The organism is Naumannella huperziae (assembly GCF_054073625.1).
In genome coordinates, this window is sequence record NZ_JBSXPH010000001.1 from 2,835,867 (window position 1) to 3,061,132 (window position 225,266).

General features: G+C 71.3%; 219 protein-coding genes, 1 tRNA gene and 3 pseudogenes (2 of these 223 cut by a window edge). 86 read left to right on the forward strand and 137 right to left on the reverse strand.

The genetic code is table 11. The features are described 5' to 3' along the window. The 5 genes from ACXDC7_RS13510 to rpsB form a co-directional block, all read right to left on the reverse strand. On the reverse strand, positions 1-754 hold the 5' portion of the coding sequence (locus ACXDC7_RS13510; protein ID WP_179445942.1) for a phosphatidate cytidylyltransferase. Its footprint begins 143 nt before the window's first position; the window shows 754 of its 897 coding nt (coding positions 1-754); it begins with the start codon at positions 752-754; its stop codon lies beyond the left edge, outside the window. Then, the gene (gene frr / locus ACXDC7_RS13515; protein WP_179446627.1) at positions 754-1,308 is read right to left on the reverse strand and encodes a ribosome recycling factor; all 555 of its coding nucleotides are present in this window, start codon (positions 1,306-1,308) and stop codon (positions 754-756) included. The genes ACXDC7_RS13510 and frr overlap by 1 nt, the downstream gene beginning before the upstream one ends. A gap of 79 nt (positions 1,309-1,387) precedes the next feature. Further along, complete coding sequence (gene pyrH / locus ACXDC7_RS13520) at positions 1,388-2,095, reverse strand: UMP kinase (RefSeq protein ID WP_179445941.1); 708 nt, start codon at positions 2,093-2,095, stop codon at positions 1,388-1,390. A gap of 183 nt (positions 2,096-2,278) precedes the next feature. Continuing rightward, a complete protein-coding gene (tsf, locus tag ACXDC7_RS13525; RefSeq protein WP_179445940.1) occupies positions 2,279-3,091 on the reverse strand; it encodes a translation elongation factor Ts in 813 nt (270 codons plus the stop codon). A gap of 39 nt (positions 3,092-3,130) precedes the next feature. Beyond that, complete coding sequence (gene rpsB, locus ACXDC7_RS13530; RefSeq protein WP_179445939.1) at positions 3,131-4,066, reverse strand: 30S ribosomal protein S2; 936 nt, start codon at positions 4,064-4,066, stop codon at positions 3,131-3,133. Between the two features lie 321 nt (positions 4,067-4,387). Between rpsB and ACXDC7_RS13535 the strand changes: the two genes are divergently transcribed. Further along, positions 4,388-5,359, forward strand: coding sequence for a peptidoglycan DD-metalloendopeptidase family protein (locus ACXDC7_RS13535; protein ID WP_459222431.1), 972 nt, complete (start codon positions 4,388-4,390; stop codon positions 5,357-5,359). A 64-nt stretch (positions 5,360-5,423) separates the two neighbouring features. Here ACXDC7_RS13535 and ACXDC7_RS13540 read toward each other — a convergent pair whose 3' ends face one another. Continuing rightward, positions 5,424-6,308, reverse strand: a complete 885-nt coding sequence (locus ACXDC7_RS13540) for a tyrosine recombinase XerC (RefSeq protein WP_459222839.1) — start codon at positions 6,306-6,308, stop codon at positions 5,424-5,426. Between the two features lie 125 nt (positions 6,309-6,433). Here ACXDC7_RS13540 and ACXDC7_RS13545 point away from each other — a divergent pair, with 125 nt between their 5' ends. From ACXDC7_RS13545 to ACXDC7_RS13555, 3 genes are all read left to right on the forward strand, one after another. Beyond that, complete coding sequence (locus ACXDC7_RS13545) at positions 6,434-7,525, forward strand: lactonase family protein (RefSeq protein ID WP_459222432.1); 1,092 nt, start codon at positions 6,434-6,436, stop codon at positions 7,523-7,525. Between the two features lie 122 nt (positions 7,526-7,647). Next, entirely contained in the window at positions 7,648-8,256 is a 609-nt protein-coding gene (gene def, locus ACXDC7_RS13550) for a peptide deformylase (protein ID WP_179445935.1), read from the forward strand. Positions 8,257-8,332: 76 nt separating this feature from the next. Beyond that, the gene (locus tag ACXDC7_RS13555) at positions 8,333-8,953 is read left to right on the forward strand and encodes a LysE family translocator (RefSeq protein WP_459222433.1); all 621 of its coding nucleotides are present in this window, start codon (positions 8,333-8,335) and stop codon (positions 8,951-8,953) included. A 34-nt stretch (positions 8,954-8,987) separates the two neighbouring features. Here ACXDC7_RS13555 and ACXDC7_RS13560 read toward each other — a convergent pair whose 3' ends face one another. Next, a complete protein-coding gene (locus ACXDC7_RS13560; RefSeq protein ID WP_459222840.1) occupies positions 8,988-10,400 on the reverse strand; it encodes a GntP family permease in 1,413 nt (470 codons plus the stop codon). After that, positions 10,393-11,274 (reverse strand): TrmH family RNA methyltransferase, encoded by an 882-nt coding sequence (locus ACXDC7_RS13565; RefSeq protein WP_459222434.1) that lies wholly within the window; start codon positions 11,272-11,274, stop codon positions 10,393-10,395. The genes ACXDC7_RS13560 and ACXDC7_RS13565 overlap by 8 nt, the downstream gene beginning before the upstream one ends. A gap of 33 nt (positions 11,275-11,307) precedes the next feature. On the opposite strand from ACXDC7_RS13565, the gene ACXDC7_RS13570 reads away from it, so the two are divergent. After that, positions 11,308-11,844, forward strand: a complete 537-nt coding sequence (locus tag ACXDC7_RS13570; RefSeq protein WP_343045971.1) for a YbaK/EbsC family protein — start codon at positions 11,308-11,310, stop codon at positions 11,842-11,844. Here the strand turns inward: ACXDC7_RS13570 and ACXDC7_RS13575 are convergent, their stop codons facing one another. Beyond that, the gene (locus ACXDC7_RS13575; protein ID WP_459222435.1) at positions 11,845-12,669 is read right to left on the reverse strand and encodes an ABC transporter ATP-binding protein; all 825 of its coding nucleotides are present in this window, start codon (positions 12,667-12,669) and stop codon (positions 11,845-11,847) included. It lies immediately after the preceding gene. Between the two features lie 83 nt (positions 12,670-12,752). Between ACXDC7_RS13575 and ACXDC7_RS13580 the strand changes: the two genes are divergently transcribed. Continuing rightward, positions 12,753-13,475 (forward strand): hypothetical protein, encoded by a 723-nt coding sequence (locus ACXDC7_RS13580; RefSeq protein ID WP_459222436.1) that lies wholly within the window; start codon positions 12,753-12,755, stop codon positions 13,473-13,475. A gap of 37 nt (positions 13,476-13,512) precedes the next feature. Here ACXDC7_RS13580 and fabI read toward each other — a convergent pair whose 3' ends face one another. Together fabI and fabG are read right to left on the reverse strand one after the other, a co-directional pair. After that, positions 13,513-14,283: an enoyl-ACP reductase FabI gene (gene fabI, locus ACXDC7_RS13585; protein ID WP_179445929.1), complete on the reverse strand. Its 771-nt coding sequence runs from the start codon at positions 14,281-14,283 to the stop codon at positions 13,513-13,515. Between the two features lie 57 nt (positions 14,284-14,340). Beyond that, positions 14,341-15,033, reverse strand: a complete 693-nt coding sequence (gene fabG, locus ACXDC7_RS13590; RefSeq protein ID WP_459222841.1) for a 3-oxoacyl-[acyl-carrier-protein] reductase — start codon at positions 15,031-15,033, stop codon at positions 14,341-14,343. A 110-nt stretch (positions 15,034-15,143) separates the two neighbouring features. Between fabG and ACXDC7_RS13595 the strand changes: the two genes are divergently transcribed. Then, positions 15,144-15,533, forward strand: coding sequence for a DUF3099 domain-containing protein (locus ACXDC7_RS13595; RefSeq protein ID WP_459222437.1), 390 nt, complete (start codon positions 15,144-15,146; stop codon positions 15,531-15,533). Then, on the forward strand, positions 15,530-15,733 hold the full coding sequence (locus ACXDC7_RS13600) for a hypothetical protein (protein WP_179445927.1): 204 nt from the start codon (positions 15,530-15,532) through the stop codon (positions 15,731-15,733). Before ACXDC7_RS13595 ends, ACXDC7_RS13600 begins: the two co-directional genes overlap by 4 nt. A 9-nt stretch (positions 15,734-15,742) precedes the next feature. Here the strand turns inward: ACXDC7_RS13600 and moaA are convergent, their stop codons facing one another. Further along, positions 15,743-16,759 (reverse strand): GTP 3',8-cyclase MoaA, encoded by a 1,017-nt coding sequence (gene moaA / locus ACXDC7_RS13605; RefSeq protein WP_459222438.1) that lies wholly within the window; start codon positions 16,757-16,759, stop codon positions 15,743-15,745. A 126-nt stretch (positions 16,760-16,885) separates the two neighbouring features. Here moaA and ACXDC7_RS13610 point away from each other — a divergent pair, with 126 nt between their 5' ends. Genes ACXDC7_RS13610 through ACXDC7_RS13625 form a run of 4 tightly spaced genes read left to right on the forward strand, consistent with a single transcriptional unit; the run spans position 16,886 to position 19,540 of the window. After that, the gene (locus ACXDC7_RS13610) at positions 16,886-17,176 is read left to right on the forward strand and encodes a DUF6457 domain-containing protein (RefSeq protein ID WP_179445925.1); all 291 of its coding nucleotides are present in this window, start codon (positions 16,886-16,888) and stop codon (positions 17,174-17,176) included. 23 nt (positions 17,177-17,199) lie between these two features. Next, positions 17,200-17,976 carry an SURF1 family cytochrome oxidase biogenesis protein gene (locus ACXDC7_RS13615; RefSeq protein ID WP_179445924.1) on the forward strand — a complete coding sequence of 259 codons (777 nt, stop codon included), beginning with the start codon at positions 17,200-17,202 and terminating at the stop codon, positions 17,974-17,976. A 2-nt stretch (positions 17,977-17,978) separates the two neighbouring features. Continuing rightward, positions 17,979-18,740: an SDR family oxidoreductase gene (locus ACXDC7_RS13620; protein WP_179445923.1), complete on the forward strand. Its 762-nt coding sequence runs from the start codon at positions 17,979-17,981 to the stop codon at positions 18,738-18,740. Then, positions 18,737-19,540, forward strand: coding sequence for a putative RNA methyltransferase (locus tag ACXDC7_RS13625; RefSeq protein WP_179445922.1), 804 nt, complete (start codon positions 18,737-18,739; stop codon positions 19,538-19,540). Before ACXDC7_RS13620 ends, ACXDC7_RS13625 begins: the two co-directional genes overlap by 4 nt. Positions 19,541-19,620: 80 nt before the next feature. On the opposite strand, the gene ACXDC7_RS13630 is transcribed toward ACXDC7_RS13625, so the two are convergent. From ACXDC7_RS13630 to ACXDC7_RS13690, 13 genes are all read right to left on the reverse strand, one after another. Further along, positions 19,621-20,250: a helix-turn-helix domain-containing protein gene (locus tag ACXDC7_RS13630; RefSeq protein WP_459222439.1), complete on the reverse strand. Its 630-nt coding sequence runs from the start codon at positions 20,248-20,250 to the stop codon at positions 19,621-19,623. Between the two features lie 171 nt (positions 20,251-20,421). Continuing rightward, positions 20,422-21,702 (reverse strand): GNAT family N-acetyltransferase, encoded by a 1,281-nt coding sequence (locus ACXDC7_RS13635; protein ID WP_179445920.1) that lies wholly within the window; start codon positions 21,700-21,702, stop codon positions 20,422-20,424. A 43-nt stretch (positions 21,703-21,745) separates the two neighbouring features. Further along, complete coding sequence (locus ACXDC7_RS13640) at positions 21,746-23,344, reverse strand: ABC-F family ATP-binding cassette domain-containing protein (protein ID WP_179445919.1); 1,599 nt, start codon at positions 23,342-23,344, stop codon at positions 21,746-21,748. 128 nt (positions 23,345-23,472) lie between these two features. Beyond that, on the reverse strand, positions 23,473-23,883 hold the full coding sequence (locus ACXDC7_RS13645) for a rhodanese-like domain-containing protein (protein ID WP_459222440.1): 411 nt from the start codon (positions 23,881-23,883) through the stop codon (positions 23,473-23,475). Positions 23,884-24,071: 188 nt separating this feature from the next. Then, positions 24,072-24,479, reverse strand: coding sequence for an OsmC family protein (locus tag ACXDC7_RS13650; protein WP_459222842.1), 408 nt, complete (start codon positions 24,477-24,479; stop codon positions 24,072-24,074). 50 nt (positions 24,480-24,529) lie between these two features. Further along, on the reverse strand, positions 24,530-25,132 hold the full coding sequence (locus ACXDC7_RS13655; protein WP_179445917.1) for an AAA family ATPase: 603 nt from the start codon (positions 25,130-25,132) through the stop codon (positions 24,530-24,532). A gap of 7 nt (positions 25,133-25,139) precedes the next feature. Further along, positions 25,140-25,538 carry a metal-sulfur cluster assembly factor gene (locus ACXDC7_RS13660; RefSeq protein WP_179445916.1) on the reverse strand — a complete coding sequence of 133 codons (399 nt, stop codon included), beginning with the start codon at positions 25,536-25,538 and terminating at the stop codon, positions 25,140-25,142. Beyond that, positions 25,535-26,026 carry a Fe-S cluster assembly sulfur transfer protein SufU gene (gene sufU / locus ACXDC7_RS13665; RefSeq protein WP_459222441.1) on the reverse strand — a complete coding sequence of 164 codons (492 nt, stop codon included), beginning with the start codon at positions 26,024-26,026 and terminating at the stop codon, positions 25,535-25,537. Before sufU ends, ACXDC7_RS13660 begins: the two co-directional genes overlap by 4 nt. 2 nt (positions 26,027-26,028) lie before the next feature. Continuing rightward, positions 26,029-27,264: a SufS family cysteine desulfurase gene (locus tag ACXDC7_RS13670; RefSeq protein ID WP_459222442.1), complete on the reverse strand. Its 1,236-nt coding sequence runs from the start codon at positions 27,262-27,264 to the stop codon at positions 26,029-26,031. 2 nt (positions 27,265-27,266) lie between these two features. Further along, positions 27,267-28,028 (reverse strand): Fe-S cluster assembly ATPase SufC, encoded by a 762-nt coding sequence (gene sufC, locus ACXDC7_RS13675; RefSeq protein ID WP_179445913.1) that lies wholly within the window; start codon positions 28,026-28,028, stop codon positions 27,267-27,269. Between the two features lie 3 nt (positions 28,029-28,031). After that, positions 28,032-29,243 (reverse strand): Fe-S cluster assembly protein SufD, encoded by a 1,212-nt coding sequence (sufD, locus tag ACXDC7_RS13680; RefSeq protein ID WP_343045970.1) that lies wholly within the window; start codon positions 29,241-29,243, stop codon positions 28,032-28,034. Next, positions 29,240-30,661: a Fe-S cluster assembly protein SufB gene (sufB, locus tag ACXDC7_RS13685; protein ID WP_179445912.1), complete on the reverse strand. Its 1,422-nt coding sequence runs from the start codon at positions 30,659-30,661 to the stop codon at positions 29,240-29,242. The genes sufD and sufB overlap by 4 nt, the downstream gene beginning before the upstream one ends. Next, entirely contained in the window at positions 30,658-31,383 is a 726-nt protein-coding gene (locus tag ACXDC7_RS13690; RefSeq protein WP_179445911.1) for a helix-turn-helix domain-containing protein, read from the reverse strand. Before ACXDC7_RS13690 ends, sufB begins: the two co-directional genes overlap by 4 nt. A gap of 166 nt (positions 31,384-31,549) precedes the next feature. Here ACXDC7_RS13690 and ACXDC7_RS13695 point away from each other — a divergent pair, with 166 nt between their 5' ends. The 6 genes from ACXDC7_RS13695 (at position 31,550) to ACXDC7_RS13720 (ending at position 37,197) form a co-directional block, all read left to right on the forward strand. Next, a complete protein-coding gene (locus ACXDC7_RS13695) occupies positions 31,550-32,230 on the forward strand; it encodes a suppressor of fused domain protein (protein WP_459222443.1) in 681 nt (226 codons plus the stop codon). An 86-nt stretch (positions 32,231-32,316) separates the two neighbouring features. Beyond that, entirely contained in the window at positions 32,317-33,540 is a 1,224-nt protein-coding gene (locus tag ACXDC7_RS13700; protein ID WP_459222444.1) for an MFS transporter, read from the forward strand. A gap of 9 nt (positions 33,541-33,549) precedes the next feature. Beyond that, positions 33,550-34,275 (forward strand): ABC transporter ATP-binding protein, encoded by a 726-nt coding sequence (locus ACXDC7_RS13705; RefSeq protein ID WP_459222445.1) that lies wholly within the window; start codon positions 33,550-33,552, stop codon positions 34,273-34,275. Beyond that, positions 34,272-35,021: an ABC transporter permease gene (locus ACXDC7_RS13710; protein ID WP_459222446.1), complete on the forward strand. Its 750-nt coding sequence runs from the start codon at positions 34,272-34,274 to the stop codon at positions 35,019-35,021. Before ACXDC7_RS13705 ends, ACXDC7_RS13710 begins: the two co-directional genes overlap by 4 nt. Then, the gene (locus tag ACXDC7_RS13715; RefSeq protein WP_459222447.1) at positions 35,009-35,914 is read left to right on the forward strand and encodes a COX15/CtaA family protein; all 906 of its coding nucleotides are present in this window, start codon (positions 35,009-35,011) and stop codon (positions 35,912-35,914) included. The genes ACXDC7_RS13710 and ACXDC7_RS13715 overlap by 13 nt, the downstream gene beginning before the upstream one ends. Before the next feature lie 2 nt (positions 35,915-35,916). After that, complete coding sequence (locus ACXDC7_RS13720; protein WP_179445907.1) at positions 35,917-37,197, forward strand: threonine/serine exporter family protein; 1,281 nt, start codon at positions 35,917-35,919, stop codon at positions 37,195-37,197. 6 nt (positions 37,198-37,203) lie between these two features. On the opposite strand, the gene ACXDC7_RS13725 is transcribed toward ACXDC7_RS13720, so the two are convergent. Next, the gene (locus ACXDC7_RS13725; protein WP_425487407.1) at positions 37,204-38,154 is read right to left on the reverse strand and encodes a heme o synthase; all 951 of its coding nucleotides are present in this window, start codon (positions 38,152-38,154) and stop codon (positions 37,204-37,206) included. A gap of 167 nt (positions 38,155-38,321) precedes the next feature. On the opposite strand from ACXDC7_RS13725, the gene ACXDC7_RS13730 reads away from it, so the two are divergent. Beyond that, positions 38,322-38,699 (forward strand): hypothetical protein, encoded by a 378-nt coding sequence (locus tag ACXDC7_RS13730; protein WP_459222448.1) that lies wholly within the window; start codon positions 38,322-38,324, stop codon positions 38,697-38,699. 43 nt (positions 38,700-38,742) lie between these two features. On the opposite strand, the gene ACXDC7_RS13735 is transcribed toward ACXDC7_RS13730, so the two are convergent. Together ACXDC7_RS13735 and ACXDC7_RS13740 are read right to left on the reverse strand one after the other, a co-directional pair. Beyond that, a complete protein-coding gene (locus ACXDC7_RS13735) occupies positions 38,743-39,405 on the reverse strand; it encodes a response regulator transcription factor (protein WP_459222449.1) in 663 nt (220 codons plus the stop codon). After that, positions 39,402-40,679 (reverse strand): sensor histidine kinase, encoded by a 1,278-nt coding sequence (locus ACXDC7_RS13740; RefSeq protein WP_459222450.1) that lies wholly within the window; start codon positions 40,677-40,679, stop codon positions 39,402-39,404. Before ACXDC7_RS13740 ends, ACXDC7_RS13735 begins: the two co-directional genes overlap by 4 nt. A gap of 108 nt (positions 40,680-40,787) precedes the next feature. On the opposite strand from ACXDC7_RS13740, the gene ACXDC7_RS13745 reads away from it, so the two are divergent. The 7 genes from ACXDC7_RS13745 to pgl all read left to right on the forward strand — a co-directional run bounded on the left by ACXDC7_RS13745 (position 40,788) and on the right by pgl (position 50,370). Further along, on the forward strand, positions 40,788-41,537 hold the full coding sequence (locus tag ACXDC7_RS13745) for an ABC transporter ATP-binding protein (RefSeq protein ID WP_459222451.1): 750 nt from the start codon (positions 40,788-40,790) through the stop codon (positions 41,535-41,537). Next, positions 41,534-43,462, forward strand: coding sequence for an FtsX-like permease family protein (locus ACXDC7_RS13750; protein WP_459222452.1), 1,929 nt, complete (start codon positions 41,534-41,536; stop codon positions 43,460-43,462). The genes ACXDC7_RS13745 and ACXDC7_RS13750 overlap by 4 nt, the downstream gene beginning before the upstream one ends. A 189-nt stretch (positions 43,463-43,651) precedes the next feature. After that, on the forward strand, positions 43,652-45,850 hold the full coding sequence (gene tkt / locus ACXDC7_RS13755) for a transketolase (protein ID WP_459222453.1): 2,199 nt from the start codon (positions 43,652-43,654) through the stop codon (positions 45,848-45,850). A 39-nt stretch (positions 45,851-45,889) separates the two neighbouring features. Further along, positions 45,890-46,987, forward strand: coding sequence for a transaldolase (gene tal / locus ACXDC7_RS13760; RefSeq protein ID WP_459222454.1), 1,098 nt, complete (start codon positions 45,890-45,892; stop codon positions 46,985-46,987). After that, a complete protein-coding gene (gene zwf / locus ACXDC7_RS13765) occupies positions 46,984-48,519 on the forward strand; it encodes a glucose-6-phosphate dehydrogenase (protein WP_459222455.1) in 1,536 nt (511 codons plus the stop codon). The genes tal and zwf overlap by 4 nt, the downstream gene beginning before the upstream one ends. Before the next feature lie 28 nt (positions 48,520-48,547). Next, positions 48,548-49,645, forward strand: coding sequence for a glucose-6-phosphate dehydrogenase assembly protein OpcA (locus tag ACXDC7_RS13770; RefSeq protein WP_459222456.1), 1,098 nt, complete (start codon positions 48,548-48,550; stop codon positions 49,643-49,645). 2 nt (positions 49,646-49,647) lie between these two features. Further along, on the forward strand, positions 49,648-50,370 hold the full coding sequence (pgl, locus tag ACXDC7_RS13775; RefSeq protein WP_459222457.1) for a 6-phosphogluconolactonase: 723 nt from the start codon (positions 49,648-49,650) through the stop codon (positions 50,368-50,370). A gap of 84 nt (positions 50,371-50,454) precedes the next feature. Here pgl and ACXDC7_RS13780 read toward each other — a convergent pair whose 3' ends face one another. Continuing rightward, positions 50,455-50,811, reverse strand: a complete 357-nt coding sequence (locus ACXDC7_RS13780) for an RNA polymerase-binding protein RbpA (RefSeq protein WP_179445896.1) — start codon at positions 50,809-50,811, stop codon at positions 50,455-50,457. A gap of 283 nt (positions 50,812-51,094) precedes the next feature. Between ACXDC7_RS13780 and ACXDC7_RS13785 the strand changes: the two genes are divergently transcribed. Both ACXDC7_RS13785 and ACXDC7_RS13790 read left to right on the forward strand, forming a co-directional pair. After that, positions 51,095-52,534, forward strand: a complete 1,440-nt coding sequence (locus ACXDC7_RS13785; protein ID WP_459222458.1) for an MFS transporter — start codon at positions 51,095-51,097, stop codon at positions 52,532-52,534. Positions 52,535-52,541: 7 nt separating this feature from the next. Then, positions 52,542-53,204: an ArsR/SmtB family transcription factor gene (locus ACXDC7_RS13790; protein ID WP_179445894.1), complete on the forward strand. Its 663-nt coding sequence runs from the start codon at positions 52,542-52,544 to the stop codon at positions 53,202-53,204. 25 nt (positions 53,205-53,229) lie between these two features. Here ACXDC7_RS13790 and secG read toward each other — a convergent pair whose 3' ends face one another. From secG to ACXDC7_RS13890, 20 genes are all read right to left on the reverse strand, one after another. After that, complete coding sequence (secG, locus tag ACXDC7_RS13795; RefSeq protein WP_179445893.1) at positions 53,230-53,475, reverse strand: preprotein translocase subunit SecG; 246 nt, start codon at positions 53,473-53,475, stop codon at positions 53,230-53,232. Positions 53,476-53,575: 100 nt separating this feature from the next. Next, entirely contained in the window at positions 53,576-54,379 is an 804-nt protein-coding gene (gene tpiA, locus ACXDC7_RS13800; RefSeq protein ID WP_179445892.1) for a triose-phosphate isomerase, read from the reverse strand. Positions 54,380-54,381: 2 nt separating this feature from the next. After that, positions 54,382-55,572 carry a phosphoglycerate kinase gene (locus ACXDC7_RS13805; RefSeq protein ID WP_179445891.1) on the reverse strand — a complete coding sequence of 397 codons (1,191 nt, stop codon included), beginning with the start codon at positions 55,570-55,572 and terminating at the stop codon, positions 54,382-54,384. Positions 55,573-55,604: 32 nt separating this feature from the next. Next, a complete protein-coding gene (gap, locus tag ACXDC7_RS13810; RefSeq protein ID WP_459222459.1) occupies positions 55,605-56,612 on the reverse strand; it encodes a type I glyceraldehyde-3-phosphate dehydrogenase in 1,008 nt (335 codons plus the stop codon). A 174-nt stretch (positions 56,613-56,786) separates the two neighbouring features. After that, positions 56,787-57,770: a DNA-binding protein WhiA gene (gene whiA / locus ACXDC7_RS13815; protein WP_179445889.1), complete on the reverse strand. Its 984-nt coding sequence runs from the start codon at positions 57,768-57,770 to the stop codon at positions 56,787-56,789. A gap of 63 nt (positions 57,771-57,833) precedes the next feature. Further along, positions 57,834-58,814: a gluconeogenesis factor YvcK family protein gene (locus ACXDC7_RS13820; RefSeq protein WP_179445888.1), complete on the reverse strand. Its 981-nt coding sequence runs from the start codon at positions 58,812-58,814 to the stop codon at positions 57,834-57,836. Further along, complete coding sequence (rapZ, locus tag ACXDC7_RS13825; RefSeq protein WP_459222460.1) at positions 58,811-59,704, reverse strand: RNase adapter RapZ; 894 nt, start codon at positions 59,702-59,704, stop codon at positions 58,811-58,813. Before rapZ ends, ACXDC7_RS13820 begins: the two co-directional genes overlap by 4 nt. Positions 59,705-59,724: 20 nt before the next feature. Then, the gene (locus ACXDC7_RS13830; protein WP_459222461.1) at positions 59,725-60,468 is read right to left on the reverse strand and encodes a hypothetical protein; all 744 of its coding nucleotides are present in this window, start codon (positions 60,466-60,468) and stop codon (positions 59,725-59,727) included. Then, on the reverse strand, positions 60,465-62,438 hold the full coding sequence (uvrC, locus tag ACXDC7_RS13835) for an excinuclease ABC subunit UvrC (RefSeq protein WP_459222462.1): 1,974 nt from the start codon (positions 62,436-62,438) through the stop codon (positions 60,465-60,467). Before uvrC ends, ACXDC7_RS13830 begins: the two co-directional genes overlap by 4 nt. Before the next feature lie 425 nt (positions 62,439-62,863). Beyond that, positions 62,864-63,388 carry a flavin reductase family protein gene (locus ACXDC7_RS13840; RefSeq protein ID WP_179445883.1) on the reverse strand — a complete coding sequence of 175 codons (525 nt, stop codon included), beginning with the start codon at positions 63,386-63,388 and terminating at the stop codon, positions 62,864-62,866. Then, positions 63,385-63,906: an NADPH-dependent FMN reductase gene (locus ACXDC7_RS13845; RefSeq protein ID WP_459222463.1), complete on the reverse strand. Its 522-nt coding sequence runs from the start codon at positions 63,904-63,906 to the stop codon at positions 63,385-63,387. The genes ACXDC7_RS13840 and ACXDC7_RS13845 overlap by 4 nt, the downstream gene beginning before the upstream one ends. Beyond that, a complete protein-coding gene (locus tag ACXDC7_RS13850) occupies positions 63,903-65,009 on the reverse strand; it encodes an LLM class flavin-dependent oxidoreductase (RefSeq protein ID WP_459222464.1) in 1,107 nt (368 codons plus the stop codon). The genes ACXDC7_RS13845 and ACXDC7_RS13850 overlap by 4 nt, the downstream gene beginning before the upstream one ends. Continuing rightward, positions 65,006-65,851 (reverse strand): DUF1684 domain-containing protein, encoded by an 846-nt coding sequence (locus tag ACXDC7_RS13855; protein ID WP_459222465.1) that lies wholly within the window; start codon positions 65,849-65,851, stop codon positions 65,006-65,008. The genes ACXDC7_RS13850 and ACXDC7_RS13855 overlap by 4 nt, the downstream gene beginning before the upstream one ends. 102 nt (positions 65,852-65,953) lie before the next feature. Beyond that, positions 65,954-67,198 carry an LLM class flavin-dependent oxidoreductase gene (locus ACXDC7_RS13860; protein WP_459222466.1) on the reverse strand — a complete coding sequence of 415 codons (1,245 nt, stop codon included), beginning with the start codon at positions 67,196-67,198 and terminating at the stop codon, positions 65,954-65,956. Next, entirely contained in the window at positions 67,195-68,817 is a 1,623-nt protein-coding gene (locus ACXDC7_RS13865) for a dipeptide ABC transporter ATP-binding protein (RefSeq protein WP_459222467.1), read from the reverse strand. Before ACXDC7_RS13865 ends, ACXDC7_RS13860 begins: the two co-directional genes overlap by 4 nt. Continuing rightward, positions 68,814-69,686, reverse strand: coding sequence for an ABC transporter permease subunit (locus ACXDC7_RS13870; protein ID WP_179445877.1), 873 nt, complete (start codon positions 69,684-69,686; stop codon positions 68,814-68,816). The genes ACXDC7_RS13865 and ACXDC7_RS13870 overlap by 4 nt, the downstream gene beginning before the upstream one ends. Further along, positions 69,683-70,636 carry an ABC transporter permease gene (locus ACXDC7_RS13875; RefSeq protein WP_459222468.1) on the reverse strand — a complete coding sequence of 318 codons (954 nt, stop codon included), beginning with the start codon at positions 70,634-70,636 and terminating at the stop codon, positions 69,683-69,685. The genes ACXDC7_RS13870 and ACXDC7_RS13875 overlap by 4 nt, the downstream gene beginning before the upstream one ends. 2 nt (positions 70,637-70,638) lie before the next feature. After that, a complete protein-coding gene (locus ACXDC7_RS13880; RefSeq protein WP_459222469.1) occupies positions 70,639-72,234 on the reverse strand; it encodes an ABC transporter substrate-binding protein in 1,596 nt (531 codons plus the stop codon). After that, on the reverse strand, positions 72,231-73,613 hold the full coding sequence (locus ACXDC7_RS13885) for an NtaA/DmoA family FMN-dependent monooxygenase (protein WP_459222470.1): 1,383 nt from the start codon (positions 73,611-73,613) through the stop codon (positions 72,231-72,233). Before ACXDC7_RS13885 ends, ACXDC7_RS13880 begins: the two co-directional genes overlap by 4 nt. 42 nt (positions 73,614-73,655) lie before the next feature. Further along, complete coding sequence (locus ACXDC7_RS13890; RefSeq protein WP_459222471.1) at positions 73,656-74,720, reverse strand: LLM class flavin-dependent oxidoreductase; 1,065 nt, start codon at positions 74,718-74,720, stop codon at positions 73,656-73,658. A 161-nt stretch (positions 74,721-74,881) separates the two neighbouring features. Here ACXDC7_RS13890 and ACXDC7_RS13895 point away from each other — a divergent pair, with 161 nt between their 5' ends. The 5 genes from ACXDC7_RS13895 to ACXDC7_RS13915 all read left to right on the forward strand — a co-directional run bounded on the left by ACXDC7_RS13895 (position 74,882) and on the right by ACXDC7_RS13915 (position 79,871). After that, the gene (locus ACXDC7_RS13895) at positions 74,882-75,370 is read left to right on the forward strand and encodes a Rieske (2Fe-2S) protein (RefSeq protein WP_459222472.1); all 489 of its coding nucleotides are present in this window, start codon (positions 74,882-74,884) and stop codon (positions 75,368-75,370) included. Between the two features lie 127 nt (positions 75,371-75,497). Then, positions 75,498-77,003 carry a CoA-acylating methylmalonate-semialdehyde dehydrogenase gene (locus ACXDC7_RS13900; protein ID WP_179445872.1) on the forward strand — a complete coding sequence of 502 codons (1,506 nt, stop codon included), beginning with the start codon at positions 75,498-75,500 and terminating at the stop codon, positions 77,001-77,003. Between the two features lie 2 nt (positions 77,004-77,005). Continuing rightward, entirely contained in the window at positions 77,006-78,145 is a 1,140-nt protein-coding gene (locus tag ACXDC7_RS13905) for an acyl-CoA dehydrogenase family protein (RefSeq protein WP_179445871.1), read from the forward strand. A 26-nt stretch (positions 78,146-78,171) separates the two neighbouring features. Then, positions 78,172-79,092 (forward strand): 3-hydroxyisobutyrate dehydrogenase, encoded by a 921-nt coding sequence (mmsB, locus tag ACXDC7_RS13910; protein ID WP_179445870.1) that lies wholly within the window; start codon positions 78,172-78,174, stop codon positions 79,090-79,092. Next, a complete protein-coding gene (locus ACXDC7_RS13915) occupies positions 79,089-79,871 on the forward strand; it encodes an enoyl-CoA hydratase (protein WP_179445869.1) in 783 nt (260 codons plus the stop codon). The genes mmsB and ACXDC7_RS13915 overlap by 4 nt, the downstream gene beginning before the upstream one ends. A 46-nt stretch (positions 79,872-79,917) precedes the next feature. Here the strand turns inward: ACXDC7_RS13915 and ACXDC7_RS13920 are convergent, their stop codons facing one another. Further along, positions 79,918-80,439 (reverse strand): MarR family winged helix-turn-helix transcriptional regulator, encoded by a 522-nt coding sequence (locus ACXDC7_RS13920; protein WP_179445868.1) that lies wholly within the window; start codon positions 80,437-80,439, stop codon positions 79,918-79,920. 8 nt (positions 80,440-80,447) lie between these two features. Continuing rightward, a complete protein-coding gene (locus ACXDC7_RS13925) occupies positions 80,448-81,290 on the reverse strand; it encodes a CPBP family intramembrane glutamic endopeptidase (RefSeq protein WP_179445867.1) in 843 nt (280 codons plus the stop codon). 117 nt (positions 81,291-81,407) lie between these two features. Between ACXDC7_RS13925 and ACXDC7_RS13930 the strand changes: the two genes are divergently transcribed. Continuing rightward, entirely contained in the window at positions 81,408-82,643 is a 1,236-nt protein-coding gene (locus ACXDC7_RS13930; protein ID WP_459222473.1) for a sensor histidine kinase, read from the forward strand. Next, the gene (locus ACXDC7_RS13935; RefSeq protein WP_179445865.1) at positions 82,640-83,275 is read left to right on the forward strand and encodes a response regulator; all 636 of its coding nucleotides are present in this window, start codon (positions 82,640-82,642) and stop codon (positions 83,273-83,275) included. The genes ACXDC7_RS13930 and ACXDC7_RS13935 overlap by 4 nt, the downstream gene beginning before the upstream one ends. A 15-nt stretch (positions 83,276-83,290) precedes the next feature. On the opposite strand, the gene uvrA is transcribed toward ACXDC7_RS13935, so the two are convergent. After that, on the reverse strand, positions 83,291-86,305 hold the full coding sequence (gene uvrA, locus ACXDC7_RS13940; RefSeq protein WP_459222474.1) for an excinuclease ABC subunit UvrA: 3,015 nt from the start codon (positions 86,303-86,305) through the stop codon (positions 83,291-83,293). Positions 86,306-86,373: 68 nt separating this feature from the next. Here uvrA and ACXDC7_RS13945 point away from each other — a divergent pair, with 68 nt between their 5' ends. Together ACXDC7_RS13945 and ACXDC7_RS13950 are read left to right on the forward strand one after the other, a co-directional pair. Further along, the gene (locus tag ACXDC7_RS13945; protein ID WP_459222475.1) at positions 86,374-87,072 is read left to right on the forward strand and encodes a maleylpyruvate isomerase family mycothiol-dependent enzyme; all 699 of its coding nucleotides are present in this window, start codon (positions 86,374-86,376) and stop codon (positions 87,070-87,072) included. Between the two features lie 37 nt (positions 87,073-87,109). After that, a complete protein-coding gene (locus ACXDC7_RS13950; protein WP_459222476.1) occupies positions 87,110-87,772 on the forward strand; it encodes an MBL fold metallo-hydrolase in 663 nt (220 codons plus the stop codon). Positions 87,773-87,886: 114 nt separating this feature from the next. On the opposite strand, the gene ACXDC7_RS13955 is transcribed toward ACXDC7_RS13950, so the two are convergent. The 6 genes from ACXDC7_RS13955 to rpsA form a co-directional block, all read right to left on the reverse strand. Continuing rightward, positions 87,887-89,044 carry a TerC family protein gene (locus tag ACXDC7_RS13955; RefSeq protein ID WP_459222477.1) on the reverse strand — a complete coding sequence of 386 codons (1,158 nt, stop codon included), beginning with the start codon at positions 89,042-89,044 and terminating at the stop codon, positions 87,887-87,889. 184 nt (positions 89,045-89,228) lie between these two features. Continuing rightward, positions 89,229-91,331: an excinuclease ABC subunit UvrB gene (uvrB, locus tag ACXDC7_RS13960; RefSeq protein WP_179445860.1), complete on the reverse strand. Its 2,103-nt coding sequence runs from the start codon at positions 91,329-91,331 to the stop codon at positions 89,229-89,231. A 45-nt stretch (positions 91,332-91,376) separates the two neighbouring features. Next, positions 91,377-92,258, reverse strand: coding sequence for a hypothetical protein (locus tag ACXDC7_RS13965; RefSeq protein WP_459222478.1), 882 nt, complete (start codon positions 92,256-92,258; stop codon positions 91,377-91,379). Continuing rightward, a complete protein-coding gene (locus ACXDC7_RS13970; RefSeq protein ID WP_179445858.1) occupies positions 92,255-93,355 on the reverse strand; it encodes a PrsW family intramembrane metalloprotease in 1,101 nt (366 codons plus the stop codon). The genes ACXDC7_RS13965 and ACXDC7_RS13970 overlap by 4 nt, the downstream gene beginning before the upstream one ends. Positions 93,356-93,602: 247 nt before the next feature. After that, on the reverse strand, positions 93,603-94,214 hold the full coding sequence (gene coaE, locus ACXDC7_RS13975) for a dephospho-CoA kinase (RefSeq protein ID WP_459222479.1): 612 nt from the start codon (positions 94,212-94,214) through the stop codon (positions 93,603-93,605). 111 nt (positions 94,215-94,325) lie between these two features. Continuing rightward, positions 94,326-95,801: a 30S ribosomal protein S1 gene (gene rpsA / locus ACXDC7_RS13980; RefSeq protein WP_179445856.1), complete on the reverse strand. Its 1,476-nt coding sequence runs from the start codon at positions 95,799-95,801 to the stop codon at positions 94,326-94,328. Positions 95,802-96,256: 455 nt separating this feature from the next. On the opposite strand from rpsA, the gene ACXDC7_RS13985 reads away from it, so the two are divergent. Then, positions 96,257-97,789, forward strand: a complete 1,533-nt coding sequence (locus ACXDC7_RS13985) for an MDR family MFS transporter (RefSeq protein WP_459222480.1) — start codon at positions 96,257-96,259, stop codon at positions 97,787-97,789. A 315-nt stretch (positions 97,790-98,104) separates the two neighbouring features. On the opposite strand, the gene ACXDC7_RS13990 is transcribed toward ACXDC7_RS13985, so the two are convergent. From ACXDC7_RS13990 to ACXDC7_RS14025, 8 genes are all read right to left on the reverse strand, one after another. Continuing rightward, positions 98,105-99,454: a hypothetical protein gene (locus ACXDC7_RS13990; RefSeq protein WP_459222481.1), complete on the reverse strand. Its 1,350-nt coding sequence runs from the start codon at positions 99,452-99,454 to the stop codon at positions 98,105-98,107. A gap of 10 nt (positions 99,455-99,464) precedes the next feature. Continuing rightward, the gene (gene polA / locus ACXDC7_RS13995) at positions 99,465-102,203 is read right to left on the reverse strand and encodes a DNA polymerase I (protein ID WP_459222482.1); all 2,739 of its coding nucleotides are present in this window, start codon (positions 102,201-102,203) and stop codon (positions 99,465-99,467) included. A gap of 44 nt (positions 102,204-102,247) precedes the next feature. Next, complete coding sequence (locus tag ACXDC7_RS14000; protein WP_179445853.1) at positions 102,248-102,961, reverse strand: ABC transporter ATP-binding protein; 714 nt, start codon at positions 102,959-102,961, stop codon at positions 102,248-102,250. Then, complete coding sequence (locus ACXDC7_RS14005; RefSeq protein ID WP_459222483.1) at positions 102,948-103,895, reverse strand: ABC transporter ATP-binding protein; 948 nt, start codon at positions 103,893-103,895, stop codon at positions 102,948-102,950. The genes ACXDC7_RS14000 and ACXDC7_RS14005 overlap by 14 nt, the downstream gene beginning before the upstream one ends. Beyond that, on the reverse strand, positions 103,892-105,676 hold the full coding sequence (locus ACXDC7_RS14010) for a branched-chain amino acid ABC transporter permease (RefSeq protein ID WP_179445852.1): 1,785 nt from the start codon (positions 105,674-105,676) through the stop codon (positions 103,892-103,894). Before ACXDC7_RS14010 ends, ACXDC7_RS14005 begins: the two co-directional genes overlap by 4 nt. Then, positions 105,673-106,590, reverse strand: a complete 918-nt coding sequence (locus tag ACXDC7_RS14015) for an ABC transporter permease subunit (protein ID WP_179445851.1) — start codon at positions 106,588-106,590, stop codon at positions 105,673-105,675. Before ACXDC7_RS14015 ends, ACXDC7_RS14010 begins: the two co-directional genes overlap by 4 nt. Positions 106,591-106,702: 112 nt before the next feature. After that, complete coding sequence (locus ACXDC7_RS14020) at positions 106,703-107,902, reverse strand: branched-chain amino acid ABC transporter substrate-binding protein (RefSeq protein WP_343045964.1); 1,200 nt, start codon at positions 107,900-107,902, stop codon at positions 106,703-106,705. A 194-nt stretch (positions 107,903-108,096) separates the two neighbouring features. After that, positions 108,097-108,780, reverse strand: coding sequence for a response regulator (locus ACXDC7_RS14025; protein WP_179445850.1), 684 nt, complete (start codon positions 108,778-108,780; stop codon positions 108,097-108,099). A gap of 94 nt (positions 108,781-108,874) precedes the next feature. Between ACXDC7_RS14025 and ACXDC7_RS14030 the strand changes: the two genes are divergently transcribed. Continuing rightward, positions 108,875-108,957 (forward strand) — tRNA-Leu (locus ACXDC7_RS14030). A gap of 26 nt (positions 108,958-108,983) precedes the next feature. On the opposite strand, the gene pyk is transcribed toward ACXDC7_RS14030, so the two are convergent. From pyk to mraZ, 22 genes are all read right to left on the reverse strand, one after another. Further along, positions 108,984-110,420, reverse strand: a complete 1,437-nt coding sequence (gene pyk, locus ACXDC7_RS14035) for a pyruvate kinase (protein WP_459222484.1) — start codon at positions 110,418-110,420, stop codon at positions 108,984-108,986. A gap of 56 nt (positions 110,421-110,476) precedes the next feature. Then, the gene (locus tag ACXDC7_RS14040; protein ID WP_179445848.1) at positions 110,477-111,403 is read right to left on the reverse strand and encodes an RluA family pseudouridine synthase; all 927 of its coding nucleotides are present in this window, start codon (positions 111,401-111,403) and stop codon (positions 110,477-110,479) included. Further along, entirely contained in the window at positions 111,400-111,981 is a 582-nt protein-coding gene (gene lspA / locus ACXDC7_RS14045) for a signal peptidase II (RefSeq protein WP_459222485.1), read from the reverse strand. Before lspA ends, ACXDC7_RS14040 begins: the two co-directional genes overlap by 4 nt. Then, on the reverse strand, positions 111,965-112,459 hold the full coding sequence (locus ACXDC7_RS14050) for a TraR/DksA family transcriptional regulator (protein ID WP_246292645.1): 495 nt from the start codon (positions 112,457-112,459) through the stop codon (positions 111,965-111,967). The genes lspA and ACXDC7_RS14050 overlap by 17 nt, the downstream gene beginning before the upstream one ends. Positions 112,460-112,615: 156 nt before the next feature. Next, positions 112,616-113,560 carry a DivIVA domain-containing protein gene (locus tag ACXDC7_RS14055; protein ID WP_179445846.1) on the reverse strand — a complete coding sequence of 315 codons (945 nt, stop codon included), beginning with the start codon at positions 113,558-113,560 and terminating at the stop codon, positions 112,616-112,618. Positions 113,561-113,631: 71 nt separating this feature from the next. Further along, entirely contained in the window at positions 113,632-113,943 is a 312-nt protein-coding gene (locus ACXDC7_RS14060; RefSeq protein ID WP_179445845.1) for a YggT family protein, read from the reverse strand. Between the two features lie 41 nt (positions 113,944-113,984). Then, entirely contained in the window at positions 113,985-114,515 is a 531-nt protein-coding gene (locus tag ACXDC7_RS14065; protein WP_459222486.1) for a cell division protein SepF, read from the reverse strand. A gap of 41 nt (positions 114,516-114,556) precedes the next feature. Continuing rightward, positions 114,557-115,360 carry a polyphenol oxidase family protein gene (locus ACXDC7_RS14070; RefSeq protein ID WP_459222487.1) on the reverse strand — a complete coding sequence of 268 codons (804 nt, stop codon included), beginning with the start codon at positions 115,358-115,360 and terminating at the stop codon, positions 114,557-114,559. A gap of 121 nt (positions 115,361-115,481) precedes the next feature. Beyond that, complete coding sequence (gene ftsZ, locus ACXDC7_RS14075; RefSeq protein WP_459222488.1) at positions 115,482-116,780, reverse strand: cell division protein FtsZ; 1,299 nt, start codon at positions 116,778-116,780, stop codon at positions 115,482-115,484. A gap of 120 nt (positions 116,781-116,900) precedes the next feature. Continuing rightward, entirely contained in the window at positions 116,901-117,875 is a 975-nt protein-coding gene (locus tag ACXDC7_RS14080; RefSeq protein ID WP_459222489.1) for a DMT family transporter, read from the reverse strand. Beyond that, positions 117,872-118,588 carry a cell division protein FtsQ/DivIB gene (locus ACXDC7_RS14085; RefSeq protein ID WP_459222490.1) on the reverse strand — a complete coding sequence of 239 codons (717 nt, stop codon included), beginning with the start codon at positions 118,586-118,588 and terminating at the stop codon, positions 117,872-117,874. Before ACXDC7_RS14085 ends, ACXDC7_RS14080 begins: the two co-directional genes overlap by 4 nt. After that, positions 118,585-119,907 carry a UDP-N-acetylmuramate--L-alanine ligase gene (gene murC / locus ACXDC7_RS14090; RefSeq protein WP_459222491.1) on the reverse strand — a complete coding sequence of 441 codons (1,323 nt, stop codon included), beginning with the start codon at positions 119,905-119,907 and terminating at the stop codon, positions 118,585-118,587. Before murC ends, ACXDC7_RS14085 begins: the two co-directional genes overlap by 4 nt. Continuing rightward, complete coding sequence (gene murG / locus ACXDC7_RS14095; RefSeq protein ID WP_459222843.1) at positions 119,904-120,995, reverse strand: undecaprenyldiphospho-muramoylpentapeptide beta-N-acetylglucosaminyltransferase; 1,092 nt, start codon at positions 120,993-120,995, stop codon at positions 119,904-119,906. Before murG ends, murC begins: the two co-directional genes overlap by 4 nt. A gap of 59 nt (positions 120,996-121,054) precedes the next feature. Next, positions 121,055-122,320: a putative lipid II flippase FtsW gene (gene ftsW / locus ACXDC7_RS14100; protein WP_343045963.1), complete on the reverse strand. Its 1,266-nt coding sequence runs from the start codon at positions 122,318-122,320 to the stop codon at positions 121,055-121,057. A 6-nt stretch (positions 122,321-122,326) separates the two neighbouring features. Further along, entirely contained in the window at positions 122,327-123,814 is a 1,488-nt protein-coding gene (gene murD, locus ACXDC7_RS14105) for a UDP-N-acetylmuramoyl-L-alanine--D-glutamate ligase (RefSeq protein ID WP_425487406.1), read from the reverse strand. After that, positions 123,796-124,863 carry a phospho-N-acetylmuramoyl-pentapeptide-transferase gene (gene mraY / locus ACXDC7_RS14110; RefSeq protein ID WP_179445836.1) on the reverse strand — a complete coding sequence of 356 codons (1,068 nt, stop codon included), beginning with the start codon at positions 124,861-124,863 and terminating at the stop codon, positions 123,796-123,798. Before mraY ends, murD begins: the two co-directional genes overlap by 19 nt. Further along, the gene (locus ACXDC7_RS14115) at positions 124,860-126,341 is read right to left on the reverse strand and encodes a UDP-N-acetylmuramoyl-tripeptide--D-alanyl-D-alanine ligase (protein ID WP_459222492.1); all 1,482 of its coding nucleotides are present in this window, start codon (positions 126,339-126,341) and stop codon (positions 124,860-124,862) included. Before ACXDC7_RS14115 ends, mraY begins: the two co-directional genes overlap by 4 nt. Next, the gene (locus ACXDC7_RS14120) at positions 126,338-127,825 is read right to left on the reverse strand and encodes a UDP-N-acetylmuramoyl-L-alanyl-D-glutamate--2,6-diaminopimelate ligase (protein WP_459222493.1); all 1,488 of its coding nucleotides are present in this window, start codon (positions 127,823-127,825) and stop codon (positions 126,338-126,340) included. The genes ACXDC7_RS14115 and ACXDC7_RS14120 overlap by 4 nt, the downstream gene beginning before the upstream one ends. 37 nt (positions 127,826-127,862) lie before the next feature. Next, positions 127,863-129,695: a peptidoglycan D,D-transpeptidase FtsI family protein gene (locus tag ACXDC7_RS14125; RefSeq protein WP_179445833.1), complete on the reverse strand. Its 1,833-nt coding sequence runs from the start codon at positions 129,693-129,695 to the stop codon at positions 127,863-127,865. Next, positions 129,692-130,348: a hypothetical protein gene (locus tag ACXDC7_RS14130; RefSeq protein WP_459222494.1), complete on the reverse strand. Its 657-nt coding sequence runs from the start codon at positions 130,346-130,348 to the stop codon at positions 129,692-129,694. The genes ACXDC7_RS14125 and ACXDC7_RS14130 overlap by 4 nt, the downstream gene beginning before the upstream one ends. Further along, positions 130,345-131,331, reverse strand: coding sequence for a 16S rRNA (cytosine(1402)-N(4))-methyltransferase RsmH (rsmH, locus tag ACXDC7_RS14135; protein ID WP_459222495.1), 987 nt, complete (start codon positions 131,329-131,331; stop codon positions 130,345-130,347). Before rsmH ends, ACXDC7_RS14130 begins: the two co-directional genes overlap by 4 nt. Positions 131,332-131,500: 169 nt before the next feature. Further along, on the reverse strand, positions 131,501-131,935 hold the full coding sequence (mraZ, locus tag ACXDC7_RS14140; RefSeq protein ID WP_179445830.1) for a division/cell wall cluster transcriptional repressor MraZ: 435 nt from the start codon (positions 131,933-131,935) through the stop codon (positions 131,501-131,503). A gap of 323 nt (positions 131,936-132,258) precedes the next feature. On the opposite strand from mraZ, the gene ACXDC7_RS14145 reads away from it, so the two are divergent. Genes ACXDC7_RS14145 through ACXDC7_RS14155 form a run of 3 tightly spaced genes read left to right on the forward strand, consistent with a single transcriptional unit; the run spans position 132,259 to position 136,817 of the window. After that, positions 132,259-133,179, forward strand: coding sequence for an AAA family ATPase (locus ACXDC7_RS14145; protein ID WP_459222844.1), 921 nt, complete (start codon positions 132,259-132,261; stop codon positions 133,177-133,179). Positions 133,180-133,227: 48 nt separating this feature from the next. Next, positions 133,228-134,508: a DUF58 domain-containing protein gene (locus tag ACXDC7_RS14150; RefSeq protein ID WP_179445829.1), complete on the forward strand. Its 1,281-nt coding sequence runs from the start codon at positions 133,228-133,230 to the stop codon at positions 134,506-134,508. Then, positions 134,508-136,817, forward strand: a complete 2,310-nt coding sequence (locus ACXDC7_RS14155; RefSeq protein ID WP_459222496.1) for a transglutaminase family protein — start codon at positions 134,508-134,510, stop codon at positions 136,815-136,817. The genes ACXDC7_RS14150 and ACXDC7_RS14155 overlap by 1 nt, the downstream gene beginning before the upstream one ends. A gap of 385 nt (positions 136,818-137,202) precedes the next feature. Here the strand turns inward: ACXDC7_RS14155 and ACXDC7_RS14160 are convergent, their stop codons facing one another. Together ACXDC7_RS14160 and ACXDC7_RS14165 are read right to left on the reverse strand one after the other, a co-directional pair. Beyond that, the gene (locus tag ACXDC7_RS14160) at positions 137,203-137,631 is read right to left on the reverse strand and encodes a DUF3040 domain-containing protein (protein ID WP_179445827.1); all 429 of its coding nucleotides are present in this window, start codon (positions 137,629-137,631) and stop codon (positions 137,203-137,205) included. A gap of 142 nt (positions 137,632-137,773) precedes the next feature. Continuing rightward, the gene (locus ACXDC7_RS14165; RefSeq protein ID WP_459222497.1) at positions 137,774-138,460 is read right to left on the reverse strand and encodes a class I SAM-dependent methyltransferase; all 687 of its coding nucleotides are present in this window, start codon (positions 138,458-138,460) and stop codon (positions 137,774-137,776) included. A 369-nt stretch (positions 138,461-138,829) separates the two neighbouring features. On the opposite strand from ACXDC7_RS14165, the gene ACXDC7_RS14170 reads away from it, so the two are divergent. Then, positions 138,830-139,861 (forward strand): DUF418 domain-containing protein, encoded by a 1,032-nt coding sequence (locus ACXDC7_RS14170; RefSeq protein ID WP_459222498.1) that lies wholly within the window; start codon positions 138,830-138,832, stop codon positions 139,859-139,861. Positions 139,862-139,888: 27 nt separating this feature from the next. Here the strand turns inward: ACXDC7_RS14170 and ACXDC7_RS14175 are convergent, their stop codons facing one another. From ACXDC7_RS14175 to aceA, 5 genes are all read right to left on the reverse strand, one after another. Next, positions 139,889-140,419 (reverse strand): hypothetical protein, encoded by a 531-nt coding sequence (locus tag ACXDC7_RS14175; RefSeq protein ID WP_459222499.1) that lies wholly within the window; start codon positions 140,417-140,419, stop codon positions 139,889-139,891. 109 nt (positions 140,420-140,528) lie between these two features. After that, positions 140,529-141,581: an aminotransferase class V-fold PLP-dependent enzyme gene (locus ACXDC7_RS14180; protein ID WP_459222500.1), complete on the reverse strand. Its 1,053-nt coding sequence runs from the start codon at positions 141,579-141,581 to the stop codon at positions 140,529-140,531. A gap of 28 nt (positions 141,582-141,609) precedes the next feature. After that, positions 141,610-142,035: a CBS domain-containing protein gene (locus ACXDC7_RS14185; protein ID WP_459222501.1), complete on the reverse strand. Its 426-nt coding sequence runs from the start codon at positions 142,033-142,035 to the stop codon at positions 141,610-141,612. A gap of 85 nt (positions 142,036-142,120) precedes the next feature. Beyond that, positions 142,121-143,752, reverse strand: coding sequence for a malate synthase A (gene aceB, locus ACXDC7_RS14190; RefSeq protein ID WP_459222502.1), 1,632 nt, complete (start codon positions 143,750-143,752; stop codon positions 142,121-142,123). 59 nt (positions 143,753-143,811) lie between these two features. Further along, positions 143,812-145,122 carry an isocitrate lyase gene (gene aceA / locus ACXDC7_RS14195; protein ID WP_459222503.1) on the reverse strand — a complete coding sequence of 437 codons (1,311 nt, stop codon included), beginning with the start codon at positions 145,120-145,122 and terminating at the stop codon, positions 143,812-143,814. Positions 145,123-145,248: 126 nt separating this feature from the next. Between aceA and ACXDC7_RS14200 the strand changes: the two genes are divergently transcribed. Beyond that, positions 145,249-146,727: a helix-turn-helix transcriptional regulator gene (locus ACXDC7_RS14200; RefSeq protein WP_179445819.1), complete on the forward strand. Its 1,479-nt coding sequence runs from the start codon at positions 145,249-145,251 to the stop codon at positions 146,725-146,727. A gap of 180 nt (positions 146,728-146,907) precedes the next feature. Here ACXDC7_RS14200 and ACXDC7_RS14205 read toward each other — a convergent pair whose 3' ends face one another. Beyond that, positions 146,908-147,420, reverse strand: coding sequence for a hypothetical protein (locus ACXDC7_RS14205; protein WP_459222504.1), 513 nt, complete (start codon positions 147,418-147,420; stop codon positions 146,908-146,910). A 90-nt stretch (positions 147,421-147,510) separates the two neighbouring features. On the opposite strand from ACXDC7_RS14205, the gene ACXDC7_RS14210 reads away from it, so the two are divergent. The 3 genes from ACXDC7_RS14210 (at position 147,511) to ACXDC7_RS14220 (ending at position 151,511) form a co-directional block, all read left to right on the forward strand. Next, positions 147,511-148,110, forward strand: a complete 600-nt coding sequence (locus ACXDC7_RS14210) for a DUF4126 domain-containing protein (protein WP_179445817.1) — start codon at positions 147,511-147,513, stop codon at positions 148,108-148,110. After that, positions 148,107-149,114, forward strand: a complete 1,008-nt coding sequence (locus ACXDC7_RS14215; protein WP_459222505.1) for a hypothetical protein — start codon at positions 148,107-148,109, stop codon at positions 149,112-149,114. Before ACXDC7_RS14210 ends, ACXDC7_RS14215 begins: the two co-directional genes overlap by 4 nt. Positions 149,115-149,294: 180 nt before the next feature. Next, positions 149,295-151,511 (forward strand): HelD family protein, encoded by a 2,217-nt coding sequence (locus ACXDC7_RS14220; protein WP_459222845.1) that lies wholly within the window; start codon positions 149,295-149,297, stop codon positions 151,509-151,511. Positions 151,512-151,515: 4 nt separating this feature from the next. Here ACXDC7_RS14220 and metF read toward each other — a convergent pair whose 3' ends face one another. Next, positions 151,516-152,406 (reverse strand): methylenetetrahydrofolate reductase [NAD(P)H], encoded by an 891-nt coding sequence (gene metF / locus ACXDC7_RS14225; RefSeq protein ID WP_179445815.1) that lies wholly within the window; start codon positions 152,404-152,406, stop codon positions 151,516-151,518. A gap of 49 nt (positions 152,407-152,455) precedes the next feature. Between metF and ACXDC7_RS14230 the strand changes: the two genes are divergently transcribed. After that, positions 152,456-153,544: a polyprenyl synthetase family protein gene (locus ACXDC7_RS14230; protein WP_459222506.1), complete on the forward strand. Its 1,089-nt coding sequence runs from the start codon at positions 152,456-152,458 to the stop codon at positions 153,542-153,544. 5 nt (positions 153,545-153,549) lie between these two features. On the opposite strand, the gene ACXDC7_RS14235 is transcribed toward ACXDC7_RS14230, so the two are convergent. The 3 genes from ACXDC7_RS14235 to thiE are packed head-to-tail and all read right to left on the reverse strand — an operon-like array spanning position 153,550 to position 155,142. After that, positions 153,550-153,924 carry a barstar family protein gene (locus ACXDC7_RS14235; RefSeq protein ID WP_179445814.1) on the reverse strand — a complete coding sequence of 125 codons (375 nt, stop codon included), beginning with the start codon at positions 153,922-153,924 and terminating at the stop codon, positions 153,550-153,552. Continuing rightward, the gene (locus tag ACXDC7_RS14240) at positions 153,921-154,406 is read right to left on the reverse strand and encodes a ribonuclease domain-containing protein (protein WP_459222507.1); all 486 of its coding nucleotides are present in this window, start codon (positions 154,404-154,406) and stop codon (positions 153,921-153,923) included. The genes ACXDC7_RS14235 and ACXDC7_RS14240 overlap by 4 nt, the downstream gene beginning before the upstream one ends. Beyond that, positions 154,393-155,142, reverse strand: a complete 750-nt coding sequence (gene thiE / locus ACXDC7_RS14245) for a thiamine phosphate synthase (RefSeq protein ID WP_179445812.1) — start codon at positions 155,140-155,142, stop codon at positions 154,393-154,395. Before thiE ends, ACXDC7_RS14240 begins: the two co-directional genes overlap by 14 nt. A 57-nt stretch (positions 155,143-155,199) precedes the next feature. On the opposite strand from thiE, the gene thiO reads away from it, so the two are divergent. The 3 genes from thiO to ACXDC7_RS14260 are packed head-to-tail and all read left to right on the forward strand — an operon-like array spanning position 155,200 to position 157,309. Beyond that, positions 155,200-156,327 carry a glycine oxidase ThiO gene (gene thiO, locus ACXDC7_RS14250; RefSeq protein ID WP_459222508.1) on the forward strand — a complete coding sequence of 376 codons (1,128 nt, stop codon included), beginning with the start codon at positions 155,200-155,202 and terminating at the stop codon, positions 156,325-156,327. A 2-nt stretch (positions 156,328-156,329) separates the two neighbouring features. Then, positions 156,330-156,524 carry a sulfur carrier protein ThiS gene (gene thiS, locus ACXDC7_RS14255; protein WP_179445810.1) on the forward strand — a complete coding sequence of 65 codons (195 nt, stop codon included), beginning with the start codon at positions 156,330-156,332 and terminating at the stop codon, positions 156,522-156,524. A gap of 2 nt (positions 156,525-156,526) precedes the next feature. After that, the gene (locus tag ACXDC7_RS14260) at positions 156,527-157,309 is read left to right on the forward strand and encodes a thiazole synthase (protein WP_459222509.1); all 783 of its coding nucleotides are present in this window, start codon (positions 156,527-156,529) and stop codon (positions 157,307-157,309) included. Between the two features lie 10 nt (positions 157,310-157,319). On the opposite strand, the gene ACXDC7_RS14265 is transcribed toward ACXDC7_RS14260, so the two are convergent. Continuing rightward, positions 157,320-158,576: a hypothetical protein gene (locus tag ACXDC7_RS14265; RefSeq protein ID WP_459222510.1), complete on the reverse strand. Its 1,257-nt coding sequence runs from the start codon at positions 158,574-158,576 to the stop codon at positions 157,320-157,322. 167 nt (positions 158,577-158,743) lie between these two features. Between ACXDC7_RS14265 and pknB the strand changes: the two genes are divergently transcribed. Then, the gene (gene pknB, locus ACXDC7_RS14270; protein WP_459222511.1) at positions 158,744-160,855 is read left to right on the forward strand and encodes a Stk1 family PASTA domain-containing Ser/Thr kinase; all 2,112 of its coding nucleotides are present in this window, start codon (positions 158,744-158,746) and stop codon (positions 160,853-160,855) included. A gap of 59 nt (positions 160,856-160,914) precedes the next feature. Here the strand turns inward: pknB and ACXDC7_RS14275 are convergent, their stop codons facing one another. Genes ACXDC7_RS14275 through ACXDC7_RS14305 form a run of 7 tightly spaced genes read right to left on the reverse strand, consistent with a single transcriptional unit; the run spans position 160,915 to position 168,075 of the window. Continuing rightward, complete coding sequence (locus ACXDC7_RS14275; RefSeq protein WP_459222512.1) at positions 160,915-161,898, reverse strand: hypothetical protein; 984 nt, start codon at positions 161,896-161,898, stop codon at positions 160,915-160,917. 2 nt (positions 161,899-161,900) lie between these two features. Then, on the reverse strand, positions 161,901-162,545 hold the full coding sequence (locus ACXDC7_RS14280; protein ID WP_459222513.1) for an MBL fold metallo-hydrolase: 645 nt from the start codon (positions 162,543-162,545) through the stop codon (positions 161,901-161,903). Positions 162,546-162,582: 37 nt separating this feature from the next. Further along, complete coding sequence (locus ACXDC7_RS14285) at positions 162,583-163,611, reverse strand: threonine aldolase family protein (protein ID WP_459222514.1); 1,029 nt, start codon at positions 163,609-163,611, stop codon at positions 162,583-162,585. 14 nt (positions 163,612-163,625) lie between these two features. Continuing rightward, entirely contained in the window at positions 163,626-165,041 is a 1,416-nt protein-coding gene (locus ACXDC7_RS14290) for a class II 3-deoxy-7-phosphoheptulonate synthase (RefSeq protein ID WP_179445804.1), read from the reverse strand. 57 nt (positions 165,042-165,098) lie between these two features. Then, complete coding sequence (argG, locus tag ACXDC7_RS14295; RefSeq protein ID WP_179445802.1) at positions 165,099-166,514, reverse strand: argininosuccinate synthase; 1,416 nt, start codon at positions 166,512-166,514, stop codon at positions 165,099-165,101. Positions 166,515-166,561: 47 nt separating this feature from the next. Beyond that, positions 166,562-167,329: a lysophospholipid acyltransferase family protein gene (locus ACXDC7_RS14300; protein WP_179445801.1), complete on the reverse strand. Its 768-nt coding sequence runs from the start codon at positions 167,327-167,329 to the stop codon at positions 166,562-166,564. Further along, the gene (locus ACXDC7_RS14305) at positions 167,326-168,075 is read right to left on the reverse strand and encodes a 1-acyl-sn-glycerol-3-phosphate acyltransferase (RefSeq protein ID WP_179445800.1); all 750 of its coding nucleotides are present in this window, start codon (positions 168,073-168,075) and stop codon (positions 167,326-167,328) included. The genes ACXDC7_RS14300 and ACXDC7_RS14305 overlap by 4 nt, the downstream gene beginning before the upstream one ends. Before the next feature lie 62 nt (positions 168,076-168,137). On the opposite strand from ACXDC7_RS14305, the gene ACXDC7_RS14310 reads away from it, so the two are divergent. Then, positions 168,138-168,914: an alpha/beta hydrolase gene (locus ACXDC7_RS14310; protein ID WP_459222515.1), complete on the forward strand. Its 777-nt coding sequence runs from the start codon at positions 168,138-168,140 to the stop codon at positions 168,912-168,914. A gap of 127 nt (positions 168,915-169,041) precedes the next feature. Here the strand turns inward: ACXDC7_RS14310 and ACXDC7_RS14315 are convergent, their stop codons facing one another. From ACXDC7_RS14315 to ACXDC7_RS14325, 3 genes are read right to left on the reverse strand one after another with little or no spacing between them, the layout of a single operon-like run. After that, complete coding sequence (locus ACXDC7_RS14315; protein ID WP_459222516.1) at positions 169,042-170,142, reverse strand: glycosyltransferase family 4 protein; 1,101 nt, start codon at positions 170,140-170,142, stop codon at positions 169,042-169,044. Beyond that, positions 170,139-171,221: a hypothetical protein gene (locus tag ACXDC7_RS14320; protein WP_459222517.1), complete on the reverse strand. Its 1,083-nt coding sequence runs from the start codon at positions 171,219-171,221 to the stop codon at positions 170,139-170,141. The genes ACXDC7_RS14315 and ACXDC7_RS14320 overlap by 4 nt, the downstream gene beginning before the upstream one ends. Before the next feature lie 50 nt (positions 171,222-171,271). After that, entirely contained in the window at positions 171,272-172,402 is a 1,131-nt protein-coding gene (locus ACXDC7_RS14325) for an NlpC/P60 family protein (RefSeq protein ID WP_459222518.1), read from the reverse strand. Positions 172,403-172,636: 234 nt separating this feature from the next. On the opposite strand from ACXDC7_RS14325, the gene ACXDC7_RS14330 reads away from it, so the two are divergent. Genes ACXDC7_RS14330 through ACXDC7_RS14340 form a run of 3 tightly spaced genes read left to right on the forward strand, consistent with a single transcriptional unit; the run spans position 172,637 to position 174,778 of the window. Next, on the forward strand, positions 172,637-174,361 hold the full coding sequence (locus tag ACXDC7_RS14330; RefSeq protein ID WP_459222519.1) for a DEDD exonuclease domain-containing protein: 1,725 nt from the start codon (positions 172,637-172,639) through the stop codon (positions 174,359-174,361). A 4-nt stretch (positions 174,362-174,365) separates the two neighbouring features. Then, entirely contained in the window at positions 174,366-174,641 is a 276-nt protein-coding gene (locus tag ACXDC7_RS14335; protein WP_179445794.1) for an Lrp/AsnC family transcriptional regulator, read from the forward strand. A gap of 2 nt (positions 174,642-174,643) precedes the next feature. Next, positions 174,644-174,778, forward strand: coding sequence for a hypothetical protein (locus ACXDC7_RS14340; protein WP_459222520.1), 135 nt, complete (start codon positions 174,644-174,646; stop codon positions 174,776-174,778). Positions 174,779-174,794: 16 nt separating this feature from the next. Here ACXDC7_RS14340 and ACXDC7_RS14345 read toward each other — a convergent pair whose 3' ends face one another. Both ACXDC7_RS14345 and ACXDC7_RS14350 read right to left on the reverse strand, forming a co-directional pair. Then, a complete protein-coding gene (locus tag ACXDC7_RS14345) occupies positions 174,795-175,568 on the reverse strand; it encodes a rhomboid family intramembrane serine protease (RefSeq protein ID WP_459222521.1) in 774 nt (257 codons plus the stop codon). 152 nt (positions 175,569-175,720) lie between these two features. Then, complete coding sequence (locus tag ACXDC7_RS14350; RefSeq protein ID WP_343045960.1) at positions 175,721-176,236, reverse strand: peptidylprolyl isomerase; 516 nt, start codon at positions 176,234-176,236, stop codon at positions 175,721-175,723. 174 nt (positions 176,237-176,410) lie between these two features. Between ACXDC7_RS14350 and ACXDC7_RS14355 the strand changes: the two are divergent. From ACXDC7_RS14355 to ACXDC7_RS14370, 4 genes and pseudogenes are all read left to right on the forward strand, one after another. Continuing rightward, positions 176,411-176,680, forward strand: a pseudogene (locus tag ACXDC7_RS14355) (DUF5324 family protein); the annotation flags it as partial. Positions 176,681-176,968: 288 nt separating this feature from the next. Next, a pseudogene (locus ACXDC7_RS14360) lies at positions 176,969-177,136 on the forward strand (sunset domain-containing protein); the annotation flags it as partial. A gap of 551 nt (positions 177,137-177,687) precedes the next feature. After that, positions 177,688-178,197 (forward strand): hypothetical protein, encoded by a 510-nt coding sequence (locus ACXDC7_RS14365; RefSeq protein WP_459222522.1) that lies wholly within the window; start codon positions 177,688-177,690, stop codon positions 178,195-178,197. A 10-nt stretch (positions 178,198-178,207) separates the two neighbouring features. Then, positions 178,208-178,876, forward strand: a complete 669-nt coding sequence (locus ACXDC7_RS14370) for a prepilin peptidase (protein ID WP_459222523.1) — start codon at positions 178,208-178,210, stop codon at positions 178,874-178,876. Positions 178,877-178,878: 2 nt separating this feature from the next. Here the strand turns inward: ACXDC7_RS14370 and ACXDC7_RS14375 are convergent, their stop codons facing one another. The 3 genes from ACXDC7_RS14375 to ACXDC7_RS14385 are packed head-to-tail and all read right to left on the reverse strand — an operon-like array spanning position 178,879 to position 181,887. Continuing rightward, positions 178,879-179,487 carry an MBL fold metallo-hydrolase gene (locus ACXDC7_RS14375; protein ID WP_459222524.1) on the reverse strand — a complete coding sequence of 203 codons (609 nt, stop codon included), beginning with the start codon at positions 179,485-179,487 and terminating at the stop codon, positions 178,879-178,881. Next, positions 179,484-180,569: an S-(hydroxymethyl)mycothiol dehydrogenase gene (locus ACXDC7_RS14380; RefSeq protein ID WP_459222525.1), complete on the reverse strand. Its 1,086-nt coding sequence runs from the start codon at positions 180,567-180,569 to the stop codon at positions 179,484-179,486. The genes ACXDC7_RS14375 and ACXDC7_RS14380 overlap by 4 nt, the downstream gene beginning before the upstream one ends. 43 nt (positions 180,570-180,612) lie before the next feature. Next, positions 180,613-181,887, reverse strand: coding sequence for a YbiU family protein (locus ACXDC7_RS14385; protein ID WP_459222526.1), 1,275 nt, complete (start codon positions 181,885-181,887; stop codon positions 180,613-180,615). Positions 181,888-181,981: 94 nt separating this feature from the next. Between ACXDC7_RS14385 and ACXDC7_RS14390 the strand changes: the two genes are divergently transcribed. Beyond that, entirely contained in the window at positions 181,982-183,085 is a 1,104-nt protein-coding gene (locus tag ACXDC7_RS14390) for an ROK family transcriptional regulator (RefSeq protein ID WP_459222527.1), read from the forward strand. A gap of 67 nt (positions 183,086-183,152) precedes the next feature. On the opposite strand, the gene trpD is transcribed toward ACXDC7_RS14390, so the two are convergent. Both trpD and ACXDC7_RS14400 read right to left on the reverse strand, forming a co-directional pair. After that, on the reverse strand, positions 183,153-184,226 hold the full coding sequence (trpD, locus tag ACXDC7_RS14395; RefSeq protein ID WP_459222528.1) for an anthranilate phosphoribosyltransferase: 1,074 nt from the start codon (positions 184,224-184,226) through the stop codon (positions 183,153-183,155). A 4-nt stretch (positions 184,227-184,230) separates the two neighbouring features. Further along, on the reverse strand, positions 184,231-184,650 hold the full coding sequence (locus ACXDC7_RS14400; protein ID WP_179445782.1) for a response regulator transcription factor: 420 nt from the start codon (positions 184,648-184,650) through the stop codon (positions 184,231-184,233). Positions 184,651-184,817: 167 nt separating this feature from the next. On the opposite strand from ACXDC7_RS14400, the gene ctaE reads away from it, so the two are divergent. From ctaE to ACXDC7_RS14430, 6 genes are all read left to right on the forward strand, one after another. Continuing rightward, the gene (gene ctaE / locus ACXDC7_RS14405) at positions 184,818-185,558 is read left to right on the forward strand and encodes an aa3-type cytochrome oxidase subunit III (protein ID WP_459222529.1); all 741 of its coding nucleotides are present in this window, start codon (positions 184,818-184,820) and stop codon (positions 185,556-185,558) included. 19 nt (positions 185,559-185,577) lie between these two features. Beyond that, entirely contained in the window at positions 185,578-186,378 is an 801-nt protein-coding gene (gene qcrC / locus ACXDC7_RS14410; protein ID WP_179445780.1) for a cytochrome bc1 complex diheme cytochrome c subunit, read from the forward strand. Positions 186,379-186,434: 56 nt separating this feature from the next. After that, positions 186,435-187,520, forward strand: coding sequence for a cytochrome bc1 complex Rieske iron-sulfur subunit (gene qcrA, locus ACXDC7_RS14415; RefSeq protein ID WP_179446608.1), 1,086 nt, complete (start codon positions 186,435-186,437; stop codon positions 187,518-187,520). Then, entirely contained in the window at positions 187,520-189,289 is a 1,770-nt protein-coding gene (gene qcrB, locus ACXDC7_RS14420; protein WP_179445779.1) for a cytochrome bc1 complex cytochrome b subunit, read from the forward strand. The genes qcrA and qcrB overlap by 1 nt, the downstream gene beginning before the upstream one ends. Positions 189,290-189,358: 69 nt before the next feature. Then, on the forward strand, positions 189,359-190,801 hold the full coding sequence (locus ACXDC7_RS14425) for a GuaB1 family IMP dehydrogenase-related protein (protein ID WP_459222530.1): 1,443 nt from the start codon (positions 189,359-189,361) through the stop codon (positions 190,799-190,801). Between the two features lie 40 nt (positions 190,802-190,841). Continuing rightward, positions 190,842-191,240, forward strand: a complete 399-nt coding sequence (locus ACXDC7_RS14430; RefSeq protein ID WP_459222531.1) for a nuclear transport factor 2 family protein — start codon at positions 190,842-190,844, stop codon at positions 191,238-191,240. Between the two features lie 16 nt (positions 191,241-191,256). Here ACXDC7_RS14430 and ACXDC7_RS14435 read toward each other — a convergent pair whose 3' ends face one another. From ACXDC7_RS14435 to ACXDC7_RS14465, 7 genes are all read right to left on the reverse strand, one after another. After that, entirely contained in the window at positions 191,257-191,652 is a 396-nt protein-coding gene (locus ACXDC7_RS14435; protein ID WP_459222532.1) for a cytochrome c oxidase subunit 4, read from the reverse strand. After that, the gene (ctaD, locus tag ACXDC7_RS14440) at positions 191,649-193,397 is read right to left on the reverse strand and encodes an aa3-type cytochrome oxidase subunit I (RefSeq protein ID WP_459222533.1); all 1,749 of its coding nucleotides are present in this window, start codon (positions 193,395-193,397) and stop codon (positions 191,649-191,651) included. The genes ACXDC7_RS14435 and ctaD overlap by 4 nt, the downstream gene beginning before the upstream one ends. Further along, the gene (gene ctaC / locus ACXDC7_RS14445) at positions 193,394-194,269 is read right to left on the reverse strand and encodes an aa3-type cytochrome oxidase subunit II (protein ID WP_459222534.1); all 876 of its coding nucleotides are present in this window, start codon (positions 194,267-194,269) and stop codon (positions 193,394-193,396) included. Before ctaC ends, ctaD begins: the two co-directional genes overlap by 4 nt. A gap of 161 nt (positions 194,270-194,430) precedes the next feature. Beyond that, a complete protein-coding gene (locus ACXDC7_RS14450) occupies positions 194,431-194,793 on the reverse strand; it encodes a HesB/IscA family protein (protein ID WP_179445774.1) in 363 nt (120 codons plus the stop codon). 85 nt (positions 194,794-194,878) lie between these two features. After that, entirely contained in the window at positions 194,879-195,973 is a 1,095-nt protein-coding gene (locus ACXDC7_RS14455) for a glycerate kinase (RefSeq protein ID WP_459222535.1), read from the reverse strand. 47 nt (positions 195,974-196,020) lie between these two features. Beyond that, positions 196,021-196,308: a PspA-associated protein PspAA gene (gene pspAA / locus ACXDC7_RS14460; protein ID WP_179445772.1), complete on the reverse strand. Its 288-nt coding sequence runs from the start codon at positions 196,306-196,308 to the stop codon at positions 196,021-196,023. Then, positions 196,305-197,159 (reverse strand): PspA/IM30 family protein, encoded by an 855-nt coding sequence (locus ACXDC7_RS14465; RefSeq protein WP_179445771.1) that lies wholly within the window; start codon positions 197,157-197,159, stop codon positions 196,305-196,307. Before ACXDC7_RS14465 ends, pspAA begins: the two co-directional genes overlap by 4 nt. 233 nt (positions 197,160-197,392) lie before the next feature. Here ACXDC7_RS14465 and ACXDC7_RS14470 point away from each other — a divergent pair, with 233 nt between their 5' ends. Both ACXDC7_RS14470 and ACXDC7_RS14475 read left to right on the forward strand, forming a co-directional pair. Then, positions 197,393-198,067, forward strand: a complete 675-nt coding sequence (locus ACXDC7_RS14470) for a DUF3043 domain-containing protein (RefSeq protein ID WP_179445770.1) — start codon at positions 197,393-197,395, stop codon at positions 198,065-198,067. 18 nt (positions 198,068-198,085) lie between these two features. Continuing rightward, positions 198,086-198,640 carry a sugar O-acetyltransferase gene (locus ACXDC7_RS14475; protein WP_459222536.1) on the forward strand — a complete coding sequence of 185 codons (555 nt, stop codon included), beginning with the start codon at positions 198,086-198,088 and terminating at the stop codon, positions 198,638-198,640. A gap of 26 nt (positions 198,641-198,666) precedes the next feature. Here ACXDC7_RS14475 and ACXDC7_RS14480 read toward each other — a convergent pair whose 3' ends face one another. Both ACXDC7_RS14480 and gcvT read right to left on the reverse strand, forming a co-directional pair. Beyond that, the gene (locus ACXDC7_RS14480) at positions 198,667-199,962 is read right to left on the reverse strand and encodes a M48 family metallopeptidase (RefSeq protein WP_459222537.1); all 1,296 of its coding nucleotides are present in this window, start codon (positions 199,960-199,962) and stop codon (positions 198,667-198,669) included. Between the two features lie 10 nt (positions 199,963-199,972). After that, entirely contained in the window at positions 199,973-201,061 is a 1,089-nt protein-coding gene (gene gcvT / locus ACXDC7_RS14485; protein ID WP_459222538.1) for a glycine cleavage system aminomethyltransferase GcvT, read from the reverse strand. A gap of 68 nt (positions 201,062-201,129) precedes the next feature. On the opposite strand from gcvT, the gene ACXDC7_RS14490 reads away from it, so the two are divergent. After that, positions 201,130-202,623 carry a leucyl aminopeptidase gene (locus ACXDC7_RS14490; protein WP_179445767.1) on the forward strand — a complete coding sequence of 498 codons (1,494 nt, stop codon included), beginning with the start codon at positions 201,130-201,132 and terminating at the stop codon, positions 202,621-202,623. A gap of 1 nt (position 202,624) precedes the next feature. Here ACXDC7_RS14490 and ACXDC7_RS14495 read toward each other — a convergent pair whose 3' ends face one another. Next, on the reverse strand, positions 202,625-202,957 hold the full coding sequence (locus ACXDC7_RS14495) for a hypothetical protein (protein WP_459222539.1): 333 nt from the start codon (positions 202,955-202,957) through the stop codon (positions 202,625-202,627). Positions 202,958-203,056: 99 nt separating this feature from the next. On the opposite strand from ACXDC7_RS14495, the gene lpdA reads away from it, so the two are divergent. Together lpdA and sucB are read left to right on the forward strand one after the other, a co-directional pair. Continuing rightward, entirely contained in the window at positions 203,057-204,454 is a 1,398-nt protein-coding gene (lpdA, locus tag ACXDC7_RS14500; RefSeq protein ID WP_459222540.1) for a dihydrolipoyl dehydrogenase, read from the forward strand. Positions 204,455-204,528: 74 nt separating this feature from the next. Beyond that, positions 204,529-206,496 (forward strand): 2-oxoglutarate dehydrogenase, E2 component, dihydrolipoamide succinyltransferase, encoded by a 1,968-nt coding sequence (gene sucB / locus ACXDC7_RS14505; protein ID WP_459222541.1) that lies wholly within the window; start codon positions 204,529-204,531, stop codon positions 206,494-206,496. Positions 206,497-206,537: 41 nt separating this feature from the next. Here sucB and ACXDC7_RS14510 read toward each other — a convergent pair whose 3' ends face one another. After that, a complete protein-coding gene (locus ACXDC7_RS14510; protein ID WP_459222542.1) occupies positions 206,538-206,951 on the reverse strand; it encodes a hypothetical protein in 414 nt (137 codons plus the stop codon). Between the two features lie 96 nt (positions 206,952-207,047). On the opposite strand from ACXDC7_RS14510, the gene ACXDC7_RS14515 reads away from it, so the two are divergent. The 7 genes and pseudogenes from ACXDC7_RS14515 (at position 207,048) to ACXDC7_RS14545 (ending at position 213,079) form a co-directional block, all read left to right on the forward strand. Then, entirely contained in the window at positions 207,048-207,599 is a 552-nt protein-coding gene (locus tag ACXDC7_RS14515) for a TetR-like C-terminal domain-containing protein (protein WP_459222543.1), read from the forward strand. A 10-nt stretch (positions 207,600-207,609) separates the two neighbouring features. Then, the gene (lipB, locus tag ACXDC7_RS14520) at positions 207,610-208,305 is read left to right on the forward strand and encodes a lipoyl(octanoyl) transferase LipB (RefSeq protein WP_459222544.1); all 696 of its coding nucleotides are present in this window, start codon (positions 207,610-207,612) and stop codon (positions 208,303-208,305) included. A gap of 31 nt (positions 208,306-208,336) precedes the next feature. Next, positions 208,337-209,266, forward strand: coding sequence for a lipoyl synthase (locus ACXDC7_RS14525; RefSeq protein WP_459222545.1), 930 nt, complete (start codon positions 208,337-208,339; stop codon positions 209,264-209,266). 19 nt (positions 209,267-209,285) lie between these two features. Then, positions 209,286-210,104 (forward strand): DUF4191 domain-containing protein, encoded by an 819-nt coding sequence (locus ACXDC7_RS14530; RefSeq protein WP_459222546.1) that lies wholly within the window; start codon positions 209,286-209,288, stop codon positions 210,102-210,104. A 225-nt stretch (positions 210,105-210,329) separates the two neighbouring features. Then, positions 210,330-210,902 (forward strand): annotated as a pseudogene (locus ACXDC7_RS14535) (cupin domain-containing protein); the annotation flags it as partial. Beyond that, positions 210,897-211,313, forward strand: coding sequence for a helix-turn-helix transcriptional regulator (locus ACXDC7_RS14540; protein WP_459222846.1), 417 nt, complete (start codon positions 210,897-210,899; stop codon positions 211,311-211,313). The pseudogene ACXDC7_RS14535 and the gene ACXDC7_RS14540, both read left to right, overlap by 6 nt. Beyond that, the gene (locus tag ACXDC7_RS14545; RefSeq protein ID WP_459222547.1) at positions 211,310-213,079 is read left to right on the forward strand and encodes an ABC-F family ATP-binding cassette domain-containing protein; all 1,770 of its coding nucleotides are present in this window, start codon (positions 211,310-211,312) and stop codon (positions 213,077-213,079) included. Before ACXDC7_RS14540 ends, ACXDC7_RS14545 begins: the two co-directional genes overlap by 4 nt. Position 213,080: 1 nt before the next feature. Here ACXDC7_RS14545 and ACXDC7_RS14550 read toward each other — a convergent pair whose 3' ends face one another. After that, a complete protein-coding gene (locus ACXDC7_RS14550; RefSeq protein ID WP_459222548.1) occupies positions 213,081-213,983 on the reverse strand; it encodes a hypothetical protein in 903 nt (300 codons plus the stop codon). Further along, entirely contained in the window at positions 213,980-214,411 is a 432-nt protein-coding gene (locus tag ACXDC7_RS14555; protein ID WP_179445758.1) for an RDD family protein, read from the reverse strand. The genes ACXDC7_RS14550 and ACXDC7_RS14555 overlap by 4 nt, the downstream gene beginning before the upstream one ends. 66 nt (positions 214,412-214,477) lie before the next feature. On the opposite strand from ACXDC7_RS14555, the gene ACXDC7_RS14560 reads away from it, so the two are divergent. The 3 genes from ACXDC7_RS14560 (at position 214,478) to ACXDC7_RS14570 (ending at position 217,830) form a co-directional block, all read left to right on the forward strand. Further along, positions 214,478-215,680: a voltage-gated chloride channel family protein gene (locus ACXDC7_RS14560; protein WP_179445757.1), complete on the forward strand. Its 1,203-nt coding sequence runs from the start codon at positions 214,478-214,480 to the stop codon at positions 215,678-215,680. A gap of 116 nt (positions 215,681-215,796) precedes the next feature. Next, positions 215,797-217,218 carry a type I glutamate--ammonia ligase gene (gene glnA / locus ACXDC7_RS14565; RefSeq protein ID WP_459222549.1) on the forward strand — a complete coding sequence of 474 codons (1,422 nt, stop codon included), beginning with the start codon at positions 215,797-215,799 and terminating at the stop codon, positions 217,216-217,218. A 213-nt stretch (positions 217,219-217,431) separates the two neighbouring features. Next, positions 217,432-217,830, forward strand: a complete 399-nt coding sequence (locus ACXDC7_RS14570) for an EVE domain-containing protein (protein ID WP_459222550.1) — start codon at positions 217,432-217,434, stop codon at positions 217,828-217,830. Here the strand turns inward: ACXDC7_RS14570 and ACXDC7_RS14575 are convergent. Together ACXDC7_RS14575 and ACXDC7_RS14580 are read right to left on the reverse strand one after the other, a co-directional pair. After that, positions 217,801-218,349: a hypothetical protein gene (locus ACXDC7_RS14575; protein ID WP_459222551.1), complete on the reverse strand. Its 549-nt coding sequence runs from the start codon at positions 218,347-218,349 to the stop codon at positions 217,801-217,803. The two genes, ACXDC7_RS14570 and ACXDC7_RS14575, sit on opposite strands and share 30 nt — an antisense overlap. Next, positions 218,321-219,061, reverse strand: coding sequence for a hypothetical protein (locus ACXDC7_RS14580; protein ID WP_459222552.1), 741 nt, complete (start codon positions 219,059-219,061; stop codon positions 218,321-218,323). Before ACXDC7_RS14580 ends, ACXDC7_RS14575 begins: the two co-directional genes overlap by 29 nt. Positions 219,062-219,166: 105 nt before the next feature. Between ACXDC7_RS14580 and ACXDC7_RS14585 the strand changes: the two genes are divergently transcribed. From ACXDC7_RS14585 to ACXDC7_RS14595, 3 genes are all read left to right on the forward strand, one after another. Beyond that, the gene (locus ACXDC7_RS14585; RefSeq protein WP_459222553.1) at positions 219,167-219,610 is read left to right on the forward strand and encodes a hypothetical protein; all 444 of its coding nucleotides are present in this window, start codon (positions 219,167-219,169) and stop codon (positions 219,608-219,610) included. Positions 219,611-219,688: 78 nt separating this feature from the next. Next, positions 219,689-219,916, forward strand: a complete 228-nt coding sequence (locus tag ACXDC7_RS14590; protein WP_459222554.1) for an AbrB/MazE/SpoVT family DNA-binding domain-containing protein — start codon at positions 219,689-219,691, stop codon at positions 219,914-219,916. Next, the gene (locus tag ACXDC7_RS14595; protein WP_459222555.1) at positions 219,906-220,169 is read left to right on the forward strand and encodes a type II toxin-antitoxin system VapC family toxin; all 264 of its coding nucleotides are present in this window, start codon (positions 219,906-219,908) and stop codon (positions 220,167-220,169) included. Before ACXDC7_RS14590 ends, ACXDC7_RS14595 begins: the two co-directional genes overlap by 11 nt. Positions 220,170-220,359: 190 nt before the next feature. Here ACXDC7_RS14595 and ACXDC7_RS14600 read toward each other — a convergent pair whose 3' ends face one another. From ACXDC7_RS14600 to ACXDC7_RS14610, 3 genes are all read right to left on the reverse strand, one after another. Next, a complete protein-coding gene (locus tag ACXDC7_RS14600; RefSeq protein WP_459222556.1) occupies positions 220,360-221,778 on the reverse strand; it encodes a DEAD/DEAH box helicase in 1,419 nt (472 codons plus the stop codon). 186 nt (positions 221,779-221,964) lie between these two features. Next, on the reverse strand, positions 221,965-223,368 hold the full coding sequence (locus ACXDC7_RS14605) for a hypothetical protein (RefSeq protein ID WP_459222557.1): 1,404 nt from the start codon (positions 223,366-223,368) through the stop codon (positions 221,965-221,967). A gap of 79 nt (positions 223,369-223,447) precedes the next feature. Next, positions 223,448-223,822 (reverse strand): MerR family transcriptional regulator, encoded by a 375-nt coding sequence (locus ACXDC7_RS14610; protein WP_459222558.1) that lies wholly within the window; start codon positions 223,820-223,822, stop codon positions 223,448-223,450. Between the two features lie 72 nt (positions 223,823-223,894). On the opposite strand from ACXDC7_RS14610, the gene ACXDC7_RS14615 reads away from it, so the two are divergent. Beyond that, on the forward strand, positions 223,895-224,701 hold the full coding sequence (locus tag ACXDC7_RS14615) for an MBL fold metallo-hydrolase (protein WP_459222559.1): 807 nt from the start codon (positions 223,895-223,897) through the stop codon (positions 224,699-224,701). Positions 224,702-224,717: 16 nt separating this feature from the next. Here ACXDC7_RS14615 and ACXDC7_RS14620 read toward each other — a convergent pair whose 3' ends face one another. Continuing rightward, positions 224,718-225,266 carry the 3' end of a DEAD/DEAH box helicase gene (locus ACXDC7_RS14620; RefSeq protein WP_459222560.1) on the reverse strand. 1,623 nt of this gene lie beyond the right edge of the window, so 549 of the gene's 2,172 nt are visible here — the last part of the coding sequence; its start codon lies beyond the right edge, outside the window; its stop codon occupies positions 224,718-224,720.

Below are 225,266 nucleotides of genomic sequence, written 5' to 3' on the forward strand. Positions count from 1 at the left end.
ATTCGACCAGATCGCCGCAGGCGCCGGCCAGAACCAGCGCCACGCCGAGGATCGCCCCGACCCACCACGGCTGGCCGAGGAACAGCGTCATCATCGCGACCGCGCCCGCGGTGCCGAGGACGAGTGACCCGGCGAAACCCTCCCACGACTTCTTGGGGCTGATCCGGGGCGCCATCGGGTGCCTGCCGAAGACGACGCCCACGGCGTACCCTCCGGTGTCGGCCAGCACGATCACCACCAGGAAGGTGATCACCCGCAGCGGGCCCTGGTTGCCGGCCAGCATCATCGACGCGAACGCGCCGAGCAGCGGGATCCAACCGATGATCAACATGCTGCCCGCGACGTCGCGGAGATAGCCGTCGGCGCCGCGCGGCATCCGCCAGACCAGGCTGGCCAGGACCGTCAGCCCCAAGATGGCGAGCATCCAGGTGTTGGTACTGACCCGGTGTTCCAGATTCGCCTGGTAGGAGCCGATGATGATCGCGACCGTGCCGACCACGATCGGCACGATGGCGGCGTGGATGCCGATCCGTCGCATCGCCTGCCACACCTCGACGGTGCCCAGTGCGAGCGCGACGGCCATCAGCAGCACGAAGCCCAGGTTGAACCAGCCGAGTGTCACCACCAGGGCGACGAACAGGCCGACGCCCACGCCGATCGCCGCGGGCAGGTTGCGACCGGCCCGGCCGTGATCACGGACCGGGATCGCGTCGGGCGGCGGGTGATCCGCCGGGTCGTCTCCGGGTGGGGTCATCAGACCTCGAGCAGCTCGGCTTCCTTGTTCTTCAGCAGCTCGTCGATCTGGTCGGTGTACTTCTTGGTCCGCGCGTCGAGGTCCTTCTCGGCCCGGGTCACCTCGTCCTCGCCGACCTCCTTGTCCTTGACCAGCTTGTCGAGGGCATCCTTGGCCTGGCGGCGGGAGTTGCGGATCGCGACCCGGCCCTCCTCGGCCTTGGTCTTGGCGAGCTTGGTGTACTCCTTGCGGCGCTCCTCGGTCAGCTCCGGCAGCGAAACCCGGATCTGGTTGCCGTCGGTGGCCGGGTTGACGCCGAGATCGGAATCGCGGATCGCCTTCTCGATGCCGTTGGTCGCATTGGTGTCGAACGGCGTGATCAGCACCATCCGCGCATCGGCGACCTGGATGGAGGCAAGCTGCTGCAGCGGAGTCTGCGTACCGTAGTAGTCGGCCGTGATCTTGGCGAACATGCCGGGGTGCGCACGGCCGGTGCGGATCGCGGCGAACTCCTCCTTGGTGTGCGCCACGGTGGACGACATCCGGGAATCGGCCTCTTGGATGGTGTCGGCGATCACGCTCGTTCCTTTCGTCTGCTCGTCTCGGTGCCGGGATTGTTTCCCGCACCGCATCGGGTACGCGGGAGGCCGCGCCTCAGGCGTGCACCGTCGTTCCGATCTTCTCACCCGCCACCACGCGGCCGATGTTGCCCGCGGTGTCGAGGCTGAAGAAGACCATCGGCAGCTTGTAGTCGCGAGCCATCGAGATCGCGGTGGCGTCGGCGACCTTCAGGTCCCGGGCGAGGTACTCGTCATAGCTCAGGTCGTCGAACTTGGTCGCACCCGGGGTGGTGCGCGGGTCGGCATCGTAGACGCCGTCGGTGCCCTGCTTGCCCATCAGCAACACCTCGGCGCCGATCTCCAGCGCGCGCTGCGCCGCGACGGTGTCGGTGGAGAAGTACGGCATCCCGGATCCGGCGCCGAAGATCACCAGCCGACCCTTCTCCAGGTGTCGCTCGGCGCGCCGCGGGATGTAGGGCTCGGCGACCTGGCCCATCGCGATGGCGGTCTGCACGCGGGTGGCGATGCCTTCCTTCTCGCAGAAGTCCTGCAGGGCAAGGCAGTTCATGACCGTGCCGAGCATGCCCATGTAGTCGGCGCGGTCGCGGTCCATCCCGCCCTGCTGCAGCTCGGCGCCGCGGAAGAAGTTGCCGCCGCCCACCACCACGGCGACCTGGACGCCGCTGCGTACCACATCGGCGACCTGCCGGGCGATGCTGGCGACGACCTTCGGATCGACGCCGACGGCACCGCCGCCGAACACCTCACCGGACAGCTTCAGCAGGACGCGCCTGTACGCCATCGATTCTCCCTCGCCAGTTCCGGACACTGCCGCCCATCATCGCGCAGGCAGTCGCGCGGAGACAATTTGGCGACTCGGCGGCCGCCGCCCGCCGGGATGCGTCTGCCTCCCGGATGCGGAACGGGCGCCGTGGGTCTCCCCACGACGCCCGTCCCGGCGTACCGATCGAACGACCCGCTCGAATCAGGCGCCCGCCTCGAAGCGGACGAACCGCTTCACGGTGACGCCGGCGGCCTCGAGCTGCTGGCCGACGGTCTTCTTGTCCTCCGAGACCGACGGCTGCTCCAGCAGGACGTGGTCCTTGTAGAAGGCGTTGACCTTGCCGTCGACGATCCGGCTGATCGCCTGCTCCGGCTTGCCTTCCTCGCGGGCGGCGGCCTCGGCGACCTTGCGCTCGCCATCGACGACATCGGCGGGAACCTCGTCCCGGGTCAGGTAGGTCGGGCGCATCGCCGCGACCTGCATCGCCACGGCGCGGACCGCGTCGGCGTCGGCGCCCTCGTACTCGACCATCACGCCGACCTGCGGCGGCAGGTCGGAGGCGCGGCGGTGCAGGTAGACCGCGGTCGGGCCGTCGAAGTAGGCGGCATTGGTGACCTCGAGCTTCTCGCCGATCTTCGCGGCGAGCTGCTGGACGGCGTCGGCGACGGTGGAACCGTTGACCTCGGCGGTGTTCAGCGCCTCGACGCTGTCGGCCTTGGCGGTCGCAGCCGCGGCGGCGATGTCCTCGGCCAGCTTCATGAACTCGTCGTTCTTGGCGACGAAGTCGGTCTCCGCGCCGAGCTGGACCAGCGCCTGGCCCGAGTTGGCGACGAGCCCGTTGCTCGCCTCGCGCTCGGCGCCGCGCTTGGCGGCCTTGGCCTGGCCGCTGACGCGCAGCAGCTCGACGGCCTTGTCGTGGTCGCCGTCGGCCTCGGTGAGGGCCTTCTTGGCGTCCATCATCCCGGCGCCGGTGGCGTCGCGGAGCTTCTTGACGTCAGCAGCGGTGACTGCCATGCGTACTCCCCTTTGGTGAAGGTTGGGTGGATGAGGTGATCAGTCGTTCTGGCTCGGGGTCGGCTCCGCGGGCGCGGCGACGTCGACGCTCTCGTCGGAGACCGGGCCCTTGTTCGAGGGGTTCTCCTCGGTGGCCTCGACCAGGGCCTGGGCGTCCGGGTCGTTCAGCGCCGGGGTGGCGCCGGAAGCGTCGGCGGCGGTCTCGCCGTCGGTGCCCTGGCCCGCCAGCAGCTCGCGCTCCCACTCGGCCATCGGCTCGTTCTCCTCCGAGCCGGTCTGCGCGCCGGAGCGCGCCATCAGGCCGTCGGCGACGGCGTCGGCGAGCACGCGGGTGAGCAGCGCGACCGAGCGGATCGCGTCGTCATTGCCCGGGATCGCGTAGTCGACCTCGTCGGGATCGCAGTTGGTGTCGAGGATCGCGATCACCGGGATCTTCAGCTTGCGGGCCTCGTCGACGGCCAGGTGTTCCTTCTTGGTGTCGACGATCCACACGGCCTGCGGGGTGCGGGCCATGTCGCGGATGCCGCCCAAGGTCTTCTCCAGCTTGTCCTTCTCGCGCTTGAGGCCGAGCAGTTCCTTCTTGGTCAGGCCGGTGTCGCCGCCGGTCTCGAGGTCCATGCCCTCGAGCTCCTTCAGCCGCTGGATCCGCTTGATCACGGTGTGGAAGTTGGTGAGCATGCCGCCCAGCCAGCGCTGGTTGACATACGGCATGCCGACCCGGGTGGCCTGCTCGGCGATGGCCTCCTGGGCCTGCTTCTTGGTGCCGACGAACAGCACCTGACCGCCGCGGCCGACGGTGTCCTTGACGAAGGCATAGGCCTTGTCGATGTAGTTCAGCGACTGCTGCAGGTCGATGATGTAGATGCCATTGCGCTCGGTGAAGATGAAGCGCTTCATCTTGGGGTTCCAGCGTCGGGTCTGGTGCCCGAAGTGAACGCCACTCTCCAGCAGTTGGCGCGCGGTGACGACGGCCATGGCCGTTCCTCCTCGTTCCGGCGCCCGTGCGCGGGCGCCCTCAGTTGGTCGGCACCGGCAGGTCGCCGGCACCCCTGACGCGGGCGCAGCACGAACCCTCGACGAATGCTCGGCGTGGGACTGAGCCATGCTGCCCGGCGTGACCGGGAACCCGCATGCGAAGTCGATCCGTAAGGATCGCTGCGACGAGTCTACGCGGCCGCGCGCGGACCGCGCCAATCCGCGGGATCCGGGTTGTCCACAGGGCGCGCGACCGGTGCCGATTGTCCACAGATCGCGGCCCGGCCGACAATCGGCGCCGCGGCGCGGCGATGGTCTGGCATGACCGTTCCGTCGCGCTCCGGGTACGCCATCGCGCTGGTCCTGCTGGCCGTGATCGGCCTGACCGGGGCCGGCCTGCCGCCCGGCGCCTGGCCCCTCGACGGCCCGGTGGTGCGCGAGTTCGACCCGCCAGCGAAGGACTGGCAGCCCGGGCATCGCGGTCTCGACCTCGGCGCGAGTCCCGGCACCACCGTCTCGGCGGCCGCCGCCGGGCGGGTCTCCTTCGTCGGCCGGATCGCCGGCCGGGACGTGCTGGTGATCGACCACGGCGACGTCAGGACGACCTACGAGCCGGTCCGGGCGAGCGTCGCGGTCGGCGATCGGGTGGACCTCGGCGACCCGGTCGGCGAGCTGCAGGCCGGACACCCCTGCGGCGCTGCGGCCGCCTGCCTGCACTGGGGGCTGAAGCGCGGCGATGCCTATCTCGACCCCCGGGACCTGCTCGGCTCCGATCCGGCCCGCGGCGACGTGCGGATGTTGCCGGGCGATGCCCGCAAGCGCGCGGAGGAGGCGGCGCGGGCCCGTCACGAGCAGGCGCAGGCCGGGGGCGGGCTCGGCCGGCCCAGCCCGCCGGGCGAGCACGGGTTCTCCATGCCGGTGCCGGGCCCCGTCACCTCGCCGTTCGGGATGCGGGTGCACCCGATCACCGGTGTCCGCAAACTGCACGACGGCACGGACTGGGGCGCCGGCTGCGGTACGCCGATCCGGGCTCCGTATGCGGGGACGGTGACGACCGTGACCTTCACCGGCGCCTGGGGCAACCGGTTGATCCTGGACCACGGGATGGTCGACGGGCGCGCGGTGCGGACGTCCTACAACCATGCGCTCGGCTACACCGTGCGACCCGGCCAGCGGGTCGCCGCGGGCCAGGTGATCGGCCGGGTCGGCAGCACGGGCTATTCGACCGGCTGCCACCTGCACCTTCAACTGTGGCTCGACGGGGGGATCGTGGACCCGCTCTCCTGGTTCTGAGCTGCCCCGTTCTGAGCTGCCCGGTTCTGAGCTGCCCCGTTCTGATCCGACCGGTGCTGGCCGGTCAGGCGCGCGGGTGGGCCTGCTCGAAGGCCGCCCGCAACCGCTCGGCGGTGACATGGGTGTAGATCTGCGTGGTGGCCAGTGAGCTGTGGCCGAGGATCTCCTGGACACTGCGCAGGTCGGCGCCGCCCTCCAGCAGGTGGGTCGCCATCGCGTGCCGGAGCCCGTGCGGGCCGAGGTCGGGGGCGCCCGGCACGGCGGCGAGGGCCCGGTGCACGATCCGGCGTACCACCCGCTGATCGATCCGGCCGCCGCGATCGCCGACGAAGACCGCCGCACCGGCGCCCTCTCCGGCCAGTTCCGGCCGGACCGCCAGCCACTGCTCGAGCGCCCGCTGCGCGGGCGCGCCGATGGGCACCGTGCGTTCCTTCGCCCCCTTACCGAGAACGCGCAACGTTCCGCGGGCGGGATCGATGTCACCGAGATCGAGCCCGCACAGTTCCCCGACCCGGATCCCGCCGGCATACAGCACCTCGAGGATGGCGGCGTTGCGGCGGCCGGCCGGTCCCCCGTCGCGCGCGTGATCGAGCGCGGCGGCCAGCAGCTCGCCGGCGCGCCGCTGGTCCAGGGTCGCCGGCAGGCGCCGCGGCCGCTTCGGCGAGCGCAGCGCCTCGGCCGGGCTCTGCCCGATCTCGCCGGTCGCCGCCAGCCAGCGGAAGAAGGTTCGCACCGACGCCGCCCGGCGCTGGACCGTCGCGCGCCCGGCGCCCATGCTCTGCTGTCGGGCGAGCCAGCTCCGCAACGACCGCAGTCCGGCCGTGGCCGGAGTCTCCCCCAACCGGTCCAGGTGTTCCAGCAGGCCCGAGGCATCGCCCAGATAGGCCCGGACGGTGTGCGCGGAGAGCTGCCGCTCCGCCGCCAGGTGCGCCCGATAGGCAGCCAACAGCGCCGCGTGCCGCTCGGGCGCGGCCGCGCCCGGATCGGCCGCCGGCTCGCCCTCGGTCACCCGGCCAGTCTGCCGTGCGGTGCGCCGAATCCCGTGCGGCACGCGGACGTGGTATCCACGTGTCCATGACGTTGGGTGACGCGACGGTGGTCGTCGGGGGCTACACGAGCAACAACCACGGCGACGCCCGCGGGATCACCGGCTACCGGGTCGAGCCCACGGCGGAGGCCGTCGACATGCTCGAACTCCCGGTGCTGGCCGCGGAGTCGCCCAGCTACCTGGTGTCCCATCCGAACGGTCGCTGGCACTACGCGGTCGGCGAGGGCGACAACTCCGAGCTCACCCTGTTCGGCGTGGAGCGCGACGCCCTGCGCCGCGGCGGATCCGTGCGCACCGGCGCAGCCGGGGCGTGCCACCTCGCGCTGACCACGGACGGCACCCACATCGTCGTCGCCCACTACACCGACGGCCTGGTCACCAGTCATCGGATCGGACCGGACGGTGCACCGGGCCCGGTGCTGGGCACGCACCGGTTCACCGGCTCGGGCCCGGACCCGGATCGCCAGTCGGTCCCGCACGCGCACCAGGTGGTGCCGTTCGGCTCGGAGATCCTCGTGGTCGATCTCGGCACGGACCGCATCCACCGGCTCGCGCTCGACAGCTCCGGCCGGTTCAGCGAATCGGGTCATCCGATCCCGGTGCCCGCCGGGTCCGGTCCGCGGCACCTGGTGGTCGACTCGACCGACCGGCTGATCGTCGCCTGCGAGCTGTCGGCCCAGGTCTTGTTGCTGCGCCACGACGGGCGGGAGTGGCGGGTGCGCGACGCGGTGTCGGCGACGACCAGTTCCCGGCACTGCCAGCCGTCGGCCATCCGGCTGCGCGGCGATGACGTGTTCGTCGCCAATCGCGGCCCTGACACCTTCGCCGTGCTCGACCTGGACCGCGACGAGGATTCGCTCACGCTGCTCACCGAGGTGCCCGTCGCGGGCCGCTGGCCGCGGGACCTGGTCGTCCACGAAGACCAGGTCTGGGTGGCCTGCGAGCGGTCGGACGCGGTGTCGGTGTTCCGCGACGCCGAGGAACTCGACGAGGAGCTCGGCGGCGCCGACGAGGACATCGAGTGGCTGCTGGACTTCCGGTTCGCAAGCCCCAGCCCGGCCTGCGTGTTGCTGGTGCCGCGGCCGGATCCGAGCGCCACGCCCACCCGCGACGGCTAACATTGGGCGCCGCGCACGCGCGGCGTACCGCGCCGCCCATGCGCGGTGTACCGCCCGAGCACCCGGAGAAGGCCCACCTGCCCGACGAAAGGTCCCCGTTGTCCGATGAACTCGATGTCCCGATGACCTCGACCGACCTCACCGGCGGCGGGCGTGTCCGACCCATCACCCGCTGGGGCGCCCCCGTCATGCATGCCCCGACGACGCCGGTGACAAAGTTCGACGACGAGCTGCGCGAGCTGGCCCGCGACATGTTCGCGACGATGGCGGCCGCGTCCGGCGTGGGGCTTGCCGCAACCCAGGTCGGGCTCGGGTTGTCGATCTTCGTCTACGACTGCCCCGACGAGGACGAGGTGAATCGGGTGGGGGTGCTGTGCAATCCCGTGGTCGAGCTGCCGACCGGCAAGGAACGGCACCTGGAAACGGCCGACGAGGGCTGCCTGTCGCTGCCCGGCGCGTACGCGGAACTGGCCCGGCCCGATCACGCGATCGCGCGCGGCCAGGACGAGTTCGGCAATGACGTGGAGATCGTCGGCACCGGGCTGCTCGCGCGCTGCCTGCAGCACGAGACCGATCACCTCAACGGCATCGTCTTCGGCGACCGGCTGCGCGGCAAACTCCGCAAGGGCCTGTACGCCGCACACGAGGAACTGTCCGAGCGCTACCCCGCCGACTGGCCGGTGCACCCCGCGCGGCGGCCGACCCCGGCAGACGCGGAGTCCGACGGCTGAGGCGTGCGGCAGGATCACTGTCCGCGCTGGCTGAAATGGTGCTGGTCACACCGATCCGGGGTCCTAGGCTCGTCTCATGGTCACCGAGACGTTGCTGCCCTATCTGGCAGTGGTGCTCGCCGTGGTGCTGGTGCCCGGCGCGGATTTCACGATCGTGCTGCGCAACACCGTGATCGGCGGCCGGGGACGCGGGCTCGCGACGTCCGCGGGGGTTGCGGCCGCGTCGATGCTGCAGGGACTGGCGGCCGCGGCCGGGCTCGGTGCGTTGATCATGGCCAGCCACACGCTGTTCGCCGCGGTCAAGTGGCTCGGCGTGGTCTACCTGTGCTGGCTCGCGGCGCAGGCGCTGATCAGCGCGAGGCGCGGCCGCTATCGCGATCCGGCGGCGAGTGCCGCGCCGTCGCGCTGGGCCGGGTTTCGGCAGGGCTTCCTGGGCAATGCGACGAATCCGAAGATTCTGATCTTCTACCTTGCGCTGCTGCCCCAGTTCCTGACGCCGGGCGCGCCGATCTGGATCGGCATCGCCTACGCCTGGCTGCTACCGGTTATCGGCACCACCTGGTTGGTGATCATCGTGTTCGCAGCGGTGCGCGCCAGGGCGCTGTTGCTGCGCAGCCCGGTGCGGCGCGCCGTGGATGCGCTGACCGGCGTGGTGCTCGGGGCATTCGCGCTACGCCTGGCGACCGAGCGGTCCTGACCGGACCCGCGCCGGCGGACCTCGGCAGCCATGATCACCCGGCGAGCCCACCGGCGAGTACGAAGATCACCGCCGAGATGGCAAACCCGAGCAGCCCCATCGCGCCCTGCAACAGGGTCCAGGTCGCCAGCGTCTGCTTCATGTCGAGTCCGAAGAACCGACTGACCAGCCAGAACCCGGAGTCGTTGACGTGGCTGAAGCCCACCGAGCCGGCGGCGGTGGCGAGCACGATCGCCGCGATCTCGACCGCGTTGTAGCTTCCCGCCGCGACCACCGCCGACATCAGCGAAGCGGCCGTGGTCAGGGCCACCGTCGCCGAGCCCTGGGCCAGGCGTACCAATTGCGCGATCAGGTACGCCGCGACGATCACGGGCAGTCCGATGCCGTTCAGGGACTCGGCGAGCGCGTCGCCGATCCCGGTCGCGCGCAGCACCCCGCCGAACATCCCGCCGGCCCCGGTGACCAGGACGACGGAGCAGATCGGGCCGAGCGCGGAGTCGGCGATCTTCTCCACCAGCGTCCCCGGCTTGCCCATCCCCCAGCCGAGCACCGCCATCGACACCACGACCGTGATCAACAACGCGATCGGGGTTGCACCGAGCGTCCGCAGGGTCGCGACCCAGGGCTGGGCGAGGAATGCCTCCCGGTCGGGCTGCATCGCCGAGGCCATGTTCAGGCCCGTGTTCAACAAGATCAGTAGCAGCGGAAGCAGCAACAGGGCGAGCACCCGCCCGACCGAGGGATTCGACTCGAAGCTCTCGTCCTCGGACCGGGTGCCGTCGAGGAGAGTGGGCACGGGCACGTCGAACCGCCGCCCGAGCCGGCTGCCGAGCAGCACGCCGACCACGTACCAGACCGGGATCGCCACGACCAGGCCGAGCAGCAGCACCAGACCAACGTCGGCGCCGTAGATCGCTGATGCCGACACCGGCCCCGGATGTGGCGGCAGGAAGATGTGCATCGTGCTGAAGGCGATGGCCGACGGCAGCGCGATGGACAGGAACGATCCGCCGACCCGGCGCGCGACGGCGTAGATGATCGGCATCATCACCACCAGTCCCGCGTCGAAGAAGATCGGGAAACCCATCAGCAGGCTGGTCAGCGACAGCGCGAATCCGGCGCGCCGTTCCCCGAAGATCGCGATCATCCGATCGGCGAGTACGCGCGCCCCGCCCGAGGTCTCGATCATCCGGCCCAGCATCGCGCCGAGCGCGACCAGCAGCATGACGCTGCCCAGGGTGGGATTGAAGCCGTACTCCAGGGCGTCGACGAGTTGGTCCGGCGGGATCCCGGCGGCCACGGCGGTGAGCACGCTGGTCGCCATCAAGGCGATGAAGGCGTGCACCTTGAACGCCATGATCAGCACCAGCAGCAGCCCGATCGCGGCGACGGCCAGCGCGAGCAGGCCCGCCGTGCCGAGCTGCCAACTCAGCGTCAGCTCATCCATCACTCCCCCGATCCCCAGTTCGGCCCCGATCCCCGCTCCCGCCCCGATCCCCGGTGGCATAGAACGCCACCGCCGAGCTCGCCGCAACGTTCAGCGAGTCCACCCCGTTCAGCATCGGGATCCTCACCCGCGCATCGAGCAACCGGTCCGCGCCCGGACTCAACCCGTGGCCCTCCGTGCCGAAGACCAGCGCCAGCCGAGGATGATCGCCGGCGACCAGTTCGTCCAGGGTGAGCGCACCCTCGCCGAGCGACATCCCGGCAACCAGATAGCCGGCCTCGCGCAGCCGCGCGACACCGGCCGGCCACGGCTCGATCCGCGCCCACGGCACCTGCAGCACCGCGCCCATGCTGACCTTGATCGAGCGGCGGTAGAGCGGGTCGGCGCAGCGCGGCGAGACCAGCACGGCATCGACTCCGAGCGCGGCTGCCGAGCGGAACACCGCGCCCACATTGGCATGATCGACCAGATCCTCCAGCACGGCGATCCGGGAGCGTCCCGGCGCGGCCAGCAGGTCGGCGACGGCGTACCGCTGCTCGCGATGCAGCGAGGCCAGCGCGCCGCGATGCACGTGGAATCCCGTCACCCGCTCGGCCAGCTCCTCGGTGACCACCAGCACGTCAGTCGCCGGCCAGCGGTCCAAGACATCGCGCAGGGAGTCCAGCCAGCGTTCGGCGAGCAGGAACGACCGCGGCCGATAGCCCGCCTCGACCGCGCGCCGGATCACCTTCTCCCCCTCGGCGATGAACAGTCCCTCCGCAGACTCCAGATGCCGGCGCAGCGACGTGTCGCGCAGGGCGACATAGTCGGCCAGGCGCGGATCGGCGGCATCGGCGACGGTGATCAACGGCACCGGGTCATGCTGCCACGTCACGGCGCCCGCCCGGACGTGCCTAGGATCGGGCGGGTGAACGCACCGCAACTCGGCACCCTGGACTGGCACGACCTGGCGACCACCACGGAGCTGGTCGCAGCGCCGGTGGCGGCGGCCGCCCCGCCGGGGCCCGCGTGGGTGGCGCCGATCGACGCCGAGCTGGCCGACACCGCGGCATTCTGCGAGCGCTACCAGGTGCCGCTCGGGGCATCGGCGAACTGCGTGATCGTCGAGGGGCGCCGCGGCGAGCAGACCACCCACGCCGCGGTGCTGGTGCTGGCCACCCATCGCGCCGATGTGAACAAGACCGTCCGCAAGCATCTCGGGGTACGCAAGATCAGCTTCGCGCCGATGGAGACCGCGACCTCGCTGACCGGCATGGAGTACGGCGGGATCACCCCGATCGGCCTGCCGGCGGACTGGCCGGTCCTCGTCGACGAGGCCGTCGCGGCGGCCGGGCCGGTGGTGATCGGCGCGGGCGTGCGTGCCGCCAAGATCATGATCGACGGCGCCGACCTCGCGCGGCTGCCGGGCGCCGAGGTGTTGGCGCTGGCCCAGCCGACCGATTGATCAACGAGCGGCGGTACGCCGGGTGAATCGAGCGCTGCCGTTGGGGACGGCGCGGGCCGCCCACCGACCGTCGGATTCGGTCAACGCCAGCGGCAGGCCGAAGGTCTCCGACATGTTCGCATCGGTCAGCGTCTCGCGCAGCGGCCCGCTCGCCACGATCCGGCCGCCGCGCAGCAGCAGCGCGTGGGTGATGCCGAGCGGGATCTCCTCGACATGGTGGGTGACCAGGACCTGGGCGGGTGCCCGGGTGTCGAGCGCGAGCCGCGACAGCGTACCCACCAGGGACTCGCGCCCGGCCAGATCGAGCCCCGCGGCCGGCTCGTCGAGCAGCAGCAGCTCGGGATCGCTCATCAGGGCCCGGGCGACGAGGACCCGCTTGCGCTCGCCCTCGCTCAGCGTGGAGAAGGTCCGCTCGGCGAGGTGGGCGACGCCGACCTGGTCCAGCAGCTCCCGCGCACGCTCGTGGTCGAGTTCCTCGTACTCCTCGCGCCACCGACCGAGCACGGCATAGGACGCCGAGACCACCACATCGGTGACCTTCTCCCCGCGGGGCACCTTGTCCGCGAGTGCGGCCGAGGTCATCCCGATCCGCGGGCGGAGCTCGAAGACATCCGTCGCGCCGAGGATCTCGCCGAGCAGGTCCACCATCCCGCCGGTCGGATGCAGATGGGCGCCCAGAACCTGGAGCAGCGTGGTCTTGCCGGCGCCGTTCGGGCCGATCACGACCCAGCGGTCGGACTCGTTGATCTGCCAGTCGATGTCGGCCAACAGCTCCGCCCTGCCGCGGATCACACTGACGCCGACGAGCTCGGCCACTTCTGCCATGCGCGCGAACCTACCAAGGCCGGCCGGGCCGGCTCGGCCTCCACCCCGACCGGGCGCCGGAGGCCCCGGACTACGCTGGCCGGGTGCATGCCCTGGCCGCCGCGATCCGGCTGACGGCGCAGTTGAATCTGCTGCGTACCACCGCGACCAGCGTCGAGGTGACGGCGCGCGCGGTGACCGGCGACGACCCGGCCCATCATGTGGTCGACCCCGCCGGCATCCTCGGCCTGGACCCGCTGAACGCGGTCGAACTCGACACCGCACTGGCCGCCACCCGGTTGTTCGCGCCGGGCCCTTGGCTGCTCGCGGTTCCCCGCGCCGGTGCCCCCGGGCTGCTGCGCGGGCCGGCGGCGCTGAACTCGGCCGCGATCGAGGCCGGCGCCGCGGTCGTCGCCGAGCAGGGACGGTGCGCGTTCGTGCCCCAGTCGGTCGGCAATGCGGTGCAGTGGCGCATCCACGACGCCGCCCCGCCTGCCCCCGACCCCGGCCCGTACGAGGCCGAGCGCGCGCTGAGCGAGGCGGTACTCGCCGCTGCCCGGGTGCTGGACGAGATCGGCGGTGCCGGCGGGGAGCGCCCGGCGAGCCCGGCGGGTCTGCTGCCGGCGGCCTATCCGGCGCGGTCGCGGCGCGCGGCCGACCGGGCGGCCGGGTTGTTGGTCGCCGCCGAGGCCGGCCTCGACGGCGCGTCGGCGGCGTGGTCCAGCCATGCGGTGGAGGTACGCTCCCGCGAGCTGCGGGCCCTGCGCGATGCCGCCGCGGAGGCGCTGTGCGCCGCGGTGGCCTGGCCGGGCGACCGGACGGGGTAGACGTTCCGGCGGGAACGTCGTGGTGGTACGCCGCCGCTCAGGCGCCCATCGCGTGCAGGCCGCCGTCGACGTGCAGGATCTCGCCGGTGGTGGCCGGGAACCAGTCGCTGAGCAGCGCGACGACCGCCTTCGCGGTGGGCTCGAGATTCTTCGAGTCCCAGCCGAGCGGCGCCCGCTCGCCCCAGATCGCGTTGAACTCGTCGGCACCGGGGATCGCCTGCTTGGCCAGCGTGTCCAGCGGGCCGGCGGCGACCAGGTTGGATCGGATGCCGTCGGCGCCGAGATAGCGGGCGAGATACCGATTGACCGATTCCAGGGCGGCCTTGGAGACCCCCATCCAGTCGTAGACGGGCCAGGCCAGGCTGGCATCGAAGGTCAGCCCGACCACGGAGGCATCCTCCGCGAGCAGCGGCCGGCAGGCGTTGACCAGGCTGACCAGCGAGTACGCCGAGACCTGCACCGCGCTCGCCACGTCCGGCCAGGGCGTGGACAAGAACTTGCCCCCGAGCGAGGTCTCCGGGTTGGCGAAGGCCACCGAGTGCACCACCCCGTCGACGCGGTCCAGGTGCTCGCCCAGCGCGGCCGGCAGGCCGGCGAGGTGGTCGGCGTCGGTGACGTCCAGCTCGATCACCGGCGGCGTCGGGTCCAGCCGCTGCACCACCCGCTGGGTGAGCCGGAGCGCGCGGCCGAAATTGGAGACCACGACGCTGGCGCCCTGCTCCTGGGCGATCCGGGCCACCTCATAGGCGATGGAGGTGTGCTTGGTCAGGCCGGTGACGAGGATCTGCTTGCCCTCGAGGATTCCCATGTCGAACTGTGCCCTTTCCTGCTGATCTGCCCTACTGGTCTGCCCCTACTGGTCGCTTCAGTGCCCCATCCCGAGGCCGCCGTCGACGGGCAGCACGGCGCCGGTGATGTAGCCCGCATCCGGCCCGGCAAGGAAGCGCACGGCGCCCGCGACATCAGTGGCCGCGCCCATCCGGCCGAGCGGGATCTGCTCGGCGTACCCGCGGACCAGATCCTCCGACAGCTCCGCGGTCATGTCCGTCTCTATGAAGCCCGGCGCCACCACATTGGCGGTGACACCGCGCGAACCGAGCTCGCGGGCGATCGAGCGGGCCATCCCGACCAGCCCCGCCTTGGAGGCCGCGTAGTTCACCTGCCCGGCCGAGCCGAGCAGGCCCACCACCGAGGAGATGAAGATGATCCGACCGAACCGCTTGCGGATCATCGGCCGCGCCGCCCGCCGCGCGACGCGGAACGCGCCGGCCAGATTTGCCTGCACGACGGCGTCGAAGTCCTCATCGCTCATCCGCAGCAGCAGCCCGTCGCGGGTGATACCGGCATTGGCGACGACGACCTCCACCGGGCCGAGCTCGGCCTCGACGGTGGCGAATGCCTGTTCGACCGACTCGGGGTCGGTGACATCGCACTGCACGCCGAGCACGCCGTCCGGGACCTCTCCCGAGCGGTGCGTGGCGGCGACCCGGTGGCCGTACGCCGCGAACTCCTCGGCGATCACGCGACCGATCCCGCGGTTGCCGCCGGTCACCAGCACCGTCCGGGGCTGCTCGCCGAATCGGTCCTCGGCGGCGGCAGCGGCGCCGCGGCCCTCCTCGTCAGGCGTCGAATTCACAGGCCCGAGGCTAGCGGACGTAGGCTGGCCGGGTGGCCCGACGAAACGCGCGGCGGCCCGTGCTCGTCACGTCCGCCCCGACCTCACCCGCGGTGGAGCGGCGGCACCGCGAGGTGCGGTACGCCATCACGATGGGCATCCGGATGGTCTGCTTCTTGTTGATCATCGTCGTCCCGGGCTGGTGGAAGGCCGTGATGCTGGCCGGCGCCGTGATCCTGCCCGCGATCGCCGTGATCGCCGCCAATGCCGTCGACCGGCGCGCGGAGCAGCCCGCCCCTCGGGCCGCCGATCCCGGTGACGGGCGGGCGATCGCGACGGGCCCGGTGCTGCGCGCCGACGAGACCGATGATCTCGTCAATGAGACCAATGATCCCGCCGACGAAACCGATGATCCCGCCGACAAAGCCGGGGGCCACCGATGAGCGAGACGCCGACGGAGGACGCGATCTGTTCGGCGAAGGGTTGCCGCCGGGCGGCCGAGTTCGACCTCGCCTGGAACAACCCGAAGCTGCACACCCCCGAGCGCCGCAAGCACTGGCTCGCCTGTGCCGAGCATCGCGAATCCCTGGACCGCTTCCTGTCGGCGCGGGGCTTCCTGCGCGAGGTCGGGCCGATCGCCTGACCGGCCGGCTCAGCCGCCGATCGCCGACATCGGCCGCTCCGGCTGCAGGAAGCCCGGATCGTCGATGCCGTGCCCCGCGCGCTTGCCGGCCACCGCGGACAGCCAGCGCCGCGCCAGCTCCTCGTCGTCGGCCCCGCCGCGCAGCGCCGATCGCAGATCGGATTCCTCCCGGGCGAACAGGCAGTTGCGGATCTGCCCGTCCGCGGTCAGCCGGACCCGGTCGCAGTTGCCGCAGAACGGGCGGCTGACCGAGGCGATCACGCCGACCCGGGCATCGGTGCCCTCGACCCGGAACAGCTCGGCGGGCGCGCTCCCGCGGGCCAGCCGGTCGGCCGGATCCTCCACCAGCCGGAACCGGGTCGCGATCCGCGCATGGATCTCGTCGGCGGTGATCATCTCGGTCCGGCGCCAGCCGTGCTGGGCATCCAGCGGCATCTGCTCGATGAAGCGCAGTTGGACGCCCTCGCCGATCGCCCACTCCACCAGATGGGCGGCCTCATGATCGTTCACCCCGCGCATCAGCACGGAGTTGATCTTGACCGGGTGCAGGCCGGCGGCGACCGCGGCGCGGATCCCGGCCAACACATCGGGCAGCCGCCGCCGGCGAGTCAGCGTGGCGAAGGTCTGCGGGTCGAGGGTGTCGAGTGAGATGTTCAGCCGGTCCAGCCCGGCCCGGGCGAGCTCCTCGGCCCGCTTGGCCAGCCCGATCCCGTTGGTGGTCAACGCGATCCGCGGCCGCGGCCGCAGCGCGTCGATGCCGGCGACAATCTCGATCAGGTCGGGACGCAGCAGCGGCTCGCCACCGGTCAGGCGTACCGAGGTGATCCCGAGCCGCTCCACCCCGACCCGGATCAGCCGCGTCAGCTCGGCATTGGTCAGCAACTCCTCGCGATCCAGCCAGGGCAGTCCTTCGGCCGGCATGCAATAGGTACAGCGCAGATTGCAGCGGTCGGTCAGCGACACCCGCAGGTCGGTCGCGACGCGACCGAACCCGTCGACGAGGGGCAACCCGGACCGTGCAGCCATGCCGGCCAGTCTAGGCGCGCGGTCCCGGGGCCGTGATCGGCGCCGCGCGGGCCCATGTCATGATCGCAATGCGGGCGCGGTACGCCAGATCGCCCCCAGGACCGCGAGACGGACGACGGAGGACAGATGTCGGCTGAGACCAACACGCTGAACGGCTGGCTGGGCGAGGTGTGTGCCGTCCTCGATCTCGCCGAGGACGAGTTGGACGAGGACGCCCGCCACATCCTGCTCGACCTGACCCGGGACGCGGCGCACCAGGTGATCCGGCCGGCCGCGCCGCTCACGGCGTACCTGATCGGGCTGGCGGTCGGCCGCGGGGCGACGTTGAGCGCCGCGTCGGCGAAGGTGCAGCTCGCCCTGAGCTCCGCTGCGCCGGAGGAGCCGGACGAGACCGAGGAGCGGGAGTCCGGCACCTAGAGTCCGGCACCTAGAGTGGGTCCGTGCGTCGCCTGATCCTGCGCTGGCTCGCCCTGCTGGCCTTCGTTGCCGTGGTGGCGACCGCCTGCGTGCTGCTCGGGCGCTGGCAGCTCAGCCGGCTCGAGGAGCGGCAGCAGACCAATGACCGGCTGCTGGCCCGGGAGGCCGCCGAGCCGGTACCGGGCGAGGATATCTTCGGCGCCCCGGTGACCGAGGCCCAGCAGTGGCAGCGGGTCGAGCTGACCGGTCGCTATGACGCCGCGAACCAGTTCGTGATCCGGCTCCGCACCCGGGCAAGCGTGCCCGGCGTCGAGATCGTCGCCCCGCTGCGCACCGCCGACGGGACGGTGGTGCTGGTCGACCGTGGCTTCCTCGCTGCCCCACGCAACGCCCCGGCGCCGGCGGCGCCCCCGCCACCGGACGGGGAGGTCCGGGTGATCGGGTTCGTCCGGGTCGACGAACAGGGACCGGTCGAGGCGATCACCCCGGTCGACGGCCAGGCCCGGCTGGTGAACGCCCGCGGCCTGGCCGGCGCGCTGCCCTATCCGGTCGCCGACGGCTGGGTCGCGCTGCAGTCCTCGGACCCGGCCGAGCCGGAGCTGGCGCCGCTGCTGTTGCCCGAGCTGTCCGACGGTCCGCATTTCTGGTACGCCGTGCAGTGGTTCATGTTCGGCTCGATCGGCCTGCTCGGGCTCGTCGTCTTCATCCGCGCGGACCTGCGCGACCGCCGCGCCCAGCGGGCCGAGCGCGCCCGGTCGGCCGCGCCGGAGCGGCAACCCCAACCCACCGCAGGAGGCTGATCATGGATCTGGGACTGACCGACAAGGTGTTCGTGGTGACCGCGGCGAGCGCGGGCCTCGGCCTCGCCACCGCGCGGGTGCTGGTCGCCGAGGGCGCCCGGGTGGTGCTGGTGGCGCGCCGCGAGCAGGCCCTCGCCGAGGCGGTGGCCGAGCTCGGGCCCGAACGGGCAGCGGCGGTGGCCGGCGACCTGGCCACCCCGGAGCTGGCGGGGCAGGTCTGCCGCTTCGCCGTGCAGCAGTGGGGCCGGCTGGACGGCGCGCTGATCAGCGTCGGCGGCCCGCCCCGTGGGGCCGTGCTGGAGATGACCGACCAGGAGTGGCGACAGTCCTTCGACACCGTGTTCCTGCCGGCCCTGCGGATGGTCCGCGATGTGGTGACCTTCGGCACCGCCGATGATCTTGCGATCGGCGTCGTGCTGTCGACGTCGGTGCGGGTGCCGCTGCCCGGAATGGCGATCTCCAATGGGCTACGGCCGGGGCTGGCGATGCTGATCAAGCAGTTGGCCGACGAGCTCGGCCCGGAGGGTACGCGGATCCTCGGCCTGATGCCGGGCAGCATCGAGACCGAGCGGTTGGCCGAGCTGATGGCGGCCGAGCCCGACCCCGAGCAGGCCATCGCCCGCGCGGCCTCGCGGATCCCGCTGCGGCGCCTCGGGCGGCCCGAGGAGTTCGGGCGGGTGGCTGCGTTCGCCCTGTCACCGATGGCCTCCTATGTGACGGGTTCCATGATCGCCATCGACGGCGGCTCCCTGCGTACCCCGTGACCGCGCTCGCGCGCCTGGCAGGGGCGCTGCGCTGTCCGGTGTGTGCGGGCGCGCTGGCCGTCGCCGACCGGTCGCTGTGCTGCGGGCTCGGCCACAGCTTCGACATCGCCCGGCAGGGGCATGTCAATCTGACCGGGCGTGCCGCGCCGGGCCATGCCGATACCGCCGAGATGGTCGCCGCCCGCGCCCGCTTCCTCGATACCGGCGCGTACGCGCCGATCGCCGCGGCGCTGGTCGAACGCGCTCCGGAATCCGGGCTCGCCGTGGACGCGGGCGCCGGACCCGGCTGGTACGCCCGACAGATCCTGCAGGCCCGACCGGCGCTGTCTGCTCTCGCGCTCGACGTCTCCCCCGCCGCGGCCCGCACGGCCGCCCGCGCCCATCCCCGCCTGGCGGCGGTCGTCGCCGACACCTGGCGCGACGTACCGGTCGGTGATCGCCGCGCCGACCTGATCACCTGCGTCTTCGCGCCGCGCAATGTCGGCGAGTTCGCCCGGGTGCTGCGACCCGGGGGGCTGCTGCTGATCGTCACGCCCGGACCCGATCATCTGGCCGAACTGCGAGATCGTGAGCAGATGCTGGGCATCGAGCCGGCCAAGCTGGACCGGCTGGACACGGCCCTCGGCGCCGACTTCGAGATCACCGATCGATCTACCGTGCGCGGTCGGCTCGCGCTCGACCGCGATCAGGTACGCGATCTGATCAACATGGGGCCGAACGCCTTCCACGCCGCCGCCGATGATCCGGAGCCGATCGTCACCGGCCTGGCCGTCGAGGTGACGACGGCCCGACGGCGCTGATCGAACGCCGAACGGCCGGGTCGGCGCACGAGACGAGGGCCCGGCGGCGCCATCCGACGCCGCCGGGCCCTCGTGCCGAATCAGCGGGAGGCGCGCTTGCGCGCGGTCGCCTTCTTCGCCGTGGTCTTCTTCGCCGTGGTCTTCTTCGCGGCGGTCTTCTTGGCGGCGGTCTTCTTGGCCGGGGCCTTCTTGGCGGTGCTCTTCTTCGCCGTCGACTTCTTCGCCGGCGCCTTGGCGGTCGTCTTCTTGGCGGTCGTCTTCTTGGCGGCGGCCTTCTTGGTCGTCGTCTTCTTCGCCGTGGTCTTCTTGGCGGCGGTCTTCTTGGCCGGGGCCTTCTTGGCGGTGCTCTTCTTCGCCGTCGACTTCTTCGCCGTGGTCTTCTTCGCCGCGCCGCGGGTCGCACCGCCGCGGCCGCGCAGGTCCACGCCGGCCTCCTTCAGCACGCCGTGCACGAATCCGTAGGAACGGCCCGCGTCATCGGCGATCGACCGGATGCTCTCACCGGCCTTGTAGCGGCGGGCGAAACCCGCGGCCAGGCTGTCGCGCTGCCCGCCGGTGATCCGCGCGCCCTTGGCCAGGGAGGCGGTGGCGGCCCGGCCGGTGGACTTGCGGGCCGGGGCCTTCTTGGTCGTGCTGCGCGCGGGCGCCTTCTTGGCGGCGGCCTTGCGTGTGGTCGTTTTCTTGGTGGTCCGTCGGGTGGCTGTTGCCATGACTCCCCCTCGTGTTCGGGCGATCAGCAGATGAAGTTGGGAGGTTCGGCTGTCCGGCAGAGCAGCCGTCTTCCCACCATGATCAACCCAAAACGGGTCTCTGATCAAGATTTCGACGATATCGGCGTGTGGTGATCAGCGATCATCGGCCGATATCTGGTCGGAAACGGATCAGAAATGGGTGATTCCCCACACCGGCCCGGTTGCCGCGAACAACTGATCAAGCGACGCGGCGACGGACGGTCGGAGCTCGCGGATCAGGCCGGCGGCGGCCAGCACCGACGGGCGTACCCCGCCGAGACAGATCGATCCGAGGGCCGCCGCGTCCATCGCCGCGTCGGCCTCATCGTCGGTGCGGGTGACTTCGGCATCGCCGTCGGCGATCTTGATCCGGTAGCGACCGCCGACAAGATCAAGGGAGTCCTCGACCGCCAGCACGCAGGAACCCGTGGACTGCCAGGCCCGCGCAGTCAGCGCTGCCGGGACGTCCAGCATGCGCAACCAGACGTTCGCGTCCAGGCCGCGGACCCGATAGAGATCCGGCTCGGTGAGGGCGAAGCGCAACGGATCCTCGGTCGGGGCACTGCCCCAGCGGACGCTGTCGATCAGATCGACATGGCCGAGGAAATCCCACAGCGCAAGGTAGGCCCGCGGCGTCAGCGGCACCAGATCGCGGACGGTGATCTTGCCGAACTCGTCCGGATCGCGGCGCGCCTCCCAGGCCACGTATCCCTCGGGCTCACCGGACTCGGCGACGAAGATCGCGCCGCGTACCCGGCGGTTCTCCTCCCGCGACGACCAGTCCCACAGGCCGCTGACGTGGGTCGGGATGACGCTGAATCGCTGGACCGACCCGAGGGTCTGGGCGTGATAGCGGCGGAAGATCTCCCCCGCATGCTCCTCCAGGACGGCCGCATCGACCAGCACGACCTGCCCGCCGCCGTCCGGCGGTGTGTGCAGGGCGAAGCGGGAGTCGGTGGCGACCTCGATCTTCGCCTCGAAGGTGGCGGGACCGAACCCGAAGCGGCGATAGATGCCGCCCTCGGTGACGGTCAGCGCGGCAACCGGCAGCCCGGCGGCCTTCGCCTCGGCCAGTTCCGCGGACATCATGGTGCGCAACAGCCCGCGCCGCCGGTGCGACGGGCGTACCGTCACGTCGGTGATCAGGCGGGCCGGCAGCATCCGCCCGGCCCCGGCATTGATCGTCCCGTCGGTGCTGCTGAAGGTGGCGACCGGGCGGCGCGGATCGGCCGGCGCCGGGATGTCGTGATCATGCACCGCGCGCAGGGTGAACCCGTCGTCCAGCAGCCCCTGCAGTGATCTTCCGAGCGCCTCGTCGGTCAGCCGGTCCTGGTGGAATCCCTGACTGACGGCGCGCAGCCAGGCGACCGCCTCGGGATCCTCGGCGGGGTCGGCCGAACGCGGACGGAAGGTGCTCATCTGCAGATCCACGACCACCAACCTAGACGCCCGGCGGTGATCGGCCAACGGATGATCAGGCGAGCGCGACCAGATCGGAGTAGGTCGCGCTCCACAGATCCTCGTCGCCGTCGGGCAGCAGCAACACCCGGTCGGGCTGGAGTGCGTCCACGGCCCCCTCGTCGTGGGTGACCAGGACCACCGCGCCGGAGTAGGTACGGATCGCCTCCAACACCTCGGTCCGCGACGCCGGGTCCAGGTTGTTGGTCGGCTCGTCGAGCAGCAGCACGTTGGCCCCGGAGACCACCAGCATCGCCAGCGCGAGCCGGGTCTTCTCCCCACCGGAGAGCACGCCGGCCGGCTTGTCCACGTCGTCACCGGTGAACAGGAACGAGCCGAGGATCTTGCGCACCTCGGTGTCGTTCAGGTGCGGCGAGGCGCTGATCATGTTGTCCAGCACGCTGCGCGCGGTGTCCAGGGTCTCGTGCTCCTGGGCGTAGTAGCCGAGCCGCAGACCGTGACCGGGGACGACCTCGCCGGTGTCGGGATCCTCCATCCCGGCCAGGATTCGCAACATCGTGGTCTTGCCGGCGCCGTTCAGCCCGAGGATGACGACCTTGGAACCGCGGTCGATGGCAAGATCGACTCCGGTGAAGACCTCCAGCGAGCCGTAGGTCTTGGACAGGTCGTGCCCGGTCAGCGGGGTACGCCCGGACGGCGCCGGCTCGGGGAACCTGATCTTGGCGACCTTGTCGGCCACCCGCTCGCCCTCGATGCCGGCGAGCAGCTTGTCGGCGCGGCGGGCCATGTTCTGCGCGGCGACGGCCTTGGTCGCCTTGGCGCCCATCTTCGCCGCCTGGGTGCGCAACTGGTCGGCCTTGCGCTCGGCATTCACCCGCTCGCGGCGGCGGCGCTTCTCGTCGGTCTCGCGCTGGGCGAGATAGCGCTTCCAGTTCATCGAGTAGACGTCCAGCGCCGAACGATTGGCGTCCAGGTGGAACACCTTGGTCACCACGGCATCCAGCAGGCCGGTGTCGTGGCTGATCACGATCAGGCCGCCCGGGTAGGACTGCAGGAATCCGCGCAGCCAGGCGATGGAGTCGGCATCCAGGTGGTTGGTCGGCTCGTCCAGCAGCAGGGTCTCCGCGCCGGAGAACAGGATCCGGGCGAGCTCGATCCGGCGCCGCTGTCCGCCGGAGAGGGTACGCAGCGGCTGGTCGAGCACCCGATCCGGCAGCGCGAGGTTGCTCGCGATCCGGGCGGCCTCGGCCTCCGCGGCGTACCCCCCGCCGGCCTGCAGTTCCGCCTCGGCCCGGGCGTAACGGGCCATCGCCCGGTCGCGCTCGGCATCGTCGGCCGAGCCCATCTGCTCCTCCGCGGCGCGCAGCCGGCGCAGCACGCGGTCCAGGTCGCGGGCGGACAGGACCCGGTCGCGGGCGAGCACGTCGAGGTCGCCGGTGCGCGGGTCCTGGGGCAGGTAGCCCACCTCCCCGCCGGGACTGACGGTGCCCGCGGCCGGCGTGCCCTGGCCCGCCAGGATCCGGGTCAGCGTCGTCTTGCCGGCGCCGTTGCGGCCGACCAGGCCGATCTTGTCGCCCGCCGCGATCTGGAACGACGCGTTCTCCAGCAGCAGCCGGGCGCCGGCGCGCACCTCGAGATCGCGGGCAACGAGCATGATCGGGACAACCTTCTGGTGGTGACGTCGTGCGCCCCCCGGGTGTCGGGCGGACGGCAAACAGCACCAAGTTTCCCGCCTCCGGCGCCGAACACCAAACCGTTTCCGGGCGCGGGAGGCGCACCCCCTCAGCCGCGCAGGGGCAACCCGGCGGCGCGCCAGGCGGCGTACCCGCCGATCACGTCGGCGACATCGGCCACGCCGAGGCGGGCCAGCGCGCCGGCGACGCGGACCGACGCATTGCCCTGGGCGCAGAACAGGATCGGTCGGCTGCCGGCCAGCGCTCGAGCGAGCCAGGGCAGATCGGACGGGTCGGCGGCCAGCGCCTGCAGGCGCGGTGACGGCTCGCCGGCCAACTCGCGCAACCAGACCGGGCGCAGGTCGACGAGGAGGCCGTAGCCGTGCAGCGCCTCCTGGTAGGCCCGGCGCGCGCTGATCCGCTCGGTGGGCGCGCCCGGACCGCCCGGCAGGAACCGGGCGCCGCTGAACAGCGAGGTCTGGCGGACGGTCTCGCCCTGGGTGACGGGGCTGGTGATCATCTGGGTGTTCTCCGGGGTGTGGGCGCCGGGATGGGCGCGGGCTGTTGGCTGGGAATCAGGCGCGACAACAGCGACAACGCATTCGGCACGCCGACGGCGCGGCCGAGATCGCGGTGCGGGAGAACATGGCGCAACGATAGGCCGTCGCCCCGGCGGGCGTCATCGCCGTCCCGGTCGGCGAGACGGCCTCACTCGGCGCGCATGTCGACCGGTGTCGGCAGTTGCACGGTGCGGCTCACGGTGCACAGCCGGTCGCGGGACTGGCGGACCGCGGTCGGCAACGCCTCGCGCGCCCGGTCGCCGTCGGCGCCCTCGCCGAACCGCACCGTGAACACCACCTCGACCGGACCGAGGTGATTGCCGTGGGCCTCGCGCAGTTTCTCGGCGGCCGCACTGACCGCGAAGGCCTCCGGTTCGGCGCGGCGCGAGGTGAGCAGGTCGACATCGATCGCCGAGCACCCGGCGACCGCGGCGAGCAACAGCTCGACCGGGGTGAAATCGGCATCGCCCCCGCTGCCGATCGGCAGCGTGCCGCCGCGGGCATTGGTCGCGGTGTAGTGCCCGGCGGAATCGCGGGCGAGTTCGACGCGGCGCATCGCGTCGGTGGTCGGCTTCGTTGAATCGGTCACCCGGCCAGTCTGCCCGCTCAGAGCAGCGCGCCGACCCGGATGTGGGCCAGTTGCACCCGGAGCCGGTACGCCCGCGCGGCGAGCGGCCCGAGCGCAGGCCGGGCCAGCTCCAGCCCGAGCGCGGCCGCCACGGCCTCGACCACCTGGTCGATCGAGCGCCCGTCGGTCGGCACGGCCTCGGCGTACTCCGGGCGGCGCAGCGCGGCCACACACCGGTCGATCTGTTCCAGCGCCCACAGGTCGCGGCGCTTCCACTGCCGGACGGCGAGCCGCCGACGCAGCGTCTGTGGGCTCGCCTGCAGGGCGACGTGGCGGACGTCGTGCCCGGCGGCGCGCAGGCCGCCGACGATCTCGGCGAAGTACGCGTCGTCGACCAGGGTCATCGGCGCAATCACCGGCTGCTCGCGCCCACCATCGGCGCGGGCCAGCATCTCGGCCACCCCGGATCGCCACGCGGCGAATTCCTGGAAGTCCGAGCGCAGCGGCCCGGGCAGCATCCGCTGCAGGCCGAAGCCGGGCAGCTCGGGGTCGGCCACCCAGCCACGACCGAGGCGGCGGCGCAGCTCGTGCGCGGTCTGGGTCTTGCCGGCGCCGAACGCGCCGTTGACCCAGACGATCACCGGCGGCTCAGACGTTGAAACCGAGCGCGCGCAACTGCTCGCGGCCGTCGTCGGTGATCTTGGCGGCCGTCCACGGCGGCATCCACACCCAGTTCAGCACGGCGCGCTCGACCAGGCCGTCCAACGCCGTCGCCACCTGGTCCTCGATCACGTCGGTCAGCGGGCAGGCGGCGCTGGTCAGGGTCATGTCGATCACTGCCGACCCGTCCTCCTCCAGGTGCACGCCGTAGACCAGGCCGAGGTCGACGACATTGATCCCGAGCTCGGGGTCGACGACATCCTTCAGCGCCTCGGTGACGTCCTCCACGGAGGCGGAGGTGTCCGGCCCGGGCGCGGTCACGTCGGGCAGCTCGTCGGCGACCCGGTCGGACGGGCGTACGGTCTGGTCGATCTCGGACTCGGTCATTGCTGGTCCTCCTCGGTTCCGTTGCTCTGCGATCCGTCCGCGGTCTGCGGTACGCCCGCGCGGGCCGCGGCGTCCTTGAACGCCGACCAGCCCAGCAGCGCGCACTTCACGCGGGCGGGAAACTTCGCCACCCCGGCGAAGGCGATGCCGTCCTCCAGGGTGTCCTCGTTCGGCTCGACCTGGCCGCGGCCGTGCATCAGCTCGGTGAACTCCGCGTGCCGGGCGAGCGCCTCGGTCAGCGGCCTGCCGATCACCAGATCGGTCATCACCGATGTCGACGCCTGCGAGATCGAGCAGCCGACGCCGTCGTAGGACACGTCGGCGACCGTGTCGCCGTCGAGCGCCACCCGCAGCGTGACCTCGTCGCCGCAGCTCGGGTTGACGTGGTGCACCTGCGCCCCGAAGGGCTCCCGCAGTCCGCTGTGGTGCTTCTCGCGGTAGTGCTCCAGGATGATCTCCTGGTACATCTCCTCGACATTCGCCGTCATGATCAACCTCGGTTGAAGAATCGCTGGGTGTAGCCGACCGCGTCGACCAGGGCGTCGATCTCGGCCCTCGTCGTGTAGAGGTACGACGACGCCCGCGTGCTCGACTGTACGCCGAGCCGCTCGTGCAGCGGCCGCGCGCAGTGGTGCCCGCCGCGCACCGCGACGCCGCGGCCGTCCAGGAACTGCGCCATGTCGTGCGGGTGCACCCCGGCCACGTCGAAGCTGATCGCGCCGCCGCGGTCGACGACCTGCGTCGGGCCGAGGATGCGCAGCCCGGGCACGGTCTGCAGCCCCTCCAGCGCGTAGGCGGTGATCTCGCGCTCGTGCTCGGCGATCGCCGACATGCCCAGCCCGGTCAGGTAATCGGCGGCGACGCCCAGCACGGCGGCCCCGGCGATCGGCGGCGTACCCGCCTCGAACCTGGCCGGCGGCGGCGCGAACGTCGAGCCCGTCATCCGGACGATCTCGATCATCTCCCCGCCGCCGAGGAACGGCGGCAGCTCCGCCAGCAGGTCGTAGCGTCCCCACAGCGCGCCGATCCCGGTCGGGCCGACCATCTTGTGACCGGTGAAGGCGACCAGGTCGGCGCCCAGCGCGGCCACCCGGGTGGGTAGCTGGGGTACGCCCTGACAGGCGTCGACGACCATGATCGCGCCGACCGCGTGGGCGGCCTCGGCGACCTCGGCGATCGGGTTGATCGTGCCCAGCACGTTCGACACCCAGGTCAGCGAGACGACCTTGGTGCGCTCGTTGATCAACCCGTCGCGTTCGGCGGCGGCAAGATCGAGCCGGCCGTCGTCGGTGATGTCGAACCAGCGGAGTTTCGCGCCGGTCCGCTCACACATCAACTGCCACGGAACGATGTTGGAGTGGTGCTCCATCACCGACACGACGACCTCGTCGCCGGGACCGAGCCGGGAGCCGAGGGTGTGCGCGGCGAGGTTCAGCGCCTCGGAGGCATTCTTGGTGAAGACCAGCTCCTCCGGCCGCGCCGCGCCCACGAAGTCGGCCACCTTGGCCCGGCCGCCCTCGTAGGCCTCGGTCGCCTCCGCGCCGAGCATGTGCATCGCGCGCGCCACATTGGCGTTGTGCTCGGCATAGTGCTCGGCAATGGCATCGATCACGACCTGAGGTTTCTGCGAGGTGTTCGCCGAGTCCAGGTAGACCAGCGGATGATCACCGACCGTGCGCTGCAGGATCGGGAAGTCCTTGCGGGCAACCTCCGGGTCGTAGGCCATGATCAGTTCGCCGCGGCCTTCACGAACCGGTCGTAGCCCTCGTCCTCGAGGCGCTCCGCGAGCTCCGGCCCACCCTCCTCGGCGATCTTGCCGTCGACGAAGACATGCACGAAGTCGGGCTTGATGTAGCGCAGGATCCGCGTGTAGTGGGTGATCAACAACAGTCCGCGATCACCCTGGTCGGTATAGCGGTTCACGCCCTCGGAGACGATCCGCAGCGCGTCGATGTCCAGACCGGAGTCCGTCTCGTCGAGAATCGCGAACTTCGGGTTCAGCAGCCCGAGCTGGACGATCTCGTGGCGCTTCTTCTCGCCGCCGGAGAAGCCGTCGTTGACCGAGCGCTGGGCGAAGCTGGCGTCCAGGTTCATCTGGGCCATCGCCTCGTTGACGTCCTTCACCCAGGTACGGACCTTCGGCGCCTCGCCGGAGACGGCGGTCTTGGCGGTACGCAGGAAGTTCGCCACGGAGATGCCCGGCACCTCCACCGGGTACTGCATCGCCAGGAACAGCCCGGCCCGCGCCCGCTCGTCGACGCTCATCGACAAGATGTCCTCGCCGTCCAGCGTCACCGAGCCGTCGGTGATCTCGTACTTCGGGTGGCCCGCGATGGCATAGGCCAGCGTGGACTTGCCGGACCCGTTCGGGCCCATGATCGCGTGCTTCTCGCCGCTGTTCACCGTGAGGTCGACGCCCTTCAGGATCTCCTTCGGGCCCGACTCGGTGTTGACGACCGTGTGCAGGTTCTTGATCGCGAGAGTTGACATGTTCTACGACTCCGTCGTGGTGGTGATGGACTTCAGGTGGGCTGCCAGCTCGGCCTCGACCGCGGCGAGGAGCTGGTCCTCGACCTCGGGCACGCCGATCCGGCGGATGATCTCGGCGAAGAACGCATGCACCACCAGGCGCCGCGCCTCGTCCTCGGGGATCCCGCGGCTGCGCAGGTAGAACAACTGCTGATCGTCGAACCGGCCCGTCGTCGACGCGTGGCCCGCGCCCTCGATCTCGCCGGTCTCGATCTCCAGGTTGGGCACCGAGTCGGCCTGGGCCCCGTCGGTGAGCAGCAGGTTGCGATTCTCCTCATAGGTCTCGATGCCCTCGGCAACCTTGCGGATCAACACATCGCCGATCCACACGGTGTGCGCGCCCTTGCCCTGCAGGGCGCCCTTGTAGGAAACATTCGACCGGGTCTTCGGCTGGTTGTGGTCGACGAACAGCCGGTGCTCCAGGTGCTGGCCCGCATCGGCGAAGTAGACGCCCAGCAGCTCGGCAGAACCGCCCGGGGCGGCGTAGTCGACCGACGCGCTCAGGCGTACCAGCCCACCGAAGGAGACGGCGATGTGCCGGACCTCGGCGTCGCGGCCGACCGACGCGTGCTGCGCGGAGTGATGCACCGCGTCGTCGGCCCAGTCCTGCACCGACACCACGGTGAGCTGCGCGCCGTCGCCGGCGATGATCTCCACCACGTCGGCGACGGTCGCCGACCCGGCGAATCGCAGCACGACGGTCGCCTTGGCGAACTTGCCGGCTCGGATGATCACGTGCCCGGCGCCGGCGACGTCGGAACCGGTGCCGGTGTGGGTGATCACGGTCGCGCCCTCGACCACCGCCTCGTCGGCGATGTCGATCACGGTCGCGCCACCGGCCGCCTGCCAGGCGCGCGCGGTGATCCGGTCGGCCGGCAGGTAGCCGCTGGAACCGATCACCGGGTCACCGGCGGCGACCTCGCGCACCGTCACGCCCTCGGCGGCGGCGATGTCGACGTCGAGCGCGCCCGGACCGAACGGCGCGTCGGTGTGCAGCCCGCGCAACCGCTTCAGCGGTGTGAACCGCCACACCTCCTCGCGGCCGGTCGGAACGGGATGATCATCGACATTCGTCGAGCCCTCCGGATGCAGGTGGCTCGCCACCCGATCGGAGGTCTCGACCGCGCCCGCGAGGTTGTTCGTCTCCAGGGGCTTGTTCTCCAGGGCTTGGGTCACCCGACGGCACCTTCCATCTGCAGTTCGATCAGCCGATTGAGCTCCAGGGCGTACTCCATCGGCAGTTCCTTGGCGATCGGCTCGACGAAGCCCCGGACGATCATGGCCATCGCCTCGTCCTCCTCCATGCCGCGCGACATGAGGTAGAACAACTGGTCGTCGCTGACCTTCGACACGGTCGCCTCGTGCGCCATCGACACGTCGTCGTTGCGGACGTCCACATAGGGATAGGTGTCCGAGCGCGAGATCTGGTCGACCAGCAGCGCGTCGCACTTCACCACCGATGCGGAGTGCTCGGCGCCCTCCTGGACCTGGACCAGACCCCGGTAGGAGGTACGCCCACCGCCGCGCGCGACCGACTTGGAGATGATCGAGGACGAGGTGTTCGGGGCGCAGTGCACCATCTTGGCGCCCGCGTCCTGGTGCTGGCCCTCGCCCGCGAAGGCCACCGACAGCGTCTCGCCCTTGGCGTGCTCGCCCATCAGGTAGACGGCCGGGTACTTCATGGTGACCTTGGAGCCGATGTTGCCGTCGACCCACTCCATCGTCGCGCCCTCCTCGCAGGTGGCGCGCTTGGTGACCAGGTTGTAGACGTTGTTCGACCAGTTCTGGATGGTCGTGTAGCGGCAGCGAGCACCCTTCTTCACGATGATCTCGACGACCGCGGAGTGCAGCGAGTCCGACTTGTAGATCGGCGCGGTGCAGCCCTCGACGTAGTGCACGTAGGCGTCCTCGTCGACGATGATCAGCGTCCGCTCGAACTGGCCCATGTTCTCGGTGTTGATCCGGAAGTACGCCTGCAGCGGGATGTCCACGTGCACGCCCTTCGGCACGTAGATGAACGATCCGCCCGACCACACCGCGGTGTTCAGCGCGGCGAACTTGTTGTCGCCGGTCGGGATCACCGTGCCGAAGTACTCCTCGAACAGCTCCGGGTGCTCGCGCAGCGCCGTGTCGGTGTCGAGGAAGAGCACGCCCTGCTTCTCCAGCTCCTCGTTGATCTGGTGGTAGACCACCTCGGACTCGTACTGCGCGGCGACACCGGCGACCAGCCGGGCCTTCTCCGCCTCCGGGATGCCGAGCTTGTCGTAGGTGTTCTTGATGTCGGCCGGCAGGTCCTCCCAGGACTGCGCCTGCTTCTCGGTCGACCGGACGAAGTACTTGATGTTGTCGAAGTCGATGTCGTCCAGCTCGGCTCCCCAGGCCGGCATCGGCTTGCGGCCGAACAGCTTCAGGCCCTTCATCCGGCGGGCGAGCATCCACTCGGGCTCGTTCTTCTTCGCCGAGATGTCGGCGACGATGGCCTCGTTCAGGCCGCGCTGGGCGGAGGCGCCGGCGACGTCGTCGTCGTGCCAGCCCCACTGGTACTTGCCCAGGGCGTCCAGGTGCTCTTCCTGGGTGATCTCCTGCTGCGTCATCGGGCAGCCTTCCTTCCTCGGGGTCGGTGGGCTCGGGTGGTGGTCGGGACCGGATCGGTGAGATCCGGGATGTTGGTCGTGCAGACGCCGTCGCCCTCGGCGATCGTCGCGAGTCGCTGGACATGAACGCCGAGCAGGTCGGCGAAGGCCTCGGTCTCCGCCGCGCACAGTTGCGGGAACTCCTCGGCGACGTGGGCGATCGGGCAGTGGTGCTGGCACAACTGCTCGCCGCCGTGCGCCGGCTGGACCGATGCGACGTAGCCGTCATCGGTCAGCACCCGGGCCAAGATCTCGCCCGGGCTGAGCTCGGGATGGGCGTCGAGCTGCTCGCGATAGCGCTGCTCGACGCCGGCGACCCGGTCCCGGGCGAACGCCGCGACGGCGCCGTCGCCGCCGTGTTCGGCGAGCGCCCGCAGCGCGTGCACGGCCAGGTCGTCGTAGCTTTGCCGAAAGCCGGTACGCCCGGCGTCGGTCAGCGCGAAGACCTTGGCCGGCCGGCCGCGGCCGCGCTGGCCCCGGACCCGTTGCTCACGGGCCTCCAGGTCGCCCGACTCGAGCAGCGCGGACAGGTGCCGGCGGATCGCCGCCGGGGTCAGGCTGAGCCGGGTGGCCAGTTCCGCCGCGGTGGACGGGCCGTGCTCGAGGATGGACTGTGCGACGCGGCGCCGGGTGGACGCGTCGGTCTCCCCCGGGGGCACGGTCGGGTTCCCCGGGCTCGTCACGGGGCGATCCCCCGGCCGCGCGGAACTTTTCACAACGCCATTCTTGCCTTAATCCCCGACAGATCAACCAAGGGACCCCTAACCCGATCGGCCGCTGTGCCGGGGCGCGGCACCGCGCGACGTTAGGCTCGTCACATCGCCGAGCCCACGCCCGCCCAGGAGGTCGATGATGACCGCGAACCGGACCGATCCCCCCACCCCGGAGCAGGAGGCGATGGCGGCCGCGCGCGAGATCCATCTCGCCCGCCACCTGGGCGAGTACACGGTGCTGCACGAGCGCGCCGAGCACGGCGGCGCGATCGACATCTACGCCTTCGGCCCCAATGACCACACGCCGCACGTCGTCCTGGTCACCTCCGGCATGTCGGAGCGCCCGATGCCCGTGCCGCCGGGCCACGGCGGCGTCGCCAGGCTGGAGTTGATCATCGCGCTGCCCGCCGACTGGCCGGGTCTGGCGCGGAGCAACGGCCAGTTCACCGCGCTGACCGAACTCGGCCAGCCGCGCCACTCCTGGCCGCTCCACCTGTTGTCCACCCTGGCCCACCATCCGCACGAGAGCGGGACCTGGCTGGGCCGGGGCCACACCGTTCCCAACGGGAATCCCGTCCTGCCGTTCGCCGAGGACGTCGCATTCGTCGGCGCGCTGATCGGCCCGCCCCTGGGCCTGCCCGAGGAGCTGGCCGACGGCGAACCCGGCGGGGTGGGCTATCTGGCCGTGCTGCCGGTGACCGCATCCGAGCTGGCCTACGCCAGCGACCCGGCCGAGGGGCCGGATCCGTTGATCGAACGACTGCGCGCGAACGGCGTGACGGTCGCCGTGGACCGCAACCGCGCACCGGTGGCCTGACCGGGCAGCGCGCGATTGCCAGCGGCCGGCCGCGCTTGCTAGATTGACGCTCGAAACGATTCGATACGCGTCGAAGGGCGTACCCCGTGAGCACCACCACCTCCCCCTCCCGCGAGCTGCTGCGCTGGCGGAACGCGATCTTCGCGATCTTCTTCGCCACCGGGTACGCCGTCGCGAGCTGGATGTCGCGGATCCCGCGGCTGCGCGACGACCTCGGCGCCAGCACCGGACAGATGGGCCTGCTGGTCTTCACCTTCAGCGTCGGCTCGATCGTCAGCCTGTCCTTCTCCTCACACGTGATCGCCCGCTTCGGCGCTCGCGCCACCATCCGCACCGGCCTGCTGATGCTCGCCGGCGGGATGTTGATCGCCGGGCTCGGCACGCTGGACCCGAACGCGCCGCTGATCGTCGCCGGCCTGGTGGTGGCCGGCCTCGGCATGGGCTCGACCGATGTCGCGATGAACTTCTCCGGCGCGGCCGCCGAGCGCGACCTCGGCAAGACGGTGATGCCGCTGTTCCACGCCGCCTTCAGCTTCGGCACGATGGCCGGCGCCGGGGTCGGGGCGCTCGCCGCCGCGCTCGGCGTACCGATCGCGCCGCAGGCCGTGTTCGCGGCACTGCTGACCGCGGCGATCGCCGCCACCACCGTGCGGATCCCGCTCGCGGCCAAGCCGACGGACGACGACGAGCCCGAGCCGAGCTTCGGCGAACGGATGGCGGTCTGGCGCCATCCGGCGACGTGGGCGATCGGTCTGGTGGTGCTCGGCATGGCGCTGACCGAGGGCGCCGCGAACGACTGGCTCGCGCTGGCTGCCGTCGACGGCCGCGGGATGACCGACGCCCAGGGCGCGGTCGTGCTCGGCATCTTCCTGACCGCGATGACGGTCGGGCGGATCGCCGGCGTCCGCGTCGTCGACCGGATCGGTCGGGTCCGGACCGTGCTCGCCACCGCGATCATCGCGGCCGTCGGGCTGGTCGCGGTGATCTTCGTGCCGCACCCGGTGGCCCTGTACGGGGGCGCGGCGCTGTGGGGCGTCGGCGCCTCGCTGGGCTTCCCGCTCGGCATGTCGGCCGCCGCGGACGACCCGCGCAACGGGGCGGCGCGGGTCAGCGCCGTCGCCACCATCGGCTATCTCGCCTTCCTGGCCTTCCCGCCCCTGCTCGGCTTCCTGGGCGACCACATCGGGATCCTGCACACGCTGCTGGTCGTGCTGGTGCTGATCGTGGCCGCGGCGCTGGCGGCGCCGTCCCTGCGCGAGCGCGCCCGGGCGGACCGGCGCGAGATGCCCGAACCCACCCGCCGGACCTAGACTGCCCGGGTGCCGACCCGACCCACGCCCGCGCTCAGCGCGCGGGGCCTGAGCGTGCGGTTCGGTGCCACGCCGGCGCTGGACGCACTCGACCTGACCGCCGCCGCGGGCGAGGTCACCGTGCTGCTCGGGCCGAACGGCGCGGGCAAGACAACGCTGCTGCGTTGCCTGACCGGGTTGCTGCGCCCCGACGCCGGCGAGTTGACCCTGCTCGGCCGGGAGCCGGCGCGGGCCATCGCCGACGGCCGGGTCGGCCTGATGCCGCAGCGCACCGCCGCCTGGTCGGGAATCCGGCCGCTGGAGTTGTTGGAATACCTGGCCGCCCTGCACGCCCAGCCGCTGCCGGTGGGTCCGCTGGCCGCCGAGCTGGGCATCGACCGGTTCGCGGGTACGCCCTATCGCCGCCTGTCCGGCGGCGAGCAGCAGGCCGTGAACCTGGCCGGCGCGATCATCGGCCGCCCCGAGCTGGTGCTGCTGGACGAGCCGACGGCCGGGATGGACGTGCACCTGCGGCGTACCGTCTTCGACCTGATCGCCCGGCTGCGCGACGCCGGCGTGTCCGTGCTGCTGACCACCCACGACATGGCCGAGGCGAGCCGGCTCGCCGACCGGATCGCGATCATCGACCGGGGCCGGGTGAGCGCCCACGGGACCCTGGCCGAACTGACCGGGGGCGCGCGCGACCTGGAGGAGGTCTTCGTCGACCTGACCACCCCGGCGGGTGGCGCGCGATGACCCTGGACCTCTCCCCCGCGCCGGGCGCCGCCCCGCCGGCCCGGCGGATCGCCCGGCACGCGCGCACCGAGGCGTTGCTGCTGGCGCGCAACGGCGAGCAACTGCTGCTGGCGGCCGTGATCCCGGCCGCGACGCTGGTCGGCGGCGCGATCGCCGGCCCGCGGCTCGGCATCGGACTCGACGCACTTGCGCCGTCGGTGCTGGCGCTCGCGATCTGGTCCACCGCATTCACCTCGTGCGCGATCGCCACCGGCTTCGACCGCCGCTACCAGGTGCTGGAGCGGCTGGCGGCCTCACCCCTGCGCCGCAGCGGTCTGGTGGCGGGCAAGGCGGCCGCGATCGTGATCATCGTGCTCGCCCAGGTGGCGCTGCTCGCGGCGGTCGCCGCGCTGCTCGGCTGGCGCCCGGCGCTCGCCCCGGCCGCCGCCTGCTCGGCCGCCCTCGCCGTGCTGGCCGCGGTCTGCGCCTTCGTCGCCGGCGCCCTGATCCTGGCCGGGACGCTGCGCGCGGAGCTCACCCTCGCCTGCGCGAACCTGCTCTACCTTGCCGGCCTGTTCGCCGGCATCCTGCCCGTCGGCGGCGCCGGCTGGCTGGGCGCCGTCCGCTGGCTGCCGACCGGGGCCCTCGGCGAGGCGCTCCGGGCGGCCGGCGCCGGCCGTCCGGACTGGCTCGCCGTGGCCACGCTGGTCGCCTGGGCAATCGTCCTCACCATGATCGCCAGGAGGGTGTTCCGATGGACCTCGTGAGGCGCGTCGTCGGCGCCCGCACGCTGCCGGCCTGGGCCTGGGCCACGCTCGCGGTGCAATCGCTGATCATCGTCACGGGCACCACGGTGCGGCTGACCGGCTCGGGCCTGGGGTGTCCGACCTGGCCGCGCTGCACCGCGGATTCGTTCGTGCCGCAAGGCGAGCTGACCATCCATGCCGCGATCGAGTTCGGCAACCGGTTGCTGACCTTCCTCCTGATCGCCGTCGCCCTCGCCACCTTCGCTGCGGCCCTCGCGCCCTGGTCCCGCGACCGGACCCGTCGCTCGTCGCTGGTCCTGGCGATCGTGATCGGGCTCGGCGTACCGCTCCAGGCCGTGGTCGGCGGCATCACCGTCCGCACCCAGCTCAACCCCTTCATCGTCGCGCCGCACCTGCTGATCTCGGTCGCCATGGTGGTGCTGTCGACGTGGCTGGTCCGCGCCGCCACCCGACGCCCCGGCCACCGCGCGGCGCGGGGCGGCCGGCTGCTGACCCTGCTCATCTTCTGCTCGCTGATGATCTCCATCTGGCTCGGCACCATCGTCACGGGCTCCGGCCCGCATGCCGGCGACGCCGGCGCCCGGCGTACCGGCTTCGACATCGAGACCGTCGCGAAGCTGCACGCCGGGTCGGTCTGGGTACTGCTCGGACTGACCGTGGTCGCGGTCGCCGTGCTGCGCACCCGCGCCGCCGTCGGCCTGCTGCTGGTCCTGCTCGCCCAGGGCGCGATCGGCTACCTGCAGTACTTCACCGGGCTGCCCGTGCCCGTGGTGGCGCTGCACATGATCGGCATCCCGGCCTGCACGATCGCGGGCACCTGGCTGCTGCTCGACTCACGCACATCCGCCGCCGCGGCCTCCCCCGCCGCCCAGATCCACCGCGTACCGTCCTGAGCATGCACGCCGATCCCGAGCTGCCCGGGGCGGACCCGGTCACGATCAACCGCGCGCTCGATCTCGCCCTCAAGGTCGGCGAACTGTTGCTCACCAATGGGGCCGGATCGCTGGACACCGTGATGGCGATGCGCACCGTGACCAATGCCGCGGGACTGCGCGGCGCCCAGGTCGATCTCACGCTGACCACGATGATGATCAGCTACCAGGGCAGCATCGACCAGGTGCCGGTGACCCGGATCCAGTACGTCCATCGGGGCGAGCTGAACTACTCCGTGCTGGAGCGCGTCGAGCAGGTGCTGCGCGACCTGCGCGCCCGGCGGGCCGGACTTGCCGAGGCGCGGCTGCGGATCGATGACACGATCGCGCGCCCGCGCCGCTACCCGAAATGGCTGCGGCTGCTGGCCACGCTGCTGATGGGCGCGGGCGTCGGTCTGCTGATCGGCGGATCGCCGGCAGTGGTCGTGCTGGCCGGCGTGTCCGCCGCCGCCATCGAACTGGTGATGCAGGCCTTCACCCGGTTCGGCATCCCCCAGTTCTTCGCCTACGTCACCGGCGGGTTCATCGCGACCGGCGTCGCGGCCGTCGTTCGGCTGGTCGATCCCGAGCACAACTCCTCGCTGATCGTGGCGGCGGTGATCATCGTCCTGCTCGCCGGGATGACCATCGTCACCGCGGTGCAGGACGCGCTGGTCGGCTATCTGGTCACCGCCGGCGCGCGCGGGCTGGACGCCGCGCTCACCACCATCGGCATCATCGCCGGGGTCGCCGGCGGCCTGTCGGCGGCGAATCGGCTCGGCGTGACGCTGACCGTCCAGCCCTACAGCCCGCCCACCCTGGCCAACCTGCCACTCTCGCTGCTGGCCGCCGCGGTGATCACCGTCGGCTTCGCCCTGTCCTGCTCCGGACCGCTGCGCGCGCTCGGGCCGGGCGCGCTGATCGGCGTGCTCGGCACCACGGTCGCGGTGCTCGGCGCACAGTCGGGCTCGCTGTTCGGCATCGCGGCCGGCGCGGTCGCCATCGGCATCGCCGCGGCGCCGCTGGCCGACTGGCTGCGCATCCCGAGCCTGCTGCTGGTGATCCCGGCGATGGTCCCGCTGCTGCCCGGCCTGCGGCTCTACCGGGGCCTCTTCCTGCTGTCACAGGGCTACATCGACGGCTGGACCCGGGTGATCGAGGCGCTGTCGATCGCCATCGCGCTGGCGGCGGGCGTACTGCTCGGCGAGTATCTGTCCAGCCCGATCCGGCGGCTCTGGACGCGCAAGCTGACCGTCCAGAACTGAGGCGGATCAGCCGAAGATCACCGGATCGATGGCGGCAGCGAGGAAGACCAGCGCCAGGTAGCTGTTCGACCAGTGGAACAGTCGCATCGGCTTCAGTGCCGCATCCCTACGACCACGGCGGGCCCGGACCAGCAGCGCCACCGCCTCGGCGAGGAAGATCGCGCCGGCGGCGCCCGCGACAGCCGGGTAGAGCCAGCCGGTGCCGGCCACCGGCCAGACGGCGAGCGAGACGGCGACGGTGACGACGGAATAGAGCAGAATCCGCACGGCCACCCGCGGCGCGTCCATCACCACCGGCAGCATCGGTACGCCCGCGGCCGCGTAGTCGTCGCGGTAGCGGAAGGCCAGCGCCCAGGTGTGCGGCGGGGTCCAGAAGAAGACGATCGCGAACAGCAGGATCGGGGTCAGCGCGACCGAGTCGGTGACGGCGGTCCAGCCGATCAGCGGCGGGAAGCAGCCGGCGATGCCGCCCCAGACGACGTTCTGGGAGGAGCTGCGCTTCAGCCACAGCGTGTAGACGAACACGTAGAACGCATTGGCGAGGAGTGCGAGCACCGCGGACAGCGGATTGGCACCGATCCACAACACGGCGGTCGCGGCGATCCCGAGGATCCCGCCGAAGATCACCGCATTGCTCGGTGTGACCTGGTGGCGCGGCATCGGCCGACGGCGGGTACGCCGCATCCGCTGGTCGATGTCGCGGTCCAGCACGCAGTTGAAGACATTGGCGCTCGCGGCGGCCAGGAACCCGCCGATCATGGTCACCGCGACCAGCCCCAGCGGCGGGATGCCGCGCTGGGCGAGGAACATCGCGGGAACCGTGGTGATCAGCAACAGCTCGATGATCCGCGGCTTGGTCAGCGAGACGTAGGCGCCGAGAATGTCGCGCGTGCGGGCCCGGCCGGCCGGACGCGCCGCGGCCTGCGCCGAGCGCTCGGCAACCTCGATCTGGCTCACGAAACCTCGTCCCGCTCGACTCCTCCGACTGGCGTGGAGTCTAGTGTCGCGCCGCCTCGGCAGTCACATCGGCTCGCGGCGAGCGGGTCGGAGTAGGGCTGGCCACACCCCGAGGACTCGACCCCGACGGATGGTGCGCGACGAACACGCGCACTGCAATGGACGGCATGAACACACTTCTTCGCGCCTGTGCCGTCGGAACCGTCCTCGCGGCCGGGCTCTCCCTGACCGCCTGCAGTTCCAGCCCGAGTTCTGCCCAACAGTCCTTCCCCTATGCCGGGTCCGCGCTCGATGTGATCAACGACAACGCCAACATGGCGGTCACGGTGACGGCCGGTGCCGCCCAAGAGGTCGCCGTCGAGGTCCGCACCCAGACCGTTGGCCGCAGCCCGCAGACCCCCGCCTGGTCGCTCAACGGCGACACGCTCATCCTGGGTACGCCGTGCGGCGCGAGCTGGGTCGGCTACTGCGAGGCCAGCTTCGCGGTACGCGTACCCGACGGCACGACCGTGCGGGTGAACGGGCAGGAGGCCGTCGTCGGCTGATCCCGGCGGCCGACCGCAACGCCGCCCGTCGATCGCGGGCGGCTCAGCCGGCCGGCCCGCGCAGGTACGCCAGGACCGCCGCGACGCGGCGGTTCTGGTCGTCGTTCGGCGGCAGGTCGAGCTTCATCATGATGTTGCCGATGTGCTTGACCACCGCCGCGTCGGAGACGAACAACCGGCGGGCGATGGCGGCATTGGAATGCCCCTGCGCCATCTCCGCCAATACCTCCCGCTCGCGCGCGGTGAGGCGTTCCAGCGGATCCCGGCGGCGCCGCAGCAACTGTCCGATCACCTCCGGATCCACGGCGGTCCCGCCGGCGTGCACGCGGCGCAGCGTCTCGCCGAACTCCGCGACATCGCTCACCCGGTCCTTCAGCAGATAGCCGATGCCGGCCCGGCCGGAGCTGTCCAGCAGGTCGGCGACGTAGCTCTGCTCCACGTACTGGCTCAGCACCACGACCGGCAGGTCGGGATTCTCCGCGCGCAGCAGCACCGCGGCGGCCAGCCCCTCGGCGCGGTGGTCCGGCGGCATCCGGACATCGGTGATCACCAGGTCCGGGGCGAGGGCCCGGCAGGCGCGGAGCAGCTCGTCTGCGTTCCCGACGGCCGCGAGGACCCGGAAGCCGCCGCGGTCCAGGAGCCCGGCCAGCCCCTCGCGCAGCAGGGCATTGTCCTCGGCGATCACGACCGTGATCGGTTCGGTCATCGGTTCGCCTCCTTCCCCGGGACGGCGACGGTGATCGCGGCGATGGTGGGCCCGCCGAGCGGGGAATCGATCAGCAGGCTGCCGCCGAGGGCCGCGACCCGGTCCGCGATGCCGGCCAGTCCCCCGTCGACGCGGCCGTTGCTCGCCGCGCCGCCGCGGCCGTCGTCGCGGACGGTGACCCGGACCCGGCCGGGAGCCGGCCGCTCCAGCTCCACCTGGGCGTGCTCGGCCAAGCTGTGCTTGGCGACATTGGCCATCAGCTCGGCGATGCAGAAGTAGAGGTTGGTCTCGACCTCGGCGGGCAGCCGGTCGCCCAGCCGGTCGGTGATCATGATCGGCACGGGCAAGGTGTCGGCAAGCTCGCTCACCGCGGCGACAAGTCCGTGATCGATCAGCACCTGCGGGTGGATGTTGCGGACGAAGCCGCGCAGCGCATCGAGCGTGCTACGTGCCTGCTGCTGCGCGCGCAGCACGTCCGCGCGGCCCGGCGCGTCCGCGGGCATGGCCGCGAGCGCCAGGCCCAGGGTCATGCTGACCGACAGCAACTGGGGTTGGACCCCGTCGTGCAGATCGCGCTCGATCCGCCGGCGCTCGACATCGAAGGCGCGGACCAGCCGCGCGCGGGACAGCGCGGTCGTCGCCAGGTCGCGCCGCAGGCGTTGTTCGGGCCGGGTCAGGACCTGCCGCACCACGGCGGCGTGCGCGCGGGCGAGGGGCGGCGCGACGGCGACCAGCCCGGCCAGGACGACGAGCGCGGCGGCGACCGCCACCACGGCGCGCGCCGCCGTGTCCACGGCGAACGGCCCGATCACGGCGTGATCGCCCGCCGCCACCAGGATCGGGCTGGCCAGGGCGACCACCGCGGCCACCACCAGGACCGCGATCAGCACGGCCGCGGCGCCGCCGAGGGTCAACAGCACGACCGTGTAGGCCAACGGCCGGACCAGGCTGCGCGGCTCGGTCAACCGGATCGTCGGGCCGTCGGTCGGATCGGCGCCGAGCAGCCACGCCACAGCGCGCCAGTCGGAGCGGGCCGCAACCGCGGCGATCACCGGCAGCCCCGCCCCGAGCAGGACCAGACCGGCGATCACCAGCGCGCCAATGGCCCCCGCACCGCGCTCGGCCCGACCGAGCGCCAGCCAGATCGGCGCGCCGAGCAGGCCGACCGCAGCGAGCGCCGCGAGCACCCGCAGCGACGTGCCACCGACGTGCAGCACGGCCCGCCACGCGCCGATCGCGGGTGGCGCCTCGGGGGCGGATCCGGCGCGCTGCATCGGTGCCATCCTAGGAGCGTCCTCGGCGCCGGCCGGTAGAGCCAGCCCTACCTCGATCCGGCGGTCGGCCCCACTGCCGCGCGGCGCGGGGCGCGGTGTGCTGGCTCCATGAGCCGATCACCCGCGTCACCGACCGCCCTGCAACTCGACGAGGTGACCCGCAGCTACCGCTCGGGCACCTCGGACCTGACCGCGCTGGACCACGTCACGCTCGGCTGCCGGCGCGGGTCCTGGACGGCCGTGATGGGCCCGTCCGGGTCCGGCAAATCCACCCTGCTGAACTGCGCCGCCGGCCTGGACCGGCCCGATTCCGGCCGGGTGTTCCTCGACGGCACCGACATCGCCGGCCTCGGGGACGATGCCCTGACCCGGCTGCGCCGCGACGTCATCGGCTTCGTCTTCCAGCAGTTCAACCTGGTGGCCGCGTTGACGGCGGCACAGAATGTCGCGCTTCCGCTGCGGCTGGCCGGGCGTACCGATGCCGATGGGGTGGCCGCCGAGGCACTGCACCTGCTCGGGCTCGGCGCGCATCTCGCGCACAGGCCGCGCGAGCTGTCGGGCGGCCAGCAGCAGCGGGTGGCGCTCGCCCGCGCGGTGGCGACCACGCCCAGCATCTTGTTCGCCGACGAACCGACCGGCGCCCTGGACAGCACCTCGGCGGGAATCGTTCTCGACCTGCTTCGTTCGCTGGTCGACGAGCACGGGCAGACGATCTTGATGGTCACCCATGATCCGCTCGCCGCCTCCCGGGCCGACCATGTCGCCTTCCTGCGCGACGGACGGCTGGTCAGCACGCTGGCGGGTGCGGACGCCGCGACGATCGCCGCGACCCTGACCGATCTGGAAGACGCCCGATGATCCGGCTCGCCGCACGCACCTTCGCCGACCGTTGGCCGCTCTTCGTCGGAACGGTGTCGGCGGTGTCCCTGGGCGTCGCGATCGTGCACGCCGGGATGACGATCATCCTCGGCGTCGAGGGCGCGGCGCCGACCGGCCTCGCCCCGGAGCAGGCGGCCGCGTTTCGTCAGTCTGCGTCGGCGGCGAGCACGCTGACCGGGATGACCGTCGTCCTCGGCGGCTTCCTGACGATCTTCGTGGTGGCGTCGACCCTCGGTTTCGCTGTCGACCAGCGGCGACATGATCTTGCCGTGCTCCGCCTCGGCGGCGTCACCGCCGGCCAGGTACGCCGGTTGCTGCTGGCCGAGGCAATGCTGGCGGCCCTGATCGGTGCGGCGGCGGGAGCCGTGCTGGGGGTGGCCCTGGCGCAGGTGCAGCGCGCCATCCTGAGCGGTCTCGGCGCCTTCCCGCCCGCGCTGGCGATTCCGGTCCGACCGGAACTGGTGGCACTCGACATCGTCGTGGCGGTGGGCGTCTGTCTGGTCGGCGGCTGGGGTGTGGCGCGGCGGGCCACCCGGATCGCGCCGCTGGCGGCGTTGCGCCGCGGCGCCGACGAGCGTCGCGCGATGACGCCCGGCCGGTGGATCGGCACGGCAGTCTTCACCGCGCTCACGGTGACCCAGATCTTCTTCGCGGCGAGCGCGGGCGGCGTACTGATCCCCCTGCTGCTCGGTCTGGGCACGGTGCTCACCGGGTCGGCCGCGATGAGCGGGATGGCTCCGCTCGTGGTTCCCGTCCTCGCCCGTGCGCTCGGCGCGCTGACCGGCCGCTCCCCCGTCGCGGGGCTCGCGGCCGCCAATCTTCGTGACGCGGTCCGGCGTACCGCATCGTGCGCCGCGCCGATGATCGTCCTGGTCGGGCTCGTGATGGGCCTGCAGGGGATCCTCGACACCCAGACGCGGGCGGCCGGGACCGAGGCGGACCGATTGCTGCGCGCCGATCTGGTCGCGACGGGCGCCCCGGTCGATGCGGACGCGGTGGCGTCGATTCCCGGGATCGCGGTGGCGTCGGTGCAGACCCGGGTTCCGCTGACGGTCCGGCTCGGCCGCGACGGCATCCGGACCGATTCGCCGGGCACCGTCGTCGCCGTCGATCCGGTGGCCTTCCGGGCCACCAACGCGCAGCAGCCGGCGCGCGGCGATGTCTCCGACTTCGACGCGCGGGGCATCGTCTTCGGCCCGGGCCTGGACTCCACGATGCTCGCCGACCGCTACGACACCATCGAGGTGCTGATCGACGACCGGCCGGTGCGACTGGGCGAGGCCGCCCGGATGGGCGAGACGCTGGCCGGCGAGGACGGCTTCTACCTGGACCGGTCGATCGTGCCCGCCCGGCTGCTCGACGGGCCGACCACCGTCGTGGTGCAGCTCCTCCCCGGCGCCGATGCCGCGGCCGTCGGGCGGGCGCTGCGCGCGGCCGGCGCCGCCGACGTCCGCCGGCCGGGAGAGATCACTCCCGCGGAGAATGCCGCGGCCGATGCGGAGAACCGCGGGGTGATGGCGGCGATCGTCGGGCTCGGCAGCGGGTACGCCCTGATCAGCGTGCTCAGCACCCTCGCCATCTCCGTCGGCCAGCGCCGCGGCGAGCTCGCCACCTTGCGCCTGGCCGGCCTGACCCGCCGCCAGATCGTCGGCGCCACGGTCGGCGAGGCGCTCGGCGCCATCGCCATCGGGCTGGTGCTCGGCGCCGTGGCAGCGGTCCTCGGCCTGGTCGGGCTGTGGCTGGCGACCGCCCGGGTCTACGGGAGCCCGGTGATCGCGATCCCGTGGTCCCTGCTCGCCGCGATCACCGGGCTGACCGCCGTGCTGACCGCGCTGACGGCCGTGCTGGCGGTGCGCTCGGCGCTGCGCATCCCGGCCATCCGCGCGCTGGGCACGGGCGAGTGAGCGCCGCACCGGCGGCGATGCCGACCCGGCCGCCGGTCGGCGGTGAGGAGCCGGTCGCCCGTGAGTAGGCTGGACGCGGAACCGCGCGGATCGCCGGATCGGTGATCGCGCGCAGGCCCGACCAGTCAGCTCGCGTCCCGATCGATGGCGTCCGGCGCGAGACCCGCGCGCGAAAGGACATCCGCAACGATGACCAGCTCCTCCCTGAAGCTTCCCGACGACTGGACCGATGTCGACGCCAAGGCGATCGACACGGTCCGGGTGCTCGCCGCGGACGCGGTCCAGAACGTGGGCAATGGCCACCCGGGCACGGCGATGAGCCTCGCGCCGGCGGCGTACCTGCTGTTCCAGAAGTACCTGCGGATCAACCCGGCCGACCCGAAGTGGCCCGGCCGCGACCGGTTCGTGCTGTCGGCCGGCCACTCCTCGCTGACGCTCTACATCCAGCTCTTCCTGGCCGGATTCGGGCTGGAGCTGGACGACCTCAAGGCGCTGCGCACCTGGGACTCGAAGACCCCGGGTCACCCCGAGTACGGCCACACCCCGGGCGTGGAGACGACCACGGGCCCGCTCGGCCAGGGCGTCGGCAATGCCGTCGGGATGGCGATGGCGGCCCGCCGCGAGCACGGCCTGTTCGATCCCGAGACGTCGATGGGCGAGTCGTTCTTCGATCACCACATCTACTGCATCGCCTCCGACGGCGACCTGGAGGAGGGCGTGTCCAACGAGGCGTCCTCGCTCGCCGGTACGCAGCGGCTGGGCAACCTGACCCTGATCTGGGACGACAACGCGATCTCCATCGAGGACGACACCAACATCGCGTTCACCGAGAACGTCCAGGGCCGCTACGAGGCGCTCGGCTGGCACGTGCAGACCGTGGACTGGACCAACGGCGGCAAGGGCTACACCGAGGACGTGCCGGCGCTCGCGGCCGCGCTCGACGAGGCCCGCAAGGTCACCGACAGGCCGAGCTTCATCGCGCTGAAGACGATCATCGGCTGGCCGGCGCCGAACCTGCGCGGCACCGGCAAGGCGCACGGGGCCGCGCTCGGCGAGGACGAGGTCGCCGCCACCAAGCGCGAGCTCGGCTTCGACCCCGACAAGACCTTCGAGGTCGATCCCAAGGTGTTGGAGCACACCCGTGCCCAGGTCGCCGAGAAGGGCGCGGCGGAGCAGGCACGCTGGGACGCCGACTTCGCCACGTGGCGCGAGGCCAATCCCGAGCGCGCGGCGCTGTGGGACCGGATGGCCAAGCGCGAGCTGCCCGACGGCTGGGACGCCGACCTGCCGACGTGGGACGCCGACGAGAAGGGCATCGCGACCCGGAAGGCCTCGGCCGCGGTGCTGCAGACCTTCAAGGACCTGCCGGAGATCTGGGGCGGCTCGGCCGACCTCGCCGAGTCCAACAACACCCCGATCGACGGTGAGCCGTCGTTCCTGCCGACCGACCGGCAGACCAAGATGTGGGAGGGCAACGAGTTCGGCCGCAACCTGCACTTCGGCGTGCGCGAGCACGGGATGGGCGCGATCCTGAACGGGATCACCCTGCACGGCGGCTCGCGCCCCTACGGCGCGACGTTCCTGATCTTCTCCGACTACATGCGCCCGCCGGTGCGGCTGGCGGCGCTGATGAAGCTGCCGACGATCTATGTCTGGACCCACGACTCGATCGGCCTCGGCGAGGACGGCCCGACCCACCAGCCGATCGAGCAGCTCGCGAACCTGCGCGCGGTGCCCGGCCTGGACGTCGTGCGGCCCGCCGATGCCAATGAGACGGCGGTCGCCTGGCGTACCGCGTTGTCCCACAACGACCGCCCGGCGGGTCTCGCGCTGACCCGGCAGAACCTGCCGGTCTTCCCCCGCGGGGTCGACGGGTACGCCGAGGCGAGCGAGGTCGCCAAGGGCGCCTACACGCTGCTGGACACCCCGGACGGCTCGGCACCCGACGTGATCTTGGTCGGCACCGGCTCGGAGGTGCAGTACTGCGTCGGTGCCCGCGACCAGCTCGCCGCCCAGGGCGTGCAGGCCCGCGTCGTGTCGATGCCGTGCAAGGAGTGGTTCGACGAGCAGGACGACGCCTACCGCGACTCCGTGTTCCCGGCCGACGTGCTGGCCCGGGTCAGCATCGAGGCCGGCGTGGCGCAGGGCTGGCGCGAGATCGTCGGCGACTTCGGCGAGATCATCAGCCTCGACCACTACGGCGCCAGCGCCGCCGGCTCCCGACTGTTCACCGAGTTCGGCTTCACCGCCGACGCGGTCACCGATCGGGCCAAGAAGTCGATCAAGAACGCCGCCGACGGGGTCCGCCGGCTCGCCCGCGCCGCCCACGGCCCGGTCGGACCGGCCGACGCCGAGGCCGAGTCCGGCTCCGACACCCCGGTCGGCTGACCGGTCATTTCCGAGCAACCCGATCAAGGAGGAGCATCCATGAGTGAGGCACTGCAGAAGCTGTCCGATGCCGGCGTATCGATCTGGCTGGACGACCTGAGCCGCGAGCGGATCACCAGCGGCAACCTGTCGGATCTGATCAAGAACGACTCGGTCGTCGGGGTGACCACCAACCCGACGATCTTCGCCGCCGCGCTCGCCGACGGCGAGTCCTATCGCGACCAGGTCGCCCAGCTCAAGGGCGACACGGTCGACGAGGCCATCGTCCTGCTCACGACCGAGGACGTGCGCAACGCCTGCGACCTGTTCCGCGAGACCTACGAGGCCACCGACGGCGTCGACGGCCGGGTCAGCATCGAGGTCTCCCCCGGCCTGGCCCGCGACACCAACGGCACGGTCGAGCAGGCCCGCCAACTGCGCGACATGGTGGACCGGCCGCAGGTGTTGATCAAGATCCCGGCGACCAAGGAAGGGCTGTCGGCGATCACCCAGACGATCGCGGCGGGGATCAGCGTCAATGTCACGCTGATCTTCTCCCTGGAGCGCTATCGCGAGGTGATCGATGCGTACCTGACCGGCCTGGAGCAGGCGCTCGAGGCCGGTCAGCCGATCGACGACATCCAGTCCGTGGCCTCCTTCTTCGTGTCCCGGGTGGACACCGAGGTCGACAAGCGCCTGGACGAGATCGGTACGCCGGAGGCCGCCGCCCTGAAGGGGAAGGCCGCCGTCGCCAACGCCCGGCTCGCCTATCAGGTGTTCGCCGACTCGCTGCGCAGCGAACGCTGGCAGCGGCTCGCCGAGGCCGGCGCGAATCCGCAGCGGCCGCTGTGGGCGTCCACCGGGGTGAAGAATCCCGACTACGACGACACGATGTATGTCAGCGAACTGGTCGCCCCGGACACCGTGAACACGATGCCGGAGAAGACGCTGCAGGCGTTCGCCGATCACGGCAAGGTGACCGGCGACACGATCACCCCGTACTACGACGACGCCCGCCGGGTGCTGGAGCAGCTCGCCGACGTGGGCATCGACATGGCCGATGTCACCCAGGTGCTGGAGGACGAGGGCGTGGAGAAGTTCGCCAAGTCGTGGGACGAGCTGGTGCAGACCGTCCAGAAGGCCCTGGACGCCGCGTGATCGATCTGTCGCGCGCCAATCCGCTGCGCGATCCCCAGGACCGGCGGCTGCCCCGCATCGCGGGCCCGTCGGTCCTGGTGATCTTCGGCGTGACCGGCGACCTCGCCACCAAGAAGTTGATGCCCGCGGTCTACGACCTGGCCAACCGCGGGCTGCTGCCGCCCGGCTTCGCGCTGGTCGGGTTCGCCCGCCGCGACTGGGCCGACCAGGACTTCGCCGAGATCGTTCACGACGCGGTCCAAAAACACGCCCGGACGCCGTTTCGCGAGGAGGTCTGGCAACAACTGATCGACGGGATCCGGTTCGTGCCGGGCGATTTCGACGACGACGCGGCTTTCGCCCAACTCAAGCAGACGATCATCGAGTTGGACGAATCGCGCGGCACCGGCGGCAACCACGCCTTCTACCTGTCGATCCCGCCCCGGTTCTTCGAGAACGTCGTCGACCAGTTGCGCCGGCACGGGATGGCCGACCAGGACGGCGGTCGCTGGCGCCGGGTGATCATCGAGAAGCCGTTCGGCCACGACCTGGAAAGCGCCCGTGACCTGAACCGGATCGTCTCCTCGGTGTTCCCGTCCAGTTCGGTGTTCCGGATCGATCACTATCTGGGCAAGGAGACCGTGCAGAACATGCTCGCGCTCCGGTTCGCCAACCAGATGTTCGACCCGATCTGGAACAACAACTACATCGACCAGGTGCAGATCACGATGGCCGAGGACATCGGCATCGGCGGCCGGGCCGGCTACTACGACGGCATCGGCGCGGCCCGCGACGTGATCCAGAACCACCTGCTGCAACTGCTCGCGCTGACCGCGATGGAGGAGCCGACCTCCTTCGATGCCCGGCAGTTGCGGACCGAGAAGCAGAAGGTGCTGGCAGCGACCAGGCCGCCGGCCGACATCGACGCGCACACCGCCCGTGGGCGCTACACGCGCGCCTGGGCCGGCGGCCGGAATGTCCGCGGCTATCTGGAGGAGGAGGGCATCTCGCCCGATTCGATCACCGAGACCTATGCGGCGATCCGGGTCGACATCGACAACCGCCGCTGGGCGGGGGTGCCGTTCTACCTGCGTACCGGCAAGCGGCTGGCCCGGCGTACCACCGAGGTGGCGCTCGGCTTCAAGCGCGCGCCGCACCTGCCCTTCGACAACACCGACACCGAGGAGCTGGGCGCGAACGCGCTGGTGATGCGGATCCAGCCCGACGAGGGCATCACGCTGCGGTTCGGGGCGAAGGTGCCCGGCACCCAGATGGAGATCCGGCAGGTGAACATGGACTTCGCCTACGGCGGATCGTTCACCGAGTCCAGCCCGGAGGCCTACGAGCGGCTGATCCTCGACGTGCTGCTCGGCGACCCGCCGCTGTTCCCGCAGCACGAGGAGGTCGAGCTGTCCTGGCAGATCCTCGACCCGATCCTGCAGCACTGGGAGAATTCGGGTACGCCGCCGCAGGACTATGCCGCGGGAAGCTGGGGGCCGATGGTCGCCGACGAGATGATGGCCCGCGACGGGCACGTGTGGCGCCGGCCATGAGCGCGCGGGAACGAGTGAGGTACGCGGAATGATCATCGAACTGGCCGACACCACGGCATCCCAGATCTCCCAGGCGCTGCTGCGCGCCCGCCGCAGCGCCGGCAGCCCGGCGATGGGCATGGTGATGACCATGGTCGTGGTCTGCGACGAGAAGACCTTCGAGTCGGCGCTCGCCGACTCGACCAAGGCCGGCCGCGAGCATCCGTCGCGGATCCTGCTGGTCGTCCGCCGGCCGGGCCGGCGGGCCGGCCTGGACGCCGAGGTACGCGTCGGCGACGGCGCCCCCGGCGAGACCGTGATCTTGTGGCTGCACGGGCCGGTCGCCGATCACGCCGACGGGGTGGTGCTGCCGCTGCTGCTGCCCGACACGCCGGTCGTGGTCTGGTGGCCGGGGCGGGCGCCGGAGGTGGCGGCCGAGGATCCGGTGGGCGAGCTGGGCAACCGGCGGATCACCGACTCCGGATCGGCCGCGCAGTTGATCAACCGGGCGCGGCACACCCGGCCGGGCGATTCCGACCTGGCCTGGACCCGACTCACCGCCTGGCGCGCGCTGCTTGCCGCGGCCCTCGACCAGTACCCGGCGCACATCCTGTCGGCGACCGTCGCCGCCCGGCGCGGCAGTGCGTCCGCGCTGCTGCTGGCGGCCTGGCTGGAGGATCGACTCGGCGTACCCGTCCGGCTGCGGACCAGCGGCGGCCCGGGCATCACCGACGTCCGGATGACCACGGCGGCCGGGGACATCGCGATCAGCCGGGAGAACGGGGTACTCGCCGACTACACCGTGCCCGGTCAGCCCCTGCGGCAGGTGGCCCTGAAGCGTCGCCCGATCACCGAGCTGCTCGCCGAGGAGCTGCGCCGGATGGATCCCGACCAGATCTATGAGACCGCGGCCGCCGGCGTCGTGGCCCGTGCCGCGCGGGCCGAGGCCGCCGGCCCGCGGAGACCCGCGAAGGCGCCGGCCAGCAAACCGACCGCCAGGAAGGCGCCGGCGAAGAAGGCGGCCGCCAAGAAGGCCGTCGCCAAGAAGGCGCCGGCAAAGAAGACACCGGCGAAGAAGGCCCCGGCGAAGAAGACGGCCGCCAAGCGGACGACGAGGAAGACCACCGGATCGAGACGAGGGAGTTGATCATGGAGACCGAGCTCGAGATCTTCGACGATGCGGACACGCTGGCCGCCGGGGTCAGCGAGGGGCTGGTCCGGCGGATCAGCGAACTGCAGCGCGAGTCGAATACCAAGATCGTCTCGGTCTGTCTGACCGGCGGAACCATCGCGAGCAAGGTGCACGAGCTGCTGGGCGCCGAGCTGGCGGACGGCCCGGTCGATCCCTACCGGATCGCGCTGTGGTGGGGCGACGAGCGATTCGTGCCGACCGGGTCGGAGGACCGCAACGCCGAGCCGGCGATCAGCGCGCTGACCCCGGCCGGTCTGGACCAGGCGCTGGTGCACCCGATGCCGTCCTCGGACGGTGTCGACCTCGACGGCGCCGCACAGGCCTATGCCGCCGAGCTCGGCGACACCGTCTTCGACATCTGCCTGCTCGGCATCGGTCCCGACGGCCACGTGGCCTCGCTGTTCCCCGACCACCCGTCGCTGGCGGCGGGCGGGGAGGAGGCCGCGGCCAGGGTGATCGCGGTCCGGGATTCGCCGAAGCCGCCGCCGGAGCGGATCAGCCTGACGCTGCCGGTGATCAACGCCAGCCAGCAGGTGTGGCTGGTCGCGGCCGGACAGGGCAAGGCCGAGGCCGTCGCCAAGGCGTACCGGCAGGATCCGTCGGTGCCCGCCGGGCGCGTGCACGGAAACGAGGCGACGTGGTACTGGCTGGACCGGGCGGCGGCCGCCGACCTCGACTGAGCGGCCCGGCCGCGGCGGCCGGGAAGAAAATACCGACGGGTGCGTCAACTGTGACGCATCCGTCGGTATTTTCTTCTCAGGCCGTCAGTAGATGACCTCGCCGCGGGCGCGGCGGTCGCGCAGCAGCTCCAGGGCCTCGGCCAGGATGGCCTCGGCCTCGGAGTCGGAGCGGCGCTCCTTCACATAGGCGAGGTGGGTCTTGTAGGGCGTCGTCTTCGGCGGCGGCGGCGGGTTCTCCGCATCCGTGTTCGCCGGCAGGCCGCAACGCGGGCAGTCCCACGCCTCCGGCACGTCCGCCTCGATCGCGAAGGCCGGCCGGGTCTCGTGGCCATTGGCGCAGAAGTAGGACACGTGCGCCCGCGGGGCGGTGTCCCCCCGCTCCGCCTCGCCCATCGGCCCGGCACCGACCCGGCTGCCGCGGATCGCGCTCCCACCTACCACGTGTCTGTCTCCTTCGTCGGGGCCTGCGGCCCATTTCTGCGTGTTGCGGCCGGACCGGCCGGGACTGTCAGGGGTGGTCGACGATCGGACCCCGAGCTGTCGGTGCGACGATCCGCGATGCCGTCGAGGTGGCCGCGCGGGGGGCCTGGGGCAGCGGAATCACGGGCGCAACTGTAATCGCAGCGTGCGGCATGGACCAAACCCCGCCGGCACCCGGTCAGCGGGCGGGAAAGCCGGGTCGGAGCGGTTGACAACCCGTCTGTTGCTCATATTCCATAGCTCTATGGAATATGAGGCAATCCGCGCGACCGAACCCGACGCGGCGCCCGCCACCGCCCGCTGGAGCGATCTCTTCGCCCCCCACACCCGCGGCCCGGTCATCGTCCTGGCCTCCGGCATCGCGCTGTACGCGATCAACGTCTACGTCACCGCCAGCCTGCTGCCGAACGCCGTCGCCGACATCGGCGGCGAAGAGCTGTACGCCTGGGCGATGACGAGCTTCCTGCTCGCATCGGTGATCTCGTCGATGTTCGTCGGCCAGCTCTCCGCCGGGCTGGACGCGCGACTGGGCTACCTGCTCGCCTTCGCCGGATTCGGCGCGGGCCTGGTCATCGACGCCGTCGCGCCCACAATGCCGGTCTTCCTGGCCGGGCGGATCGTCCAGGGCGCGGCCGGCGGGTTGCTCACCGGGCTCGCCTACACGGTGCTGCGGCGCGTCCTGCCGGCCCATCTGTGGACCCGGGCGATCGCCCTGCTGTCGGCGATGTGGGGAGTGGGCAACGTGATCGGCCCGGTGCTCGGTGGCCTGTTCGCCCAGCTCGGCGTGTGGCGCGGCGCCTTCTGGACCCTGATCGCGGCGACGGCCGCGGCCGCCGTCCTTGCCGCGCGGGTAATGCCCGCGTCGGGCCGTGGCGCGGGCGGCGCCGGCGGCGTACCCAAGCTGTCGCTGTTGCTGCTCACCCTCGCCACGGCCGCCCTGTCCGGCGCGCAGCTCACCACGGGGCTGCTGCCCGTCGCCGTGCTCGGCCTCGCGGCGGCCCTCGCGCTGACCGGCTTCGTCGCCCGGGATCGCGCCTCCAGCCCGCGCTCGCTGCTCCCGGGGCTGACCTATCTCCCCCGCTCGCCGCTGCGCTGGATCTACCTGGTGATCGCGGCGGTCGCCATCGGCTCCACCATCGAGGCCTTCGTGCCGCTGTTCGGTCAGCGGCTCGGCGCGCTGTCGCCCCTGCCCGCAGGCCTGCTCGGCGCCGCCATCTCCTGGGGCTGGAGCGCGGCGGGCATCGCCACCTCGGGCGTGACCTCCGCCCGTGGCCTCGCCCGGCTGCGGATCGGCGGACCCGCCCTGCTCGCCGCCGGCTTCTGCGCCTACGCCCTGACCCAGCGCGCCGACCCCGGCCCCGTCATCGTGGCGGCTTGGTTCGGCACGCTGTTCATCGCGGGCTGCGGGATCGGGATGACGTTCGGGCACAGCGCCGCCGCGGTGCTGCGGAGCACGGACGACGACGCGGAGGCGCAGAAGGCCTCGGCCGGCGTGAACACGGTCCAGTTGGTCGCGAACACCCTCGGCTCCGCGCTGGCGGGCGTACTGGTCAGCCTCGGCGGGCCGTCGCTGGTCGGCTCCGCCGTCACGGTCTCGGTCGGCTTCGCCGTGATCGCCGCGCTCGGCGCGGTCTGCTCGGCGCTGGCGCTGCGCGGCGAGCGTTCGACCGGCGCACTAGGCTGAACCGACCATGACCAAGGCATTCCCCGAGCTGCCCATCTACGAGCAGCTCGCCCAGGTGGGCAAGGCGCTGGCCAGCCCGATCCGGCTGCGGCTGCTGGACCAGCTCGAGGAGGGCGAGTCCACGGTCGAGGAGCTGGCCGCGCGCGCCGGCGTCGGGCTGAAGAGCACGTCGGCGCAACTCCAGCAGCTCAAGGCGCTGCAGCTCGTGGCCGCGCGCCGCGACGGCGTACGCATCCACTACCGGATCGCCTCGCCGCAGGTCTCGGCGCTGCTGGCCAGCTTCGAGGAGTTCGCCGAACGCACGGTGCCTGCGGTGCGGACGGCGGTCAGCGAGTACTTCGCCGCGCACCCCGGGCCGGAGCCGGTGACGGTGGAGGAGCTGGAGCGACGGATGCGGGGCGGCACGATGGTGATCGACGTGCGCTCCGCCGAGGAGTACGCCAAGGGCCACGTGCCCGGGGCGCTGAGCATCCCGCTGCCTCATCTGCGCGACCGGCTGGCCGAACTGCCGGCGGACGCGGACGTCATCGCCTACTGCCAGGGCCCCTACTGCCTGTCCTCGCCCAGGGCGGTCGCCCTGCTCGGCGAGCTGGGCCGCGAGGCCCGCTCCGTGCGGGGCGGGATCACCGCGTGGATTCGCTCCGGGCGGGAGCTGCGCACGCCCGCCTGAGCGGGGCGTCAGCGCCCGGCGCGGCTCACGGGAACCAGCGGTAGAGCACCAGCAGCACGACGACGATCGCGATCCAGATCAGCCCGAGGACGATGGTCAGGCGATCGAGCGTGCGCTCCGCGGTCGAGCTGCCGCCGAAGCTGGTCGACATGCCGCCACCGAACAGGTCGGACATGCCGCCGCCGCGGCCCTTGTGCAGGAGCACGAACAGCGTGAGGATCGTGCTGACGATCACCAACAGGATCGACAGGACGAGGATCGGTACGCTCATCCGGCGGACCCGATCCCGACGGGCGCGAGCGCTGGCGTCATGGGGGCGGCAAACACGGGCGTCACTCTAGCCCGACGACCCGACACACGCGAAGTTCGGCTCACCCGCCCGCCAGATCGTAGAAGCGGCAGATCGCGGCGAACTCGTCGACCTTCAGCGACGCACCGCCGACGAGGCAGCCGTCGATATCCGGTTCGGCCATGATCGCCACCACATTGTCGGCCTTCACCGAGCCGCCGTAGAGGATCCGGACCCGCTCGGCGACCGCGATTCCGTGCTCCTCGGCGAGGAACTGCCGGATCGCCCCACAGACCTCCTGCGCGTCGTCGGGGGTGGCGACCTTTCCGGTGCCGATGGCCCACACGGGCTCGTAGGCGATCACGCTGCGGGTGATGTCCTCGGGCTTCAGCCCGGCCAGCGAACCGCCGACCTGGGCCAGGCAGTGATCGACCTGGCCGTCGGCCTCCCGGACCTCCGGACCCTCCCCGACGCAGACGATCGGGGCGATGTCGGCACGCAGCGCCTGCAGCGCCTTCGCCTGGACGACCGCATCGGACTCGTCGTGTTCGGTGCGCCGCTCGGAATGCCCGACGATCACGTAGCGGCAGCCGAGCTTGGCCAGCATCCGCGCCGTGACCTCGCCGGTGTGGGCGCCGCCGTCGTGGGACGAGACATCCTGCGCCCCGTACTCCAGTTGCAGCTTGTCGCCCTCCACCAGCGTCTGCACCGTCCGCAGGTCGGTGAACGGCGGGAACACCGCGACCTCCGACTTCGCCGGATCCCAGCGCTTGTCCTGCAGCGTCCAGGCCAGCTTCTGCACCAGCCCGGTCGCCTCGACGTGGTTCAGATTGGACTTCCAGTTGCCCGCCATCAGCGGGGTACGCCCGTGCGTCGCTTCGGCCATGATCAGTCCTCCAGTACCTGCAGGCCGGGCAGTTCCTTGCCCTCGAGGTATTCCAGGCTGGCGCCGCCGCCGGTCGAGATGTGGCCGAAGTCGTCGTCGGCGAAGCCCAGGTCGCGCACCGCGGCCGCAGAGTCGCCACCGCCCACCACGGACAGCCCATCGACCTTCGTCATGGCCTCGGCAACGGCACGCGTACCGCCGGCGAACGCCGCAAACTCGGCGACGCCCATCGGGCCGTTCCAGAAGGCCGTGCGTGCGCCGGCGATCTTCTCGGCGAAGGCCGCGGCGGACTCGGGGCCGATGTCCATCCCGAGCTGATCGGCCGGGATCGCGTCGGCGGCGACCACCGTGGGCGGCGCGTCGGCGGCGAACTCGGGTGCCACCACGATGTCGGTCGGCAGGACGATCTCGGTGCCCTCGCGTCCGGCGCGCTCGAGGTAGCTCCGGCAGGTCTCGACCTGATCGGCCTCGAGCAGCGACTTGCCCACCTCGAAGCCCCGCGCCGCGAGGAAGGTGAAGACCATCCCGCCGCCGATCAGCAGGGAATCGGCCTTGGCGAGCAGGTTGTCGATCACCGCCAGCTTGTCCGAGACCTTCGCGCCGCCGAGCACGACCACGAACGGCCGCTGCGGATCCTCGGTGATCGCGCGCAGCACCTCGGTCTCGGCCTTGACCAGCTCGCCCGCGGCGTGCGGAAGCAGCTTCGCCAGGTCGTAGACCGAGGCCTGCTTGCGGTGCACCACCCCGAACCCGTCGGAGACGAAGGCGTCGCCCAGCTCGGCATAGGCCCGGGCCAGCTCCGCACGCTCAGCCTCGTCCTTGGAGTCCTCGCGCGGGTCGAAGCGGACGTTCTCCAGCAGCGCCACCTCGCCGTCGGCCAGCCCGTCGACCACCTCACGCGCCTGCGGACCCGTGGTGTCGGCCGCGAAGGCGACCGGCCGCCCGAGGAGCTCGGCGAGCCGCTCGGCGACCGGCGCCAGCGAGAACTCGGGGTTCGGCTTGCCCTTGGGCCGGCCGAGGTGGGCGAGGATGATCACCTTCGCCCCGGCATCGGCCAGCCTGGTCAGGGTCGGGACCGAGGCCCGGATCCGCCCGTCGTCGGTGATCTTGTCGCCGTCCAGCGGGACGTTCAGATCGCAGCGGATGATCACCCGCTTGCCGCGCAGGTCACCAAGATCATCGATGGACTTCATCGGTCCGCGGTCCCCTCTCCCTCGTGATTCGCTCAGAGCTTCTCGCCGACCAGCTTGGTCAGGTCGACCAAGCGGTTGGAGTAGCCCCACTCGTTGTCGTACCAACCGACCACCTTGACGTTGTTGCCAATCACCTTGGTCAGGCCGGAGTCGAAGATGCACGACGCCGGGTCGGTGACGATGTCGGAGGAGACCAGCGGATCCTCGCTGTAGTTCAGGTAGGGCGCCAGCGGCCCGTCCTCGGCGGCGGACTTCATGATCTCGTTGACCTCCTCGACGGAGGTCTCGCGGGCGGCCTCGAAGGTCAGGTCGGTGGCCGAGCCGGTGATCACCGGGACGCGCAGCGCGTACCCGTCCAGCTTGCCCTTCAGCTCGGGCAGCACCAGGCCGATGGCCTTGGCCGCGCCGGTGGAGGTCGGCACGATGTTCTGCGCGGCGGCGCGGGCCCGGCGCGGGTCCTTGTGCGGGCCGTCCTGCAGGTTCTGGTCCTGGGTGTAGGCGTGCACCGTGGTCATCAGGCCCTTGTTGATGCCCAGCGCATCGTTCAGCGCCTTGGCCAGCGGGGCCAGGCAGTTGGTGGTGCAGGAGGCGTTGGAGATGATGTGCTGCGTGGCCGGGTCGTAGTCGCCGTCGTTGACGCCCATCACGATGGTGATGTCCTCGTTCTTCGCCGGAGCGGAGATGATCACCTTCTTCGCGCCGCCGTCGATGTGGGCCTTGGCCTTGGTGGCGTCGGTGAAGATGCCGGTCGACTCGATCACGATGTCGGCGCCGAGTTCACCCCACGGGATGTTCGCCGGATCCTTCTCGGCGAAGACCTTGATCAGCTTGCCGTCGACGGTGATGCCCTCGTCGTTGGCGGTGATCTCGCCCGGGAAACGGCCGAGCACGGTGTCGAACTTCAGCAACTGGGCGATCGAGGCGTTGTCGGTCAGGTCATTGGCGGCGACGACCTCGACGTCGGCGCCCGAGGCCACCAGGGCCCGGAAGAAGTTGCGGCCGATCCGGCCGAAGCCGTTGATGCCAACCTTGATGGTCATGCGCGATGCTCCTTAGCGGCGTGGTCTGTCGTGACACGGAACGCGCACACAATAACCAAGGCCCCCGAGCGCGCATCCGGGCGGACCAAACCGCCCACTGGCACGCTCGGCGTACCAGCACCGGAGTTGGTCTGGGCGCGGGCCCGCGCGGTTCGGCACAACCCGGGGCCCGGCTCAGGAGTCCTCGAGCATCTCCGGGGTCAGGTTGGCGTCCGTGCCGGGGATCCCGCGCTCGCCCGCCAGCTTGTCGGCGGTGGCCAGCAGCCGCCGGATCCGCCCGGCCACGGCGTCCTTGGTCAGGGGCGGGTCGTGCAACTGGCCGAGCTCCTCCAGCGAGGCCTGCTTGTGCTCCAGCCGCAGCGTGCCTGCGGCGCGCAGGTGATCGGGGACCTCGTCGCCGAGGATCTCCAGCGCCCGCTCGACCCGCGCGCCGGCGGCAACGGCCGCCCGCGCGGAGCGGCGCAGATTGGCGTCGTCGAAGTTCGCCAGCCGGTTCGCCGACGCGCGCACCTCGCGGCGCATCCGCCGCTCCTCCCAGGCCAGCAGCGACTGGTGGGCGCCCATCCGGGCGAGCATCGCGGCGATGCCGTCGCCGTCGCGGACCACGACCCGGTCGATCGCGCGTACCTCACGGGCCTTGGCGGGTACGCCGAGCCGCCGCGCCGCCCCGACCAGCGCGAGCGCCGCCTCCGGCCCGGGGCAGGTCAGCTCCAGCGACATCGAGCGCCCCGGCTCGGTCAACGACCCGTGCGCCAGGAAAGCGCCGCGCCACGCGGCGACGCAGTCGTCCAACGAACCGCTGACCACCTGCGCGGGCAGGCCTCGCGCGGGCCGGCCCTTGGAGTCGACGAGGCCGGTCTGGCGGGCCAGCGCATTCCCGTCGCGGATCACCCGGACCACATAGCGGTTGCCGCGGCGCAGCCCGGAGCCGTTCACCACGACCAGGTCCGTCTGGTGCCCGAACAGGTCGGCGATCGTGCGACTCAACCGTCGGGCGGCGGCGCCGGTGTCCAGCTCCGCCTCGATCACGATCCGGCCGCCCGCCAGGTGCAGGCCGCCGGCAAAGCGCAACATCGCCGTCAGCTCGGCGCGGCGCGTCGTCGGTCGGGTGATCTCGACGGTGGCAAGCTCCGCCTTCACCTGCTGAGTCATCGCCATGGCGGCCATCCAATCACAAGCGTGGGGGGTCGGTGGGGGCCTTCGAAGCGCATCAGTCCGGGATCAGGCCCCCATGATCTCGGCGTACATCGACGCCAGCCGCAACGGGTCGTGCCGGGCGGTGCCGTCGCGGACCGCCAGGTCCCCGACCACCAGCTCGGCGCCGAGCGAGGCGGCATAGGCCGGCAGATGCCGATCGTCTCGCGCGAACCGGGTATCGGCCAGCACCACGTCCAGCCGGAGCTGGGGGGCGTGCTCGGCGAGCAGCTCCAGGTGCTGGGCGGCGGTGTAGCCACGGGTCTCCCCCGCCGGCATCAGGTTCAGCGTGAGCAGCCGCCGGGCCCCGGTCGTGGTGATCGCCCGGGCCAGCTCGGGCACCATCAGGTGCGGCATCACGGAGGTGAACCAGGAGCCGGGGCCGAGGATCACCCAGTCGGAGCTCTCGATCGCGCGGACGGCCTCGTCCGCGGCCGGCGGCTCCGCCGGCTCCAGCCGGATCGTGCGCACCTCGGCATTGGTCCGGGCGACCTTGTCCTGGCCGCGGATCTCCGACAGCTCGTCGGGGTGCATCGGGTCCACGCCGATCACCTCGGCCACGATGTCCAGCGGCACCCGCGACATCGGCAGTACCCGTCCCCGCGCGCCGAGCAGCGTGGCGACCATGTCCAGGCCGGCCACCGGGTCGCCGAGCCGCTGCCACAGCCCGGCGATCAGCAGGTTGCCGATCGCGTGACCCGACAGCGCCCCGTCGCCGTCGAAGCGCGACTGCAAGACATCGGCCCACAGCCGGCCGGACGCGTCGTCGCCGCACAACGCCGCCAGCGCCATCCGCAGATCGCCCGGCGGCAGGCAGTCCAGCTCGGCGCGCAGCCGGCCCGACGATCCGCCGTCGTCGGCGACGGTGACCACCGCGGTCAACCGGTCGGTGACCCGGCGCAGCGCGGTCAGCGACGCGAACAGCCCGTGCCCGCCGCCCAGCGCGGCGACGCGCGGCAACTCGCCGGCATCGAGCGGGGACCTGGCATCGAGCGGGGAGCCGGTCATTCGCGCCCCAGATCGCGGTGCATGACCGCCGTCGGCAGGCCCGCGGCGTTCAGCCGGTCGGCGAGCTCGGTGGCGATCGCGGTGCTGCGGTGCTTGCCGCCGGTACAGCCGATCGCGATGGTGGCGTACCGCTTGCCCTCCACGGCATAGCCGCGGGCGACGTTGCCGACCAGGGCCTCGACCTGCTCCACGAACTGCTCGGCGCCGGCCTGGGCGAACACGTAGTCGCGCACCGGCGCCTCCAACCCGGTGTGGGGTTGCAACTCCGGCACCCAGTGCGGGTTGGGCAGGAAACGGACGTCGAAGACCATGTCGGCATCCAGCGGTACGCCGTTCTTGAACCCGAACGACATCACGCACAGCCGCACCCGCTCCGCGCCGCCGCCGAAGACGTGGGCGACCTGGACGCCGAGCTGGTGCAGCGTGGTGGTCGAGGTGTCGATCACCAGATCCGCGCCGGCGCGCAGGCCGGCCAGCATCGCCCGCTCCTGCCGGATGCCGTCGAGCAGCGGCCCGTCGCCCTGCAACGGGTGCGGCCGCCGGACCGAGGACTGGCGGCGGACGATCACATCGTCCTCGGCGTCGACGAACAGCAGCTCGGGCGGCGTACCGGCGGCCGCGAGTTCGGTGAACACGGTCGGCAACTGGTCGAACTGGCTGCGGCTGCGGACATCCAGCACCACGGCAACCCGGTCGATCCCGTCGGCGGCGGCCTTGGCGCACAACTCGACGAGCATCGACGGCGGGAGATTGTCCACGACGTACCAGCCCAGGTCCTCCAGCACGTGGGCGCTGGTCCGCCGGCCCGCGCCGGACATGCCGGTGATCACCACCAGCCGGATCGCCTCGGCAGACGCCGGGGCCTGCTCTACTGCCGCCGCCTCTGTCACGGGGCCCATTATGGGCCCGGTCACGAACGCGATGCGTACCGATAGCTACGCGGCGCCGGACCGTCGACCTCGACGATGCGGATCGCGAAGGGCTCGGCGTAGCGGGTCCCCGCGTCGGTCACGCCCAGCTCGTCGGCGACGGTGCGCAGCTCGCCGGCCCGTTCGGCGAGGGCGGGCCTCAGCGCGCGCCCGACGTACTGGTCGAGCACCAGCGCGTCGTCGGCGCGCGCCTGCGGCCCGGCGTAGACGGTGACCGGGATGCTCGGCGGCTCCCCGCGCGGGTCGGTCATGTCCTGCACCATGGTGGCGGTGAAGTCGTCGGGAAATTCCACCGCCAGGACCGCGTCGCCGCTCTCGACCCGGCCACGCACGACCTGGGGGTCGTAGCGCAGCTCGACGGGGCGGAAGTCGCTGACGGCGGTGGCGGTGTCGAGCGAATCGACCAGCAGGTCGCCGAAACTCAGCCACTCGGTCTTCGCGCTCTCCAGCGCCGGCACCTCGACGGGCTCGTCCCGGTAGCCGAAGGCCACCTCGAAATCGGGCCGGTCGACGGCGGCGGGCGCGGCCGGCGGCGGGGGCGCCGCCTGCTCCGGCGGCGGGACCTGCGCTTCCGGTCGCAGGGCCCAGCCGGCGGCCGCGCCGCCGATCAGCGCGGCCGCGGTCACCGCGGCGGCCGGCGCGAGCCACCAGCGCCGGATCGCTGGGCTGAGCAGGATCCGGCGACGCAGCGTGTGCCGCCCGGTCCGGCGGTCGGGGGCGGTCACGACTGCTCGATCACCTCTCCGGTGGTCATGTTGATCGCCTCGCCGCGGGTGGTGTCGCGATCCAGCGCGGACTTCACCTGCTCGGCGGTACGCCGACCGAAGCCGGGCAGGGCGGCGATCTCCTCGGTGGAGGCGGCTCGCAGCTTGCGCAGCGACCCGAAATGCTTCAGCAGGGTACGCCGGCGCACCTCCCCCAAGCCGGGCACGTCGTCGAGCAGCGACTCGACCATCGTCTTGCTGCGCCGGCCGCGGTGGTGGGTGATCGCGAAGCGGTGCGCCTCGTCGCGCAGGCGCTGCAGCAGGTACAGGCCCTCGCTGGTGCGCGGCAGGATCACCGGATGCTCCTCGCCGGGCAGCCACACCTCTTCCAGCCGCTTGGCCAGCCCGACCAGCGCGACGTCGTTGATGCCCAGCCGGGCCATCGCGTCCGCCGCGGCCGCCACCTGCGGCGGGCCGCCGTCGACGACGACGAGCTGGGGCCGGTAGGCGAACTTCTTGGGCGCGCCGGTCGTTGGGTCGACCAGGCCTCCGGTCTCGCCGGCCTCCTGCTGCAGCGTCGCCTGCTCGTCGATCAGTCGCCGGAACCGGCGGGTGATCACCTCGTCGATCGACGCGACGTCGTTCTGCCCGTCGACGCCGCGGATCACGAAGCGCCGGTACTCGCTCTTGCGCGGCAGGCCGTCCTCGAAGACCACCATCGAGGCGACGACCTCGGTGCCCTGCAGATTCGACACGTCGTAGCACTCGATCCGTAGCGGCACCTCGGGCAGCCCGAGCGCGGTCTGGATCTCCTCCAGCGCCCGGCTGCGGGTCGACAGGTCCGAGGCCCGCTTGGTCTTGTGCCGGACCAGCGCCTCCGAGGCGTTGCGCGCGACCGTCTCCAGCAGGCGCGCCTTGTCGCCGCGCTGCGGCACCCGGACCTGCACGGCCGAGCCGCGCAGCTCGCCGAGCAACTCGGCCATCGACCCGGGGCTGGTCGGCAGGTGCGGCACCAGCACCTCGCGCGGCACGGCCCGGCCGCGCTCCTCCGGCGCGACATCGGCATAGAGCTGCAACAAGAACTGCTCGATCAGCTCGGGTACGCCGGCATCGTCGGTGCGGTCGGCCACCCAGCCGCGCTCGCCGCGGATCCGGCCGCCGCGGACGTGGAAGATCTGCACGGCGACCTCGAGCGGATCCTCGGCCAGCGCGATGATGTCGGCATCGGTGCCGTCGCCGAGCACGACCGCATTGGCCTCCATCGCCCGCTGCAGCGCCCCGATGTCGTCGCGCAGCCGGGCGGCACGCTCGAACTCCAGGCCCGCTGCCGCGGTCTTCATCTCGGCCTCGAGCCGGCGGATCATCGCCGTGCCCTGACCGGCCATGAAGGCGCAGAAGTCGTCGACGATCTCGCGGTACTCCTCCGCGCTGACCCGGTCGACGCACGGCGCGGAGCACTTGTCGATGTAACCGAGCAGGCAGGGCCGGCCGGTGGCCCGGGCGTTGCGGAAGGTGCCGTTGGTGCAGGTCCGCACCGGGAAGACCCGCTGCAGCAGGTCGACGGTCTCCCGGATCGCCCAGGCATGGCTGTAGGGACCGAAGTAGCGGGTGCCCTTGCGCTTGGCGCCGCGGCCGACGAAGACGCGCGGATATTCCTCCGACATGGTGACGGCCAGCCACGGATAGGACTTGTCGTCGCGGTACTTCACGTTGAACCGCGGGTCGAACTCCTTGATCCAGGAGTATTCGAGCTGCAGCGCCTCGACCTCGGTGGTGACGACGGTCCAGTCGACCCGGGCGGCGGTGGTGACCATCGTCCGGGTCCGCTGGTGCAGCCCGGCGAGATCGGCGAAGTAGGAGTTCAGCCGCGAGCGCAGATTCTTGGCCTTGCCGACATAGATCACCCGGCCCTCGGCGTCGCTGAACCGGTAGACACCGGGCTGCTCGGGGATCGACCCCGGTGCGGGTCGGTAGGTCGCCGGATCTGCCACCCGGCCAGCCTAGTTCGGCGTACCGACCCCCCTCGCGGCGTTACCGACCACTCGCCCCAGTTCTGGCGACGATCCACCCGAACCCGCCACCCATACCGACCACTCGCCAGAGTTGTGGCGAGGGCCGGGCCGATCACAGCGGTACGCGCCGCGGCAGCCCTCGCCTCGCGCCCATACCGACCACTCGCCCCAGTTCTGGCGACGATCCGCACCAACCCGCCACCCATACCGACCACTCGCCCCAGTTGTGGCGAGGACCGGGCCGAGCACAGCTGTACGCGGCGCGGCAGCCCGCGCCTCGCGCCCATACCGACCACTCGCCCGGGTTCTGGCGCCGATCCGCACCAACCCGCCACCCATACCGACCACTCGCCCGGGTTCTGGCCGCGGCGAGCCCGCGTCGCGCCGAAACCTCCGCAGAACCCTCAGCCTCCGGCGGGGCGCAGCGCGGGCAGCAGCCGGTGGTAGTCCCGGTCGCGATAGACCAGCGGCGGGCCGCCGCCGATCCGGGCGGTCAGCGCCTCCAGCAGCACCAGCCGGCTGGACGCCGCCGGGATCTGGCCCGCGATCCGGGCCCGGATCCAGCCGGCGGAGTCGTTGATCACCGGCTCGCCCGTCGGCAGCCGCCGCCAGCCGCGGCCGGCGAACCGGTCGATCCCGCTGGTCGCGAACCGGGTCGCGAGCTCGGCCTGGTGGTGGCCGAGGAAGTTCACGACGACGTGCTCGGCACGCTCGATCGCGGGCCACGACGACGAGCCCGAGTCGATCGAGAACGCCAGCAGCGCCGGCTCCGCCGCCACCGAGATCACCGAGGTCGCCGTGAACCCGACCAGCCGCTCCGGGTCGGCCAGCGTGATCACGCAGACCCCCGCCGGGTGCTGGCGAAAGACCGCCTTGAACTCGTCGACGGACAGACCCTCACGGGTCTCGGGGTCGGGCACGCCGCTCATCGGACCACCTCCCGGTTCCTCGCGGCACCTGCCAGGCGATCCAGCCGGACCGTCCAGGCGTCGAGCGGGCCGGCCGGGTCGTCGACCTCGGACTCGGCGACCGTGACGGCCGGCAGCACGGTGGCGCCGAGCTCGCCGAGCAGGGCCGTCAGCGCCCCGGCGGTGCTGACCAGATGGGCCGGGGCCGCGGCGACGACCACCGGCACCGCCACCGCGTCGCGCAGGTCGCCCGCGGCCAGGTGATCCAGCAGGCTCTTCAACAGGCCGGTGTAGCTGCCCTTGTACGACGGCGTCGCGACCACCAGCCGGCGTGCCGAGCGGAGCCGGTCGAGCGCGGCGACGAGCTCGGGTGACCGCTCGGCGGCGAACACCGATGCCGCCAGGTCGGCGGCCTCGATCGGCTCCGCTTCGCCGCCGGACCAGCGGTCGGCGACGGTGCGGGCCAGCCCGGCGGTACGCGACCCCGGCCGCGGGTTGCCGGACAGGACGACGGTCGTTGCTTCGGACGGCTCACTCATGGGCGGCCTGCTTCCACAGTCGGGGCGAGGATCGGATGATCATTCGCCGGCGGTTCGGCGTCGGGCGGGGACGTGACCGGCTCCCACAACCGGTCGGGAAAGGCCTCGCGCGCCTGCGGCAACACATCGGCGAGGAACGCGTCGATGCCACGCTGCAACACCGGGTCGGGCTCGTCGGCGGTGCCGATGTGCTGCACCTCGTGGCCCAGCAGCCCGTGCAGTTGGCCGAGCTGGTCGAGCACCTCCTCGGGGCTGCCGACGAGGTAGGAGCCGTTGGCGATCGCGTCGTCCAGGTCGGCGAACGGCACGGTCTGGCGAAACGTGGACGCCCGCGCGAGCCGCGCCGCGAACACCGGCGCGAACTCCGCGCGCGCCTGCTGGGAGGTCGGCGCCACGTGCACCGCCGCGGCGCCGGCGCCGACCAGCGCCCGCTCGGGCGGGTGGCCGTACGCCGCGAGCCGCTCGCGGTAGTGATCGACCAGCTCGGCGTACTGCTCGCGCCGCCCGGTGACGTTGGCCGAGTACAGCGGGTCGCCGTGGCGGGCGGCGAGCTCGGTGGAGTTCTTGCTGGTGGCCGAGCCGTGCCAGATCCGCGGCGGGCTCTGCAGCCAGTCCGGCCGCGGCACGAAGTCGACCAGCGGCGGCCGGAACCGCCCGGACCAGGTGACGCTCGGCTCGTGGATCAGCCGGCGCAGCAGGTCGTACTTCTCGGCGTTGCGCTCCCACTGGTCGTCCAGCGAGTAGCCGAACACCCGCGCCTGCACCTCGGTGTTGCCCTTGCCGATGATCATCTCGACGCGCCCGCCGGACAGGTTGTCCAGCGTGGCGTAGTCCTCGGCAACGCGTACCGGGTCCAGCACCGACAACACGGTGACGGCGGTGAACAACCGGATCCGGCTGGTCCTGACGGCGATCGCGGCGAGCAGCACCGGCGGCGCGGACACCTCGGTGTCCGGCGTGTGGTGCTCGCCGACGCCGAACCCGTCCAGGCCCGCCTGTTCGGCCCGGTCGGCCGCGGCGACGATCTGATCGAGCCGCTCCTTGGAGCCGACGCGGTCCGGGCCCGGCGCGTTGAAGCCGAGGGAGATCGCGAGGAACCTCACCGCGCCCCCTCGAACGGCTCGGGCGCCAGCTCGCCGGCCTCGACCAACAGGTCGAGATGATTCTCGGCGGGCGGCTTCGGGCAGGTGCCGTAGGGGGTGAACGCCGCCGGGAAGTTGGTCGCGCGGTTGAAGTCGATCACCGCGGATCCGTCCTCGCCGATCTCGACCGGGACCACGCGCCACTCCGCGTGCGCTCCCCCGGCGCCGAGGTCGTCGAAGATCGCGGTCACCCCATGATCGCCGAACACGGCGAGGGAGTGGGTACGCCCGTCGTGCGCAAACTCCACGACGCCGATCTCCTCGCGCTGGTGCACCAGGCCGGGCTGCGCGCCGTCGACGGTGACCCGCCTCGGCTCGGGGTGCGCGGTGAACGTGGCGTCCTTGATCCAGGCCGGGTCGAACTCGTGTGCCCGCAGCCCACCGAATGCGCGCCGGGCGGGCGCCTCCGGGTCCAGCACGCGCAGGCCGAGGCGGCCGGTACGCCGGATCAGCTCGAGGCGCCGCCCGTCGGCCAGCGTCAGCCAGTGCAGCGACTTCGCCTCGCCGATCCCGGCGCGGGCCTCGCCGACGATCGGCGCGCCGGATCCGTCGGGCTCGACGGGCGCGAGCTGCTCGCCCGCTCCGACGGTGACCCGGGCGGTGTCGTCGACCACGTCCCAGGTGCCGGGCAGCGCCGGCAGCACCTGCGGCGATTCGTCGAGCCAGTGCAGCGCGACCTGGCTGAGCACGCCGAACGGGGCGCGGAAGACCTGCTCCCGTTCGACGCGTTCGGCCACCGCGCGCCGTTCGGCGTCGACGGCGACCCGGTCGCTGTGCACCGCGTCGATGGTGGATCCACTCATCGCTGTCTCCTTGTTCTCGGTCGGTCTCGGACGATCCCCGGATCGGTGTCGATCATGCTGTGCTGTTGATCATGCTGCGCTGTTGATCATGGAGCGTGTTGATCATGGCTGTCCCGCCGCCGCGAGGACAGGCGTACCGTGCCGCGCCCAGTGCTCGGAGAGCAGCTCGTAGGAGCGCACCCGGGCCTCGTGATCATGGGTGATCGTGGTGATCACCAGGTCGTCGGCGCCCGTCGCCTCGGCGAGCAGCCGCAACCCCGCGGTGACCTGTTCCGGCGTACCCACGAAGCGGGACGCGATCCGGTCGGCGACCAGCGCGTCGTCCTCGGCGGTCCACGGCAACTCGGCGGCCCGTTCCGGCGACGGGTAGGCGATGGCGCCGTCACCGCAGCGGATGCTGCGCACCCAGTGCCCGAAGCCGCGGGCCAGCTCGGCGGCGCGCTCCGGCGTCTCGGCGACGACCACGTCGGCGGACACGGCGACCCGCGGCGCCGCGTTGCGCGGGGAGGGCCGGAACGCGGCGCGGTACGCCTCGACGGCCTCCAGCACGTTGCCGGGCGTGACGTGATAGTTGGCGCCGAAGGCGAGGCCCAGCGCGCCGGCCAGTTGCGCGCTCTCGCCGCCGCTGCTGCCCATCACCCAGATCTCCTGGTCCGGCCCGGCGTGCGGGGTGGCGGCGAGCAGTCCGCCCTCGCGGTCGGCGTAACGATCCTCGAGCAGCGCGAGGAGGTCCTCGAGCTGTTCGCCGTAGGGCTGGGCCTCGCGGCCGCCGCGCAGCAGGTCACCCTGGGCGGCCACCCGCGGCCGGGAGCCGAGCCGGGCGAACAGCCCGGGCGGGCCGGGCGGCAGCGGCAGCCCGTTCGGCGCGCGGTCCGGGCGCTTCGGTGCGGCGGACTCGTCCGCGCCACCCTTGTCGAGGCCTCCCTTGTCGGCGCCGTTCTTGTCCGCACCGTTCTGCTCGGCGGGACCGCGGCTTGCCGAGCGCCCGAGGCCGAGGTCGATCCGGCCGGGAGCGGCGGCGTCCAGCAACCCGAACTGCTCGACCAGCGCGAGCGCGGACTGATTGCCGGCCAGCACCGCCCCCGATCCGAGCCGGATCCGGGAGGTGTGCGCGGCGAGCAGCGCCAGCACGACGGCCGGGGACGAGCCGGCGACACCGGGGTTGAGGTGATGCTCGGCGACCCAGTAGCGGGCATAGCCCGCCTGCTCGGTACGCCGCGCCAGGTCGATCGTCTCCGCCACCGCCCGCCGCGCATCGCCACCCTCGGTGATCGGCACGAGGTCGAGCACCGACAGCGGCACGACGGGCGCGCCGGGCGACGCCGCGACCGGCTCGTTGTTGCTCATGCGGGGCTCCTCTCGGGTTCCCGGGCGCCGGGTACGGCGGCCAGCAGGGTGCGGGTGTAGTCGTGGCGCGGCCGGGCCAGCACCTCGTCGGTGGGTCCGACCTCGACGATCCGCCCGGCAGACAGCACGGCGGTGCGGTGCGCGATCTGGCGGACGACGGCGAGGTCGTGGGAGATGAACAGATAGCCCTGCCCGAACTCCGCCTGCAGATCGACCAGCAGCCGCAGGATCCTGGCCTGCACGGACACGTCGAGCGCGGAGACCGGCTCGTCGCAGACGATCAGGTCCGGCTGCGGCGCGAGCGCGCGGGCGATCGACACCCGCTGCCGCTGCCCGCCGGACAGCTCGCGCGGCAGACGCCCGGCATAGCTGGTCGGCAGGCCGACGCGGTCCAGCAACTCGGCGACGCGGGTCGCGCGGGCGGCGCGGTCGCCGATCCCGAACGCGGCGAGCGGCTCGGAGATGATCTCCGTCAGCGTCCAGCGCGGGTTGAGCGAGGCGTACGGATTCTGCTGCACGACCTGGATCCGGCGGCGCAGCAGCCGCAGCGCCTCGCCGCGCAGCCCGGACAGCGGAGTCTGGTCGAAGCTGGCCTCGCCGGCGTCCGGTCGGACGAGCCCGAGCGCGACCCGGGCCGTGGTGGTCTTGCCCGAGCCGGACTCCCCCACCAGGCCGACCGTCTCGCCGCGCTCGACGGTGAGGTCGACGCCGGACACGGCTGCCACGGTGCGGTCCGCCCCGGCCGCGCGCGGCAGCCGGAAGGAGACATCCACGCCGCGCAGCTCCAGCAGCGGCCGGGACGGCTCGGGCCGGGCGCCGACCAGCGGCGGGGTGTCCAGCCGCGGGGCGGCACCGAGCAGCTCGCGGGTGTAGCCCTCCCGCGGCCGATCGATCAGATCGGACACGGAGCCGGCCTCGACCACGGTGCCGCCGCGCATCACGACCAGCCGGTCGGCCCGCTCGGCGGCGACGCCCAGGTCGTGGGTGATCAACAACACGCCCGCCCCCGATGCGCTGCTCAGCTCGGCCAGCCGGTCGAGAATGGTGCGCTGCACCGTGACGTCGAGCGCCGAGGTCGGTTCGTCGGCGACGATCAGCGCCGGGTCGGCGACGGTCGCCAGGGCGATCAGCGCGCGCTGGCGCATCCCGCCGGAGAGCTGGTGCGGGAACTGCCGCGCGCGCTGCGCCGGCCGGTCCAGCCCGGCCCGCTCCAGCGCCTCGATCGCCCGCAGCCGGGCGGTACGCCGGTCGGCGAGCCGGTGGATGCGCAGCACCTCCGCGACCTGATCGCCGATCCGCTGCACGGGGTTGAGCGCGCTCATCGGATCCTGCGGGACAAAGCCGATCCGGCGCCCGCGTACCGCGCGCAGGACCCGCGGCCGCGCGCCGATCAGCTCGACGTCGCCGAGCCGCGCGCTGCCGGAGACCTCGGCGTTGTCGGGCAGTACGCCGAGCAGGGCGTGCGCGGTGCTCGACTTGCCGGAGCCGGACTCGCCGACCACGGCGACGCACTCGCCGCGGCGCACGTCGAGGCCGACCCCGCGCACCGCCGGGGCGAGCGCATCCGCCAGCCGGTAGCCGATCCGGAGATCCTTGATCGAAAGCAGCGCGTCGGTCATCGGCGATTCCCCTCCAGGGCGCGGGCGAGCCGGTTCGCCGACAGCACGGTGGCGACCACGACCAGGCCCGGCAGCGTGCTCAGCCACCAGGCGCTGCCCAGGAAGCTGCGCCCGCCGGCGACCAGCGAGCCCCACTCCGGGGTCGGCGGCTGGGCGCCGAAGCCGAGGAAGCTGAGCGAGGAGACGGCGAGCATCGCGGTGCCGAAGTCGAGCACGGCGAGGACCAGCACCGGCCCGATCGCGTGCGGCAGCACGTGCCGCCGCAGGATCGTCAGGCGGCGCGCGCCGGAGGTGGCGGCGGCCTCGACGAAGGGACTCAGCCGCACCCGCATCACCTGGGCGCGCATCACCCGCGCCGAGGCGGCGATGCTGCCCGCGCCGACGGCGATCGCCACGTTCAGGGTGCCGAAGCCGAGCGCGGTGATGAAGGCCAGCGACAACAGCAGCGCCGGGAACGCCATCAGCACGTCCACGAAGCGCATCGCGAGCTGGTCGAGCCAGCCGCCGACGGTGCCGGCCAGCAGCCCGAGCAGCCCGCCCGCCACCAGGCCGAAGCCGACCGCGACCAGGGTCGCCTGCACCGACAGGCCGGTGCCGTGCACGACGCGGGTGAGCAGATCGCGGCCGATCTGGTCGGTGCCGAACGGGTGCGCGGGGCTCGGGCCGAGCAGGGAGTCGGCCCCGTTGGCCGCGTACGGGTCGCCGGGCGCGATCAGCCCCGGCGCGAGCGCGGCGAGCAGCACGACGGCGAGCCAGGCGATCGCGAGGACGACGGTCGGGCGTACCCGCAGCCTGCGCCGGACGCGCGCGGCGCGGACCCGGGCGGCTGCCGGGGCGGCCGCGGTGAGGCGTTGATCGAGGATGGTCACGAGCGGCCTCCCGGCACCGGGGCGAGGCTCAACCGCGGGTCGAGCAGCGGCTGGACCAGGTCGACGAGCAGCGTCACGACGACCACCGTGGCCGCGCCGAGCACGACGATCCCGAGCGTGAGCGGGATGTCCTGGGTGGCGACGGCCATCGCGGTGAGCTGGCCCAGCCCGGTCCGCGAGAAGACCGTCTCGGTGACCACCGCGCCGCCCAGGAACTGGCCGGCGAGTACGCCCGCGACGGCGAGCGCGGGCAGCGCCGCGTTGCGCCCGATGTGCCACAGCACCCGCGCCGGTCCGGCGCCCTTGGTGAGCGCCGTCTCGGCGTAGGGCTGCGCCGCCTCGGCGTCCAGGCTGCGGGTGTAGACCTGCGCGACGGTCGCGGAGCCGAGCGTCGCCAGGGTGATCGCGGGCAGCACCAGGCTGGCGGCGCCGTCGTTGCCGAACGCCGGGAACCAGCCGAGCCCGAACGAGAACACCTGCAGCAGCATCAGCGCCAGCCAGAAGCTCGGCACCGAGACCCCGAGCGGCGGCAGGGCGAGCAGCAGTTGGCGTACCGGACCGACGCGGAAGCGGGTCGCGGCGAGCGCCAGCGCCCCGCCGCCGAGCAGGCTCAGCCCGGTGGCGAGCAGCGCGATCTGTGCGGTCGGCCAGATCGCCTGCCCGATCGAGGCGGCCACCGAGCCGGTCCGCGGCGAGCTGCCGAGGTCGCCGCGGGCGAGCGCGCCCAGATGGTTCAGGTACTGCACGGGCACCGGCTGGTCCCAGCCGTAGCGCGCCCGCAGCTCGGCGATCTGTTCGGGAGTGGCGGTGGATGCGCTCGGGTCTCCGCCGGCCGCGACCAGGGCGGCCGGGTCACCCGGCAGGGCGTACAAGACCAGGAACGCGACCGTGTACGCGGCCCACAGCACGCCGAGTGCCTGGACGATCCGCAGCGCGAGATGACGAACCATGATCACTCCACCCGGGCGGCGTGCAACTGCAGCCGGGAGTAGGAGTCGAACCGGACGTCGCGGGCCTGTTTCGACAGCCCCAGCACGGTGGTCAACTCGAACACCGGCGCGGTGTAGGCCTGCTCGATGATGATCCGCTGGGCGTTCTCGGCATGCCGCAGCCGGGCCGCCCGGTCGGTGGTCCGCTGCAGCGCGGTGAACTCCTTGATCAACTCCTTGTCCTCGATGCCGTAGGGCGCCACTCCGTCCTGCCAGTAGATGTTGCGCAGGATGTCGGGATCGGGGCGGGTCGAGTTGCCCCAGGCCAGGTCGAAGTCACCTGTGCTGAGGGTTTCGTTGAGCTTGCCGATCTGGGTCTGCCGCAGCTCCAGTTCGATGCCCACGGCGCGCAGTTGTTGTTGCTGCAGCTCCAGCGCCGCCTGGTTCGGGTTGAAGTTGGTGCCCCAGTAGGCAACCAGGTGCAGCCGTTCGCCGTCCTTCACGCGGATGCCGTCCGGACCGGTACGCCAGCCCGCCTCGTCCAGCAGGGCCGCCGCGGCGGCCGGGTCGGGCCGCAACTGCTCGGACAGGTCCACCCAGCCGGGGGTGTTCGCAGCGATCGGGCTGCTCGCGGCGCGGAAGCTCGGGCTGAGCACCGCCGAGGTGATCGCACCGGCGTCGATCGCCCTGGCGAAGGCCCGGCGGACCCGCACGTCGGAGGTGATCGGGCGCTTCACGTTGAACCGCAGGCCGAAGACCACGCCCGGATTGGGCCGCGACTGCAGCGTGAAACCGGCGGCGGACAGGGCCTGCTCGTCCTGCGCCGCGACGCCGCCGATCGCGTCGACCTGGCCGGAGCGCAGCGAGCCGGACCGGACCCCGGACTCGGCGATGATCGGGAAGATCAGCCGGTCGCTGGCCGCCGCGCCCTTGCGGGCCCACAGCGAGGAGCCCCAGTCATAGTCGGCGCGGCGGGTCTCCACCACCTCGCTGTTCGCCGCGTACGACTCCAGCACGAAGGGGCCGCTGCCGACCAGATTGCCCGCGCACCGGTCGGCCGGGTCGGTGTCCAGCGAGGACTTCGCGAGCAGGCCGAGGAAGTGGCTGGCCGAGGCCTGCAGGAACTGCGCATTCGGCTCGCGGAACCGGACCCGCGCCGTCAGCTCGTCGACCACGTCGGTGCCGGCGTACCCGCTGAGGAACTGCAGCGACGTGCCCTGGCTGGCGCCGTTGCGGATCACCTCGTCGAAGTTGTCCTTGACCGACCGGGCGTCGACCGGCGTGCCGTCGGAATAGGTCACCCCCGGCCGGAGCTTGAACGTGAACTCCTTGGCGTCGTCGGACTGGGTGAACGATTCGGCCAGCCAGGGAACGATCTCGCCCGTCTCGGGATCCTGGTCGGTCAGCGAGTCGACCAACTGTCGCGACGGGTACGCCGCGTCGTTGTTGCCCGCCACCCGCGGGTTCAGGCAGCCGGGGTCCGAAGCGAGCGCGAACCGGAACTCCGAGGGCGTGTCCCCGGCGGGATTGCCGCCCGCGCCCCCGCAGGCGGTGAGCGCGAGCGCCAGTCCTGCCCCGAGGGCCGCCAGCCCGAGGCGGGCGTACCTGCGGGCGGTCACGATGCCACCCGGTGCGAGGCGGGATCGGCGACCGGCTGGGCGCCGGCGGGGCGCAGCCCCAGGTTCTCCCGCAGCGTCTCCCCCGGATACTCGGTGCGATAGACGCCGAGGTCCTGCAGCTCCGGCACCACCGAGTCGACGAACTCGTCCAGCCCGGCGGGGATCAGGTGCGGCACCAGGATGTAGCCGTCGGCCTCGCCGTTGTCGACGGCATCGGCGAGGGCCCGCGCGACCGTCTTCGGCGTACCGACGAAGGTCCGGCTGGCCTGCACCTCGATGATCAACTCGCGGATGCTGAGGTTCTTCTCGGCGGCGATCGCGCGGTAGCGGTCGGCGAGGTCGGGCGCGTCGTTGCGCCGGGACTGGCCCTTGACGATCGCCTTCTCGGAGCGGTCCGGCTCGATGTCGGGCAGCGGACCGTCCGGGTCGTAGCAGGACAGGTCGCGGTTCCAGACGTGTTCGAGCAGGGCGATCGCGGTCTGCGGGGTGATCTGGCCGCGCCGGATCTCCCGATCGTTCTCGCGCGCCTCCTCCTCGGTGTCGCCGAGGGCGAAGCTGACGCCGGGGAAGATCAACAACTCGTCCGGGCCGCGACCGAAGGAGGCCGCGCGGCGCTTGAAGTCGGCGAACGACTCGCGACGCTTCTCCGGCGTCTCCCACCAGCGCGCGAAGATCGCGTCCGCCGTCCGGGCGCCGAAGTCGCGGCCGTCGGCGGAGTCGCCGGCCTGCAGGATGACCGGGTGGCCCTGGGCCGGGCGGGGCGTGCCGAAGGTGCCGGCGATGTCGAACTGTTCGGAGGTACGCGAGAAGTCGCGCACGGCGCCCTCGCGCAGCAGCGCCTTGCCGAACGGGTCGATCGGGTCGTCGTCCCAACTGTCCCAGAGCTGGCGGGCGGCGGCGACCAGGTCGGCGGCGCGGACGTAGCGATCGGCGGCGTCGAGATAGCCGCCGCGGCGGAAGTTCTCGCCGGTGAAGGCGTCGGAGGAGGTCACCACGTTCCAGCCGGCCCGGCCGTCGCTGAGCAGGTCGAGGCTGGCGAACTCCTTGGCGAGTTGGTCGGGCTCGTTGAAGGTGGCGTTGATGGTGCCGATCAGCCCCAGCCGCTCGGTCACCGCGGCGAGCGCGGCCAGCACCGGGATGGTGTCCGGCCGGCCGACGACGTCCAGGTCGTGGATCAGGCCCTTGCGCTCGCGCAGCCGCAGGCCCTCGGCGAGGAAGAAGAAGTCGAACAGGCCGCGCTCGGCGGTCTGGGCGAGGTGCCGGAACGAGGCGAAGTCGATGTTGCTGCCGGCATCGGGGTGCGACCACACGGTGTGGTGGTTGACCCCCGGGAAGTGCGCCGCGAGGCGTACCTCGCGGCGCGTCGTCGGCTCGGTCATGATCGTCTCCTGTCGGTCGGGGCGGGTCGTGGCCGGGCGGCGTCAGGCCGCGTAACGGTTGGCGGCGGCGGGCAGACCGAACCGGTTGCGCAACCGGTCCGGCGCGGTACGGTGCAGGACGCCGCGCTCGATCAGGTCGGGCACGACCACGCCGGTGATCACCGGCACGTCGAGCGCGGTCACGGCGGGCCGGAGCAGGACGCCATCGAAGTCGCCGGCCAGTTCGCCGATCCGCGTCGCGAGGTCCGCGGCGGACCCGACGAAGCGCGGTCGGTCGGCGGGGGCGGCCTCGTCGGCGGACGCCGCGGCCAGCTCCGCTGCCCGGGCGCGAGCCCGCGAGCCCCGCACGTCGACCGTCACCTCGAGTTCTGCCAGCCGCGGCGCGCCGGCCGGGCCGGTATCGCCGGTCACCACATCGGCCAGCTCGGCGGCGGGATCGGGTACGCCGGAGCGCACCAGCACCGGCGGGTTGCCCTGCGGTGGCCGGGGCGTGATCAGCGGACCCCTGACGGTGAAGAACTCGCCCGTGAAGTCGACGTAGTGCAGCTTGTCGCGATCGACGAACCGGCCGGTCGGGCGGTCCCGGATCACCGCATCGTCCTCCCAGGAGTCCCACAGGGCACGGACGACCTCGACCACCTCGCGGGCCTCGCGCCCCGCCTCGGCGGCGGTCGGCGCTGGCCGGTGGCCGACGCGCGCGGCCCCGGCGGCACTCGTGTCGACCTGGACCGACCAGCCGGCGCGGCCGCGCGAGATGTGGTCCAACGTGGCCAGCGCCTTCGCCACGTGGAACGGCTCCCGATGGCTCACCGCCGTCTCCGCGACGAGCCCGATCGCGGTGGTGACCGGTGCGATCCGCGCGGCGAGGACGATCGGGTCGAGGCGCCCACGCGACGCGTCGGTCCGGTTCTCGTCGCCGAAGAGCACGAAGTCGATCCCTGCCGCCTCGGCCCGCTGCACGAGATCGAGCGCGAAGTCCGCCCGCCAGACCCGGCGCGGGTCGCCGGGCGTCGCCCGCCAGGCCTCGGGGTGCGTGCCGAATCCGTCCAGCGTCAGGCCCAGCAGCGGGCCACGGGCCGGGCTGCCGGTCGCGTTCAGGTCATTCATCGGTGCCGCCTCAGGTTCATGTGGTCTATCTCAACTGATTTTATTTACTTTGACACCGGTGTCCGACATGAGAGACGGCGTCTCGCTCGCGCGTCCACGGCCCCGAAGGCGGCCACCTAACATGTGCCGCACCCGACCTCGCCGAATGGAAAGGCGTTCAGATGACGGAGCCCACGACCCGAGCCGCAGGCGCATCCCTCCCGTCGGACGAACCACCGACGACCGACCGTCGCAGGGTGCTGGCGCTCGGCGGGCCGATCGCCGCGGGCGGAGCACTGGCCGCGACCGCCTGCGCGCCGGCCGAGCAGGAGCCCGAACAGCGACAGCCGGCGACCCCGGGGTCGCCGCCGGTCGACAGCGGAGCGAGCGGCGCCGGCATCCGGGCCGAGGACGTCCCGGTCGCCGGGGGCGTCGTCCTGCCCGGGGTCGCGGTCGTCACCCAGCCCGAGGCCGGCCAGTTCAAGGCCTTCTCCCCCGTCTGCACCCATCAGGGCTGCGAGGTCGGCGAGGTCAGCGCCGAGGGAATCGTCTGCCCGTGCCACTTCTCGGTCTTCTCGATCACCGACGGCGCCGTCGTCGAGGGTCCGGCTGAGCAGCCGCTGGCCGAGCTGCCGACCTCGGAGGCGGACGGCATGATCAACATCGGCTGATCGGCCCGACGGGTCGGGCCACGTACCCGCCCCCACCGCAGGTACGTGGACTTCCTAGTAATACGATGGCCGCACTTCCACGCTTCCCGACCAGGGCGCACCCCGACAGGCAAGGACGGCATCGGACATGGACGTTCGAGAACTCACCCACTTCGTCGACGGCGCGCCCGTCCCGGGCAGCTCGGGGCGCTTCGCCGACGTCTTCGATCCCAATACCGGCGCCGTCCAAGCCCGCGTACCGCTCGCCGACTCCGCCGAGGTCGAGGCCGCGATCGCCAGCGCCGAACAGGCCCAGCCGGCATGGGCGGCGACCAACCCGCAGAAGCGGGCACGCGTGCTGATGCGTTTCCTGCAGCTCGTCAACGACCAGATGGATGATCTTGCCGCGATGCTCTCGGCCGAGCACGGCAAGACCATTCCCGACGCCAAGGGCGACATCCAGCGCGGGCTGGAGGTGATCGAGTTCGCGATCGGCATCCCGCACCTGTTGAAGGGCGAGTACACCGAGTCGGCCGGCACCGGCATCGATGTCTACTCGATGCGCCAGCCGCTCGGCGTCGTGGCCGGGATCACCCCGTTCAACTTCCCCGCGATGATCCCGCTGTGGAAGGCCGGGCCCGCGATCGCCTGCGGCAATGCCTTCGTGCTCAAGCCGTCCGAGCGCGACCCCTCGGTGCCGCTGCGACTCGCGGAGCTGTTCATCGAGGCCGGCCTGCCCAAGGGCGTGTTCAACGTGATCAACGGCGACAAGGGCGCCGTCGACACCCTGCTCACCGACCCGCGCATCGCCGCCGTCGGGTTCGTCGGATCGACGCCGATCGCGCAGTACATCTACGAGACCGCGACCGCCCACGGCAAGCGGGCGCAGTGCTTCGGCGGCGCCAAGAACCACGCGATCGTGATGCCCGACGCCGACATGGACGCCGTCGCGGATGCGCTGATCGGCGCCGGGTACGGTTCGGCCGGCGAGCGCTGCATGGCGATCTCCGTCGCCGTGCCGGTCGGCGAGGAGGCCGCGGAGGCCCTGGTGCCGCGACTGAAGGAGCGGATCGCGAACCTGCGGATCGGTCGCAGCGACGACGAGAAGGCCGACTTCGGGCCGCTGGTCACGGCGCAGGCCAAGCAGCGCGTCGAGGACTACATCGCCTCCGGCGTCGAGGAGGGCGCCGAGCTGGCGGTCGACGGCCGCGGCTTCTCCCTGGACGGGCACGAGGACGGCTTCTTCACCGGGCCCACCCTGTTCGACAAGGTCACCCCCGAGATGAAGATCTATCGCGAGGAGATCTTCGGACCGGTACTGAGCGTGGTCCGCGCCGCCGACTACGAGGAGGCGGTACGCCTGCCCACCGAACACGAGTACGGCAACGGTGTCGCGATCTTCACCCGCGACGGCGACACCGCGCGCGACTTCACCAACCGGGTCAATGTGGGCATGGTCGGCGTGAACGTGCCGATCCCGGTGCCGATCGCCTACCACACCTTCGGCGGCTGGAAGCGGTCCGGCTTCGGCGACCTGAACCAGCACGGCCCGGACTCGGTGCGCTTCTACACCAAGACCAAGACCGTCACCCAGCGCTGGCCGTCCGGCATGAAGGAGAACGCGGACCACTTCGTCATCCCGACGATGGACTGATCATGTTCGAGCTGACCGAGGAGGATCGGGCGATCCGCGACACCGCGCGCGAGTTCGCCGCCGAACGGCTGGCACCGCATGCGGTCGAGTGGGACCAGGCCAAGCACTTCCCGGTCGACGTGTTGCGCGAGGCGGCCGCGCTCGGGCTCGGTGGGGTCTATGTCGGCGAGGATGTCGGCGGCTCCGGCCTGCGGCGGCTGGATTCGGTACGCATCTTCGAGGAGCTGGCCAAGGGCGATCCGTCGGTCGCGGCGTACCTGTCCATCCACAACATGGCCGCCTGGATGATCGATCGGTTCGGCAACGACGAACAGCGCAAGGCCTGGGTGCCGGGCCTGTGCTCGATGGAACAACTGGCCAGCTACTGCCTCAGCGAACCCGGTGCGGGCTCCGACGCCGCGGCGCTCGCCACCACCGCACGCCGCGACGGTGATCACTACGTCCTGAACGGGGTCAAGCAGTTCATCTCCGGTGCCGGCACCTCGGAGGTCTATGTGGTGATGGCCCGGACCGGCGAGGCGGGTGCCCGCGGGATCTCCGCCTTCGTCGTTTCGTCGGGTACGCCGGGACTCGGCTTCGGCGCCGAGGAACGGAAGATGGGCTGGAACTCCCAGCCGACGCGGCAGGTGATCATGGACGATGCCCGCGTACCGGCCGAGAACCTGCTCGGCGGCGAGGGCGGTGGATTCGGGATCGCGATGCAGGGCCTGAACGGCGGTCGGCTCAACATCGCCGCCTGTTCGGTCGGCGGCGGCCAGGCCGCGCTCGATGCCACGCTGCCCTATTTGTCCGGCCGGCACGCATTCGGTGGCGCGCTGATCGACAATCCGGCGCTGCAGTTCCGGCTGGCCGACATGCGGACCGAGCTGGAGGCGGCGCGAAGCTTGCTCTGGCGGGCCGCCGACGCCCTGGACCGGGGGGCTTCCGATGCGGTCGAGCTGTGTGCGATGGCGAAGCGTTTCGCCACCGACGCGGGATTCGCCGCGGCCAACGAGGCTCTGCAACTGCACGGGGGTTACGGTTATCTCGCCGAGTACGGCATCGAGAAGATCGTCCGCGACCTCCGGGTCCACCAGATCCTCGAGGGCACGAACGAGATCATGCGGGTCGTGATCGCCCGGTCCATGATCAACAAGGCTTGACCGCAAGGACGACGATGGAGTCACAGATGAGCACACAGCCCGAGCAGTCCCGCCGCATCGCCTTCCTCGGGCTGGGCAACATGGGCGGACCGATGGCGGCCAATCTTGTACGGGCCGGGCACCGGGTGACCGGTTTCGACCCCGTGCCGGAGGCGGTCGCCCGGGCCGAGGAGCACGGGATCACCGTCGTCGGCGCGGCGGAGGACGCCGTGCGCGGGGCGGAGGTCGTGATCACGATGTTGCCGAACGGGGCGCTGGTCCAGGAGGCGTACGTCGCGATCCTGCCGGCGGCCGATCCGGGCACGCTGTTCATCGACAGCTCGACCATCGACGTGGCCGATGCGCGCGCCGCCAACGATCTGGCGACGCGCTCGGGGCACCGCGCGATCGACGCCCCCGTCTCCGGCGGCGTGGTGGGCGCCGAGGCGGGCACGCTGGCGTTCATGGTCGGCGGCACCGAGGACGACTTCGCCGATGCGCAGCCGCTGCTGGAGGCGATGGGCCGCAAGATCGTGTACTGCGGCGGCCCGGGCAACGGTCAGGCGGCGAAGGTCTGCAACAACATGATCCTCGGGGTTTCCATGATCGCGGTCAGCGAGGCGTTCGTCCTCGGCGAGAAGCTGGGGCTGAGCAATCAGGCGTTGTTCGATGTCGCCGCGAATGCGTCCGGACAGTGCTGGTCGCTGACCACCAACTGCCCGATCCCGGGGCCGGTGCCGACCAGTCCGGCGAACCACGACTACCGGCCGGGATTCGCCGCCGCGCTGATGGACAAGGACCTCGGGCTGGCCTCGAACGCGGTACGCAACAATGCGGTGGCGGCAGAGCTCGGGCTGCACGCGGCCGAGATGTACCACCGCTTCGCCAGCTCCGGCGGGGGCGGCCTGGACTTCTCGGCGATCATCAACGACATCCGTGACCGGTCGACCAGCGAGGTGGAGCAATGAGCGAGCAGAACCCGGAGAACATCACCGTCGAGCAGCGCGGGCGCGTCGGCCTGATCACGCTGAACCGGCCGAAGGCGCTGAACGCGTTGAACCGCGATCTGATGGAGGAGGTGATCGCGGCCGCCCGGGCCTTCGACACCGATCCCGCGGTCGGCGCGATCGTGATCACCGGATCGGAGAAGGCCTTCGCCGCCGGGGCAGACATCAAGGAGATGCAGTCCCGGTCGTTCTCCGATGTCTACGGCGGCGATCTGTTCTCCGACTGGGACCGGATCACCAAGATCCGCAAGCCGATCATCGCAGCGGTCGCCGGCTACGCGCTCGGCGGCGGGTGCGAACTGGCGATGATGTGCGACCTGATCATCGCCGCGGACAGCGCGAAGTTCGGACAGCCCGAGATCAACCTCGGCGTGATTCCCGGGATGGGCGGTACGCAGCGTCTGACCCGCGCGGTCGGCAAGTCGAAGGCGATGGACCTGGTGCTGACCGGACGGATGATGGATGCCGAGGAGGCCGAACGGTCCGGGCTGGTTGCCCGAATCGTGCCGGCGGCCGAGCTGGTGGATGCGGCCGTGGCGGTCGCCGAGACCATCGGCGCCAAGTCCCTGCCCGTCGTGATGATGGCCAAGGAGGCGGTCAACGTGGCGCTGGAGACGACGCTGTCCGAGGGCGTGCGGTTCGAGCGGCGTACCTTCTTCTCGACGTTCGCCACCGAGGACCAGAAGGAGGGCATGTCCGCCTTCGTCGAGAAGCGCGACCCCGAGTTCAAGCACCGGTAGGCCACGACCACGGTGCGGCGCCGGCCCGAGAACCGGCGGGTCCGCGCTACCAGCGGCCGGCGCCATCCTCGAAGTCGCCCGCATCGCGACGCATCCCCGCCAGGATCTGCAGCAGCGGACCAAGATGATCACCCGGCAGCCCGACATTGCCGAACACCTCCGCGTTCAGCTTGCCGGTCGCCTCCATCGCGAGCTCTCGCCCGTCGCCGGTCAGCTCGATCAACGTGGCCCGGCGATCACTCGGGTGCGGCGCCCGGCGTACCAGGCCGGCCGACTCGAGCCGGTCCACCGCGTTGGTCACGCTCGTCGGGTGCACCTGCAGCCGCGCGCTGGCCTTCGCCATCGGCAGCGCCCCCGCCCGGCTGAAACTGAGCAGCATCAACAGCTCATACCTGGCGAAGGTCAGTTGGAACGGCCGCAGCACCTCCTCGACGCGCGCCAATACGATCTGCTGCGCCCGCATCAGCGAGGTGACCGCCGCCATCCCGTCGGCGACCTCGCCCCAACCGTGGGCCGTCCACTGACGGTGCGCCTCGGCGATCGGGTCGAGCGGGAGCGGTTCCGGCATGGGCCCGATCATCCCATGGGTACCCCGGTCGGCCGTGAGTCGCGCTGCCGAGCGATCCCGGCCGCGCCGCCGGCCAACGCGACGACGCCGACGATGACGAATGCCGCGCCCTGCAGCAGCCAGGCGATCGGGCCGCCGGCCGTGATGCCGAGCACGGCGAGGAACGACCAGCCGAAGTGGAACCCGGTGTGCACCCCGACCGCCGCCCACAGCGAGCCCGTGCGCAGCGCCAGCCCGGCCGCCGCCAGCCCGAACCCGAACGGGAGCACGAGATAGAGGAAGCGCTCGACGAGCGACTGCTGGCCGCCGCCGGACAGCAGGTGCGGCACCGCGAAGAAGATCGCGGAGAGCACCGCTGCGGTGACCGGCCCGGTGGGCACGGTGCGCTGGAACCAGCCCCGCCAGATCAGCTCCTCGCCGAAGCCCTGCAGGAAGAGCGCCCGCGCGACGATGTAGGCCGCCAACAGCGCGGGCGGGATGCCCGCCAGCTCGCTGGGCTCCGGGCGGGCGCCGAGCGCAGCCGCGAGGGCCGTGGCGGCCGCCGAGAGCGCGGTCGAGGCGCCGAGCACGACGAGCCCGATCACCAGCGTCCGGCGGGTGAACACCAGGCCGAGGGAGGCCAGCGAGCGGCGATCCCAGTACCGCGCCACCACCGCGACCAGCGCCACGACCACCAGCGGCACAACCAGCCAGCTCGCAACCTTCAGCGCCATCGCCTCGGTGACGCGCGCCGGATCGGCCAGGACGGCGCTCACCGGGATCAGCAGCAGCGACGGCACCAGCGCAGCCACCGTCATGATCACCATCGCGACAGCGAATCGAGCCAACACCAGGAGAATCTTCTTGATCATGTGATCAGCCTCGACGAGTGCCGCGACCGGTGCGCCACCCCGACGTCATGATCCGGCCGGGGCGACCCATGACGGCGGTCATGGGTCGAGCAGCCCCCGGCTGCCTAGGCTGGCCCCGTGACGGACGACCCGGACCATGACGCGAGCCAGGGTGGCGGCCCCGGCCGGGCGCCTCGCGACGGTCCCGCGCCGCGGCTGCCGAGACCGGCGGCACGGATCCTGGACGCGTTGTTCGGGTTGTGCCTGCTGGTCGGGCCGATCACCTCGATCCTGGTCGCCGATCGCTCGCCGGACCCGTCCTATCTCGGGGTCATCGCGGCGATGCTGATCCCGCTGGCCGCGGTCTGGGCGTACTGGCGTTCCGGGCGCGGCGGCCTCGTGTCGGCGATCGCCTTCGCCGTGCTCGCCGCGCTGGTCTCCCTGTTCGGCAATCTGCTGGTGCTGATGTTGCCGGCCTTGATCGTGATCACCCTCGCGGTGGGCCGCGCGGCGAGCCTGGCGCTGGCGTTCGGCCTGCTGACGATCGGTACGCTGCTCGGGCTGCTCGTGCCGGGCGGCGGGCCGGACAGCCTGCGCGAGCTTCCGCTGAACGCCCTGCTGCTCGCCCTGGGGCTGACGATCGCCTGGTTCGTCCGCGCGTACGCCGCCGAACTCACCCGATCGGAGCGGCTCGCCGCCGATGTGCTGCGCAATCGCGAGGCCGAGCGCGAGCTGGTGCTGGCCGAGGAGCGCGCGCGGGCCGCGCGGGAACTGCACGACGGGTTGGGCCATCGGCTGACGATGATCACGATGGCGCTGGACTTCGCCGAACGGGCGCGCGAACGCCAGCCCGACCGCGCCGACGCCGAGATCTCCGCCGCGCGCCGGGTGGCCGGGCAGACGCTCACCGAGATGCGCCGCTGGGTACGCGCGCTGGCCCCGGCCACCAGACCGGGCGCGACCGGCGCCGATGCGCTGGAGGCGATCGCGGACTCCTTCCGCGGGACGGGCCTGACCGTGACCGTGCAGGCGACCGGCGCCGCCGCCGCTCCGTCGGAGGAGATCGAGCTGTTCGCCCGCCGGTTCGTCCAGGAAGGGCTGACCAATGCCCTGCGGCACGGTACGCCCGATCGGGTCAGCATCGGTTGGCGACGACGGCCCGGCTCGCTGGAGCTGTCGGTGATCGACGAGTCCGCGCGCGCCGCTGCGGAGCCCGCCTCCCCCGAGCCCTGCTCACCGATCCCCGGATTCGGCCTGCGCTCGCTGGCAGATCGCGCCGGCGAGCTCGGCGGGCGCATCGACGCGACCCCCATCGAGCGCGGGTTCGCGCTGCGCGCCCGGCTGCCGCTGCCCAGGCCGGGGGATTCCCGATGATCGGCGTGCTGATCGTCGATGATCAACAACTGCTGCGGCGCGGGCTGCGGATGCTGCTGGAACTTCAGGACGGGATCGACGTCGTGGCGGAGGCCGCCGACGGGGCCGAGGCCCTGGCGATGATCGACAAGTACCGTCCGTCGGTGGTACTGACGGACGCCCGGATGCCCGGCATGGACGGTCCGGCGCTGGTCGCCGCATGCGCCGAGAGACACCCGGGCACGCCGGTGCTGGTGTTGACCACGTTCGACGACGAGCCGGTCGTGACGGCGGCCGTGGCGGCCGGGGCCGCCGGCTTCCTGCTCAAGGACACCTCCCCGGAGCGGCTGGCCGAGGCGGTACGCGGGGTCCTGCGCGGCGAGTTGATCATCGATCCGCGGGTCGCCCGGCTGGTGGTCGGGCCGCGATCACCGGGGCCGGACGGGCCGGGTCCGCTCGCGCGCCTCACCCCGACCGAGCGCGTCGTCGCCGGACATGTCGCCGAGGGGGCGACCAACCAGGCGATCGCCGAACGGATGGTGCTCTCGGAGGGCACGGTGAAGAACCACGTGTCCAGCCTGCTGCGCAAGCTCGATCAGCCCAACCGCACCGCCTTGGCGCTCGCCCTGCTGAAGTGGCAGCGCGATTCCTGATCGGCGGCAGGCCGCTCAGGACAGCAGCGCCTTGCGCCGCTTGGCCGACACCGGCTTCCGCGAGGAGGTCGAGGACTTCGCGGCCGCCTTCTTCGTGGTCCGCTTGCGGGGGGCCGACTTCTTGGCAGCGGTCGCACTCGCCGCCCCGTTGCGCTCGGCCCGGGGGCGGCTGCCGACCGGCACCTCGCTGCCCCGCAGCGCCTCGGCCAGGAACGCGCCCGTGTGCGAATCCGGGTCTGCCGCCACCTGCTCCGGCGTACCCTCCGCGATCACCTGACCGCCCCGGGTCCCGCCCTCGGGCCCCATGTCGATGATCCAGTCGCTGGTCTTGATCACATCGAGGTTGTGCTCGATCACCACCACCGAGTTGCCGGCGTCGACCAGCCGGCCGAGCACCAGCAGCAGCTTGCGGATGTCCTCGAAGTGCAGGCCCGTGGTCGGCTCGTCCAGCACATACATGGTCCGGCCCGTCGAGCGCTTCTGCAGCTCCGAGGCCAGCTTCACGCGCTGCGCCTCACCGCCGGACAGCGTCGGCGCCGGCTGCCCCAGCCGCACATAGCCGAGACCCACGTCGACCAGGGTCTGCAGGTGTCGCGCGATCGCCGGAATCGCCGCGAAGAACTCCAGCGCCTCCGAGATCGGCATGTCCAGGACCTCGGAGATGGTCCGGCCCTTGTAGTGCACCTCGAGTGTCTCCCGGTTGTAGCGCGCACCGTGGCAGACCTCGCACGGCACGTAGACATCCGGCAGGAAGTTCATCTCGATCTTGATCGTGCCGTCGCCCGCGCAGTTCTCGCAGCGGCCCCCCTTGATGTTGAAGGAGAACCTGCCCTGCTGGTAGCCGCGCACCTTTGCCTCCGGCGTCTCCGCGAACAGTCGCCGGACATGATCGAAAACCCCGGTATAGGTGGCCGGATTCGACCGCGGGGTGCGCCCGATGGGCGACTGGTCGACATGGATGATCTTGTCGATCTGGTCGGTGCCGGTGATCTTCTGGTGCCGCCCCGGCACCTCGCGGGCGTTGTAGATCTCCTTGGCCAGCGCGGTGTAGAGGATCTTGTTCACCAGCGTCGACTTGCCCGAGCCGGACACCCCGGTGACCGCGGTCAGCACACCGAGCGGGAAACTCACGGTGACATCGCGCAGATTGTTCTCCGTCGCCTTGTGCACCGTCAGCTCGCGGCCGGGGGTGCGCGGGCGGCGGCTCGCCGGCAACGGGATCGACCGGCACCCCGAAAGGTACGCCCCGGTCAGCGACTCACTCGACTCCAACAACTCGGGCACCGGTCCGGAGACGACCACATTGCCGCCGTGCTCCCCCGCCCCCGGGCCGATGTCGACGACCCAGTCGGCGGTCCGGATGGTGTCCTCGTCGTGCTCCACGACGATCAGCGTGTTGCCCATCCCCCGCAACCGCAGCAGGGTGTCGATCAGCCGCCGATTGTCGCGCTGGTGCAGGCCGATCGACGGCTCGTCCAGGACGTAGAGCACGCCGACCAGGCCGGAGCCGATCTGCGTCGCCAGCCGGATCCGCTGGGCCTCGCCGCCGGACAGGCTGCCGGCCGCCCGGGACAGCGTCAGGTAGTCCAGCCCGACGTCGAGCAGGAACCGCAGCCGCTCGTTGATCTCCTTCAGCACCCGGTCGGCGATCTGCCGCTCGCGGTCGGAGAGCTCCAGGCCGCCGAGAAACGCGGCGGCCTCATCGATCGACAGCGCGGCGATCTCGGCGATGTTCTTGCCGCCGACGGTGACGGCGAGCGAGCTCGGCTTGAGCCGGGCACCGTCGCAGGTCCGACAGGGCACCTCGCGCATGTAGCCCGCGAACCGCTCGCGGGTGGAATCGGTCTCGGCCTCGCGGTGCCGCCGCTCGATGTAGCCGACGGCGCCCTCGACCTTCGCCTGCCAGGACATGTTGCGCCCGTGCCGGGTGCGATAGCGCACCGTGATCTTGTCCCGCTGCCCGTGCAGCAGCAGCTTCTGCACCCGGGCTGGCAGGGCCCGCCACGGCGTATCCATCGAGAAGCTGTGCTCGGCGGCCAGCGCGCGCATCACCTTGTCGTAGTAGTCGGCCATGTTGCGGTTGGTCCAGACCGTGATCGCGCCCTCGGCCAGGCTCTTCTCCTCGTCGGGCACGACCAGCTCGGGGTCGACCTCCATCCGCGTGCCCAGCCCGGAACAGGCAGGACAGGCGCCCCACGGTCCGTTGAAGGAGAACTGCCGCGGCTCGAGCTCGTCGATGGCGATGTCGTGCCCGTTGGGACAGGCCATCTTCTCGGAGAACCGCCGCTCCCGGTCCGGCGCCTTCGCCTCGCGGTCGACGAAATCGACCGCCACCACACCGCCGGCCAGACCGAGCGCCGTCTCGACCGAATCGGTCAGCCGCTGCTTGACGCTCGGCTTGACCGCGATCCGGTCCACGATCACGTCGATGTCGTGCTTGCGGCGCTTGTCGAGCGTCGGCGGGTCGGTGAGCTGGTGCACCTCGCCGTCCACGCGGACCCGGCTGAAGCCCTGGGTCGCGAGATTGCGGAACAGGTCGACGTGCTCGCCCTTGCGGCCGCGCACCACCGGCGCGAGCACCTGGAACCGCGTACCCTCCTCCAGCTCCAGCAGCCGATCGACGATCTGCTGCGGGCTCTGCCGGCTGATCGGCGCGCCACAGACCGGGCAGTGCGGGTGCCCGGCGCGGGCGAACAGCAACCGCAGGTAGTCATAGACCTCGGTGATCGTGCCGACGGTGGAGCGCGGATTGCGGCTCGTCGACTTCTGGTCGATCGAGACCGCCGGCGACAATCCCTCGATGAAGTCGACGTCGGGCTTGTCGAGCTGGCCGAGGAACTGCCGGGCGTACGCCGACAGCGACTCGACGTAGCGGCGCTGGCCCTCGGCGAAGATCGTGTCGAACGCGAGGCTGGACTTGCCCGACCCGGACAGCCCGGTGAAGACGATGAGCGCATCCCGCGGCAGGTCGAGCGAGATGTCGCGCAGGTTGTGCTCGCGGGCACCGCGCACCAGCAACTGATCGGTCACCCGCCGATCGTATGCGCTCCCTCCGACACAACGAATCCGAGCGCCGACGGCCGGGATACCGTGGTGCCATGACCGCTGCCGACGACCTCCGGGCGAGCCTCGCACACGAAACCCAACACCTTCTCGGCGCGACGATCGCCGTCACCGACGAGCAGTGGCACGAGCCCAGCTCCCTGCCCGGGTGGACCCGCGCCCACCTGGCCACCCACATCGCCCGCAATGCCGACGGGCTGGTCCGACTGATCCGTGGCGCGCTCGACGGCACCCCGGCGCAGATGTATCCCTCCGACGAGGTGCGCGACGCAGAGATCGCCGAGGGGGCTACCCGGTCCGGTCTGGAGCTGCAACAGGATCTGGACGCCAGCGCCGGCCGGTTCGGCCAGGCGTTCGACGAGCTCGCCGAGAGCGGTCGGCTCGACGCGGTCGTGACGATGCGTGGCGGGGCCGAGGTGCCCGCCGGGTTGCTCGGGGTGGCCCGCCTCGGCGAGGTCGTCCTGCACCACGCCGACCTGGCGCTGGGCTACTCGCTGACCGAGGCCGACGGCCCGGCCCTGCAGGCCCTGCTCGAATGGGCAAGCAGACGGATGGGCCGCAAGCCGGAGATGCCGCCGGTGCTGCTGCGCTGGGAGGGCGGTGAGTTGTCCGTCGGCAAGGGCGAACCGACCGCGGTCGTGGAGGGTACGCCGGCCGCGCTGCTCGGCTGGTTGACCGGCCGCGACGGCGGTGCGGTGACCGGTGCCGACGGCATCGCCCCGCCGCCCTACTGATCCACCCGCGCCGAGCCACACCGAGGAGGAGGCAACGATGAACGCAGGCCACGTCGACCCCGGCGGCCCGCCCTTGGTCGAACAGATCGGTCCCGGGCTGACGCTGAGCAAGCTGTCGGTCGGCCCGATGGACAACAACGCCTACCTGCTGATCCCCGACGACGCCCCGGCCGTGCTGATCGATGCCGCCGCCGAACCGGACCGGCTGCGGGCCCTGATCGGCGACACCGAGGTCGGCACCATCGTCACCACCCACCGGCACCATGATCACATCGGCGCGCTGGCCGAGCTGGCCCGCGACACCGGGGCCCGGCTGGTCGCCGGTCGCCCCGACGCCGCCGCCATCGCCGACGCGACCGGCACCCGGCCGGAGCCGGTGTGGACCGGCGACGCGATCGGCATCGGCGGCTCCGAGCTCGCGGTGCTCGGGCTGGTCGGTCACACCCCGGGCTCGATCGCGATGGCGTACCGCCCCGCCGACGGCCGCCCCGCCCAGCTCTTCACCGGCGACTCGCTGTTCCCCGGCGGGCCCGGCAAGACCGCAAACCCGACCGACTTCGGCTCGCTGATGGACGATCTCGAATCGTCGGTCTTCGGTGCGTTCGACGACGCGACGGTGGTACGCCCCGGCCACGGCGACGACACCACCCTCGGCGCCGAACGACCCCACCTCGCGGAGTGGCGGGACCGCGGCTGGTGACATCGCAGCCCGGGCCAACCCGACCACGGGCGGTGATCGTGCTCCGCCGGGATCTCGTCGTGAGCTGACGCCCGCTGCGCGGACGCCAGCGGGCGTCAGCTCACACCGGAACCGTCAGCGCAGGTCGTGCGGATTGTGCAGCGGCCGATCGGTGTCATTCTCCGAGCCGGTCCCCGCCTCGCGCTCGTGGGCGGCGCGGACCTCTTCCGGGTCCCTGGCCGCGGCGGTCTCCTCGCGGCCGTGGGCGTCGGGCTCCAGGCCGTGCTCGACATTCCACCTGGACCGGATCAGGCTGGCCACGGTGGTGATCAACAGCACGCCGATGATCACGGTCAGCGACAGCCAGATCGGGATCTCGCCCTCGTTCGGCAGCGTCTTCACCGTGTCATAGGCCCACTGCATCGCCGGCCCGACCACGGGCGCCCCCGCGTACTGACCCGACTCGTGCATCGCGTGCAGGAAGAGCTTCACGCCGATGAACGCCAGGATCACCGACAGGCCGAGCGACAGGTAGACCAGCCGCTTCAGCAGCCCGCCGATCAGGAAGTAGAGCTGTCGCAGACCCATCAGGGCGAAGACATTCGCGGTGAAGACCAGGAACGGCTCCTGGGTGAGCCCGTAGATCGCGGGAATCGAGTCCAGGGCGAACAGGATGTCGGCGCTGCCGAGGGCGATGATCACCAGTGCCATCGAGGTGAGCACGCGCTTGCCGTCGATCTTCGCGGTCAGCTTGGTGCCGTGGTACTCGTCGACGAAGGGAAGGTGCCGGCGGGCGAACCGGACCATCGCATTGTCGCCGGTCTCCTCCTCATGCTTGCTGTAGTCGACGGCGAGCTTGATCGCGGTGTAGATGAGGAACAGGCCGAACAGGTAGAAGACCGCGGCGAACCGGTCAATCGCGACCGCCCCGACTGCGATGAAGATGCCGCGGAAGATCAGCGCCAGCACGATGCCGACGAGCAGCGCGAACTGCTGCAGGTGCCGCGGCACCTTCAGCGAGCCCATGATGATGATGAAGATGAACAGGTTGTCCATCGACAGGCTGTACTCGGTCAGCCAGCCGGCGAAGAACTCACCGCCGTAACGGGGCCCGGCGAAGATCGTCACGCCGATTCCGAAGATCACCGCCAGGCCGACATAGATCGCGACCGCGATCCCGGCTTCCTTCATCGAGGGCTCGTGCGGGCGCCGTCCGATGATGAAGATGTCGAAGGCCAGCACGCCGACCAGCACCACCGCGGTGATGATCCAGACATACAGATGGATATTCACTCAGAACCCTTCCAAGACACTCACTGCACATGTGTGATGAATCCTGGAGGTCTCTTCCGCCCGGTCCGGGCCGAGGACACCGGGGCGACCGATGGCCGCGCCGTGATGACGGCGTCCGCGTTGCAGGAATACTCCCCTCCGCGCCGTCCAGTATCGCAGGCGGACGCGGATCTGCGAAAACGCGTCAGCGGGTCGCCTCCAGATGCTGGCGCAGGTGCTTCTTCAGGTCCGAGATCTCGTCGCGCAGCCGCGCCGCAACCTCGAACTGCAGCTCCGCCGCCGCCGCATTCATCTGGTCGGTGAGCTCGGTGACGAGATCGGCCAGCTCGGTGGCCGGCAGGTCGGTCAGGTCTCGCGAGCTGACCCGGTCCACATCGCGCGGCACCGGCGACTTCACCCGCTGCCGGCCCTTGCCCTGCCCCGAGTACTCGGCGAGCAGCTTGGACGTGTCGGCATCCTCGCGGGCCAGCATGTCGGTGATGTCGGCGATCTTCTTGCGCAGCGGCTGCGGGTCGATGCCGTGCTCGGCGTTGTAGGCGGCCTGCAGCTCGCGGCGCCGATTGGTCTCGTCGATCGCGGCCGCCATCGACGGGGTGATCTTGTCGGCGTACATGTGCACCTGGCCGGCGACATTGCGCGCCGCGCGACCGATCGTCTGGATCAGCGACTTGTCGCTGCGCAGGAAGCCCTCCTTGTCGGCGTCCAGGATCGCGACCAGCGACACCTCGGGCAGGTCGAGCCCCTCGCGGAGCAGGTTGATGCCGACCAGCACGTCGTACTCCCCCATCCGCAGCTCGCGGAGCAACTCGACGCGGCGCAGGGTGTCGACCTCGGAGTGCAGGTAGCGGGTGCGCACCCCGTTCTCCAGCAGGTAGTCGGTGAGGTCCTCGGCCATCTTCTTGGTCAGCGTGGTGACCAGCACCCGCTCGTTGCGCTCGGCACGGGCCTTGATCTCGGCCATCAGGTCGTCGATCTGGCCCTTGGTCGGCTTCACCACGACCTCGGGGTCGACCAGCCCGGTCGGGCGGATGATCTGCTCGACGTGACCGTCGCTGCGGGCGATCTCGTAGTCGCCCGGGGTCGCGGACAGGTAGACGGTCTGCCCGATCCGGTCGCTGAACTCCTCGAAGGTCAGCGGCCGGTTGTCCATCGCGCTGGGCAGCCGGAACCCATGCTCGACGAGCGTGCGCTTGCGGGACATGTCGCCCTCGTACATCCCGCCGATCTGCGGCACCGTGACATGCGACTCGTCGATCACCAGCACGAAGTCGTCGGGGAAGTAGTCGAGCAGGCAGTTCGGCGGGCTGCCGGGCGCCCGGCCGTCGATGTGACGCGAATAGTTCTCGATCCCCGACGCCGTGCCGATCTGCCGCATCATCTCGATGTCGTAGGTGGTACGCATCCGCAGCCGTTGCGCCTCGAGCAGCTTCTGCTCCCCCTCCAGCTCGGCCAGCCGCTCCTCCAGCTCGGCCTCGATCCCGCGGATCGCCCGCTCCATCCGCTCCGGCCCCGCAACATAGTGACTGGCCGGCATCAGGTGGATCTCCTCATCCTCGGAGATCACCTCACCCGTCAGCGGGTGCATCGTCATCAACCGCTCGACCTCGTCGCCGAACAGCTCGATCCGGACCGCCATCTCCTCATACTTCGGGAAGACCTCGAGCGTGTCCCCGCGTACCCGGAAGGTGCCCCGCGTGCCCGCGACGTCGTTGCGCGTGTACTGGATGTTGACCAGGTCGCGCAGCAACCGGTCGCGGTCGATCGTGTCGCCGACCCGGACCGTGACCATCCGGTCGAGATACTCCTGCGCCGAGCCCAGCCCGTAGATCGCGGACACGGTCGCGACCACGATCACGTCGCGCCGGGTCAGCAGCGAGTTGGTCGCCGAGTGCCGCAGCCGCTCGACCTCCTCGTTGAGCGAGGAGTCCTTCTCGATGTAGGTATCGGTCTGCGGCACATAGGCCTCGGGTTGGTAGTAGTCGTAGTAGGAGACGAAATACTCCACCGCGTTCTTCGGGAAGAGCTGGCGCAACTCGTTGGCGAACTGGGCGGCGAGCGTCTTGTTCGGCTGCATCACCAGGATCGGCCGCTGCAACCGCTCGGCCAACCAGGCGATGGTTGCGGTCTTGCCGGTGCCGGTGGCGCCGAGCAGCACGACATCCTGCTCGCCGGCGTTGATCCGGCGCTCCAGGTCGGCGATGGCGGCTGGCTGGTCGCCGGCCGGGTCGAACTCGCTCTCGACCTTCAGCGGCGCGACCTGGCGCTTGAGCTCTGCTGCGGGACGCATGTCTGCCAGCGTACGCACCGGCACCGACAGTCCGCGCCGGAAGGCTCAGCCGCCCAACTGGGACCGCATCATCGAGCTGCTCATCGCGCCGAAACTCTGGGTCATCTCGTCCGAGTCCGGGGCGTTCGCCGCATCGAAGATCATCGATCCGATCACGGTCTGGTCGTCCTCGGTACGCACGGACACGAAGGCCACGATGCCGACCGTCTGCGACCCACCGCCCGAGGCCATCGTCACCGTCATGCTGCCGCTGGCCACGTCGAGCGCGGGGTCGACCTCGGTCCGCGTCGGCCCTTCCCGGTCGGCCTCGGTCCCCTCGGCCGCGAGCTGGTCGAAGTAGGAGCGCAGGGTCGCCTCCGCGCCGGCGCCGGTGCCCGCGCCGGCTTGGGCGACATAGACCGAGGTCCCGTCGGAGAGGACGACCGAGTTGGCGCCCCGCTCCTCGACCCGCCACCCGGGCGGCGGCTGCACGGTGACCCCGTCACCGACCTCGACGGCATCGCCGCTCGGCTCGTTCCCGCCACCGCCACCGCCACCGGTGCCGGGCCCGCTGGGCGGCGGATCGGTGGTCGCCGGTGGGGGCGGCACCGGTACGCTCGGCGCGCCCGCGTTCCGCGATCCGCCGGTGAAGCTGGACACTGCGCCGCCCAGGATGGCGATCAGGACCAGCGCCCCGACGATGATCCCGATGATCTTGAGCGGGCTGTTGCCCCTGGTCCGCGGCGGCGCCTGACCGGGACCCGGCGGCTGCGGCATGGCTCCCCACTGGGCCTGGGCCGGGGGCGGCCCGGCGTACGGCGCCTGCTGCGGTGCGAAACCCGGCTGCTGGCCGTACGGCTGCTGCGGCTGCTGCGGCTGCTGACCATAGGGCGGCTGGGGTTGCTGCGGCTGCCCGTAGGGCTGACCCGGTTGCCCCCACTGACTCATGCTCGCCCCCTACCCGCGGGATGGTGCGGTTTGTGCCGGGTCCGCACGGCCACGCCGCAGGCGCTGCAGAACGCCGCGCGGGAGAGCAGCGGCATCTCGCAGCGGTGGCAGAACTCCTCGGCTGCCTCCTCCAGCGCGCCCTCGTCGTCCTGCGCGTCCTCCAGCGCCGCCTCGATCAGACCCAGGTGCAGGATCCGGCGGATCCGCAGCAGCAACACGCTCAGGATGAGCAGCCCCCAGCCGATGCTCAGCACGACGCCGAGCGTCGGGTCGGCGAGGAAGCCGAGCAGGTAGACCCCGCCGGCATAGAGCACGTTCGCGGCGATCGCCTCGCCGAGCCCGCGCAGATAGCGGGGCGTGAACCCGTCATGGCCGCGGCCCAGACCGGAGAACTCGGCACAGGCGATGCCGGTGGCCGTGCCGATCACCAGCGGCTTCACGAAGCCTTCGAGGAAGAGCAGCGACATCCACAGGCCGGGGTCGATCTCGCGGACCAGGCCCCCGGTGACCAGCGGCCAGTGCCGCACGAGCGTGTCGGCGGTGGCATAGGCGACACCGGAGATGATGCCGAAGGTCGTGCCGTCCAGCAGGTCGTCGAAGCGCGGCCGGCTGGCCAGCAGGAGCGGGCCGACTTGGCGCAGCACCTCACCGATCACCGGTACGACGACGGCCACGATCAGCAGGCCGCCGATCGTCGGGCCGAGGGTGCCGCCGAGACCTCCGGGCAGGGGCCGCGTACCCGATCCGCCGAGCCAGACCCACCAGACGAGCGTGAAGCCCAGCGCCAGGACGAACGTCAGCGCGAAGGCCAGGGCCGTGACCTGGACGGGATGGTCGTCCCACAGGTTCACGTCGTAGAGGTAGACGATGTAGATGATCGGGATGGCGAAGGCCGCCAGCAGCACCGCGATCGGCAGCGCCCCGAAGCAGGCGGCGAGCAGCGTCATCACCAGCGCGACGACGAGCGCGACCCGGTACGTCTGCGGCCGCTCCGCCGCACCCCGCGGCATGATCGTGGAGACCACCGCGAACGACGCGACCGGTTCGTCCGGCTTGACGGCGAAAGACCTGCGGCGAGCCAGATCCGGTGTGCGCATGTCCTGACCACAGTGGTGGCAGAAGTGCGCGACCTCGGGCAGCATGGCGCGACAGCGTGAGCATTCCACGCCGAACCTCCTGATCGAATGGGGATGGCTCCCCGGGCGGGCGGGATCAGTGATCCCGGCACCACACTCCCGGATGAACGGCTCAAATCGCCGGATCCACGCCCGAGAACACCGATCGAGTTTGGTGGCAGCGCGCAGCCCTCGCCCACGTCGACCCGATCCATTGCCGCTCCGAGGGTCAGGGCCGCGGAGCCGCGCTGGCTCGGCGTACCAGCTCCTGCCAGACCCGGTCGGCCTCGACCAGCAGTTGGTCCCGGTCACCGGCGTTGTCGACGACCAGGTCGGCCACCGCGAGCCGTTCGGTACGCCCGGCCTGGGCGGCGATCCGCGCGCGGGCCTGCTCGGCGCTCGACCCGTCGCGGGCCATCGCCCGGCGCAGCTGGACCTCGGTGGGCAGGTCAACCACGACGACCAGGTCGAAGCCCTCGGCTCGTCCGGTCTCGACCAACAACGGGATCACGTGGACCACGATCGCGTCCGGCGGCGCGGCCCGCTCCAGCTCGGCCGCCCGGGCCCGGATCAGCGGATGCAGGAGCCGCTCCAGATCCTTGCGTGCTTCGGGATCCGCAAACACCACCGCGCCCAGCGCCTTCCGGTCCACGCCGCCGTCGGCGGCACGGACCTGGTCACCGAACCGCTCCAGTACCGACGCCAGCCCGGGCGTGCCGGGGCCGACGACCTCGCGGGCGAGCAGATCGGAGTCGATCAACACGGCCCCGTGCTCGGCCCAACGATCGGCGACGGATGTCTTGCCCGAGGCGAGGCCTCCGGTGAGTGCGACCCGCAGCATGCGAGCGATGCTACGGCAGCCGCGCCCGCGGCCCGGACCGGTTGCTGTCCCCTGGTGCGGAAACGACAACGGCCCCGCTCCGTCGAGGAGCGGGGCCGAAGCGTCGGGCGATCAGGCTCCGGTGAGCTTGTCCCGCAGGGCCTGCAGGGCTTCGTCGGAGGCCAGCGAGCCGGCGGCGGGCGCCGGGCCGGAGGCGTCATCGGTCGACTCCGCCGCACCACCGCTGCTGTAGCCGGTGTCGGCGACGGCGCTGGCATTGTCCGCAGACTGCTCGGCCTGCTCGACCTGGCGCTTGTGCGCCTCCCAGCGGGCGTGCGCTTCGGCGTACTGCTGCTCCCAGGCGCGCTGCTGCTCCTCGTAGCCTTCCTTCCACTCCTGGGTCTCCGGATCGAAGCCCTCGGGGTAGACGTAGTTGCCCTCGGCGTCGTAGGAGGCGGTCATCCCGTACAGCGCCGGGTCGAAGTCGTCGGCGTTCACGTCGACGTCCTCGTTGGCTTGCTTCAGCGACAGCGAGATCCGGCGGCGCTCCAGGTCGATGTCGATGATCTTGACCAGCACCTCGTCGTTGACGCTGACGACCTGCTCGGGGATCTCGACGTGGCGGGCGGCCAGCTCCGAGACGTGCACCAGGCCCTCGATGCCCTCCTCGACGCGGACGAACGCGCCGAACGGGACCAGCTTGGTGACCTTGCCCGGCACGATCTGGCCAAGCTGGTGCAGGCGGGCGAAGGCCTGCCACGGGTCCTCCTGGGTCGCCTTCAGCGACAGCGAGACGCGCTCGCGGTCCATCTCGACGCTGAGCACCTCGACGGTGACCTCGTCACCGACGGCGACGACCTCCGACGGGTGGTCGATGTGCTTCCAGGACAGCTCGGAGACGTGCACCAGGCCGTCCACACCGCCAAGATCGACGAAGGCGCCGAAGTTGACGATGGAGGACACGACGCCCTTGCGGATCTGGCCCTTCTGCAACTGGGTGAGGAAGGTCTGGCGTACCTCGGACTGGGTCTGCTCCAGCCACGCGCGACGCGACAGCACCACGTTGTTGCGGTTCTTGTCGAGCTCGATGATCTTGGCCTCGAGCTCCTGACCGACGTAGGGCTGCAGGTCGCGGACGCGGCGCATCTCGACGAGCGAGGCGGGCAGGAAGCCGCGCAGACCGATGTCCACGATCAGACCGCCCTTGACCACCTCGATGACCTGGCCGGTGACCACGCCGTCCTCGTCCTTGATCTTCTCGATCGTGCCCCAGGCGCGCTCGTACTGGGCGCGCTTCTTGGACAGGATCAGGCGACCCTCCTTGTCCTCCTTCTGCTGGACGAGGGCCTCGATCTCGTCGCCGACCTCGACCACCTCGAAGGGGTCGACGTCGTGCTTGATGGACAGTTCCTTGGACGGGATCACGCCCTCGGTCTTGTAGCCGATGTCCAGGAGAACTTCGTCGCGGTCGACCTTGACGACCGTGCCGGAGACGATGTCTCCGTCGTTGAAGTACTTGATGGTCTTGTCGATTGCCTCGAGAAAGGCTTCGGGCGAGCCGAGGTCGTCGACGGCAACCTGCGGGGATGCCTCGAGGGAGGACGTCATGTAGTAGGGCTCCGATTGATGGTCTGCAAATGTTGGGCGCGCCGCGGATCCGATTTCGCCGCCGACGGGCGGCCGGCGAGCGCAGCCTGCTCGGTCTGAGTCTGCGCAGGCCACAGCGCCCGGCAAGTCTATCCGCCCCGGTCGGAGTCGGGCAAACACGAGACCATCGGCGGAACTGGGCGTCCCGCTCCCCTCGAGCCTAGGGGAGGTACGCCGTCGCGCCGGCTCGCCGCGGCCCGCGTGTCGGCCCGCGGTGGATCCGCGTCGGTGGACCCCGGACACCCGCGCCGAAATCCGGATGCAGCGCCGGGAATGCGGGGGCTAGCGTGGGTGTTGGCACAGGTGCTGCGGCGGTTTGCAGAAGGCAAGATCGGAGATGCCCTGTGTCGGCGCCGGGGCCTAGCTTTGCATCACCGGCGGCAGTCCGTCGGCTCGAACCCTTCGGGAAGGCAATCATGTCCCTCGACACGTCCCACGCCGGCGACGTACCCACGAATGAACCCGATACCGGCCGCACACCCCCGGGCGACCTGCTGGTGATCGGCCTGATGCTCGCGGCGGCATTCGTCGTCATCCTCAACGAGACGATCATGGCCAATGCGCTGCGCCCGCTGATGCTGGACCTGGGCGTCGACGAGCGGACCGGCCAGTGGCTTTCCACCGCGTTCATGCTGACCATGGCCGTGGTCATCCCGCTGACCGGCTGGGTGATCCAGCGGTTCAGCACCCGCACCGTCTTCATCACGGCGATGACCCTGTTCACGACGGGCACCGTCATCGCGCTCGTGGCCCCCAACTTCCCCGTGCTGCTGGCCGGGCGCATCGTGCAGGCCTCGGGCACCGCGGTGATGATGCCGCTGCTGATGACCACGATCCTCAACCTGGTGCCGATGCAGCGCCGCGGCGCGATGATGGGCAACATCACCATCGTGATGTCGCTGGCGCCGGCCCTCGGCCCCACGGCCTCCGGGCTGATCCTGCAGGGATTCGGCACCTGGCGCGCGATCTTCGGTGTGATGGTCCCGATCGCCCTGACGATGCTGATCCTCGGCATCCTGAAGCTGGTCAATGTCGGCGAGTCCGGCGGCGGCACCTTCGACGCCGTGTCGATCCCGCTCGCGGTGCTCGGTTTCGGCGGGATCGTCTACACCCTGAGCCAGATCGGTGAGTCGAGCGGCGGTGGCGTACCGATCTGGGTGTCGGCGGCGATCGGCGTGGTCGGCGTGGCGCTGTTCATGGGTCGGCAGTTGCAGTTGCAGCGTCGCACCGGCGCCCCGCTGCTGGACCTGCGTACCTTCCGGCATCGGCGGTTCGGGCTCGGCCTGGCGGTGATGGTGATCGCCTTCGCCGGGCTGATGGGCACCGCGATCCTGCTCCCGCTCTACCTGCAGGGGGTGCTCGGGCTGGTGCCGCTGCAGGCCGGCCTGGTCGTGCTGCCGGGCGGCATCGTGATGGGCCTGAGTGGGCCGATCGTCGGGCGGATCTTCGACCGGTTCGGCCCGCGGGTGCTGGCGCTGCCGGGCACGCTGCTGCTCGCGGCCTCGCTGTTCGCCTTCAGCCGGGCCGGGGAATCGACGCCGGTGTGGATGATCGTCGCGGCGCACATCGCGCTGATGGTCGGCCTGTCGATGCTGTTCACGCCGATGTTCACCACGGCGCTGAACGATCTGCCCCCGCATCTGTACCCGCACGGCAGCGCGTGGCTCGGCTCGCTGCAGCAGGTCGCCGGTGCCGCCGGCACGGCCCTGCTGGTCACGGTCTCGGCGACGGTCGCGGTGGCCACCGCCGGCGCGACCGGCGACCCGGCCGCCGCCGGCCCGCAGGCCGCCGGCTTCGAGACGGCGATGAGCGTCGGCGCGGTGATCGCGCTGCTGGCCGTCCCGCTGGTGCTGGCGCTGGGCCGGGGCAAGCCCACCGAGCCCGTCGCCGCCGCGAGCGGTCCGGTGGGCGACGGTGTACCGGCCGCCGAGGCACCGCCCGCGCACTGACGCGCACTGACGCGCACTGACGCGCACAACAAGGGGCGCCGGTCATCCGTGACCGGCGCCCCTTGTCGTGTCCGGGCACCATCGGCGAGGTCCGTGTCCCGCCCGATTCTGGAGCCCCGTACCGGAGCCGCAATTTCTCCCGTAGCTGATGCCCTCAAGTCCGCTCCAGAGCGGGCATAACTGCGGAAACAATTCGGGACGGGGAGCGCGTAGCGACGCCGGGCGGCGCACGGAGAGTCAGGCGGCGCGAGGGGAGTTCAGGCGGCGCGAGGGGAGTCAGGCGAGGCCCGGAGAGTCAGGCGGCGTTGCGGAGCGTCAGTGGCGGGCGGCGTTGCGGTGCGACGGGTCGGGCTGCGCCGCCGCCCCCTGCGCCGCCGCCCCTTGCGCAGATTTGCCGGCAGGGGCGCCGTCACGCCTGCTGGCCGGGGCGCCGTCACGCCTGCTGGCCGCAGCGCCGTCACGCCCGCCAGCCGCCGCACCGCCACGCTCGCCGGCCGAGGTGCCGCCACCGGCCGCCGCACCGTCACGCCCGCCGACGGCCGCGCCGCCACGCTCGCGGGCCTCGACGGCGGCGTCTCCCACCGCGGCGTCCGAGGTGCCACCGCCCTCCACAGCGGGAGCCGGGTGTCCATCGAGGGCGGCAACCCGCCGGACGAAGACGGTCACCCAGGAGAAGATCACGGTTGCCGACACGACCTCCACGGCGGTCCAGGTGAAGTAGCCGACGACCCGGCTGAGGAAGATCGCGGCGACCACGATGCCGACCGCACCGCCGGAGGCCCAGACGAATCCGCGGTCGAGGCCGAGCACCTTGATCGGGGTCAGCGCCATCAACAGGACCAGGGTCAGCGCCATCGCCATGGCGAAGGCGACATGCACCGGGCGGGAGGTGCTGACCGGGATCGCGCCGATCAGGACCATCAGCACGCCCGCCCCGCCGAGCAGCCAGCGCAGCAGGCGCCGGCCGCCCGGCCGCACTTGGGCGGCATGCCGGCGTAGATCGTGGTCCAGATAGTCCACCAGCACCACGACGGCGATGCCGGAGAGCACGAGCGTGACATTCAGCGTCAGCGCCCCGAAGCTGCCCATCCCGCCGAGCTGGGAGAAGTCGCGCTGCCACCACGTGGAGTCGCGGGCGATCAACATGGCGCCGATGCAGCCCGTCGCCAGCATCGTGATCAGCACGCTGGCCAGGTGCACGGTGCTGGTGATGGTGGCCGAGTACTGGGCCAGCACGGCCGCCACGAAGGCCGCGACCATGATCAACAACGCGCCCGCCACCGGATCGAGGGTGAGATCGTAGAAGCCCTGCTGGAACAGCCCGAAGACGCCCAGGCACAGCAGCCACGCGATCAGCGCGTGCGCCAGCGTCAGCACCACCACATCGAGGTGCCAGCGCGTGGTGGGCTGGTGCCGACGCCAGGCCAGCTCCGGACGACGGTTGGCCCGCGCCCGCTCGACCGGGTACGCCACGGCGGCCGCGACGCCGCAGACCACCGACGCGATCAGACCGATCGACGCACCGCGCGCCATCAACGGCAGGTGCTGACCCCACAGCAGCACCACCCCGACCACCAGCCCGGCCACCCCGAAGCATGACGGCAGCACGCGACTCAGGTCGCGGTGGCGCGGCGCCGGATCCGGTCCGGGGTGCTCGGCTGACATCGTGCTCTCCTCAGTGCGCGGCGTCGAACCACGACCTACCGGCTCCGACGGAAACATCCAGCGGCACTGTCAGCTCGACGGCGTGTCCCATCTTGTCGCGCACGAGCGTCTCGAGCGAATCCCGCTCGCCCGGGGCCACCTCGAAGACCAACTCGTCGTGCACCTGGAGCAGCATCCGGCTGCGCAGCCCCGCCTCCGCGATCGCCTGCTCGACGTCGAGCATGGCGATCTTGATGATGTCGGCGGCCGACCCCTGGATCGGCGCATTCAGCGCCATCCGCTCGGCCATCTCGCGGCGCTGGCGGTTGGAGCTCATCAGATCGGGCAGGTACCGGCGCCGCCCGAGCAGCGTCTCCGTGTACTCCGTGCGTCGCGCCCCGTCGACCAGCGATCGCAGGTAGTCGCGTACCCCGCCGAATCGCTCGAAGTACTCCTCCATCAGCGCCTTCGCCTCGGAGGTGTCGATCTTGAGCTGCTGACTCAGGCCGAACGCGCTCAGGCCGTAGGCCAGGCCGTAGTTCATCGCCTTGATCCGGGCGCGCTCGGTCGTGCCGATCGCGTCGGGGGCGAGGTCGAACACCTTGGCGGCGGTGATGGTGTGGAAGTCCTCGCCCGACCGGAATGCCTCGATCAGGTCGGCATCCTCGGAGGCGTGCGCCATGATCCGCATCTCGATCTGGGAGTAGTCGGCCGTCAGCAGCGAGTCGAATCCGTCGCCGACTACGAAGGCCCGGCGGATCCGGCGGCCCTCGTCGGTCCGGATCGGGATGTTCTGCAGGTTCGGCTCGGTGCTGGACAGCCGGCCGGTCGCGGCGATCGTCTGCAGATAGGTGGTGTGGATCCGGCCGTCGTCGGTGACCGCCTTCAGCAGGCCCTCGACGGTCTGCCGCAGCCGGATCGCGTCGCGGTGGGCCAGCAGGTGGGCCAGGAACGGGTGCTCGGTCTTCGCGAAGAGCTGCTGCAGCGCATCGGCGTCGGTGGTCCATCCGGTGCGGGTGCGCTTGGTCTTCGGCATCCCGAGCTCGTCGAACAGCACCACCTGCAACTGCTTCGGCGAGCCGAGATTCACCTCCTTGCCGAGCACGTCGTAGGCCCGCTGCGCGGCATCGCGCACGGCGGCGTCGAATTCCGACTCCAGGCCCGCCAGATAGTCAGTGTCGACGGCGATGCCCGCCTTCTCCATCGTCGCCAGCGTCCGCTCCAGCGGCAGCTCGACATCGGTCAGCAGGTGCGAGTTGCCGCGCGCGGCAAGTTGTTCGTCGAGGGCGACGGACAGATCGATCACGGCCCGCGCCCGGACCATCGCCGCCTGGGCCGCCGCCTCGGAGGTCGAGGTCTCGGTGTCGGCGAACAGGGTCGCCTGATCGGTGTCGACGCCGATCTCGGGCGTGTCCACCGCCAGCTCGCGCTTGAGGTGGCGCAACACCAGATCGGCCAGGTCGAAGGTGCGCTGGTCGGGCTTCAACAGGTACGCCGCAAGCTCGGTGTCGGACACGATGCCGCGCAGATCCCACCCCCGCGCCCAGGCCGCGAGCAGTGGACCCTTGGCGCCGTGCAGCGCCTTCGGTCGGTCGGGATCGGCGAGCCAGTCGGCCAGCGCGCGCTCGTCGGCGGGCCCGAGCTCGGTCGCATCCACCCAGGCGCCGGAGCCGTCGGCCGAGGCCAGCGCCACGATGTGCACCTGCCCCGTGCCCGATCCCCAGGTGCCGAGCACCTCGACGCCGGTGCGCTCGGCGGCGGCGTGCTCGTCGAGCCAGCCCGCCACCTCGCCCTCGCCCAGGCGCATCCCGGTCAGCTCGAAGCCGCCCTCGGGCGCGGCCTCCTCGTCCGGCAGGCTCTCCAGCAGCCGGTCGCGCAGCACCCGGAACTCGAGGGCGTCGAACAGCGTGTGCGTCGCCTCCCGGTCCCACGCCCGACGCTCCAGATCGGGCAGCGCGACGGCGAGCTCGAGGTCGCGGACCACGGCGTTGACCCGGCGGTTCAGCCGGACGGACTCCAGGTGATCGCGCAGGTTCTGCCCGGCGACCCCCTTGATCTGGTCGGCATGCGCCAGCAGCGTCTCCAGGTCTCCCCACTCGCCCAGCCATTTGGCCGCGGTCTTCGGCCCGACCTTGGGCACGCCGGGCAGGTTGTCGCTGCTCTCCCCGACCAGCGCGGCCAGATCGGGATAGCGCTCCGGGGCGACCAGGTAGCGCTCCTCGACGGCCTGCGGGGTCATCCGGGCGAGATCGGACACCCCCTTGCGCGGATAGAGCACCGTCACCGAGTCGGTCACCAGTTGCATCGCGTCGCGGTCGCCGGTGGCGATCAGCACCTCGGCTCCGGCCGCCGACGCCGTGGTGGCCAGCGTCGCGATGATGTCGTCGGCCTCGAAGCCCTCCAGCTCCACATGACTGACGTTGAGCGCGTCCAGCACCTCCTTGATCAACTGGACCTGGCCCTTGAACTCGTCCGGCGAGCTGCTCCGGTTGGCCTTGTAGTCGGCGTACAGCTCCGAGCGGAACGTCTGCCGCGACACGTCGAAGGCGACCGCGAGGTGGGTCGGCTGCTCGTCGCGCAGCACATTGATCAACATCGAGGTGAAGCCGAACACCCCGTTGGTGTGCTGGCCCGTGCGGGTGGCGAAATTCTCCACCGGCAGGGCGAAGAACGCCCGGTAGGCGATCGAGTGCCCGTCGATCAGCAGCAGCTTCGGCCGCTGCGCCGCACCGTCGCCATTGCCCGCGCTGGGAGTCGTCGCTTTCACCACGGATCGACTCTAGCGATCGGCACCGACAATGCGGTCGGGCGCGGTCAGTCCTCGCCGAGATAGGCCTTGCGGACCCGGTCGTCGGAGAGCAGATTCTGGCCGGTGTCGGAGAAGGCGATCGAGCCGACCTCGAGCACATAGCCCTTGTCGGCGAGCGACAGCGCCGCCTGGGCGTTCTGCTCGACCAGCAGGATCGTCACCCCCTCGGACTGCAGCTCGGCGATGGTCGACATGATCCGCTGCATCATCAGCGGCGACAGGCCCATCGACGGCTCGTCCAGCATCAGCAGCCGCGGCCGGCTCATCAGCGCGCGACCCATCGCCAGCATCTGCTGCTCACCGCCGGAGAACGTGCCGGCCGACTGCTTGCGTCGTTCCTTCAGCACCTCGAACAGATCGAACACGCGGGCCAGGTCCGCCTGCACCCCGGCACGGTCGCGGCGGGCGAACGCGCCGAGCATCAGGTTGTCCTCGACGCTCAGTCGGGGGAAGATCCGTCGTCCCTCCGGCGACTGCGCCAGGCCGCCCTGGACCACCTTGTGGGCGGCCATCCCGTCGATCCGCTTGCCGTCGAACCAGATCTCGCCGGCCGAGGGCTGCAACAGCCCGGACAGGGTACGCAGGGTGGTCGTCTTGCCCGCCCCGTTGGTGCCGAGCAGCGTCACCACCTGCCCCTCCTCGACGGAGAAGTCGATGCCCTTGACGGCCTTGACCCGGCCGTAGGCGACCTCCAGGCCGTGCACCTCAAGCATCGCCATCGCGTTCGCTCCCCTCGGTCGGTCGGTCGGAGGCCCGCTGTGGAGTCGGGTCGGAGACCCGCTGTGGAGTCGGGTCGGAGACCCGCTGTGGAGTCGGGTCGTCGCCGGCCAGATCGGCCTCGGCCTCGGCGCTGGTGCCGATATAGGCCTCGATCACGCGCGGATCGGACTGCACCTCCTCCGGCGTACCCTCCACCAGCACCTTGCCCCGGACGAGGCAGAGCACCCGGTCACAGAGATTGAAGATGAATCGCATGTCGTGCTCGATCACCACCACGGCCAGGCCGGTGTCGCGGATCTTGAAGATCAACTCCTCCGCCTGCCGGGTCTCCTGCGGATTCATCCCAGCGGTGGGCTCGTCGAGCAACAAGACCTTCGGCTCGGTCGCCAGGGCCCGGGCGATCTCCAGCCTGCGCTGGTCGCCGTAGGGCAGGTTCCGCGCCAGGTGCTCCGCGGAGTCGCCGAGCCCGACGAACTCCAGCAGCTCCTGCGACTTCGCCCGGGTCGCGGCCTCCTCGGCCTTGAATCCGAACGCGCGGGTGATGGCACTGATCGCGCCGGTCCGGGTCCGGCAGTACCGGCCGACCATCACGTTCTCCAGCGCCGTCATGTTCTGGAACAGCCGGATGTTCTGGAAGGTACGCGCCATGCCGGCCTCGACCACCTTGCGCGGCGAGGAGGTCAGTTGCCTGCCGTCCAGCACCACCCGCCCGGAGGTCGGTTTGTACAGGCCGGTCAGGCAGTTGAAGAAGGTGGTCTTGCCCGCGCCGTTCGGCCCGATCAGGCCGACGATCTCGCGCGGGAAGACCTCCATGGCGACATCGCTGACGGCGGTCAGGCCGCCGAAGCGCATCGTGACATTCTCCGCCGACAACAGGGGCGCCTCGGCCCCGGCCACTCCCCCGCTCGTCCCGGGGTCCACTGCGGTGCTCATCGGGTCTCCTCTCCGGCCGAACGCCGAGCCGGTGCTCCGGCGGGCTCGCCGCTGTCCGGCGGCCCACCGGTCAGCTCGGCGTCGAGGTGTTCGGCGAGTTCCTCGTCGCTCTCGTGGAACTCGAGCTGGCGACGGCTGCTCGGGATCAGGCCCTCGGGGCGGAACCGCATCATGATCACGAGCAGCAGCCCGAAGATCAACAGCCGGTATTCCGAGACGAATCGCAGCTTCTCCGGCATCAGCTTCAACAAGGTGGCACCGACCAGAACCCCGACGATGGTGCCCATGCCGCCCAGTACCACCGCGGCCAGCAGGAAGGCCGACTCCAAGAAGATGTACTGATCGGGGGTGACCGAGACATCGACGTGGGCCTTGACCGCACCGGCCACGCCGGCCAGGGCAGCACCGCCGGCGAAGGCCAGCAGCTTCAGGCCGAAGGTGTTCACACCCATCGCCTCGGCGGCCTTCTCGTCCTCTCGGATGGCGACCCAGCCGCGACCGATCCGGCTGTCGGAGAGCCGGGAGAAGACCAGGATGATCAGCGCCAGCACCAGCAACAGCAAGAAGAAGTAGTTGCCGAAGCGGGTGATGGTCACCCCGAGGATCTCGTGGCTCTGCCCGAAGTCGAATCCGAACAGGTTCAGGTCCGGGATCCCCGGGATGCCGTTGGAGCCGCGGGTGATGTTCGGGCCATCGCTGCCGTCGAGGTTGATCATCACCAGCCGGAAGATCTCGCCGAAGGCGAGCGTGACGATGGCCAGGTAGTCCCCCGCGACGCGCAGTGTCGGCGTACCCACGACCAACCCCAATGTGCCGGCGACGACCGCGGAGATCAGCACCACGACCGGGAAGGGCGGGTGCCAGCCGATCGTGGAGAACGCCGAGTTCGACAACACGGCCGCGGTGAACGCGCCCGCGCCGAGGAAGGCGATGTAGCCGAGGTCGAGCAGGCCGGCCTGGCCGACCACGATGTTCAGCCCGAGCGCGGTGGCGGCGAAGATCAACACCTGGGTCGCGATCGACATGTTGGCGTCGGAGCCGTCCTGGGTGAACGGGAAGGCGAAGGCCGCGACGAAGGCCGCGAAGACCAGCACGTGACGGTGGGTACGCCCGACCGCCCCGAGCCAGGAGCCGAGGCCCGAACGCATGATCACCAGCAACACGGCCAGGACGAGCGCCGCGCTGACCACGAAGGAGCCCGCATCGTTCTCGTCCAACAGGTACGCCGCGACCAGCAGCGCGACTCCCACCAGGAAGATGACCGCCAGAATGCCCAGCCAGCCCGGGGTACGCGACCGGCCGAGCGTCGGCACCGGGCCGGGAGGCAGCAGCCGGGTGCCCAGATAGGCGACGAGCGCGCCGGCCAGCGCGATCCAGCCACCCCACTCGACATAGACCAGTCCGCCGCCGTCGGCGGCGATCATGATCAGGGCCAGCGCGATGTAGATCAGGCCGCCGAGGGCGGCGCCGGAGGCGGCCCCGACCAGATTCAGCGGAGCGCGGGCGGGCGGGTTCGGCGTACCCATCTGGCCGGTCAGCCGACCCGCGATCGCCGACGCCACGACCAGAACCGCGATCCCGAGGAAGAAGAACTGCAGGCCGGACGGCCCGCCGAGATAGGTCATGTCGTCGAGGGCGTCGGAGGAATATGCCCATGGCAGGTATGGCGCGCCGAGCATCAGCACGCCGCCGATCAGGGTGAGCAGCCAGCCGACCCCGGCGAACCGGCGCCGGGTCTCCAGCGGCGGGAAGCTGGTCAGGAAGAGAATCACCGCGTTCATGCCCGATCCACCACCCTCGCTCCGAGCAGACCCTGGGGCCGGAAGACCAACACCAGGATCAGCAGTGCGAATGCCCAGATGTCCTTCCAGGCCGATCCGCCGAACTGTCCGGGGATCCAGTCGGTGGCCAAGACCTCGACCAGACCGAGCAACAGGCCGCCGACGACGGCACCCCAGATGTTGCCGATGCCGCCCAGAACGGCTGCGGTGAAGGCCTTCAGACCGGCCATGAATCCCATCTTGAAGTCGATGTTGCCGTAGCGCAGGCCGTGTGCCACGCCGGCCACCGCGGCCAGTGCGGCGCCGACAGCGAAGGCGACCATGATCACCCGGTCGACGTTGATACCCATCAGGCGGGCCGTGTCCGGGTCCTGGGACGTGGCCTGCATGGCCCGCCCCATCGATGTCTGGTTGATGAACATCCACAACAGCCCGGAGCAGACCAGCAGCGCGCCGATGGTGAACACATTCGACCGTTGGATGATCAGGCCGGCGAGGTCGATCGCCTCACCGGAGACGCCCTGGACGGGCGGGTAGGGCACGGCGGCCTTGGCGACGAACAGGCGGACCGCCTCCTGCAGGATGACCGAGACACCGATCGCGGTGATCAGCGGGGCCAGCCGGGGCGCATTGCGCAGCGGTCGGTACGCCACCCGTTCGGTGAGCAGGGCGACCAGGACGGCCGCGATGATGCCGCCGAGCAGCATCAGCGGCAGTTGCCACAGCGGTCCTGGCGTCTGGCTGCCCAGGATGATCCAGGTACCGAGCGAGGCGAAGGCGCCGATCATGAAGATCTCGCCGTGGGCGAAGTTGATCAACTGGATGATGCCGTAGACGACGGTGTAGCCGACGGCGATGAGCGCGTACAGCGCGCCCAGCGACAGTCCGTTGACCAGGCTCTGTGCGATCTCCACGCACGTCCTCCTGAGGTCGAGAAGCAGTGGGCCCTGATCCGGGCAGGGGACGGGCGGGCGCCGGGATCGCCGGCGCCCGCCCGGTTTGACCGCGCGGGCGGCCGAGGTGTGATTACTCGTTGAACTCGCTGCTGAAGTCAGGCGCCCACTCGCCGCCCTCGACCTTGTACACGGTCAGCACACGAGTCTTGTTGTCGCCGTACTCGTCGAACGCGACCGGGCCGGTCGCGCCCTGCAGTTGCACGCCGCCGATGGCATTCACGGTTGCCTCGCGGGCGGACTCCACGTCCTCGGCGCTGGCCAGCGACGTCTTCATCGCCTCGATCAGCACGTTGGCCGCGTCGTAGGCGTACGCACCGTAGGCGCCGTAGGGCTCGGAGAAGCCGCCGGCGTTGTAGGCATCGACGAAGGCCTTCGCCGAGTCCAGCGTGTCGACCGGCGCACCGACCGAGGTCGACAGGTCGCCGTCACGGCCGCCCAGCTCGATGAAGTTCGGGTCGTAGATGCCGTCGCCACCCATCAGGGGGACGTTCAGACCGGCCGCGGCCATCTGCTTGCTGAGCGGGCCGGCCTGCGGGAACTCGCCGCCGTAGTAGACCGCCTTCGGGTTGGCGCCCTTGGCCTGGTTGATCACCGCCGAGAAGTCCTTGTCCTCGGGGTTGATCGTCTCGGCCGCGACGATCTTGCCGCCGTTCTCGGTGTAGTACTTGCTGAACGCGTCGACCAGGCCCTGGCCGTAGGCCTTCTTGTCGTGGATGGTCGCAACGGTGTCGATTCCGTTGTCCAGCAGGTACTTCGCCGCGAACGGGCCCTGGACGGAGTCGGTGGTGCAGGTGCGGAAGTAGGTCTTGTAGGGCCGCTCGGGGCTCTCTTCCGGCTTTGCGCCGCGGGTCATGGTCGGGTTGGTGTTGGCGGGAGAGATCAGCGCCACCCCGGCGCCGTCCATCACCGGCTGCAGTGCCTGGCCGACCGAGGAGTTCAGCGGCCCGACGACGCCGATCACCTCGGGATCGCCGGCCAGCTTCGTGGCGGCGTTGCGGCCGACATCGGGCTTGGCCTCGTCGTCCTCGGCCGCCACCTCGATCGTCCATCCCGGGATCGCTCCGGACTCGTTCGCCTGCCGTGCGGCGAGTTCGACGGAGTTGCGGATGCCCAGGCCGAGCGGGGACAGGTCGCCCGACAGGGGCGCGATCACGCCGATCTTCACGGTCTTGGTATCGCCGCCCCCCGTGTTGCCACCGGGGCCCGCGTCACGGGTCCCGCAGGCAGTGAAGGCCAGCGAGGCGGCCAGCACGACTGCGCCCGCAGCCACAAACCTCTTGTGTTGCACAAGTCCTCCCAGGAGTGAATCGCCGCGTCGGGCGATTGTTCAGTCCGGCTGTGCTGCCGGACGAGCTTTGCTGAACAGTAAGCCCACGCGAGCGGCCTGGGAGGTGCGTGCGAGGTGGCGTTGTGAGTTCGTTACACCCGTAAGGAGCAAACCATCGGTTTGCTGGCGAGAGCGCCTCAGCGCTTGGGCAGGCCCTTGCCCTCGTTGCGCTTGGCCTGCTCGATGACGCCCTCGGCAACCTCGCGCATCGGCTTGCGAAGATCCATCGCCGTCTTCTGAATCCAGCGGAACGCCTCGGGCTCGGACATCTTGAACCCCTTCTGCAGCAACGCCTTCGCCTGGTCAACCGCCTTGCGCGCCGCCAGCCGGTCGGCGAGGTCCTCGACCTCGGCCTCGACGGCGCGGATCTCGGCGTACCGGGCAACGGCGATCTCGATCGCGGGCACCACATCGGAGGCGTCGAACGGCTTCACCACATAGGCCATCGCCCCGGCCTCGCGCGCGGACTCGATCAGCTCGCGCTGGCTGAAGGCGGTCAGCATCACGACCGGGGCGATCCGCTCCTCGGCGATCTCCTTGGCGGCGCTCAGCCCGTCGCGTCGGGGCATCTTGATGTCCATCACGACCAGATCGGGACGAAGCTCGCGGGCGAGCCGGACCGCCTCCTCGCCGTCGGCCGCCTCGCCGACCACCTGATATCCCTGATCGGCGAGCAACTCGGTCAGGTCGAGCCGGATCAGCGCCTCGTCCTCGGCGACCAGCACCCGGCGCGGCGCCGGCGCGCCCGTCTCGGTCGCCGATTCGGTTGCGTCGTCCGTCGTGGCCTGGGGGGCAGCGGTGCGCTCGTCGGAGGTGCTCACCCCCGCATTCTGGCGGGCCGTGCCCGCAGCGGCAAACGGCGCGCCCGCGCCGCGACCGCTACACTGTTCGCGGCGCGGCCGGCGGTCGCGCCCGGCCGGGGTGGCGGAATGGTATACGCGGACGGCTCAAACCCGTCTGGCCGCAAGGCCATAGGGGTTCGACTCCCCTTCCCGGCACCGTCGTCGACGGGTCCGCCCCCGGATCAGGAGGCGGAGCCGATCGTCTTCGGATCCCGGATCTTGTGCACGCGCAGGGCGTTGGTATTGCCCGGTACGCCGACCGGCGTACCCGCCACCACGATGACCTTGTCGCCCGGTTCGCACAGCCCCTTCCCGACCATCGTCTCGTCGACCTGGGCCACCAGGTCGTCGAAGTTGTAGACCTCCTCGGTCAGGAAGCTCCGCGCGCCCCAGACCAGGGTCAGCTCCTGCCGGGTCTGGTCCAGCGGCGTGAACACGAAGTAGGGCATCTTGGCCCGCAGCCGCGCGACCCGGCGAGCGGTGTCGCCGGACTTGGAGAACGCGATCACGTACTTGGCGCCGACGCGATCGGCCACCTCGACGGCGACCTTGGCGATCACCCCCCCGGTGGTGTGCGGATCCCAGTCGATGTCCGCGATCTCGTCGAAGCCCTGTTCCTCGGTGCCGGCGACGATCCGGGCCATCGTCTCGACCGCGACCACCGGGAACTGCCCGACGCTGGTCTCACCCGACAGCATCACCGCGTCCGCGCCGTCCAGCACCGCATTGGCGACATCGGAGGCCTCCGCCCTGGTGGGCCGCGGATTGCCGATCATGGATTCCAGCATCTGGGTTGCCACGATCACCGGCTTGGCCATCCGTCGGGCCTTCTCGATGATCATCTTCTGCACCATCGGGACCTCTTCGAGCGGGAGCTCGACCCCGAGGTCGCCGCGCGCGACCATGATCGCATCGAAGGCGTCGATCACCTCGTCGATGTTCTGCACGGCCTGCGGCTTCTCGATCTTGGCGATCACCGGGACGGTACGCCCCTCCTCGGCCATCACCTGGCGTACCGCGGCGCAGTCGGCGGCGGTACGCACGAAGGACAGCGCGATCATGTCGAAGCCCTGCCGCAACGCCCAGCGCAGATCGGCCAGGTCCTTGTCGCTCATCGCGGGGACGTTCACCGCCACCCCGGGCAGGTTGATGCCCTTGTTGTTGCTGATCGGGCCGCCGACCTTGACCCGGGTGATCACGTCATTGCCGGCCACGTCGACGCATTCCAGCATCACCCGGCCGTCGTCGATCAGCACCAGATCGCCGGGCGCGACATCGCCCGGCAGCCCGGCATAGGTCGTCGACGCGCGCTCGCCGTCGCCGAGGATCGGGTCGGTGGTGATGGTGAACTGCTGGCCGTAGGCCAGGGTCGCCCGGCCGTCGCCGCCGAAGCGGCCCAGCCGGATCTTCGGGCCCTGCAGGTCGGCGAAGGTGCCGATCGGGCGACCGGCCTCGGCCGCCGCCTCGCGGACCGCAACCAGCGCCCGCTCGTGGTCGGGGTAGTCGCCGTGGGACATGTTGAACCGCGCGACATCCATCCCGGCGGCGATCAACTCGCGAAGACGCTCGGGAGAGGAGGACGCGGGGCCGAGGGTGCAGACGATTTTTGCTCTACGCACGCGTCGACCCTAGCGAAGTACCGGGACCGTGCAGACCCATGTCCGCGCCGGGTCCCTCACTCCTCGCGCAGCACGCCCAGGGCGTGGACGAGGTCGGCCGGCGGTTCGGAGGAGAACTCGACCCGCTCCCCCGTGCCCGGGTGGACGAAGCCGAGCCGCACGGCGTGCAACCACTGTCGCTCCAGCCCCAGCCGTCGCGCCAGCACCGGGTCGGCGCCGTAGGTCGCGTCCCCGGCGAGCGGGTGCCGGATCGCCGACAGGTGGACCCGGATCTGGTGGGTTCGGCCGGTCTCCAGGTGCAGTTCGAGCAGCGTCGCCCCGCGAAACACCTCGAGAGTGTCGTAGTGGGTCACCGACGGCCGCCCGCCGGCAGCGACCGTCATCTTCCACTCCCCGCTGGGATGCCGGCCGATCGGCGCATCGATCGTGCCGAGCGGCGGATCCAGGTGCCCCTGGGCCAGCCCCTGGTAGACCTTGTCGACCGTGCGGTCGCGGAAGGCCTGCTTGAGCACCGAGTAGGCGTGTTCGCTCTTCGCCACCACCATCAGACCGGAGGTGCCCACATCGAGGCGCTGCACGATGCCCTGCCGCTCGGCGGCGCCGGAGGTGGCAATGCCGAAGCCGGCGGCCGCCAGATGTTCCACCACCGACGGGCCCTCCCATCCCAGCGAGGGATGGGCGGCCACCCCGACGGGTTTGTCGACCACCACGAGGTCGGCATCGTCGTGCACGATCCGGATGCCCTCGACCGTCTGCGGAACCACCGGTACGCCCGAGGGCCGCTCGGTGAGCTCGACCTCGAGCATGGCGCCGGGCCGCACCGGGGTGGAGGGCTTCGTCACGGGCTCGCCGTCCAGGCGTACCGCCCCGGTCTCGATCAGTCCGGCGATCCGGCTTCGGGACAGGCCCAGCATCCGCGCGGCGGCCGCGTCCACCCGGTCGCCGGCCAGCCCGTCGGGCACCAGGAGCAGCCGCCCGCTCATCCGGTCGCGGCCTTCTCGGCGCGGGTGCCGGTCGCGTCGTCGGTGATCAACCGCCCGTCGAGCCCGCGGCGCAGGAAGATCGACATCGCGATGATCAACACCGCGGCCGAGCAGATCCAGACGTCGGCCAGGTTGAAGATCGGCCAGTTCGGAAGCTGGAGCAGGTCGACCACCTCACCGCGCAGCGGCGCCGGGGGCCGGGCGATCCGGTCGACAAGATTGCCCCCGATGCCGGCGAGCAGCAGTCCGATCGCCACGGCCCAGGCCGGGTGTCGCAGCCGTGGCAGGGCGTAGGCGGCGATGCCGATCACGGCGGCGATGGCAAGCATCGAGAAGATCCAGGTGTAGCCGGTCCCGAGGCTGAATGCGGCACCGGAGTTGAAGAGCAACCGGAACTGCAACAACTCGCCGACGAAGGGCACCGATCGCCCCGGGGTCAGCGACCGCAGTGCCCACTCCTTGGCGAGCTGGTCGGCCGACAGCAGCGCCGCGGCGAGACCCAGCGCTATCGCCAACGCGGGCCAGCGGGCCGGGCGGACCTCGGCGGCCGCCCGATGCTGATCAACGGCGCTCGGCACGCTGCTTGCACTCGACGCACATGACGGCGCGCGGGTGGACCTGCAGACGGCCCTTGCCGATCGGGTTGCCGCACTCCGCGCAGTAGCCGTAGCGGCCCTGCTCGATGGCCCGCAGCGCCTCCCGCGCCTGTTCCAGGGCCTCGCGTGCGCTGTGCGCGAGCGTCATCTCCTGGTCCCGCTCGAAGTTCGCCAGGCCGATGTCGGCGGGGTCGCGCCCGGCATTGTCGGCGCCGTCGCGGATCAGGCCCGCCAGGTCGCCCTCGGCGACCTCGATGGTGTGCCGGTGCCGGTCGATGTCGGCCTCCAGGTCGGCGCGCAACTCGTCGACCTCCGCGCGCGTCCACGCCTCCTCGCCGTCGCGGATGGGCATCGCCAGGGCGACATCGTCGACCGGTGCCCGGACCTCGGTGGCACTCGCGGCCGCCGCGGCGGGACGCCCCTTGGCGGCGGTGGCTGTGCTGCGCTTCTTGGCGGGCATCAGTCGCTCCTCTTCACGATCGCGGCTTCGGTCGGGGCGGGCCCCCGGGGCCGGCCGAGGCTGCTCGGTCCGCCGAAGCGTACCCGACCCGGACAATCGCGACGGGACCCCACCGAAGCGGGGTCCCGTCGCGTTGTTGCGGGTGTGCTGACGCGGTCAGCGGTTGTTGTCGCCGAGCAGCGCATCCAGCCGCGGCGTGCTGGTGGCGCCGACGGCCTGCGGGCCTCCACTCGACCCGGAAGCGGCCTGGTTGCCCGACCCCCCGCCGGCCAGTGCCGGAGCATCGGACGGCTCGATGACGGCCTTCTCCACGCTGTCCAGGGTCGAGCGCAACTGCGAGGAGAAGCTGCGCCGGTACTTGTCCTCGAAGGTGCGGAGCTGGGCGACCGCCGACTGCAGCCGGTCACGCTCGTCCTCGAGGTCGGCGAACAGCTCGGTGCGGCGCGCCTCGACCTGGCGGCCGAGGTCATCGGCGCCGCGCTTGGCCTCGTCGGTCACCTTCTCGGCGCTCACCCGGGCCTCGGACTCGATCCGGTCCGCGCGGGTGCGGGCATCGGTGGTGATCTGATGCGCCTTCTGGTTGGCCTCGTCGACCTTGCGGCGGGCCTCCGACTCGGCTTCGCCCACCAGCCGCTCCGCCTGCTCGGTGTGCAGTTGGACGAGTCGCACGACCGCGGCGCTGGCCTCGGGCGTGGTCGACACGACGAGCTTCTCGGTGCCCGACGACGCGGTCGCGGTCGCGGCCGGCTGCGCCGGGGCGACCCGCGTCTGCTCCTGCTCGCGCTCCTGGGTGGCGCGCTGGGCCTGCGCACGGAGCTGCTCGACCTGCTTCTTGAGCGCTGCGTTCTCCTCGGTCAGCTTCGCCGTGGCCTGATCGTTCTGCGGCTGCTGCTGCGGCTGCTGCTGGGAAACACGGGCCGAGTTGGTCTGCGCGGACTTGAGCGAGTCGACCTGCTTCTTCAGCGAGCCGTTCTCCTCGGTCAACTGTCCGAAGGACTCCTCGACCTGGTCAACGAACCGGTCGACCTCGGTCACCTCGTAACCGCCGCGCTTTGCCACGTGGAACTTCGTGTCGCGGATCTGGTCCAGGGTCAGGGTCATCAGTCACCTCACGGGGAACGTTCTGGAACGCTTGGTGCGCATGTGCACTGTTGGGAGCGTAGCACCGATGGTCAGCGCATGAGCAATTGCTCGTTGAGCACACGGAGCAGGATTACCGCAAACCACAGGCCGAGGAAAGCGAGATCGAAAGAAACCTGGCCGACCCGGACCGGCGGGAGGAACTTGCGGAACAGCCGCAACGGCGGATCGGTGACAGTGTAGACGGCCTCCGCGAACACCAACACGGCACCGCGCGGGTTCCAGCCCTGCACCACGATCGGCATCCACGACAGCACCATCCGGGCGAGCAGCAGAGCGGTGAACACCCACAGCACGACATTGATCACGGTGCCGAGCAGGAAGAGGGGGCCGAGCGTGGTCATGGGCCAAGTCTGCCCGATCGGGCCAATAATCCGGGGGTCGGTCAGGACTGGTTGAAGAACCCGCCGGCGATGCGTTCCTTGTCCTCCGCGGTGACGTTGATGTTGCGCGGGGACAACAAGAACACCTTGCTCGTCACGCGCTCGATGTCGCCGCGCAGCCCGAAGATCAGTCCGGCCGCGAAGTCGACCAGGCGCTTGGCGTCGGCGTCTTCCATCTCCGACAGATTCATGATGACCGGTACGCCGTCGCGGAAGTGCTCGCCGATGGTGCGGGCCTCGTTGTAGGTGCGCGGGTGGACCGTGATGATCCGCGACAGGTCGGCCGTCCGGGGCTCGGGCTCGCGCCGCGCATCCAGCGCGGTCACCGTGCCGGCCGGCGCATCCGCACCGGCGGCCGGGCGCCGCACGTCGGCGTCCTCGCGGACCGTCTCTCGCCGATCGCCCCGCGCCGCGGCGCGCTCATCGGCAACGTCGACGCCCTCGGTGAGCTCGTCGTCGTAGTACTCGTCGTCATAGCGATCGTCCGCCACGAGGCCCAGCCAGGCAGCGGCACGCTTGATGCGATCGGCCATCGTCCATCCCTTCACCTGCTCAGCGGATATCGGGGCCGAGGTTACCGCCCGGGAGCCGCCGTGGCGGGGATTGCGCCGCCGACACGCGGGGCCAACCAGACCAGTGCGCCGAGACTGCCCATCCGCGCCCCGTCGCGTCGATAGGAGTGCAGGAGCGGGTCCTCGCGGGTGCAGGCCGCCACCTGCTCGACCCGGCAGCCCAGGCCGAGCAGTTGCTGGCGCGCCGCGCCGGGCAGGTCCAGCGCGGGGGTGCCCCAACTGGTCGTGGCGGCGGCTCCCGGCAGGCCGGCGGCGACGGCATCGCGCATCTCCCCCGGCACCTCGTAGCACGAACCGCAGATCGCGGGGCCGATGACGGCGGTCGGCGCGGTGGCGCCCAGCGCGGCGAGCGCCTCCACCGTCCGGGTCAGTACGCCGGCGGCGAGGCCGACCCGGCCCGCATGGGCGACACCGACCGCGCGGGCGGTCTGGTCGACGAAGATCACGGGCAGGCAGTCCGCGGTCCGGATCAGCAGTGCCACGCCGGGCCGGTCGGTGACCAGCGCGTCGGCCTGTGGCGACGCCGGCTGGCCGGGCACAGCGCTGCCGAGCCAGGCATCGGCCGACCAGCCGGACAGCGCCGCGTCGTCGATGGTCAGCACGCCGGTGCCATGCACCTGCCAGGGGGTGTAGAGCCGCTCGACCCCGATCGCGGCGAGAACGGCGCGGCCGTCTCGGCGTACCGTCTCCACACCGTGGGTCGCCGCGCCGCCGAGGGTGAGTCCCACGGGACCGCTGCCGCCCACCCGGTCGGTGAAGGCGTAGCCCGGGCCGCCGGGCCCGGCGGGGCGATGCAACCGGAACATGTCAGCGCGTCCGGGCCGCTCGAACGGATCGCGTCATCTCGGGCCGCGGGTCACTCGGGGCGCCCGGTCACTTCAGGAAGCCCGGTCACTTCAGGAAGCCCGGTCACTTCAGGAAGCCCGGTCACTTCAGGAAGTCGGGCACGTCCAGGTCGTCGTCGCCGGCCGGGGGGCGGCCGCTCAACGGTCCGGGCGGAGTGCTGCCCGGGCGGGTCGGCTGCCGGTCGGGGCGGTCCCCGGACGGGGAGGTTCCGCCGGCCGGCACGCCACCACTCGGCTGGCCCGGGCGCGATTCGCCCGCACTCGACGGGCCCGCACTCGATGGGCCCGCACCGGATGGGCCAGCCCCCGAGGGTCCGACACCGGGCCGACCGGCACCCTCGGCCGCGGACTCTCCGCCCGCCGGGCCGCCGGTCGTCCCCTGCTCGGGGCGGCGGCTGCGCTGTTCGACTCCGGGCTGGCGCCGCGGCGGCGCGCCGCCCTCGAAGCCGGCCGCGATCACCGTGACGCGCACCTCGTCGCCGAGTGCGTCGTCGATCACGGTGCCGAAGATGATGTTGGCCTCGTCGTGGGCGGAGGCCTGGATCAGGTTGGCGGCCGAGGAAACCTCGAACAGGCCCATGTCGGAACCGCCCGCGATGGACAGCAACACGCCGTGGGCGCCGTCGATGCTCGCCTCCAGCAGCGGCGAGGAGACCGCCATCTCGGCGGCCGCGCGGGCGCGGTCCTCGCCGCGGGCAGAACCGATGCCCATCAGCGCGGAGCCCGCATTCGACATCACGGACTTCACGTCGGCGAAGTCCAGGTTGATCAGGCCGGGGGTGGTGATCAGGTCGGTGATCCCGGAGACGCCCTGCATCAACACCTGGTCGGCCTGCTTGAAGGCATCCAGGATCGCGACCTGGTGGTCGGTCATCTCCAACAGCTTGTCGTTCGGGATGACGATCAGGGTGTCGACCTCCTCGCGGAGCTTCGCGATGCCCTCCTCGGCCTGCACCTGACGCCGCCGGCCCTCGAAGCCGAACGGCCGGGTCACCACGCCGATGGTCAGCGCGCCGAGCGCCCGCGCGACGCGGGCCACCACCGGCGCGCCGCCGGTGCCGGTCCCGCCGCCCTCACCGGCGGTGACGAAGACCATGTCGGCGCCCTTCAGCACTTCCTCGATCTCGTCGGCATGGTCCTCGGCGGCCTGGCGGCCCTTGTCCGGGTCCGCGCCGGCGCCCAGGCCTCGGGTCAGGTCGCGGCCGACATCGAGCTTGACGTCGGCATCGCTCATCAGCAGCGCCTGCGCGTCGGTGTTGATCGCGATGAACTCCACGCCCCGCAGGCCGGACTCGATCATCCGGTTCACCGCATTCACGCCGCCACCACCGACACCGACGACCTTGATCACGGCCAGGTAGTTGTGCGAGGGATTTGCCACGGGATTTCCTTAGGAGCCGACACGCCGGACAGGTTGCCTGACAGGCTAGAGAGCGCCGACAGACGTGTCCAACACCGCAACCGCGAGAGTCGGGGATCGGCCTCAACCTCTAGTTGACCCTCAGACCGAGGGTCGTCGACCCCGTGGCCACAGGCTCGGGATGGCCGTGATCGCCACCGCGAGCACGGTGAGCACCGCGCTGCCGATGGTGGCGAAGGTGACCACATGATCACCCGCGGGCAGCAAGACGTCCACCAGCAGCGAGCCGAGCACCTGGCCGGCGACCGCGCCGAGCGACAGCAGCAACACCCCGAGCTGGTGCACCAGCACGGAGGAGGCGGCGATGTAGACCACGCCGATCGCCCCGCCGAGGTACGCCCAGCCGGGCGCGACACCCGGCCGCGGCAGCCCGGCCGTCGCGGCGTGCACGGCGAAGGCCAGGCCGAGCAGCAGCGTGCCGACGCCGAAATTGCCGACCGTCGCCACCAGCGCCGAATCGGCGGCCCGGCGTACCCGCCCGTTGGCGGCCTGTTGCCAGCCCATCGCGATGCCGATCGCGATCGGTACGGCCATCGCCAGCCACGGGGCGGCGGCCGACATCCCTGCGGACGCCCCCCAGATCACGGCGACGACCATCGCCGCGCCGCCCAGCACCCGGGTCGGCGTCACCGGCCGCGGGCCGCCGGGCCCGATGCCCCAGCGATCGATGAGGATCCCGCCGATGCTCTGCCCGGCCACGGTGCCGACGGTGAACAGCGCGACGCCGAGCAGCGGGCTGACGGCCGCCTGGGCCAACACGAAGCTGGCGCCGACGACTCCCCCGCCCAGCGCCCAGACCGGCAGCTCGCCCGAGCGGACCGCCGCGGGAATCCTGACCAGTCCGCGCCTGCCCCGCCGCAGGGCCAGGCAGGCGGCGACGACGATCACCAGGCCGGTGCCGAAGGACCACAGCGCGGCGGCGAACGGGTCGGCCCAGACGCGTCCGAGTTCACCGTTGCCCCGCGTCTGCAGCGCCATCCCCATGCCGATGCAGACGGCCACCGCTACCCCGGCGACCACCCGCAGCGCCCGGAGCGGCCCAGGGCTCCGCGTCATCGCACGACCGGATTGCCCGGAGCGCTGACATCGATCGTGCGCCCCTTCTGCGACAGCAACGCGGTGGCCACCTGTGCCTTCAGCTCGGCGTCGTCGGAGGATCCGAAGAACACATCGGGGCGGCCGTCCACCACCAGGGTGATGTCGTCGCGGCTGCTCGCCCGCAACTCGCGCCCGCGGTCTCGCAACTCCGGGGTGAGCGCGCCCGCGACGCGAGCGACCGACGCCAGCAACCGCGGATCACCGCCCTGGACGGCCGCCACGGGCAGATCGTCCGGCACCTTGTTCCCGGGCGGGAAGGCCGCGCCGTCGGCGTCGACCAGCCGCGGCCCTTCTTCGGTCGCCGTGACGAGCACCGGGGTGCGTTCGGTGACGACGATCCGCACGGTGCCCGGCAGCTCGCGGCTGACGGTCGCCCGGCGCACGGCAGGCAGCGCGGCGACCCGCTCGCCGATCACGGACTCCGACACCCGGACCAGCGGGGTGCCCTGCGGGATGGCGGCCGCCTCCCCCACCTGAGCGGGGGTGAGCACACTGGTCCCCTCGACCGTGACCTGGCGTACCACCAGCGCCGGTGAGAAGCCGACGACATAGCCGAGTACGCCGACCACCAGCAGGACCGCGGCGATGATCACGACCCGCCGGGCCCGGCCGCGGGCGCGCCGGCGGCGGCGCTCGTCGCGATAGGAGTCGAAACGGGTCGCGGTGCTCACCGACGCAGCTCCGCGACGATCGGCGCGGCCAGTTCGGTGACGTCCCCGGCGCCGAGGGTGAGCACCAGGTCGCCGGGGCCGGCCAGCTCGCGGATCCGGGCCGCGACGGCCGCACGCGAGACCAGTTCCGAACCGGGCAGCCGCTCGCCGATCAGCGCCGAGGTGACGCCGGGGATCGGTTCCTCGCGGGCCGGGTAGATGTCCAGCAGCAACACGTGATCGGCACCGGCCAGCGCCTCGGCGAACCCGGCGGCCTGGTCGCGGGTCCGGCTGTACAGATGCGGCTGGAAGACCGCGATCACCTTCCGGGGCCCGGTCTCGCGGGCGGCGGCGAGCGTCGCCGCAACCTCGGTCGGGTGATGGGCGTAGTCGTCGACCACGCGGATCCCGCCGGCCTCGCCCGCCGACTGGAAACGCCGGGCAGTGCCGCTGAAGGTCTCCAGGCCGGCCAACCGATCGCCCAGCCCCAGCTCGCCGAGCACGGCGGCGGCGGCGGTGGCGTTCGCCCGGTTGTGCGGGCCGGGGACGGCCAGCTCCAGACCGACGGTCGCGAACTCGGCCCCCGGCGCGTCGCCGTAGCCGATCACCCGCGGCCCCCCGGCGGCTCGGGCCCGACCAGCGAGGGCGGCCGCGCCGGGGTCGTCGGCGCTGGCGATCAGCACCCGGGCAGGCGCCGCGAAGGCATCGAAGCCCGCCACATAGGCCGCGGGATCGCCCCAGTTGTCCAGATGGTCGGCCTCGACATTGGTCACGACGGCGATGTCGCGGGGCAGTTGCAGGAAGGACGCGTCGCTCTCATCGGCCTCGGCGACGAACGGCGCGCCGGGATCGCCGAGATCGGCGCTCACCCCGGTCGCCGCGAGCGGCGCGCCGGTGACATAGCCCGGCCGGACGCCGGCGCCGAGCAGCCCGGCGACGATCATCGCCGACGTGGTCGTCTTGCCGTGCGTGCCGCCGACCGCGATCGATGGCCGCCCCCGCATCAGCGCGCCCAACGCCGCGGACCGGTGCAGCACCCGCAGGCCGCGCCGACGGGCCTCGACCAGCTCGGGGTTGTCGTCGCGGATCGCGGTCGAGACCACGACGGTGCGGGCGTCGCCGAGTTGGGCGGCGACGTGGCCGACGTGGGTACGGATGCCGCGCAGCCCGCGCAGCGTGGCCGAGTCCGTCCGGTCGCTGCCGCTGACGGGCACGCCGAGATCGGCGAAGGCCTGCGCGATGCCCGACATCCCGGAGCCGCCGACGGCAATGAAGTGCACCGGTCCGAGGTCGGCAGGAGCGGGCAGCGCCGCCAGGTCGATGGGCTCGATCAGCGTCATCGGCGAGCCGCCGCGAGAGCGCGCTGGGCGAGCACCCGCGCCGCGTCTCCCGGCGTACCCGATCGCGCGGCAGCAGACATGTGATCGAGCACCGCCGGATCGGTGACCATGTCGATCACCTCCGCCTGGATCCAGGTGCTGGTGAAGGCGGAGTCGGCGACCAGGCGGGCACCGCCCGCGCGAACCAGTTCCTCGGCATTGCGTACCTGCTCGCCGTTTCCGTGCGGGAACGGCACCAGGACGGTCGGCAGCCCGACCACACCCGTCTCGACGACGGTCCCGGCGCCGGATCGACCGATCATCAGATCCGCGGCGGCATAGGCATCCTGCATCCGGTCGACATAGCCGACCGGGTGATAGCCCGCGCCGGTGTCGGGATCGGTCACCTGGAGATGCTCCTCGGTGAGCTTGTCGGGCCCGAGCACGTGCAGCACCTGGACGCCGGCGGCGAGCAGCGCGTCGCGGGCACCGAGCACCGCGGTGTTGATGCTCGCCGCGCCCTGCGATCCGCCGCTGACCAGCAGCACCGGCAGATCGTCGCGCAGCCCGAAGTGGGCGCGGGCCGCCGGCCGCGCGGCCGCCCGGTCCAGGTCCGCAATCTCGCGCCGCAGCGGGAGCCCGATCGTCTCGGCGCCCGGCAGCGGGGTGTCGGGGAAGGTGGTGAGGGTGGCCTCGGCGAAGCGGGCCCCGATCTTGTTGGCGATGCCCGGCACCGCGTTCTGCTCGTGCACCAGGATCGGCAGCCGAAGCTGCCGGGCGGCCAGGTAGACCGGCGTCGAGACATAGCCGCCGAAACCGACCACCGCGTCGGCGCCGAGCCGGCGCAGCGTCTGCTTCGCCCCGCGCACCCAGCCGAGCAGGTCCAGCGGCAGCCGGAACAGGTCGGCGCCCACCGAGCGTGGCAGCGGGCCGGCGTCGATCAGCTCCAGGTCGATCCCGGCATCGGGCACCACTCGGACCTCCAGCCCGCGCGTCGTGCCGAGCGCCGTCACCGCCACGTCGGGGTGTTCGCGCAACTGCTCGGCGGTCGCGATCAGCGGCGACGTGTGACCGGCCGTGCCGCCGCCGGCCAGCACGATGTGGGACATGCCCGACCGTGGGGTGGGGTTGCTCGCCATCTCGGCCCTGTCTCCTCTCCGGCGCCGGCTCAGCGCCGGCCGCCCACCAATGTCGTCACCCGGGGCCGCCGCGGGCCGCGGCGCGCCTCCCGGAGCGCTCGGGCGCCGGGCTCGTTGCGGGCGCAGGCCACCAGTACGCCGAGTGCGCACAGATTGGCCAGCAGTGCAGACCCACCGTAGGACACCATCGGCAAGGGCACGCCGAGGACCGGGAGCAGCCGCAGCACGACGCCGAGGTTGATCAGCGCCTGCACGCTGAACCAGGCGGTGACCCCGGTGGCGGCGTACCGGCAGAAATCGATGTCGCTGCGGATCGCGATCCGCAGCCCGGCGTAGGTGAGCACGGCGAACAGGGCCAGCACCACCAGCCCCCCGAGCAGCCCCAGCTCCTCGGCGATGACGGCGAAGATGAAGTCGTTGTGGGCCTCGGGCAGGCTCCCCCACTTCTGCCGGCTGCCGCCGATCCCGGTGCCCCACCAACTGCCGGAGGCGATGGCATACAGCGCCATCGTCGACTGCATGTTGGCCCCGTCGAGACCCTCGGCGGGATTGAAGAAGGCGCTGAACCGCCGCATCCGGTCCGCCGACAACAGCGTCATCGGGATCACGGCGGCCACCGCCGCGGCGGCCATCGCGAGCATCAGGCGCATCGGCGTACCGACCCCCCACAACATCACGGCGATGATCGCGATCATGATCATCGCGGTGCCGAGGTCGCCCTGGAAGACGACGAGCCCCAGCAGCAGCAGCGCCGCCGGCAGGAAGGGCACCAGCAGGTGTCGTGGCTGGTCCAGCAGCCGACGCTTGCGGCAGAACACGTCCGCGCCCCAGACGATCAGCGCCAGCTTGGCGAACTCCGAGGGCTGGATCCGGAACAGGTCGATGCCGAGGCTGAGCCAGTTCCGGTTGCCGTTCACCGTCACCCCCAATGGGGTGTAGGTGAGGATCAGCAACAAGAACGCCAGGCCCATCCCGATCCAGCCGACGATCCGCAGCTTCGCGATCGGCAGCCGGGCCAGCACGAAGGCCGCGAGCAGGCCGACGACCAGGAAGAACGCCTGACGCTTGAGGAAATAGAACGCATCGTCGTACCGGTTGGCGGCATAGACGCTGGAGGCGGACAGCACCATCATCACGCCGAGGCCGATCAGCAGCGCCGAGGAGGCGAGCACCAGGTGCAGGCTGGCCTGCGGGTGTTGCAGCAGTACGCCGAGCTGGGAGCGCAGGTCGCCGCGCCTGCCGTCGGCCGTCCGGGGATCGCGTTGATCTTGATCGGGGAAGTGATCGATCGCCACGCCGCTCTACTCCTTCGCGCCTGGCCGGGTCTGCGCCGGCGGGTCGGTCCCGAGCACCGCTGCGGCGAAGTCGTCGCCTCGCGCGGCATAGTCGGGCCAGATGTCCAAGCTGGCGCAGCCGGGGCTCAGTGCCACCACGTCACCGGGCTGCGCGAGGGTCCGCGCGGCCGCCACCGCCTGCGCCATGGCTCCACTATCGGCCCGCGCGACCTCGATCACGGGGAGTTCGGGTGCGTGTCGGGCCAGCGCCTCGGCGATCACCGCGCGGTCGACGCCGAGCAGCACCGCCCCCCGCAGCCGATTGGCGTGCCTGGCGACCAGGTCGTCGAAGGGCGCACCCTTGGCCTGCCCGCCGGCGATCCAGACCACCCGGTCGAATGCCGACAACGCGGCATCGACCGCATGCGGATTGGTCGCCTTGGAGTCATCGATCCACCGGACGCCGTCCAGCTCCGCGACGGTCGCCAACCGGTGCGGGGGCGCGGCATGCGCGCGCAGTCCGTCGCGGACGGCACGCGGCGCGACGCCGAACGAGCGGGCGAGCGCGGCCGCGGCCAGCGCGTCGGCGACATTGTGCGGGCCGGACGGGCTGACATCGGACACGGAAGCGAGCTCGACCGCCGAGCTGCGGCGCTCGCGGATGAACGCGCGGTCGACCAGCAGGTCGTCGACGACACCGACCATGCTCGGGGCCGGCACGCCGAGGGTGAACCCGATCGCCCGGGCACCCTCGGTGACCTCGGCCTCCTCCACCATCCGTTCGGTCGCGCGATCCGCGACGTTGTAGACGCAGGCGTCGGTGACGCCGGCATAGATCCGGGCCTTGTCGGCGGCGTAGGCGTCGGCACCGCCGTGCCAGTCCAGGTGGTCGGGCTGCAGGTTCAGCACCGCCGCGGAGTGCACGGCCATCGTGGTCGTCCAGTGCAACTGGAAGCTCGACAGCTCGACGGCCAGCACGTCCAGCGGCTCGGGATCGAGCACCGTCTCGGTGATCGGCCGCTCCAGGTTGCCGACGGCCGCCGTCCGCAGTCCCCCGGCCCGCAGCATCGCAGCGAGCATCAGGGTGGCCGTGGTCTTGCCGTTGGTCCCGGTGATCGCCAGCCACGGCACCTCCGACAGCCGCCATGCGAGTTCGGTCTCGCCCCAGACGGGTACGCCCGCGCGCGCGGCCGCGACGGGCAGCGCGGCGCCGGGCCGCCAACCGGGCGAGACGATCAGCAGGTCGGTGCCCGCCGGCAGGGCGGCGCTCGCGCCGGGGCCGATCCGGACGCTCGCGCCGAGCACCTCGAGCAGCGTGCCGCGCTCCCGATTGTCGGCATCGTCGCGTTCGTCCAGCACGGTGACCGTCGCACCGAGCTCGAGCAGCGCGTCCGCGGCGGCGAATCCGGACCGGCCGATCCCGGCGACGGTGACCCGGGCGCTCGCCCAGGGCGCGTCCCGGCCGCGCCAGGCCGCGACGTCCGGGTGGTCCCGGCTCACAACCAGGCCACCCACTCGCCGTAGAACAGCCCCAGGCCGAGGGCGGCACAGATCCCCGCGATGATCCAGAACCTGATGACGATGGTCACCTCGGCCCAGCCGAGCAGCTCCAGGTGGTGGTGCAGGGGCGCCATCTTGAACAGCCGCTTGCCGCCGGTGGCCTTGAAGTAGCCGACCTGCAGGATGACCGACATGGTGACCACCACGAACAGGCCGCCGAGGATGATCAGCAGCAGCTCGGTGCGGGTGAAGATCGCGATCCCGGCCAGCGCCGCACCCAGCGAGAGCGAACCGGAGTCGCCCATGATGATCTTCGCCGGCTTCGCGTTCCACCACAAGAAGCCGAAGCAGGCCCCGGCGAGGGCGATCGAGACCATGGCGAGGTCGAGCGGATCGCGTACCTCGTAACAACCCGGGCCGACCGAGCGGATGGATCCGCAGGACTGGTTGGACTGCCAGATGTTGACCAGCGTGTAGGAGGCGAAGACCATCGCGCAGGCGCCGGTGGCCAGGCCGTCCAGGCCGTCGGTGAGGTTGACCGCGTTCGAGGTTCCCGCGATCAGCAACATGATCCAGGCCACGATCAGCACGGCCGGCAGCGGCGGACCGATGTCGCGGAGGAAGGACAGCGCCTGGGAGGCCGGGGTGACGCCCCGCTCGTCGGGCAGGCTGAGCGCCAGGACGGCGAAGGAGATCCCGACGATGCCCTGCCCGATCAGCTTGGCTTTGGCATTCAGCCCGAGGCTGCGCTGTTTGCTGATCTTGGTCCAGTCGTCGAGGAATCCGACGATGCCCATGCCGACGAACAGCCAGAGGATCAGCAGTCCGGAGACACTCGGCATCGACCAGGTGATCAGGTGCGCACCGAAGAAGCCGAGCAGCACCGCGATGATGATCACCAGCCCGCCCATGGTCGGCGTACCGCGCTTGGTGTGGTGACTGGTCGGCCCGTCGTCGCGGATGAACTGGCCGTAGCCGTGTTCGGTGAAGTAGCCGATGGCCAGCCGCGTACCGAGCAGGGTGACGATCATCGAAATGCCGCCGGACAGCAGGATCGCCCTCATCGGCGCTCCCCCCGCGACTCGCCCTCGCCGAGTCGCGCGGCCAGCGCGGCGGCCAGCTCCTCCAGTGCCTGGGCGCGAGAGGCCTTGACCAGAACCGTGTCGCCGGGCTGCAGCATGTTCGCGAGTTCTCCTGCCACCTTGGTCCTGTCGTCGCTGCCCAGCACCGTAACGGTCCGGACGTTGGGTACGCCCGCCTGCTCGGCGGCCCCGGCCGCGGCCTCGGCGTACTCGCCGACCGCGATCAGCAGGTCCACCTCGAGCGCGCCGGCCGCCCGGCCCAGCGCCTCGTGCTCCGAGCGCGCCGTCGCCCCGAGTTCCAACATGTCACCCAGGACGGCGATCGCGCGGCCCTGGCCGGTGGCGCCGCGGCGGCGCCGGGCGATGTGGGCGAGGGACTCCAGGGCGGCGAGCATCGAGTCCGGGTTGGCGTTGTAGGCGTCGTTGATCAACAGCGCCTCACCCCCCGGCACTGCGAGGGTGCTCAGCTCCATCCGCCAGGCCGAGCGGGGTCGGGCGGCGCCCAGGCGTTCCGCGACGCGCGGCAGCGCCTCGGCGCCGAGTTCGACGAGCGCGGCGGTCGCGGCGGCGAGCGCGTTCGCGATCTGGTGACGGCCCGGGGTCGCCAGCCGGACGGGGGCGCTGGCGAGCGCGCCGCCGGATTCGGCGTGCAGCACGAATCCGTGCCGGTCGAGTTCGTCGGCATCGGGGTCGCTGGCCCAGACCCGCAGCTCGCCGGGCAGGTCGGGACGGCTGCCCACCGCCCACCAGGCGATCCGTCCCGCGGTCCGCGCGGCCATCGCGGCGACCCGGACGTCGGTGGCATTCAGCACCGCCCAGCCGTCGGGCGACAGCGCCTCGACCAGCTCGCCCTTCGCGCGGGCGATCGCCTCCCGGTCGCCGAACTCGCCGAGGTGGGCCTGGCCCACGTTCAGCACGATCGCGACATCGGGCGGGGTGAGCCCGCACAGATAGGCGATGTGCCCCTCGCCACGCGCGCCCATCTCGCTGATCAGCCAGCGGGTGTCGGGCTCGACGCGGGTCGCGGTCAACGGCAGGCCGTACTCGTTGTTGTAGGACCCCACCGGGGCCACGGTCGGCCCCTCGGCCTCCAGCAGTTGGGCGAGCACGTCCTTGGTCGTCGTCTTGCCCTGGGAGCCGGTGATCGCGAGCACCCGTGCGTCGGTGCGCCGAAGGACGTCGCGACCGAGCAGGCCCAGCGCGGCAACCGTGTCGCCGACGACCACCTCGGGAAGCTCACCGGTCGGCCGGCTGACCAGGGCGGCGGCTGCGCCTCCCGCGGCGGCGGCGGCGGCGAAATCGTGGCCGTCGACCTTGCTGCCCGGCACGGCGACGAACAGCGCGCCGGGGGTTGCGCGCCGGGAATCGATGACCACATCGGGGCCCACCGGGGTGTCGGGATCGCCGGCGAGGCGACCGTCGACGGCGCGGGCGAGCTCGTCGAGGCGCAGTGATCTCATCCGCGCTCCCCGGCGAGTCCGGCCCAGGTGCGGGTGACCACCTCGGCGTCGTCGAAGGGCAGGATCTCCCCCGCGATCTCCTGGCCGCGCTCGTGCCCCTTGCCGAGGATCGCGACAACTTCGCCGGGGGCGGCGAGCGTCAGAGCCTCGGCGATCGCGTCGGCCCGCCCGCCGGCATCGCGGACCACGGTGTCCGGTCCGGCCGCGGCGCGGGCCCCGGCCAGCGCGGCGGCCCGGATGGCCGCCGGATCCTCGGTGCGCGGATTGTCATCGGTGACCAGGACCACGGCGGCGCGGCGCGCCGCCGCGGCGCCCATCGGCTCCCGCTTGGCGCGGTCGCGGTCCCCACCGCAGCCGAACACGGCGATCACCCGCTGCCCCCGCTCGCCCGCGGCCGCCAGCGCCGCGTCGATGGCCTGCGGGGTGTGGGCGAAGTCGACATAGACCTCGGGGGCGTCGCCATCGAGCCAGATCCGCTGCATCCGACCGGGCACCGTCGCATCGGCGAGCCCGCGCGCGGCCATGGCGGCGTCCAGGCCGGCGGCGCGCAGCATCGCCAGGGCGGTCAGGGCATTGGTGATGTTGTAGGCGCCCGGCAGCGCGAGCGCGAAGTCGAGCTGGCCGTCCGGGGTCGCCGCGTTGACCTCGGTCCGTCCGGCGGCGTCGGCGCCGGTCCGCAGCACGCGGAAATCCGCGTCCTCGGCGCCCACCGTGAGGAGCGGCAACTCGTCGGCGGCCCGGATCGTCCCGGCCAGCCGGCGGCCCCACTCGTCGGTGGTCACGATGGCCGCCGCAGCCACGTGCTCCGGCGTGAACAGTGACGCCTTCGCCGCGAAGTACTCCTCCATGTCGGCGTGGAAGTCCAGGTGGTCGCGGCCCAGGTTGGTGAAGCCGGCCGCGGCGAACCGCGCGCCAGCGGTGCGGCGGTACGCCATGGCGATGCTCGACACCTCCATCACCACCCGGTCGGCTCCCTGGTCGGCCATGGCCGCCAACAGCGCGTGCAGATCGGGCGACTCCGGCGTCGTCACGGTGGTCCGGGCCCGGTCCAGTCCCCGGCCGTCGACGGCGAAGCCGTTGGTGCCGATGATGCCCACGCTGTGGCCCAGCGCGCGCAGGCCGGCCTCGACAAGATGGGCGGTGGTGGTCTTGCCGTTGGTGCCGGTGACGGCGAAGAGCCCGAGCCGCGCTGCCGGGTCCCCGTACACCGCGGCGGCGAGCGGGCCCATCGCGGCCCGGGGATCGGGCACCTCGACGACGGGCACCCCGACGTCGCCGGCCAGCGCGACACCCTCGGCGTCGGTCAACACGGCGACCGCCCCGGCTGCGGCGGCCTGGGCGGCGTAGCGGGCGCCGTGGGTGCTCGATCCGGGCAGCGCGACGTACACATCGCCCGGCCCGACCAGCCGCGAGTCCAGGCCGACCCCGCTCGCGGCGGGCAGGCCGTCCGGGACGCGCGGATCGCGATCGGCGGGCTGAGGCACAGCCTGGACGGTACTCACCGCTGACGCTCCGGCCAACTCACCATTCGATGTCGGGATAGTCGACCTCGCGCTTCACCGGCGGGATCCCGTAGTGGGGCAACGCGTACTTCATGATGTCGACGAAGACCGGTCCGGCGTCGCTGGTGCCAGAACCTCGCCCGTCCTGCAGCACGACGTAGGTGAGCAGGGTCGGGTCCTGGGCGGGTGCGACGCCGACGAACGAGGTGGTGAAGGAGTCATAGCGCCCGGTCTTGGTGTTGAACTTCTGCGCCGTGCCCGTCTTGCCCGCGGTGGCGTACCCCGGAATCTCCAGGTTGCCCACACCCGTGTGCACGACCGAGCCCATCATCGACACGATCTGCTTCGAGGTTTCCTCCGAAACCACCCGGCGCGGCTGGCCGCGGTCGATCGGCACATCGCGACCATCCGGTCCGGTCGCCGACCTGATCAGGGTCGGGCTGTTGTAGACACCGCCGTTGACGATGCCGGCGACCGCCGCCGCCATCTGGATCGTGGTCGTGGAGTACGCCTGACCGAACGCGACCCGGTCGCTGGTCGCGCGCTTGCCGAAGGCGTCCTCGGCGGGCAGCGAGCCGGTCCCCTCGCCCGGCAGCTCGATCCCGGTGCGCCGGCCGATGCCGAAGTCGGCCAGGTACTTTCGGAGCACGCCCTCCTCCATCTGGCGCGAGATCAGCATCATGCCGAGATTGGACGACTTCACGAGTACGCCGCGCGCGGTCAGGTTGATCGTGCCGTGCTCGAAGTGATCGGTCACCCTCGATCCGCCCGACCGCAGGCTCGGCGGGATGATCAGCCTCGACTCCGAGGACACCGTGCCGCTGTCGATGGCGGCCGCCATGGTCAGCACCTTGCCGGTGGATCCGGGCTCGAAGGCGAAGTTGTTCGCCCGGTTGAACAGGTCGTCGGGGTTTGCCTCGCCCGGCCGGTTGGCGTCGAAACCCGGGGTGTTGGCCATCGCCAGCACCTCCCCGGTCTTGATGTTCATCACCACGGCCGCGCCCGAGCTCGCTCGCGTGTCGGCCATGCCCTGGGCGAGCCGGCGCTCGGTGGCGGCCTGCAGCGACGTGTCCAGGGTGAGCTGGTAGTCGATGCCGTCGACCGCCGGGACGGTGACATTGCGGCCGAGCGGGATGCGATAGCCCGAGGAGGACTCATAGGTCTCCTCGCCCGGCGTACCGGTCAGATTGTCGTTGGCCGTCATCTCGATGCCGGCCCGGCCCTCGCCCTCGGAATTGACGAAGCCGAGGACGGCCGCCGCGGTGGACTGTTCGGGGTAGAGCCGGATCGGGTCGGACTGCCGAAACACCCCGTAGATGCCGAGCTGGGTCAGCTCGTCGGCGATCTTGGCGTAGCTGGCGACCGGTACCTTGCGCGCGACGAAGGCGAACCGGGTGTTGGGCTTGGTCAGCGCCTCGCGATACTTCGCGGGTTCCGGATCGGTCAGGTGCCGCACCAAGACGTCGACGATCTCGTCGGCCCGGGTGGCCGTGAGGCTGGGATCGGCGGTGATGGCGACCGCCTCCTCGGTGGTCGCGAGCACCGTGCCGGATCGGTCCGTGATCTCGCCGCGGACGGCGGGCAGCTTGACCTTCGCGGTCAGTCGGCTCTCGTTCTTCGCCGCGTATGCCTGGGTGTCGAGCGCCTGGATCTGGATCAGCCGGCCCGCGCACAGCGAGACGACGATCGCCAGGGCGATCATCAGCACGCGCAACCGCTGCTGGGCCGAGCCGAGCGGGATCCGCAGCGGGCGCCGGCGCCGGGTTCCGCCGCGCCGGACGGGGCGCCGACCGCCGCGCGAGCGGCCGGCGGCCGGGCCGCGGCGGGTCCGCGAATCGGGGCGTCGCGTCATCGGTCTCCTCCTCGGGAATCGTCGGAGTTGCCTCGGTTGTTCGCCTCGTCGCCGCGGGCGCGGTCGCCCCGGGCATCGGTCGCGCCGTCGCGCCGCGCCTGGTCGCGGGCCCGCTCGGCCTGCTCGCGCTCGACGTCGGCCCGCCGCTGCGCCCGCGCCTTCTCCTCCGCGGCGATCCGCTTGTCGGCCTGCTCGGCCGCCTTGGCCCGCTCCTCCTGCTGGACGGTGGCGGGGTTGCGATCCAGGAATGCGCGCGGGTAGTCATCGCCCGCCGGCTTCGGGTCGCCGCTGATCTTGCCGTCCGGTAGCACCAGGAATGCCGTGTTGTCCCGAGGCCGCATGCCGAGATCGGACGCGCGCCGGGTGAGGTTGCGGGTCGAGCCCTGCTCGTCCAGCGCCGCGCGCAGCCCGGCCTCGGTGTAGGACAGGTCGCGGACCTCGGTGTTCAGCCGGTTCAGCTCGAACGCCTGGGCCTGGAGCGCGGTGTTCAGCAGCAGCAGCCCGCCCATCCCGATCCCGAGCAGGGCGGCGAGCACGGCCAGGAACGGGACCCGGGACAGCCGGCCCGCGGCCGGGCGGGCCACCGGCTCCAGCGGCGGCCGCCGGCGACCGGGGGTCGCGTCCGGCAGCAGCGTGTCGAGCAGTGCACTCATGCGGCAACCTCCTGCAGTTTCTCGACGGCGCGCAGCCGGGCGGACGCGGCCCGCGGATTGCCCGCGGTCTCGTCCTCGGCCGGCTGTTCGGCGCCACGGGTGAGCAGCCGCAGGCGCGGCCGCAGTTCGGATGCGGGCACCGGCAGGTGGCGCGGCGCGTCGGCGGTGGCGCCGGCGCGGAAGACTCGCTTGACCATCCGGTCCTCCAGCGAGTGGTAGGCCAGCACCGCCAGCCGCCCGCCGGGCCGGCCGGCGGCGGGCTCGGCCAGCGCGTCGACGGCGGCGGGAAGCGCCCGCGCCAGCGCATCCAGCTCGCCGTTCACCTCGATCCGCAGCGCCTGGAAGGTCCGCTTCGCGGGATGACCGGTACGCCGCCCGCGGCCCGGGCGGCCGGCGACGGCGCCGACCAGGTCGACGAGCCGGGCCGAGGTGTCGAACGGCTCGCTGGCCCGCGCCGCGACGATCGCACGAGCGAGCGGGCGCGCGGCGGGCTCCTCGCCGTAGGCCCGCAGCAGCCGGGCGAGGTCGGCCTCGGAGTAGGTGTTCAGGATGTCGGCGGCGGTGCGCGGGTCCCGGGCATCCATCCGCATGTCCAGCGGCGCGTCGACGGCATAGGCGAACCCGCGGTCGGCGGTGTCGATCTGCAGCGAGGACAGGCCGAGGTCCATGCAGATCGCCTGCACCCGCGGCGTACCGGCCTCGGCGAGCACGTCGGCCAGTTCGTCATAGACCGCCTGCACCAGGCGTACCCGGTCACCGAACGGAGCCAGCCGATCGGCGGCGAACGCGAGCGCATCGGCGTCACGGTCGATGCCGATCAGCCGGGCGCCGGGGTTGGCACGCAGCACGGCCTCGGCATGTCCGCCGAGGCCGAGGGTGCAGTCCAGATAGACGGAATCCGGTTCGGCCAGTGCGGGCGAGAGCAGTTCGGTGATCCGCGCGAGCATCACGGGCTCGTGTTGCGGCCCCGGCTGCTGCGACATCTCGACCCTCTCGCCAACCGCGCGTCCGACGTGTGTGCTTGCGGCCGCGCCGCGAGGTCCCAACCCGGAGGGCCTCGGGAAGGTCGCCTGGCATCGGGGAAGGGATGCCAGCCGACAGGCCCACCGGGTCAAGGCCGCGCGGCGCGGTCGTGCCCGATCCGTCCCGGGGTCAGCTCGCTGGCGCCCCGGGGAGTTCCTCGTTCATGGCGGCGAAGACGGGCTCCTGCTGCCCGGCGTACGCCTCCCATGCGGCGAGGTCCCAGACCTCGACCCGATTGATGGCGCCGGCGACCACGATGTCCTTGTCCAGCCCGGCGTAGTGCCGAAGCTGCGTCGGAACCGTGATCCGGCCCTGCTTGTCCGGGACCTCGTCGCTCGCCCCCGACGCCAGCATGCGCTGGTAGTCGCGGACCTGCTTGACCGTCCCGGGCGCCTGCGCCATCTCCTGGGTCATCGCCACGAACGTCGCCATCGGGTAGATCGCCAGGCACCGTTCCTGTGCGCGGGTGATCACCAGACCTTCGGCGAGTTCGTCGCGGTACTTCGCCGGGAGGAAGAAGCGGCCCTTCTCGTCCAGCTTCGGGGTGTACGTGCCAAGGAACATCGCACCTCCCCGGGCCGCCGATCAGCTCCGCTCTCCTCCACTGCGCTCCACTGTACTCCACTTTCCTCCACTCAATGCAAGTACCGCCCCACTTCTCCCCACCGCGTGTCCGTTCGTCCGCGCGATCGCGGACCGATGAACGCGGTCGGGAGAACGGGTGGGCCGGGAATCGTTGTCCCGCCGTGACCTCACGTACAGTGGCCCGGGCGCCGACACCGGGACGGCGCCCCATTCAGCAGTCGGCACAGCACGGAGGAAACGTGAACACCACCTATGAGGCCGGGCGCGCGGCGGCGCCCCCGCTGGAGCACGTGGGCGAGGTCATGGGTCGGGTCCGCGACGCGATCGAGAGCGTCATCGAGGGCAAGAGCGAATCGGTCAATCTGGCCCTGGTGGTGCTGCTGGCCGAGGGGCACCTGCTGGTCGAGGACGTCCCCGGCGTGGGCAAGACCATGCTGGCGAAGGCGATCGGCCGCTCGATCGACAGCTCGGTACGCCGCGTGCAGTTCACCCCGGACCTGCTGCCCTCCGACATCACCGGCGTCTCGGTGTTCAACCAGGAGACCCGCGACTTCGAGTTCAAGCCCGGCGGCATCTTCGCCAACATCGTGGTCGGCGACGAGATCAACCGCGCTTCGCCGAAGACGCAGTCCGCCCTGCTGGAGTCGATGGAGGAGCGGCAGGTCTCGGTCGACGGCACGACCTACCGGCTGCAACTGCCATTCATGGTGGTGGCCACCCAGAACCCGATCGAGATGGAGGGCACCTATCCCCTCCCCGAGGCCCAGCGCGACCGCTTCATGGCCCGCATCGAGATGGGCTATCCGACGCCGAAGTCGGAGCTGGACATGCTGGAATCGCACGGCGCCTCGGACCCGCTGCGGGCCCTGCAGCCGGTGACGGACGCGCGTACCGTGCTCGGCCTGATCCAGGCCGTCAAGGACGTCTACGTGGCGCCGGCGATCAAGGAATACATCGTCGCGGTGATCAACTCGACCCGGAACACCCCGGACCTGCGGCTCGGGGCATCGCCCCGCGCCACCTTGCAGTTGCTCCGCGCCTCGCGCGCCTATGCGGCCCTGGCCGGCCGCGACTATGTCAGCCCCGACGACATCGCCGCGTTGGCGGTGCCCGTGCTGTCCCACCGCGTCCTGCCCTCGACCGACGCGCAGTTGGCTCGTCGCGCCGTCGGCGATGTGGTCGCCGAGCGGCTCCGGTCCGTCCCGATCCCGCAGGCGAACTGACCCCAGGCCCGCCGGCCGGTCCCGCAACTCCGCAACCAGAAAGACCTCATGCGCAATCCGTGGCGACTGATCACCGCCCGCGGCAAGCTGTTGGCGCTCATCGGCGCCATCACCGTGCTCGCGGCGATGCTGTTCGGCCAGCGCGACCTGCTCTGGGTCGGGCTGTTCCTGATCTTCTTGCCGCTGATCGCGTGGTTGATCATCGGGCGCAGCCGGCTGCGTCTCGCCGCGCAGCGCGAGCTGTACCCCTCCGAGGTCGCCATCGGCGACCCGATGACCGGTGAGATCGCCGTTTCGAAGCGCAGCCGGCTACCCCAGGGTGTGTTGCTGTTCGCCGATCATGTGCCCAGCGAGTTGGGCCGATCGCCGCAGTTCCTGATCTCCGACCTCGACCCGCACTGGCAGCACGACGTGACCTATCCGCTCACCGCACGCAGCCGCGGCCGGTTCCGGACGGGCCCGCTGCTGGTCCGCAGCACCGATCCGCTCGGCATGGTCACCCACGACCGCCAGTTCACCGCGACGACCGAGGTGATGGTGATGCCGCGCATCCATCCGCTGGGCCCGATGCGGGTCTCCGGTTCGGGCTCCAACACGGGCGAGAGCCGGCCGCAGACGGTCGGCACGCTCGGGCCGGACGATGTGATGATCCGCGAGTACCGCGCCGGCGACGATGTCCGACGGATCCACTGGCCGAGCACCGCGCGCCGCGGCGACGTGATGGTCCGCCGCGAGGAGCAGGCCTGGGATCCCAGCGCGACGATCATCCTGGACTCGCGCTCCGAGGCCCATGTCGGCGCCGGTCCGGATGCATCCCTGGAGTGGGCCGTGTCGGCGGCGGCGTCCATCGCACAGTACTTCCTTGATCAGCGCTACGCCGTCGATCTCTACCACGCCGACGGCGCGGTCACCCGCGCCGAGTCGCCCGACGGGCACCAGCTCTCCTCGCGCCAGGTGTTGATGCATGCCCTCACCGATCTGCGGGCCAGCCGTCAGCCGACGATGTCCAAGGCACTCGAGGCGGAACTGGCCGGCCAGTCCGGTGAGTTGCTGGTCGCCATCTGCGGGCTGCTCACCCCGGCCGACGCCGAGGTGCTGCTGCGGGCCCGGCGTACCCGCTCCCAGGCGATGGCGCTGGTCGCGGACGTGCCCGGCTGGGTGCTCGGCCCGGATGACGAGCCGATCGCGGTGAACGAGACCCAACGCAATGCCCACCGCGACGCGGTACGGATCCTGCGTGATCACCAGTGGCGGGTGGTCGAGGTGCCACGCGACAAGGCCCTGCCGCTGGCGTGGCGCGAGCTCGACCTGATGGGGGCGCTGATCTGATGACGATCGATTCCCCGCCCGCCCCCGTGCGCCGGGCCGACGATCCCCGGCCCGATCCGCGACCGGCCCCCGTGGCCGCCGCCCGTCGGCTGCTGCCGAGCGATCGGTACGCCATCGCCGTGTTCGCCGCCATGGTGCTGGCCAGCGTGCCGCTGCTCAGCCTGACCGTCGATCCGGCCTTCCTCTGGCTCGGCACCGCGCTGGCTGGTGTGCTCTGCCTGGCCGGGCTGATCGCCCGCCGCTTCGAGCTCGACCCGTTGATCATCCTCGGCGGCCAGGTGCTGTTGCTGGCGATCTTCGTGTTCGCGATCGCGGTCACGGCCGGCAATTCCGATCTCGGTGTGTTCGCCCGCCTGCCCGATCTGTACTCCCAGGGCATCCAGCACATGGCCAGCCAGCCGGTCCCGATGGAGCCCTCGGCCGGGGTCACGCTGCTCTTCGTGACCATGATCGGCGCGATCACGATCATGACCGATCACTTCGTCGAGACCGTGCAGCGCCCGGTCGCCACCCTGGGCCCGCTGATCACGCCGTATCTGATCACCGCTCTGGTGCCGACGCTGTCGGCGCCGTGGTGGGCGTTCGTCTCGATGGCGGCCGGCTACCTGCTGATACTGGTCGCCGAGGGCATGAACGGCGCCGAGTCCTGGACCCGTGGGATCAGCACGGACTCCGGCGGCCGGACGACCATCGGCCCCATCGCCTGGCAGCTCGCCGCCCTGGTGGGGATTCCGGCGATCGTGCTCGCCCTGGTGGCGGCGATGGCGTTGCCGGTACGCGATGCCGGCGGCAACTGGACGCTCGCCCCGCCGCGCGGCGACGCCGGGCCGCTGCAGCTCAACGACCCGTCGCAGGACCTCAAGCGCAACCTGACCCAACCCGAGGACCGGGTGGTGATGGTCTACCAGACGACGGCGAGCGACCCGGAGTACCTGCGGATGGCGACCCTGCCTCGGTTCGACTCGCAGGGCTTCTCCGGCATCCCGATCCAACTGAACTCGGGCAACGACCTGCCGCCCCCGCCGGGCGTCGCCGACGTGCCGGACCCGAGCGTGCAGACGTCGATCCAGATCGGCGAGCTGAACTCGATGTACCTGCCGCTGCCCTATCCGACCGACCGGTTCGAGGCGCCCGGACGATGGGCCTATGACCCGAACTCGTTGACCGTGTTGTCGAACGGCGACAACCGGGAGGCCGCCACGGCGAATCTGCAGTACACCGTGACCAGCTATCCCGTCGAGCCCGACGGAGCCGGGCTGGCGGCGGCCGAGGCGGGAATGCCCGCCGACTTCCAGGTCAGTGGCGAGGTGCCGGCCGACCTGCCGCCGGAGCTGATCGAGCTGACCAACCGGGTGGTGGGCGACGCGCCGACGCCGGCCCTCAAGGCCGCGGCGATCCAGGCGTACCTGCGCTCGGACGAGTTCACCTACTCGCTCGAACCGTCGGACTCCGACGGCTACGACGCGCTGACCCAGTTCCTGTTGGAGGACAAGCGCGGATTCTGCGTGCAGTTCGCCGGCTCGATGGCGATGATGGCGCGGGTTGCCGGCATCCCCAGCCGGATGGCCATCGGCTTCCTGCCGGGCACCAAGGCCGGCGACAGTTGGGAGGTCACGGTACGCAACATGCACGCGTGGCCGGAGCTGTACTTCGAGGACTACGGGTGGGTCCGCTTCGAGCCGACCCCGGGCGTCGCCGCCCCGCCGCCGTGGTCGCTGACCAGCAACGAGGGCGAGGGCGAGGAGCCCGACGAGCCGTCGGCGACCCCGATCCCCGAGCCGGCGCCCGAGCCGACCACCTCGGCCTCGCCGGTGCCCGTCCCCACTCCGGAGGACGAGGTCGGCATCCGCGACGACCTGGCACTGATTGCCCAGCGGGTGGCCGCAGCCGCCGGCGTGGTGCTGGTGCTCGGGCTGCTCGCCGCACTGCCGGCCATCGTGCGACGGCGGCGCAAGGGGATACGGATGTCGGCGGAGGGTACGCCGAGCGAGCGCGTCGAGGATGCCTGGACCGAGGTCCGCGATCTGGTGGTCGATCACGGCCACGACTGGCCGAGCAGTTCGCCCCGCGACACGGGCGCCCGGATCGCGCAGAAGCTCGACGACGGGCCCGGGCAGGCCATGCAGCGACTGTCGGTGCTGGTGGAACGGGCCCGGTTCTCCCGTGACTACCGCAATACCGACGACCCGCGCCCGCTGGTCAAGCGCGTGGAGCAGGGCCTGCAGGCCAAGGAGGACGGCCGGCTCGGCCGGCTCGCGGCGCGCTACTGGCCGCGATCGGTCTGGCACAACTTCAACCGGCGCCGCTGACCGACGCCGATTCGCCAGGGCCGCCGGTTCACCCCGCGGTTGCCGGTTCCACCCGCGCCTGCCGATTCACCCCGCGCCTGCCGACCCAACTCGCGGCTGCACGCGCACGACGCCATCCGCGAACCCAACCGGCACACGCGAACCGAGTATCGCCCGCGCCTGCCGACCCACCCCGCGGCTGCCGACCCACCCCGCGGCTGCACGCTCACTACTCCATCCGCGAACCCAACCGGCACACGCGAACCGAGTATCGCCCGCGCCTGCCGACTCACCCCGCGCCTGCCGACTCACCCCGCGGCTGCCGGTTCAGCCCGCGTCTATCACCCAGGACGCGCGAGGGCCCGGCGGGTGAAATCCCGCCGGGCCCTCGCGACTTACGTGTGGTTCAGAAGCCCTCGTCCTGGCGTCGCCGCCAGCGCTCCTCCATCCGGTCCATGAAGTTCTTGCTCTCACCGGCGCGGCGGTGACGCGTCCGGCCGCCCGGATCGGTCCGCGCCCCCATCGGCTTGCGCGGGTCCGACGGCTCGGGCCCCCGCGAACGCACCCGCCCGGCTCCGTTCCAGGACGAGATCGCGACGACCGTCGCGACCAGCATCAGCACGAATCCGGCGACGCTCAGGACCGGGTGGACCTCCATGCCACCGATCAACATGCCGAGTCCCGCGACGAATCCGATGCCGGCCAATGTTGCCCGCCGGCGGTGCAGGCGCCGCTGCGTGCTGCCCCGCATGGCGTTGGCCAGCTTGGGGTCCTCAGCCGCCAGCGCAGCCTCCATCTGGTCGAGCAGTCGTTGCTCTTCCTCTGAGAGGGCCACTGTCACCTCCCGAATCCGTCCGTCGAAACCTCGTGGGTGTCGATGATCCTTGGTGTCGACAGTCTAGTTGCGCCGGGGGGTGAAAGAAACCCGCAGCCGGGGCCGTTCACCGACCCTCTCGATGGGTACGCCGAAGCCGCCGTCAGGGTGTTCCGGCCGCCGTGGCGTACAGGTGTAGCCGCGGCGCTGCGGCCAACAGGCCCGGGTCGGCGGCGAAGGCACGCTCGAGGTCGAGAATCGCGCCGCCCCGGCCCTCGCCTACCTCGTCGGAGATCTGGCCGGCGGCGAGGCCGAGCCCGTGCGCCTCGCGGATCTCGAAGCCGGCCCCGGCCAGCAACTCGCGCGCCCGCACCGGGTCGAGCATGGTCGGGTCCTGCCAGGTTGCCCGCGCCCTGGCGAAGTCTCCCGCGGCGGCGTGCGCGAGCGCCCTCGGGTAGCGCTGGGCCGTGACCAGGCTGAGGGCACCGCCCGGGCGCAACACGGTCGCGATGCCGGTCAACGTCGCGGCGCGGTCCGACACCAGCTCGAGCACCTCGTGGCAGAGCACGAGATCGGCGGCGCCCGGTCCAAGATCGCCCACCAGAGTGGTGCTGTCGCCCTGGCGCCCGGTGAGCCGGTCACCGACCCCGAGCTCGGCGGCGCGGCGCTGCACGGCGGCCAGTGCGTCGGGGCTCGGGTCGATCACGGTCACACGATGGCCGAGCCCGGCCAACGTCCCCGCGAGACCGCCGGTGCCGCCACCGAGGTCGACGACATCGTTCGGCCTCGCGCCCAGCCTGGCCGTCAGCGCGTCGACCAGCACGCGCTGGGCGGCACCTGCTCCCCGCATCGTGCCCTCCTCACGCCGCGACCGGCACCTGTCGGGTCACGCGAGGTGCGCATCCCGGCCTGGGGTCGAGCGTAGTGGTCGGTACGCGGACGCGCCGCGCGGATCGGGAATGCCCCGACGCCCCCGGGGGTCGAGGCCGGGAGCGTCGGGACAAGCCCCGGTTCGATCGCCTGCGAGCGGTCCTTCCCCAAGTCCGCATCGAACAGTTGTTCGAACACGGACCACTATAGACGCGACCTCCGACAATCGGTCAACAGCGCCACACCGGGCCGCGGTCCGACCCGCCGCCGACCGGCACTCCCGTGGGCCGACCCGCCGGGCCACCCTCGGCCGATGGTGCGACGCGACACCTGCGGGCATCGTGTGCGCGTGCCCTCCTCTGCCTCCACCCCGCCCCGGATCGCGCTGCTCGATGTCGCTCGCGGCTTCGCGCTGTGCGGCATCATCTTCGTCAACGCGCCGACCGTACTGGCCCGGTTCCATGATCAAGACCTCTACTGGCGGCTCGCCGACATTCCCGCCGAGGCGGTGCTGCAGGTCTTCGTGCAGCAGCGGTTCTTCCCGATCTTCTCGTTGCTGTTCGGGATCGGCTTCGGGATGATCTGGGGCTCCGCGAGACGGCGTACCGACCGTCCACGGCTCGCGCTGCTGCGGCGGATCGGAATGCTGGCGGCTCTCGGGGCACTGCACCAGATCATCCAGCCGGGCGAGGCGCTGCTGCCGTACGCCATCGCCGCGCTGTTCTTCCTGCTCCCGGCAACCTTCCTGCGCGCCCGGCTGCGCTGGGTACCGATCGTGGCCGGAGCCGTGCTGACGGTCGCCGGCGCGCTGTCCGGGGGGATGGCCCTGATCCCGGGCCTCTTCCTGCTCGGCTTCGGACTGGCGGGCTGTCGCGTGCCCGAACGGCTGACCGGGGCACGTGCGGGCGTGGTGGCCGCGGCGCTGGCGCTGATCATCGCGGGGATCAGCGCTCCTGCCGTGATCATGCTGCTCTCCGACCCGTCGCAGATCGCGCTCTGGCCGTTCGCCTCGGTCCTCGGCCTGGTGATGGCGGCCGGCTACCTGGCTGCGCTGGTCGCGCTGCTGGCCACTCCCCTCTCCGGCGCCCTGCGCGCGATCTTCGCTCCGCTCGGCCGGATGGCGCTGACCAACTACATCGGGGCATCCCTCGTCCTGATGCTCGTCGCACTCACTCTCACCGAGCCCTTGGGCATCGACGACAGCCAGGCCGGGCGGGTCCGCCTGATCATCGTCTGCGCAGGGATCCTGTTGGCTCAGTTGATCATCAGCACCCTGTGGTTGCGCGCATTCGGCCAGGGCCCGCTGGAGCGGGCGTGGCGGCGATTCACCTGGTGGGAGGCCCGACCGCGCACCGCAGGTCGGCAGCCGTCGTCGAGCTGAGCAGGTCCCTCGGCGTACCGGTGAAGATCAGTTCTCCGCCTGCGCTGTCGGCGCCACTCGCTCAGCCGACAGTGCCAGCCCCTCCATCGTCGCGGCCGCATCGCGGAGCAGCCCGGGCGCGAGCCTGCGATGCACCGGCGCCAGGCACGACCAGCGGGATCGGCCGCGCCGGTCGCGGTAGCTGATCAAGGTGGTCAACGACACGCTGCCGCGGCACCCGTCGGTCGGTCCCGGTGCGCCCTGCCGATCCGGCGCGACCTCCACCAACAGGCGACAACTGACCAGGTCCGAGGCATCGGCCAGCCAGATCCGACGCGCCCCCTCCGCCCGCTCGATCCGGGCCACCGCAACGCGCTCACCGCCGAGCACCGTACCCACGGGCATCCCCAGTACACCGCGGAAGATCACCGTCTGACCGGGATCGGCAGCGTCGCCGAACATCGCCTGGGCCCAGGCCCGCGGATCCTCCGGTCGGGTCGTTCGGATCCTGAATCGATCGGCGTAGTCGACCTGCTCGGCGCCCTGGAGCGCGAGCTCGGCCAGCGTTTGGACGCCCACGTCGGCTGCTTGACGACCCCGACGAGATCGAGGCCCGCTCCACGGCAGCCTTCGCCATCGCGATCGGCCAGCACTTCATGGCGGCCCGGGGAATCGGTAGGCCCCGGGCTCACTCGCGCACGAACGGTCCCAGCACCTCGACCGCCCGGGCCACGTCGTCGGCGTCGTTGTTGACGTGGAACGACACCCGCAACCGCCCGGCACGCATTGCGGCCTGGATCCCGGCCGCGGCGGCGGCCTCGGCCGTGCCGGGTGCGACCGGGACGCTGACGATGGCCGACCCCGCCGGCGGGCGACCGAGCGCGGCGAGGAAGTCGTCGGCGAGCCCGACGTCGTGGGCGTGGATCTGCTCGATGCCCAGGCCGAGCAGGAAGTCCAGGGACTCCTCGAGCCCGACCCAGCTGTGCCAGGCCGGCGAGGCGTCGTAGGCGCGCGCGGTGTCGGCCAGTCGCAGCGGCGCCCCGTAGATCGAGTTCCATACGTCCGCGTTGCCGAACCAGCTCGCCCCGTGCGGGATCGCCTCTCCGAAGTGCTCCGGCGCCATGGTCAACATCGCGCACCCGCGGGGAGCGAGCAGCCACTTGTACGCCGCGCAGACCGTGTAGTCGAAGCGCCCCGCGTCGATCGGCAACCAACCGGCCGCCTGGGTGAGATCGATCAGGGTCCGCGCGCCGTGCTCGCGGGCGGCCGCCTCGATCGCGTCGAGATCGGCCAGCGCCCCGTCGGCCGACTGGACGGCCGCCACCGCGACCAGCGTGGTGCCGGGCCCGATCTCGCCGGGCAGGTCGGCGAGCGGCACGTCACGGACCCGCACCCCACGCCGCTCCTGGGCGAGGAACGGGAACATCACGCTGGTGAAGTCCCCGCTGGCCAACAACACCTGCGCATCATCGGGCAGCCCGGCCGCCACGATGCCGGCGAGCACGCTGACCTGGGATCCGATGGCCACCCGGTCCGCGTCCACTCCGACCAGTTCGGCGTACCGCTCGCGGGCGTGCTGGACCGGGGCATCGAAGTCGGGGGCATTGTCCAGGCCGTGCGACCAGCGCTCGACGGCCGCCGCCACGGCGTCGACGGTACGCCGGGGCGGCAGCGCCAGCGAAGCCGTGTTCAGGTAGGTCCCCGCAGGGCTGAACTCCGCACGCACGCTCGCGATCGTCATGATCACGAATCTAGCGCGAGCGGGCCGGTCAGCTCTGGATGTAGTCGACCAACTGCTCGCGCTCGGTCTGCAACTCGTCGATCCGGTGCTTGACGATGTCGCCGATCGACACGATCGCGGCCAGCCCGCCGTCGGCGATCACCGGCAGGTGCCGGAACCGGCCGTCGGTCATCGTCCGCGCGACGACCTCAAGATCATCGTCGGGGGAACAGGTCTGCACGTCAGCGGTCATGATCGAACTGATCGGTCGGCCCAACAGGTCGGGGCCGTCGGTGAGCGCGCGCACGACATCACGCTCGCTGACGATGCCGTCGACGCTGCTCCCGTCCTCGCTGACCACCACCGCGCCGATGCCGTGCTCGGCAAGCAGATCGACCAGGGCCGCGATGTCGGAATCGGGTCGCGCGGTGACCACCTCCGCGCCCTTGCGGTCGATCACGTCATGGATGCGCATACTCGACGATAACTGCGCCAGCGCCCCGACACCAGAGCACGGCGAACGGCGGCCCCGATACCGGGACCGCCGTTCGTCGGGGGAATCAGACCGCGACCGCGAAATCCTCGCGGTGCGCGTGCGGCTGCTTGGCCCGGCACAGGTAGCGCGCATAGCCCGGCACGGTGAGGAAGGTGGCGTAGTCCTCGCCGAGCACGACCTCGCTGAACAGCTCGCGGGCGAGGTCGAACTTGTCCCCCTCGAACCGCTCCAGCCCGGCGAACTCCTCGTCAATGACGGCCTCGACCCACTGCGCGGTGATCGGCGTACCGTCACTGGTCTGCGAACCGGCGTTGATCCACTGCCACAACTGCGAGCGCGAGATCTCGGCGGTAGCTGCGTCCTCCATCAGGTTGTGGATCGCCACGGCGCCGTTGCCCCGTAGCCACGCCTCGAGGTAGCGAATGCCGACCTCGACATTGGTCCGCACGCCCGCCTCGGTGATCTCACCCGGCGTCGACTCGATGTCGATCAGCGCCCGATCGTCCGGGGTGACATCCTCGCGCAGCCGGTTGACCTGGTTCTCCCGGTCACCCAGCACCTCGTCGAATGCCGCCCGAGCGGTCTCGATCAGATCGGGGTGCGCCACCCAGGAGCCGTCGAATCCGTCACCGGCCTCGCGCTTCTTGTCCTCGGCGACCTTGGTCAGCGCCTGCTCGGTTGCCTCCGGATCCTTGCGATTCGGGATGAAGGCGGCCATCCCGCCGATGGCGTGCGCGCCTCGCCGGTGGCAGGCCCGGACGAGTTGCTCGGTATAGGCCCGCATGAACGGGGCGGTCATCGTCACGTCCTGGCGATCCGGCAACACGAACCGCGGGCCGCGGGAGCGGAAGTTCTTGATCACGCTGAAGATGTAGTCCCAGCGGCCCGCGTTCAGGCCGGCGCTGTGCTCCTTCAGCTCGTACAAGATCTCCTCCATCTCGAACGCCGCGGTGATTGTCTCGATCAACACGGTGGCCCGGATGGTGCCCTGCTCGATGCCCAACAGGTCCTGCGCGAGGATGAAGATGTCGTTCCACAACCGGGCCTCGAGGTGCCCCTCCAGCTTGGGCAGGTAGAAGTACGGTCCCGCGCCGTTGGCGATCAACTGCTTGGCGTTGTGGAAGAAGTACAACCCGAAGTCGACCACACCGCCGGCCATCGGCACCCCGTCCACCAGCAGGTGCTTCTCGGCAAGATGCCAGCCGCGCGGCCGGACCACGATGGTTGGGGTCTCGGTCGCCGTGACGGCGTACTCCTTGCCCTCCGGCGAGGTGAACGCGATCTGGCCGTTGATCGCGTCGCGCAGGTTGACCTGCCCGTCGATCACATTCGCCCAGGCCGGGGTGTTGGCGTCCTCCAGGTCGGCGAGCCAGACCTTCGCACCGGAGTTCAGCGCGTTGATCGTCATCTTCCGGCTGGTCGGCCCGGTGATCTCCACCCGGCGATCCACCAGCCCCGGCGCCGGCGGCGCGACGTGCCAGGAATCGTCGTTGCGGATGTGCTCGGTCTCGGCCAGGAACCGCGGGTCGCGGCCGTTGCCGATCTCGGCGCGCCGGTCCCGGCGGGTCTGCAGCAGCTCCTGGCGCCGCCCGACCGAGAGGTCGTGCAGGGCGACCAGGAAGTCGAGCGCCTCCGGAGTCAGCACGCTGTCCTGGGCGGGCCCGTCGTCGCGGGTGACGGTGATGCGGTCGTTCATGATCAATCTCCTCGGGAAGTTGACCACCGGCGGGCCCGGACGGGCCCGCCGGTCGCCGGTCAGTGGAACTGGGCGCTCTCGGTGGAGCCGGTCAACGCCTGGGTGGAGCCGTTGGGGTTCACGGCCTGGGAGACCAGGTCGAACCAACCGGTGCCGACCTCGCGCTGGTGCTTGGTGGCCGTGTAGCCGCGCTCCTCGGAGCCGAACTCGCGCTCCTGCAGGTCCACGTAGGCGCTCATTCCCTCGCGGGCGTAGCCGTGGGCGAGATCGAACATCGAGTAGTTCAGCGCGTGGAAGCCGGCCAGCGTGATGAACTGGAACGCATAGCCCATCGCGCCCAGCTCCTTCTGGAACTTCGCGATCGTCGCGTCGTCCAGGTTGGCCTTCCAGTTGAACGACGGCGAGCAGTTGTAGGACAGCATCTGGTCCGGGTACTCCGCCTTCACCGCCTCGGCGAACTTCCGCGCGAGCTCGAGATCGGGCGTACCGGTCTCCATCCAGATCAGGTCCGCGTACGGGGCGTACGCCTTCGCGCGCTCGATGCACGGCTCGATGCCGTTGGTCACCTTGTAGAAGCCCTCCGGCGTCCGCTCGCCGGTGATGAACTGCTGATCGCGCTCGTCGACGTCGGAGGTGATCAGGGTCGCCGCCTCCGCGTCGGTGCGGGCGATGATCACGCTCGGCACGCCGGCGACGTCCGCGGCCAGCCGCGCGGCGTTCAGGGTACGCACGTGCTGCCCGGTCGGGATCAGCACCTTGCCGCCCAGGTGGCCGCACTTCTTCTCCGAGGCGAGCTGGTCCTCCCAGTGCACGCCGGCCGCGCCGCTGATGATCATCGACTTCATCAGCTCGTAGGCGTTCAGCGGGCCGCCGAAGCCGGCCTCGGCGTCGGCGACGATCGGCACCAGCCAGTCCTCGACGCTCTGCTTGCCCTCGGAGAACTCGATCTGGTCGGCGCGCTGCAGCGCGTTGTTGATCCGCCGCACGACCGCCGGCACCGAGTTGGCCGGGTAGAGGCTCTGGTCGGGGTAGGTCTGGCCGGCGAGGTTGGCATCGGCCGCCACCTGCCAGCCCGACAGGTAGATGGCACGCAGGCCGGCCTTGACCTGCTGCACGGCCTGGTTGCCGGTGAGCGCGCCGAGGGCGTTGATGTACTCACCGTTCGGCGTGCCCTCGGTCAGCTCGCGCCACAGCTTCTCCGAGCCGCGGCGGGCCAGGGTGTGCTCCTCCGGCACGCGGCCGCGCAGGCGTACCACGTCCTCGACCGTGTAGTCGCGCTCCACACCCGCCCAACGAGGGTTGTTGGCCCAGTCGTGGGCCAGCGCTTCGGCGCTCATCGGCACATTGCTGGGGTTGGTGTTCTCCGACATCGGTCGCGACTCCTTCGTGGTCTCCCGGGCCGGGCTGCCCGTCGTGGAACAACCTTGCGGGCAGAACGCCAGTTTGATCGAGCCGAATCGGTGGAAAGATTCGCAAATCTTTCCTATGGTGAAGGAGTGGCCGAGACGACATGGTCCAGTCCCGCGGCGGGCACCGTCCCGGCCGAGCGAAACACACCTTTCGAGCTCGGTCGCCGGCTGCGGCACCTGCGCAAGCAGCAGGGGCTCACCCTCGCCCAGGCCGGCAGCATCGGCGGGGTCGCGGCGTCCCAGCTCTCCCTGATCGAGAACGGCAAACGCGAGGCGCGGATCGGTACGCTGACCAAGCTCGCCAACCACTACGGGGTGGGGCTGGACGAGCTCACGGGTGCCGAGCCACCGAACCGGCGTACCGCCCTGGAGATCGAGCTGGAGCGCTACTCCCGCTCCCCGCTGGCGACCTCGCGGAATCTGCCGAAGGTCAGGATCGGCCCCCGGCTACCGATGGATGCGCTGGAATCGCTGGTCGCGCTGCACCGCCAGCTCGAGCGCGACGCCGAGGAGCGCACCGCGACACCGGAGGAGGCCCGGCGCGCCAACGCCCAGTTGCGCCGCGACATGCGTGCCCGGGACAACTATTTCGCCGAGATCGAGGAGGAGGCACGGTCGCTGCTCGGCAAGGTCGGCTATCGGCGCGGCCCGCTGTCGGAGCACCTGGTGAACGCGATCACCGACAAGCTCGGCTTCAGCCTGCACCACGTCGAGGATCTGCCGCAGTCGACGCGGTCCGTGACCGACCTCAAGCAGCGGCGGATCTACCTCTCCCGCCGCTCGCGCGGTGATCATGATCCGCGCTCGGTGCTGTTGCAGGCGCTCGGCCATCACGTGCTCGGCCACGACACCCCGACCAGCTACGGCGATTTCCTGCGCCAGCGGGTGGAGACCAACTACTACGCGGCGGCGCTGCTGATGCCCGAACAGGCGTGCGTGGACGTACTGACCGAGGCGCGCAAGGCGAAGGAACTGGCGATCGAGGACCTGCGCGACACGTTCGCGGTGTCGTACGAGGCGGCCGCCCACCGGATGACGAATCTGATCACCCACCACCTGGGCATCCCGGTGCACTTCATGAAGGTGCACGAGGGCGGAACCATCTACAAGGCCTACGAGAACGACGATGTGGCCTTCCCGACCGACCACACCGGCGCGATCGAGGGACAGCGCTGCTGCCGCTACTGGACCTCCCGGATGATCTTCACCGTCCCGGACACCTTCAACGCCTACAACGCCTATACCGACACCTCGACCGGGACCTACTGGTGCACCGCCCGCACGGAAGGCACGACACAGGGGACGTTCTCGACCTGCCTCGGCGTGCCCTATGTGCATGCGAAGTGGTTCCGTGGCCGGGAGACCAAAGAGCGTTCGGTCTCGCGCTGCCCGGACCCGAGCTGTTGCCGCAGCGCGCCCCAGGAGCTGCGTACCGACTGGGACGGGCAGTTCCTGCCCAGTTCGTCCGCGCACAGTCATCTGCTCGCGGCGCTGCCGCCCGGCGCCTTCCCGGGCGTCGACGAGGCCGAGGTGTATGCCTTCCTGGATCGGTACGCCGGGAGCTGATCCCCTGCGCCTCGCCACCCACCCGCCGCCTCAGATTCGCCACCCACCCCGCCGCCTCAGACTCGCCACCCACCCCGCCGCCGCCCCCTTCGGAATTGTTTCCGTAGTTATGCCCGCTATCAGGGACTGATAGCGGGCATAACTACGGAAACAATCGACCGGGAGGCGGGTGAGGGGGCCTCAGCCGGCGCGGCCCACGGGCCCGGAGTCGCGTACCTCGTGCACCGCGGCAAGCGCCTCGCGCATCCGGTCGATCCACTCCCCCTCGTTCTCCCCGACCAGGCGGACGCACCAGGCGAGCGCATCGGAGCGCGAGCGGGCGACGCCGGCATCGACGAGCGTGTCGAGCACCTTGCGCTGGGGCTGACGCAGCCGCGTCATCACCGGAACCGCCAGGTGGGTGAAGAGCTGGCTCGTCTGCCCACACCTGACGCCCCAGGCGACCTTGCGGCCGAAGCGCTCCTCCGCCTCGTCGGCGATCGCCATCCGCTGCTGCCGGGTGTCCTCCCGGAAGCGGCGGATCCGGCCGGCCTGCGCCGCGGCATCGTCCTCGACGCCCTCGGGGGCCGCGATCTCGCCGGTCACCACGATCTCCTCGCGGTCGACCGAGACCTCCGGCGCCGCCACGAACCACTCGCCGGGCAGCCGCCCCGCGAACCACGCCCCCACCTGGGAACCACTCTCATCGTTCATGAAGTTATTACATGATTACATTGCATCAAAGTCAAGGCCCGTTGGCTTCGCCTGCGCCGCCACCGTCGCTGCCGGCCCTACACTTTTCCCATGGGCGCGCTTCCCCTCGTCTTCACCAGCGGTTGGGCATCGGGCGTCAACGCCTATGCAACGGTCCTGGTTCTCGGCCTGCTCGGGCGCTTCGCGGGCTTCGGCGACGTGCCGCAGGCGCTGCAGCGTACCGATGTGTTGATCATCGCCGGCATCCTCGCGCTGGTGGAGTTCTTCGCCGACAAGATCCCCTACGTCGATTCGGTCTGGGACACGATCTCGACGGTGATCAGGCCGGTCGCCGGCGCGGTGATCGGCGCCCTGATGGCCAACGCCCAGGGCGACCTGGTGACGATCACGCTGGCCTCCGTGGGCGGCCTGACCGCGCTCGTCTCGCACCTGGTCCGCGCCAGTCTCCGGCTGGCGATCAACACCTCGCCCGAACCGGCGAGCAACATCGCCGCGTCCGCGGGCGGCGAGGTCGCCGTGGTCGGAATGACCACCTTCGCCGTGCTCAACCCGATCCCGGCGGCGATCGTCGCCGGCATCTTGTTGATCATCGGAATCGTCCTCGCCGTGCTGGCCGCGCGACAGATCCGGCGCGGTTGGCGCCGCCTGCGCCACTGGCGGGAACGCCGGGCCGTCGGCCCGCCCGCGTGAGCCCGTCCGCCGAAGCCGTCGAGCGCACGCCGGTCGCCGTGATCGGGGCCTCGCTCGCCGGTCTGGCGGTCGCGGCCCGCCTTGCGCTGGCCGGGCACCGGGTGATCATCCACGAGCGGGCGTCCGCGCCCGCGCTCACCCTGCCGCCCGTTCTCGACCTTCCCGCCGCCTGGCGCGACACCTTCCGCAAGTCGGGCCGCCCGCTCGACCTCGAACTCGACCGGGCAGGCCTTTCCTGGACGCCCGCGCCGCCCACGGACCACGGTGCGCTCGCGCTCCCGCACGACCGGGCCGGGCAGTACGCCGCGATCAGCGCCGCCGCCGGTCCCGCGACCGCCCGGGCCTGGCAGGACTTCCTCGACCGCACCGATGACACCTGGCAGCGGCTGCGCCCGCTCGGTCTGGAGCAGGAGTTCCGGGCCCGGCGCCCCGACCGCGCGACCCGCCGCGCCATCGGCTGGCGGCACTCCCTCGCCGATCATGCCCGCGAGCTCGGCCACCCGCTGCTCGGCGACCTGCTCGGCGCCGTCGCGGCCGAACAGCACACCACCGCCGACCGGCTGCCCGGCTGGTACGCCACCCGGCACGCGCTGCGGCGTACCTTCGGCCGCTGGACCATCACCGACGCGACCGGTACGCCGGACAATGCCGCCCTCGTCCGGCTGCTGCTGGCCCGCCTCGACAAGCGCGGCGTGGAGTTGCGCCACGGCAGCGAGATCCCCGATCCCGCGCGGCTCGATCCGGCAGAGCTCGGCGCCGCGGCCGTGGTGGACACCACCGGCGGCGACCGGATCGCCTGGCGCGGGCGCCGCACCTGGCAGCGGCTGACCCCGACGACCCGCTCGCCGGGCCGCTACTACGCCGGCCCCCTGACCCGGGCCGGCACCGAACCGTGGGCCCAATTGCTGTCGGCCGCGCTCGCCGCGTACGCCGTGCACCGCGATCGCACCGGCGAGGACATCCGGCCGACCCGCAAGGACACACCACGTCGCCGGCTGATCTGACCCGCCCCGGTCAACCGGCGACCCGAGCGGGACGAGGTGCACCGGGACGAGCCGCCGCGGGCCGGGACGTCCGTCGAGCGGCCCGGGGTCGGGCATAGACTGTGGCGTCTTGTTCCGGCCGATCCGGCCGAAGCGAAGAGGATGGACGGACCACTGAACCAGCAGCAGACGACCGACGCCCTGGAGCGCGAGCTGGCCACCGAACAGGCCCACGTCGACCGCGTCTACGAGCGCCTCGCCGCCGCGGCCCGGTCGGCCCGGCAGGTCGCCTCGGAGGGCCAGGCGCTCTACCGCACGGATCGCAATAACTTCTTCCGCGACGAGGACGGCACCGGAATGCTGGAGCGCGATGTCTTCGCCTTCCAGGCAGCCAAGCGCCTCGCCACGCTGGATGCCGAACACGAGGGGCTGGTCTTCGGGCGACTGGACCGCACCGACGGCGAGGTGCGCTACATCGGCCGCCTCGGGGTGCGCGACGAGGACTACGAGCCCCTGGTGATCGACTGGCGCGCGCGGGCGGCCGAGCCGTTCTATCGCGCCACGCCGGCCGAACCGATGGAGGTGGTACGCCGTCGCGTGCTGCGCTCTCGCGGTGAGAAGGTCATCGGCATCGAGGACGACCTGCTCGACACCGACAGCGACACCGATCTGGTGGTGCTCGGCGAGGGGGCCCTGATGGCCGCGCTGAGCCGGGCCCGGGGGCCCCAGATGCGCGACATCGTCGCCACCATCCAGGCCGAGCAGGACGAGGCGATCCGCGCCCCCTACCAGGGCGTGACCATGATCACGGGCGGGCCCGGCACGGGCAAGACGGTGGTGGCGCTGCATCGTGCGGCGTACCTGCTCTACTCCAACCGTCGTCGCTTCGAGTCCGGCGGCGTGCTGGTGGTCGGGCCGAGCCAGGTGTTCATGAACTACATCGAGCGGGTGCTGCCCTCGCTCGGCGAGGACGCGGTCACGCTGCGCTCCATCGGTGGCGTGGCCGTCGACGCGCTGGGCATCACCGCGACCCGCAACGACCCGCCGGCGGCCCACGCGATCAAGGGCAGCCTGCGGATGGTGCCGGTGCTGCGACGGCTGGTGAACAACCCGCCGACGAACGCCGGCGAGCCGCGGCTGCGGGTCAGCGTGAAGGGCGAGATCCTGACGCTCGACCCGCCACAGCTCGACCGGATCCGCGCCCAGGTGCTGCGGCAACGCCGCTACAACCAGGGCGCCGGCGAGGCCCGTGGCGCGCTGCTGGAGGCGCTGTGGCGACGCTGGGACGGACTCGACCGTGGCACTGATGCCGCCGACCTGGAGCGGGATGCATTCGAGGATCTGGTCACCTCCTCGGCCGGGTACCGCGACTTCCTCGCCGCCTGGTGGCCGGCCCAGACCCCGGCCGGGCTGCTGCGCCGACTCGGCGAGCCGGCGACCGCCGCCGCTCTGGCGCGAGACGATCTGACGCCGGACGAGGTGGCCACGCTGAGCGACAGCTATGCCGATCCGGCGGCCGGCTGGTCGGTCGACGACATCGCGCTGCTCGACGAGCTGGCCGCCGTGCTCGGACCGGCGCCCGCACCCGCCAGTGACGAGGACGACGACGATGGCTCGCTGGTCTTCGCCGAGGGCAATGGCCGCACCGAGGAGGTCGTCACGGTCGCCGACCGCCTCGCGCGCCGCCCGGTCGACGATCCGTTCGCCGAGCCGCACGACACTTTCGCCCATGTCGTCGTGGACGAGGCCCAGGACATCACGCCGATGCAGTGGCGGATGCTGCGCCGCCGCGGCGGCAGTGCCTCCTGGACGGTGGTCGGCGATCCCGCGCAGAGCTCCTGGCCGGATCCGGCCGAGACGCAGCGCGCGATCGACGATCTGGTCGAGCGCGGGCAGTCGCGGCGATTCCGGATGAGCACCAACTATCGCTCCCCCGCCGAGGTGTTCGAGTTCGCCGCCGACGTGGTACGCCGCTCCTTCCCCGATGCCGATGTCCCCGCGGCGGTACGCCGCACCGGGTATCCGCCCCGGCTGGAGACCGCGCCGGCCGCCGGTCTCGACGAGCGCGTCGCCGAGCTGGTCGCGGAGCTGGGTGGCAAGGTCGAGGGCACGATCGGGGTGATCGCGCCACCGTCGCGGGTTCGCCAACTGGCATCACGCCTCGCGGGCGCGCTGCCCGAGGAGGTCGGCCGGCGGCTGGCGATCGTCTCGCCCCTGGAGGCGAAGGGGCTGGAGTACGACGGCGTGGTGGTCGTCGCGCCCGACGAGATCGTCGCGGAGTCCCCGGGCGGGGCGCGCGTCCTCTACGTCGCCCTGACCCGGCCGACCCAGCGCCTGATCACCGTCGACGTCGCCGGCACCGGCGAGTGGCGCCCGGACGCGGCACGCCGCGAGCCGTCGCCGGCGAGCCCGCACTAGCGGGTCACGCCAGGCGCGCGAAGATCTCCCGGGAGGCGCGGGAGCGGTTCAGGGTGAAGAAGTGCAGGCCGGGAGCGCCTGCCTCCAGCAGCCGCTCGCTCAGCTCGGTCGCGATGTCGACGCCCACCCGGCGGACCTGCGCCGGATCGTCGCCGACCGCGTTCAGCCGATCGACCACCCGCGACGGCAGCTCCGCGCCGGACAGTTCGGCGAACCGCTTGACCTGGCCCAGGTTGGTCACCGGCTGGATGCCCGGGATGATCGGCAGATCGCAGCCGGCAGAGCGCACCCGGTCGACGAGCCGCACCCAGGCCTCGGCATCGAAGAACAACTGGGTGATCGCGAACGAGGCACCCGCCCGCGCCTTGTCGATCAGCACCCGGGCATCAAGATCGGCATCGCGCCGATCCGGATGCAGGTCGGGAAAGGCGGCCACGCCGATGCAGAAGTCGCCCAGCGAGGCGACCAGCTCGACCAGTTCCGTCGCATTCGCCAGCCCCTGCGGGTGCGGGTGCCATGGCGCGGTGGGCCCGCCGGGCGGATCCCCGCGTACCGCCAGCACGTGACGCAGCCCTGACGCGGCGTACGCGCCGATGGTCCGCCGCAGGTCGGCCGCGGGTTGGCTGGCGCAGGTCAGGTGCGCCATCGTCCGCAAGGTGGTGTCGCGCGCGACCCGCTCTGTCACCCGCACGGTGCGCTCGCGCGTCGAGCCCGACGCCCCGTAGGTCACCGACACGAAGTCCGGCCGCAACGGCTCGAGCTCGCGGACGGTACGCCACAGCGTCTGCTCGCCCTCGGCGTCCTTCGGCGGGAAGAACTCGAACGAGTACAGCGGACGGTCCGCCTCCGCGAGCAGTTCCGCGATCGTCGCGGCGCGCGTGGGGGTCGTCGGCATGGCGCCCAGCCTAGGCAACGCCGCACCGAGCACCCCCTAGGCTCGCCCGGTGGACAGCACCCCCCTGCTCGACCCGGCCGAGCCCGCCGGGCCGCGCCTGCGCGCCGGCGTCGCCGCCGCGCTCGACACGTTCCTGGCCGGCCAGGCCGCGCGGCTGGCCGCGATCGGGCCCGAGACGGCCGAACTGTTGCGCCAGGCCCGCGCGGCGAGCGCCGGCGGGAAGCGGCTGCGGCCGGCCTTCTGCCTGTGGGGGTACGCCGCGGCGACCGGCGAGCTGGATCCGCCCGCGCCCGTCATCGCCGCCGCGGCCAGCCTGGAGCTGTTGCACCTGTCGGCGCTGCTGCACGACGACGTGATGGACGACTCGGCCACCCGCCGCGGGACGCCGGCCTCGCACAAGCAGTTCGAGGCCGGCCATGCGGCGGCCGGCCTGGCCGGTGACCGGGCCGCCTTCGGCCGGGCCGGGGCCATCCTGCTCGGCGATCTGTTGTTGATGTGGTCGGTCGAGCTGCTGCACCGGGCGGGGCCCGCGCCGGAGCAGTTGGCCCGGGGGTTGCCGCTGCTGGAACAGATGCGGACGGAGGTGACGGTCGGCCAGTACCTCGATGTGCTGGCCCAGGCCGCGCCCCTCGACGAGGCGGGGCTCGGGACCGCAGAACGGGTCGTGGAGTACAAGACCGCGCGCTACACGGTGATCCGACCGCTGCAGTTCGGCGCCGCGCTGGGCGGGGCGTCGCGGGAGTTGCAGCATGGGCTGGCCGACTTCGGCTCCCCGCTGGGCCGCGCGTTCCAGTACCGCGATGACCTGCTCGGCGTCTTCGGCGACGAGGCGGTGACCGGCAAGCCGGCCGGCGATGATCTTCGGGAGGGCAAGCGCACGGCGCTGCTGGCCCACGCGCTGGCCGGGTCGGCGCCGCGGGCGCGGGCGGAGCTGGCGGGCCAGATCGGCCGCCCGGATGCCGACATCGACCGGGCCCGGCAGTTGATCATGGACTCCGGTGCCGTGGCGCGGGTCGAGGAGATGATCGACGCCGGGCGACAGCAGGCCCTCGCCGCGCTCGCCGCGGCCGGGGTGCCGCAGGTCGCCCGCCGGGGCCTGACGGGGCTGGTCGCGCGCGCGCTCGACCGGCAGGCCTGAGCCGTTCAGGCGGTCTGATCGAGGACCACGGCGAATGCCGGCCAGCGAGTGTCGGCGATGCGCTCGTCGAGGACCTCGCGTACCCCCGCCCAACCCGGGAGATCCTCCGGCCACGGCCAGCCCGCCAGCACCAGGGCGGTCGGGGCGGCGAGGTCGGTCAGGCAGTCCGCGAGCGCGTCGAGGTTGCGCCCGTACCAGTCCGGGAAGCCGAGCGCGTCGCCGACGGCGCCGAGCAGGTCGTCCTTCGTGCCGCCCGGCGCGGCGCCCAGCGTTGCCACCCGCCAACCCCAGGCGCGCAGCCGCCGTTCGGCCAGGGCGGTTCCGCCGCGCACCCGATAGACGCCCGGCTCGCGGCGCCGCAGCCCCTCGATCGCGCTCATCGCAGGATCCTCACAAAGCTCTGGTAGTGGTCGGCCGTCCAGTAGTAGACGTCCGGTCCGCGGCCGCCGGTGACGATCCGCCACGGACCCCGGTCGTCCTCGCCGGGTTTGTCGACCGTGTATTCGCGGTAGTAGCCCCGCTCGCGCTTCGGCAACAGGCCCTCCCGATTACCGAACGTCTGCCCGTCCTGGCGGTACGGGAACGGCCCGCCGGCATCGATCGACGCCAGGGTCTCCCGGGCGCTCGGCGGCAGCTCGGCCTCGGCGATCCCGCGGGCACCGTCTCCGTCCGGCGCTGTGCCGGACGGTGCGGTGCCGGACGGTGCGGTACCGGGCGGCGCCGAGGGTACGCCGGGCCCGGCCGCGTCGCCGCCGGAGCCGAAGACCAACCAGCCGAGCAGCACCAGCGCGGCCAGCACGGCACCGGCCGCGAGGAGGGTACGCCGAGACGCCGGCGCGGCGGCGCGATCAGCGCGGGTCATCGCGCAGGCTGGCCCGCTGGCTCGGGCCGAACGCGCGCAGTGCGTAGTCGCGGGTGGCGGGATCCTCGGCCCACGCGCGATTGATGCGGTCCTTGAGCGCGCGGGCGGCCGCCTCGGGGTCGCGCGCGTCGGTGATCGCGCGGACGACCACCACCCGGCGGGCACCGGCCTCGATCACCTCGTCCAGGGTCTCGGCGTTGATCCCGCCGATCGCGAACCACGGCCGCGCCTCGACGTCACCGGGCGGCGCCACCCGCGCTGCGTAGCGAACCAGGTCGAGCCCGGCCGGGGTGTAGTCCGGCTTGGTCGGCGTCGCGAACACCGGACCCACGCAGAAATAGGCAAGCTCCGGATCGGCGAGCGCGGCATCGGCCTGGGCCGGGTCGTGGGTGGAGCGGCCCAGCAGCGCCCACTTCGACACCTGCTTGCGGGCCTCGGCGCTCAGGGCATCGTCCTGACCGAGGTGCAGCACGTCGGCCCCGAACCGACCGGCGAGTTCGGGCTGGTCGTTCACCGCGACCAGGTGTTGGGTGCCGGCCGCGGCCCGGGCGCGCTCGAGGTATTCCAGCTCGACCTCGGCAGGCAGGTTCTTCTCGCGTACCTGCACGATGTCCACGCCACCGGCGAAGGCCGCCGCCACGAGATCGTCGAAATCGCCCCGTTCGCGGCGGGTGTCGACGCACAGATACAGCCGCGACTGGCGCAGCCGTGTGTCCAGACCGAGCAGGAACGTCACCTGCTCACCATAGAGGAAACACCGGGCCCGCTGGCGTCGCGGACTAGGATCGGATGAGTGGATGTGGTGATCATCGGGGATGGCCTGATCGGCTCGGCCATCGCCTGGCGGCTGGCCGAGCGGGGCTGCACCGTCTCCGTGATCGGCACGTCCTCCCCTGCCGCGGCGTCCGGGGTGGCGGCCGGGATGCTGGCACCGGTGACCGAGGCCACCTTCACCGACACCGCGATCGTGGGCCTGAACCTCGCCTCGCTGGCCCGCTTCGCCGACTTCGCGGCCGAGCTGGAGGCCGCCTCCGGGCTGCCGGCCGGGCTGTCCCGGGAGCCGACGCTGTCCGTCGCCGCCGATGCCGACGACGTGGCGCGGTTGCGCGACTTCGCCGGATTCCTCACCGAGCGCGGCATGATCGACTCGCCCGAGTTGATCGTCGGCCGCGAGCTACGCCGCCGCGAACCCCTGCTGGCGCCGACGGTACGGGCGGGCCTGCCGGTCGAGCGGGACTGGTCGGTCGACAACCGTCGGCTGTGGGCCGCGCTGCGCGAGGCCGGCGGGCGCGCCGGCGTGCGTCGGCTGTCGGGTCGCGTCGTCGCGGCCGGCGGCGGGTACGCCGAACTCGCCGACGGGCGTACCGTCCGCGGCGATGTCGCCATCGTTGCCGCGGGCGCCTGGTCGGGGACGCTGGAGCTGGGATTCCGGCTGCCGGTCCGCCCGGTGAAGGGCGTGATCGCACGCCTGCGAGCGGGCCGGATGCCGCGGCCGCGGGGGACCGTGCGGGCGTTCAGCTCGGGCTTCGAGGTCTACCTGGTGCCGCGCGTCGACGGCGAGATCGTGATCGGCGCCAGCGTGGAGGATGTCGGCTTCGACGATGCCGCCACGGCGGGCGCGGTGTATGAGCTGCTCCGCGATGCTCGCCGGGTGCTGCCCGCCGCGGCCGAGTACGCCGTCGACGAGATCTCCGTCGGCTTCCGCCCGGCCACCCCGGACAACCTGCCCTTCCTCGGAGCTTCCCCGGTCGACGGGCTGCTGCTCGCCACCGGGCACTATCGCAACGGCGTACTGCTCACCCCCATCACCGCCGACACGATCAGCGCCCTGGTCGTCGACGGCGAGTTGCCCGAGGTCGCCCGGCCGTTCGGTTGGTCACGGCTCGCGGCGCCCACCCGACCCGAGACCGTGAGGAACTGACGATGTTGATCACTGTCAATGCCGAACCCCGCGAGGTCACCGACGGCACGACCATCGCCGATCTGGTTGCCGAGTTGCCCCATCGCGGAGTCGCGGTCGCCGTCGACGGCACGGTGGTACGCCGCAGCCAGCACGCCGAGCGCACGCTCGCCGAGGGCGACCGGGTCGAGATCGTCACCGCGGTCCAAGGAGGTTGATCATGGTGCAACCGGAACTGCCGCAGTCGATGCGGATCGCCGATGTCGAGTTCTCCTCCCGGTTGATCATGGGCACCGGCGGCGCACCCAGCATGAGCGTGATGCGCGATGCCCTGGTGGCCAGCGGCACCGAGCTGACCACCGTGGCGATGCGCCGGATCGACCCGAATGCGCCGGGATCGCTGATCGAGCTGCTGGACGAGCTGGGGATCCGGGTGTTGCCGAACACCGCCGGCTGCTTCACCGCGGCCGAGGCCGTGCTGACCGCGCAACTTGCCCGGGAGGCCCTCGAGACGAACTGGGTGAAGCTGGAGGTGATCGCCGACGAGCTGACCCTGCTGCCCGACCCGATCGAGCTGGTCGAGGCGGCCGAGCAGTTGGTCGCCGACGGCTTCGTCGTGCTGCCCTACACCAATGATGATCCGATCCTCGCGCGCAAGCTGGAGGACGCCGGCTGTGCGGCCGTGATGCCGCTGGGGGCGCCGATCGGCTCGGGACTCGGGATTCGCAATCCGCACAACATCGAGCTGATCGTCGGTGCCGCCGGCGTACCGGTGATCCTCGACGCAGGCATCGGCACCGCCTCGGAGGCGGCGCTGGCGATGGAGCTCGGCTGCGCGGGAGTGCTGCTCGCCTCCGCCGTCACCCGCTGCCGGGCGCCCGCCCGGATGGCGAGGGCGATGCGGCTGGCGGTGGAGGCCGGCGCGCTGGCGGCCGGGGCGGGCCGGATCCCGCCGCGCCGCTACGCCGAGGCGAGCACGGCGATGGCGGGCCGGATCGACTGATCCGGGTCGGTCAGCGCAGATCCTCCGGACCGCTACCCGGCTGCCCGTAGCCGGGCTGCTGGCCGTAGCCCGGTTGTTGCTGCCCGTACCCCGGCTGCTGCTGGCCGTACCCCGGCTGTTGCTGCCCGTACCCCGGCTGTTGCTGCCCGTACCCCGGCTGTTGCTGCCCGTACCCCGGCTGTTGCTGTCCGTACCCCGGCTGCTGTTGCCCGTACCCCGGCTGCTGTTGTCCGTAGCCCGGGGCGGGGTAGGCCCCGTAGGCCTGGACCGGGTCGCCCATCCCCTGGTCGCGACGACGGATCAGGTCGATGTAGTAGATCGTGTTGTAGGCGGTCGCGAACGGCGTGCTCAGCAACGAGACCAGCAGAGGCGGGATCGAAAGCACCAGCATCACCGGGATCAGCGCAGCCATCACGGCGGTCGGATCGGAGCTGGAGTCCATTCCGGACGTCAGGGAGGAGCCGATCACCTGCCCCGGGACCTGCGCGATGGAGGTGACCACGCTGATCAACAACCCGAGCAGCAGGTAATAGCCGAGGGTGCGGAAGAAGAAGCCCCGGGTGAGGTCCCAGGCCCGCTTCAGCGCCGTCATCCCGCCGAGTTCCTCCACCGCCAGCACCGGCAACAACACGTACAGCCGGACGCCGATGATGATGGCCACCACCCAGACCGCGAAGCCGAGGAAGAACATCAGGAAGCCTGCGCCGACCATGGCCCCGGCCGCTCCGGCAGCGGAGTCCGACGAGGAACCGCCGGACACGGACGCAGCGATGACCGACATGGCGATGCCGGCGAACACGGCGAAGAAGATGCCGCCGACCACGAGCGCCACCGCGGTGAAGAACAAGGCGATGCCCAGCACCCGCCCCATCAGACCGCGGGTCCTGGCCCACAGCTCCCCAATGCTCGGATCGCCGCCCGCCGCCAGGTCGTAGGTGAGCAGGGCCATCATCCCCTGGGTCCTGACCAGGAACAGGACCAACAACACGCTCGCCACGAAGACGATCAGCACCCCGAGCACGACGAATCCGACAATCGTGCCCGCCCCGGTTTCTCCGGTCGCAGCGCCGACGGCCATCGCGGCGATGAGTCCCAGGGCGAGCGTGATCACCAGCACATAGGCCAGGGTCGCGGCGACGGGCAGCAGTGCCAGGCCGAGATACCGTCCGAAACGGGCCTTCATGGCGGCGAACGCACCGCTGAACACATCGCCGAGACCGAGGGCGTGCGGCGGGATGATCGGGGCGAGCGGCACGGGAGAGCTCATGCGCCCATCCTGTCAGCCGGCCGGGGCAACGGGGCCGGGGCACGCCGATGCCGTCGCTTCCCGGCCCTCGCTTGGCGCTCCCTCTAGACTCGGCCCTGGCAGCCGGCGTCCCGCGCCGGATGCCGACAGACCGCGGTACCTTCCCCTTTCGACCGCCGGAGTAGTTGATGACCATGACGCAGATGGGCGACCCGTTGATCGGTCATGTGCTCGATGGCCGCTACGAGGTCACCGATCGCGTCGCCCGCGGCGGCATGGCGACGGTCTATCTGGCGACCGATCAACGGCTGACCCGCACCGTCGCCGTCAAGGTGATGCAGGAGGGGCTGGGCGCCGACGAGGACTTCGTCGCCAAGTTCGATCGCGAGGCCCGCTCGGCCGCCCGACTGTCGCATCCCAATGTCGTCTCGGTCTTCGACCAGGGCCACGATGGCGACCGGCCCTACATCGTGATGGAACACATCGCCGGCGGGACGCTGCGGCAGTTGATGAACCGCGCCGGCGTGCTGGAACCGCTGCGGGCGCTGGAGCTGATCGAGCCCGTGCTGGCGGCGCTCGCGGCGGCGCACGAGGCCGGCATCGTGCACCGCGATGTCAAGCCCGAGAACGTCCTGATCACCGACCGCGGTCAACTCAAGGTCGCCGATTTCGGTCTGGCCCGCGCGATCAGCGCGCAGACCATCACCGCGAACCAGGGCCTGCTGATCGGGACGGTCTCCTATCTCCCACCGGAGCTGGTGCTGCACGGCCGCGCGACGCCCCGTTCCGATGTCTACAGCGCCGGGGTGGTGTTGTTCGAGATGTTGACCGGTAGCAAGCCGCACACCGGCGACACCCCGATCCAGGTCGCCTGGGCGCACGTGCACAACGACATCGAGCCGCCCTCGCAGCGCCTGGACACGTCCTGGCGGCACACCCGCACGGCCATCCCGCCCTATCTCGACGCACTGGTGCAGTCCGCGACCCGCCGCGAACCGACGCAGCGGCCGGCCGATGCGCGCGGCCTGCTCGCGGCGGTACGCGAGGCACGCGCGGCCCTGGGCAGCGGCGTGATGGACGACCCCGCGCTGACCGCCCGGTTCCGCTCGCTCGCACCGTTCGACGGCGCCGACGACCGCACGCAGGCCTTCGACCGGCCGACCCAGGTACGCGACACACAGGTACGCGACACACCGGTGCGGCCCGCGCGCCCACCGCGGCCGGCGACGCCCGTGCACACGCCGCTGTCGCCGAGCGTGCCGTGGGCCGAACGCAGCACCGACCGCGCGACCCCGGTGCCGATCGGCCCGCCGCCGGAGCCCGGGCGTACCGCACTGCTGCCGGCACAGCCCGACGAACCACGGGCACCGTCCTCGCCCTCTCGGCACCGGCGCGAGTTGGTGGAGCGACAGCGCCGCCGACGGCGCCGCGGGTGGATCTGGCTGGTCCTGCTGACCCTGTTGGTGCTGCTGGCCGCCGCCACCGGCTGGTGGTTCGCCGAGGGCCGGTTCACCGCGGCGCCGACCGTCGCCGGGATGACCCAGGCGCAGGCGAGCGACGCAGTCCGGCAGGCGGCCCTGCAACCGCGTACCACCGAGCGGTTCAGCGAGGACGTACCCGCCGGAGCGGTGATCGGCACCGAACCCGCCGGCGGCAGCCGACTGGAGCGCGACAGCGCGCTGACCCTGGTGGTGTCCAAAGGCCCCGAGCGGTTCGAGGCACCCGAGGTGGTCGGTTCCTCCCTCGACGATGCCCGCTCGGCCATCGAATCGGCCAGCCTCAAGGTCGGCAAGATCAGCGAACGCTGGGACGAGAAGGCGAAGAAGGGCACGGTGCTCTCCGCCGACCCGAAGGCCGGCAGTTCGCTGAAGCGGGACAGCACGGTCAACCTCGCCGTGTCGAAGGGCCCCGAGCCGATCAAGATCGGCGACTGGGTGGGCAAGGGTGCCGAGGAGGCGCGCGATGCACTCACCGAGAAGGGCTTCAAGATCAACGAGAAGACCGCGAACTCGGATTCGGTCCCGAAGGATCGGGTGATCAGCCAGGATCCGGAGTCGGGCACGGCCTTTCGTGGGGACACGATCACCATCGTCCGCTCGCTCGGCCCTGAGCTGGTCCAGATCCCCGAGGTGAAGACCAAGAGCGTCGACGAGGCGACCAAGCTGTTGAAGGAGGCGGGCTTCAAGGTCGAGTCGAAGCCCGGCCCCCAATATCTCGGGCTCGGCTATGTGATGTCGGTCGAGCCGACCGAGTCGGGCAAGGCGCCCAAGGGCTCGACGATCACGCTGCTGCTCGTCTAGTCGCACCGATCGCGACGGCAACCCGATCCGGGTGTGTCCGGTGGGCTGAGCGGCCGGTGTCAGGGGCGGGAGGCGGGTGGTGGGCCGGTGAGCGTGCCGGGCCGCCAGCCCTGACCGCCGATGCCGCCGGCCGGCGCCGTCGTGGGCGGGGCCCAGTTGAGCGTGGGCGGGGCCGGGCGGCGCTCGGCAAGGTCGCGCTCGTAGAGCGTCTGGGCCGCCGTCAGGTACGCCACCGAGAACAGCGCGACCACCGGCGCCAGGACGATCGTGAGCAGCAGTGAGGCCCAGCCGGCGCCGAGCTGGGACCCGGCATCGGCACCCGGATTGGCCGCGGCGGCCAGCAGCGCGACCGGTAGCAGGGCGAGCACCCGGAGCAGCCAGACCAGCGCCCCGAGCATGGCCACCCAACCCAGCGTGCGGGCCGTGTGTCCGGCGGTCAGTCGCCACGCCTCGCCCAGTGCCCGCACCCCTCCCGCGCGGCCGAGCGCCAGCACCGGCAGCAGGGGGTACAGCCGGGCGCCGACCACCGTCCACGCCGCGCCCGCGATCAGCACGGTGACGATCACCGGGATGAGTTGCGGCTCCGCGGTGCCGTACAGCCACCGGGCGATGAGCCAGACCAATCCGCTGCCGACGAGCAACACCACGCCCGCGCCGAGCAGGACAAGTCCCGTCGCGCGCCCGAAGAACCCGCGGCTGCGCCGCGCGGCATCGGCGACACCGATGCTCTCCCCCTGCGCGGTTGCGTGCGTCAGGGCACTGATCATGGCCAGCACTCGGAGGTTGACCAGCGCGCCGATCACGACCAGGGCCACGCCGACCGCGCCGAGCAGGCCGGAGGTGAAGCCGTCGAGGCGACCCGGCTGCAGCGCGACGGCGATGGCGGCGGGCACCGCCAGCGCGACCGTGCCCAGGAGTGCGGGGGCGATCGACAACACGGCGTACGCCAACGGCCGGCGACGCAGGCATTGCCAGGCCGCGACCAGGATGTCACCGGGGTGATCGCGACCCGGCCGACCCAGCGCAGGAAGCTGGTGCGCCACGCTCAGACCTCCGCGGGCTCGCCGACCGTCAGGTCGACCAGCTCGGTATCGGTCAGCTCGCCCAACCGTCCACGGAACAGGCCGAGGTAGCGATCGTTGACCAGCCCCTCGTGTATTCCGAAGGCGCGCGGCGCGCCGACCGCGCGGACGAAATCGATGTGCTCCTTCATCGCTGCCCACGGGCCCATCACGGGCAGGGCCAGGATGTCGACGCCGCCGGGAACGGTGGCCAGCGAGTCGCCCGGGTGGAACAGCCGGGCTCCGCCCGGCGCGCCGATCACAAAGCCGACGTTGCCGATCAATGGGATGTCGCGATGGATCTCGGCATGGGTGCCGCCGACCGCGCGGACCTCGACGCCGCCGATGCGAAGCGCCGAGTCGGGCCCGAAATCCTCGGCCCGATCCGCGATCGCCGCGATCGCCTCGCGTACCTGCGGCTCGACCAGCACCCGCGCCTCGGGATTCGCCGTCAGCAGGCCGGGCAGCCGCTCGGGATCGGCATGGTCGGCATGCTGATGGGTGATCAACACGGCATCGAGCCCGGTCAACCCGACCCAGCCGTCGCCGAAGTTGCCCGGATCGATCAGCAGCCGGGTCCCGGCTTCCTCAACCAGCACGGCCGAATGCCCGAGGTGGGTGATCTTCATGCCCACCAAGTTACCCGGGCCTGCGGGCCACCCGGGCTCAGGCGAGCAGGTCGCCGACCAGTCGCCCGGCGCGTTCGCAGTCGGCGGCGGACACGTCGCGGTGGGTGACGGCGCGCAGCACGGACGGACCCATCGCGCTGATCAGGACGCCGGCGTCGCGGGCGCGCTCGGCGAGTTCGCCGGCCTTGCGCTCGCCGGTGTCGATCCGGACCAGATTGGTCTGCACGGTGGCCAGGTCGACCGCCTGCGGTGCCCGCTCGGCGATCGCCGCGGCGAACCGCCGCGCCGACTCGTGGTCCTCGGCCAGCCGGGGCAGCTCGTGATCGAGCGCGTAGTCGCACGCGGCCGCCAGCACCCCGGCCTGACGCATCCCGCCGCCCAGCCGCTTGCGGAGCACCCTGGCCTCGGCGATCCGGTCGGCCGAGGCGACCAGCACGGAGCCAACCGGCGCCCCCAGCCCCTTGGAGAAACACACGCTGACCGTGTCGAAGAGCGCACCGTAGTCGGCCAGCGGTACGCCGGTCGCCGCGTGCGCGTTCCACAGCCGTGCCCCGTCCAGATGGGTGGCGATGCCCAGGGGTTCGCAGAACCGGCGTACCCGGACCAGCTCGGCCAGCGGCTGGATCCGGCCGCCGGAGAAGTTGTGGGTGTTCTCCAGGGCGATCGCCGCGGTCGAGACCAGATAGGGGCCCGCGTCGGGGCTGGCCAGCTCCGCGAGCACGTCGGCGGGTGGCGTACCGTCCGGCGTGAACCAGGTCCGCATGGTCACCCCGAACCAGGCGGCGTGCCCGCCCAGCTCGGCCCGCGCGATGTGCGCCCGGGCGTCGCACAGAACCTCCATGCCGCGCGGCACGAGCACGGCGACGCCGAGCATGTTGGTCATCGAACCGGTCGGGCAGAACAGCGCCGCCTCGTGCCCGAACAGGTCCGCGACCCGCTCCTCCAGGGCGTTCAGCGTCGGATCCTCGCCGTAGACGTCGTCGCCGACCTCGGCCGACGCCATGGCCGCGATCATCCCGGGACTCGGCCGGGTCAGGGTGTCCGAGCGCAGGTCGACCGGACTCATCGTCTCTCCCGCGCTCACGCGGGCAGGTCGGCCCGCGCGGGGGCGAGCTCGTTGCCCGACTGTTCGAGGTCGCGCAGCCCGCGCCGGACCCGGCCGTCGGTGAGCCGCTGGGAGACCAGGAAGGCCAGCTCCAGGGACTGGTTGCGATTCAGCCGCGGGTCGCACAACGACTCGTACCGATTGCCGAGATCACCCTCGGCAAGATCATCGGCGCCGCCGACACACTCGGTGACGTCGTCTCCGGTCAGCTCGACATGGATGCCGCCGGGCCAGGTGCCGAGTTGATCATGGACGTCGAAGAAGCCGTTGACCTCGTCCATCACGTCGCCGAAGGCGCGGGTCTTGTAGCCGTTGGCCGCCTCGAAGGTGTTGCCGTGCATGGGATCGCAGATCCACACCACTTCGCGGCCGCTCGCGCTCACGCCTTCGATCACGTCCGGCAGCAGGTCGCGGATCTTCTTCGCGCCCATCCGGGTGATGAAGCTGATTCGGCCGGGCTCGTGATCGGGATCGAGCCGGTCGGCCAGCGCCAGCGCATCCGCGGCGGTCGTGGTCGGGCCGAGCTTGATGCCGATCGGGTTGCGGACGTGGCGCAGCATCTCGACGTGCGCGCCGTCGAGCTGCCGGGTCCGCTCGCCGATCCAGACGAAGTGGCCGGACACGTTGTAGGGGCGCTGGGTACGCGAGTCGACCCGGGTCAGCGCGTGCTCGTACTCCAACAGCAGCGCCTCGTGGGAGGCGAACAGGTCGACGCTGCGCATGGCGTCGTCGTCCAGCCCGCAGGCGACCATGAACGCCAGCGCGCGGTCGATCTCGTCGGCCAGTTGCTCCCACTGCTTGCCGACGGGCGAGCTCTTCACCCAGTCGGCGTTCCAGGAATGCACCTGCGCGAGGTGGGCGAATCCGCCGGTGACGAAGGCGCGGGTCAGGTTCAAGGTGGCGGCCGAGGCGTTGTAGACCTCCAGCAGCCGGCGCGGGTCCGGGGTCCGCGCCTCGGGGGTGAACGCGAAGCCGTTCACCGCGTCGCCCTTGTAGACCGGCAGCGTCACGCCGCCGCGGGTCTCGGTGTCCTTGGAGCGCGGCTTGGCGTACTGCCCCGCCAGCCGGCCGATCTTGACCACCGGCACCTGGGCGGCGTAGGTCAGCACCACCGCCATCGCCAACAGCACCCGCAGCTTGCCCTGGATGTTGGCGGCGGTGACGCCGGCGAAGGTCTCGGCGCAGTCGCCGCCCTGCAGCACGAAGCCCTCGCGCCGCGCGACCTGGGCCAGCTTGCCGCGCAGATCGTCGCACTCGCCGGCGAACACCAGCGGCGGCCGCTGCTCCAGCTCCTTGACGACCTCGGTCACGGCCGAGGCGTCGGGATAGGCCGCCTGGTGCAACGGGTTGCGTGCATGCAGGTCGGCCAGCGACGGAAAGGCTTCGGGCATGGGTCCAGCCTAGTTCGTGCCGCCGCCGGGGCGGAAAATCGTCTCAGCCACACCGGCTCAGTCGGTGCCCGATTCCATCGCCGCCCGGTCCAGCGCCTCGGCGTCGTCGTCGGGGCCGACGCCACCGGCGATGGCCCGGGCACCCCCGGGAGTCAGATCCCCGACCAGGTCGGCGGTGGCGCCACCGACGATGCCGCGCAGGGCGTACTGCTCCAACCGGGCGCGGGAATCGGCGATGTCGAGATTGCGCATGGTGAGCTGGCCGATCCGCTCGGTCGGGCCGAAGGCGGCATCGGCGACCCGCTCCATCGACAGCTTGTCCGGGTGGTAGCTCAGGCCGGGGCCGGTGGTGTCGAGGATCGAGTAGTCCTCGCCGCGGCGCAGGCGCAGCGTCACCGTGCCGGTGACCGCCGAGCCGACCCAGCGCTGCAGCGACTCGCGCAGCATCAGCGACTGCGGGTCGAGCCAGCGGCCCTCATACATCAGCCGGCCCAGCCGGCGACCCTCGGCGTGATAGGCGCTGAGCGTGTCCTCGTTGTGGATGCCGGTCAGCAGCCGCTCGTAGGCGATGTGCAGCAGCGCCATCCCGGGCGCCTCGTAGATGCCGCGGCTCTTGGCCTCGATGATCCGGTTCTCGATCTGGTCTGAGATCCCGAGCCCGTGCCGCCCGCCGATCGCATTGGCCTCCAGAACCAGGTCGACCGCGGAGGCGAAGCCCTGCCCGTTGATCGCGACCGGCCGGCCCTGCTCGAAGGCGAGGGTGACCTCCTCGGGCTTGATCTCGATCTCGTCGTTCCACGACGCGACGCCCATGATCGGATCGACGATCTCGGCGCCGGTGTCCAGGTGCTCCAGCCGCTTGGCCTCGTGCGTGGCACCCCAGATGTTGGCATCGGTGGAGTACGCCTTCTCGGCTGACGCCCGGTACGGCAGACCGCGCTCGGTGAGCCACTGCGACATCTCGCTCCGACCGCCCAGCTCGGCGACGAAGTCGGCATCCAGCCACGGCTTGTAGATGCGCAGGTTCGGGTTGGCGAGCAGGCCGTAGCGGTAGAACCGCTCGATGTCGTTGCCCTTGTAGGTGGAGCCGTCGCCCCAGATCTCCACCCCGTCGTCCTTCATCGCGCGGACCAGCAGCACGCCGGTGACCGCGCGGCCGAGCGGGGTGGTGTTGAAGTAGGTACGCCCGGCCGTGCGGATGTGGAAGGCGCCGCACTGGAGCGCGACCAGCCCCTCCTCGACCAGCGCCTGCCGGCAGTCGACCAGCCGCGCCAGCTCGGCGCCGTACTCCCCCGCGCGGTCCGGGACCGAGGCGATGTCGGGCTCGTCGGCCTGGCCGAGGTCGGCGGTGTAGGTGCACGGCACCGCGCCCTTCTCGCGCATCCAGGCGACGGCGACGGAGGTGTCGAGGCCGCCGGAGAAGGCGATGCCGACGCGTTCGCCGACGGGCAGGGAACTCAGGACCTTGGGCATGCCCCGAGCGTACGCATAAGTTTTCCAGAAGTCGAATAAGTATGCGGTCAGCTCGCCGGCTCGATGAAGGTACGCGGGGCGTACTCGTCCACATAGACCTGCCCGGTCAGCGCCCGGATCGCCTGCATCACCTGATCGGTGGCGGCCCGCAGCGCACCGCGGTCGTGTGCCCTGCCGACGAACGCGGTCAGGTCCAGCGGCGGGCCGAAGCGCACCGTCGGGGAGTGGACCTTGCCGAAGTGGCGGTCCTTGGGCGCGATCTTGTCCGTGCCGATCACCCCCGCGGGCACCACCGGCGCGCCCGTCGTCAGAGCGAGCCGGGCGATGCCGGTGCGGCCCTTGTACAGCCTGCCGTCCGGGGACCGCGTACCTTCGGGAAAGATCCCGAACAGCTCGCCGCGGCGCAGCACCTGCGCGCCGGCGGCCAGCGCCGCCTCGCTCGCCCGGCCGCCGGACCGATCGATCGGCACCTGCCCGGTGCCGGAGAAGAACCCGCGTTGCAGGAACCCCTTGAGCCCAGACCCGGTGAAGTAGTCCGACTTCGCCACATAGGTGATTCGCCGCTTCAACGCGATCGGCGTGAACAGCCAGTCCGCCACCGAGAGGTGATTGCTGGCGATGATCGCCGGGCCGTCGACCGGCACATGTTCCAGCCCCTCGACCTTCGGCCGGAAGATCGCCTTCACCACGGGGCTCAGCGTCGACTTCAACAGCCAGTACGCGGCACCGCCGCGCGTACCGTCGTCGACGTCGCCCCCGGCCGGGACCAGTTCGTTGCGCGGCCGGTTCGCGTCTGCGGCGTCCGGGTCGCTCATCGGGACTCCACGGCGGGCGGGGTACGCCCGAAGCCGGGCCGGGGCAGGCGCCGCTCGGCCAGCTCGGCCTCGTCGTACTGGCCCGACTTCACGCTGCTGCCGTAGACATCGACATAGTCCTGGCCCGACAGCTCCATGATGCCGTTCATGATCTCGTCGGTGACGAAGCGCAGCACATTGCGATCGGTCGACCGGTCGTGCCAGGCGGAGAAATCCATCGGCTCGCCGAACACCACGCCGGGCCGGTTCACCATCGGCATCCCGAGCGGGCCGCGGACGCCCTCGGTGTTGCTCACCGCGACCGGGATCACCGGGACCCCGGCCGACAGCGCCAGCCGCGCCACGCCGGTGCGGCCCTTGTAGAGCCGCCCGTCCGGTGACCGGGTGCCCTCGGGGAAGATCGCCAACAGGTTGCCCGAGCGCAGCACGTCCGTCACCTCGCCCATGGCCGCCGCGCTGGCGCGCCCGCCCGAGCGATCCATCGGCACCTGCCCGACCGCCCGGAGGAAGGCGGCGACCACCCGCTGCGGGAGCGTCCTGCCCTGGAACAGCTCGGCCTTGGCCGGGAAGGTCAGCCGGCGCGGTGCCATCAGCGGAATGAGGATCGTCTCGGCGGCGCCGATGTGGTTGCTGGCCAGCACCGCGCCGCCACGGCGCGGCACGTTCTCCAGCCCGTCGGCCCACGGCCGCCACAGGACCCGCAGCACGGGCACGAACACAAGGTGCTTGAGCAGCCAGTAGACCACGGCGGCATGCTACCCCGCGCGCTTGCCGCCGCGAGCGGTCCGCGCTGGCTAGCATGCGGCGTGTGAATGCCCTGTTGTCGCCGGAGTCGTCGGTCTCCACCCAGACCTCGATGCCCGACGATGCCGCCGACGACAGGCCGGTCGGGGTCGTGTTGTGCCACGGCTTCACCGGGTCGCCGACGTCGATGGAGCCGTGGGCCGAGCATCTGCGCGCCGAGGGTTTCGCCACCTCGGTCCCGCTGCTGCCCGGGCACGGGACGACCTGGCAGGACCTGAACACGGTGCCGTGGACGCGGTGGTACGCCGCGGTCGACGAGGCCGCCACCGAGCTCGCCGCCCGCACCCGCACCCTGTTCGTGGCGGGCCTGTCGATGGGCGGCGCGCTCGCGCTGCGGCTGGCTCAGTTGCGCGGTTCGGAGATCGGCGGGGTGGTGCTGGTCAATCCGGCGGTACGCTCGGCCGACCGTCGCCTGCTGGCCCTGCCGCTGCTGCGGCGGGTGCTGGCCTCGATGCCCGGGATCGCCAACGACATCGCGATGCCGGGCCAGGACGAGAACGCCTACTCGCGGACCCCCCTGAACGGGGTCGCCGCGATGATGCGGCTGTGGCGGGTGGTCCGCGCCGACCTGCCGCTGGTCGACCAGCCGGTGCTGCTGTTCCGCTCGCGTACCGACCATGTCGTCGATCCGAGTTCGGCCCGGATGATCATGCAGAAGATTTCCTCACCCGAGGCGACGGAACGGGTGCTGCACCGCAGTTGGCACGTCGCGACGCTGGACCACGACGCCGAGACGATCTTCACCGAGTCCGCCGACTTCATCCGCCGGCACGCGGGCTGAGCGCCCCGCGCCCGGCCGGTCACGCCACGGTCAGCGGCCGGGGCGGGCCGCGACCTGGAGACGCTGGGGGCCTACCGCGAACAGGCCGCGGACATGCGGTTCGCGGAGTGATCGACCAGTCCGGTGATCAACCGGCCAGCGCGCCGAGCAGCTCCTGCCGTTGGGCGGCGCCGTCGAACCTGCGGGCATGCGTCCTGCCCCGATGCCCCGCGGCGATCAATGCGTCCGGCGCGGAGCAGACCTCGGTGATCATCCGCGCCAGCGCGCGGGGGTCGCCCGGTTCGACCAGCCAGCCCGTGCGCCCGTGTTCGACGATGTCGGGTACGCCCCCCGTGCGTGTGCCGATCACCGCCATGCCTGCCGCGGCCGCCTCCGCGAGCGCGAGGCCGAACCCCTCCTGCACCAGCCCGGCGGCGGCACGGCGTACCGGAGCCAGGAAAAGATCATGCTCGGCCAGGAGGGCCGGCATCCGTCCCCGGTCCACCGCACCGGCGAAGGCCACCCGCTCCCCCGCGCGCCGCCGCAGCCGATGATCCAGCGGGCCCGACCCCGCGATCGTCAGCGGCGGAGCATGATCACCGAGCAGCCGCCACGCATCGAGCAGCGTCCCGAAGCCCTTCTGAGCCACGAATCTGCCGGCCGCCAGGCAGCGCACCGTCGTCGCCGGCCGGCGGTCGATCGCGAAGAACTCCGGTGCAACCGGCGGGGGCACCATGATCACCTTTGCCCGCCCGGCCGGCGGCAGCACCGCGGCGATCGCCTCGCGGGTCCAGGAACTGATCACCCCGAACGCGTCCACCCCGGCGACGATCCGGCGCAGCGCGTGGCGGGTGCCGGGCAGCCGCGCCCACCACGCCTCGTGCCCGTGGCTCAATGCGACGATCCGCCGTGCACCGGCCCGCCGGAGCGCGGGCGCCAGTAACCCGAGGGGTGCGGCGGCACTGATCACCACGCGCTCGATTGCCCGCCGCCGGATCAGTTCGGCGGCGGCCCCGGCCACCGCGCGACCGGGCAGCAGGGTCGGCTGCCGGCACCGCCCCCCGCCGGACAACCGCGGACCGGGTATGCGTTCGACGGGGTACGCCAGCTCGGCGTCGTGGGCCGCGCTGCCCGGCTGCCGCGCCGTCAGCACGATCACCTCGCCCAGCCAGTCGCACACCGCGGCATTGAAGGTCTCGATCCCGCCGATCCGCGGACCGAAATCGTTGGTGATCACCAGCGTGGTCACCGGGCGCCGCCGCGCAGCTCCGCGATCCGCCGGTCGATCTCCGCGGCCAGCTCGCGCTCGGACAGTCCGAGGCCGGTCAGCACTCGCTCCGGCGGCTCGCCGGCGGCCAGCTCGGCATACGCCCGCTCCGCCCGTGGGACCGCTTCGGGCCCCCCGCCGGCGATCACCCGCCAGGCAAGCAGGGCCCGGCCGTATCCGGTGCCGCCCGAGCCGAACTCGGCGTCGGTCGGCACTCCGCTCGGCACCCGCCCGCGCAATCCGTCGGCCAGGATCGCGTCCATCTCGCCGACGGCCTCGGGCCAGGCCTGCTGGGCGCGCCACTCGGCGTACCCCTCCTCGACCCACAGCGGCGCATCCGTCGCCCAACTGGCGGTCTCCACGTGCACCGCTTCGTGCGCGATCAGCACCCCCCGGCCTTCGGGGGTCAGCCGGCCGACCGCAGGGTTGACGATGATCTCTCCGCGGTCATCGGATCCGGACCGGGTCAGAGCCGCAGTTCCGGTACGCCCGGACCCGCCGGTCAGCCGGGCGAAGCCGTCGGCATTGCGCGGCACGATGATCAACAACTCCCCACCCGACCGCCCGGCGGCCGCCAGCCAGGGGGCCGGGTCGTCGGCGGCGAGCACCGCGACGTCACCGGCAGCGCGAGGTTCGACGGGCTCGAGCGCCCAGACCGGCAGCTCCGCACCGGTCGTCGCGGCCCCGATTCCGGCGAGTCGCGCCGCGTCCCCGGTGCCCTCGACCACCAGCCACAGCGGCGTGGCCCGCTGCCCGGACCAGCCGTCGACCGACCAGGTCACCGTCGTCTCGATCGCCCGATCACCGCGCGGGTCACCCGGACCGGGCGGCCGTTGCCGCCCGGTGGCGGCGAGTCCGCGAAGATCGAGCCGGGCCAGATTGCTGCGCAGCAGGTCGGTGGTCGCGGCCCCGCCGGGCGTGGACCGGCTCTCCCACAGCCCGCGGTCGTCGTTGATCGCCGCGCGGACCAGATCGCCGAGCAGGACGCGCGGATCGTCCTCACCCGGCGCGGTCTGCGGCGGAGCGGCGCAGCCGGGAAGAACCAGACTCGCCGCGGCCATCAGGGCCGCGGCGAGCAGGCGTAGCGCCGGAGTCAGCGTGGGTCGTGCGCTCAGAGCACGCGGGCTGCGGTGTTGAACGGCATCTGGTCGACAGGTGCGTAGCTGACCGTCTTGCCCGGCCGGGGCGAGTGGATGATCTTGCCGTTGCCGACGTAGATCGCGACGTGGCTGATCGGCGAGTAGTAGAAGACGAGGTCGCCCGGCTTCAGGTCGCTGCGGCTGACCCGCTTGCCGGCGCCGGCCTGCGCGCGCGACACGCGCGGCAGGCTGACCCCGGCTGCCTTGAAGGCGTAGGAGGTGAAGCCGGAGCAGTCGAAGGAGTCCGGGCCGGTCGCCGCGTACACATAGGGCTTGCCGAGCTGGGCCTTGGCCGTGGCGAGCACCTTGGCCACCCGATCGCTGTCGGGGATGCCGGCGGTCGGGTCGGAATTGCCCGACGACGAGGTCTTGGACGACGAGCCGGACGAGCCGGAGCCCGAACCGGTCGAGCCCGACGAGGAATCGGAATCGCTGTCGGAATCGGCGTTGGCCGCGGCCGCCTCTTCCTGCTGGCGGCGCTCCTCCTCGCGCTGCAGCCGCTGACGCTCCTCCTCGGTGAGCCGATTCAGCACGGCCTCGGCGTCGGCGACCTTTTGCTTGGACTGCTTCTGCAGATCCGAGACCTTGCGCTCCTGCTCCGCGATGGTCTTCACATCCGCCTCGGAGTCGCGCTTCATCGTGGCCAGCGACGCCTCCTGGGCCTGGAACTCCTGCAGCAGACCGTTCTGGCTGTCCGTGACGTGCTGCACGGTCGCGAACCGGTTGATGAACGTGTCGCCGTCGGAGCTGAACAGCACCCGGGTGCTGGGGTCGAGTGCGCGGTCCTGGTACTGCGCCAGCGCGAGCGCCCGGAGCTGAGCCTTCAGGTCCTCGACCTTGCGCTGCTGCCCGGCCTCGTCGGATTCGCGGTTCTTCAGCGCCTCACGCGCCTTGTCCAGCTTCTCCTGGGCCTCCAGCGCGTCCTGGTCGATCGCGTTGGCCTCGGTCTGGAGCTCCTCGACCCGCTTCTTCGCGGCCTCGACCGCATCGGGATCGGCGCTCGCCAGGGGTGCCGCGACTGCGGTCCCCGCGATCAGACCGGCGGTCAGGGCCATCGTTCCCAACAGCCGGAGACCGGCCTTGCGGCGATTGCGTGCTGCCACGCGCATTCCTTCCTGGGCGTACCGCCGGTTCCTGAGAACCGGCCGACGTGATCTCAGCCTGTGCGCCGGGTCCGGTGGGGAAGCCCGCAACTGCCGCGCGACACGGCAGCAACAATAGGGGTACGCCCGCCCTCCGGCAAACCTTGGCCGCGGTTTCCCTCAGGTTTTCCTCATTTTTTCCTCAGGGGCGCGCTATCGGCCCGTTGTCGGTGGGCGCGCGTAGCGTCCGCCGCCATGACCGCCCCCCGGGCCCAGCCCAGCTTCGACGACCTCGGCACCCCGCTGTCGGCCGCGACGTTCTGTGTCGTCGACCTGGAGACCACCGGCTCCGGCCCGGGCGCCTCGATCACCGAGTTCGGCGCGGTGAAGGTCCGGGCCGGCGAGCGGCTGGGCGAGTTCCAGACGCTGGTCCGGCCGGTCGGCGCGATCCCGGCATCGGTGACGGTGCTGACCGGCATCACCAACGAGATGACCGCGGGCGCGCCGTCGCTGGCGCAGTCCCTTCCGGCCTTCCTGGAGTTCGCCGCCGGGACGGTGCTGGTGGCGCACAACGCCCCCTTCGACACGGGCTTCCTGCGCCGCGCTTGCGCCGAGCTCGGTTATCCCTGGCCCGGCTGGACGGTGCTCGACACCGCCGCCCTGGCGCGCACCATCCTGCTCCGCGAAGAGGTACGCAACTGCCGGCTCGGCACACTGGCCCGGCACTTCGGCTCGCCGACGACGCCGGACCACCGGGCGCTGACCGATGCCCGGGCCACGGTCGACGTGTTGCACGGGCTGTTCGAGCGGGTCGGCAATCTCGGCGTCGGGACGGTCGAGGACCTCGTCGAGTTCTCCCGCAAGGTCTCCCCGCAGCGCCGCCGCAAGCGAGTGCTCGCCGACGGCCTGCCCGAGGGCCCGGGCACCTATGCCTTCGTCTCCGACCGGACGGGACCGGGCCGCGCCGGCCCGGACGGGGTCGAGATCCTCTATGTCGGTACCTCCGTCAACGTTCGCCGCCGGGTCCGCAGCTACTTCACCGCGGCCGAGAAGCGCCGCCGGATGGAGGAGATGGTGCGGCTCGCCACGGCGGTCCGGGCCACCCCGTGCGCGACGGGTCTGGAGGCCGAGGTGACCGAACTGCGGCTGATCCTCGCCCACCGGCCGCGCTACAACCGCAAGTCGCGGTTCCCCGAGCGCGAGGCATGGTTGAAACTGACCCGCGAGGCATTCCCCCGGCTCTCGGTGACCAAGGCCGTGCGCGGCGACGGCTGCGACTATCTCGGCCCGTTCCCGAACCGGCAGGCCGCCCAGGCGGCTGCCGCCGCACTGCATGACGCCTTCCCCATCCGCCAGTGCACGGCGCGCCTGTCGCCGCGCCGACCGAGTTCGGCGTGCGCGCTCGCCGAGCTCGGCAGGTGCGCGGCGCCGTGCGATCGCAGTATCGATGTCGCGGGGTACGCGGCGATCGTCGATCGCGTCCGGATCGCCTGGCGGGCCGACATCCGGGCTCCCCTGGGCTCCGTCGCGCGGCGACTGGAGCGGCTGATCGCCCAGCGGCGGTTCGAGGAGGCCGCGGCACTGCGCGACCGGCTCGACGCCCTGCGCCGGGCGAGTGTGCGGATGCATCGGATCGCGGCGCTGGCCCGCTGTCCGCAGATGGTCGCCGCGGCGCCGGCGCGGGCGGGCTGGGACATCCACGTGATCCGCCACGGCCGCCTCGCCGCGGCCGGGCGTACCGATCGGGCGGAGAACCCGCTGACCCTGGCCGACGAGCTGGTCGCCGGCGCGGCCACCGTGCCCGAGCCGACCACCCCGCCGCTGCCGGCGGGCAGCATCGCCGAGGCCGAGCTGCTGGCGGGCTGGCTGGAGCGTCCCGGGGTGCGGCTGATCGAGATCACCGGCGAGTGGAGCTGGCCGGTACATGCGGGCATCTCGCGCGCGGAGCGACCGGCCATGCTGCTCGGTGCTCTAGGGTGACGGCATGGTCACCGCGATCGTCTTCGTGCACGCCGATGTCGCCCGGATTCCCGAGGTCGCCGAGCAGATCGCCGGCCTCGACGGGGTCACCGAGGTCTACTCGGTGACCGGCGGGATCGACCTGATCGTGCTGGTCCGGGTCCGCAACCACGACGACATCGCCGCGGTCGTCGCCGATCGGCTGAACAAGATCGACGGCGTCGTGCGAACCGAGACCCACATCGCCTTCCGGACCTATTCCAGCCACGACCTGGAAGCCGCCTTCTCGCTGGGCGACTGATCGTGTCGCGCGTACCCACCCCGGTGCTGGCGGTGCTGGCCGTCGTCGCGGTGTTGATCTTCCTGGCGGTTGCCGGTGGCCTGTACTGGCTCAGCCTGGACCAGCCGATGGAGCCGGTCACGCTGCAGCCCGGCTGAGGGCTGGCGCCGGCGATCAGGCCAGCGCCAACCCGACGGCCGTCAGTCCGGCCAGCGCGACCGCGCCGCCACCGAGCAGCAACCACTGGTTGCGGCCGCGTGCCGCGGCATTGCCGGGCGCCCAGCCGATCAGCGCGCCGGCCAGGGCGCCGCCGAGGATGCCGCCCAGCAGGCTGACCACGCCGAGCAGCGAGCCGCCGACGCCGCCGAGCACCACGTTCATCACGATCAGCAATGCGAACAGGATCAGGTCGGGCCGCACATCCATGCCCTGGCGGAACTTCAGCACCGCATTCGCGCCGAGCAGCCCGAAGATCGCCGCGCTCGCTCCGTACGCCGCCGCGCCCGGGCCGCCGAACAGGGCGAGCGCCGCGACGCCGCCCAGTCCGGCGATCACCCATACCGCGATCGTGCGCGCGCTGCCGACCATCGCCTCGATCGCGTTCCCGATCAACAAGATCATCAGCACGTTGATGATCATCGCGAACAACCCGCCGGGGACCAGCGTCCAGGTGATGGCCCGCCAGACCTCGCCGGCTGCCGCGGCCTGGCTGATCCAGGCCATCAGCATGGTGAACATGCCGCCGGTGATCAGGTCGGCAATACCGAACAGGGCGACGACCGCCGCGAGCACGACCGGTGCGCCGAAGCCGAGCCGCAGGCCGAAGCCTCCCGGCAGCGCCATCTGCGGCTGGTTGCCGCGGGCGGCGGCGCCACGCGGCCGGCGTACCCCCTCGTTGGCGGCGCCGACGCATTCCGGGCACTGGAAGCCCACCGACGCCGGCGCCATGCACTCACCGCAGATCGGCTTGTTGCACCGCTGGCAGGTGATTCCGGTACGCCGGTCCCGGTGCCGGTAGCAGGGTTGGAACCGGGCATCGTCCGACGGGCCCCGATCGGGATCGGGCACCGGACGCGGGCCGCTCGGGTGATCGGACAAGATCAGCCCTGGTCGATCTCGACGGACTCGATCACCACGGGATCGTTCGGCCGGTCGTTGCGGCCGGTCGGCACCTTGGCGATCTTGTCCACGACCTCGCGGGAGGCCGGATCGGTCACCTCGCCGAAGATGGTGTGCCTGCGGTTCAGGTGCGGCGTCGGGCCGACCGTGATGAAGAACTGCGATCCGTTGGTGCCGGGTCCGCGGTTGGCCATCGCCAGCAGGTAGGGGCGGTCGAAGGCGAGGTCGGGGTGGAACTCGTCGTCGAACTCATAGCCCGGGCCTCCGGTGCCGGTGCCGAGCGGATCGCCGCCCTGGATCATGAACCCGTCGATGATCCGGTGGAAGGTGGTGCCGTCGTAGTAGTTGTCGGTGGTCAGCACCCCGGTCTCCGGGTGCTCGAACTCCTTGGTCCCGGTGGCCAGCCCGACGAAGTTCTGCACCGTCTTCGGGGCCTGGTTGTCGAACAGCTCGATGACGATGTCGCCGTGGTTGGTGTGCAGCGTGGCAGTGGACACGTGTGGGCCTTTCGGGTCGATTGCTCGCCGACCGGTCGGGGCCGGCTGGCCCCCGGTGCGGCACCCGTCCATCTTGGCACGAGCGCCCGGGTGGGCCGCTGCGGTGCCCGGCGGACGCGGTAACGTGACCGGGTCCGCCCCGACCGGGGCCGACGAACCCCATCGGAGGAAGCGATGAGCAAGCGAAAGAACGCCGCCGCAGAGATCACTCACACGGCCGCCAAGGCTGGCGAGGACGCGCTGAACAAGATCGGCCCGTACGTCGAGCAGGCCCGCGACCAGATTGCCCCCAAGATCGATGAGGCGATCGGCTCCGCGCGCGAGCGACTGGACAAGGACATCCTGCCTCGGTTGAACGAGGTGCTGAAGGACGCGTCGGAGCACCCGGCCGCCGAGGAGGCCCGCAAGCGCAGCCAGGCCGCCGCGGCCGCCCTGCGTGGCGAGCTGTCGCTGCCCGAGCCCAAGCGCAAGCGCAAGGTCTTCCTGCCTTTGCTGCTGGTGCTGCTCACGGCCGGCCTGGGTTACCTGGCCTGGAAGAAGCTGGCCGGTGACAAGGACGAGTGGGAGACCTACGGCAACACGTCGTGGAATCCCAGCGATGACTTCTCGGTGAAGGACGACAGCACCAGCCAGAGCTTCTCCGAGCCGGTCGATGTGCCGGAGGCCGCCGGTCAGGATGCGCCGGCGGCCGGGTCGGCCGGCCCGGATGCCGCGAGCACCTATGGCCCCGGCAGCTACGTGGGCGACGAGCCGCCGGTCGGCCACACGATCAAGGGCAATGCCCGGTCGATGAAGTACCACACGCCGGACTCCGGCGGCTACGAGCGCACCATCGCCGACGTCTGGTTCACCGACGAGGACGCGGCGCAGCGGGCAGGTTTCACCCGCGCCCAGCGCTGACCCGCGGCCCCGACGCCGCACACCGCCAGTGGCGGGTCCCCGTTGCGGGGGCCCGCCACTGACGTCTTCTGGCGTCTTCGGTGGTCCCTGACGAGCCGAGTGACGTCCGCGACTGCAGCGGCGTACCTCTATCCGCGAACTCAACCGGCACCCGCGAACCGAGTAACGCCCGCGCCTGCCGACTCAGCCCGCGGATACGACCAGACACCCCCATCCGCGAACCCAACCGGCACCCGCGAACGGAGCAACGCCCGCGGATGCCGATTCAGCCCGCGGATGCGGCGTCGCGTCCCGTCGGCCCGACCTTTCCAGTCTCGACCTGCCCGGCCCTGCCCGACCTCCCACCCCGACCCCGGATACCGGACCTCGACCCCGGACCCCGGCCCGAGGTGTTGTCCGAACCCACCCAGGTGTTGTCCGACACGGGCCCGGTGTTGTCCGAATGCGGTCAGGTGTCTCCCGAGTGCCTCCCGAACGCCGGTACGCCCGGATTCCCCGCTGAACTGTTCCTGCGGCCGCCCGCCGGGTGGCACCGGGATCGAGGAGGCGAGATGTCAGGACAGCGCAGCGACACCGAGTGTCGGGGGACGCATGAGTGGGTGTCGGCTGCGCCGTTCCGGGCGCATCTCGCCGATCTGGTCGGGACCACCGGGTTGCCCTGGCGGGCGGTCGCCCTATATGCCGATGTGCCGACGCGATGCGTGCGGTCACTCTTGTTCGGCCGCCGGGGTCGCGTCGTGCGGCGGATTCCCGCGCGGGTCGCCGAACGGTTGCTGCGCGTCCGCGCCGCGCAGCTCAACGGGCTGACAGCCCGGTCCGGCGATGCCTGGGCGGCGCACGATCTGGCGTCGCGCCTGGCCGGGCGCGGCCGGTCCGCGGCGGAGATCGCACTTCTCGCGCGAGCCACCCGGGACGAGGCAGCGCTGTGGCTGGTCGGCCCGCCCGGCTGGGTCTCCGCGCGCAGCGTGCTGCTGTTGCAGGCCGCCTGTCACGCGGCGGGCATGGACTGGGCCGGGCCCGCCGACCCGTGGGAACCCAGCCCGGCGGAAGCCGCGGCCTAGGCTGCCCGGCATGTTCGGAGATGCCGCGAGCCTGCCCACCGCGCTGGGGCTGGCCGTGGCGACGGCCGCGGCCTGTGCGGCGGGCTCTCGGGTGTTGCCGGCGCTGCTGCTCGAGCCGGCCGAGCCCGACGGCAAGCGGCCGTACGCCGAGCTGGCCGACGCGCCGATGGTCCTGGGCTGCGGCACCGCCGGCGCGATCGCCGGCGGTCTGATCGGCTGGTTCCTGCCCTGGCCGCTGTGGCCGGCCTGGCTGGTGTTCGCCACGCTCGGCCTGGTGCTGATCGCGATCGATGCCCGCACGACCTGGCTGCCGCTCGCGCTGACCCGGCCGCTGTGGGCGGCGACGGCGGCGGCCGTGCCGGTGACGGGTGCGCTGGCGGGTTGGGAGGTCGCATTCCGGATGATCGTCGCGGGGGCGGCGGTGGGCGCCTTCGTGTTGGCGTTCTGGTGGGTCGGGCGCGGCGCGCTCGGCTTCGGCGATGTCCGGCTCGCCCCCGTCCTCGGCGTCGTCACCGGCACCCTGGGCGTCGGCGCCGTCCTCTGGGGGCTGCTGCTCGGCTCGCTGATCGGCGTCGCCTGGGGGCTCCTCGCGCGCCTGACCGGGCGCCGAGGCGCCTTTCCCTACGGCCCGGCCCTGTGGCTGGGTGCGCTGCTCGCGATTCCGCTGACCGCGTCCTGAACTCAGCCGACGTTCGCGCGCTCGGCGCCGATCGTGGTGTCGGGTCCGTGGCCGGTGTGCACGACCGTCTCGTCCGGCAATTCGAACAGGCGCGTCCTGATCGATTCCACGATCAGGTTCTCGTCGCTGAAGGAGCGGCCGGTCGCACCCGGGCCGCCGGAGAAGAGGGTGTCGCCCGAGAACAGTTCGCCGGTGTCGGGCAGCAGCAGACAGACCGCGCCCGGCGCGTGCCCCGGGGTGTGGATCACCCGCAGGTTCGTCCCGCCGATCCCGATCTCCTGCCCGTCGGCAAGATCGGCATCCCAGGAATCGTCGGGATGGGTCAGCTCCCACAGCGGACGGTCCTCGGGATGCAGGTGGATCGGCGCACCGGTACGCCGACGCAGCTCCGGCGCGTACCGAACATGATCATCATGCGCGTGCGTGCAGACGATCGCACGCAGCTTGCGGTCCCCGACGAGTTCCATGATCGCGTCCGGGTCGTGCGGCGCATCGAGCACGACACACTCCGCATCGTCGCCGATCACCCAGACGTTGTTGTCCACCTCGAAGGTCTGCCCGTCCAGGCTGAACGTGCCCGACGTGACGCCATGATCAACGCGCACACTCACCAGACCACCACCGAACGCAGCACGTCGCCGTCGTGCATCCGGGCGAACGCCTGCTCGACCTGGTCCAACCCGATCTCCTCGGTGACGAACGCATCCAGGTCGAGGCGACCCTGCTGGTACAGATCGACCAGCATCGGGAAGTCGCGCTCGGGCAGGCAGTCGCCGTACCAGCTCGACTTCAGCGACCCGCCGCGGCCGAAGAAATCGATCAAGGGCAGGTCGGGCACCTTCATCTCCGGCGTGGGTACGCCGACCAGCACCACCGTCCCGGCAAGATCACGCGCATAGAACGCCTCTCGCCAGGTCTCCGGCCGGCCGACCGCGTCGATCACCACATCGGCACCAAACCCGTCGGTGAGCGCCTGGATTCCCTCCACGGGATCGGCCCGCGACGAGTTGATCACATCGGTCGCACCGAGATTCTTCGCCCACTCCAGCTTCCGGTCATCGACGTCCACGGCAATGATCCGGCCCGCGCCGGCCAACCGCGATCCGACGACGGCGGCCATCCCGACGCCGCCGACGCCGATCACCGCCACGCTCTTGCCACGACCGACGTTGCCGGTGTTGATCGCCGCTCCGAGCCCGGCCATCACGCCGCAGCCGAGCAGTCCGACGGCCGCCGGACGCGCGCTCGGATCGACCTTGGTGCACTGCCCCGCCGCGACCAGGGTCTTGTCCGCGAAGGCGCCGATACCCAGCGCCGGGCTGAGTTCGGTCCCGTCGGTCAAGGTCATCTTCTGCAACGCATTGTGGGTGTCGAAGCAGTACCAGGGTTCGCCGCGTCGGCATGCCCGACACCTGCCGCAGACGGCACGCCAGTTGAGGACGACGAAATCGCCGGGGGCGACCTCGTCGACGCCCTCGCCGACCGATTCGACGACCCCCGCCGCCTCGTGACCCAGCAGGAACGGGAACTCGTCGTTGATGCCGCCCTCGCGATAGTGCAGATCGGTGTGACACACCCCGCAGGCCTGGATCGCAACGACCGCCTCACCGGGCCCGGGATCGGGGATGTTGATCTTCTCGATGCGGACCGGTTCGCCCTTGGCCCGCGCCACGACTCCGTTCACCTGCTGCATGGCACCAACTATTGCCGACGCGACACCGCGCCCGTGAGCGGGGTCACAGACCGAGGCCGCGGCGACCGATCTCGTTCAGGTCGGAGACGGCGAACCGATCGGGCCAGCCGGCCTCGTAGTTCTCCTCGGGGAAGTCGGCCGGGCTGTTGCCGGTCTCCAGGGCCCGCGCGACGCTCGCGGCGTACTCCGCATTCTTGGCACACCACGGCGCGGCGGGGATGTACATGACATTGCCCCAGCCCTGCTGGTCTGTGACCGGCGCGACGGAGTGGATCATGTCGCAGTGCCACCACACGGTGTCGCCGGGAGCGACGTCCGGGATCCCGGACAGCCCGCGCACGAGGTGCGGGTGCAGCTCGGGATTCACCGGGAAAGTGCGATTCGGGCGTACCCCGGCCATCTCCGTCTCCGGAACATCGGACAGCAGCGGGCGCAACATCAGGTACGCCATCGCCTTCGGGATCGGCACGGTGTGCAACACGCCCTGGTCGCGGCCCATCTCACTGAGCGCGGTCCACCCCTGGAAGGTGCGGAAGGCCGAGCACATGGTGCTGCCCGGATACTGCGCGGCCTCGGTGCGGTACGCGGCATCCCACGGGTCGTAGCTCGCGACATCACCGGCGAACAGGTGGCGGAAGTGCTCCTGGTAGCCGGCGGTCATCCACAGGTCGAGCGTGCCCGGGTCGAGATGGGTGCCGAGGCCGCCCGAGTCGGTGCCCGGCGGGCGGCGGCGGATCCGGTCGGGGTAGAGCGAGTCGCGGTCGGGATCGAACCAGACCCGGCCCTCGGACTCATGCGTCCACAGCGAGTTCAGGAAGCCCTGTGCAGTGGCCATCCGCGGATGGGTACGCGCCGCCATCTGCGCCCCCGACCAGTAGATCGGGTAGATCTCGGGCTTGCTCATCACCGACTCGAAGAAGTCATCGGCGGGACCGGTGTAGGCGTCGAAGAAGCCGTTGCCCTCGACATAGTCGACGATGTCGCGATCCCACTGCTCGGCCTGCGCGCGGTCGAAGGTGCCGCGGATTACCGCGCAGCCGCGGCGGCGTACCTGCGCGCGCTGCTCGTCGGAGATCTCACCGGCGGCGATGTCGGCGAAGTCCAGGACCGGCCAGACCTCCTCGCCGCGCGCCCGGGTCGCTTCTATGTCGGCGACCTCGGCCTCGACGTGGGCGACCACATCGGCGAACACGTCCTCGACGCTGCGGCCGGACTCGCGCTCGATGCGCTCGCGAAGTGCCCGCTTGATCTCGGCAGTGGCAGCGGCCAGGTCGGTCGGCTGGGTCTCCCAGTGCGGCAGCTCGGTGGTGCTCGTCATGATCATCCTCGATCCTGCGATATTAGTAAAGATTCCTAACTAACGATAGGCGGTGCGACTGGCCCGCGCAAGCCTCCCCTGCCAGACTCCCGGGGTGACCACGCCCTCGCAGGACCTCGTCCGCGCCGAGACCGACCGGCAGGTGCTGCGTGAGTTCTTCGCCAACGCCCGGTTGACCCGGGCCGAGGTGGCGGCGAGTACAGGCATCTCGAAGCCGACGATCAGTCAGGCGGTACGCCGGCTCGCCGAGCGCGGGCTGCTCGCCGAGGCCGGCCCGGCCAGCGGCGGCCGCGGCCGATCCGGGACCTGGTATGCGCTACGAGCCGACGCCGGGTGCGCGCTTGCGGTCGATGCGGGGCCGGACGGGGTACGCGCGGAACTGCTCGACCTGACCGGTGAGCGGCTGGCCGAGGTGGCCCGCCCGCTGCGCGCGCCGGTGGCCGGCAAGGCCCTGGCCGAGGCGCTCGATGGCGTGCTGGCGGAGGCGACGGCGGCCAGCCCGGGATCGGTGCTGGCGGCGACGGTGGGCGCGGCCGACCCGGTCGACCAGGGCAGCGGCCGGCTGGTCGAGCTGCCCGGATCGCCGTTCCTGATGGGCGATCTGGACGCCGGGGCCATCCTGGAGCGCCACGTGCCGGGCCGCTGGCTGCTCGACAACGACGTGAACTGGGCCGCGCTCGCCGAGCGCGAGGCGGCCGGGACGCCGGGCCCGCCGGAGTTGGTGTTGATCTATCTCGGCCCGGGCATCGGTTCCGGGCTGATCATGGACGGGCGGATCGTCCGCGGCGCGCGCGGGCTGGCCGGCGAGCTGGCCCAGGTGCCGGTGCCCGGGCCGGAGGGGACGCTGCGCCTGGTCGAGCTGCCGGGCGCGCTCGGCCTGACCAGGCCCGGGACCTCGGCGATCGATGTTGCCCGAGCCCGCGCGATGATCACCGATCCGGTACGCCGCGAGCCGCTGCTCGCCGGGCTGACCGCGGCGATCTGCGCGGTCACGGCGCTGCTCGACCCCGGGCTGGTCTTGATCACCGGGCCGTGGGGCCGCGGCACGGGCCTCGCCGAGGCACTGGATGCGCGGGTCGCCGCCGAGGCCGGCGTACCCGCCCCGGTACGGGAGGCCGCCCTGGGCCCGGATGCGGTGATGATCGGCCTGCGCACCGCGGCCCTCGCGCGTGCCCGCGCCGCTCTCGAGACCCACTGACGGCAACCACGATTCTGCAAAGGGCGGAACACTTCCCGCTGTTTGCAGAATCCTCGGCGGATATCGCTCAGGCGTCCCCGGCGGCGCGTCGGGTGGCGGCGGCCCAGGCCTCCAGCTTGGCGGTGGCGGCACCGGATTCCATGGCGGCGACGGCGTCGGCCAGGCGCGGGCGGAGTTGCTCGGCGAGCTCGCGGTCCAGGTTCGGCCCGGCATAGGCGAGCAGGGCCGCGGCGGCGTTCAGCGCGACGATGTCGCGGACCGGGCCGGGCTCGCCCGCGAGGGTACGCCGAGCGATGTCGGCATTCAGCGCCGGCTCGCCGCCGACGAGTTGGTCGGGACTCGCCCGCGCCAGACCCAGCTCGGCGGGATCCAGTTCCACCTCGCGGACCCGGCCGCCGCCGATCAGCCAGACCCGCGAGCGGGTCGTGGTGGTCAGCTCGTCCAACCCGTCGCCGCCGTGGAATACCATCCCGCGGTGCCCGCGGTCGGCGATCACGCCGGCGACCAGCGGCGCCGACCGGGCGTCGGCGATCCCCACGGCCTGGGCGGCGGGCCGGGCGGGGTTGGCCAGCGGGCCCAGCAGATTGAACGTGGTGGCGATGCCGAGCTCGCGCCGCGCCTGCGCGGCATGCCGCAGGGCCGGGTGATAGCGCGGCGCAAAGAAGAAGACGATGCCGGCCTCCTCCAGCAGCGCCGGCTGCGCCTGCGGGCCCGGGTCGAGGACCACCCCGAGCTCCTCCAGCACATCGGCAGTGCCGCAGGCCGACGACGCCGCCCGGTTGCCGTGCTTGGCGACCCGCGCTCCGGCCGCGGCGGCCACGATCGCCGCCATCGTCGAGATGTTCACGGTGTTCGCCCGGTCACCACCGGACCCGACGACATCGACGGTCTCGCCCCCCAGCCGCACCGGCGTACCGTGCTCCAACATCGCATCGGCCAGGCCCCGCAGCTCGGCCACGGTCTCGCCCTTGGCCCGCAGCGCCACGGCGAAGGCCGCCACCTGCACGGGCACGGCGGCGCCGGTCAGCACCTCCGACATGGCCCAGCGCGCGTCATCGGTCGACAGGTCGGCGCCTCGGACGAGCGCGGTCAGCAGATCCGGCCAGTTCGGAACCGCGGACCCGGACGCAGTCGCGGCCACCTGCTCAGGCGACGGTGTCGGCGAGGCGGGTACGCAACTGCCCGGCGACGACGCCCGGCAGCGCGACGGGATCGACCGGATGGGTCGACACCGCATCGGCATGCGACCAGGTGGCGAGCCAGGCGTCCTGGGGTCGGGCGACCAGGACGACGATCGGCGGGCAGTCGGCCACCTCGTCCTTCACCTGGCGACACAGCCCCATCCCGCCGGCCGGCACCGCCTCGCCGTCGAAGACCGCGACATCCACCCCGCCGGCGTCGAGCGCGCGCAGCACCGCCTTGTAGGTGGCGGCCTCGACGATCGCGATCTCGGGCAGGTCGGCGGCGACGCGGCGGCCCAGGGCGTACCTGATGTCGTCCCGGGTGGACCGGTCATCGGAATAGATCAACACGGTCGCGGGTCGCTCGGCTGCTTGGTCATCCATGGCTGTTCGTCCTCACTCCAACACCGTGTAGTACGACAATTCGTCGTCGATCCTCCGTGACGTTCGCGAGCATGGTAGCGCCCGGGTTACGGGTGATCGCGATCACGACCGGCGCGGCAGGGTCCCCCAAAGATGCCGGACGGACGATCTATGGCAATAATGACCCCGTGGCAACATCAATCGAGGCTGTCGGCGACGCCGGTTCGGCGCGCCGCCCGGACGAGATCGCGGCGGGTGCCCTGCACCGGATCAATCCGGCCCGCCTGAACGGCGTCAAGGGCCGCCCCGACCTGGCCGCCATCGGCACCATGGTGTGGCTGGCCTCGGACCTGATGTTCTTCGCCGGGCTGTTCGCGGCCTACTTCACCATCCAGAACGTCACCGACGCCCAGGCGGCGGCGACCGGTGGGACGGCGCTGTTCGAGTGGGGCCACTCGCTGATGAACATCCCGTTCACCGTGACCAACACCGCGGTGCTGGTGGCGAGTTCGTTCACCTGCCAGATGGGCGTGTTCGCCGCCCACCGACGGCAGGTCTCGCGTACCGGAAGCATCCTCAACCCGCTCAAGTGGGGGCTGCGCGAGTGGTACATCCTCACCTTCGTGATGGGCGCCTTCTTCATCGGCGGCCAGGTCTTCGAGTACGCCACGCTGTTCAGCGAGGGCCTGACGATCTACAGCGACCCCTACGGCTCGATCTTCTTCCTCGCGACGGGCTTCCACGGCCTGCACGTCACGGGCGGCCTGATCGCCTTCGTGTTCGTCCTCGGCCGCACCTACCTGGCGCGGACCTTCACCCACGAGCAGTACGTGTCCACCGAATGCGTCTCCTACTACTGGCACTTCGTCGATGTCGTGTGGGTGGCGCTGTTCTTCGTGATCTACCTGCTGCCGTTCCTCACCTACTGAGCGCCCCGGAAGGATTGTTGTGAAGTTCTTGTCATCCCGTCGGCGGCACCCGGCGGCGAAGCCGATCCTTCTGCTGCTGGCGCTCTTCTTCATCGGCGGCCTGTACGCCGTCGCGGCGCCGAGTTCGCAGAGCTCGGCCGACGGCGGCAACTCCCAGCAGGTCGCCGAGGGCAAGGCGTTGTACGCCGTCGGCTGCTCCTCGTGCCACGGCATGAACGGCGAGGGCAGCCGCCAGGGCCCGCCGCTCGCCGGTGTCGGCGCCGCTGCCGTCGACTTCCAGGTCGGCACCGGCCGGATGCCGATGGCCGCCTCCGCCGTGCAGGCCCCGCGCAAGCCCGCCCAGTACTCCCAGGCCGAGATCGACGCGCTGGCCGCCTATGTCGCCACCCTGGGCCCCGGCCCCGCGATCCCGGAGCCGGACCAGTACGAGCCGGCCGGGCTGTCGCAGGAGGAGATCAACCGCGGCGGCGAGCTGTTCCGGACCAACTGCTCCGCCTGTCACAACTTCGGCGGCTCGGGCGGTGCCATGCCCAGCGGCAAGGCCGCACCGCCGCTGACCGGCGTCGACCCCAAGCACATCTACGAGGCCCTGCGGACCGGGCCCGGTGAGATGCCGGTGTTCTCCAAGGAGGTCATCACCGACGAGGACGCGAAGGCGATCATCGCCTACCTCGAGGCGCTGCAGCGCCAGCCCTCCGGTGGCCTCACCCTCGGCGCGCTCGGCCCGGTCTCGGAGGGTCTGTGGGCCTGGGTCGTCGGCATCGGCGGCCTGTGCCTGTTCGCCGTCTGGATCGCCTCGAAGGGAGCGCGCGCGAAGTGACCAGCCACGACAACCCGGGCCAGCTCGAGCCCAGCAACGGCCGCGACGCGGGCCGCATCCCCGGCACCACCGTCGTCGACACGAAACCGATCGCCGACCCCGGTATCGAGGAGCATGTCGAGCGCTGGACCGATGTCGACGAGGGCGCCGCCCGCCGGTCGGCCCGCAACATCTCGGCGCTGTTCCTGCTGGCTCCGGTGTTCGCGATCGCCTATGTCGTGATCTATTTCGCCGTGCCGCGGGAGATGACCATCCGCGTGTCGGAGACCAGCCAGTTCTCGGCGCAGACCACGCTGCTCGGCGCGTGCCTCGGCCTGGCGCTGCTGTGCATCGGCGTCGGCGCGGTGCAGTGGGCGCGCCAGATCATGACCGACCACGAGGAGGCCGAGGAGCGGCACCCCGCCGCCTCCTCCGACGCGGATCGCGAAGCGATCATGATCGAGGTCGACAAGGGCATCACCCAGTCCGGCGTCAGCCGTCGGCAGATGATCCTGCGCAGCCTCGGCATCGGCGTCGGCGCGCTCGGTCTGCCCGCGATCATCTCCCTCGCCGACCTCGGCCCGTGGCCCACCCGGCCGGAGATCGACCGCACGATCGCGACGACGATCTGGTCGGAGGGGGTACGCCTGGTCAATGACGTGACCTACACGCCGATCCGGGCCGCCGACCTGCAGATCGGCCAGCTCGTCAACGCCCAGCCGGCCAACCTGGAGGAGCTGCACGGCACCGAGTTCCTGCAGCAGAAGGCCAAGGCGGCGATCATCATCGTCCGGATGAATCCGAACCAGATCGTCATCCCCGAGACCCGGCGTGACTGGCACGTCAACGGAATCTTGTGCTACTCCAAGATCTGCACCCACGTCGGCTGCCCGATCAGCCTGTGGGAACAGCAGACCCACCACCTGCTGTGCCCGTGCCACCAGTCGACGTTCGACCTCGGCCGCGCCGGGATCGTCGTCTTCGGTCCGGCGTCGCGTGCGCTGCCCCAACTGCCGATCACCGTCGACGGCGAGGGCTATCTGATCGCACGCTCGGGCTTCGTCGACGACGAGGGCCACAACCTGCCCACGGGCCCCAGCTATTTCGAGCGCGACTCGACCCACGACCTGACGCGCTCGCTGCCCGGAGAGGGTGAGAACTGATGGCGAAACCCAGCCAACGCGTGGAGGCGCCCGTCGACGACGCGGTCCCGGCCACCAGCCCCAAGCCGAAGCATCCGCTGCAGGCGGGTGCCGGCATCGCCACCTGGGCCGACGACCGGCTCGGCCTGGCCGGCCTGTTGAAGAAGAACCTGCGCAAGATCTTCCCCGACCACTGGTCGTTCCTGCTCGGCGAGATCGCGCTGTACAGCTTCATCATCCTGCTGCTCACCGGCGTCTTCCTGACGCTGTGGTTCAAGCCGTCGATGTCGGAGATCGAGTACGAGGGCTCCTACCAGCTCCTCCGTGGGCTCGAGATGTCGGAGGCCTACGCCTCGACGCTGAACATCAGCTTCGACATCCGCGGCGGCCTGCTGATGCGGCAGATGCACCACTGGGCGGCGATGCTCTTCCTCGGCGCGATGACCGCGCACATGCTGCGCATCTTCTTCACCGGGGCGTTCCGCAAGCCGCGCGAGCTGAACTGGCTGATCGGCATCGGCTTGTTGTCGATGGGCATCGTCGAGGGCTTCGCCGGGTACTCGCTGCCCGATGACCTGCTGTCCGGCACCGGCCTGCGGATCGCCGACGGCCTGATGCGCTCGGTGCCCATCGTCGGCACCTGGGCCGAGTTCTTGATCTTCGGCGGCGAGTACCCGGGCGACATCGTGATCGAGCGCTTCTACATGGCGCACATCCTGCTCATCCCGGGCCTGATCCTCGGCCTGATCACCGCGCACCTGGCGCTGGTCGTGTACCACAAGCACACGCAGTACCCGGGCCCGGGCCGCAAGGAGACCAACGTCGTCGGCTACCCGCTCTTCCCGGTCTACATGGCCAAGGCCGGCGGCTTCTTCTTCATCGTCTTCGGCGTGACGGCCCTGATGGGCGCGTTCATGCAGATCAACCCGCTGTGGACCTACGGTCCCTACAACCCGGCCGAGGTGACCGCCGGCTCGCAGCCGGACTGGTACATGGGCTGGCTGGAGGGCGGCCTGCGGATCATGCCCGGCTGGGAATGGGCGTGGGGCTGGATCGGGATCATCCCGCCGACCACCTGGTCGTGGAACGTGTTCCTGCCCGGCGTGGGCCTGATGGGCCTGTTGTTCACGCTGCTCGGCGCGTACCCCTTCATCGAGCAGTGGATCACCGGCGACAAGCGCGACCACAACATCCTGCAGTACCCGTGGCAGGCGCCCACCCGGACCGCGCTCGGCGTCGCCGGGATGTCGGTCTACGGCGTGTTCTGGATGGCGGGCGGCAACGACATCTTGGCCATCCAGTTCAACCTCAGCCTGAACTTCCTGACCGAGCTGTTCCGGATCCTGGTCTTCGCCGCACCGATCGCCGCGTTCATCATCACCCGGCGGATCTGCCTGGGCATCCAGCGGCGCAACGCCGAGCGGGTGCTGCACGGCGGCGAGTCCGGCCTGATGGAGCGCAGCCCCGACGGCGAGTACCACGAGGCGCACGTGCCGATCAGCACCGACGAGGCGTACACGCTCACCCAGGCGGCGGAAGACCGGCCCGTGCAGGCCGTGGAGGGCACCGACGAGCGCGGGGTGAAGCGCAAGAAGGGCGGGATCTCCAAGCTGCGGGCCGCCGCGAGCCGGTGGTACTTCGCCGACAACGTCCGCAAGCCCACGGCAGCCGAGATCGAGGCGGCGCACCACCACGACGAGCCCGAGGGCCACAGCGACTCCGGCAACGGCCACCACGCCGTGGACGGCGACGGCAGCGATCGCAGCGCGCTGGAGTCCAGCAAGCACTGAGCCCCGGGGGGTACGCCGCCCGCTCGGCGGCGCGTGGCAACGGGGCGTACCGCGTGGAACAATGACGCGGTGCGTTTCCTGAACCAGCCGCAGCACGACCTGACCTACAACGACGTGTTCATGGTCCCGTCGCGCTCGCAGGTCACCTCACGACTCGATGTCGACCTGACCAGCACCGACGGCCTCGGCACCCCGCTGCCGCTCGTCGCCGCCAACATGACGGCCGTCTCGGGCCGCCGAATGGCCGAGACGATGGCCCGCAGCGGCGGCGTCGCGATCATCCCCCAGGACATTCCGACCGATGTCGTCGCGGAGACCATCGGCAAGGTCAAGGGCTCCCACACGGTCTTCGACACCCCGGTCACGGTCACGCCGGGCACGACGGTCGGCGAGGCCATCAGCCTGCTGCCCAAGCGCGGCCACGGGGTCGTGCTGGTCGTCGAGGACGGTCTGCCGGTCGGCACGGTCACCGAGGCAGACGCCCAGGGCGTCGACCGGTTCGCCCAGGTCCGGACGATCATGGGCGGCGAGCTGGTCAAGGTCTCCCCCACCGACTCGCCGCGAGAGATCTTCGACCAGTTGTCCGCGGCGCACGACGACTATGCGATCGCGCTCGGCGACGACGGCCGACTGCTCGGTGTGATGACCCGCAAGGGCGCGCTGCGCGCCGCGATCTACGCGCCCGCGCTGGACGCCGACGGCCGGCTGAAGATCGGCACGGCGGTCGGCATCAACGGCGATGTGCCCGCCCGGGCCGAGGCGCTGCTCGCCGCGGGTTCCGATGTCCTCGTGGTCGACACCGCGCACGGCCACCAGGACAAGATGATCAACGTGCTGGAGGCGGTCCGCGATGTGCGGGACAAGCTGGCGCCCGGCATACCGATCGTGGCCGGGAACGTGGTCACCGCCGACGGTACCCGCGAGCTGATCGACGCCGGCGCCGACGTGATCAAGGTCGGGGTCGGTCCCGGCGCGATGTGCACGACGCGGATGCAGACCGGTGTCGGCCGGCCGCAGTTCTCCGCGGTGCTGGAGTGCTCGGCGGCCGCCCGCGAGCTGGGCAAGGCGGTCTGGGCCGATGGTGGGGTACGCCATCCGCGCGATGTCGCCCTTGCGCTGGCGGCGGGCGCGGGCTCGGTGATGATCGGCTCCTGGTTCGCCGGCACCCACGAATCGCCCGGCAACCTGATGGTCGCCGCCGACGGGCGCCCCTACAAGGAGTCCTTCGGGATGGCCTCGGCGCGCGCGGTGCGCAACCGGACCCGGGACTCCTCGGGCTTCGAGCGCGCGCGGGCGGGACTGTTCGAGGAGGGGATCTCGTCCTCGCGGATGTATCTCGACGCCGAGCGCCCCGGCGTACAGGATCTGCTGGACTTCATCACCTCGGGGGTCCGCAGCTCGTGCACCTATGCCGGAGCGGCCAATCTGCCCGAGTTCGCCGAGCGCGCCGTGATCGGCATCCAGTCCACGTCCGGTTACGACGAGGGCCGGCCCCTGCACGCCTCCTGGTGAGGCCGCGGCCGGTGTCGGAGCGCGGCCCTAGGCTGCCGGCATGGACAGCACGCGGTTGGCCCGGGACTATGTGGAGCTGCTGGAAGCGCGCGACTGGGAGCGCTGGGGCGCCTTGATGGACCCGGACGTCGTCTACCTGGCACCGCAGACGCAGGAGCGGGTCGACGGGCGCGAGGAGCTGGTGGGCTTCAACCAGCGCTACCCGGGCGAGTGGCACCTGCGGGTGGCCCGGCTGCATGCCGACGCCGCCGGCGCGGCGATCTGGATGGACGTGAGCCTGGACGGTGAGCCGCAGACCGGATTGGTCTGGCTGACCATCAGCGCCGGGTCGAGCGGCGAGCCGCTGATCACCGAGGTGGTCGACTTCTGGCCGCAGCCCTACGACATCCCGGAGCGTCGCCGCGAGGCCCCGACCGCGCCTGACCCGGGCCCCGCGTAGTCCCCGGCCCAGAGGGTCAGTGCTTGTAGTCGCCCACGTAGTACTGGTAGATCCAGCCGGAGAGCGCCCAGACGCCGACCGCGCCGCCGAGCAGGCTCAGCCACCAGCCGAACACGGGCCCGAGCACGAAGACGCCCGCGGACAGCGCGCACCAGAACGGCCAGATGCTGCTCGGCGGGAAGAACCCGATCACGCCGGCGCCCTCGGCGATCGTCGCGTCGGGGCGGTCCTCCAGGGTCGGGCCGATGGACTTGCTGGTCACCCGCAGATACCAGGAGATCATCAGGCACAACAGCCCCGACATGGTCAGCGCCACCGTGCCGACGATCTCGTGGCTCAACAGCCAGTAGATCGGCGTGACGATGAGCAGGAAGATGAAGACGGACATGAATGCCCAGAACGAGCCCCTCATCGGTTGCCCTCCGCCTTCTGCTCGGCCGAAACCGCTGCATCGCCGAGCTCGGCGCCCAGCACCTGGTCGTCGTTCTCGTCGTCTTCCTGCTGCACGTCCGGGTGGTTCACGTCGAACGCCGGGTAGCGCGAGCGGATCCGCGGCAGCTTGGTGAAGTTGTGCCGCGGCGGCGGGCAGGACGTCGCCCACTCCAGCGAGCGGCCCCAGCCCCACGGGTCGTCAACGGTCACCTTGGGCGACTTGCGGGTGATCCAGACATTCCAGAAGAACGGCAGCATCGAGATGCCCAGGATGAAGGCGCCGACCGTGGAGATCTGGTTCAACAAGGTGAACCCGTCGGTGGCCAGGTAGTCGGCGTACCGGCGCGGCATGCCCTCGGCTCCCAGCCAGTGCTGGACCAGGAACGTGGTGTGGAAGCCGATGAAGACCAACCAGAAGTGCAGCTTGCCGAGCCGCTCGTTGAGCATCCGGCCGGTCAGCTTCGGCCACCAGTAGTAGAAGCCCGCGAACATCGCGAACACCACGGTCCCGAAGACCACGTAGTGGAAGTGCGCCACCACGAAGTAGGAGTCCGAGACCTGGAAGTCCAGCGGCGGGCTGGCCAGGATCACACCGGTCAGGCCGCCGAAGAGGAAGGTCACCAGGAAGCCGGCACACCACAGCATCGGCGTGTCGAACGAGACGCTGCCGCGCCACATGGTGCCGATCCAGTTGAAGAACTTCACGCCGGTCGGCACCGCGATCAGGAAGGTGGTGAACGCGAAGAAGGGCAGGTTGACCGCGCCGGTGACGAACATGTGATGCGCCCAGACCGCCACCGAGAGCGCCGCGATGCTCAGCGTCGCGCCGACCAGCCCGACATAGCCGAAGACCGGCTTGCGGCTGAAGACCGGCAAGATCTCGGTGATGATGCCGAAGAACGGCAGCGCGATGATGTAGACCTCCGGGTGCCCGAAGAACCAGAACAGGTTCTGCCACAACAGCGGCCCGCCGTTGCCGGCGTCGAAGATCTGGGCGCCCATCACGCGGTCGGCCAGCAACATCAGGAACGCCGCGGCGATGATCGGGAACGCGATCAGCACCAGGATCGAGGTGACCAGCACGTTCCAGGTGAAGATCGGCATCCGGAACATGGTCATCCCGGGAGCGCGCAGCGCCACGATGGTGACGATGAAGTTCACCGCCCCGAGGATCGAGGAAAGGCCGACCAGGTACAGCCCGACGAGCCACAGGTCGCCACCGGGGCCGGGCGAGTTCACCGCATCGGACAACGGCGGGTACGCGAACCAGCCGAAGCTGGCGGCACCGGTCGGGGTGATGAAGCCCGACACGGTGATCAGGCCACCGACCAGATAGATCCAGTAGGAGAAGGCGTTCAACCGCGGGAACGCGACATCCGGCGCACCGATCTGCAGCGGCATGATCGCATTCGCGAACGCCGAGAACAGCGGTGTCGCGAAGAGCAGCAGCATGATCGTGCCGTGCATCGTGAAGAACTGGTTGAAGGTCTCGTACTGCAGGAACTGCAGACCGGGCGCGAACAGCTCGGCGCGGATGCCGAGCGCGAGCAGGCCGCCGAAGCCGAAGAAGAAGATGCAGGTGACGAAGTACATGTTGCCGAGCAGCTTGTGATCGGTCGTCGTCAGCATCTTGAAGATCAGCGTGCCGAGGCCCCGGTCGCGCTCGGCCTCCACCGGCGCGGCCGGCGTACCGACCCGTGCGGCAACTTCCTCAGCGGTGCTCATCGCGCGCCCTCCTGCGTTGCCTCTTCCTCGCCGTTCTCGGCGGGGACCGTCGGCGTCGCCACGCCACCACGGAAACCGTCGGCGCGGCCGGTCTTGCCCTGCGCAACCAGATCGGCGAGGTACGCATCGTACTCGGCCTGGCTGACCACCTTCAGGTTGAACAACATCGCCGAGTGGTAGGTGCCACACAACTCCGCGCACTTGCCGGCGAAGGTGCCCTCGCGGTTCGGGGTCACCTCGAAGCTGTTGGTGCGACCGGGGATGACGTCCAGCTTGAAGTAGAACGACGGGACCCAGAACGAGTGGATCACATCGGGGCTGTTCAGGTTGAACTTGATCTTCTGGTTGACGGGCACCAGGAAGGTCGGGGTGTTCTCGATCGTGCCGTTGTCGTAGGCGATCGGCTCGCCCGACTCGTCGAGGTAGTTGAAGGTCCACGACCACTTCTGCCCGACCACGTCGATCGTGACGTCCTGGTCGTTCTCCGCGGCCAGCACCCGGTTCTGCGTGTTCAGGGTGTAGTAGAACAGCGCGCCGATGATCAGGAACGGCACGATGGTGTACATCACCTCGAGCGGCATGTTGTAGGTGGTCTGCCGCGGGATCTGGTTCTTCGCCGAGCGGCGGTAGCGGGTGAACGCCCAGATCATCAGCCCCCACACGACGGCACCGACCGCGAGGCAGGCGATCCACGCGCCGACCCACAGGTCGCCGATGTAGGCCGCCTTGTCGCTCGACTGCTCCGGCAGGCCCAGGTAGCGGGCCCGTCCCGGACCGCCGGTGCCACAACCGGCGAGGACCACCGCCAGCGCCAGAACGCCCAGCGCTGCGGCCAGGCGGGGGCGCACACGACGTCGCGAAGTCAGACTCACGTGGGTCACATTAACGCATTTCGACCACCCGGATCGCACCCGGGCAGACCGTGCCGCCGGGCCCGCGACGGCGTACCCGAGACGGTGCCGGGAATCGTTGCGGACAACGAAAACGGCCCCGGATGCCGTGGCATCGTCGGGGCCGTTTCGCGGGCGTCTGATCAGTGGAAGCTGTCGCCGCAGGCGCAGGATCCGGTCGCATTCGGATTGTCGATGGTGAACCCCTGCTTCTCGATGGTGTCGACGAAGTCGATGGTCGCGCCCATCAGGTACGGCAGCGACATCCGGTCGGTGACCACGCTGACGCCGCCGAAGTCCTTCACGCTGTCGCCGTCGAGCTGCCGCTCGTCGAAGAAGAGCTGGTAGCGCAGACCGGAGCAGCCACCGGGCTGGACGGCGATCCGCAGCGCGAGGTCATCTCGCCCCTCGGCCTCCAGCAGGGACTTGACCTTCCCCGCGGCGACCTCCGTGAGCACCACGCCCCCGTCGACACCGGCCTCGCTCGTCTGGTCCTGAACCGTCATGTTCCCCTCCACTTCGCAGGCTGATTGTGGGTGGCTCGGCAACGAGTCTATGCCGCGACCGAGACGGCTCCAAACACCCGTCCGCTCAGTGTGCCCAGCTACGCGCGATCCGCGCGGACAGAGCCGTGAGCTGGCCGGGCGTGACATCGGGCTGCGCCGCGAGTGGCGAGGGATGCACGGCATGCGCGGCCTCGATCCCGAGGGTACGCATCTCGCGTGCGCCGATCAGGACCGTGCCCGCCAACAGCACCACCGGGGTCATCGACTCGGCACCCCAGCCGGCGACGGCGGCGATCACGCCCCCGCCGCGACGGGCGAAGTCGAAGGTGGTGCAGCCGGTGACGATCAGGTCCGCTGCCCGCAGGGTCTGTGGCAGGCGGGCAAGCTCGGCGATCAGCTCGCCGCCGGTGCGCACCCGGGCGCCGAGGGCCGCCAGACCGTAGGCCACTCCCCCGGCCCCCGCGCCGGGCGCCGCGGCGGCGGCCTCGTCGCCGCCCGCGCGGGTCAGCGCGGCGGCGAAGGACTCCAGGGCGGCGTCGGTGGCCAGCATGGTGGCGGCGTCGACATCGGCATCGCGGCCACGCAGGGAGGTGATGCCGCGCAGGCCGAGCAGGTGCCGTCCGGTCTCGTCGGCGGGCACGGCGAGATCGACGACGGTGGCGCCGAGGCGTTCGCGCACCGGACCCAGATCGAGATGACCGATGCCGCTCAGCCCGGCCGCGCCATGGTCGAGCGGACGATCGGCGGACGCGCCGAGCCCGGCGAGGATGCCCGCGCCCCCGTCGTGGGCGGCGCTGCGACTCAGGTCGAGGACGATCCGGTCCGGCGGCGTCCGATCGGCATCGAGCGCGTCGGCGAGTGCCCGGCCGACTGCCAGGGAGCTGGCGGACGGATCCCAACCGCCCGGGTCGGCCGTGGCATCGGCCACGGCGACCAACAGCACGCCCCCGGCGCGCACACAACTGGCGACGGCCGAGCCGTCCGGATCTCCCGGCAGCAGGGTGACCTCGGCGCCGAGCAGGTCGGCCACCGCCTGGTCCAACCCTTCGCCGGCCTCCCCGATCGGCACCACGGCGAGCTGGGCGTCGGGGGCGGTCTCGCGCCAACCGAGCGCGATTGCCTGCCCCGCGTCGGCAGAACTCAGCGAACCGATCCGGTCGCTGGCCACGAGTACGCGCATTCGCTCATCCTTGCGGAGCGGACCCCGGGTGACCAGTCGCGGTCGGATCAGCCGTTGGGGATCAGACCCTCGTCGCGATCGCCGAGCAGTTCGTGCACCTCCGCGAGCGACGCATCGGCCGCCGGCAGGATCAGATCGGAATCCACGAGCGCGTCGTCCGCGAGCGGCGTACCCGCATCGATCACGGCGGCGTGCAGGGCCTGCAGCGCCTGGCCCAGTGCCTCGGGATCCTCGGCCTTGACCGCGGCCTCGACCTGGTCGTCGAACGGATCCAGGGTCGCAACGGCGTCATCGGGCAACTCGAACTGGCCCTCGCCGACGATTCGGATGATCACCGCTGTCCTCCCTGGGCGGTGCCGCCCTGACCGTTGCCGTCGACCGGGTACGCCTCGAAGACCTGTTCGCCCTGTGCCTGGGCCTGCGGCTGCTGGGCGGGCTGACCGGCGCCGCCCTCGATCGCCTCGCGCTGCCCGCCGGCGGGGCCGGTGCCGAGCTGTGCCTTCATCGCGGCCAGCTCGTTCTCGACATCGGAGCCCGACGACAGCGCCTCCAGCTCGCGGGTCAGGTCGTCCTTTGCCGTGCCCGTCGGGTCCTCCAGGGCACCGCTGGCGAGCAGCTCGTCGATCGCGCCGGCGCGGGCCTGCATCTGCGCGGTCTTGTCCTCGGCGCGCTGGATGGCCATGCCGACATCGCCCATCTCCTCGCCGATGCCGGTGAAGGCCTCGTTGATCCGGGTCTGCGCCTCGGCGGCGGAGTAGGTCGCCTTGATCGTCTCCTTGCGGGTGCGGAAGGCGTCGACCTTGGCCTGCAGGCGGCGGCTGGCCGAGACCAGCTTCTCCTCCTCGCCCTGCAGTTGCGCGTGCTGGGTCTGCAGGTCGCCGAGCTGCTGCTGGATGCCCGACTTGCGGGTCAGCGCCTCGCGGGCAAGATCCTCACGACCCTGCTCGAGGGCGGCCTTGGCCTGGTTGTTCAGCTTGTCGATCTGCTGGTTGAGCTGGTTGGCCTGCAGCTCCACGCGCTTGCGGCTGGTGGCCACATCGGCCACGCCCCGGCGTACCTTCTGCAACAGATCAAGCTGTCGTTGGTAGGAGTAGTCAAGGGTCTCGCGCGGGTCCTCGACCTTGTCCAGTGCCTTGTCGGCCTTGGCGCGGAAGATCATCGACATGCGCTTGAATACGCCGCTCATGAAAAGCTGGGTCCTTCCCGTAGTTGACCGCCCGACACGTTGACCGCTGGACACGATGACCGCCGGCCACAAGTCTGATCGGTCACCAGCCTATGCGCATGGTGGGGCCGGCGACAGGGCACTGGGGCCGAGTCGGGGTAGGGCGCGGTTTCGATTCCGGGGCCCGCCGGTGCGAGAATGGCGGTTCGACCAGCCCCAGAAGCCGAACGTCGGCACTGACCAGGAGGATCCGGGTGCCCCTGTTTCGCCCCTACCAGCCGAGCGACCGCAGCGAGGAGGCGGAGTCCGGCAAGGTCCGTCGGGCGGTACGCCGGGAGCGTGCGGCGCAGGTGACCGAGCCCGCTCCGGAGCCGGAGAGCACCGACAGCACCGAGGATCTGGGGGTCGGCAGCGATGGTGCGGGCGGTCCGGTCGGGCGTACCCGGGAGAAGAACCGGCCCACCCGGACCCGCAAGGAGGCCGAGGCGGAGCGGCGGGCGAAGGCCCGGCCGAACCTGAGCAAGAAGGAGGCCCGCCGGTTGGCCACCAGCCAGCGCCGCGAGGCGCGGATGGCGGCGATGGCCGAGCGCGACAACACCCCGGAGAAGCAGTTGCTGCGGGACTTCTTCGACGCCCGGTGGAATCTGTTGGAGTTCTTGCTGCCGGCCCTGTTGCTGATGCTTGCGGGCACCGTGCTGGCCAGCGCGATCCCGGCGATCTCGACGATCAGCCTGGTGGTGACGTACGCCTTCCTCGGCCTCGCCCTGCTCGACTTCTTCCTCGCCTGGCGACGGTTCCGCGCGCTGCTGGACCTGCGGCTGCCGAAGTCGTCGCCGAAGGGCCTGCTGTTCTATGCGGTGAACCGGGCGATGCAGATCCGCCGGTTGCGGATGCCTCCCCCGCAGGTCAAGCGCGGCGAGAAGATCTGACCGGGGTAGCGTCTCCGCGTGGGTGATCAAGCGAACCGGATGCGGCGCGGCGAGTGGTATCTCGACGAGCCCGACCTGATCACCGAGCGCAGAGAATGCTGGCGGGTGCTCGACCGCTTCAACGCGACGGGTCCCGATGACGACGACATGCGCCGCGAACTCCTGGCCTCCCTGCTCGGTGAGCTCGGCGTCGGCGCCGTGGTGCTCCCGCGGTTTCGGTGCAGCTACGGCTCCCACACCCGGATCGGACCGAACGCGTTCGTCAACGAGGATGCGATCTTCATGGACGACGCGCCGATCACGATCGGCGCCGACGCCCGGATCGGCCCCCGAGCCCAACTACTGACCGCGCTGCACCCGATGAATGATCATGAACGCCGCCGCGCCGGCTGGGAACGACCCGAGCCGATCACGGTCGGTGAGAATGCCTGGCTCGGCGGCGGCGTGATCATCTGCCCCGGGGTGACCATCGGCCGCGATGCCGTGATCGGCGCCGGCAGTGTCGTCACCCGCGATGTGCCGGCCGCGACCTTCGCAGCCGGCAATCCGGCCCGGGCGATCCGCGATCTGTGATCACTCCGGCCCGGGACGAGGTTCGCTCAGCGCCGCGGGAACTCCCCGCCGGCACCGTCCGGCCCGGGCGCTTCGTCGGCGGGGCCGCTCCCGGGCCCGTCACCGGGGTAGGTGCCGGCGGGTGGCGTACCCGGTGTGGCCCACCCGGGCACGACGGTGCCGGGCGGAACCGGTCCGCCCTGCATCCAGCCGTGATAGAGCTCCCGATAGCCGTAGTCGGTCTGACCGGGCACGGAGTAGCCCGTCCCGGGTCGCGGCACCGGGAAGTTGGCGCCGAACTGCGGCGGGCCGGCCGGCGGATAGGTCTGCAGGAAGACCAGCGACTCATACGGATCGGGCCAGTCGCGGGTCGGCGCGGAGCCGCTGGGCAGCGACGGGATCCCGCTCGGCACGAACTTCGGCGGCCAGAACAGCGCGCCGGGCTTGCTGCGGTCGCGCAGCGCCTGGGTCCGCCAGGTCAGCACCGGATGGCTCTGCATCAGGTTGACCAGCCAGGTCCACAGGCTGCGCTCCTGGGTGGCCCGGTCGGCGAACTCGTTGGTGTCGACGTTCACGTTGAGGTACTTGCCGGCCGCGAGTGTTGCCATCGCCCCGGACGCGCCGGGCGCGCAATAGCGGTAGCCGTAGTTGTCCGCGGTGTACTCCTGCGCGCGGGACAAGAACCCGCGCAGCGGCGGGATCTGGTTCAGCGCGGTGGTGAAGACCAGCCGGAAGTAGCTGACGTGGCCGGCGGCGATGTGGCCCACCTCGTGGCCGATGATGAAGCGCAGCGCGTCCGGGTCCCGGGCCTCGCCACCGATCTCGAACAGATCGGAGTAGACCGCGACGAACCGCCGGAATCCGTGCCCGGCGGCGAAGGCGTTGATCTGGCCGTTGCCGAGCACCACATAGGCATCGGGGACGCGGCGCAGGCCTGCCTCGTAGGCCGCCTCGCAGACCATCCGGTAGCCCTGCGGGAACTGCGTCGGGCTCATCCGCACGCTGTTCACCCGTAGCTGCGCATACATCGTGGCGCGACTGACGAAGATGATCAGCGGCAGCAGCAGGGCGAGCAGGATCAACTGGTCCAGCACCCCGCTGGTGTCGCCATCGGTGACCGGCGTACCGGTGGCGATCAGCACGATCAGCACCACCACGCCCACGTAGTTGGCCAGGGTCAGCGCGATCCCGATCACCAGCCAGGGCAGCTCGCCCGGGTGCCGCATCGCCAGCCGCTGCGGGCCGGGCGTGATCGTGGCGAAATTGGTCAGCGTCGGTGCCGCCGGATCCCGCTGCTCCGGCGTGGGGTCCGGGGGCACCGCTGGGGGGACGTTCTGGCTCACGAGATCGACCCTAGCGAACCGACGGCTGCACGAAAGGCGGCTTGTGGATGGCGAAGTCGGTGACCCGGCCGCGGATGTCGACGCCGACGGTCCCCTCGGCGACGGCGGTGTCGATCAGCGCCAGCGCGATACCGGTCCTGAGCGTCGGCGAGAAGGTGCCCGAGGTGACGACGCCGATCTCGGCCCCGTCGGCGTCGCGTACCGCCATCCCCGGCCGCGGAATCCCGCGCCCGGTCGCCTGCAGGCCGCGCAGGGTACGCCGCGGCCCGGCCTCCTTCTCCGCGCGCAGCGCCTGATGCCCGGCGAACTCGGGCTTCTTCCAGCCGACCGCCCAGCCCAGCCGCGCCTGCACGGGACTGATCGTGGGCGAGATGTCCTGGCCGTGCAGCGGGTAGCCCATCTCGGTACGCAGGGTGTCCCGCGCGCCGAGGCCCGCCGGGGTCAGCCCGGCGCCCTCCCCCGCCGCCAGCAGCGCGCGCCACAGCGCGGGCCCGGTGGCGCTCGGCGCGACCAGCTCGTAGCCGCGTTCGCCCGTGTAGCCGGTGCGGCAGACGGTGATCGGCTCGCCGTCGAAGTCCGCGGCGACCCAGGACATGTAGTCGTGCCCGGTGGGCAGGCCGGCCGCGGACAACACCTCATCGGCGCGCGGACCCTGGACGGCCAGCACCACGAAGTCGCGGTGCTGGTCGGTGACCGTGATGCCCTCGGGCGCGGCAGCGGCGAGGATGCGCACGACCTCGGCGGTGTTCGCCGCGTTCGGGATGAGGAACACCTCGTCGTCGGAGCGCAGATAGGCGATCAGGTCGTCGACCACGCCGCCGTCGGGCGTGCAGAGCAGCGTGTACTGGGCCTGCCCGGGCCCGATCTTGTCCAGGTCGCCGGCGAGCTGGGTGTTCAGGAAGTCCTTCGCGCCCGGGCCGGCGACGAGGGCCTTGCCCAGATGGCTGACGTCGAAGATGCCCGCCGCGGTCCGCACGGCGGTGTGCTCGGCGACCACGCCGGCGTACTCCAGCGGCATCGTCCAGCCGCCGAACTCGGCGAACTTCGCGCCCGCCTCGACATGGCACTCGTGCAGCGGGGACTCGATCGGCGTGCTCATGTCGCCACACGTTAGCCTGACCGGGCACCGCCGACGCGCGTGCGCGTACCCACCGGAAGGAACCCGCTGTGTCTGCTCCCGCCCTGCCGCCGATCGAACTGGTCAAGACGCCGCCCAAGCAGCTCGACGCGCTGATCGTCGGCGCCCGGGACACCGGCGACGGGCTGGCCGTGGTCGGGCTGCCGGACGCGCTCACCAAGACGTTCGGGAAGGGATTCGGCGGGCCGCAGGCGTATGCGGCCGCGATGGGGGTCACCGGCAAGCTCGGCGAGACCACGGCGCTGTCCGGCGACGGGGTCCGGGTGGTCGTGGTCGGGCTGGGTGATGCCGAGCCCGATCCCTACGACCTGCGTCGGGCCGCCGGTGCCGGGGTCCGCGCCGCTGCCAAGCTGGCCGGCAGCGACCCCCTCGACGTGGCCGTGTCGCTGGATGCGACCGAACCGGAGCTGCTGCGGGCGGCGGCCGAGGGCGCGCTGCTCGGGGCGTACGGCTTCGCGGGAATCCGGTCGGAGGAGCAGCCCGCGAAGATCGCCCGGATCAGCCTGGTCGGCCCGGCGCGCGCCGCCGGGACGGAGGCGGTACGCGAGGGCGCGGTGATCGCCGAGGCGGTCGCCCGCGCCCGGGACTGGGTGAATCTGCCCGCCAACCTGCTCTATCCCGAGACGTTCGCCGCCCAGGCCAAGGAGCTCGCCAAGGGCACCAAGCTCGGCGTCGAGGTGCTCGACGACAAGCAGCTCGCGGCGGGCGGCTACGGCGGCCTGACCGCGGTCGGCGGCGGCTCCTCGCGCGGCCCCCGCCTGATCCGGGTGACCTGGGCGCCGCGCGGGGCGAAGGCGCACCTGGCGCTGGTGGGCAAGGGCATCACGTTCGACTCGGGCGGCCTGGACATCAAGCCGCCGGACGCGATGTACACGATGAAGTGCGACATGGCCGGCGCCGCCGCCGTGCTCGCCGCCGTCCGGGCGATCGCCGATCTCGGCCTGAAGATCAAGGTCACCGCCTATGCCGCCTGCGCAGAGAACCTGCCGTCCGCGACGGCGTACCGGCCGAGCGATGTGTTGACCATGTACGGCGGGAAGACCGTGGAGAACGGCAACACCGATGCCGAGGGCCGGCTGGTGATGGCGGACGCGCTGGCCCGCGCGACCGAGGACTCCCCCGACGCCCTGGTCGACGTGGCCACGCTGACCGGCGCCGCGATGATCGCGCTCGGCGACTCGGTCGCCGCCGTTCTGTCGCCCGACGAGGAACTCGTCGACGCCGTGATGGACGCCGCCGATGCGGCCGGCGAATTGTTCTGGCCGCTGCCGATCACCGAGGAGGCCCGCGACAAGCTCACCTCGCAGGTCGCCGACGTGAAGTCGACCGGCGACCGGGCGGGCGGCGCGCTGACCGCGGCCGCGTTCCTGGAACACTTCGTCGCCGATGTGCCGTGGGCCCATCTGGACATCGCCGGGCCGGCCTTCGTCGGTGGCAAGAGCCCCGACACCCACATCGGCCCCGGCGGCACCGGCGCGGCGGTCGCGACGCTGGTCGAGCTGGCCCGCGGACTGGCCCGCTGAGCTACTCGCCCGGCCGCAGCTTCTGCCGCCGGTTGTAGTCGCGCAGCCGCTGCGGGTAGCCGCTGACCAGCGCGTCGAAGACGGGGATCTGCGCCCGCTTCGCAAAGCCCCGTCCCCACGCGGCGTCCGGGATCCTGCGCCGCGTGGACTCACCGTCGTGGGCGACCAGCAGCAGCGACAGCCGGTCCAGCGTGGTCGGTGGCTCGATGAAGGCCTCGACGCCGGCGCGGGTCGCCGCGAAGTCCTTCAGATGTTCCTCGGCCGCGGCGATCTCGGCGCGCGCCATCTGCTCGCCCTTCGGTTTGCGCCCGCGCAGCCGGTCCAGCCATGACATGGGACCAATTATTGCCACCATCGCGAGCGCCGGGGGTGTCGCCGACCCGGGACGCTTCCCCGGTGGGCGAGACGGATGCCTGTCTGACAGGATCGCGGCATGGCTGACCAGAACTACGACGTGGTGGTGCTCGGCGCCGGCAGCGGCGGGTACGCCTGTGCGCTGCGCGCCGCCGAGCTGGGGCTCTCGGTGGCGCTCGTGGAGCGGGACAAGGTCGGCGGCACCTGCCTGCACCGGGGCTGCATCCCGACCAAGGCCTGGCTGCACGCCGCCGAGGTCGCCGATGTCGCACGCGATGCCGAACAGTTCGGTGTCCGGGCCAGCCTCGACGGCGTCGATGCGGCCAGGGTCGGTGAGTACGCCGACCAGGTCGTTGCCCGCCTGTACAAGGGCCTGACCGGTCTGGTCGGCAGCCGCGGAATCGAGACGGTCGCGGGCTCCGGAGTCGTCGAGCGCGAGGGCGATCGGGTCGTGGTCCGGGTCGGCGACCGGACGCTGCGCGGGGCGGCCACCGTGCTGGCGACCGGTTCGGCGCCGCGTACCCTGCCCGGCATCGAGCCGGACGGCGAGTTGATCATGAACTCCGATCAACTGTTGCGCGCCACCGAGCTGCCGCAGTCCCTGATCGTGCTGGGCGGCGGCGTGATCGGCGTCGAGTTCGCCAGCGCGTACGCCTCCCTCGGCACCAAGGTGACCATCGTCGAGGCCCTCGACCGGCTGTTGCCGACGGAGGAGCCGGAGTCGTCGAAGGCGCTGGAGCGCGCCTTCCGCAAGCGCAAGATCGAGATCGTCACCGGTCGGCCGGTGGCCGGCGTGCGGACCGCCGACGACCGGGTGCACGTCGAGGTGGAGGGCGGGCGCGAGCTGGTCGCCGACCGGCTGCTGGTGGCCGTGGGTCGCGGCCCGGTGAGCGAGGGGCTCGGCTATGAGGCCGCGGGTGTCGAGACCACCCGCGGTTTCGTGATCACCGACGAGCGGCTGCGCACCTCGGTTCCGGACGTGTACGCCGTGGGCGACCTCGTGCCCGGCCTGCAACTCGCCCACCGCGGCTTCGCGCACGGGATCTTCGTCGCCGAGGAGATCGCCCATGCCCAGGGCCTGCTCGACGAGGCGCCGGCCCCGGTCGCGGACTCGACGATTCCGCGGGTCACCTACAGCCATCCCGAGGTCGCCTCGGTCGGCCTGTCCGAGGTCGCTGCCCGCGAGGGTGGCGAGGTGGAGACGTTCAGCTACGAGCTCGGCGGCAACGGCAAGTCCCAGATCCTGAAGACCGCGGGCTTCGTGAAGCTGGTACGCCGCAAGGACGGCCCCGTGCTCGGCGTACATCTGGTCGGCGACCGGGTCGGCGAACTGATCGGGGAGGCACAGTTGATCACCGCGTGGGAGGCCTTCCCCGAAGACGTCGCCGCGCTGATCCACGCCCACCCGACGCAGAACGAGGCGCTCGGCGAGGCCCACCTGGCGCTCGCGGGCAAACCGCTGCACGTGCATGGCTGACAGGCCGCACTCCGGCAGGCGGCTGCGGCTAGGCTGACCCGGAGCGAACCGTTCGAAGGAGAAGCTGGGAGATCATGTCGACCCCTGTTGAATTGCCTGCTCTGGGCGAGAGCGTCACCGAAGGAACCGTGTCCCGCTGGCTGAAGCAGGTGGGCGACACCGTCGAGGCCGACGAGCCGTTGCTGGAGGTGTCCACGGACAAGGTCGACACCGAGATTCCGTCTCCGGTCGCGGGCACGCTGCTGGAGATCAAGGCCGCCGAGGACGAGACCGTCGAGGTCGGCGCCGTGCTTGCCGTGATCGGTGACGCATCGGAGGCCTCCGGCGACGGCGACACGTCCGGATCCGGCGACGCGGCTGCCGAGGACGAGGCTCCGGCCGAGAACGACGAGGTCCAGGAGCAGGCCGACGCCGGCGATCAGGCCGCTCGGACCAACCAGCAGGCCGACGACCCCAACCGCGAGGACGCCGCCGAGGCGGCCGAGCAGCCCGCGCCGTCGGCCGACACCGCTCAGGCGTCGGGCGGATCCGGCACCGAGGTGAAGCTGCCCGAGCTGGGCGAGTCGGTCACCGAGGGCACGGTCTCGCGCTGGCTGAAGAGCGTCGGCGATGCGGTCGAGGTCGACGAGCCGCTGCTGGAGATCTCCACCGACAAGGTCGACACCGAGATTCCCGCCCCCGTCGCGGGCACCCTGCTGGAGATCCGCGCGGATACCGACGATGTCGTCGAGGTCGGCGGCGTTCTCGGCGTGATCGGCGAGCAGGGCGCCGCTCCCGCCGATGGTGGCGGCGAGCCCGCGGGCGACGAACCGGCCGCCCAGCCGACGTCGGAGCCGGATCCGGCCGAGCAGGCCGACGATGCGAGCGAAGCCGACGCCGGTGACGAGGGCGGCCAGGCACCGATCCCGACGCCGGACGACGACGGCAGTTCCGCCGCGTCTGACGAGCCGCCGAAGCAGCCCGAACAGCCGAAGCAGACGGAGCAGCCCAAGCAGGACGAGCAGCCCAAGCAGGACGAGCCGAGGCAGGACGAGCCGAAGCGGGCCCAGGCCGGCGAGCAGCAGGGCGCGGACCGCGCACCCGCCGCGCGCCGGGCGGGCGGGGACGACTCGGGCTATGTCACGCCGCTGGTCCGCAAGCTCGCGCAGCAGCACGATGTCGATCTGTCCTCGATCGAGGGCACCGGCGTCGGCGGCCGGATCCGCAAGCAGGACGTGCTTGCCGCGGCCGAGTCCGCCAAGGCCCCCGCCCCGGCGCAGCAGCCCCCCGCCTCCTCGGCGACGGGCGACAAGGCTCCGGCCCAGGTCGAGGTCAGCCCGAAGCGCGGCACCACGGAGAAGATGTCGCGGCTGCGGAAGACGATCGCCACCAAGATGGTCGAGTCGCTGCAGACCTCGGCCCAGTTGACCGCGACCGTCGAGGTCGACCTGACCCGGGTCAGCCGGCTGCGCAACGCGATCAAGGACGAGTTCGCCGCCCGCGAGGGGGTACGCATCTCCCACCTGGCCTTCATCACGAAGGCGGCGATCGAGGCGCTCAAGGCGTACCCGAATCTGAACGCGACCGTCGACACCGAGGCGGGCGAGATCACCTATGCCGCAGCGGAGAACGTCGGCATCGCCGTCGACACCGAGAAGGGCCTGATCGTCCCGGTGATCAAGAACGCCGGCGACCTGTCGATCGCCGGGATCGCCAAGCAGATCAGCGACCTGGCCGCGCGTACCCGTGATTCCAAGATCGGGCCCGACGACCTGACCGGGGGCACGTTCACGATCACCAACTACGGCTCGGCGGGCACGCTGTTCGACACCCCGATCATCAACCAGCCACAGGTCGGCATCCTCGGCACCGGCGCGATCGTGAAGCGGCCGATGGTGATCAGCGACGAGAACCTGGGCGAGACGATCGCGGTCCGCGACATGATGTACCTCAACCTCACCTACGACCACCGCGTGGTCGACGGCGCGGACGCGGCACGCTTCCTGACCGCGGTGAAGGCGCGCCTCGAGGAAGGTGATTTCGGCGCCGAGCTCGGGGCCTGACGGTCGCGGCACGGCTGATCACCCCGGAGCCCCGGCGGTGATCAGCCCATGCCTGCGGTGATCAGCCCGACGCCCGCACCGACCAGCCCGATCACCAGGCTGGCAACCCCGGCCCAGAGCAGCACGATCAGCCGGCTCGGCCGGGCCGGGTCCTGGCCGAGCACCGACAAGAAGAATCCGGCCGGGATCAGGATCGCCGAGAACAGCACGCCGCCGGAGAGCCAGCTCCACGGCGCGGCCACGCCACCGAGGGTGACGTAGAGCTCGATCACCATGCCGAGGATGACCAGCACCCCCGCATGCGCGTGACCGGCTCGGAAGAACGACTTCTGCAGCGCATTCGCCTCGTGCCGACCGGTCGCCACCCGGAGCAGGAAGGTGCCGCCGAAGGCGATGGTGATCACGATCAGCACCAGGATCCCGGTGCTGACCAGTTGTGTGTCCGACAGCGGCATCGCCCGCCCCCAATCTTTCCAGTGGAAACTTGTCAGTGCCAAGACTGACCGATCCCATCACCGGACCGCAAGTCTTTCCGGTGGTAAGTTTTTGCCATGTCGTATCACCACGGCGACCTGCGCCAGGCCTTCCTGGCCGCCGCGGCGCGCGCGATCGAGGCCGACGGCGTCGACTCGCTCAATCTGCGCGCGCTGGCCCGCGAGCTCGGCGTCACCCACACCGCTCCCCGGCACCACTTCGGCGACCGGCGCGGCGTGCTCACCGCGCTCGCCAGTCAGGGCCACGACCTGCTCACCGGCCAGCTCGCCAAGCACGAACGACTGATCGACTCAGGCGTCGCCTACGTGCTGTTCGCCGTCGCCCATCCCGCCCACTTCAGGGTCATGTTCGCCCCCGAACTGCTGGACAACGACGACCCCACCCTCGGCGCGGCCCGCGATCGCCTGGCCGACGAGCTGACCCGCGGAGCGGGGCAACCCCGCGGCGCCAGCCCATCGGGAGATCCGGCGCTGCTCGCCCCGTGGGGCCTGGCCCACGGCATCGCCACGCTGGCCGTCGCCGGCAACCTCGGCCCGACCGACACCCCCGCATTCCGGAAGCTGGTGCGGGCGACCCTGGGACGGCTGGCCACGACATCGCAGGCGTAGGCTGGCGATCATGGCGGAGCTGGTCTTTCCCGATCTCGGCGTCGACCGCGGCGAGCTGGTCGACTATCTGCAGGCCTGGGAGCTGCAACGGCGTACCCACGCTGCGGTGGTCGCCGGCGAGGCCCCGCCGACGGTCCTGCTGCTGCAGCACCCGTCGGTCTACACCGCCGGGAAGCGGACCGAGCCGGCCGACCTGCCGTTCGACGGCACGCCGGTAATCGATGTCGACCGCGGCGGCAAGATCACCTGGCACGGCCCGGGCCAGCTCGTGGCGTACCCGATCATCACGCTGCCGGACTCCGTGAAGGTCGTCGACTACGTCCGCCGCGTCGAGGAGGCGATGATCAGGACGCTGGCCGATTTCGGCATCGTCGCCGGCCGCGTGGGCGGCCGCTCGGGCGCGTGGCTGCCCGGCGACGGGGTGCGCGGCGAGCGCAAGATCGGCCAGGTCGGCATCCGCGTCTCGGCCAACACCACCATGCACGGCATCGCGCTCAATGTGGACCCCGAGATGGCCTACTTCGCCAACATGATCCCGTGCGGCATTGCCGATGCCGGCGTCACCTCGATGGCGATCGAGTTGCAGCACGGGGTGCCGATGCCCGAGGTCGCGAGGGCCCTGCGTACCCACCTGTCCGAGCTGCTTGCCTTCCGCTCCTACACCCCCGCCCCCGACCTCGCCCACCCCGCGCCGGTGACCGCCTGATCGATCACGCCCCGGGGGTAGACTCCGAACGGTGACGACCCTCCCCGAAGGACGCAAGCTGCTGCGGCTCGAGGTGCGCAATTCCCAGGTGCCCATCGAGAAGAAGCCGTCGTGGATCAAGACGACGGCGAAGATGGGCCCGGAGTATCGCGAGCTGCGCAATCTGGTCGCCGACGAGGACCTGCACACGGTGTGCCAGTCCGCCGGCTGCCCGAACATCTTCGAGTGTTGGGAGGATCGCGAGGCGACCTTCCTGATCGGCGGCGACCAATGCACCCGGCGCTGCGACTTCTGCCAGATCGACACCGGCAAGCCCGCCGAGTTCGACCGCGAGGAGCCGGTCCGGGTCGCGGAGTCGGTGCGCAAGATGGGGCTGCGGTACGCCACGGTCACCGGCGTGTGCCGCGACGACCTGCCCGATGAGGGCACCTGGCTCTACGCCGAGACGATCCGCAAGATCCACGAGCTGAACCCGGGGGTCGGGGTGGAGATGCTGGCCCCGGACTTCTCCGGCAACCGCGACTACCTGACCGAGATCTTCGCCACCCGACCGGAGGTGTTCGCGCACAACGTCGAGACCGTGCCGCGGATCTTCAAGCGGATCCGCCCGGGCTTCCGCTTCGACCGCTCGCTGGATGTCCTGCGCTGGAGCCGCGAGTTCGGGCTGGTCACCAAGACCAATCTGATCCTCGGCATGGGCGAGACCCGCACGGAGGTCTCCGACGCGCTGAGCCAGTTGCACGATGCCGGCGCGGAGATCATCACCATCACCCAGTACCTGCGCCCCAGCCCGCGGCACCACCCGATCGAGCGCTGGGTCGAGCCCGCCGAGTTCGACGAGCTGGCCGACGAGGCGCGCGAGATCGGCTACGCGGGCGTGATGAGCGGCCCGTTGGTGCGTTCGTCGTATCGGGCCGGTCGGCTCTATCGTCAGGCGATGGATTCCCGTACCGACCAGTGAGAGATTCGAAGAAGAACCGATGAGCACGCCGAACCAGCCGAAGTCCCGGGCCGAGGTGCGCAAGGCCGTCCAGGCGGCGAAGGAGCGCGCCAAGGCCCTCGAGGTCGAGCAGAAGGCCGCACGCAAGGCGGCCAAGGAGCGCCGCAAGAGCTCCAACGACCCCTCCGACATGGGCCCGCTGCGCCAGATCCGCGAGGCGTACAAGATCACCAAGCAGTTCGAGCCCCGGCTGCCGTGGATGCTGCTGGGTGCGTTCTTGCTGCCGGCGATCATCGGCCTGCTGATCGGCCTGGCGATCAACCAGCCGATCCTGTTGACGATCTTCGGCCTGCTGGTCGGGCTGCCGCTGGCGATGCTGGTGCTGGTGAACCGGACCAAGAAGGCGACCTTCAAGCGGTTCGCGGGCCAGGCCGGCTCGACCGAGGTCGCGTTGTCGATGCTGCCGAAGAAGAAGTGGATCTCCACGCCCGCGATCACCGCGAACAAGTCGATGGATTCGGTGCACCGCACCGTCGGGCCGGCGGGGATCGTGCTGATCGGTGAGGGCGAGCCCGGACGGGTACGCCAACTGCTCGCCAGCGAGGCCAAGAAGCACGAGAAGGTCGTCTACGAGGTGCCGGTGACGACGATCGTGATGGGTGATCGCGAGGGCCTGGTGCCGCTGGACCGCCTCGCCGACCACATCAAGAAGCTGCCGAAGAAGCTGGAGCCGCACGAGGTGACCGAGGTCACCTCGCGACTCAAGGCCCTGGATGCGGTACGCCCGAAGCTGCCGATGCCGAAGGGCCCGGTGCCGACGTCGATGAAGGGCCTGCGTCAGGGAATGCGCGGGCGCTGAGCCGCGGCTGCCCTGCCCCGGCCGGTCGGGGGAGCCGGCCGAGGCAGGGTCTTCGCCGGCCGGCGCTGTCGAGACTAGGACCTCCCCGATTCGCCAGCCAGTACTCCGTGCGATGCACGCGACACCACTTGCGAACCTTGCGGCGTTATGGTGGACGACGGGGCTTCGGGCGAGCCGTCGTCGGGTTGCCGCGAAGCCTCGAAGACCCGAGGCGAAAGCATGGAGATGTCATCCGCCCTGTTCGAGCCGGTGCTCGACACGACCGATATCGAAGCGGCCCGCGACAGCGTCGGCCGCGCCTACGTACCGCACCTGATCCGCCCGCGCGACGCTGGAAACGGCTTCCACGGACTCCACCTGAGCCGCCAGCTCGGTGCGGTCGCCGTGGACCGGATCAGCTACGGCAGCGACGTCCAGGTGATCCCGGAGACCAACCTCGGACAGCAGTACTGCGTGACGCACGCGGCCAGCTCCTGAATCACGGTCGCCAGCGACGGCGACAGCGTCGAGCTGGAGCCCGGCCGCTCGGTTCCGCTCGACGAGACACGCCTGTTCCGGATGCACTGGCGACCGGGGGCCGTCGCACTGAACCTGCGGATCGACGTTGGCGTCCTGCGCCGGCACGTGGTCGAGCTGACCGGCGAGGCGCCGGGGCCGCTGCGCTTCGACCTGGCCGCCCCTCCCACCCCGACCACCGCCCGACGCTGGAATGCCGTGGTCGATTTCCTCGCCGGCCTCCCCCAGGACACCGGGCACGCGTCGCCGCTGTGGATCGCCGAGCTGGAACGGTTCGTGGTCGGGACGCTGCTCAGCACCCACACCAACACCATCGCCAACCGACGAGAGTTCGCCGACACCACCGTCGCCGGCCGGTCGGCGCGGCTGGCCCACGACCACCTGATCGAGAACGCGGACGAGTCGATCTCACTGCACCAGCTCGCCCGTAACCTCGGCATCACGCCACGAGCGCTGCAACTCGCCTTCCGGCGCAACTACGACATGACACCACGGGAGTTCTTGCGGTCGGTACGCCTGCAGCGCGCGCATCTCGACCTGGTCGCCGATCCCGATGCGACGATCTCGGCGATCGCGCACCGGTGGGGCTTCTCCTCGCCGAGCCGGTTCGCCGCGCATTACCGGGCGACCTTCGGTCAGCCCCCGTCGCGGGCCAGGAGCGGTGCCGCCGCCGGTACACTGCACATCTCGTGACTGCCCATCTGGTGAGTGCCGAGCGGGTCTCCAAGACCTACGGCACGCGTACCCTGCTCGACTCCGTCACCATCGGCCTGTCCACGGGCGATGTGGTCGGTGTGGTCGGCCGCAACGGCGACGGCAAGTCGACATTGCTCGGCATCCTGACCGGACAGATCGAGCCGGATTCCGGTCTGGTCCGGCACAGCGCCGGCCCCTCGATCGGCCACCTGCACCAGCGCGCGGATCACCATCCCGGCCAGACGGTGCGCGACCTGATCGTCGGCGGCCGCCCCGATCACGTCTGGGCGGCCGACCCGGTGGCGCGGCCGATGGTGCGCGGGCTGCTGCGCGACATCGATCTGGACGTCGAACTGGACACGCTATCCGGCGGCGAGGCCCGGCGCGCCGAGCTGGTCGCGCTGATGTTGGGCAACCACGACCTGTTGGTGCTGGACGAGCCGACCAACCACCTGGACGTGGAGGCGGTCGACTGGCTCGCTGCTCACCTGAACTCCCTGCAGCGGCGCGGCACGGCGATGCTCGTGGTCAGCCACGACCGCTGGTTCCTCGACGCGATCTGTTCTCGGATCTGGGAGGTGCACGACGCGCGGGTGGACCCCTACGACGGCGGGTACGCCGCCTACGTGCTCGCCCGCGCCGAGCGCCAGCGCCAGGCGGCCGCCTCGGAGGCGCGCCGGCAGAACCTGGTCCGCAAGGAGCTGGCGTGGCTGCGCCGCGGGCCGCCCGCGCGTACCTCCAAGCCGAAGTTCCGGATCGACGCGGCCAACGCACTGATCGACGACGTACCCGAGCCGCGGGACAAGCTGGCCCTGGCCCAACTGGCCAGCGCCCGGCTCGGCAAGGACGTGATCGACCTGCACTCCGTCGGGCTGGCGCTCGGCGGGCGTACCCTCCTGGACCACGTGACCTGGTCGCTGCCGCCCGGCGCGCGGATCGGGCTGGTCGGGGTGAACGGGTCGGGCAAGTCGTCGCTGCTGAAGGTGATGGCCAAGGAGCTCTCGCCGGACTCCGGGACGGTCAAGCACGGGCTGACCCTGCGGCTGGCGCACCTCAGCCAGGCGGTGGCCGAGCTCGATCCGGGCGATCGCGTGCTGGAGTCGGTACGCCGGCTGGCCGAGCGGACCACGCTGGCCACCGGCCGGGAGACGAGCGCGTCGACGCTGCTGGAGGACTTCGGCTTCACCGGCGACCGGCTGGTGACCCGGATCGGCGACCTGTCCGGCGGCGAGCGGCGCCGGTTGCAACTGCTGCGGCTGCTGCTCGGCCAGCCGAACGTGTTGCTGCTCGACGAGCCGACCAATGATCTCGACATCGACACCCTCACCGTGATCGAGGATCATCTCGATTCCTGGCCCGGGACGATGGTTGTGGTCACCCACGACCGGTTCTTCCTGGAGCGGGTGTGCGATGTGACGTACGCGCTGCTCGGCGACGGGTCCTGCGTGCTGTTGCCCGGCGGGGTCGAGGAGTACCTCGCGCGCCGGCGGGAGGCCGAGCCGCCGGAGGCCGCCCCCGCCGCGGGCTCGGGAGGGGGCACCGCGTCGTCGCAGCAGCTTCGCCAGGCCCGCAAGGATCTGGCGCGGATCGAGGGCCAGCTCGGCAAGCTCGATGATCAACTCGCCCGGCTGCACCAGCAGATGGCCGATGCGGCCAGCGATCACGAGAAGCTGATCGCCCTGCAGGGCGACCTTGATCAGCTTCAGGCGCGCCGCGACGAACTGGAGAATGCTTGGCTGGCCGCGGCGGAGCTGGCCGAGTAGGTCAGAACAGGCCGTCCTGCACGGCGGGCGGCGCGGTCGCGGCGTCCGAGGGGCCGATCCGGCGGCCCTTGAGCGTGGTGAGGTCGGCGACGAAGGTGTGTTGATCATCGCCGTCGAGTCGCGCCAGCGCGGCCGAGCCGATGACCGCGTCGACGCCGAATCCCTGCGTACCGCCGTCGACCCGGCCGGGGAACGGGTGCAGTGCACGGTCGGCGAGCAGTCCCGCCGGGTCGGGATCGGGTTGCCACGACTCGTGGACGACCCCCTCGATGCCGCGCGACGCGAGCAGCTCGCGGGCGGCGCCGATGCGTTCTGTGTGGGCGGCGCGGGTCTGGTCGGGGGTGGCGCCGGCGGCGAGCACGGCGGCCTTCGCGCTCGGGCGTACCACCTGCCCGAGGTCGGTCTCGGCGCTGACCAGGTCCTCCAGGCGGCGTACCTCCAGACCGTCGGCCACCAGCGCCACGTAGCCCGCGACCAGCGCGCCCTGTTCCGCGACCCGGCGCCAGCGGCGCTCGTCCACGGCCGTGCCGACCTTGTGCAGGCCCGGGCCGAAGCTCGCGACATAGAGCCAGTGCGGGCGCATCACCTGCTCGCGCAGCACCGGGTCGACGAACGCGCTGCGGTGCACGATGTGCAGCCAGCGGAACGGGTCGGCGGCCTCGCAGCGCTCGCAGCGATTGCCGCGGACGGCGGGCGCGCGGTCCGGGCAGGGCAGGTCGGTGCCCGCGACGTCGCGGCGGCCGAGGCACCAGCGCACCTCGTCCAGCATCCGGTACGCCAACCGCGCGCCCGGCAGCGCGAACTCGTGTTGCTTCCCGGCGGCATCGGCCAGTGCGAGGACCGGGCGCTCGCGCAGGCGTACCCCGTGCACGAGCCACTCCCCCGGCGGCGGGACCATGCTCACCGGCGGCGGACGACCACCGTGTCGCAGGCGAGGTCCTGCAACCCGCGGCGGTTGGGGCCGATGATCAGGGCCGGCAGACCCAGGCTGACCAGCGCCGCGCGCAGGAATGCCCGCCAGCCGAGCGGTCGCCGATCGAGCCGCACCACGGCGATCCGGGCCAGCAACTGGCCGAAGCTGCCGCCGAGCAGGAGACTCAGCACGGCGCTCTCCACGAAGAACAGGCCGAGCACCGCGAACCGCTGCCAGCCGTAGCCGTTGATCACCACCGGCCCGAGGATGCCGAAGGCGAGCAGGGTGCAGGCCGCCCAGTCGACGATCAGCGCGGCGATCCGCTGCCACCAGGTGGCAAGAGCACCCGGGCCCTCGGCCGGCAGGCCGAGCTCGGCCCCGGGCCAGTGCCCACCCCTGTCGGTCGCCTGCGTATTCATCACGATCACCCTACCCATCGCGGCCCGGGCGACCCCGGCTTGTGGTCGGATGCCCACGGAGGGGCGATGACCGAACACGGCAAAGACGAGTCCGACCGCGAGCTGGATGCGCGCGCGTCGGCGCTGTCGGCCCTGTTGCAGACCGAGGACGCGGGCATTCAGAACTCCTCGCAGGCGTCGATGGCGCTGATCGGGATCATCACCGCGTATCTGCCGGTGTCCATCTTCGCGGTCTATCAGCAGGAGTTCACGCCGCTGCTGATCGCCTACCTGCCGTGGCCGGTGGCGTTCTTGATGTTCTACCAGATGATCATGGTCGCCGGGACCTCGCGGCGGGCGCGTTCGGCAGCGCTGATCGAGGAGCGACTGGTGACGATCGGCGGGGTGGACTCGCTGTGGCAGCGCGGCCTGATCGGGTCCCGGGCCCGGAATCCGATCACGAACCTCTACACCATCGTGCAGGAGAAGGGCGACCGCTGGATCTCGCGCTACATCGCCGCGCTGCTGCCGTTCCTCGGGCTGTACGCGCTCGGTATCGTCTACACGTTCTTCATGTGCTTCGAGGCGAGCCGGCTGAATCCTGAGTATCCGCAGCGGTTCTGGGCCGTCATCGTTCCCGTGCTGGGATCGCTGTTGATCTGGACGGTCTTCGCCGACTCGGCGATGAGCTATTTCACTCCACGTTACAAGATCAACATCTGGGTGCCGACCGCGGCGCTCGCCGGTGTCTGGCTGCAGGGTTTCCAGGCCGACAACCGCACCCCGCTGCTGCTGTTGTTCTCGGTGGTCAGCGCCGTGCTGGTGACGATCGCGGCGATCGCGCGGCCGTTCCGGCCGCCCGGCTGGGCGGTGATCGCGCGATCCGGGCTCGCCGGGATCATCGTCGCGACGCTTGCCTATTGGTTGCTCTACGTCCCGTTCCAGGGGCTGCGTACCGACGAGGGGGCGCTGTGGGCGAACCTGTCGATGCATCTCATCGTGCCCGTTGTCCTGATCGCGGCGCTGATCTCGCGCCGATCGCCGCTGCAGCCCATGACGCTGCGCCAGGCGCTGGCGATGATGATCTTCCCGCTCGCCTATGTCGCCGTGCTGTGGGGATCGTGGTACGCCTTCGGCACCGAGATCCCGTATGTCTTCCTCGATCCGGGGCGCTCGCCGCTGCCCGTGTTCGTGCTGACCTGCATGGGCGCCGCGGTCATCTTCGTACTGGCCGGACTGTTCGAGCATCTGGTGCTGGCGATACGCGGCCGCCCCGACGATCCTGACTGACGGCGCGGGGCGTGTAACACGGCTGAAACATCTGTGCAACGCCCGGGAAATCGCCTCTGCCTAGCGTTGGCGGCACTGTCTGCGCCACGATGGCGTACCACTGCTGCGGAGGGCAAATGTTCACAAGTGCGGAAGACCTGCTGGCCTACGTCAAGGACGAGGGGGTCGAGGTCATCGATGTGCGCTTCTGCGACCTGCCGGGCGTGATGCAGCACTTCACGGTGCCGGCTGGTTCGTTCGGCCCGGAGGTGTTCGAGGAGGGGCTGGCCTTCGACGGGTCGTCGGTGCGCGGCTTCCAGAAGATCCACGAGTCGGACATGGCCCTGCTGCCGGACCCGACGACCGCCTACCTCGATCCGTTCCGTGCCGCGAAGACGCTGGTGGTGAACTTCTTCGTGCACGATCCGATCACCAAGGAGCCCTACAGCCGCGACCCGCGCAACATCGCGCGCAAGGCGCAGAGCTACCTGGCGACCACGGGGATCGGCGACACCGCCTTCTTCGCGCCGGAGGCCGAGTTCTACGTCTTCGACGACGTGCGCTTCGAGACGGCGCCGAACAAGAGCTTCGCGTTCATCGACTCGATCGCCGGCGCCTGGAACACCGGGGCGCAGGAGGAGGGTGGCAACCGCGGCTACAAGGTGCGCTACAAGGGCGGCTACTTCCCCGTCGCGCCCTATGATCATTTCGGCGATCTGCGCGACGAGATGGTCAAGCACATGGAGGATGCCGGGCTGGTCGTCGAGCGGGCGCACCACGAGGTCGGCACCGCCGGCCAGGCCGAGATCAACTTCCGGTTCGACGAGCTGCTGACCAGCGCCGACAACGTGATGAAGTTCAAGTACCTGGTGAAGAACACCGCGTGGGCGAACGGCAAGACCGCGACCTTCATGCCGAAGCCGATCTTCGGCGACAACGGCTCCGGTATGCACTGCCACCAGTCGATCTGGAACGACGGGAACCCGTTGTTCTTCGACGAGGCCGGGTACGCCAACCTGTCGGAGACGGCGCGCTACTACATCGGCGGCCTGCTGAAGCACGCCCCGTCGCTGCTGGCCTTCACCAACCCGAGCCTGAACTCCTACCACCGCCTGGTGCCGGGGTTCGAGGCGCCGGTGAAGTTGGCGTACTCCCAGCGCAACCGCTCCGCCTGCATCCGGATCCCGCTGACCGGCCCGAACCCGAAGGCCAAGCGCATCGAGTTCCGCTGCCCGGACCCGTCGGCGAACCCGTACCTGGCGTTCTCGGCGATGCTGCTCGCCGGCATCGACGGCATCCAGAACAAGATCGACCCGGGCGAGCCGGCCGATCGCGACCTGTACGAGCTGGAGGCCGAGGAGGGCGTGTCCGTGCCCGAGGTCCCGGCGTCGCTGCCCGCCGTGCTCGACTCCCTCGAGGCAGATCACGACTTCCTGACCGCCGGTGACGTGTTCACCCCGGATCTGATCGAGTCGTGGATCGACCTCAAGCGCGAGGAGGTCGACGGCGCCCGCCTGCGGCCGCACCCGTACGAGTTCGAGCTCTACTACGACATCTGACAGACGTCGTCATCTCGAAAGGGGCCTCTGACCCGCGGAAACGCCGCCGACGACATGGTCGTTCGGCGGCGTTTCTCGTGGTCTCCACAACCCGGACGAAAGGTCGCAAATGGCGCGTTCTAGCGCCGGAACCTCACCGCAACCCGGGCGACTGGTCGGAAATGGTCGCGGGTTGCTCGCATCCGTGTCGGAGCCCGGCGCTACGTTCGAACCGTGCCGAAAACTTGGGTGATCGTCGCCTCCCGTGACCACGCCCGCAGGGGAATCGCCGGCGGGTTCGTGATGGCCAACCACGGCAAACGGGCGCCGCTGGCGCGAATGTCGCGGGGCGACCGCGTACTGATCTACTCCGCCAAGACCAACTACCCCGACGGCGAGCCGCTGCGCGCGATCACCATCGTCGGCGAGATCACCGGCGAGGAGCCCGAGCCGAGTGAGGCCATCCCGGGTGGATTTCGGCGCGCGGCATCCCTGCGCGAGATCACGCCCGTCCCGCTTGCCGACCTCCGCGATCATCTGCCGACGAACCGCCTGCGCTTCGGGTTCTTCGAGCTCGCCGGCGACGACGCCGCCGCGGTCTGGTCACTGACCGCGGGCTCGCCGTCCGACTGATCGGCCGGCGCCGGTCCCCCACGCCCGCGCAGCGTTCTCGATCCAGGTGGTGATGTCGGGGCAGTCGTCGATCGTGTAGAGGGAGTAGGGCGGCCAACCCGGAAGTTCCGTCAACCCGTCGAAGCTGTGATCGGCGGCATACATCAGGATCCTGCCGCTCGACCGCTCCACAACCGTCAGATTGCCGTTTGCCTCGACGGCGACCGGGTCCCAGTCCCGCGGGTCGATCGGCTCGGCCCCCGCCGAACGCGGACCGCTCGCCTCCACCCACTCGGCGAGCGACTCCTCCGCCACCGCGGCGGTGAGCACCTGGGTCAGCGTGCCGTCCCACCAACTGACCGCCGACCCGTGCAGACCCGTTGCCCCACCCCAGGACTGCGCAACGGCTCGCTGCACAGGGTGCACGTCGCCGATGTCATGACCGACGGGCGGCGGTCCGCTCCACGTCCGGCCCTCACCGGCGATGCTCCAGATCAGCGTCTCCCACGGCTCACTGCGTACGACCGCCGGCACCAGCACCGCGCTCTCCAGCAGCGCGCTCAGCTCCGGGAGACCGGGGATCGGCGGTCGGTGCCAGGCGCGTGGCTCGCCGACCGAGGCCTCCGGTGCCTGGGACAGAGCCATCAGGCAGTCCGCCACCTCGCGATCGATGCCTGCCACGCCTGGAGCCTATTCGGCGGGGTACGCCGTCCAGCACCTGCCTCGCCTTCCGGGCGACGATGAAGGCGCTGACGATGTCGATCACGAACAACAGATGAGCCAGGAGATGCCCGATCATGAACCCGCGGTCGATCTGGCCGCAGCGGCGCATCAGCACCAGCGCCGCGATCCCGTACGCCGAGGTCGGCAACATGACCAGATAGGTCCCCAGGATCAGGAACGGGATGTAGATCACCCCGATCACGAACCGCAGGCCGGCGACGCTGATCAGGAACATGATCAGAAAGTTCAGCACGAAGAACGGGATCCCGAACACCTTGATCGGGACAATCACCGGCTGCAACGCGGCCAGGTCGCCACGCCGCGCCAGCGTGATGGCGTGCACGATCACCAGGACGGCCACGATCAGATAGATGCAGTTCCAGATCACCAGCAGCCCGAGCGGGACCATCAGTTCGAAGCGCTCCGGCCGCAGGCCGACCACGGCGAAGGAGCCCGACAGGCCGGCCCACCAGAACCCGATGCAGGCGATGCCCAACCACTGGGTGGCGGTCAGCAGCTTGGCAGGCACATCCCAAGGATTCCTCCGCGAAGGGCCAACCGGGCTGCGTCGCTTGACCCGATCGGGCCCCGGCAGTTGACTGACCGGGAAACAGGACTCGATCAGGAGGCAGAAGTGAGCATTGTCCAGTTGCCCGCCCGCCTCGCGGCCGGCGCGTTCATCCTCAACTCGGGGCTCGGGAAGAAGGACCTGCCCGAGGATGCGATCAAGCACCTGCAACAGATGGGCGCGACCGGCGTACCGGCGCTGAAGGACCTGACGCCCGAGCAGTTCCGCACCTTCATCACCGTCACCGAGATCGGTCTCGGCGCGGCACTGCTGATCCCCCTGGTGCCCGGCTGGCTCGCGGGCGGCGCGCTGGCGGCGTTCAGCGGCGGCCTGCTGAACATGTACCGCAAGACGCCGGGGCTGACGATCGACGGCATCCGCCCCACACAGGAGGGCACGGCCATCGCCAAGGATATCTTCCTGTTCGGCATCGCCGGCACGCTGATCCTCGACTCGATCCGCTCGCGCGCCTTCAAGAAGCTCCGCAAGAAGCTGCACAAGGGGTCGTGAGGCAGCAGTGAGCTATGTTGGCATCAACATTGCACGTGATGCCTACATAGCTCACATCGGCGGCGGGGAGGTCAGACCGTGAAGCTCAACAGCAAGGGCCAGGTGACGATCCCCGCCGAGCTCCGTCGCCGGTACGGACTGACCGAGGGCGATGATGTGGAGGTTGTGGCAGATGGCGACACGCTGCGAATCGTGCATCGCGACCGGGCGGGATCTCGCGGCGAACGCGTTGCGAAGCGCCTCCGAGGGCGGGCCACCACCAATCTCAGCACGGATGAACTGATGGAACTTCTGCGTGGCGAGTGATCACGCGACTTTGGTCGACTCGAACGTGCTTCTCGACGTTCTCACAGAGGACGCGGATTGGCTCGAATGGTCGGAGAACGCGCTCGCCACCGCGCTCGACCGCGGTCCAGTCGTGATCAATCCCATTGTCTACGCTGAGGTCTCGATCGGCTTCGACGCGATCGAGGATCTCGAAGACGTGGTTCCCTCCTCGCAATTCATGCGTGAGGCGCTTCCATGGATGCCGCGTTCCTCGCCGGGAAGGCGTTCATGACCTACCGAACACGCGGCGGCACGAAACTGAGCCCACTCCCGGATTTCTACATCGGAGCACACGCCGCGGTCGCGGGTCACGACCTCCTGACCCGCGACAGCCGGCGTTACCGGACCTACTTTCCCCGCGTCGCGCTCATCGCTCCCGACTGAACCGGCGGCTCTGGGTCGACGAACGGCCGACAGCTCGCTCAGCGGCGTCCCGCGCTGAACGACGCGGCGCTGTGCGTCCGCGAGCCGGTGCCCTGCGGACGGCCGCCCGAGCGTCCCGAACGTCGGCGGGGCCGGCCGCTGGAGGTTGACGCGGTCGATCGGGTCTCCGGCTGACCGGAGCCCGCCGCCCGATGCCCGCGCCCGCCGCGCCGCCGATTGCGGGAGCGGGCCGGCGTACCGGATGTCTCCCGCGCAACCTGCGGCCGCGCGGGCGCGACCTCGATCGGCCCGGACAGCACCCGCTCCCCCGGCGCCAGCTCGGCCAGCACCGGATGATCAACACCGTTGACGCGGGTCGTCGTCGGTCGGATCCCGGCCGCGCGGGCAAGATCACGAACGTCGCGCTGCTGATCACTGGTCATCAGGGTCACCACGGTGCCCGCGGCACCGGCCCGCGCGGTGCGTCCCGAACGGTGCAGGTACGCCTTGTGCTCGGCCGGCGGGTCGGCGTGCACGACCAGCGCCACATCGTCGACGTGGATGCCGCGGGCCGCGATGTCGGTGGCCACCAGCGCCGTGGCGCGGCCCTCGTGGAACGCGGCCATGTTGCGGGTCCGCGCGTTCTGGCCGAGGTTGCCGTGCAACTCGACGGCCGGTACGCCGCCCTTGTTCAACTGGCGGGCGAGCGCCTTCGCCCGGTGCTTGGTCCGGGTGAAGATCACGGTACGCCCGGGCGCGCTGGCCAGATCGACCAGCACCGGCAGGCGTTGCTCATGATCGACATGCAGCACGTGGTGGGTCATTGCGGCGGGCGGGGCGGTCGCGGAGTCGGCCTCGTGCGTCACCGGCCGGCTGAGAAACTGCTTCGCCAGCCCGTCGACCGCCTTGTCCAGGGTCGCGGAGAACAACAGCCGCTGCCCGCCCTTCGGCGTTGCGGCGAGCAGTCGCCGGACCGCCGGCAGGAAGCCGAGATCGGCCATGTGATCGGCCTCGTCGAGCACGGTGATCTCGACATCGCCGAGCGTGCAGTGGCCCTGGCCGATCAGGTCCTCCAACCGGCCCGGACAGGCGAGGACGATGTCGACGCCCTTGCGCAGCGCGGCCACCTGCGGCCCTTGCCCGACACCGCCGAAGACGGTGCGGGTGGTCAGGCCGGCGGACTTGGCCAGGGGCGCGAGCGACTCCTCGATCTGGCCGACCAGCTCGCGGGTCGGCGCGAGGATCAGGGCCCGCGGGGCGCGCGGCCGGGCGCGGCGCCCGTCGGCGAGCCGCGCGACGAGCGGCAGCAGGAAGGCAAAGGTCTTGCCCGAGCCGGTCCGCCCGCGGCCGAGCACATCGCGCCCGGCGAGCGAATCCGGCAGGGTCGCCGCCTGGATCGGGGTGGGGGTCACGATGCCGGACCCCGCGAGAATGTCGTTGAGGCGCGCGGGCACCCCAAGATCAGGGAAAGTGGTCAAGATCAATCGCAATCTGTATCTGGTCTCACCGACGGCCGGGGATCCCGATCTTCGGGCCGGCCACGCACGGAGCGGATGCGACCTGTCGGGAAGCAGTGCTGCGACGTGCGGACAACTCGCGGCGAGAGCTCGACGAGCTGATGCGCCCAGCCTAGCCGAGGGCCCCAACCGGGGGCGAATCGGCGCTCAGCCCGCGGCGCGCTCGGCGACCCAGCCGATGCCGTCCGTCAGCTCGACGGCATCGGCCGGGCCCCAGGAACCCGGCGCATAGGGCTGCGGGGTCGGCGGGTCCGCGAGCACCGGCTCGGCCACCTCCCAGGCGCGCTCCAGCGACTGGCTGGACGTGAACAGCGACCGGTCGCCGATGATCACGTCGTGCAGCAGCGAGACGTAGGGCGGCATCGGGTCGGTGCCGGGCACGTCGCCGAGATTGATCTCGATCGGGCGGGTGGCGAGCTCGAGATCCGGCCCGGGCTTCTTCACCACCAGCCGGGCAGCCATCGCGCCGGCGCCGGTGAGCGACATCCGCAGGATCGAGTCCGGTACGCCCGACAGCGGCCCGGGCTCCGGGCGCAGCACCAGCGACACCTCCTGGTAGCTGCGGTGCATCCGCTTTCCGCTGCGCAACACGAACGGCACCCCGGCCCAACGCTCGCTGTCCACCCACAGTTGCGCCGCGGCGTACGTGTCGGTCGTCGAGTCGTCGGGCACGTCCGGCAGCTCCCGGTAGCCGTCGAACTGGCCGAAGATCACCTCGTCCGGCGCCAGCGGCCGGAAGTGCTCCAGCACGTCGGCCCGCGCCGCCTGCAGATCGTCCGCGGACAGGCTGCGCGGCGGCTCCATCGCCACCTCCGCGGCCACCTGGAACAGATGGGTGGCGATCATGTCGCGGAACGCTCCGTTGGCGTCGTAGAACTCGGCGCGATCGGAGACCCCGAGCGTCTCCGGCACGTCGATCTGCACCTGGCACACCGAGCGCGCATCCCAGATGCTGCCGATCATCGGATTGGCGAAGCGCAGCACGTGCAGGTTCTGCGTCGCCTCCTTGCCCAGAAAATGATCAATCCGATAGACCTGCGACTCGCTCATCACCGAGTGCACCAGCTCGTCCAGCTCGCGGAAGGTCTTCAGGGACGTGCCGAACGGCTTCTCGTAGACGACGCGGGCATCGTGTCCGAGCAGCTTGTACTCCGCGAGCGCCTCGGTGATCTTGGCGAAGGCGCCCGGCGGCAGCGCCAGGTAGTGGATGTAGTTCGCGTCGGCGCCGACCTCGTCGAGGGCGGTGTCGATCACCTCGACCAGGGTGCCCGGATCGCCCGGCCGGAAACCGCCGCCGGCGAAGCGCAGATTGTCGGCGAACTCGCGCCACTTCCCCTCCGGCAGGTCGCCCGGCCCGAACTGTTCCAGCACCGAGCGCACATGATCGCGGAACTCCTCATCGGAGACCTCGCCGCGGCCGTTGCCGATCAGCCGCCAGCGCTTCGGCATCAGCCCGCGGGCGAACAGGTCCCAGAACGCCGGCAGCACCATCCGCTTGGCCAGGTCACCAGTGGCGCCGAACAGGGTGAAGATCGTCGCATCGCTTGCCATCTCGCCGCTCCCTCGTCTCGCCTCCGGCGATCCTAACGTCGCCATGTCGACGCCGCGGCGCCCCCGGGGATCGGCGGGCTCATCCGCGCGCGAATGCGGAGCACTCGGGGCACGCGGCGATCACCGGATGCACGCAGGCCGCCAGGTGATCCAGGTACGCGATCATCGCATCGAGGTCGGCTCGCTGCCGGCGCCAACGGTCGCCCTGTTCGGCCAACGCGGCGCGCTTGTCGGCGCAGCGATCGGCGAGCAGCCGGCGCATCATCGGGATCGGCAGGCCCGCGCGCCGCAATCGTGCGACGACGGCCAGCCGGTCGAGGTCACCGCTGGCGAAGGTCCGGCGTCCGGCCGGGTCCCGGCCGGGCGTGACCAGCCCCTCGGCCTCCCAGTGCCGCACCACATGTGCGGGTACGCCGACGCCCGCCGCCGCCTCCCCGACCGTCATCCGATCCATCCCGTGCTCCTGAACTCTTCGTCGCCGCCGACCGTTGACTTCAGGTCGACATTAACTCGTACCGTCGGCGGCATGCGGATCACCTCCTTCAATGCCGGCACGCTGACCGTCCCCGACACGTCCGGATTCGTCTCCCAGGTCCTGCTCGTCGAACACGCCGGCGCCCGGGTACTGATCGACACCGGGCTCGGCCTCAACGACATCGCCCATCGCGCAGACCTGCTCGCCAACTTCCATCCCGCCGTCTCCCCGGCCCTCGACCCGGACGAGGCCGTTGTCCGGCAGCTCCCGCGGGCGGGCGTACCCGTCGAGGAGATCACCGACGTGATCATCACCCATGCCGATGTCGATCATGTGGGCGGCCTGGCCGATCTTCCGGCCGCCCGGGTGCACGCGACGCCGACCCTGCGCGAGGCCATCACGTCGCCGGCCGACGCGGCCACCGCCGGTCGGCTGTTCGCCCACCAGTGGCGCCACCCCGTGCGCTGGGCGCCCGATGCCGTGCCGGCCGAGGCGCCGATACCCCGACTCGCGGCGTACCGACTGCCGGGCCTGCCCGAGTCACTGCGCGAGCGAATCCTGCTGGTCGACCTGCCGGGACACGCCCCCGGGCACGTCGGGGTGTTGATCGAGCTCGACCCGGGTGCGGGCCCTCGCTGGTTGCTGCATGCCGGCGATGCCTACCACGCCCGCGCCCAGTTGACCGGGGCGGCCATGCCGCCGATCACGGAGCAGTTGATCACCGAGTTCGCCCACGATCCGGAGCGGACGCGCCGGACCGTCGAGGAGCTGATCACCCTCGCACAACGTGCGGACCTGTTGATCACCTCGGCGCACGACACCGACGACAGGCAAGCGGTGCTGGGCCTCACCGGCTGATCAGCAACCCGGCCGCTCAGCCCTGTTGTGCCAGCGCGAACGGCAGCACGGCCGGCGCCCCGGCCTGCCGCAACAGGCGGGCGGCCACGGTCAGCGTCCAGCGGGAGTCGACGAAATCGTCGACGAGCAGGATCGGCCCGGGCGCGTTCGGCAGGCGAGCGGCGAGCTCGTCGCCCACGGCGAAGGCGTTCCAGACCGAGCCGAGCCGCCAGGCGCTGTTGCCGCTGGACCCGCTCGGCGGCAGCTCGCCGACCAGCTCGAGGTCGCCGAGGTCGACCAGCCGCCCGACCTGGGCCAGCCCGGTCGCGAGCGAGCGGATCAGCCGCGGCCGCGAGCGCGACGGCATGGCGACCACGCCGACAGGCCGCTCGGCCCAGTCCCAGCCCCGCAGCACCTCCACGCACGCCCGGGCGAGGACCGCCGGCACCTCGGCGTCGACCGGCCGGCCGTCGCCGTCCGTGGCGAACAGGTCGCGCAGCGGCGTACCCCAGCCGAGATCGCTCATCCGCGCCAGCACCCGGCCCGGCTCGGTCGATTCGTCCGGCTTGAGCTTGCCGCGCACGTC

What these genes read in the sequence shown, in the direction of transcription:
- tsf (WP_179445940.1), bottom strand. Translation starts at nt 3,091, where the DNA reads ATGGCAGTCACCGCTGCTGACGTCAAGAAGCTCCGCGACGCCACCGGC.
- ACXDC7_RS14605 (WP_459222557.1), bottom strand. Translation starts at nt 223,368, where the DNA reads ATGGCAAGCGATGCGACGATCTTCACCCTGTTCGGCGCCACTGGTGAC.
- lipB (WP_459222544.1), top strand. Translation starts at nt 207,610, where the DNA reads ATGGCGGAGCTGGTCTTTCCCGATCTCGGCGTCGACCGCGGCGAGCTG.
- ACXDC7_RS13925 (WP_179445867.1), bottom strand. Translation starts at nt 81,290, where the DNA reads ATGATCAAGAAGATTCTCCTGGTGTTGGCTCGATTCGCTGTCGCGATG.
- ACXDC7_RS13545 (WP_459222432.1), top strand. Translation starts at nt 6,434, where the DNA reads ATGACGTTGGGTGACGCGACGGTGGTCGTCGGGGGCTACACGAGCAAC.
- ACXDC7_RS14185 (WP_459222501.1), bottom strand. Translation starts at nt 142,035, where the DNA reads ATGCGCATCCATGACGTGATCGACCGCAAGGGCGCGGAGGTGGTCACC.
- ACXDC7_RS13790 (WP_179445894.1), top strand. Translation starts at nt 52,542, where the DNA reads ATGACCAAGGCATTCCCCGAGCTGCCCATCTACGAGCAGCTCGCCCAG.
- ACXDC7_RS14510 (WP_459222542.1), bottom strand. Translation starts at nt 206,951, where the DNA reads ATGCCGCTGTCGGACACACAACTGGTCAGCACCGGGATCCTGGTGCTG.
- sufU (WP_459222441.1), bottom strand. Translation starts at nt 26,026, where the DNA reads ATGACGGCGAATGTCGAGGAGATGTACCAGGAGATCATCCTGGAGCAC.
- ACXDC7_RS14320 (WP_459222517.1), bottom strand. Translation starts at nt 171,221, where the DNA reads ATGGCCGCGGCGAGTCTGGTTCTTCCCGGCTGCGCCGCTCCGCCGCAG.
- def (WP_179445935.1), top strand. Translation starts at nt 7,648, where the DNA reads ATGACCTCGACCGACCTCACCGGCGGCGGGCGTGTCCGACCCATCACC.
- ACXDC7_RS14240 (WP_459222507.1), bottom strand. Translation starts at nt 154,406, where the DNA reads ATGACCCGCGCTGATCGCGCCGCCGCGCCGGCGTCTCGGCGTACCCTC.
- ACXDC7_RS13640 (WP_179445919.1), bottom strand. Translation starts at nt 23,344, where the DNA reads ATGCTCGTTGCCCGCGATCTCGAGGTGCGCGCCGGCGCCCGGCTGCTG.
- ACXDC7_RS14530 (WP_459222546.1), top strand. Translation starts at nt 209,286, where the DNA reads ATGAGCACGCCGAACCAGCCGAAGTCCCGGGCCGAGGTGCGCAAGGCC.
- ACXDC7_RS14260 (WP_459222509.1), top strand. Translation starts at nt 156,527, where the DNA reads ATGGTGCAACCGGAACTGCCGCAGTCGATGCGGATCGCCGATGTCGAG.
- ACXDC7_RS13905 (WP_179445871.1), top strand. Translation starts at nt 77,006, where the DNA reads ATGTTCGAGCTGACCGAGGAGGATCGGGCGATCCGCGACACCGCGCGC.
- ACXDC7_RS13715 (WP_459222447.1), top strand. Translation starts at nt 35,009, where the DNA reads ATGGACCTCGTGAGGCGCGTCGTCGGCGCCCGCACGCTGCCGGCCTGG.
- ACXDC7_RS13820 (WP_179445888.1), bottom strand. Translation starts at nt 58,814, where the DNA reads ATGACCGGCTCCCCGCTCGATGCCAGGTCCCCGCTCGATGCCGGCGAG.
- ACXDC7_RS14115 (WP_459222492.1), bottom strand. Translation starts at nt 126,341, where the DNA reads ATGAGATCACTGCGCCTCGACGAGCTCGCCCGCGCCGTCGACGGTCGC.
- pknB (WP_459222511.1), top strand. Translation starts at nt 158,744, where the DNA reads ATGACCATGACGCAGATGGGCGACCCGTTGATCGGTCATGTGCTCGAT.
- ACXDC7_RS14000 (WP_179445853.1), bottom strand. Translation starts at nt 102,961, where the DNA reads ATGGCGATGCTTGAGGTGCACGGCCTGGAGGTCGCCTACGGCCGGGTC.
- ACXDC7_RS13875 (WP_459222468.1), bottom strand. Translation starts at nt 70,636, where the DNA reads ATGGTTCGTCATCTCGCGCTGCGGATCGTCCAGGCACTCGGCGTGCTG.
- ACXDC7_RS13785 (WP_459222458.1), top strand. Translation starts at nt 51,095, where the DNA reads ATGGAATATGAGGCAATCCGCGCGACCGAACCCGACGCGGCGCCCGCC.
- ACXDC7_RS13735 (WP_459222449.1), bottom strand. Translation starts at nt 39,405, where the DNA reads ATGACCGAACCGATCACGGTCGTGATCGCCGAGGACAATGCCCTGCTG.
- gap (WP_459222459.1), bottom strand. Translation starts at nt 56,612, where the DNA reads ATGACCATCAAGGTTGGCATCAACGGCTTCGGCCGGATCGGCCGCAAC.
- ACXDC7_RS13945 (WP_459222475.1), top strand. Translation starts at nt 86,374, where the DNA reads ATGACCGCTGCCGACGACCTCCGGGCGAGCCTCGCACACGAAACCCAA.
- ACXDC7_RS14210 (WP_179445817.1), top strand. Translation starts at nt 147,511, where the DNA reads ATGGGCGCGCTTCCCCTCGTCTTCACCAGCGGTTGGGCATCGGGCGTC.
- ACXDC7_RS14180 (WP_459222500.1), bottom strand. Translation starts at nt 141,581, where the DNA reads ATGACGATCGCGAGCGTGCGTGCGGAGTTCAGCCCTGCGGGGACCTAC.
- uvrB (WP_179445860.1), bottom strand. Translation starts at nt 91,331, where the DNA reads ATGCGTCCCGCAGCAGAGCTCAAGCGCCAGGTCGCGCCGCTGAAGGTC.
- ACXDC7_RS14150 (WP_179445829.1), top strand. Translation starts at nt 133,228, where the DNA reads ATGCGCAATCCGTGGCGACTGATCACCGCCCGCGGCAAGCTGTTGGCG.
- ACXDC7_RS14290 (WP_179445804.1), bottom strand. Translation starts at nt 165,041, where the DNA reads ATGCCCGAAGCCTTTCCGTCGCTGGCCGACCTGCATGCACGCAACCCG.
- ACXDC7_RS13890 (WP_459222471.1), bottom strand. Translation starts at nt 74,720, where the DNA reads ATGAATGACCTGAACGCGACCGGCAGCCCGGCCCGTGGCCCGCTGCTG.
- ACXDC7_RS14205 (WP_459222504.1), bottom strand. Translation starts at nt 147,420, where the DNA reads ATGAACGATGAGAGTGGTTCCCAGGTGGGGGCGTGGTTCGCGGGGCGG.
- ACXDC7_RS13805 (WP_179445891.1), bottom strand. Translation starts at nt 55,572, where the DNA reads ATGAAGTCCATCGATGATCTTGGTGACCTGCGCGGCAAGCGGGTGATC.
- ACXDC7_RS13770 (WP_459222456.1), top strand. Translation starts at nt 48,548, where the DNA reads ATGATCATCGAACTGGCCGACACCACGGCATCCCAGATCTCCCAGGCG.
- ACXDC7_RS13840 (WP_179445883.1), bottom strand. Translation starts at nt 63,388, where the DNA reads ATGAGCGGCGTGCCCGACCCCGAGACCCGTGAGGGTCTGTCCGTCGAC.
- ACXDC7_RS14050 (WP_246292645.1), bottom strand. Translation starts at nt 112,459, where the DNA reads ATGCCCGCCAAGAAGCGCAGCACAGCCACCGCCGCCAAGGGGCGTCCC.
- metF (WP_179445815.1), bottom strand. Translation starts at nt 152,406, where the DNA reads ATGCCGACGACCCCCACGCGCGCCGCGACGATCGCGGAACTGCTCGCG.
- ACXDC7_RS13920 (WP_179445868.1), bottom strand. Translation starts at nt 80,439, where the DNA reads ATGCCGGAACCGCTCCCGCTCGACCCGATCGCCGAGGCGCACCGTCAG.
- ACXDC7_RS14435 (WP_459222532.1), bottom strand. Translation starts at nt 191,652, where the DNA reads ATGAGGGGCTCGTTCTGGGCATTCATGTCCGTCTTCATCTTCCTGCTC.
- ACXDC7_RS14005 (WP_459222483.1), bottom strand. Translation starts at nt 103,895, where the DNA reads ATGAGCACCGCAGTGGACCCCGGGACGAGCGGGGGAGTGGCCGGGGCC.
- ACXDC7_RS14380 (WP_459222525.1), bottom strand. Translation starts at nt 180,569, where the DNA reads ATGCAGCAGGTGAACGGAGTCGTGGCGCGGGCCAAGGGCGAACCGGTC.
- mmsB (WP_179445870.1), top strand. Translation starts at nt 78,172, where the DNA reads ATGAGCACACAGCCCGAGCAGTCCCGCCGCATCGCCTTCCTCGGGCTG.
- aceA (WP_459222503.1), bottom strand. Translation starts at nt 145,122, where the DNA reads ATGTCGGAGAACACCAACCCCAGCAATGTGCCGATGAGCGCCGAAGCG.
- ACXDC7_RS14455 (WP_459222535.1), bottom strand. Translation starts at nt 195,973, where the DNA reads ATGCGCGTACTCGTGGCCAGCGACCGGATCGGTTCGCTGAGTTCTGCC.
- mraY (WP_179445836.1), bottom strand. Translation starts at nt 124,863, where the DNA reads ATGAGGGCGATCCTGCTGTCCGGCGGCATTTCGATGATCGTCACCCTG.
- ACXDC7_RS14285 (WP_459222514.1), bottom strand. Translation starts at nt 163,611, where the DNA reads ATGAGTCCGGTCGACCTGCGCTCGGACACCCTGACCCGGCCGAGTCCC.
- ACXDC7_RS14610 (WP_459222558.1), bottom strand. Translation starts at nt 223,822, where the DNA reads ATGGATCGGATGACGGTCGGGGAGGCGGCGGCGGGCGTCGGCGTACCC.
- murG (WP_459222843.1), bottom strand. Translation starts at nt 120,995, where the DNA reads ATGTCCCACATCGTGCTGGCCGGCGGCGGCACGGCCGGTCACACGTCG.
- ACXDC7_RS13885 (WP_459222470.1), bottom strand. Translation starts at nt 73,613, where the DNA reads ATGACCGAGCCGACGACGCGCCGCGAGGTACGCCTCGCGGCGCACTTC.
- ACXDC7_RS13730 (WP_459222448.1), top strand. Translation starts at nt 38,322, where the DNA reads ATGAACACACTTCTTCGCGCCTGTGCCGTCGGAACCGTCCTCGCGGCC.
- ACXDC7_RS13610 (WP_179445925.1), top strand. Translation starts at nt 16,886, where the DNA reads ATGTCGGCTGAGACCAACACGCTGAACGGCTGGCTGGGCGAGGTGTGT.
- ACXDC7_RS13895 (WP_459222472.1), top strand. Translation starts at nt 74,882, where the DNA reads ATGACGGAGCCCACGACCCGAGCCGCAGGCGCATCCCTCCCGTCGGAC.
- coaE (WP_459222479.1), bottom strand. Translation starts at nt 94,214, where the DNA reads ATGCTGCGGGTCGCACTCACCGGAGGCCTCGCCTCGGGCAAGACATCC.
- ACXDC7_RS13860 (WP_459222466.1), bottom strand. Translation starts at nt 67,198, where the DNA reads ATGAGCAACAACGAGCCGGTCGCGGCGTCGCCCGGCGCGCCCGTCGTG.
- ACXDC7_RS14365 (WP_459222522.1), top strand. Translation starts at nt 177,688, where the DNA reads ATGTCAGGACAGCGCAGCGACACCGAGTGTCGGGGGACGCATGAGTGG.
- tkt (WP_459222453.1), top strand. Translation starts at nt 43,652, where the DNA reads ATGACCAGCTCCTCCCTGAAGCTTCCCGACGACTGGACCGATGTCGAC.
- rsmH (WP_459222495.1), bottom strand. Translation starts at nt 131,331, where the DNA reads ATGTCGCAGCAGCCGGGGCCGCAACACGAGCCCGTGATGCTCGCGCGG.
- ACXDC7_RS13900 (WP_179445872.1), top strand. Translation starts at nt 75,498, where the DNA reads ATGGACGTTCGAGAACTCACCCACTTCGTCGACGGCGCGCCCGTCCCG.
- rpsB (WP_179445939.1), bottom strand. Translation starts at nt 4,066, where the DNA reads ATGGCCGTCGTCACCGCGCGCCAACTGCTGGAGAGTGGCGTTCACTTC.
- ACXDC7_RS14430 (WP_459222531.1), top strand. Translation starts at nt 190,842, where the DNA reads ATGGACAGCACGCGGTTGGCCCGGGACTATGTGGAGCTGCTGGAAGCG.
- qcrB (WP_179445779.1), top strand. Translation starts at nt 187,520, where the DNA reads ATGGCGAAACCCAGCCAACGCGTGGAGGCGCCCGTCGACGACGCGGTC.
- pyrH (WP_179445941.1), bottom strand. Translation starts at nt 2,095, where the DNA reads ATGGCGTACAGGCGCGTCCTGCTGAAGCTGTCCGGTGAGGTGTTCGGC.
- ACXDC7_RS13560 (WP_459222840.1), bottom strand. Translation starts at nt 10,400, where the DNA reads ATGGATGAGCTGACGCTGAGTTGGCAGCTCGGCACGGCGGGCCTGCTC.
- ACXDC7_RS14010 (WP_179445852.1), bottom strand. Translation starts at nt 105,676, where the DNA reads ATGAACGCGGTGATTCTCTTCCTGACCAGCTTCCCGCCGCTGGAGACC.
- sufC (WP_179445913.1), bottom strand. Translation starts at nt 28,028, where the DNA reads ATGTCAACTCTCGCGATCAAGAACCTGCACACGGTCGTCAACACCGAG.
- ACXDC7_RS13965 (WP_459222478.1), bottom strand. Translation starts at nt 92,258, where the DNA reads ATGAGTCAGTGGGGGCAACCGGGTCAGCCCTACGGGCAGCCGCAGCAA.
- glnA (WP_459222549.1), top strand. Translation starts at nt 215,797, where the DNA reads ATGTTCACAAGTGCGGAAGACCTGCTGGCCTACGTCAAGGACGAGGGG.
- ACXDC7_RS13670 (WP_459222442.1), bottom strand. Translation starts at nt 27,264, where the DNA reads ATGGCCTACGACCCGGAGGTTGCCCGCAAGGACTTCCCGATCCTGCAG.
- ACXDC7_RS13915 (WP_179445869.1), top strand. Translation starts at nt 79,089, where the DNA reads ATGAGCGAGCAGAACCCGGAGAACATCACCGTCGAGCAGCGCGGGCGC.
- ACXDC7_RS14615 (WP_459222559.1), top strand. Translation starts at nt 223,895, where the DNA reads ATGCGGATCACCTCCTTCAATGCCGGCACGCTGACCGTCCCCGACACG.
- ACXDC7_RS14040 (WP_179445848.1), bottom strand. Translation starts at nt 111,403, where the DNA reads ATGAGCGGGCGGCTGCTCCTGGTGCCCGACGGGCTGGCCGGCGACCGG.
- tpiA (WP_179445892.1), bottom strand. Translation starts at nt 54,379, where the DNA reads ATGGCCGAAGCGACGCACGGGCGTACCCCGCTGATGGCGGGCAACTGG.
- ACXDC7_RS13845 (WP_459222463.1), bottom strand. Translation starts at nt 63,906, where the DNA reads ATGAGTGAGCCGTCCGAAGCAACGACCGTCGTCCTGTCCGGCAACCCG.
- ACXDC7_RS14265 (WP_459222510.1), bottom strand. Translation starts at nt 158,576, where the DNA reads ATGAGCTCTCCCGTGCCGCTCGCCCCGATCATCCCGCCGCACGCCCTC.
- secG (WP_179445893.1), bottom strand. Translation starts at nt 53,475, where the DNA reads ATGAGCGTACCGATCCTCGTCCTGTCGATCCTGTTGGTGATCGTCAGC.
- murC (WP_459222491.1), bottom strand. Translation starts at nt 119,907, where the DNA reads ATGACGCTGATCGAGCCCATCGACCTGGCGGCGCTGCCCGCTCCTGCC.
- ACXDC7_RS13720 (WP_179445907.1), top strand. Translation starts at nt 35,917, where the DNA reads ATGCACGCCGATCCCGAGCTGCCCGGGGCGGACCCGGTCACGATCAAC.
- argG (WP_179445802.1), bottom strand. Translation starts at nt 166,514, where the DNA reads ATGCCCAAGGTCCTGAGTTCCCTGCCCGTCGGCGAACGCGTCGGCATC.
- sucB (WP_459222541.1), top strand. Translation starts at nt 204,529, where the DNA reads ATGTCGACCCCTGTTGAATTGCCTGCTCTGGGCGAGAGCGTCACCGAA.
- gcvT (WP_459222538.1), bottom strand. Translation starts at nt 201,061, where the DNA reads ATGAGCACGCCGATCGAGTCCCCGCTGCACGAGTGCCATGTCGAGGCG.
- ACXDC7_RS13630 (WP_459222439.1), bottom strand. Translation starts at nt 20,250, where the DNA reads ATGGCAACAGCCACCCGACGGACCACCAAGAAAACGACCACACGCAAG.
- ACXDC7_RS13950 (WP_459222476.1), top strand. Translation starts at nt 87,110, where the DNA reads ATGAACGCAGGCCACGTCGACCCCGGCGGCCCGCCCTTGGTCGAACAG.
- ACXDC7_RS14400 (WP_179445782.1), bottom strand. Translation starts at nt 184,650, where the DNA reads ATGGATGACCAAGCAGCCGAGCGACCCGCGACCGTGTTGATCTATTCC.
- ACXDC7_RS14330 (WP_459222519.1), top strand. Translation starts at nt 172,637, where the DNA reads ATGACCGCCCCCCGGGCCCAGCCCAGCTTCGACGACCTCGGCACCCCG.
- ACXDC7_RS13935 (WP_179445865.1), top strand. Translation starts at nt 82,640, where the DNA reads ATGATCGGCGTGCTGATCGTCGATGATCAACAACTGCTGCGGCGCGGG.
- ACXDC7_RS14495 (WP_459222539.1), bottom strand. Translation starts at nt 202,957, where the DNA reads ATGTCATGGCTGGACCGGCTGCGCGGGCGCAAACCGAAGGGCGAGCAG.
- ACXDC7_RS14145 (WP_459222844.1), top strand. Translation starts at nt 132,259, where the DNA reads ATGGGTCGGGTCCGCGACGCGATCGAGAGCGTCATCGAGGGCAAGAGC.
- ACXDC7_RS14060 (WP_179445845.1), bottom strand. Translation starts at nt 113,943, where the DNA reads ATGACCACGCTCGGCCCCCTCTTCCTGCTCGGCACCGTGATCAATGTC.
- mraZ (WP_179445830.1), bottom strand. Translation starts at nt 131,935, where the DNA reads ATGTTCCTTGGCACGTACACCCCGAAGCTGGACGAGAAGGGCCGCTTC.
- ACXDC7_RS14080 (WP_459222489.1), bottom strand. Translation starts at nt 117,875, where the DNA reads ATGACGCGGAGCCCTGGGCCGCTCCGGGCGCTGCGGGTGGTCGCCGGG.
- ACXDC7_RS13555 (WP_459222433.1), top strand. Translation starts at nt 8,333, where the DNA reads ATGGTCACCGAGACGTTGCTGCCCTATCTGGCAGTGGTGCTCGCCGTG.
- ACXDC7_RS13620 (WP_179445923.1), top strand. Translation starts at nt 17,979, where the DNA reads ATGGATCTGGGACTGACCGACAAGGTGTTCGTGGTGACCGCGGCGAGC.
- sufB (WP_179445912.1), bottom strand. Translation starts at nt 30,661, where the DNA reads ATGACGCAGCAGGAGATCACCCAGGAAGAGCACCTGGACGCCCTGGGC.
- thiS (WP_179445810.1), top strand. Translation starts at nt 156,330, where the DNA reads ATGTTGATCACTGTCAATGCCGAACCCCGCGAGGTCACCGACGGCACG.
- ACXDC7_RS13695 (WP_459222443.1), top strand. Translation starts at nt 31,550, where the DNA reads ATGATGACCGCGAACCGGACCGATCCCCCCACCCCGGAGCAGGAGGCG.
- ACXDC7_RS14130 (WP_459222494.1), bottom strand. Translation starts at nt 130,348, where the DNA reads ATGAGTGCACTGCTCGACACGCTGCTGCCGGACGCGACCCCCGGTCGC.
- ACXDC7_RS13865 (WP_459222467.1), bottom strand. Translation starts at nt 68,817, where the DNA reads ATGACCGACGCGCTGCTTTCGATCAAGGATCTCCGGATCGGCTACCGG.
- ACXDC7_RS14070 (WP_459222487.1), bottom strand. Translation starts at nt 115,360, where the DNA reads ATGTTCCGGTTGCATCGCCCCGCCGGGCCCGGCGGCCCGGGCTACGCC.
- ctaD (WP_459222533.1), bottom strand. Translation starts at nt 193,397, where the DNA reads ATGAGCACCGCTGAGGAAGTTGCCGCACGGGTCGGTACGCCGGCCGCG.
- ACXDC7_RS13660 (WP_179445916.1), bottom strand. Translation starts at nt 25,538, where the DNA reads ATGACCGAGTCCGAGATCGACCAGACCGTACGCCCGTCCGACCGGGTC.
- ACXDC7_RS14560 (WP_179445757.1), top strand. Translation starts at nt 214,478, where the DNA reads ATGACCGAACACGGCAAAGACGAGTCCGACCGCGAGCTGGATGCGCGC.
- ACXDC7_RS14385 (WP_459222526.1), bottom strand. Translation starts at nt 181,887, where the DNA reads ATGACGAGCACCACCGAGCTGCCGCACTGGGAGACCCAGCCGACCGAC.
- ACXDC7_RS13710 (WP_459222446.1), top strand. Translation starts at nt 34,272, where the DNA reads ATGACCCTGGACCTCTCCCCCGCGCCGGGCGCCGCCCCGCCGGCCCGG.
- tal (WP_459222454.1), top strand. Translation starts at nt 45,890, where the DNA reads ATGAGTGAGGCACTGCAGAAGCTGTCCGATGCCGGCGTATCGATCTGG.
- ACXDC7_RS13575 (WP_459222435.1), bottom strand. Translation starts at nt 12,669, where the DNA reads ATGGCAGAAGTGGCCGAGCTCGTCGGCGTCAGTGTGATCCGCGGCAGG.
- aceB (WP_459222502.1), bottom strand. Translation starts at nt 143,752, where the DNA reads ATGAACGACCGCATCACCGTCACCCGCGACGACGGGCCCGCCCAGGAC.
- ACXDC7_RS13750 (WP_459222452.1), top strand. Translation starts at nt 41,534, where the DNA reads ATGATCCGGCTCGCCGCACGCACCTTCGCCGACCGTTGGCCGCTCTTC.
- ACXDC7_RS13970 (WP_179445858.1), bottom strand. Translation starts at nt 93,355, where the DNA reads ATGCGCACACCGGATCTGGCTCGCCGCAGGTCTTTCGCCGTCAAGCCG.
- ACXDC7_RS14280 (WP_459222513.1), bottom strand. Translation starts at nt 162,545, where the DNA reads ATGAAGATCACCCACCTCGGGCATTCGGCCGTGCTGGTTGAGGAAGCC.
- ACXDC7_RS14165 (WP_459222497.1), bottom strand. Translation starts at nt 138,460, where the DNA reads ATGCGGGGAGCAGGTGCCGCCCAGCGCGTGCTGGTCGACGCGCTGACG.
- rpsA (WP_179445856.1), bottom strand. Translation starts at nt 95,801, where the DNA reads ATGACGTCCTCCCTCGAGGCATCCCCGCAGGTTGCCGTCGACGACCTC.
- ACXDC7_RS14555 (WP_179445758.1), bottom strand. Translation starts at nt 214,411, where the DNA reads ATGAATACGCAGGCGACCGACAGGGGTGGGCACTGGCCCGGGGCCGAG.
- ACXDC7_RS14125 (WP_179445833.1), bottom strand. Translation starts at nt 129,695, where the DNA reads ATGACGCGACGCCCCGATTCGCGGACCCGCCGCGGCCCGGCCGCCGGC.
- ACXDC7_RS14155 (WP_459222496.1), top strand. Translation starts at nt 134,508, where the DNA reads ATGACGATCGATTCCCCGCCCGCCCCCGTGCGCCGGGCCGACGATCCC.
- ACXDC7_RS13535 (WP_459222431.1), top strand. Translation starts at nt 4,388, where the DNA reads ATGACCGTTCCGTCGCGCTCCGGGTACGCCATCGCGCTGGTCCTGCTG.
- ACXDC7_RS14450 (WP_179445774.1), bottom strand. Translation starts at nt 194,793, where the DNA reads ATGACGGTTCAGGACCAGACGAGCGAGGCCGGTGTCGACGGGGGCGTG.
- ACXDC7_RS14515 (WP_459222543.1), top strand. Translation starts at nt 207,048, where the DNA reads ATGTCGTATCACCACGGCGACCTGCGCCAGGCCTTCCTGGCCGCCGCG.
- ACXDC7_RS13745 (WP_459222451.1), top strand. Translation starts at nt 40,788, where the DNA reads ATGAGCCGATCACCCGCGTCACCGACCGCCCTGCAACTCGACGAGGTG.
- ACXDC7_RS13990 (WP_459222481.1), bottom strand. Translation starts at nt 99,454, where the DNA reads ATGTCAGCCGAGCACCCCGGACCGGATCCGGCGCCGCGCCACCGCGAC.
- ACXDC7_RS13600 (WP_179445927.1), top strand. Translation starts at nt 15,530, where the DNA reads ATGAGCGAGACGCCGACGGAGGACGCGATCTGTTCGGCGAAGGGTTGC.
- ACXDC7_RS13650 (WP_459222842.1), bottom strand. Translation starts at nt 24,479, where the DNA reads ATGCGCCGCGTCGAACTCGCCCGCGATTCCGCCGGGCACTACACCGCG.
- lpdA (WP_459222540.1), top strand. Translation starts at nt 203,057, where the DNA reads ATGGCTGACCAGAACTACGACGTGGTGGTGCTCGGCGCCGGCAGCGGC.
- ACXDC7_RS13740 (WP_459222450.1), bottom strand. Translation starts at nt 40,679, where the DNA reads ATGCAGCGCGCCGGATCCGCCCCCGAGGCGCCACCCGCGATCGGCGCG.
- pgl (WP_459222457.1), top strand. Translation starts at nt 49,648, where the DNA reads ATGGAGACCGAGCTCGAGATCTTCGACGATGCGGACACGCTGGCCGCC.
- fabI (WP_179445929.1), bottom strand. Translation starts at nt 14,283, where the DNA reads ATGGGAATCCTCGAGGGCAAGCAGATCCTCGTCACCGGCCTGACCAAG.
- ACXDC7_RS14300 (WP_179445801.1), bottom strand. Translation starts at nt 167,329, where the DNA reads ATGAGCGACCCGGACGCCGCAGACGCGAACCGGCCGCGCAACGAACTG.
- whiA (WP_179445889.1), bottom strand. Translation starts at nt 57,770, where the DNA reads ATGGCGATGACTCAGCAGGTGAAGGCGGAGCTTGCCACCGTCGAGATC.
- ACXDC7_RS13855 (WP_459222465.1), bottom strand. Translation starts at nt 65,851, where the DNA reads ATGAGTGGATCCACCATCGACGCGGTGCACAGCGACCGGGTCGCCGTC.
- ACXDC7_RS14370 (WP_459222523.1), top strand. Translation starts at nt 178,208, where the DNA reads ATGTTCGGAGATGCCGCGAGCCTGCCCACCGCGCTGGGGCTGGCCGTG.
- ACXDC7_RS14345 (WP_459222521.1), bottom strand. Translation starts at nt 175,568, where the DNA reads ATGGCGCCGGCGTCGGTGGGCTTCCAGTGCCCGGAATGCGTCGGCGCC.
- ACXDC7_RS14065 (WP_459222486.1), bottom strand. Translation starts at nt 114,515, where the DNA reads ATGGCCGATCGCATCAAGCGTGCCGCTGCCTGGCTGGGCCTCGTGGCG.
- ACXDC7_RS14335 (WP_179445794.1), top strand. Translation starts at nt 174,366, where the DNA reads ATGGTCACCGCGATCGTCTTCGTGCACGCCGATGTCGCCCGGATTCCC.
- ACXDC7_RS14055 (WP_179445846.1), bottom strand. Translation starts at nt 113,560, where the DNA reads ATGACCCTGACCCTGGACCAGATCCGCGACACGAAGTTCCACGTGGCA.
- ACXDC7_RS14465 (WP_179445771.1), bottom strand. Translation starts at nt 197,159, where the DNA reads ATGAGCGGCGTATTCAAGCGCATGTCGATGATCTTCCGCGCCAAGGCC.
- moaA (WP_459222438.1), bottom strand. Translation starts at nt 16,759, where the DNA reads ATGGCTGCACGGTCCGGGTTGCCCCTCGTCGACGGGTTCGGTCGCGTC.
- ACXDC7_RS14235 (WP_179445814.1), bottom strand. Translation starts at nt 153,924, where the DNA reads ATGAGCGCGATCGAGGGGCTGCGGCGCCGCGAGCCGGGCGTCTATCGG.
- ACXDC7_RS13645 (WP_459222440.1), bottom strand. Translation starts at nt 23,883, where the DNA reads ATGATCACCAGCCCCGTCACCCAGGGCGAGACCGTCCGCCAGACCTCG.
- ACXDC7_RS13985 (WP_459222480.1), top strand. Translation starts at nt 96,257, where the DNA reads ATGTCCCTCGACACGTCCCACGCCGGCGACGTACCCACGAATGAACCC.